Source organism: Lactiplantibacillus sp. DA1 (assembly GCF_032681335.1).
Classification (GTDB): domain Bacteria; phylum Bacillota; class Bacilli; order Lactobacillales; family Lactobacillaceae; genus Lactiplantibacillus.
Genome location: NZ_JAWHTQ010000006.1, coordinates 1 through 230,686, shown reverse-complemented (window position 1 = coordinate 230,686; position 230,686 = coordinate 1). Strand labels below are relative to the sequence as shown.

The following is a 230,686-nucleotide window of genomic DNA, read 5'->3' as shown; positions in this document are numbered from 1 at the left end:
ACCAATGGCGCTCTCATTCTTTAGTGGTAAACGCCTAGTGCCAATTATGGCTGCTTTCGTGATGTTGATTGTGACGGCGGTACTGTATCTTGTTTGGCCGTTTGTCTACGACGCCATCGTCCTCTTTGCAACGGGAATTTCAAAATTAGGCTTCGTGGGCGCTGGTCTATATGGCTTTTTCAATCGTTTATTGATTCCGACTGGTTTGCACCACGCCCTAAACTCTGTTTTCTGGTATAACGTTGCTGGAATCAATGATATTGGCAATTTCTGGGCTAGCCATGGCGTTAAAGGCATCACCGGAATGTATGAAGCTGGCTTTTTCCCAATTATGATGTTTGGGTTACCCGCGGGTGCGTATGCCATTTATCGTAATGCGCGACCGGAACGGAAAAAAGAAGTCGGTTCGTTGATGTTAGCCGGCGCTTTTGCCTCGTTTTTTACTGGCGTTACTGAACCACTTGAATTCTCATTCATGTTCGTGGCTTGGCCGCTCTATTTATTACACGCTGTTTTTATGGGACTATCATTAGGATTTGCAGCGCTAATGCACTGGACCGCTAGTTTTTCATTTAGTGGTGGGCTAGTGGATTATTTGTTGAGTTTTCGGATGCCACTAGCGAACCAACCGTATATGTTGCTGGTCCAAGGACTAGTGATGGCCGCTATCTATTACTTTGGTTTTGATTTTGCGATTAAACGCTTTAACTTGAAGACACCTGGTCGTGAAGCCGCGACGACTGATGCTGTTGATACGGCTTCACCAGTTAGTCCGGCTGTGGCGATTGCCGCAACGGATGATAAGTATATGCGCCAAGCCAAGCAGATATATGCGGCCATTGGTGGTCATGATAATATTAGTGTAATTAATAACTGTACGACACGGCTGCGATTACAACTTAAGGATACGGAAAAAGTCGATCAGCCGGCCGTAATGGCTGCTGGCGTGCCTGGCTTGAACGTATTGGATGTTCATAGCATTCACATTGTGATTGGCACGGAAGTCCAGTTCGTCGCGGAGGCTTTACAAAAATTATTTTCCGGTCAGGTGGCGACGACCCCAGCACCTGATGCTGAACCACAGACCCCCGGTGAACCGCAAACTGCTACTGTAACGGAGGCACCGGTGACAACGGTCTTACGGGCACCGGCAACGGGACAATTAATGCCGATTAGTGCGGTGGCGGATGAGACGTTTGCTGGTAAACTCTTAGGTGATGGTTACGCGGTTGAACCCGAAGATGGCGAAGTTGTTGCTCCGGTTAGTGGGACAGTGACAAGTGTCTTTCCGACCAAACACGCTATTGGTTTGAAGACGACGAGTGGTTTAGAAGTCTTATTACACATGGGAATCAATACCGTGGAAATGAATGGCACGCCGTTCATACTACACGTCGCAACTGGTGATAAAATTGCGGCTGGTAGCGCAGTAGCGACGGTTGACTTGGCTGCCATCAAGTCAGCTGGTAAAGCGACAACCATGATGGTCGTTATCACCAATATGGATCATGTTAATAAGCTAACCCTTAATTCAACTGGTCATGTGACCAGCGGTGATTTGATTGGCGTAGCTGAATAAGTCATATGCTGTCGACCTCGGGTTTACAGAAAAAGTTCCGCTTAAATCGAAATGATTTAGGCGGAACTTTTTTTGCGTTGCATCAGTCATCGTATCAATTGATGATAGCGAAAGACGCCCAGCGTAACTATTCGGTAGTTTGTAAGTAGTTGTGCTGGGTACCTTTAACTAGTCGTCTTCGTAGCCTTTTAATGATAGTTACTAATCTCAATCAAGTTGTTATCAGGATCGCGAACATACAATGACGTCAACTTTCCGTGGGCACCAGTTCTTTCGACCGGTCCGGCAATAATATCTACGAAATAACTCTTTAAGTGATGCTGAATATCATCAAGATTATCCTTTGCAATCAGGCAAAGGTCCGCACTACCAGGTGTTGGCTTAGTCGCAATAGGTTGATGCGACTGGTCAATAGTCTGAAAATTGATTTTTTGTTTGCCAACTAAGACCGCTTGGCGGTCACCATCGAAGGTCACAATGGGAAGGTCAAATACTTCATGGTAAAAACGTAATGATCGTGCAATGTCAGTAACGGTTAGGGTCAAATGATCGATATCGCGAATATTCACAAGCTCAAATCCCTTCAAAAATAAATTCATTATTAAACGTGTCGTACTCATCAGGTTTGGCATGAATCATGATTAAAACGTATCAGTTAGATTACTGTTCGTCAGTCGTTACGCGTCCTATTCCGACCTCCAGGGCTGGATGACAATTGTAGGGCACTTCAATGTCGATTTGAGCCTGAGCAAAACCCGCCTGGTCTCAAATACGAGTCTTATTCTAAGCCGAAAGCAACCCACTTCCGGCTTAGAATAATTTGGCTACTGAACATTGTCACCCAGCCCCTCCAGTCTCAAGAGTGTGAGGGGCCACAGGATTTAGTGGCACCGAACACGTTTCGGGAACCCGCTCGAATGGCCAGATGAACGGCCACTTAACTTGGTAAAATTTGTCACTGACTATTTTGACACCGGAACCTTAAACGAAACGTTAGGGTTACATTAACCACTTTGTCGAGACATCCGATTATTACTATGGCGCTTGAGGAATGGTGAGCTCCCACAATATTACTTTCAGACTGACAGTTAATTAACAAAATAACAGTTTATAAAAAGCAACGACGAATTCATCAAAAGTTGAGTCCATCTTCGTCTGCCATTCGAATACTTTCCCGACTGGAAGGCGTTTCGGCCAATGCTCAGCGGTGAAATTCCACTTAGCAAGCGTCCTTTGCTTGGTTAGTGGAAGACCAGTATTTAAGACATGGGTTGCGGCTTAAATCTGTGTCAACCGCGTTCCAGCAATTGGCAGAAATGCCTGGAAGTCGGTGTAGGACGCACCTACAAAAAAATTTACGCTAACTCGAACTTTTCCAGCGGGCCTGAGCTGGCTGCTTTTGAACTTAAGAACTGGTACGGTTTAATCATGATGCATGCCAATAATAATGAGTATAAGGCGGTGTTATTCAGTATACCACGATTGATAATGCGACGGACGTGACAGCAGTTGATAACTAACTCAAAAAATAATAACTGTAACCGTTCACACCAGACGCGACTTTTGACAACGCCTGCTTTTCATAGTAATGTAGGTGTTACTATAAGAAGGAGGGCTATTCGTGATAACAATTCGACCAGCCGATCAAGACGACGCGGGCCAGATAGCACCGCTAATTAATATGATTTTTGATGAAATGCAACTTGAGGAACTAGACGACATTCCTGAACCTGACTTAGAGCAGGCCATTACTGCCGCTTACCGGACACCTGATTATTTGTCTGGTAAGGCAACGACGGTAGTGGCCGAGGCCGATGGTCAAGTGGTCGGGGTAGCGTTTGGTTATCCTGACAAAAATGAGGACGCAGTGGACGACGTGTTAGCACGGGTTACTGCGAATAATGATGCGTTTGGTTCAGCATTTGAAGCTGAAGCTGAAAGTTATGAGCACGAATGGTACCTGGATTCGATTGCGGTCGACCCGAATTATCAGGGTCATGGGATTGGTGGGAAGTTACTCGCCGCCCTGCCAAGATACGCGCGACAAGCTGGTCAAAAGCGGATTGGTTTGAACGTTGATATGGCTAATTTAGGAGCGAAGAAGCTCTATGACCGTTATCATTACGAATCGGTAGGCATTAAGCCTATCGGTGATCGGATGTACTTCCATATGCAATATGAACTAGATAAAGACTTGGTGCTAGCTTAGTATCAGGGCTATCGCAACGGGCCTCGTGATATGACGGGGCCCGTTTTAATACGGGTCAAAATGAAAGTGTAGGTTGAAAACAACATGGCTTTACTAGAAGTAACGGATTTATCGCAAAGCTTTGCGGACCGTAAATTATATGACGATGCGAATTTTACGCTGGAACGAGCGGATCATATGGGTATCGTTGGTCAAAACGGGGCGGGGAAGAGTACCCTAATTAAGATTTTAACTGGCCAGATTTTACCATTGTCTGGTCAGATCAAGTGGCAGCGCAACGTTCGAACTGGCTATCTGGATCAATACGCCGATATTCCAGCCGGCATGACGCTATACGCTTTTTTGAAAACGGCATTTCAACGACTGTATGATTTGGATGCACAGATGCAACAACTTTATGCGGATTATGCTGAAAAGATGGATGACCAACTCTTAGAACGTGCTGGTCGAATTCAAGAAAACTTGGAAGCCAATAACTTTTATGATATTGAAACTGAAATGGAACGGGTGATTACTGGACTGGGACTGGACGAAATTGGGCGTGATCATGTGATCAGTGAAATGTCTGGTGGACAACGTTCCAAGATTATTTTAGCTAAGTTATTGCTGGAAAATCCAGATGTGATTATCCTAGATGAACCGACCAACTACTTGGACACGGCACATATTAGTTGGCTTGAAGATTATTTGAATGGTTTTGAAGGTGCTGTCATGGTGATTTCCCATGATTACGATTTCTTGCAGCAGGTGACAAACTGTATTTGTGACGTGGCCTTTGGAAAAATCATTAAGTATCGGGGCGATTTCAAGTCGGCCATGCGTCAAAAAGAAGCTCGCAAGGAAGCCCAACTAAAGGCGTTTGAAAAGCAGCAAGTTGTGATTGAAAAAGCCGAAAAGTTCATTCGCAAGAATAAGGCGGGTTCGAAGTCAACGATGGCCAAGTCACGAGAAAAGATGTTGTCGCATTTAGACCGGGTTGATCCGCCGAGTGAGAATGAACATGCCAAGTTTGCTTTTCCATACCTTGATACGGGGTCACAAAATGCGCTGAGTGTGACTAAGTTATCCGTGGGATACGGTAAGCCATTATTAGAACCGGTGACCTTTACGATGACTAATGGTGAAAAGTTAGCATTTAAGGGCTTTAATGGGGTCGGTAAGTCGACGCTAATTAAATCGATTCTAGGCGTGATTCCGGCGTTAAGTGGGAAATCGAATTTCTCACCATCTGCGAAAATTAATTACTTCAATCAAGATTTGGAATGGGATAATCCACAGTTAACACCGTTGCAGACGATTCAAAACGAATACCCAACGATGTTACCGAAGACAATTCGGACTAAACTAGCGAAGTGTGGCATCAATGCGGCCAATGCGATGAAGCCGATGCACTTACTTAGTGGGGGCGAGCAGACTAAGGTTAAACTGGCCTTACTTGAACTAGTGCCAAGCAATTTCTTGATTATGGACGAACCGACGAATCATTTGGATGATGAGACTAAAGAGGGACTTAAACGAGCGTTACAGGCCTTTCAGGGGAATTTGATTCTAGTTAGCCATGAAAGTAGTTTTGTGAATGGCTGGGTCGATAAAGAATTGAACGTCGAAAAGCTCAGTTTGAAAGAACGTCAAGAATAGCGTTATTAGTTATAGCCCGTGTCTAGGCCGCCAATCAACGGCGACCTAGACACGGGCTGTTTTTAACTATTTGGTTATTGTTGGTGCTGAAGTGTCTAATCAGTTGTTAGCAAGCCGAAGTGAATGATTTTTTGCAAGCCACGAGATTAAACGGCAGTGTACTTTGCTGAGCCATAATTGCACTAGCATTTGGCAAAGATTAATGAGGTTGAGAGAAATTCGTGCCAAAAAGATAAGAGTGATAGTTGCTTGGAACGTACTTTGGCTATGTTTCAGCAATTTTTCTGATTTCCAGAAGTTGGAGTAGGATGCGTACATGCTGATGAATGGCCCATTTTAATCATAATTCATATTAAATAATAACTAGAATAACGCATGTAATGATTAATTGCATCGAAAATAGCACCGTTTGTAAATCCAATACCTGTTGGATTACAAACGGTGCTATTTTAAGACATGCAATATTAATCTACTAATAACTGACTTTCAACGGTTGTCTGGTCGCGTCCGGCTTGTTTGGACTGATAAAGGTAATCATCGACCCGCATGAACCAATCAGTGAAGCGATGGTCAGGGGGTTGTAATTCAGATATACCGATTGAAACTGTGACATCCAACGTCGCTCCATTAAATTTAATGGAAGTGTTTTTTAGTTCGCGTTGCAAAGTACGCATGGTCTGGCCGACTTCTAAGGCCGGGGAACCTCGAAAAATAATGACAAACTCTTCACCACCATAACGGAAGAGTTGACCATGAGTACTGCGCTGACTGAGTTCCAGTTCAAAAAAGTTAGCCACGTGGCGTAATACAGTGTCACCTGCCAAGTGACCGTATTGATCGTTGAAGTGCTTAAAGTGATCAATGTCAAACATGGCCATCGTGATGGGCCCCATGTGCCGTTGCTGGTAGACGTTAAACACTTCATTGGCACTAGTATCAAAACTCGCGCGATTATGAACACCAGTTAACTCATCGTAGTTGACTTGTTGATCAAAAGTTAGGACTTCGTTAAAGAACTTCTGTACCCGATTGACCGCTAGGCGGATCAACCACATGTAAAGAACGAAGGCCATAATGATGATTAGTGTGTGTGCCAATTTGAAAGGATGGACTGACCAAATAATGCCCCACCAGGTTCCGCCGTAAAAAATTTGGAATAGGAGGTATTTCCATTGCGTTGAGTGTAATTCTTGATAGTTATGGGTGATATAGATGACTGTTCCAATCAAGATGATTGTCATTACTATAAAAATGGGCAAGTATTGCGTCGTATGGCCTATCCAGATTGCTTGACCATAAATAAATAGTGGCATTAAAAGATTAATAATTTCAACGGCCAAGTTACGCATGGTATTAAGACTAAAGAGCAAGATGGTCAGCTGGACTGTGGCGTAAGTCCAGCTGATAACACTACCTGAATTTAGGGTGATAAATATTTGTCGTAATAAGATCATGCTGATGAGAACACTTAAGGCCTCAGAACCGTGAGCTAAGACCGTCCAGTAGCGCGTATTACGACGGTGAACTTGTTGCTCTAGGAGATAAGTGAGAATTGTCATTAGGGTGATCAGGCCAATCGTAATAAGGATGACAATTAACATTTTGATATTAAAAAGGTCTTTTCCTAAACTCGATAGCGTAAGTAGTTGTAACACAGTGCGCCCCCATAATTATTGCGTTTAATTAGTTTGTCCTTTAATCATAACACGTTACACAGGTAACTGTTAATACCAGTTTACAAGAATTTTGAAGTTGTTTTGTCATCTTTACTGAAAAATAACTCAGTCTTTACATAAATATGATGATGAAGATTGATTAGATACGGCATACTTGTTAAGTAAGGTTAAATAACATACACAATCAAAAGGAGTTTGGCGTATGATTCACGGGACGTTCTATGGTGTGATACTAATTAGTTTTTTGATCGGTATCAGTGTGCAATGGTATTTTCGTGAATACTTACAGTTATTGATTTTAGGCCACAGTATCGAAGTTTTATTTATGGTGGTATTGGGTTGGTACCAGTTCGGTGTGTTAGTCTTATTGCCACTATTAATTTTGTGGGGATTTGGACTTGGTGTAATTTATGTAATGAATCAATTTGCTTAATGGAGGGCGGTCCAATGAGAAGATGGTTTGTTAGACTGACATTAGGAATGATTATCGGTGCAGTTTTATTTTTATTTAGTTTGGTGGCTGTACATTGGTTTGGTTCATTATTATGGGGAGGTGTGCTTTTAGGCGGCAGTCTATTAGTCGGCTGTAATATTGGTCTAGAGGCTTTGAAGCGGCATTATCAAGTGATCACTCCGCAAGCAATTTTTCGTTTATTAAATTGGTCTTAAATTTAACACTAGCCTTTGTTTAATGAAAGCAGTCACCTTGGTTGACTTATATATTGATTCTAAATAGGCATCCCGAGAATGGTTTTCGGGATGCCTATTTAAGCTTGGTTGAGTGCCTATTGATGATTGATTTTGGTCATATCATGATCATCTGGTAATTTCAGTCCACGATTGGGGACGCTAGTAGAGAAGACAATCTGAGTACTCGTCTTGCCAAAGGTTTGTAATTGGTTGACGAACTCATCTAAGGCTTGGGTTGATTCAAAAACCACCTTCAAAATTTGCGAGTATTCGCCCGTCACACAATCGCATTCCAAAATGTTTGGAATGCCAGCAACAAATGGGTAAAAACGTTCCTTTTGAGTGGGCTCTAGTTGCAATTGAATGTAAGCTTTAATATGGTAATTAAGTTTTTCAAAGTTGAGATTGGCCTGGTAGTCACGAATGATGCCACTTTTCTTCAGGCGGGTAATCCGTGCGGAGATTGCAGGTGAAGAAATGAAGCATTGATCGGCGAGCGCTTTTAGTGAGATGCGTGCGTCGGCCTGCAAGGCGTTCAAAATCTTCAAATCGGTCTTATCCATCGTCAAAACGCCTCCTAAGTAATTATTAGTATCATAGCATACTTTCACAGTGTTTTTTAATATTTGACGTAAAGTTTCTATTGAAAGGATAGCTTCTTAACGTGCCGGTGGTGGTGAGCTGGCCTAGTAAGCTCAAGATTATAGCAAGGTATACAGACGTCACTAAGGAGATATGGTAAACTAAAAAAATGAGGTGACTAGAATGCAAACAACACGGATCATTGCTGCTGTGGCGAATGTGTGGCGGCAACCTGAGAATATCGCAATCGATACGTTAGCGTTGGTTAATACTGGCCTACAACCGTGGTTAGCACAATTAACAGATGCAGATACTGTAACGTTGGAACGGAACAATCGTATCGTGACACAGGCGCTATTCAATGATGTCTTTTTAGTGGAGCGATTTGTTAATGGATGGGCGTACGGCTATGTTCTTGATCAGACGGATAATCGTCATCCGCAGGGGTATCCAGGATGGGTGTGGGCGTCACAACTGTCAACTGTCCCATTGCCAGTTGTGACTGGTCCCACTGTAACTGTTCGGCGGGGATTTACCCCGTTGCTTCGATTAGACGGGCGGACGTTATTAACACTCAGTCTTGGAACTGAATTACCTGTCATTAGTAGTAAGGATCATCGTTATTATACGGTACAGACAGCGCTAGGAACGGGCAAGATTGCCAAACGCGCAACTCAGTTTACATTTAAGACAGCCAATTTGACTCGTGGTGCTATCCTAGTACGTTTAGGAGAAGAATTCTTGGATTTACGGTACTTGTGGGGTGGTGCTAGTGCGTATGGATTTGATTGTTCGGGCTTTGTCTACAGCTTGCACCGAAGTTTAGGGATACGATTACCACGGGATGCTCAAGATCAGATTGGGCAAGGGGGCGTGATTGACTTGGCAGATGCGCAACCTGGTGACTTATGCTTCTTTGCCCATGACCATGGACATGGTTCAGTTCACCACGTTGCCTTATATGCGGGTGACGGCTGGCTATTGCACGCACCAACACCAGGTAAGCATGTGACCTACTTACAACTAGCAAGTACTTATTTACAAGATGAGCTGGTCGTGGTTAAGCGAAATTGGTAATATCAGCGTGATTAATTGAATGTAATAAACTTAGAATTAATGAGGCGAACAAAGTGAAGCAAATCAGATGGTGGTTGATGGCACTATTATTAGTCGTTGGTTTAGCCGGTTGTGGTACGCAGCCGACGACCAATAAGCAGCAAACGGACCGTCAGACAACTAGTACTAAAAAAGCGTCACCATACGTGGATCGTCAGCGCCCGACATTTTACGTTCATGGTTTCCAAGGTAGCGCGAAGTCAACAAATACGCTGATTGCACATGCTGAGCAAACGGCCCATGCCCATAAGGTGTTGGTGGCGATGGCCAGCACGAGCGGTCAAGTAACGTTAACCGGTCACTGGAACGGTCGGGTGCGCAATCCGATTATTCAAGTCGTGTTTAAGAATAATTTGGCGCAGTATGATCAGCAGAGTGCTTGGCTAGCGAAGGTCATTACGACCGTTCAGCAACAGCATGCGTTTAAAACATATAATATCGTGGCTCATTCGGCCGGTTGTGTTGCCAGTATCAATATGTTAATGACACAACAGCCGACTAATTTTCCGAAAATCAGTAAGTTGGTTACGATTGCGGGTCCGTTTGATGGGGTGGTTGGTGAGGATGATGTTGCCAATCAGAACTCATTCTTGGCTTCTGGACAACCAAAATATTTACACGCGGCTTATGAATTATTGGCAGCCAAGCGAACCAATTTTCCCAAAAACGTACAATTATTGAATATTGTGGGCACATTGAATGATGGGAGTCATTCGGATAGCTTGGTCACCAATGTTTCAGCGCGCTCTATCAAGTATTTGTTGCGTGGTCGTCGTGTTGACTATATAGAAAAGAATTTTTATGGGGCCCACGCTCAGCATAGTCAGTTACACGAGAATGCTAAGGTAGCACTGGCCATTGATCGGTATTTATGGCATCGATAGTGTTTAGGGACGTCTTGACTAATAGTAGATCGTCTAGTGGCGAACGATTAGGTCTGATCTGAATTCTAGACCACATATAACTAATCATGATGGTGGTCACTAAAGAAGCACATCAAGCATTTGTTCATACTTGATGTGCTTCTTTAGTCGTTGCTAATCCGTTATTATCTGTAAACAAGGTGGACGAATACAGAACTATAGAAGGAATAGAATATAAGCCGTTCGAATAAGGTGGTACAACGCATATAGGGTAATTAAATAGACAATCGAGATACCGCCATATACGGCATATTTATAATTGCGCATGAAAAAACCTCCCTTATTAAATTACCTTAAGTTTAAAGCCAACACCTTATTTACACAATGCAAACGCCTTCATTAACCGGATAAAGTTAAAAACACTAAAATCAGAGGCATTCTGTTAGCGCTAATGGGTGAAATATGATAAAGTTATATATCAGCTCGGGGGATTTCACGCTGTCGAACTGAATTAACTTTGGATTTTGAATAAATTAATTTTTTGTATCACGTACTTGCCCCAGTATTTAGTATTAGAATTATTTACAAATTTCCTGAGCATTAGGAAAGGATGTAATTCAATGCGCGTTACCATTAATCGCGGTCAAGAGGTCTATTCTGATATACCATTAATGACCGCCCGACATCGCTATATCAAAGCGGATGTCTGGGAAATAAAAAAAGCAATTATTGAAAAGTCAGCTATTAACGGTTGGACAGTTCAAGCGTTGCAAGCAATGAATTAAAAAATAATCAACGGCCACGGCAGATGCCAGTGGCCGTTTTTGTAGGAGGTCGATTTGGATGGAACAACCAATCAATCAACGGCCGCTGATTAGTATTACTAATGTTATTTGGAGTTTTGATGTTGTGACCAAACAGCTGTTAGTCTTACTTGTTCAGCGTGATCACGCACCATTTGAGGATACATGGGGGTTACCAACCACGTATTTACGAATGGATGAGAGTGCCGATGAAGCAGCGTTACGGCTAGTTCGTGAAAAATTAGGTGTTCAGCTTGAACAATTCCATACGGAACAATTGGGAACGTTCACTGCCGTTGATCGGGTTCCAGGTGAACGCTCATTAGCTTTGACGTATATGGTCTATCTACCGGTCAAGCCAGAACTCGTGCCCGGTTATGGTGCCCGGGACGTCAAGTGGTTTGCGGTTACTCCCCGGGTAGATCGTGATGATCTCGTGGCGGACGGTCTGGCGTTTGCCGGTGTTATTGATTCACAGACTGAGCGGGATTTCTATCAACATTCGGCAAAACAATCATTAACAGCTGACCATGGTCTAATCTTAAAAACAGCTTTGCAACGCTTACGTAATCGTCTTGATTATGCACCAACGATCTTATTAGTGTTGGGCGACCAGTTTACGCTTAAACAGGCTCGTGAATTGTATGCGATTTTGTTGCGGCAGCCAGTTGCAACTATTGATAATTCTAACTTTCGTAAAACGCATGTTCATTTATTTACGGAAGTCGGTACTGCTCGTCCTAGTTCTTCTGGACGGCCGGCTAAGGTTTATCGACTGAAGTAGGTCAGTTGACACAGCATACCTAGTATGCTACTTTTATAACACCATAAAGGTAAAAAATACCTAAATATGATATTACGATTTGGGAAATTTGGGGGAGTATTTAAATGGATGAAGATAAGACAACTGGGTCTAAGCTGTTATGGGTAATTGGAACGGCCTGGTTATTTGATGCACTCGATGTGGCCCTGTTATCATTTGTGATGCCTGTTATCAAAGTAAGTTGGCAGTTGACGGCTGGACAGTTGGGGGCGGTCAGTGCGGTAACCTCACTGGGCATGATGATTGGTGCGCTGGGATGCGGTTACTTAGCGGACAAGTGGGGACGTAAGCCGGTCCTAATTGGAACGTTATTATTATTTTCACTAGGTAACTTGTTGCTAACAGTAACGCCTAATGTTGAATGGTTCCTGATTGTCCGCTTAATTACCGGAATCGGTCTAGGTGGTGAGTTACCGGTGGCTGCAACCATTATCGCTGATCACTTTACGGGGACGCAACGCTCACGGATGCTAGTCCTCGTGGATAGTTTTTGGGCATTCGGCTGGATTGTCGCGGCGCTGCTATCTTTCTTAATCATGCCGCACATTGGTTGGCGCTTGACGGTCCTGATTACGGCCTTGATGGGTTTGTATGCGTTACTAATGCGGCGACATTTACCAGTGGAACAGGGACGCCAGCAGTCGGAGAAAATTGCCTTTGGACAGGCTTTACGTCGAGTGTGGTCGGTTGAATATCGTCGTTCAACGATTTGTCTCAGCATTTTGTGGTTTGTGATCATGTTTGCTTACTATGGCATGTTTCTTTGGTTACCAAGCGTTTTAGTTCTACGTGGATTTTCATTAGTTCATGGTTTTGGGTATACCGTCTTAATGAGTTTAGCTCAGCTTCCAGGTTATTATTTAGCAGCTTGGTTGATTGGCGTCGTTAAACGTAAAGTGGTTTTGACAACGTATTTGCTTGGAACAGTCGTTAGTGCTGCGGCGTTTGGAATGGCCAATAATCCGGTGATGATTATTATTAGTGGTGCGTGGTTGTCGTTCTTTACGCTAGGTGCGTGGGGAATTATGATTGCCTTCACGCCGGGGCAGTTTGCACCAGTAGTTCGGGGAATCGGAATGGGATTTGCACAGTCGATTGGACGGATTGGTGCGACGATTGGTCCATTCTTAGTGGGGGCATTGATGGCAATTGGTTTTGGCATTACTGCCATTTTTATGGTGTTCGTGGCTGTGTTACTACTTGGTATCGGTGTGCTGTTATTGGGATTACCTAACCAAGAACACGCCAATTGAAGAGTAAGTGACCGATATAAATTAAATCGTAAGTTAAATTTACTTATACTATCTGGAACGATAGTGTGATTGCTATGACTGAATTCGAATTGATTTGCCCTGATAATAATTTTTGTTAAATGTAAATGAGCTCAATGGTGACGCGGCTTTGGGGGTGTCATTCGTTGCGAAGTCGATGCTAAACTCCTATGATTACAGCGAGGAGTTGAGGAAGATGGCAAAGACAAAAACACGGACGTTTTACCCCAATGAACGGTTAAGTGCCCAACTTGTGTTGGCAAAGCGGGCCGCCGAAATTCGAAACGATATTGTATTAGCAAAACTCGTTGCGCGGGCTCGTCAGCGGCTTAATCACAGTGGCGATATTGTTGTTATTGCGCATCAAATTGCGGTTGATTTGGGTTATTATTTAGTCTGTCATCAATATGAGATGCCCCGGGCGGCTTACGATTTGCTTGCCATAGCCTATGAAGTAAGTGTTGACGTGCCAGAAGCTGCCACGATTATTGAGTTACCACAACGAAAGAATTAGACTAGGACTATTATTTGCACTAAAAATATATTAGAATATAATGATAAAAAGATGTGCATGATTGGAGGAAATTGAATGGGAAGGTCTGAACAATTAAAAAAACTCGTCTTTGCAGGGTTGTTTGCAGCCATTATTTTTATTGGTATCAGTGTATTGCGAATTCCGTTACCCGCAATTGTTGGACGGCCATTTATTCATTTTGGTAACATTCTTACAGTACTAGCAGTGATGTTACTTGGCTTTGGGTATGGAGCTACGGCTGGTGCTGTGGGACTTGGGTTATTTGATATTTTGAATGGCTATGCCGCGACCTCGTGGCTAACCATTATTGAAGCCATTATTTTAGCCGCGATGGTTAATCTGAGTTTTAAATCAATTGGCTATCGTGAAGACCGCATCGGTCGGCTTTACTGGGTTTCTTTGGTGGCGGGGCTCACAAAAATTGTTACTTCATGGTGTACAGGCGTGATTGAAGCTTTAATGGTGGGGACGACGCTCAAGGTTGCCATGATTGGGTCCTTTACAAGTTTACTGGCTGCGACCATCAACGCGGTGGCCTGTATCATTATTGTGCCATTACTTTACCGGATTTTAGTACGAATCGGTTTTGATCGGCAGCGAGTTGGGACGGTCTAGCTTAATATAGTGAATATGAGAAGGTTACTCGAAACGAATCCATTCGTTTCAAGTAACCTTTTTTATATCGCAATTTGAAATTTAAGTACAACATAGTGTGATCAACTAACTGGCAATTGAACACTGAATTGCTAGTTAGTTAGTGCAATGAGGAACGTCTGAAAAGCAATCAGTATCTTAGCGTTATTTTAATATAATAAAAACCCGCTACCTAATTGGCAGCGGATCAAGTTGAACATCGGGTAATACTGGTAATGGAGATGGCGAGAGTCGAACTCGCGTCCAAGCATATTGCCCCTCGGATATCTACGCTCATATTCATACTATTTAAATTTCACCATTGCAAACGCCGTATGTCAGGGCACCCAGCAATGACTAACCTGATTAATCTCTTCTCGCAACTCCAGGTGGAAGCTTTGAGCGTCAGTCCACTAAATTTAGGACCCAGATCCAGAACATGGACGATCCTGGGAGGATCTACGTTAAGCGCTTATTAGGCAGCTAAAGCGTAAGAATTGTTATTATTTTTTGCAGTTATAATTTAAACTGAGCGTTTTTACGTAGACGCAACCTACGAAGCGCAATCCGAACTCAAACTATACCTGTCGAATCCAGAACATCCCCAAATTCAACAATCCCAGTTTAGCATAGCTCGGCAGTTCTGCCAACTATTCTGTCTAATGAGGGTAAAACAATGAGTCATGCAAACTTAAGATGAAGAGTGTGCTCGGTGACGCCGTAAGAAGTTCAGCATTTTATGGGTATTCATCGAAAGTGCCATAACTGCCAAGATAATTAGTAAGCCGCCCACAAAATCAAAGTTGGTTAGTTGAACATTTAGAAAAGTAATCGAGAAGACCGTAGCGGCTAAGGGTTCAAAGGCGTCCATTAAACTGGCTGTTGTTGGCAAAATGTCGCTCAAACTACGGGCAAACATTAAGAAGGGGGCCACTGTTCCTAACAGAATAATGATGATTAGTAAACCTAATTGAGACCAAGTAATTGTCAGATGGACACGCCACATGGGTTGTAACAATGTCAGAAAGATACCCGCAATGAGTAGTCCCCATCCAGTGACAGTCAAAGCACCATACTTAGGCAAAATTGTCCGTGGAATCAAGGTATTAGTAGCAACGCCAATTGCGGATAAGCCACCCCAGAACAAGACAACTGGGGAAATTGCCAAACTATTCAAATGACCGTGAGTCACAATCAGTAATGTGCCGATAAAGGCCATGATCATCCCAATCAATTCGATCCGACTAGGGGCCACGTGCTTAAATAGGAAAAAGTAGATACTGATAATAAATGGGCCTAGAAATTGAATAATCGTGGCAATTGGTGCATTACCGGCACGGACAGCTTCAAAATAACATAGTTGAACCGGAATGAGCCCCAATAAGCCATAACTAACCGCTGTCCAGGCGGCGTGGCGATGCTGCCAAATCTGAAAAGGATGTTTGCCAGCCAGCAGTCCCCAGATGATCAAGATTAGGCCGGCGCTAATCATACGGACTTGTGTCAACCACATTGCCGTCAGGTGTTGATTATTGATGAAGAGGGTGCTCGCGGCAACACCAGAAATGCCCCACAGAATACAGGCGCTACTGGCGAGCAAGATGCCCCGTAAATGATGTTGTTGTGTCAAGTTGCGACTCCTCTCTAAAACGATAAGCATTTTTCATTATAGCAAAACTTGGTCTGTGAACCCACGTTTATGAGGAAGATTTTATTATTCTCATTGGTTACTACATTAACGAAGAAACGAGTGCGTTTCATGAGAGCTCATGCTATGATATGAACAATTACACGCAAGTAACTATGCGTCTAGCGGAGGGTATGAAGATGAAAGCAATTATTACCGTTGTTGGACAGGATCAGATTGGAATTGTCGCCAAAGTAGCAAACGAATTAGCACGCTTGAAGATGAACATTGTCGATATTTCCCAGACATTGATGGATCATAACTTTACCATGATGTTGTCAGCGGAGTGGGATGACCAACAGCTGAGTTTTGCAGCAGCTAAGAAGGCATTGGAAACGCTGGGTGAGGCATCCGCGTTAACTATTCGGATTCAGCGGCAAGCAGTTTTTGACGCGATTCAGAAATTATAGGAGGTTACCATGGAAAGTCGTTCAATTTTAGAGACCATTCAAATGGTGGCTGAAGAAAATCTTGATATTCGCACGATTACAATGGGGATTTCATTATTCGATTGTATTGACAGTGATGGTGAGCGGGCTCGCCAGAAGATCTATGACAAAATTACGAGTAGCGCCAAAGACCTAGTTAAAGTGGCTACTCAAATTCAAGAAGAGTACGGGATTCCAATCATTAATAAACGGATTGCAGTGACCCCCATCGCCTTGATTGCGGCCGCCAGCCAAGATCACGACTATGTCGCATACGCGGTGACTATGGAGCGAGCAGCACAAGCACTAGGTGTTGACCTGATTGGAGGTTTCTCAGCGTTGGTTCAGAAAGGGTATCAAAGTGGGGATCGCAAGCTCATTGCATCAATTCCTGCTGCGTTAGCTGCCACGAGCCGAGTTTGTAGTTCGGTTAATGTTGGGTCAACACGGGCCGGCATCAACTTGGATGCAGTCGGTGAAATGGGTCATATCATTAAGCAGATTGCGGCCGATGATCCAGTCAATTGCATGAGCTTAGTCGTCTTTGCCAATGCGGTCGATGATAATCCATTCATGGCCGGTGCTTTTCATGGTGTTGGTGAGGCAGATCGTGTCATTAACGTTGGAATTAGTGGTCCTGGTGTGGTGAAGCGGGCTTTGGAAGAAGTTCGGGGACAGTCGATCGACGTGGTTTCGGAACAAATCAAGAAGACAGCGTTTAAAGTGACGCGGATGGGCCAATTTGTAGGTACGATTGCGTCTGAACGATTGCACGTACCTTTTGGTATTGTGGACTTGTCACTAGCGCCAACACCTAACGAGGGTGATTCGGTCGCTGAGATTCTGGAAGAAATTGGGTTGGAAAGTGTTGGTGCGCCAGGAACTACCGCAGCATTGGCTTTATTGAACGATGCCGTGAAAAAGGGTGGTGTGATGGCCTGCGAACATGTCGGTGGGTTGTCTGGTGCGTTTATTCCAGTTTCTGAAGATGCCGAGATGATTCGCGCGGTCAGTGCTGGTCGCTTAAATATTGAAAAGTTGGAAGCGATGACGGCGGTCTGCTCAGTTGGTCTGGATATGATTGCGGTTCCCGGTGATACTAGTGCCGCTACTATCAGTGGCATGATTGCGGATGAAGCTGCAATTGGGATGATCAACAATAAAACGACGGCGGTGCGGGTCATTCCAGCAACTGGTAAAGGTGTTGGCGATGTGGTTGAATTTGGTGGCTTATTTGGCCGGGCACCAGTTATGCCGGTTAATACTAATCAACCAACAGCCTTCATTAAACGTGGTGGTCATATTCCAGCACCCATCCACTCGTTTAAAAACTAAAAAGGATTGTTTTAGTGGGCTTTCGTCAGCGTACCTTATACCTAACGGATTGGTCTGAATGGTTGGTTAGATGGGCTCATCAATAAGTAAACGGAACACAGATTTTCTAATCATGGTGAATGGTAGAAGATTTGTGTTTTTGTTTTAGAACGTTATTAAGTGAGTGGAGTTTGTTGGCATAGATACTAATAGAGAAACGATGCACTTAATTGTCGGATGACACAGTTATTTCACAAAGCGTGCACGATTTGGTATTAATTTGTTGTTATACTAAACCTGAATCCTAGCGCGAAGTAGGGTATGATAATAGTAGGTTAATAAATGATGATTAATCAATAAAGTTAGCAATCGTAATTAACTTGGAGGACGTTGTACTATGAAATTATTAATGATTGAAGATAATAAGTCGGTCTCTGAAATGATGGCCATGTTTTTTAAGAAGGAAAAGTGGGATGCCCACTTTGCTTATGATGGTAATGAAGCAGTCGAAATGTTTAACGAAGATGTCAATGGCTGGGATATGGTGACCCTTGATTTGAATCTACCTGGTAAAGATGGCATGCAAGTTAGTGCGGATATTCGCAAAGCTTCACCAACTGTACCAATTATCATGTTGACAGCACGTGACTCGGAAAGTGACCAAGTACTCGGGTTAGAAATGGGAGCTGATGATTATGTGACCAAGCCGTTTTCACCGATTACGTTGATTGCCCGGATCAAGGCGCTACACCGGCGCGCTGATCTATCGAAGACGACGCCAGCTGAGCAACCAGCCAACGTGGTTAGTTCTTTTGATGTTCAGACGGATCATTTTAAACTCAACACTAAGACACGAGAGGCTTATTTAGCAGGCAAGCAAATTCAGGATCTGACACCTAAGGAGTTTGACCTACTCAAGACTTTAGCACAGAAGCCACGCCAGGTCTTCTCACGCGAGCAGTTATTACAACTCGTTTGGGATTACGAATATTATGGTGACGAACGAACCGTTGATGCACATATTAAAAAGTTACGGCAAAAGATTGAAAAGGCCGGACCACAAATTATTCAGACGGTTTGGGGGGTTGGCTACAAGTTTGATGATAGTGGAGTTGACGTTCAATGAAGTTGATTTATCAACAAATGCTGGCGTTCTTTGCCGTTATCATTACGGTGATTGTGGTTCTCGGGTTCTCATTTATTCGGACGACTAGGACGATGCTTTATCAAAATTCTTGGCAGCAATTACAACAGTACGCCGCGAGTATTGAAAAAGAAGCAATTCGTTATAATACGAAGACCAATCAAGTCGTGGGATTTAACCAACAATTTCTAAATGATGGCACGGTTATTTTACGCGATCAGCACATTCATTTTTCAGTCTATGATGCTAATAAGACCTTGGTCTATCCTAGCGGCGTGGGGACAGCGATGGACAGTGCTCCTGGGGGTTCGGTCTATGACCCTAAGATTTCGGCCAAGGATTGGAAAAAGCTCAAGCAGAATAAGATTATTACACAAGCGCCCCATGTTACGTTTCGGTCGCGTAATCACAATCAACCAGTGAATACGCCATCGTTGCGGACGATTGACGTGCTAGTGCCACTTTTCTATAAGAATGGATCGACTAAGAAATTTGTTGGAGCAATTTCAATTGGTTCGTTTGAACAAACGTTACAAGCGAGCGAACAACAGATTGAAAAAAATTTGTTCATCGCATTGTTAGTTTCAGGAATTGCGGCGCTACTATTGAGTTATATCTTAGCGCGTTATTCGGTTCGCCGAATCAACCGGCTACGTTATGCCACTCATTCCGTTGCTAACGGTGATTTCGATATTCAAGTGGATAGTAATCACAAAGATGAGATTGATGATTTAGCGGATGACTTTAACGGCATGGTCAACTCGTTAAAAACCTCTAATGAAGAAATTAAGCGGCAGGAAAAACGGCGCCGGGAGTTCATGGCGGATGCGGCGCATGAGATGCGGACACCGTTGACCACGATTAATGGCATTTTGGAAGGATTGGCTTATGATGCGATTCCAGAAGAAGACAAGGGTCATTCGATTGAGTTGATGCAAAACGAGACGAAGCGGCTGATTCGACTAGTTAATGAGAATTTAGACTACGAAAAAATTCGAACCGGACAGATTGCTTTAAATAAGACCAATTTTGATGGTGCCGAAGTTTTGCACAACTTAGTTGAACAACTCACAAAGAAGGCGGCAGCCGCTGATGATCAATTTAAACTGACTGTTCCTGAGAAGTTACCAGTGTGGGCGGACTACGATCGATTTGTTCAAGTCCTGTTCAACATCATGCAAAATGCCATTCAATTTTCGCAAGCTAACGTGATTGAAGTAACGGCTAGCCGGACAGATCACGCAACAGTCGTGGCGATTCAAGACCATGGGATTGGCATGACACCAGATCAGGTCAAGAATATTTGGGAGCGGTACTATAAAGCCGATCCATCACGAAAAAACACAAAGTACGGTGAATCAGGTTTAGGACTTGCTATCTCACACCAATTGGTCCAACAACATGGTGGGGCGATCAAGGTGGATAGTGTAGAAAATGAAGGAACGTGTTTTACCGTCACTTTTCCAGATGAAGGTTTTGATAAGCCGATTATTGATGATTAATGTGGCGCTTTGAAAAGCGTGATTAAATAGGTGACCGGGTTTTGAGATTGCATTGATCTTAAAACCCGGTTTTGTTAATGCGAGGCAACGTTAAGGTAGAACCGAAAATCGTGCGATCTAAACTGGTGATTTAGCAAACTGATTCTGACTAGTGCATTTCCGTATTTGTTAGCGTTCAACCTCGCACTCTGGGGCTAAATATGTTACCCTTAACAAGGCTACAAACAGCGATTTATCAATAGTTTAGATAAGATTTGAAATGAATAGGAGAAACAACAACTATGCAAAGAGTACAAATTACGGGTAATTCTCAACGTAAAGTCAAGGATGGTTACCCCTTACTCGTACAAGACGATTTAAAAGATCCAAGTATGAAACTAACTGATGGCTCCTTCGTGGCGTTAATGGCGAGTTCACAATTTATGGGTTACGCGTTGATTGCTAAGCATCGCCGACAATTAGGTTGGGTGCTTAGCTTGGATGAAAGTGAGACACCAACGACCGATTATTTCCGTAAGCTATTCAAGCAGGCGTTGGTTCGGCGGGCAACAAGCATGGACCCGCAGTTGCCACAACGGGTCTTCAATGCGGATGGTGACGGTTTAGGTGGTTTAGCTATTGATCGTTATCAAGATTATTATGTGTTTACTTGGTATGCGGAAGGTGTTTATCAACAACGCGAAATGCTTTACGCGGCTTTTGAAGCGGCGACTGATCATCAATTTAAGGGGATCTACGCTAAGTTACGGTTCAACGTTGAAGAAGCTAACTTGAAGAGTCAATTGGTAACGGGGGAGGCGGCGCCAGAACCGTTGCTAGTGACAGAAGGCGCAGTGACGTATCCATTACATCTTGCCGATGATTTAACGACAGGGTTGTTATTAGACATGCGGCCCATTCGTGAATGGTTGGCAGGTGCTGAATTACAAGGTAAGACGGTTCTAAATCTGTTTAGTCAAGAAAATGGGGTAACGGCAGCCGCAGCGGTCGCAGGCGCAGCCAAGACAATTTCGATTGAAACGAGCAAAAAGGGCGCCAAAGAAACTGCTGATCAGCTGGCAATCAATAACATTGATCCAGATAAGCAAGAAATTCGAGCAATCGAAGTGAACAGCTATCTAGATTACGCCCAGAAGCACCGACTAAGTTATGACGTTGTGGTCGTAACGGCGCCGACCTTTGCTCGAGTCAAGAAGCAAAAGTTCCAAGTTGCCACCGATTTGACGGACTTATTAACGGCAACTTTGCCCGTTGTTCGGCGAGACGGTCAATTAGTAATTGCAACTACTGCCAATAACTTCTCTATGAAGAAGTTTAAGGCTGCGGTGACGGCGGCCTTTGTTGGTAGTGATCGGCACTTTACGCTTAGTGAGACGTTCCGGTTGCCAGCTGATTTTGTCACGCGCAAGGCATATTTAGCAAGTAATTATTTGAAGGTACTGGTTTTAACGCTTGACAAATAGTCGATAGCGCATAATTTGAGCATCAAATAAAAAAAATTTAATGGGTATTTCGGGGACCGTTTTCATTAATTGAAAACGGTCCCTATCACTAAGAAAACGAATTCATGAAAATATAAAAATAATTATATACGGCTCTGAATACCTGATTATGACTGGTAAAACGGTTACTTAACTGGTAAAATATTTCTTTGTCGTTAGGCAAGAGAGAAAACATAGAAATGAGGATTATTAGTAATGGGAATTCTAATTGCACTGATTCCTGCGATTGCGTGGGGCAGTATCGGCTTAATTAGTGGCCGAATGGGCGGTACCGCTCGGCAACAGACCCTTGGGATGACCATGGGAGCCTTGGTATTTGGCTTGGCATTATGGGCGGTCGAACAGCCAACTTTAACAAGCAAAATTTGGTTGATTGGGATCGTTTCCGGGTTGTTTTGGAGTATTGGTCAAGGTCAACAATTTACGTCAATGAAGGCGGTCGGCATTTCACGGACGACGCCAATTTCAACTGGGATGCAACTGGTTGCTAATGCATTGGCTGGTGTGCTGTTATTTAATGAATGGCACGGCAACATGTATTGGATTGGTTCTGTTTCCGTGATTGTTCTAATTGCGGGGGCCGTGTTGACTTCCTTAACTGATAAGACTGATCCGAACCGTAGTGCTTCTGAAAATTGGGGTGTTGGGATTCGCGCCTTGATCTTATCAACGATTGGCTATGCTGGTTATACGATTGTGGTCCATTATGGTAACGTCAATGCGCAGGCGGTCGTCATGCCCCAGGCAGTGGGGATGTTGCTCGGTGCCTTGATCTGGTCCTTTAAGGATAAGCCATGGGTTGTTAAAGCTACTTATCGTAATATCGTCACTGGTCTGGTCTGGGGTGTTGGGAACCTCTTCATGTTTATGGCAATGGCCCAAATTGGGCAAGCCGTCGCATACTCACTTTCACAAATGGGAATTGTTATTTCTACGTTTGGGAGTATCTACCTCTTAGGGGAGCACAAGACGAAGCGAGAAATGGTTTACGTGGTGATTGGCTCGATTCTAGTCATTGTTGGTGGGGTTGCGTTATCCTTAATGAAGGCTTAGTAAAACTTTACTAAAAAGTAATTATTTGATTTATAGATTCATAAAATCTGTTTAAGGTGCGGTAACGGTAAGTTATCAGCACCTTTTTTGTTAATAATTGTATTTGTTTTTTACACAAATTACGAAAATTTACGAAAAAAGGGGGGAAGCGCTTTTCATTATTAGGCGAGCTATTGTATAATATGACATGTAAATACGTATAGAAAGAGGTAATAGTAAATGGCACACATTTCATTTGACAGCTCTAATTTAACTAAGTTCGTTCATGATAATGAACTTGGCGAAATGCAAGCTATGGTCACAGCTGCTGATAAGGAGCTGCGTGAAGGAACCGGCGCCGGTAATGATTTCCGCGGCTGGTTAAATTTACCAACAGATTACGATAAGGAAGAATTTGCACGGATCAAAGCCGCTGCAAAGAAGATTCAAGGCGACTCTGACGTCCTCGTTGTGATCGGGATTGGTGGTTCATACCTCGGTGCACGGGCAGCCATTGAATTCTTACACGAAACTTTCTGGTCATCACTTTCACGTGAAGACCGTAAATTCCCACAAGTTGTCTTTGCTGGGAACTCAATCTCATCTTCATACGTCAACGACTTAATTCACTTGATCGGTGACCGCGACTTTTCTGTTAACATCATTTCGAAGTCTGGGACGACGACAGAACCTTCAATCGCATTCCGGGTCTTCAAGGAACGTTTAATCGCGAAGTATGGTGAAGAAGCTGCTAAGGGCCGGATCTATGCAACAACTGACCGCAAGCGCGGTGCGTTGAAGCAAGAAGCTGACGCTGAAGGCTACGAAACTTTTGTTATTCCTGATGATGTTGGTGGTCGTTTCACTGTTTTGACACCAGTTGGTTTATTACCAATTGCTGTATCAGGTGGGGACATCGATTCATTAATGAAGGGTGCTGCCGATGCCCAAAACGAATACAAAGATGCCGATTTAACTAAGAACGAAGCTTATCAATATGCTGCTTACCGGAACATCTTGTACCGGAAAGGCTATACTACTGAAATTCTGGAAAACTACGAACCAAATATGGCGATGTTCTCAGAATGGTGGAAGCAATTAATGGGTGAATCTGAAGGGAAAGACCAAAAAGGTATTTACCCATCATCAGCTAACTTTACGACTGACTTACATTCATTGGGTCAATATATCCAAGAAGGTCGTCGTAATTTGATGGAAACGGTTGTTAAAGTTGACAACGCTACTAGCGATGTTGACATTCCTAAGGAAACCGAAAACCTCGATGGTTTGAAGTATCTTGAAGGTAAGACGATGGCTCAAGTTAACACCAAAGCCTTCGAAGGGGTTATTATGGCCCACGTTGATGGCGGTGTGCCTAACATGGTCGTTAACATTCCTTCACAGGATGCCTATACGTTAGGTTACACAATGTTCTTCTTTGAAGCTGCCGTGGCCATTTCTGGTTACTTGAACGGGATCAACCCATTCAACCAACCTGGTGTTGAAGCTTACAAGAACAACATGTTCGCCTTACTTGGCAAGCCTGGTTACGAAGAATTAACTAAGAAGTTAACCTCACGCCTTAGTAAATAAGGGTTTGTGACACACTAATATTTCAAATTAATAAAGCTCCAAAACGTTGTTTTGCTTTAAATGGTTCCCATTGTGGTTCCTAAAAGCGTAAAAAATGCGTTTTGGAGCTTTTTTAATTGCTACTATTCAAATAATCTTCCAGCTTTGACATCGCATCTTCTTTTATCTTGGGGGTAACTTCTGCATACATACGAGTAGTGGTCAAATCAACATGGCCCATCAAGTCTCTGATGTTTTCCATATCGACGCCAGCTTCACGCAAGCGCACTGCGAATGAGTGGCGGCATCCATGAACATTGAGATGTTTTAGGCCGGCATTTTTAGCAATGCGCTTCATGGCACCTTCAGCCCCTCGTGAAGATATAGGTTCACCAACATTGCCAGCAGTTAAATAGAAACGTCTAAATACAAAATCGCTTGAGGGATCAGATTGCAGATTTGGGCTAATTGTAACTACTTTTTGCAATGCTGATTGCTTATTACGCAGTTCTAGTAATGCAGTATAAGCACGAGCAGTTAACGGTACATTACGAGAGCTGTGCTCTGTTTTGGGGTCGTCCAGGGTAATTGATAGGTAAGAGTCATCAAGTACTTCACCGGACTCTCTAAGCTGCCTTTTTTGGTCAGCTTCAGCCCGGTAGAGTCTATTTTGGTCTATTGTCAAAGTGCGTTTGTTGAAATCCACCCGAGACCATCTCAATGCCAAATCTTCGCCGAGTCGTAAACCGCAGTCGAACATTAGCAGGAAGAAGGGGTACCATGATGGTTGTTGTTCTTGTTTGGCTGTTTCCAGAAAAACATTAACTTCATCAAGAGTATAGTAACGAAGTTCACGTTTTTGAGGCTTGAATTTCCTGGAAAACTCAACTCCAATAGTTGGATTAGACTCAATAAACCCGAGCTGTGTTGCTTTTTTTAGAGCGTTAGAAAGTGTTCCGTTTATTGATTTTACGGTAGCCCAGCTTAGGCCTTGTTTTTTTCTCCCAATTCCTGTTTCACTGAAAAGACCATTGATAAAGCGCTGATGTTCTACAAGAGTGTACTCGGTTAATGGATAGCTACCAATTCTTGGCTTGATATAAGTCTCAATGTTTTCACGATGAACAATACGTGTACCTTCTTTTACATTTAACTTAAGATGAGTTATCCAATAGTCTAGAAATTCTCCCAAATTCCAAGCTTTTTGAGGTGTAACGTTTCGTTTGTTTGAAATTATTTCTGCTTCTACTAATTTTGCAGCGTCACTGGCTGATTTGTAAGAGGTGAACCCACGACGATGGATCTTCTTCCGCTGACCGGTACCTTTGTCAGTTCCAGCGTAAATATTGTATTGATATCGCGTTTTGCCATTTTTTAACTGATATTTTGAAATGGTTGCCATAATAAGCCTCCTTGATTCGAACTTATGTTCTCTGAAAAATAAAAATATATACCCCGTGATGGGGTATAAGCGGGTAACACATAAGTTACGTGTTGTACTTAATCTGACAATTCGAATCTTGAATAAAAGCTCTTGGTGGGGCTATAAATTTGTTAAGAAGCCATATAGTGGTTACTAGTAATTAGTGCGTTGAGTTGTTCAGAGTTAACACTTTTATAGGAAATTGTTTCAATGAATGATTCCAGTTCGTCATGTTGACTAATATCTAAACTGTGAATGCGGGTATCATTTTCTAAGTCAGATAGCATTTGGGATACTTTTTTATCGGCATTAATAGCATTTTTAGAATCATTTATTAAAAATATCGAGCTATCATAGTCGTATCTAGAGCTGAGTGTAACCATCTTTACATACCAGTCTTCTAGTGCACTTTCTTTAACTGGTGAAGAGTCAATAAGATTAAGAGTTGTATTTTCTCCATATGCAAAATCAATATTGAATTTTATTTCTAACGATTTCGAAGGGCGTATTTTTATATTTTTTTTAATTTGGTTTCCAAGCAAATCATGGGCGGTGAAAATATTAATCATTTGCTCTTTAGGAGTTAAGATATTAACAACATCATCTAATTTGAAATATTCATCACCTACATATTCGGACACTATTTGATTGAATAGGAGCTCTTCATTTGCAGTCACAATAGGCTTAGGTTTTGAAAAGCGAATTTGTTCTGGTAAATTGTGTTCAATAGTACTATCTAACAATTGAACCGAAAAATCTGAATCTAAATCACTCAGTATGAAGCTTAAATATTTCATGGTTGTTTGAAACAAATCTTTTTGATATTGGTTTAAAGCTAGTCCACGTATCTTAAAGCTGTTGAATGGGATAATTCTATATTTTGCAGACTTATCTCGTTCATTAAACAAGAGTGCACCGATATTAATTGACTCGTTTCTCATACTGTTTTGATTATACGAAATTATTGAGAATTGGTACTTTTGCCTTTGTGCCATTCTATCTGTCCTCCTTTGTAATTTGTAAATATGTTTTGAGCAATATTATACTCGATAAAAGGTTTAATCAAACTTTTTTGTCTATTTAAAAAATCTACATAAGCCTGTTTCTGCATATTACCACCGGAAATCCAATCGGGAGTAATGTTAGAAATTGTATTTACAAAAAAAGTATTGGTTAACGATTCAATTTCAGCAACCACATCACTAAAAGGATTATTTGAACTAAAATCTAGTTCGCGTTGTAATGCGTCAAAGACAACACCGTATTTGAACTTAGAAGCTTGATGCATTTGTTTGCTTCTATTCAAAAACCAAAACATCATAGTTGCTGAGTATGATGTAGTTATGCCTGGATTTACTTTTGGGTTATTAAAATTTAACAAGTCGATTTTTCTTTGACTTACAGGATCTGTGTTCCAGTACGGAGAGAAGAAACAAAATCCGTAGTCAATAGATACTAACCACTTACCATTGTTTTGATATTGAAAGAGGAGATTTCCACCATTTGTAAATCGATCAAGATTAAGGGTTAAAAAATCTAAACAGATAAGATTTGGAATTATTTCCTTATTTACAACATTGTTAAATAGAGCACGCCATCCACGTATAGCGTACGGCTGACTGTGATCAGTGGCTAATTTGAATACTTCAAGTAAGTCATTACCAATATTCGGTAATTTTTCAGTAGCGAAATACTTTCCCTTAGAAAATTTATATTTCCATTGTAAGTCAGGAAAATTAGAAAGTGTATCAACATCAATGGTTATTGTAGCGTAATTTGGAGTAGGAACGGCTAATTTTTTTGCAATTTCAGAAACTAATGCTTCTTGAAAGAATTCTGCATCTTGCTTAGATGGTTTAGTTTCTGTAGGATACATCACCATATCGTTCTTTAGTATATATTTTTTACCATCTGAAGCAGTTATGGTAATTGGCTTGCTACAACCTTGTTTTGGCAATTCTTCTTCATGAATCATGTCGATGTATAATGCATCATCGTTCAAAAAATCGCATCCTTTCATAATTATTCCTGAATTTTTGATCGATAATAATGGTCAAAGCGAGTGACGGGAATCGAACCCGCGACTACAGCTTGGAAGGCTGTCGTTTTACCACTAAACTACACTCGATCTTTGAAAAAGTATTGCTGATTTGAACTGTAAAATTCACTTGTGTTTTAAAGCATATATAGAAGCAATTACAAACATTATATGAATAGTATGAAAATGCAATGTTGCTGTTAATCCATAGATAGCACTTGCTATATTGCGAGTATTGAATAGCTAACGACATTTCATGTAGCTAAGATTGAATAGAATATTTTTTATGTTTGATGGTTATTACATCAATGATTGTAGTACCAAAGAAAACAAGAAATAGCCAATAATACAAAATTGATCAGATTGAGTATCCACACCCAGTGTAATTTTTGTTTACGCATAAAAATCCTCCTAAAGAATTCAGTCTTTTAAGACTTTCAGATCTGGAGCCGGTCAATGCGAGCGGCAGGAGTCGAACCTGCATCTGAAAGTATCTAGTCAGCAACTCAAAGGAGTACTGTTCTACCATTGAACTACACTCGCGAGAATGGACCTTGTTGGGTTCGAACCAACGACCGGACGGTTATGAGCCGTCTGCTCTAACCAACTGAGCTAAAGGTCCAATTAAGTTTTAAATGCGAGCGGCAGGAGTCGAACCTGCTTATGTGATTACTAATTGACAAGAAAAGAAGCACTATTCTACCGTTGAACTACGCTCGCGTTAAAGCCCAACTAAGGGCCAATTATTTACAGTTAATCTTTTTTGAGATTTGTGTATGATATAACCCAAGAACCCACAGATGAGCTAGCCTTCTTAACTTTTACCGTAACTGTTTCACCTTTATTCACCTTAGGATTTTCAGAACTTACGAAATCCAAGTGCTTGCCAGTTTCAAGGTTATAACCAAATGCGCTATTTGGAATAACTTTATTGACCTTGAATTGAACGGTTTTTCCCTCAATATCTTTATTAGCATTTAATGCTGATTCTGCTGTTGAAGCAGTATAATCAGGCTTTTTGTTTCCACAACCAGCCAGTGTGTAAATTATAGCTATAATGGCTACAAAACCAATATTCATCTTTTTCATAACAAATTCTCCAGTCTTTACATGGTTTATTACGGTTAGAATCAAGTCAATATTTTAATTTACAGAATATGTTTTTGTCCCAATAGTTTGGAAATTGGCGTTATTGAATTTGACCGTTACATCATTTTTGTTCTCTAACTTGAACATAACCGCCGCCTGCGTTGTTTTCCCTGGCAACAATTTATCATTTAGGCCATCTTCGTATTTTTGTATTGGATTATTACCGTTATCGTCATATTTGGGTGTGCCGGGCAAAAGTTGTTTGTTTGCTGTATCTGTTTTTTGATAAGCATTTACTACAGTATAGATATTTGAAGGATCCTGTTCCTTTTTAGAGTTGTTAGTAACGTCACAATAGAGAACTAAAATTTTAGTTCCGTCTTCGCTGCCATCACGGATTTCCGATTTCGTAAATTTATAAGTTTCAATTCCGGCTGAGAAAACATTATCTTTAAACGTCCATTTGTCATTTGACGGATCAGTCGATTTTGTTGATGAAACTTTTTCTGCCTTGGAGCTATTAGCGGAATTAGTTTTAGAACTATTATTATTTCCGCATGCGGTGAGCGACAATGCGGTTATTCCAGCTAGTAATAAAATACTGTATTTTTTCATTGATGTTTCCTCCAATATAATTTATTCCCCAAATCCAATTTCAATAACATTTTTAAAAATTACAATTAATAATTGTAGTAATAATAATTCCTACGTTGCTTTTGTTTGATGGTTTGACCGACATACAGTTGTGTACCAGAGTCTCCAAGACCATCTTTATATACGTGAGTGATGCCGGTGCTACTATCATCTAATCTGTAAAGCATACCGTAATCAGTTTTCCACCCATAAGCCATTCCCTGTGAAGTTTCTATAGACGAATATGCAGAGCCAACGTATTTTTGTAAAGTTTCGACGTCTTTTTGCCCAAAAACCTTAGCAAATGATTTGAGTTCACCTTCGTTTACTCTTTTCTTGCTAGATTCTTTAGCTTCAGCCTTATCTTTTTTTATAGCAGCTTTATGAATTTTATCAGGAGATCCATCAAACAATTTATCATTTTCAAAATCTAAGTCATCAGATCCATACATAAGCGTACTTGAGCTCTCGTCTGTGGGCTTCCCCATAATGGAAATTACTTGTGACTTTGTCATGCCAAGCTTAATTTTATTAAAACTGTATACTTTTTTCTTTGTTTTTTTAGCGCTAGCTTTATTTTCGCTTGAAGATTTTTTAGCTACAGTCTTCTTAGTGTCACTATTATTCTTGGAAGACTTCTTTTTGATGCTACTTGTTTTTTTTGAGGCAGCCTTCTTCGAATTACTTCTTTTGCTGCTTGATTTGTTCGAATGCTTTTTGTTAGAATTTTTATCGGCGCTTTCAATCTTTGACGTACTGATTTTTTTCGAGTGTGCTATCGTGTCCTTACTGCTTGCTGTGTTTTTAACTGGATTAGCTATCAATCCTACAACAACAAATAGAAAAGATGCAGCGAGAGCAATCAAGCCATATTTAAAAGATTGTTTTGAGTTGGCTCCTTTAATAAGTTTGAAAATTCCCCGACATATAAAATATATAAATATTAACAATGAGATGAAGAACATTATCTCGGCAAAAGTTTCCATAATTCCTCCAAATTAATTGATATTAATCTCCGTCGAATGGTACCCCGTATTGATAGGACAGTTCTCTGTATGAATAGGGAATATGGCCATTCTCCTCAATAAACAACATTCCCATCAATCCAACTGAAAATTCATCAGCTTCACGTTCAAACTTAGAATGTCCGTGTTTAACGGAAGTGTAGTACCCAATTAGCCCCTCATGGAATATAACGTGTCCTAGCTCATGACCGAGTATGAAATACTGTGTAGGCGTGTGTTTAATAGAATTATTGAGTAGTATGATAGGCTCTTGGTTGTCATAAGCATTTTTACCCAGAGGCATTGCCCCAAAATCACACCATTCCACTTGTATGTTAAGCTTTTCCGCAATTACAAACGGGTCCGCTGTGTGATAACGATTGACAATAGTTTTAACGATATCTTTTACTCTATCCATAGGTACAACTCCTAATCATGCTTGTGGCGTTTCCAGAATATTGTTGCCATTGCCACACGCACTTGTTGTTTTTCTTCTTCAGTAAGATCTTCACCCCCATAGGTCATCGAACCCTCATTTGCTTCAAGAAAATCCTTCAGGTCAATGGTATCTTTCTTGGTTGCCCATTTTGGCGTGCCATTTTTTCCAAGCAAGTAGTCAGTTGTCACGGAAAAACGATCTGCAATTTTAGAAAGTGTTTCAAGATCAGGCTGTCGTTTTCCTTGTTCATAGGAAGCCAGTGTTGTTTTGGCCATGCCTAATTGCATTGCTAATCTCTCTTGCGTTAGACCAGCTTCTCTTTTTCGTAATTCTTTAAGGCGTTCAGCAAACATTGATAGGCCTCCTTCATTAATTATAAGATTACTACGCATAATGCGTATTTTGTACAGAAATATAAAAAGTACTCGTTTAGAGTATTTTTTATATTGACTAAGTACGCGAATTGTATTATATTAATAAGCATCAAAGGTACGCGAAACGTATTACTTAGTTAGGAGGTGTTAACATGCGTCATTGGTTAAAAGAGTGGAGAGACATCAACGGACTAACGCAAAAAAAGGCTGCTGAATTTCTCGATATGCCAGAGACAACTTTAGCGTCTTACGAACAAGGGCATAGAACACCAAGTGTTGGTAGAGCTAAGAAAATGGCTGTAAGAATGAACAATATATCGAAAAAAAAACGTGTTAAATGGACTTATTTTTTTGAAGATAAAGTACACAATACGAGTAAATAAGGAGATACCAAAATGAAACAAAAACAAGTAACACAATTGTTAGTCGAGTTACACGAACTTAATAAAACGCTCAAAACTATCGTAAGTAGTCTTGAGCGCAAAGAAGTAAGCCATGATATTTTCCCAGGGATTGCTTTTAAAGCTGCCCCGGTATCAAAAGAAGAGTTTGTAAAACATTATGGTGAATACGTAAAGAGATGTAGCAACTAATATCCGTATTCAGAAAGGAACTGGCTACTGCGTTCTTCGTTAGTAGACCATGCATCAAAGCGAACAATTGAAACACGTTGTGATTTTTCTATCTTACTAAGTTCTTGTTTCAGTTCAGTGATTGTTAGTTCTGATTGAATTGCAATCTGAAAGGGAAATATTTGAACCCATTTATCTGGAGATAGGTTCTCTAAAGTTGTTCGAATGGCCACTGCAAATTCAGAGTTTAGATCTTTTTCTGGATTAAAAGTTACTAAATAGTTATTCATTAATATCACCTCCTTGCAATTATTATATCGCAGGAGGTAGCGAAAGAAGGCGAGCAAATGAAGTTTATACCAGAATATTCGAAGAACAATCCAATTTTTCCATCAACCATTAAAGTCGTTCAAGGTAATCTAACCGTTGATTTAGAAGTAGGCGTAATTAGTTATGGAACGAATGCGTTGAACAAAGAGAATTTCAATGAAGAAATGGCAACCGCCTATAGGGAATTTTTATTGGAACTTGGGATTACTGATTTGAATCCCGTATTGGACATCCCAAAATGATGTGAAACAAGGTTGTAAGTCCGGACGTTGCTTTTTAAATTCCACAGTCGCACTTTTAACAGTTGGTACATCATAGTGATTGTTTAGCCAAACAATATAGTAGTTAGTAGATTGATCTGATTCATCGAATCTTTTCAATACGTCATTGATAATTTCCTGTTCATTCATATTTATTCACCTCCTTGCGATCATTATATCGCAGGGGGGCAGCGAAAGGAGGTGAGAGCGTGATTAGTATAATCATGGCACTTATTGGGCTTTATTTGGTTATTATTCACGCAACCGTTGATCTCGAATGGTTGAAATGGTTTTTGCTAAGTCTGGGTATTTTAGCTGCTTTGCTAACTTTGACCCTTCTTGTAAAAGGATATCTTCCATTCTGATAAAAGCGTCATCGTATTCTGTATCTGCGTCCTCAAAATCAGTATTGTCATCTTCTAATTCAAGCAAGTTCATAAAAGCACGAAAGAACTTAGGAAAAATCTCAGCACTTTTTGATCCCAACAAATGTGTGTGACTTGAAATCAAATCTAAATACTTACTGCGAGCGCCTAAAGACAACTCACTAGGCAATATATCTTCCGGGGGTGTTATTAAAAGTAAATTGAAATATGGCACATAAAGCTTTTGGTACCGCTCGCGTAACACATCATATTTTCGTTGGTGTGCTTGTGTGTTTAAACCAAAGAAATAGGATATTGCAACGGCAAACAAAGGAATACTGGCAGATACTATCTTCACTAATGCAATTGAAGCAGATGCCATTAGATTCATTTTTCCACCTCGTTGTAAGGCGGAAAGTCGAAGAAGTCGTGGACGCTGATGCCGAGAGCAGAACAAAGTGAATGCAATAGATCTACTTTTGGAACACTCTGCCGGTAAATGAAAGAACTCACTGTTGATTGAGTAACTCCTGCTAACGTGGCCAAACGATTAACGGTTAAATTACGCTCGCGCATAAGATCATACAAGCGTTGAATTATTAATTCTGATTCAGTCATAAAAGATCCTCCAAACGTGTTTGCGTTAATCGTAAAACAAATTCATTTAAAAAAGTTACGCTGTTGCGTTGACAATTTACGCAATGGCGTTATAATAAAAACATAGTTACGCAAATGCGTTAACTCTAAGGAGATGAAAACATGATTGGCTCAGAAATTAAAAAAATTCGTTCCAAGCTTGGCTGGACACAAGCAAAGCTAGCTGATGCTGCGGGCGTATCACAGAGTACTGTAAATACTCTTGAGAACCGAACAAAGCATCCTGATGCTGTAACACTAAATTTACTTGCAAAAGCAATGGGTGTAACTGTGGATGACTTATTAGAACCAAAGGAGGTGGCCAAGTAATGGAAGTCACACAAGAACAATTGCACGAAATGATCCAATCAGAGGTAAACGCAGCTATTGCCGCCAAAAGACTAGCACCAGTCAAAGCAAGAAACACTGCTTGGATGGAGCTTAAAAACGATATTTCGAAATTTGTCAACGAGAAGTACGGTAAGAATCCAAAAGCTTATTCATTGTCAGACGCAGTTAAAACGATCATTAGGTTCCATTTAGGTGTGTCTAACGTATATCAAATTAACGAGAGCAACATTGATGAAGCGCGTCGAATATTCGAGTTACTAAAAGCAAATATTTAATTTTCAAAGAACGGAGGAAACAAAATGACACATCTATCACGAACTACATTAATCAATGCACTACTTCGTTATTTCCCGGAGACACCCCGGGTTTCGCTTGAAGCAATGAGTGATGAAAAGCTGAGGATTATGTTTCAACACATCAATAACGAAAATAGTTTCAAGATTCGGCAAATGGATTACATCTCTATTTAAATTATAGGGAGTTGCCTTTGCAAGAAATCATAAGATACTTGCAAAAATTCAGGAGGGGACAGAATGCGGAACCGATTCGCAGAAGAGCTAACGTTAACCTTCGAACGTATGGGCGGACATAAGCAGAGAGAAGTTGCTGATAAGGCACATTATTCTGAAAGCACTGTATCAAGAATTAGAGCGGGGCTTAAGAAGACTGACCCACAGACTAGGTGGACGTTAGCGAATGCAATTAATGATCTACGTTTGAAATATACTGCTGCGAGTTTGGACTACGGCACGATTTCGTTCCAACGCGATCGAAAACTTAAAGGTGACATGTTTTCTGCCTTGGTAAAGCAACGAACGGAGCAAAGTCAACGAGAGCAGTTGGAACCAGAATTTGAGGCTGCGATTACAACGGAGCCTAAATTTAGAACTCCGGAGCAAAATTTAATCATTCAACGTTATCCAAGAGAGTATGTCGAGGAGATTAGCGCTGAGATTACAGCATTAATAAAACAGGCTGAATATGCAGGCATAACGATGTCGCAACTGCAACATGTGATTGATGAGGTAAATGATAGTACCGGTGGATAGGAGTGATAAAAGATGCAAGTGGTTTCCATTAAAAAGAATCCTAAGTATCAGGCAGGCGGACAGCCTAAAAAATGGCTCAAAGGTGTTGAACTTGCCGCTGAATGGAATGTTTCGCCATCAACAATAAGCAACTTGGCGCGACGTGAAGACTGCCCATTGCCGTCTGATGTTGCATTAGGGGCTCGCCAATATAATTGGGCGGAAGTTAGCCGTTGGCGAGCAGAAGAGAATAAACGCAAGCAGGATAGGAGGAAATAGCAATGATTACATTACCAGATTGGGTAGCATCATCACTATTAACCTTAGTAGCCACTATATTGTGGTACAAACGTAAAAATATTCCACATTGGTTTGGTATTTAAGGAGATGAAGACGATGAAGTTCACGTTCAGGATCGGAAATGTGCTTTACAAGCAAATCACAATTGAAGAATTGAATAATGTTTTTGGCAAATTTAAGGAGATTGAACGAATTGGAAGTACGCAAAGTATCGCTAAAGCCTAAATTCGAGTACGAAAAAAGCTGCTCGAGTATTGGGAGTACCCGTGCAGCTAAGACGCTTAATAATTTTATTTTCGAGTTCTATTGTACTCCGAAATTGTCGTTAAGACAACGTTTAGCACGGAGGTGGGCAAAATGAACGGCTACGATAGCTGGTTAATTGACCAAGAAGAAGCTGTGGAAGGCTGGCGTGATGACGAGCCCACCGAGGAAGAGCTGATTGAAAGTGGCGTCATTGCTGATTATTAAATAAACAGGAGGTTTCAATTATGGACGCAATGTTAAAAGAAGAGCTCAAGACGGTTACAGAGCGTGAAAACGAAGGATTCAAAATTGACTCATTAGAGAAAGCTGACTGGGCATTAAAGAAGCTCAAGGCTATTAAAGCGCATGATGATGAAATTGGCCGGGTTGCGAAGAACAATATTGATCAGGCAATTGAATGGCGCGACCGGGAGCTTGATAAGAACCAAGCCAACCGCGAGTATTTCGAAGGACTATTGACTGACTATTTACGTGATCAACGGTTAGTTGACAAGAAGTTCAAAATCGATACCCCTAATGGCCGTGTATCAACTCGTAAGAACCCGGCTGGGTTGGCGTATGACGAAAAGATGGTTTTAAACTCACTTCGTAATCAAGGTATGAGCCAATACATCAAGGTCAAGGAGTCTATTGATAAAGTTGATTTGAAAAAAGCTGGTCGCATGGTTGGTGACAAGTTTGTCATGGAAGATGGCGAGATTATCGCTGGTATTACTGAAAAACCGGCAACTGAGAAGGTCACGTTTAAATACTAGGAGGAACCGATATGAGTGAAGCAATCGCAAAAGCAGAAAATCAAACGAACAGTCTATCCCTAATCATGGGTACTGATCAAAACAAGATGGCTAGCGAACTACAGGCTATCTCTAATTTCCAAACTATGGTTCAACATCAACTAAAAGATGGTCAAGATTTTGGGGTTGTCCCTGGCACACAAAAACCGACATTATTGAAGCCCGGAGCTGAGAAAATTCAAATGCTGATGGGTGTAACGAGTGAGTATAACGTCATTGATAAGGTTGAAAACTACAAGGATGGTTATTTCGACTATACCGTCAAGTGCGTGCTGTATAAGAGCGGTATGCAGTTAACTGAGGGATTAGGGTCGGCAAACACAAAAGAGAGTAAGTACGTTTCTCGTGATGGCTTTTCAATGAAAAACACGGTATTGAAAATGGCTAAAAAGCGAGCTCAGGTTGATGCCACACTGACCATCGCTAGTTTATCAAATGTCTTCACGCAAGATGTCGAAGATATGCAGAACTTTAACCAACGTGAGAATAATGAAACCATGACTTATGATGAAGCCTTTAATTTGAAACTTAATTTTGGCAAAAACAAAGGCAAGAGCATGGGAGATGTCTTGAATGAGAATCGTGGCTATATTGAATGGCTAGCTGAAAACGCGCAGAAACCTGAATTTAAGACTGCTGCTAAATTATTACTAGCTGGCAAGCAACAGCCCGCAACTGACGATGAAGTAAATGAAGATTTTGACCCTACCACCATCATTGCTAGTTCAAAACAGACGAGTGAGATTGCTAACCTTGCTGGTGAACTGGCCACCCAAACCAAGAATGGTACACCATTATCAGTGACTAATGAGGTTATTCAACAAATTGTCCCTGATTGGAAAGGGACTGACGACGATTGGAAGAACCTGACAATAGCACAAGCAGAGGATGCTAAGAGTCAGCTACAAGGATTGCTAGCAGCATTTGATAAGAAATAAACATTCGAATTGGCTTGAATGCAGCAGTGACTGAATCCACCAGGTGGGTGAAAGGCCCATTAATAAGGACAGGAGGTGCGAGATGGCCCGTCCAATTAAGAAAGGAATTGACTATTTCAACTTAGATGTAGATTTTTTGCGTGACATTAAGGTTCGTAAAATAATGCGTGCTTGTGGAAACCAATCGATTGCTGTACTAATCTGCCTGCTCTGTAATATTTATCAAGATGAAGGGTATTACATGACGTGGGATGCTGATATGCGGTTCTTGGTGGCTGATGATATTGGTGCCAAGGAAAGCGCAGTACAGGACGTGGTTTTAAAAGCAAGTGAGGTAGGGTTTTTCGACGCTGAGATGTTCAAGCAAGAAAAAATCTTAACGTCTAAGCGAATTCAAGAGAACTATAAATTAGCTTCTCGGCAGAAGAAAGATAGCTCAATTCTTAATAAATATCGTTTACCACGGGTTTCCAATACTGATAACGGGGTTTCCAACGTTGGAAACGAAGTAAACATCGCTGACAATCCCCATAGTATATCAGAACAAAGTAAATCAAATAATAACAAAACAAATAAAACCAAACCGCGTGATCTTCGTGACCGTATTCAACAAGAGTTTACTGAACAGGTTTGGTCCATCTACCCGAAAAAGCGTGATTTTCAAAAAGCTTATGACGCTTATTATGCAGCCAAGGTTGAGGGAGCTAGCTTAGAGACCATTGTTGCCAAGATTAACGAGTATAAGGCTTATTTAAAGCTACACGGCACAGGTGAGTATTACACAAAAAGCTTAGAAAACTGGCTGGGTGGTCGAGGATGGATGGACGAATACGATATGACACCACCAAAGCCAAAGGGTAAGGCATCAAACGGCCGTAAGGAAATTATTCCAAAATGGGCGCAAAATGGCGCTTCTCAGACGGATAAGCCAAACTCAAGCGATAACCAGCAGGACGATATGAGTGACGAGGATTTTCTAGCGCTCGTGAACAGTCAGGAGGAAGCTAAATGAATTGGGGTAATCAATTAGTCAAGTTAGCCGCTAATCATGCCTATGAATCATCGGCACTGCATTGGACTAAGCAGCGTATGAAGCGGCATTTAAAGGTCGGTGGTAGTGCACAAGATGAGGTGTGCGCTCATGAGTACAAGCTATTTGCACTCGAAGTTTTAATTATTGAATATCAGCGGGATGGCTTAAATTTTGATTTGACCCAATGTTGGGGTAAGCCAGCCGAGTATTTTATTGATCTAGAGCAAGCTAGACAAGGATTGCAAACGGAGGTAAGCACATGACTGAAACACAGGTGCTAGTAATTAACGCTGATCTACCCGATATCGATCACCCACTAGCAATCGGGCCAGAACCGGAAATGTTTAAGCTCACGCAACATAACTACAAATCTGGTGAATGGCCGTTTCCAGTTAGACTTGTGAAGCCTGGAGCTAAGCCATGGGATGATACGACCTACCTAGCTAGTATGCGACCAGATCCACAGACTGAGGAACGTGAGCAGCTCAGGGCCATTCGCCGCGCTTACCATGATGACTGTCACACAATTAGAAGCTTAGCCATAAAGACGGGGTTTACTAACCAGCAGGTAAGTCACCTTGTGCATAAATACAGCCTTCGCTTGCGCAACCAATACTGGCGGGCTGAGAAGTATAACGACCCGGACGACGTTATCACGGGTCAAACGATGTATTTGCTAGGAAACAAGCTTGGCGCCCCAGCTGATTCAATCAAACAGGCAAGCTACTCAAATGGCATTGTCTGTGGCTACTACATTAGCCGGGTGCCACGAATATGAGCAAAGTTGTGATTAAGGGCGAACTACCTAGCTTAAATGAGTACATCAAGGCTGAACGGGCCAATCGGTATGCGGCAGCTAACCTAAAGAAGCGGTACACGGCCTTATGTAGTGTAGATGCGCGGGCTAGTCGTAATTCTGGAGTCGAATTCAGTTGGCCTTGCAAGCTTAAATTTACGTGGTACACGAAGAACAACCGGAAAGATGCAGACAATATTGCATTTGCTAAAAAGTTTGTACTTGACGGCTTCATGAAAGCTGGGCTTTTAGGCAACGACAATCGAAAACACATTACAGGATTTCAGGACGAATTTGCCGTTGATAAACGAAATCCGCGAGTAGAGGTAGAGGAAGTTACGGAGGGCGTTAAACATGCGACAAATGAAGGAGATTGAACGGCAGTCAGAATCTATTAAAATGATTCAATTAGGTGCGGATGGAGCGGCCTTTATGTACAGATATGACAATCAATACTATTCGATTATTGCTAGTTATGGTGGCGATTGGGACCATGTTTCAGTTAGCTCAAAGAATCGTACGCCAAGTTGGGATGTTATGGCAAACATTAAAGATATCTTCTTTGAGCCAGAAGAGGTTGCAATGCAGCTACACCCAGCACAAAGCAATTACGTTAATTTTGATGAGCATTGCTTGCATATTTGGCGGCCACAGCACAGTAGTATTCCGCTGCCACCGGTTGATATGGTTTAGGAGGCTGGCAAATGAGTAAGTTATCAATGACGTTAGGCCATGAGGCAGTAGTTGCTTATAAGGTAGTGCTGATGTTTCAGGGTGAAATCATGAAAGATGATCCCAAGATTTATGTGCAATATAGTGCGGCGTTCAAAAAATGCGAGCAACTTAATCATTTGATCAAGTCAGACGATTACAAGTGGAAACTTATGTGCGCTAAAGGCTGGTATGACGTTGACCCGAATGACAAGGGGGGATTAGATATGGATGCTGAAATACCAACATGGGCCATACAAGCGGCCTGTGAGGCTATGGGATATGCCGATGAGTCGGAAGTAGCGTGGGAAGACTACCCGCTGGTTATGGCGATGGCAGAATCAATGGAGGGCGAATGATGATCCATCATTACATTACGAGATACGAAGAAAATAAAGAAATATGGGTTGAATCTTGGTTACAAATTAATTTATTTGGTAAATGTTATTGCTTTAGCAAGCGAAAAATAAAAATACTCTCGAAATAAATTCGAGAGCACCGCGTTCAATTCTTGGACCATTTATTACCGGATTTTTGAGTTGGAGGTAGCCGGTCACCTTTTTGAATGTGAACAGTCCGACCGTTACTCAAGTTTCCACCACGAGGTCCAACTTCATGATAGGTACCAGCAGGTTTGTTGTCAGTACCTGGTTTGATTGGTTGTGCCATACAAATCACCTCACAATATAAATTTACATTGATAATTCAATCAACTTCTAAAAGATAGCACCATTCACATAAAAACTCAACATATAGAGTTTTTAACTTTGAAAACACAATATACAGAAGAAGGTGGTTAATATTTGGAATCAAGTGGAAATTGTTCTTAAACAGCGTCAGCTTAATATTAATCAACTGGCAAAGCTGATGGGGCTAAAAAGTAATGCAGTCCTGTATGAGTTTAAGCATGGCAAGATTAAACGACCGAGTTTTGAATTAATGGAAAGAATAGCTGACGCATTAGACGTTAGTATGGATATTTTTCGACAAAATAATACGGAGGACGAAGATGCCTAAACACACTAAGAAGCGTTCAACGATTAAACGGAAGCACCGGCGCATGAAGCAACATGCCGAGGAGAACAAGAAGGATGTTGGAAAATGTCAAACTTCAAAGTGATACTAGATGCTTCCTGTGGATCAAGAATGTTTTGGTTCGATAAACATAACCCAAACGTAACATACATGGATAAGCGTAGTGAGACAGTGACGGCGCCTGATAGTAACTTGGGACGTAATCGGATGATTGAAGTGAAGCCAGATGTGATTGGTGACTTTCGCGACATGCCGTTCGACGACAACACGTTTTACATGGTAGTGTTTGACCCGCCGCATTTAAGGTATGCGGGTAAATCGTCATGGCTGGCCAAGAAGTACGGCACACTTGATGAGACTTGGCCGTTCGATTTGCGGCAAGGTTTTACCGAATGTATGCGAGTGTTGAAGCCTCACGGCACGTTAATATTCAAATGGAACGAAGAGCAAATTAAGCTGAGTGAGCTGCTAGATGCGATTGGTTACCAGCCGTTGTTTGGCGATAAGCGTGGTAAGACTCATTGGTTGGTTTTTATGAAGGAGGCTTGAACACGTGAAGCTTTTAGAGTTGCTTGCTGATTGGGTGGCGTGGACAGCAGTTTGCTTCGTAGTTGTTGGCGGCATCAAGCTATTTGTGATTGTCATAGGATGGCTATTCTAGGGAGATGGTGACGATGAGCGATGAGTTGAGATGGCATATCACAATTGTTCGAGAAATTGAAGGACTAGAAGTTCAAACGGAATTTGATACTCCATTTGAATTAAAGCATTTATTAAAAACTATGTCTGATTATATTGGTGATGACAAGCCCAAGATGGTCAGCATTAAAGTAATTGGAGATGGCGACGATGATTAAGTTTAGAGCGTGGGACAAGGAAAACGAAATCTATCTTTACAATGTGCAAGACGCTTATGACATGTTGAGCGGGTTCGTAAAATATGATGATGGCGAGAATGCTAGCTATGACGAGTGTTGCTTTGGCGATTTCTTAGATAATAAACGGTATGATGTTGAACAGTTTACCGGCTTGAAAGACGTGAATGGTAAGGATATCTATGAAGGCGATATTTTAGAAAATCGGAAGTATCGGTCAATTGTTAAATTTGCTAGCGGAAAATTTTTAGCTGACTTAATTGAAACTATCCAAACCTTTGACCTTATAGGTGAAACTCACGGTTCAAAGGTTATTGGCAACGTGCACGAGAACCCGGAGTTATTGGAGGAAAAGAAATGAATGTAGTTCAAGTTGATGAATTAAAGATTGCAGTCAAAGCACATAATATTAGCCTGTTTTCAAAACGATCAGAATTTAATATTACTCCAAAACTCATTCGTATTTTTGAAGATGCAGGGAAGCAAGCTTGGAAAACGCTGAATTATCATGATGTGACCGGATTCGGAAATGATTACTATGAATATTATGATAAGAAGCTTGATAATAATGGTTACCTTGGAATTAGAGATGATCGTTTAGTAATCGATCGACCTTATGAATCAGATGATAAGCTGTATCAATTCAATAAGGCCAGATTTGAAACTTTTATGTATGACTTGCATTTATGGGATGGACACAAACGACTGACACCGAATACGCCAAAGCAATCCAAATGAAAGCCACAGTTGCCAACCTGGAAATGAACGCGGCACTGACAACTGAGCAACAGGCGCAAATTGGTCAGGACTTCATTGCTGACATTATGGAGTTGAGTGATCGTGAGAGTAAACAAAAAGCCGCCTACTAGGGCGACCAGTCACAGGACCACTCGAATGACCGTTGCTAGTATAACATATAAAAGGCGCTGCCAATGCTGACCGCGCTACGATTGATACCTACAAAATTAATTATAGCACAGTCAAAACAAGGGGTGGCAGTGATGGAGAGCATTTTTAAGGACGTGGATGAAGAACGAACAATTGCTAATGCGGAACGGGTGCTAAAGGACTATTGGAAATGGAGACTACGGGCGCGCAGGGTTAATTTCAACCTGCAAAGCCCAGCAATGGACGGAATGCCTAAAAGTCTTAGCTATGGCAACCATATTGAAGACAAGCAAGTTAGTAAAGCTAACGATGATTTTATGGCTAATTTAGTTGTCAAGGTCATTGAAGCTGTCACAATTGATGAAGAAACGGAGAAATATTCAGAGCTATTAATGCTGCTCTATGTTAAACGGTATTCGAAAACTAAGTGCATGATTAGCCTGAATATCTCCGACAAAACATTTAATAAGTATTTGAAACAAGCTCAGTTAATGTTTGCTGAGGTATATCCTGATGGCGTGGAAGACCTGATCGTTAAAAAGTATGAGCCAGAGATTATTGCTCACTACGACGCAGACTGAATTTACTCCGACAAAATTCCGAGTAAATTCCGACAAGTTTCCGTGTTGATTCCGGTAAATGAGTCAAAAAGGGGAGTAAATTAGTATTATCGAATGTTAGGCAAGCCACCCCAGCTTGTTAGCCTAACTTCAAGTGGCCTTAGCTCAGTTGGTAGAGCGCCTGACTGTTAATCAGGTTGTCGGTGGTTCGAGTCCAGCAGGCTACGTTAGACGGGCACAGATGTACAGATTTTGTTGCCTCCTTGATTAAGTTGATATGATGGCCCGTCTATTAAGCAGATATGATCTAATTGGCAAGATGGCGGTCTCCAAAACCGTTTATGTTGGTTCAAATCCAGCTATCTGTGTAGCCGGCGGATTATAAGGGGTGATGTGCTCCTCTCTGCCGCCGGCATTAGTCTTCATGTTTAACGTCGGCCGTTAAATGTGAGTATCGCTGTGGGCTAATTGGCAAGCCACAATGGGATGTAGGTTCGAATCCTGTCAGTGATATATGTATTTGTCTTCAACTTATAGTAATATAGAATCATATTGTTTGGAGGCGAAATATTATTAGGGGATTGTTTAGGAGTGTAATAAATTATTTTCGAGTTAACGAAGAGTATAAAACTGGTTTTTTAAATATGGGAGCAGTTACTATTAATGCGGCTACTATTCTGTTATTTTTTATAACTAATTTTGTCGCTATATTGAACTCATGGCAATATACAGTACAAGAATTTTATGGGAGTTTTTCCTTAATTATGTATTGTACAGGAATTTTCATGTTGGCTTTAATGGGTCTTGAGTTCTTAGCAATTGGTTTTAAGAAAAAAAGATATTCTATTGCTATTATTGTATTTATGATAGTAAATATTATTTTTGTCTATAGCCTAGTCAGTACTTGGAAAGAATATTGGATAGCATTTATTTTTTTTGTTTACTCTATTTTTGTTGGGGCTTTTATGTGGCAAATGGAGAAGTATCTATTTGGTATAGCTAAAAAAATTTGGCATAAAATTCCACAATTTAGTGATACAGCGCAAGTTGCATTAATGGTTGGGATGATTACGGCATTAGTAACAGTGCTGTCAAAAATATTGGAATGATACAAGTAAAGGGCTTTTCAAACTGCTCTCGCTTTTTAGCGGGAGTTTTTGTATAGTTAGGTTAGTTTGGAGGAGAAAATGAAGTGGATTAGAAAACAATTGAATAATAAGAAAGTCAAACATATTAGTAATACCATTTATAATTACCTTAGTGATAGAAGACAAGTGGGTTTTGAACGAGTGCTGCTTAGATTCGTATCGCTAATTTTGTTTGTTGATGCAATTAATGGGATAAGCCGACTGAAGTATTTTCATTGGCTACATGATATACTCTATTATTTATGGTATAAAGAATTTTTGGTTTCGCATTTCTTTGTTGATCATTATGGAAAGTTTAATTGGATAGGAATTACTTCGATTCTTGCAATAGCAACATTAATTTTTAACACCTTGGATCGTCGGCGTCAATTTAAGGCTGATTTGATTTCCCAAAGTCGAATTACATGGATTGAAAATGTTAGAAAAGCAACGGCTAAATATTTAGGAACTTTGTATGCTTATCAAAAAACGAACAATGATATAAAAATGATAATGAGTAAAAGAAAAGTGAGAGCAGCAACTTCAAAAGAAGAGGATGATTTTGATAGGCTTTGGATTAAACAAAATGATTTGGTCATAAATTTGTTTGAAGCGACCGAGCAAGTGGCTCTTTATTTTAATAAAAACGACGAAGAAGATCGCAATGAAAAAATATTAAAATTGATTAGAGATTCAGCCGATAAGATCAAAGCGGATTTGATGCAATTTGGCGAAGCATATAATGCGACAAATACTCCGGAAAAGGAGAATGAGCGTTTGGAAGTTTGGAACAATCTGCTTTCTATTACTGAGGATGTCAAGGTATCGGAAATTGGGAATGAAATTTCAGATTATCTAAAGATAGAGTGGGAAAAAGCTAAAAATGGTAATTAAAAGTCAAACGTCATATTAAATTATGGCGTTTTTATTTTACATAAAATTAGGGAAATGGTGGTCATGGCAGTGATGATACACAGCAAATACGGGTATGAGCCACCTGAATGGGTGCAGGCCGATGCTCGGCTAGATAGATGGATTAAGAAGCGTCGTGCTAAACAGCATGGCGCTTTTAATTTGGAAAAACTACCAGTAGGACTCAGTAGACAGTTTTTCTATGCACAAGAAAAGAGCTGAGTAATTGAACTCAGCTCTTACTGTAAATAAAATACAAAGGAAGAAAGAAGTACCTGAAACAAATAATTTAATTACCTGCTTCACTATTTACTGTAGCACGATTGGTTTTATCTTGAAATAAATATGCCGACGTTTGCAAAAAAGACTATTTATTTGCGTATGGATTTAATTTGTCTCGGTATAAATGGCATAACAGGATGAGTTAAAATAAATTATGCAGATGGCGTCTTCATTGGGAAGAGATCAGTTATTAAAACTGTTTACGTTGGTTCAACTCCAACTATCTGCGTTACAGATGATGACTGTAATAACCTTCAAACTACTCTCGCTTTTTAGCGGGAGTTTTTTGATACATACATCATAGAAAAATAGGAGTACAATAATGAGTAAAATTAAAGTTTTAGAGGCTGGCATGAAATTAAAAAAAATAGATTTAAAAAATGTTGGAAATATATCAGATCTATCGCTAACTTTCAATGAACATATGAATGTGATCTGCGGGACTAATGGTATTGGAAAGACTACTATACTTAAAGCACTAAAGGCCCTTTTTGTTTTTAGTGAAAATGATTTAAAATTAAAATATGGGACAGAAAACGGTAGTATAAAAGCTACATCATTTAAGGATAGTACGAGGGAGTTATCCATTAAATCTGTATTTCCGGCTGATGATAATCGGAATTCAGAATTTGGGGGCGTTTTTAAAGAAAATGCTGTTAAAGTTATTGTTAACCCGGACAATCGAAGTTTAGATTATCATCAGTTGAATACAATTTCTAGATACCCTGTATACAATAGTTCTGACGTTAATAACAGAGATTTTCTAGAAAACAATGTTAATAATACTTTGAAAACTTGGTTTATAAATAGAATTATTGCAGAAAAAATGGATGATGGATTGAGCGAATCAGAGAAATATAACATTAGGAAGATGAAGGAATCTGTTTCTATAATTGATTCCAATATCAAATATAAAAGAGTGGATGTTAGAGATTTAGAAATTTTACTGAATGATCACGGAAGCGAGGTCTTTTTTGAATTCGAATCAACAGGCTTTAAGAATATCCTTTTTATTATTCTAGGGATTATAGAGGAAATAGAATTTCGCTTTAAAAATATGAAAATCGTAGATTTTGATGGTATTATTCTTATTGACGAGGTCGAATTACATTTACATCCTGCATGGCAAAATAAGATCATTGATATTCTAAGTGAGATGTTTCCAAATGCACAGTTCATTATGACGACGCATAGCCCTGCAGTACTCCAAAGCTTAGATAGTCAAGAAATTATACCCCTACATCTTAATGATGGAAATGTCGAAGTTAAGACCTTGGATTTAAGTAAGTATGGATTAAAAGGCTGGACGCTTGAAGAAATTTTATCAGACGTCATGGGTGTTGGTATGCTGAAAAACAAAGTTCTTCAAGATTCTTTAGATTCGTTTAGCAATGCGCTTGATGATGATAATGTCGAGTTAGCAAAAAAAGAATATGAACAGCTCAATGAAATGTTACATCCTGAGAGTGAACTTAGACAGATTCTGGAAATACAAAAGGCGGGATTATTTTGATACACATTAATAGATTACCCCGACCGAGTAAACTAACAGATGAGATGGTAAAAAGATTAACTCAACAATATAAAGACGATGGGACATCTGTTTGGAACAAGCCATATATAAAAGACACACTTTTAGAAATGACGCATCATAAATGCTGTTACTGTGAAGCTCCTTTAAATGAACGGGGTGGCTTTATGGAAGTGGAACATGTTCATCCAAAACATGAGTATCCCGATGAGGTCTTAGATTGGGAGAATTTGCTACCAATCTGCAAGAACTGTAATATTAATAAATCATCTTATGATACAAAAAAACATGGATTTGTAGATCCCTCTTTAGTGGACCCTAAAGACTATTTCCAAACAAAAAATTATCGTTATATACCTAAAAATGATGAGGCACGGGCTACTAGAAATCTTTTGCGATTAAATTCAGCGGATACTTTAGTTTCAAAGCGTATTACTATTGGTAATGCGATATTAGACAAGGTAGAAAATTTATTAGAAGATGTAATTGAGCATCAAGGAAAGCCTGATAAGTTGCTTATTGATGCTAATACACTGCGTGAAGTATTAAAGCTGGTACAACCGGATAAAAATTACAGTGCTATTATTTCTTCTATTCTTTTAAATGATCAAAGTTTTAATAGAATAAAAGTAATAATTAAAAATGCTAGTTACTGGGATACTAGTTTGGAAGACCTCGAGAAGTCAGCTAGACAAATAGCGTTTGATGAAGTTAAAAATTAAATCTAAAACAAGAAGGGCAATCTAATTTTGATTGTCCTTTTGCCAACCTTACATGTTAAAGAACTTGATCTTTTTATATGATTGTGTACATAAATTTAGGGGTGATGTTATGGCAGTAATGGTTCATAGCAAATACGGGTATGAACCGCCAGAGTGGGTGCAGGCCGATGCTCGGCTAGATAGATGGATTAAGAAGCGTCGTGCTAAACAGCATGGCGCTTTTAGTTTGGAGAAAAATAAGGAGGTGCAGCATGCGAGCGCAAAAGAAACCAGTAGTTATTGAGTATTGGCAAGTAACTGACCTAGACATAGATGATAAAGTCCCAGCTTGGATTTTTAGTGCAATGGCTGATCGTGTAATGAATGAGGCTAGGGATGGATGGAACATCAACACCTTGGAAGGCAAGATGCATGCCAACGTGGGTGATTACATCATCAAAGGAGTTCACGGTGAGCTTTACCCATGTAAACCAGATATTTTTAAGCAAACTTACGACTTACTAGATTAGTGAATTTCATATAAAAATAAAGGAGGGCGAGCAAATGGTACATCATTACATGACGAAATACGACGAAAATAAGCATTCTTACGTTGCATCGTGGATTCAAATTAATTTATTCAAGCGTTGTTATTGTTTCTCAAAACGCATTAAGCAATTGAGCTAGACTAATTAATTCCAATTAATGGAGGTGTGGTGGTATGTAATGGATTGGAATAGGGTAAAACAGGAGTACGAAACAAGTTCGACGACGCTAAAATCGTTAGCTGAAAAGTACCAAGTTAAGTCCACCACATTGCGGAGCCGGAAGAATCGAGAACACTGGCAACGTGCAACGAAAAAAGTTGCAACGCGACGCAATAATGTTGCAACACAAATATCAGATGAATTAGAGGCAAACAGCGAGCTTAATGAAAAGCAGAAGCTGTTCTGCCTTTTTTATTTGCAACGATTTAACGCAACGTGGGCATATCAACAGGCCTATAAGGTTAGTCATGAAGTTGCATTGCGTGCTGGACCCAGGTTGTTGGGAAATGTAGGAGTAAAGCGACAACTTACCGAGTTAAAAAATCAGCAACGTGCCGACCTGTATGTGACCGCTGACGACATCGCCCACGAGTATGCTAAGCAGGCGTTCGCAAGCCTTGGAGATGTACTAGATTACAAGGTGCATGAAGAGCTGGTAGTGGATACCGATGGCAATGTGTTCCTTGATACTGATGATAACCCAGTCAAAAAACACGTTGCTGATATCTACTTGAAACCGAGTGATCAGATTGATTGGTCACTGGTGCAGGATATTCATCGCGGTAAGGATGGCTTGGTGGTCAAGTTGTACGATAAGCAAAAGGCATTGGATAGCTTGTCTAAGTTGATTGGTGCTGACGATGATAATGTTAATGAGCAACGGATTCGCAAGCTTAAAGCTGATGCAGATATTGCAGAGGCTAAGGCTAAATTGTTACGAGGTGGTAAGGATAATCGACAAGTTAAGACTGATGAGTATTTGGAAGGATTGAAGGCGATACTTAAGGATGAATAAAAAGCAAAACATACTAAACCAAATATTAACTGGCAAACAGCAGACAGTGCTACGTCAAGGGCTTTTTAACTCTGAATGGAAATTAATGGTTAATTACGGGGCTGTTCGATCTGGTAAGACAATCGTTGATAACTACCTGTTCCTTTATGAATTGAAACAAACCGCAGAACTAGCAAGTCAGCAAGGCTATGATAATCCCCTTTATATTCTTGCTGGGGTATCTAGTAAAACAATCTGGAACAATGTGTTGAATCCATTAGTCAATGATTTTGGCATTGATTTTAAGTTTGACCGTTATGGTAACTTTAATTTATATGGTGTCACGGTTGTTCAGGCATATACCGGTTCAATTAGTGGCCTTGGGGCTATTCGTGGTATGACGGCATGGGGTGCGTATATTAACGAAGCCAGTCTTGCCAATGAAGAAGTGTTTAACGAAATCCGTGACCGTTGTTCTAAGGGTTCTAAGCGCATTATTTGTGATACTAACCCTGATATTCCAACACATTGGCTTAAACGAAATTATATTGATAATCCCGGCCATTCTAAGAGTATTATCAGCAATCATTTTGTACTAACTGATAATACTTTTTTAGATGATGATTATATCCAGACGAAAAAGGAAACAACGCCTAGCGGCATGTTTTACGATCGGTCAATATTAGGGCTGTGGGTTAGTGGTGAAGGTGCCGTGTATCGTGATTTTGACGAGCGTAAGATGGTTGTTTCAAATGATATGATCCCGAGCGGACTGAGCTACGTTGTTGGCGTCGATTGGGGATATGAACATAAGGGTTCCATTGTAGTGTTTGGTGTCAGTGAAGATGACACTTGGTATTTACTTGAGGAGCATACGCAGCAGTTCCGTGAAATTGACTATTGGTTGAATATAGCATCAAATATTCAGGAACGGTACGGGCAACGGATTCCATTTTACTGTGATAGTGCCCGGCCAGAACATGTTGCAGCATTTAGCGAACATGGAATCAATGCAATTAATGGGTATAAAAGTCGGTTGACCGGCGTAGAGAATGTGGCAAGTTTGATGAAAGCTAGCCACTTTTTTGTTGCCAAAGAGGCAATTGATAATCGTCAGTTTAGTACCGGTCAAGATGGTTATCATTATTTCTTAGATGAAGTTTATCAATATGTTTGGGATGAGAAGACTGGCGAGCCTGTGAAGCAGAATGATGATGTTATGGATGCTATGCGGTATGCAGTTGCTTCACAGATGAGAATGATGCGGATAAGCCAAACTAATAATCATTCTGTCCAAGCTAATACGCTTAGAAACTTTGGTATTTAAGGAGATGATGAATCATGGTAAACGATGCAAATGCACCCACAACCATGACACCATGGGCGTTTTATCCCAAGAATGCGGATGTAAAAATGCTGAATGGTCCACGGTTTGATCAAGATGCTAACCGGGTATTCAAGATGAGTGCAGATAAATTTGAGTCTATTAAGAATAACCCTAATGCGCTGGGAATTGTAGTCAGTCGCTTTATCAATCGGCATTTTACACATCAGTTAAAACGTATTTTAACCATGCAACGTTATTACATTGGTGTGAATGATATTAAGTTTTGGCAGTCCGGTAAAGCAACTAATCGTGCTGATAACCGGATTGCTAATGAGATGCCAAAATATATTACGAATATGCGGGTTGGGTATACCTTTGGGAATCCAATTCTTTTCCAATACAATGACGATTCAAGTCAGATGGACACCAATCGTGATGAAGTTAATACGGCTATTGATGAGTTTAATCAGCGGACTAATGAAGCTTATCACGAGAAAGTGATGAAGAAAAATCTGTCCGTAACTGGTCGTGCTTATGAATTAGAGTATGTCAAACGCAACACAACAGACTTATATGTCATGGCTTTAGATCCAAGCGAAACATTTGTTGTTTATGACACTGATCCAGAGCAGCACTCGCTGTTTGCTGTGCATTATTACTATGTTGAAGATGATGAGACTCCAGTATGGTATGTTGAAGTCTATACGGATGATCATACGATTCGATATGAACCTAACGGCTATCCTAATTCACAGTTAACTTTCGATGACAGCAATCCGGATAGCTACGAGGAACATTACTTTGGTGGTGTGCCCGTCACTGAGTACGTTAATAATGATGAAAGACTCGGCGACTGGGAAGGCGAAATGGATAACTTCGATGCCTATGATAAGGCAATCTCTGAGATGGCTAACAGTGAAGAAGATTTCAGCAATGCCATGTTAGTAATTACGGGTGAGTTTGACTTTGGTACTGATTCTAGTGGGAAGCCAAAGACTCATCCAGATGTTGATGGAGCCAACCGTTATATGTGGCTTAAGCCTGCACAGGCGCAGGGGATGAACAGCGATAATGTTATTCAACCTTCTGTTCAGTATCTGACTAAGAATTTACCTATCGATGCTTGGAATGCATACGTTAAGACTCTCAATGACAATATGCATAAGTTTACCAATTCACCCAATGTATCAGATGAGAACTTTGCCGGTAATGCTTCAGGGGTAGCAATGTCATATAAGTTATGGGGCAGTGATCAGGAACGCGCTACTCAACAAGAACTGTATGCTCATGGTCTAATGCGTCGATTGCGATTATTGGGAAACTACTGGTATACACTCGGAAAAATCAAAGATTCTAATTTGATTGAAAATGTAACGCCTGTGTTTACCCCTAACTTGCCTAAGAACGACACCGAAATCGTCGACAACGTGCAAAAACTTTCTCAAACAGGTGAGTTCAGCCAGCAAACTTTATGGGAGATGGCACAAGCTGTAACTGGAATTAAACCGGATGAGGAACAGTCCCGAATGAATGCTCAAACTGAATCTGAACCAACAATGACCATGCCAGGCGACTACCCTGATACATTTAATAAGCCATCTAATGAAACTGAACGTCAAGTAGAATCCCATACTGCTGAACCTGACGAGTCACAGCCAACAGGAGTTCGATCAGTTGGCGAGGAACAACAGGACACTTTAGTACAGGCAATTGTTAATCAGCGACAAGCACAGCAAGGTGGTGCTAGTTAATGGAACGAAAGGCTGTTCTGCAACTGGCACAACGTGTTTATGGTGAGAACGACAAACGTGTAAAAAAATTGAATGAATTATTTAAACACGCTAATAACGAAATTGTGGACGTTCTAAGCACCTTTATTGCTGATGAGGTTAATTGGTCAGCTCCAGCCCCCAAAGCCCAAATACAGGAGCTGATGGACGACATCGCCAAATTAGCCGTGTCTGCCGCTATTGATGAACGCCCGTTTGTTAATCAAACATTTAGAGATGAACGAGTTAAGACTTATGGTGATGTGGCTAAGCAGCGAGTTAACCTAATCGTTACCCAGCTGGCTATAGATCAAAAACAAGTTATCCAAAGTAATCTAAATCATATTGACCGGGCACCACTAGTAAATCCGCAACCGGATCGTGCTGTGTATTCAAGGCATAAGTCAGACATAGCGGTGCAAAAAATTGTGGGTGATAATCATCAGGGTTGGCAGGGAGCTTCTTGGCAGGATCGAATCTATAAAGAGAAGTCTGCGTTAATGCGTCAGTTAGACGATCAAGTAGACGATGTATTGAAGAATCACTATAAGCCGCAGGATTTCAGCAAAGAGATTGCAACTAAGCTTGGTGCGTCGGAAGGACGTGCAGAACGCATTCTTAGAACTGAATCAAGTGGCGAACTGTCAAGGCAATTAATTGATGATTTTGGTCAACGAAGCGTCAAACGTTATCAAATTGAAGCAGCTCTGTCAGTAACGACGTGCGAGGAATGTGAGGCGCTGGACGGAACAGAATATAATATTGATGAAGCTAGTGAAGGGGTGACACTGCCACCATTTCATCCTAATTGTCAGTGCACAATTATTGAAGTCGCTGATAATGATTACAGTGTTGATTTTAGTCAAATGCCAAAGAATTATGGATTGGATTAGGGCCACTTAAATTATGTAAGTGGTCTTTTAATTTGCCCTTTTTTCGGCAGCAAGCGTTAAAGAACAGCTGACAGTTATACCACTTAGAAAGTATTTTAGGAGGAATTTTTATGTTTAAACGATTATTACCAATGAATTTACAGTACTTCGCTGAACCAGTACCTGGCAGTGGTAATGAGGCAGATGCCGAGTCAGCTAATAATTCTCAAAATGGTAATGGTGATGGTGGAAATAAGGATAACAATGGTGAAAATGGGTCTCAAGGTACCGGCAAGCAGTTTGATCGTAAAGAGGTCCGGGGGTTAATTTCAAGCGCTATTGATGATTTTAAAAAGAAGTCTCTTCCAGATCTATTGGAGCAAGCACGCCAAGATGGTGAAAACCGTGCCAATATGACTGCAGAGCAACGTGAATCAGCAGATCAGAAAGCCCGTCAAGCTGAGTTAGACAAGCGTGAATCTGAATTGAATCGCCGTGAATCAATTAATGCAACACGCGATTTGCTGGCCAAGGAAAACTTACCAGAAGATTTTGCAGAAGTGCTGAACGATGTCGATACTGATAAGCGCGCACAACATGTCGAAAACTTTGGAAAAGCTTTTAATAAAGCCGTTCAAGCTGGTGTTGAGGAACGCTTGAAGGGTAAACAAACTCCAGGCCAAACTGTAAATAACGGCAATGATCGTGAAAATACTAAATTCGCGCAAGAGTTAGCTGCAATGGCACATCCAAAGAAGCCTGCAAGTGATTTCTTTGGTCATAAAAAATAAGGAGGTTTAATCAATGACGATTAAACGTGATTTTATTTCAGAAACCCAAGTGCTGGGGAATGTACAACAGAAGGTAGCGTTGCCTGGACTGATTAGTGCAACTGGTGTAACGCCTAACAGTTTTGGCCGGAAAGTTATTCCGGCTGGGACGGTAGTTGGTGGTGCTAGTTCGTTTTTAGACGATTCACAAGCTGTATTGTCAGTAGGACAAGACGCCAAAGCACAAGGTGTATTAGAGCACGATGTAGATGTTACAGCTGGTGATGCGACTGGTACAGTCATTATTTTTGGCTTTATTAATACTGCTCGTATTGCTAGTGGAGATGTTTCAGCCGATGCTAAAACAGCATTAGCTGGTAAAGTTACATTCTTCAATCGACCATAGGAGGACTGATAAATAATGAATATTTTTGATTTAGTAAATGCAACTAATATTGCCGCATATTGGGAAACGATTGCGCAGCAAGAAGCGCCATACTTTGGTGAAACTATTTTTCCAAATGTTCGTCAAGTAGGTATGACGATGGACTGGTTGAAAGGTGCAACCGGAGCACCAGTTGCTTTAGCACCATCAGCACTCGATACTAATGTTGTACCACGGGGACGTAAGGGACTGAGCAAGTTAACTCAAGATATGGCCTTTTTTAAAGAGTCTAAATATGTTGATGAAAAGTTACGTCAGCAGTTATTAATGCTAGGCAATAGTGCTGACCAAACACTACGTGATACGATTATTGCTCATATTTTCGATGATGACATCGAGTTGATTAAGGGAGCTGCATTGCGGCGTGAGATTATCCGGATGGAAGCTTTGACAACCGGTAAAGCTAAGGTAACTGGTAATGGTGTTGATATGACTATTGACTACGATATGCCAGCTGAAAATATTGGTGCCTCAAAGGTTGCTTGGGGGGATGCTAAAGGTAACCCATTTGAAGACTTTGACCGGATTACGACACAAATTGGTAATAAAACGGGAGCTACTATCTCACGTGTTGTTATGAACCGGGTAACTTGGAATACACTTGCAAGTAATGATGCTATTAAGTCTACTTTGCTGGCTAGTTCTGCAAGTAAGACTAATGTGGTATTACCAAAGTCCGTTATTATGACTTACCTGGAAGATGAATATGGCTTGAGTTTTGCTATTTATGATAAAGGGTACCTTGGTGCGGATGGTAAATTAGTTAAGTTTATTCCAGACGGTAAAGCAGTTTTTATGCCAGCTGTTGATCTTGGTAATACACATTTTGGGACGACCCCAGAAGAAGCAGACCTGTTATCTTCCAATGCGGCACAGGTCCGTATTGTTGATACTGGTGTCGCAGTTACAACGACTACGAAAACTGACCCAGTGAATGTTGAAACTAAAGTATCTATGATGTCTTTGCCTTCATTTGAACAGGCTGATTCGGTTTATGTATTAGATACGACCGCAGGGGCGACAACCACTACAAATATCTCAGGATCTGGTGCCGCAAGTAGTACAACGACGGGTTCAGGAAAGTAGTTCACGGAGGGCTTTTTATGAATGATGAAGAGCGAACTGAGCGAATTAAATCTTTACTGCATGGGATAAAACTGATGCGTGATTTAAAAGATGATGACAACGTTCTTGATGATAAGCTGGAACTTTATATTGGTGACGCATTGGATGCAATTGGCATCTATATTAACCAGGCTGAGGTACCACAACAATTAGATGGAGTCGTGCGCAAGATGGCTGCGTCTAAGTTTGTCCAAGAAGGTGCAGAGGGAACTACGGCTACATCAGAAGAAGGACTATCTTTTACTTTTTCAGATGACGACATGAAGCCGTTCGCTACGTTACTAAATAAGTATGTAGACAATCAGTCTGGTGCTAACCGGTTAGGATCGGTGGTGACCTGGGATTGAAAATTGAAAGGGTCTATCTGTTGGCTAACAAAACTTCAACGCCAGCGGGGTCATTAAATCGTAAAGCTGAGCCAACTTTGCTTGAAATAATTGCGGATGCACGAGTTAATCAGATGGGTGCTCAACGACAGATGACTGTTTTTGGCAAAGTATATGTGGACGCTAGAATTGTTCGAGTAATGGGTGAGCATGCCGCTAACAGTATTGGCCTATCTGGTATGAGTCTCAAAACGTTTGCGCCAAGTTATGCAATTACTAAAGTAGCCTATCACCAATATCGAACGGATTTTTATATCATTGTTGATAAAAAGCAAGTTGGAGGTGACTAGATGTCAACTGATAATGAGCATATCCCAACAGTTAGATATGGTATGACAGATAGTTGGTCGATTCCTATTAATCAATTAATGCATACTATGGCGACAGTTGGCAGTGTGCAAGGCGTTACGCGCTTACAACGACTGCAATACGCACTAGATACAAATGCTAAGAAAGTTATTCATAATGCGGGTGTTGATGTGCAGAAGAAAGCTCGAGAAATTGAGCGTGTTAATGTTGGTGGTAAAAAATCAGGATACAAGCCGACAGGAAATTTAATGCGAAGTATTGATGCACATGACAATTCAGAAGGAATGCAGACTGAAATTGCACCAGAAGCAATGACTAAGCAAGATTATGAATACGGTCAAGCTGTTGAGTTCGGTACGAAGGATGGTAGAATGCCTGCACAGCCATTTATGAAGCCTGCTGGTGATGAAATTGGTAGCAAGCTGAACGAGACCGCCAGGGAAGCTCTTAAACAAGCCATTAAGGAGGCGTAGCTGTGGAACCAATATATCCGGCCGTAGACCTATTATTAAGTGCCCAAGCGTCTTTAACTGGTCTTAATCTGCTGGTATTGCTACCGAGCGATGAAGAAGATAATTTGACGTTTCCGCAAGTTACTCTGCAACTTGATAATGTTACAGATACTAGTCAATTAAAGTTTATCAGCCAGGATCAGCTAACCTTGCATGCTGATTTGTACGTAGACCATGATTCATACGGTGATGCACTGAACTTACAACAAGCTATCACAGATCGGTTAAAATCATTAGTTGGTCAGAATTATCCCTTCATGGCGCTTCATTATTCTAGTCGGATTCTTACCGACAATTCACTACAAGATCGGACGTTATTTCATGTACCGATTCTTGTAGACTATCAAGTTAATTACTAATTACTTACTGACGCTTAGGCGTCTTTTTATTTAGAAAGGGGCAGAAATATGCCAACAGGAATTGGAGCAACAACAGAAGTTATCAGTCCAAAATTTGCCGATAAATTTATGTACTTTTGGAAGCGTGATAGCTGGCCAAAATCACGTAAACCAGAGGTAATGGGCCTACAAGGTGCTAGTTCTGGGACGAACACACGGACGGCTTCAAACGTCCAAACCAAAACGGTCACGTTGAAATCGTTGGGTGCTAAAACACAGCAACGAGTTGTTAATTTGGTTTATACCCAAAATGACAGCCTATATCGTGAATTAAATGATGCTTGGTCAAAAGGCGAAGTGATTCATTTATGGCGTGTTGACTTTAATACGTTACAGGGGACTAAGCCTAATCGCAGTGCAGAAGCTGAATATTCGCAATGCCTTGTACCGCAATTGCCAATCACTGAAGGTATTGGTGCTATTACGCAATCAAATGCAACGTTTGAAGTTCAAGGTGAAGCCGTTGATGATGAGGGCGGCAAACCAGCTCGGGTTACAGAAGCTGATTTAGTTGATGGTTCATTCGATGTGATGGATAAAGCCCTATATGCATTTAGTCATGGTCAAGATGTTGGCGACAACAGTGCGACGACTAATATTCCTGATGAATCACAGCCATCTGATAACACAGCAAGTAATGGTTCAGCCAATACAAGTAAGTAACTTTTTTAGAAAGAAAGGATTTTAAATTATGCAATCTTTAAACATTAACGGTAAGTCATTAACACCAGTTATCAATTTTCGCTTTCGGTCGGTGCTAGGTAAAAAGATGGGTGATGAACAAGACAAATCTGGTTTTTCAAACCTAATTACTGGATTGGTACAATCGGATCCAGATGCTTTGTTAGCATTCTATGAAGCAGCACTAGCAAGTGATCACCCAAGCGACAGTGATTTGTATGATGCTTTAGATGATCAAGTATTCAAAGATACTGATTCCGAAGAAGCTGCCTTTAAGGATGCGGTTAACGCACTAAATGACAGTGGTTTTTTCAAGATCAAGGCCAAAGCCTGGAAGAAGCGCAACGATCAATTGCGAACCGTCTTGCAAGCACAGCTCGACGCCTTGGCCGACCAAGACGATCAACGATCAGCAACGCAGAAGACCGGGATTCAAGTTGGCCTCGATCAGATCAACGAAGCAGAGAACGCTTTCGACAAAATGACAGCACCAGTAGCAAACAGTCAGACAGCCTCAGTCAATGGTTAGAAGGGGCTCGGCGTTATATTGGTATTACTGATATTAATGCTTTTTATGATTTAACGGTCTCAGAATATAATGCCATGCTCAAAGGAGCATTGCTGGCTAGAATTGATGATTTACATGCACAGAAGCAAGCTACTAGTTTTACCAGACCGGTTCTTATTGCAGACGGTGAGAAGAACCAACAGTACGACCAAGAAGTAACAGAGAATTTGAAGCGACAGGAATCGCAGATAAAACAACAGTTTGACCCGTATTTCATCAAACAGCAGCAGAATAAAAATGAACAGACGATGGAACTGTATCAATTAATGCACGGTAATGGAGGTGGCGACTAGTGGGCGCAGATTATGTAGTTGATGATAAAGTTCGTTGGTCGTTTGTCGATGATGTCACGGCTCCATTAACGCGTGTTAAGCAAATGTTAACGGATGCCCAGAGCTTAGTTAATGGATCAGTGAATCCAACGAAAGCACTGGAGGACGCATATAGAACATTAGGGACCAGTGGTGCTGATTCGGTTCAAAAGATAGTTACTGACGCTAAAGAACTACAGTCGTCAATGAATTCAATTCCCAAAGATACCAAAGTTGATGTAACAAGTAATGCACAAAAAGCCATTGATGATGCCAAGAAGGTAAAGGATGGCTTGGGTGACATTCCGAAGACAACCGATGCTGATGTCAAAGTCAATACGACTGATGCAGTAGCCAAAGCCAAAGAGCAAGTTTCGTTGCTGGGAAAGATTCCCAAAGACGTTAAGACTGAAATTTTAGCTCAGGCCAATGATGCTGGCATCAAGAACTTTGACGCTATTTTGGATAAAGTTCCGCGAAAGGTCAAAACCGATCTGACTGCTAACGTTAATGATGGTCAGGCCATTAATTTTGCGAAGCTATTAGCTAAGATTCCTGAGTCAAAGCGCATTTTATTGGAAACTGAAGATAAAGCTTCACCATTGATTAAGAACTACACAAGTACTGCTGAAGAAGCCAGCAAAAAGACAAGTTCTTTAAAGAGTGTATTAATGGGGACTTTTGCAGGGACGATTATTGCGAATGGAACAGCAGCATTAGCTAATGGACTACATGAGGCTACTAAAGCTGGGGCGGAATACAATATCGCTCAAGATACAATGCGCATTAATTGGAAAAACCTGACAACAGAGGTTCCTAAAGATGGTCAACAGCTGGTTGGTTTCATAAACGATTTATCTCAACATTCAATTTATTCAGCAGCGTCATTGGATAAGATGGCACAATCTTTTTATCATGTTCATTCAAATGCGCAGGAAACTAAGAAGTGGACTCAAGATTTTGTCAACTTAGGATCAACGCTGCATGTCAGTAACGACGCACTCGCTGAAGCTGGTGAACAATTTGCAAAGATTGATGCTGGTGGCAAAGCAAATGCCGAAGACATGGGGGTTATGATTAATCGTTTCCCTATGTTTGGTGAAGCTTTACAAAAAGTAACCGGTAAATCAATGAGTCAATTGTATGAATTATCTTCCCAAGGAAAATTAACTGCTAAGTCTTTTGAAAAAGCTTTGGATGAATTAGGTAAGAAGTATAAAGGCAGTCAGGCTGAGGCCTTAACCTCATTTCAAGGTATGTCGATGTACATGCAAAGCCGAACTAGCATGCTATTTGGTGATATTGAAAAGTCATCATTTAACATGTCTAAAAGTGCCTTGGCTGATTTGCGTAGCTTAACTTCCGATAAATCTATGGAACAATATGCCAATTTAATTTCGGGTGGTTTATCTAAAATAATGGAGGGCGCAACTAGCATACTTTCTTATATTGCTGCACATCGTAAGGATATATTAGCTGTTATTAGTGACATTAGCGAAATTATTGGAATTTTAGCTAAGTCTATCTGGTCTACTATCACTGGTGTATTTAAAGGTGTTGCAAATGCCTTTGGCTTAGTCAGCGATAACGCCAAGAAAACCAATGACCCACTGAAGCAGGTCGAATCTGCTTTAGATAGCATTTTGAAACACAAGAGCGCAATCCAAGACTTTGGCAAGATTCTGGTTGCTGCATTTGCTGTGAAGAAGCTAACGGAATTTGTTAAAGGGTTCAAAGAGTTGTCAACTACTCTTGGAAAGACAGCTATAGGTTCAGGGATTATGAAGTCCTTTACCGCATTTTCAACAAAACTAAATGAAACTAAAAAGGTTTTACCTGCATTTGGGGCAGCACTAAAAGCAGTGCCGTTCACCATCTGGATTACAGCTATTGCAGCAATTGTATTAGCTTTAGTTGGGTTGTATAAGCATAATAAGAAGTTCCGTGAGTTCGTAAACGGGCTTGTTGATACAATCAAAGTTTGGTATAAGGATGCTACTAAATGGCTTGGTAATGCTGTAACGTGGATCAAAAAGACGTTTGGCCCGTTCTTCAAATCAGCGGTTAAATCGATTCAGTCAGTCTGGAAAGAGATTGAACCAGTGGTTTCGGCTGGAATTAAGATGGTTCAGAAAGTTCTTAAGCTTGGCATGGCAGTAGTAAGTGCATTTTGGAAGGTTGCCTGGGGTTATCTGTCGCTTGAAGTTAAAAAAACTTGGACGATTATTAAGCCGATGATTGATATAGGTATGGCTGTGATTAAGGGCCTTATGTCAGTTGGAATGGATATTATCAAAGCCATCTGGAAAGCTGCTTGGAAGGTTATTGGTACGGTGGTCAAATCTGTTTGGAATGTGATTAAGCCACTAATTATTGGGGCAATGAATGTCATTTCTGACGTTATTCAGACTGTTCTTGATATTATTCATGGTAACTGGAGTAAAGTCTGGAGAGATATCAAAAATATCTTTTCAGACATTTGGAAGGCTATCTCGCAAGCGATTAAAGCCTACATGAATGGCATGCACGATATAATTTCATCAGTATTAGATGCAATCAGCACCGTTTGGTATGGTATGTGGCAGGGATTAGGAGACTTCTTCAAGAATATCTGGAAAGGTATCAAGCAGGCCGCCCAAGATGGTATTAACGGTGTTTTGAGCGTTATTAATGCTGGCGTTGATGCAATCGATTCAGTTTGGAAATTCTTCACTGGTCATAAAACCAGTGTTCACCATTTAGAGCCAGTTAAGTTTGCCCAAGGTGGCGTCGTGCATACTCGTCTATCGATGGTCAACGATGGTGCCGGTCAGAACTGGAAGGAACTGTTACAACTACCTTCTGGTGAACTCAAGATGACGCATCAACGTAATGCAGTGCTACCTTTGCCAGTTGGCACACGAGTATACAATGGCGATGAAACAGCTTCTATTATGACGTCTGCCGGGGTCGATCATTACGCAAACGGTGGGATTGTTGGAAATGCGATTAATTGGACTAAAGGTAAGCTATCTGACATTGGCTCATGGATTGGTGATAAAGCCGAAGCTGTCGAGAAGTTTCTTAAAGATCCAATCGGTAATATTTCTAAGTTGTTGCATAAGGCTACTGACGGCTTATTTAAAGGAGCAGCTAGTTTTGGCGACTTAGCTAGCGGCACCATTAGCAAGCTATCAAGCATAGCAGTGGATAAGTTCAAGGAAATGTTAAATAGCACCAAAAAAACACTGGAAGTATCTGACGGTAAAGCCGGTCATTACAACCCGGGTTTAATTGAAAAAGCCGCTAAGATGATGCACATTGATAGTCTTCCGGCAGGTTTCAGTGAGCTTTTGCAAGCAACTATCATGAGTGAATCTGGTGGTAAGTCTGTGATTCAAACCATTCACGATGGCAATAGCGGCGGTAATGAAGCTGGTGGGATTCTACAATTCACACCAGGGACATTTGCTGCTTTTGCGATGCCAGGACATACTAATCGGATGAACCCGCTCGATGAGCTATTAGCTTTCTTCAATAATTCTGATTGGCGAAACAGTATTGGACACACCGTTATTTGGGGTGTTCCAAAGGTTGATTGGCTGCATAGTGGTCCACAAGGTAGTCGTCGGTTAAGCTCATTTGCTACTGGTGGTCATCCTTTAACACCACAACTTGCGACGATTGCAGAAGATGGTGACGAGTTTGTTGTTAACCCGCGTAGAAGTAATGCAATGCAATTGTTGAATGATGCTTATGAACGCACAATACAAGAACAACCGCAATTACGTAATGCAACTGAACCTAATAGTGTGAGTGTTTTGCCACCAATGTACAGCACACAGAGCAATGAGCCTGAGCAGCTTAATAATTCATTGTTGGAACGGGTTATTGAACGGCTGGAAGAGATTCGTGATAAGGATAACGATACGTACTTAGACGGCGAAAAGATTTCAGCAAGTAATGAGCGAGTTGGGGCTAGTAAGTTTCGCTTAGCAGGTGTTCAAGGGCAAATATAAAAAGCACCCCAATTTTGGGACACCTTTTTTAGTTTGGTTTAATCATGTCTGCGTAGGCAAAAATGACATTTTGTGAATTAACCGTATCAAATTGACTAGTTAAACGATAGTTACAAAATCCTGCAGCTTCATTGGCTACACAGATGTTTTCTAAATTTTTTAGCAGTTTTGCTTGAACATGGGGTTCATTTTGACCAGATGCAAAGGTTTGTATAATTCCAGTTGAATGGTAGCCTTCTGGAACTGGGCCAACTGTTTCAACCAATTTACGCTTGTCGTCGCTATTGCTTTTACCAAATAGTGGCATTGTCATTACCTCACTTTATTTAATGCTTTCAGTATAATCCAACAAAATCAGAATAGAAAGGAGGAGCGTATCATGCAAATATTTTCCACACGAACTGATAGGCCCCATGCTTATCGCTTTGGCGAGACTGATAATAAATTGCCGTTCAATCCAATTGAATATGCTATCAGTGCTGATGGGATTAATTGGGTGTCTTGTTTTGATGTACCAAATTTGCAGGGTGTTTATATGTATGACGCAACTTTACCCGATGTCAATCCTACTGATACCTACCAAGCATTAGGACAACAAGATGGGCAAACGCTAATGAGTTCACGATATGATCAACGCGACATTGCTTGCCAGTTTTATTCGTTTGGCATCGATGAAGCTGACCAGTCGCTAGGCTATCAAGCACTGGAACGATTCTTGTATGCACGCGATGAATTCTGGATTACATTTAGTAATCATCCTGGAATTAAATTTCGTGTAAAGACTAAGACTTTTAAGCCGACGTACCCTAATGAAAAAGATTTCTACGCTACTGTCACATTTAATAATTCAGCAGGGCTGGGTCAATCTCTGGGAACTACTCAAGAAGTTGAAGACTTTGATTCTGAATTATGGGCACTTGGCCAAAATTTAAGATTAGATCAAGACCCACAATACAGTTTCAAAAATATGGATACATTCACGGTTGTAAATATCGGTGATATTATGATTGAACCGGATATAAAGCAACACCCATTAATTATTACGATTCATTGCAACGGCAAACCGACATTAACTAATACGACTACTGGGCAAATATTCAGTTGTAACCGTGTTTTAACTATGAATGATGAGTTGAAATTAAGTGGTGTTAATCCGTTTATAAACGGGCAACAATGTGGATCGGACACAAACCATGGGGTTATCTCGTTACAACTAGGTGATAATCAATTTACGTTAACTGGCTGCACAGATTCCAATATTAGCTTTGATACGCCGTTCTACTATGTTTAAGTATCCAATGTTATTAGTAAGAGATCGGTCAGGCAACCATGAAGAACGGCTTAACATTAATGATGCGCAAGATACGTTTCAGGATGCATGGGTTTTAAATCAATCAATGGAAATATCATTTACTGCACGTTTGTTGCCACAATACGAACAGGCTTTCAATTTGTTGCAAGTTCAAAATTATGTCATTTATGGTGGTCAACGGTATGTCATACAACAGGCTGTTCCAGCGATTGATAATGGAATACTGACTAATCAAGTTAAAGCAGTTCATGTTATGTATGAGGCACTTAAAAATATTCGTAAAGAAGATATTAATGCAGGTACGCTTACTTATACTTTTCAAAGTGCTTGTAATGTTTTTGTAGCGGATAATGATCAAGGAGTGCAAATTGACTTTACGGGGGATTTTCAAAAAGTTCAAATTGAAAACTTAGGTAATAGTTCCTTCCTTGATTTTTTAACGAGTTATTTGGATAAGTTTGGGGCAGCAATGATACCAGACAACTTGATGATTCACTTTTGTTCACGAGATACATTCCGCCATGATACGGGTAATATGTTTGTTTATGGCGGTAATACGGATGCTGTGCATCTATCTTTCGATTCCACTAGTTTGATCAACCAATGTTGGTGTTATGGAAAACCAGTTGATACAGATAATAGTGATAGCAGTAATGATGCCACAAAAGGAAAGTATTTGGTTAAGTTTATCTGGAACAATCAGAGTAGTATTCAAAAATATGGTTTGCAACGTGGGGCTGCCGTATCAGATGAACGTTTTACTGATCAGACCTCGATGCAATCATATATGGACAGTAATATGCAGACAGAGCCAACCATTCAACTAACAATGCAATATTTATCGCGTACAAATATTGCTAGAGGTGATGGTTGGTTTTTACGTGCTCCCAGTATGGGATTAGAACGTGAGGTAACAGTTACTGGGATTACACAGAATCCATATAACCCGGTAACATTGCCGACGATTACATTAGATAATACGGCTGCCGCGCTTAAGAGTATCTCATTGACTTTAAATAATCGGGTTAATAAGCATGACAAGACTTTAACTGATTTAAAAGCAGTAGCCAATGGATTAAGGAATGCTGAAAATCATTTTGTTGGTTTAAGAACCATTGATGGAGGTGTATCAAGTGTCAATTATCAACCAGACGCATAAACGCTATCTAAAAGATGACGATGGCAATGTATATTGGCCAATTACTTCGATAGATTCAGTTATCGGCTTGACTAAACTTTTGCCAGTGGTCGCAACGGATAAGCAAGATGGATTAATGTCTGCAGCAGATAAGCAAAAAATCGACAATTTAAAAAAGTATGAAGCTGCTACAGATACAATAGAAGGGTTATTAAGTGCTAGTGATAAGCGAAAGCTAGATAGTCTAAAAGCAGAACCGATTGATGCTATTAGAATCAAAGATAGTGCTACGGGTACTATTTTTAAGCTCAGTATTTTTAATGGTGCAGTTTCAGTGATAAAGGATGATGTAAATGGTCAATAAATTAGTTACTAAAAATATGCCAACAGGTAATCGTGATTTACGAAATACGTTAATCTCTAATTTTGAGATTATCAAGCAAGCTTTAAATGATTTTAACAGAGGTTGCGGTAATGCCAAAGCTAGTTTGAGAACGGTTACAAAAAGATTGGCCGAGATTGAAACACAGCTCAAGAAATTGAGTCAGCAGCCTGCACAGTTAACAAAGTTTAAAACGGAGATGGAACAGGAGATTCGGGCGATTATTTTACCACCGTCAGTGGAGCAAGTGCCTGATAATTCGATGATTGATGAGGAGCAAATTCAGAACTTCTTGACGGATTCTAACGGCATTAAACATGGGACTATGACGGCACGATTGATGGCTGAATTTGAAATTTTCAAGATAAAGTATTTAAGTTCTGGTGGTGCAACAACGGCACCACCGAAAACAAATGATCTGTTAAAACACCCTTTTGCAGTTACTGATGCCGGCATTGTCTCCATGGATTATATTGCTGTTTCGACGCTAATGCGCGCTAAAAAAATTGGAATTGTTGGAGATAGTGTGGCTTTAGGGCTGCACGCCAGTGAAAATTTTGGCAAGCTGTTACAGCAAGAAATTCATTGTGAGGTGCAGAACGTTGCCGTGAGTGGTGCTAAGATGTCTAATCACCACACGAAAGCAATCGTAAATCAAGCTAAGCAATTGTTTGGGTGTGACGTGGCCATCATACAAGGCACCGATGATGATTGGCTAGGAGATATCCCTATCGGAAAGGCCAGTGATCATAGTGATCAGACGTATTTAGGCGCATTACAACTGGCAATTAAGCATATTCGTTCTAGCAATCCCCATGTTAAATTATTAGCGATGACGGCCACTTTACAAACACCGGTGGCTGACGGTCATATTCGACGCACTGATAAAACAAAGAATAAGCTGGGGTTAACACTACATGATTACATGAATGCAGAGAAAGCTTTGTTAGATGAACTAAATATTCCATACGCTGACTTCATGATTGCAGACGGTGTTTTTGATCCAACTAATCCTGCGTTTCGCAAAGCCATGATGAGTGAAGGACTGCACCCTAGTAAAGCTGGCCATCAGTTAATTGTCCAAAAGCTAGCTCAAAGTTTTTACTGGTTTTATGGCTAGAGAAAGGAGTATTCATGGCAAATCAAGATTTAGTATATGACATCACCAAAGTGCCTAATTTGCAGCGCAGTCAAGAAGCTATTTATGGGCGGGTTGGCGATGGGGGTCTTAAGGCTATTACGGTTAAAGTGTTGTCGAACCAAACCGATTATAATTTGACGGGACTGACACCCAGATTTGAAGGGGTCAAGGCTGATGGTACCGTCATCATTGATAGTAGTGGTGGGACGATTCTTGAACCGCAGGAGGGCTTATTTAGATATGTGTTCCCACCACAAGCTTTTACGGCTAAAGGCGACTATGTCCAAGCCTTTTTTAAGCTTATGCGGGGTAATCAAACTGATTCAACGATTGATTTAGTTATTCATGTACAGGCCAATCTGGTCGAATTTGGGATTAACTCGACGACGTATCTTACAGAATATCAACAATTAATTGAGCAATTGCACACTAAGGAAGCTGATTTTGAAAAGCAATCAGCAGTAAAATTACAAGCGGCACTGAATCGAGTTACTGATTTATCAAATCGTCTAAACACCTTACAAGGACGACTGGATGCCAACGACTTTATTAGTAAAGTTGATTTGAAACAGGCTCTGCAAAACCATGCGCTGATTGACCAAACAACTTTGAAACCGGACTAAGGGGATGAAACGATGCAAAACATTGTTACACAAGAACAACGGTTGGTGTTTAATCTAGATAAGTTAGATAAGGATCCGGTTAATCAAGTGATTGGGCGACAAGGTGATGGTTTCCAAAAAACGATTGATGTGCAATTGCTAGTTGAAAATCAGCCCTATGATTTAACCAAAGTTAGTATGATCGGATTTAAGGCGATAAAACCAGACCAAACTATGATGGTGGATTATGACCATGCTCAAGTAACGGATGGCAAAAATGGAATCTTCACTTACACGTTTGGTTCTGGTTGCTTTGCAGCAGTCGGTGATTACCAAGAAGCCTATTTTACCGTTGTTGGCTATGATGGCACTATTGACAGTACCAATCTGTTTCGAATTAAGGTTATTCGAAATTTAGTTGATCAGACTATTCCTAGCATTGATTATGTTAGTCCAATTAAAAAAATCATCGACTTTGGTCATTTGAAAATTAGAACCGTACTAGAAAGACTGACAACTGTAGAAAAAGCTACTAAACAAGAGTTGGCTAGTCTCGTAGTCCAAACTAAACAGAAGACTAATCAATTACAATCGGATTTGCAAAACCAAGTCAATAAGACTTTAGCAGCTGTAAATGCTAGGACAACAACAGCCTTGACTGATCTAAAAGCTAACACTATAGCAACTGTCAATAAAGTGAATAAGACCATGACTGATACTAAGACTAAGTCAGAAGCTTTAATATCACAAAATGAAAAAACGCTAGCACATGCTGAGCAAGCTAATGCTGATGCATTGGCTAGTTTTAATCAACAAGCCCAAACGACACTGGCTACTTTTGATGGTAATTCTAAAAATCTTTTAGCAGGTTTGTCGCTTAATAATCGGAATTATTGGTTGAACACGTACCGGTCTATTGTGCTAAAAGGTAATGGGCAGGTTAATCAAACTACTGGTGATACAGTTTTACCAGTAACGGTGGGCTCGCTTAAGGCTTTGGGATTAAGTAAAAATGCAACACTTTATATTACCTATGATTATATGACCAGTGGCGCTAAACCAAGTGGTCATATTTCTTTAGGGTTTAATCAGGCCCCTGGTACCAAACTAACTACTAATGACTTAGCCATTAAGCCTAATGGTCATGTCGCCGTTGCTATTAAAGTTGCGGCTTATCCAGAAATATTAACGAGTAATATTACACATGGACGAATCCAACTAGACAACGTGCCGCAAGATGTGCAAGTCACAGTATCTCATCCTAAGTTAGCGGTGTCTAACCAAGACACGGGGTACTCAATAGCACCGGAAGATTTGATTGATAATATGTTACAAATTGAAAAAGTAAAGGAAGTGTGATCAGTGACCAACTACCTAGGTTACATTAAAGACCATAATGGCAATGTGATTTATCCGTATACTAAAGCCGCAGCTATCTTAGATTTATTCAATGTAGTGGTGGCTAAAACTGGTGATCAACTCGATATTCGTGGTCGTAAAGATTTTAATGACGGGCTTACAATCAATGGTAAACAGGTTTTGCTAACTGACGATGACTTTAAAATGGTTGCCAGCATTCCCGGTAATGATATTCACAATATTAATCGAAGTGGTTTGTATCATTATGGGGGACAAGAAAAAAATCTGCCATTAATGAACGGCCTTAATACTAACGGTTATCTAGTAGCGGTATTTGCCAACCCTGATCATGGGATCTTATTATTTATTGGCAACCTCACTTATACTGAAAAGTATCAGGGAAAGTGGTTGCCACCACATGCAACCATGCCGGTTAATTTATGGCAAGGCGCGGCCAAAGTGGGTGATACGATGCATTTAAGAGCACCTATCAATGAATTCGATGATTTACAGTTTGTGGTGGGGACGACTCTGGGGAAAACATGCCTAAGAGCTTCGTCAATAGCAAGTGGGACACGTTATGTGACACAAGTCGGTCAAACCGGTGATGGAAAAAACACTCGCTCAGTTGAACTGACCTTACATCCCAGCAGCGATGGCCATAGCTTGACGATTGCGCAAGTATTATTTAATGCGTCACCAGGCAACTCAGCACCAGTTAAAGATGCGGTCTTACAACGAATCGAAGGAATTAGGGGGTGAAACGATGCAGTTATTAGTAAATGATCAGCAAGAGATTACGAGCTATGCTATTTTTGGTGGTTTAGTGGGTGGAATCGATTATGCTGGTCCAATTCCCGATACTTTTATGGTTAATTTCCAGTCTGGGCGTTATTTATTCCAGCAGAATTTGATTGTCGTTAACCCGGACTATGTGGTCCCGAGAATGCCAATTGCGCCTACAAATCCAACGACGGAACAACAATTAATACTTCAACAAGCCACTGATATGATCAAATTAAAACAAATGGTCATGTTGCAGGCTAGCCAAATTAAAAACTTAAGTAAGGAGCGGATTAAATAATGATGTCGACTTATGAAGAATGTTTAGTTTTCAAGTCTTGGGGCGAAAATGATCCTAATTATTACAAGGTTTTTGTTGGCTTAGGCCTCACAACAGCTCAGTATAAAGAAATTACGGGTGTCGATTATGTAGCAACATCAAATCTAGTTCAACCAGAAGGAGATGGAACTAGTGAAGTTTAAAAACAAGCTAACGCTAACGGGAGCAGCCATGATGGCGGCTCTTTTTTTAGGGCTGAATGCCAATGCTGCTCCTCGCATGGATATGGTCGATGTGTCGAATAATAATGGTTATATGAGCACTGCAGAGTATGTTTCGATGCGTAATGAGTTTGGCGTCAAGGCCCTTACCGTCAAGATTAGTGAGGGCACCACATTCAAAGACGGTTACGCCACTAGCAACATCAAGAACGGTCAAGCAGCTGGTTTATACGTCAACGGCTATCACTTTGCCCATTATACGACTAAGGCCCAGGCCATTGCCGAAGCTGATTATGCTGGTCAAACAGCTAAAGCGGCCGGGTTACCGGTGGGCGCAGTACTGGCAACGGACGTGGAGGCCGAAGAGCAGGGCAACTTGTCCCAAGCGACCAATGATCACAATAACGCGGCCTTCATGCAAGAGATTCAGAAGTTTGGCTACCGGGCCGATATTTATACGTCTGGATCGTGGGCTAACAACAAGATGACCATCAAGAGCAAAACAGGTTGGGTTGCTGGCTATCCGTTTGTGCCAGCTGGCAAGCAATGGTATACGAATAACAATGCCTGGCAATGGTCGGGTGCGGCCCATTTTCGAATTAGTTACGGTGGCTTTGACGTCAGTCAACTTTATACTGATTACTACACGGCTGGTCAGCATTCTTCTGTGAAACCCAATGATCCAAGCGCCGTTAAGCAACAAGACCGGCAAAATAATCGCGCCACTGAAACTATTCCTAATCAGACTTATACGCAAAATGGGCTGTTCTGTCCGAATGCAACCCTGAATGTGCGAACTGGTGCTGGCACGGGGTATCCGAAAATTGCGACGTATTATCCGGGCGAAAGTGTCGTTTACAACCAAGTGATCGTTAAAGCTGATTATGTCTGGGCGCGCTACCTACGGTATAATGGTCAATTTGGCTACATCGCCTTAGGTGAAAATGGTGGTCAAAGTTATGGTAAACGGCTAGTTAATCAACATACCTATTACACGATCAAATATGGTGATAGTTTATGGACCATTGCGCGGCGTTACGGCACTACTGTCAGTCATTTAGCTAGTCTTAATGGTATGCGGACAACGTCCTTAATTTTGCCTGGTCAACGACTGGTGGTGAGCTAATGCCGCAGTTAGATGATACGACCAAATTACTCATGAGTATTCAAAAGGATGTGGCCGCCACCAAAACAAAAGTCGATAACATTGAAGCCAAGCTAAAACAGGTTGATTTAACTGATCAAAAAGCGGAGAAAGCTTTGGCCAAATCAGTTGAAACGGAGCATCGAATGGATCGGATTACTATGATTCAAAATTGGGTGATTGGGGTGTTATTCAGTGGTGTTCTAGTGACGTTATTAGTATATATAGTGGAGAAATTTCTATAGGGGGAAACTACAATGCAAAAGATTAGTTTTAGAAACGCAGAGGGTCGTTGGAATAGTAAGCTAATTGCTGGTTTGATTTCGTTATTGCTAGTGCTTGTTCAACAACTCTTAACGGCTTTTAATATTAAAGTAGTACCAGCTGAGTTGCATAGTACTGTGGCGATTATTAACACGATTTTGACAATTTTAGGGATGTTAGGTGTCATCACTGATGTACAATTGGTAACGACGCCAACTGATTTGGAGGATGAGAATCTCAAGGTCGCCGCTAAAGCAAATGAAGTTGCCAAGAGTTTTAGTTCAGATAAAATGCCAAAAAAGGTATCTCAAAGTAAACCTGACACAGCTACAACCACCAAAATTTTAAAGAAGTAGTATAATTAAATAATGAATTTGCTAATCCCCTACGTTTTGGCGTAGGGGATTTTTTTGTAAAAAAGATAGTCACCTGATTGTGGGAGGAGGTGACTATCCAGAAATTATGAAGCTTTAATGGAGGACTATATGTGAACCTAATTGTGAGGCTCATCTCTAGCATAGCCTAACCAGACACGTATTCAAGGTAAATGCTTAACACGGTTTAAAGACCCAATATCTGGCGTATGATGTATGGTAAAACTATTGTTTAACTTAATAATTTCAGGTTCTATTTATCAAATGTAGGGAGGTGCAACGAATGCAGAAAATTAGTTTACGCAATACTGATGGCAGCTGGAACGGCAAATTAATCGCTGCCTTAATATCTTTGATAATTGTGTTAAGCCAGCAAATCTTGGCCATGTTTGGCCTGAAATTCACCGGGGCCTGGTCAGCAATCGTGGCGGTAGCAATACTATCCTAACCATTCTAGGCTTGTTAGGGGTCGTGACAGACGTGCAGACGGTCACCCCGCCAACAAACCACAAGCAAGATAATTTACAATCAGGTGAGAAGTGATAAGATACGAATATTTCCTCCTTGATAGTTCCCATATAACTGTGAAACACCCCTGCACTAACATGTGTGGGGGTGCTTTAGTCTATCCTTATAGATTAGGTTGCGTTGCAAAGTTTTATGGGTCGCTACCTTGCGGAATTTTTATTTTTAAATAGTTCATCTACAGTAACCTCTAACACTTTAGCTAAACTGAATGCTAGAGACAAAGTAGGGTCATATTTATTGTTTTCTATGGCATTAATTGTTTGTCTTGATACCTTACATTTTTTTGCTAAATTGTCTTGAGATAATTTCATTTGAGTTCTTCTAGTTTTGATTAAGTTTTCCATACTAGCCACCAAGCTTTTTTTTATTATATCTTAAGGATATGAAAAAAACTATTGCTGTTACAGTGAGCAATGAGAATGGACTAGAATTATTATCATAGTTATCAAATGATAAATTAAGTGCTGTTGTCATTAGTTTTGACACACAGTCTAAAACAAGAACACCTACTAAAATAGAAAAAGTAGATGTGCTAGATTTCCAAACAATAAGTTGTCTTCTTTCATCTCCTTTTTTTAATAGAGACACTACAATACCTAAGTCTAAGATTAATAAAATAAAACCTAATATCCATAAAGCCAGATAACCTTTATTCATAAAATCTCCACTCCCTAATTGTAAAAAGTTTTTGTCATTTTTATTATACCAACATCTATATTTGTGTCAAATACTTTTTACATAAAGTGAGCTGAGACGTTCCTCTAAATAACTACCGTGAACTACTCAGCCATGAATGACCGAGCTTCTGGGAACACTGCTGACTTACACAGTCGTGGCTGGCACGATGTGCAGAGGTTACAGCTATAAACATGGATCGTCAGTTAAGCGCTTAGGATATTCTTGACGGCGTTAATGTCGCGATCATGGTGGGCACCACAACGTGGAAATGTCCATTCTTCCACACCTTGTGCGATATGTTCTTTACCACGCATGACGTATTGGCAATCATGACAAGTTTGGCCTGAAATTCACCGACGACTGGTCATCAATCGTAGCGGTGATTAATACTATCCTGACGATCTTAGGGTTGCTAGGAGTGATTACAGATGTTCAAACGGTCAGCGCACCAACTACTGCTGAAGATCGGCAAGTCGAAGCAACCGCTAATCAAGTGGCGGAAAACATGGACAAAAAGACTACACAAAAATAAAAATAGTGCTAAGATAACCCATGGGAAAGTATTCCCACCATTTCATAATATATAGCTTTAACTCCGCCCTCTACGTTTATGCGTGGGGGGCTTTTGTTGTGTAAAAAGATAGCCACCTCGAGGGAAGGTGACTATCCATTGTGGTAACTAAAGAGCGAGGTGTTCGAGAGATGTGTGAACCTATCGTTAGGTTCGCCTCTAGTATAATTTAATTAGCTACATATTCAAGTCAGTCAAATGCTTAATGTAGTTTAAAGCTGGTGCTTCTCACGCGTACTACACGGTCAAGTCAGGTGATATTTGGTGGTCGATTGCCCAGCAGAACGGCCTGAACGTATATACGTTGGCTACTCAAAATGGTAAATCCATTAGCTCAACAATTTACCCAGGCAATAAACTGATGATTAAGTGAAAAAATTCGATTAATAGTGCGGGGATTTTTAAGAATAAAGTTACTTAATTGTAAAGATGAGTAAAATTTAGAAGTTAGGCAAATGATATTTAATGATAAAAAAGTAGTCTGGTGTGTTTTTGAAATGTGATTTCAATTAAGTTATGTTAAATATGATATACTTTCTATAATGTAGTCTTTCAGGAGGAGCATGTTAATGAAGCATAGAAAACAGTCTGATTCAGTAGTTGGAAAACAATTAAGAGAAGAATATTCAAGTATAAACAATGCACAAAAAATACAGGAGGAAAAGGAATTAAATAAAACTACTGATTTTTTTCTGGATCTTTTAATTTATTTCATTAGCATGATTTGGATGTTCTTTGCTTTTATGGACACATCTAGTCTTACTATGCGTTACTTTGCGATTGTCAATTTTGGTGTTCAAACGATGTTTAAGTTGGCAATGCATTTAAGCTTTTATAGTGCTATGCATAAATATCATCCTGAAATGAGAATAAGGTGGTTAGCTTTCTGTATCCAAGCGCTATTCTTTGTCGGATTACTAGGACTTGTTTTTGTTTTTAAACTGGTATCAAATGTTCCGGGTGACTCAACCTTTTCTGACATTTTAAAAAGTCTTAGTGGTATAATGACGTTGTTAGATGGAGTGCTTATTTTTTTTGTTGGTGTTTTGGATAAAATATGCTGGACTTTTATATCTTATACGGATAAGGGGGACAAATAAATGTTAATTGATATTTTGGCTGTTTCCATTATGTTTATGTTTTCTCTTATTTTAGTTAGCTTGGCTGTATTTATTGTTGTTTTCGCTTTTTTAGGGGATATAGATACTACTTTATTTGTTATAAAAGACTCTATTAGTATGAGTATTTCTAAAAAAAAGCAAAAAGATAGTATTCAAAGCACTACTGAAGTTATAAATATGCTCTTTAGGAAAACAGCCGAAAAAATTTCTGGAATGTCAGAAAAAGAGTTAGCAAAAAAGATTAATTCCAATAAACAAGAAGCAAAGAAATTTAAAAAAATTATGACTGATACTCTAAAAAAAACAGATATAGAGTTTGTATCCGAAGATGATATCACATTTTTTATGAAACGAAATCGTAGTTTTGGTGTGGTACAACAGTTTATTTCAAATTTAAACCAATATTCGCAACCCAAATTTAACTATCTTAGAAAACTTGGTAAGCAACACAAAGAAGGCCTGATAAGTGATGAAGAGTATTTACAAAAGGGTCTAAGAGCTATGAATAAGACTGATAAGGAACTTAGGCTTGAAATAAATGAGGCTAAAAGAAAAAATAGTAATTTTTCAGCTAAGGGTCTTTCATTTCAGATTATACAAAAAATATTTTCTTCAGATGAATCTGTAAATATAAACACTTTATATAGTTCAAAACTGGTTTTATCTTCTTAAATAATAAAAAACGTTAAAAATGTAAAATAGGTATATAGTTGTCAGATATTAACCTTGATACGGCAGTTAAAATTGATTTTTAACTACAAAAGTTGTAATTTTAGACAAAACAAGAAAGATCCACACTGGCATTTTTGCCGGTGTGGTTTATTTTATGTGTTATTGGGTACATTAATATTAAAAATTTAAAAAATCATTACTTTGTGGTTCCCACCGTGGTTCTCATGAATGTAAAATAAATAAAAAACATAAAATTCTGAAAGCTGAAATATCAGTGTTAAACAAGCATTCTGCAATAAGTAAAAATTATGAATTCTGGTTATAAACAAGAACAACATGTTTGCTTTACTTGGCAAGCCTGGTTACGAAGAATTAACTAAGAAGTTAACTGCCCGTCTTAGTGACTAAGGTGCTAGCACTTTAGAAATTAAGATGGAAGCTCCCAAAACAAGCAACTATCAGCTGGCTGATAGGCTGCTTGCTTTGGGGGCTTTTTGCTTATCTTTCTTACGCTGTGTTCGTCGCTGTTAATCTGAAATTTATGAATCACAACGTTGTTGACGAAATGAATTGCTACGTCCGCAAGATGACCCTAATTTAACATGGTGGCGCTCGTAATTTTTGACCGCGCTGGTCGCACTAACTTTGAATGACACCACGCAATAAAAAATCTGCCGACCTATCTCGAGTTTAATCGTGAGTGGTTGGCATGTGATTTAATAGCAGACGGGTTATAATAGATTAGGTGTTAAAGGACAAATATAGTCATGCATGGTAGTTGCTTGCAACGATGTGTGATGTACGTGAGGAGTTTGAGATGCGTAAATTAAACATTATCGAAAGTATCATTATTGTTCTCGGGTTACTAGTCTTTTGGCTGGGGAGTGAAGTGACAGTAATTAGGCAACAATTGCCATGGTTGCAATTTGCAGGGCTGATTGTCGTATTTGTGACTGGTTTAGCGGATGCGATTTACCGCGTGGTCACGAAGCGATCCTTTTTTAAGTAGGAATCCTGCTGATTGAAGTTGGAGTCATTAGGTTTAATTTAATATGATGAAGCGTTCGTTACTGGCAGTCAGTGTGCCTAGTAATGGACGCTTTTTAGTTCATGCCTTGAATGTGTGGGGTGCTTGGATTTATCTCTGCTGACGGTTAAGTCTTGATTGCCGTCATAAAATAAGTTCGAAATAGAAAAAATTTTATTGTAAAAATCAGCAAAATGGGTGATGTTTTACAAATTGTAACTACCAAGTAGGCGGTTTATTAGGATTTAGGATGATTATAATTTTAATTATGAATGATGACTACAGGTATTCAATAACGCTTTACATCATTCACCAAAAATCGCAATGTTATTAATGAGGAAATGCATCGTGGGGAATGTAGTTAAAAAAATAGTGGAGGTACATATATGAGCTTTTTAGAATTACACGATATTCGTAAGGCCTACACCTTAAATCACCAAGAAAATGTCATCTTAAAGGGCATTAACTTAAACTTTGAACGGGGCGAGTTTATTTCGATTCTTGGGGAGTCTGGTGGCGGTAAGTCGACACTGATGAACATCATTGGTGGGTTAGACCATCATTATGATGGGGATGTCTTATTGGACGGTCAGTCCTTGCGCTCAATGAATGTGCGGCAAATGGACCGGTACCGGCGTGAAACCATTGGCTTTATTTTTCAAAACTTTAACTTGGTAAGTTACCTAACTGTCTTGGATAACGTCATGCTTTCACTAAAGATGACCAAAATATCTCATGGGCAACAGGTCCAGCAAGCACAAGATTTGCTCAAACGGGTGGGACTTGAGCAGCAGACCCACCAATATCCGAATGAACTGTCGGGTGGTCAAAAACAACGGGTGGCGATCGCCCGGGCGCTGGCGAGTGATCCCGATATTATCATTGCGGACGAACCAACGGGGGCCTTGGACAGTGAAAATACCCAAGAAGTGATGGATATTTTATATTCGATCGCTGCGGAAGGAAAACTCGTCATTACTGTGACCCATTCGCAGGAAGTTGCTGATTACGGGACACGCATTGTTCATTTAGATGATGGTCAAATTCATGATGAATTAGTGATCGGGGCGCCTTTCGACGTGGTCGATAAACAACTGACGCGTTACCGGACACTTGGTTTTCGGCAGATGTTCCGGATGTCTATGCAACATATGCGCCGAATGTGGCTTCGTTACCTGCTGATCATCTTTGGATCGTCGATTGGGATCAGTAGTATTGTGGTGATGCTGGGACTAGGATCAGGGATTCAAAATTACATGAATCACCAGATTACATCACAAGTCAATCCAACCGCTGTGCAAGTTTCAAAGAAGACGGGGAAGGTCAGCACGGCCGCGCGTAAAAAAGCAACCAGTGCAGCAGCTTACAAGGAGGCCGTTAATCAAGAACAAGTCACAGCGGCTAAGAACGCTGAAGTGACGACCGCTAATGCCAAGCAATTAGCAGCGATCAAGCATGTTAAGTCCGCTAAGTTGGGCTATTATACGAGTACTCAGGTAAGTTATCAAAAAACAACGGTGACGGCGAGTCTCCAGACAGATAACCCGACAATTTTGAGTAAAACCATCAAGAATGGGTCGCGCCCTGGCACTGACCAAGTCTTAATTGGTCGCAAGTTAGCCAAGAAGATGATGGGGAAAAAACATTATCAAAAAGCACTTCATAAAAAATTGACAGTCAAGTTGACAACGGTTAATCGTAAGAATCAGGCCGTAACGGTCAGTCAGACGCTGACTGTCAGTGGGATTACGGGTAGCGATGATACCAGCGTCGTGGTCTTGCCACAAACCGTCAAAAAGATGTTAACTGCTAAGAATGTGGCTTACCGACCAAATTTTGCCATTGTTCAAATAGATAAATTGGCGAATGTTAAGCAAGTCGAACACAAAATCAAGGTAATCAAGGGAACGAATAAGAAACAACAATATAACTATACCGGAATCGGTGATTTAATTGATTCATTGAATACTTATATTCGTTTAGCCACTAACGTATTGACCGGGGTGGCCGGCATTGCCTTATTAGTCTCGGCAATTATGATCATTGTTGTTCTATACGTTAGTGTTTCTGAGCGGACTCGGGAAATTGGGGTTTTACGTGCACTTGGCGCCCGGAAGCGCGATATTAGCCATTTGTTCTTTGCTGAAGCCTTAACTATCGGGGTATTAGCTGCCATTATGGGGTTACTGTTTGGTGAAGGTTGGCAATTCTTAGGCAATATGGCGATCTATAGTTTAATCAAGTATCCAATCGTTCGAATCTCCGGGGCAGCGATGTTGGGCGGCATCACAGTCAGTGTTGTCATCAGTTTATTGGCTGCTTTGGCACCGGCACATATGGCGGCGCGGCTAGATCCAGTCGAGAGTTTATCACATGAATAAAAGTGGGGGCGGAGCAAATGTATTTCTTTATTACGAGCAAAATTGATTCGACGCCATCGGCTATTGAGTTAGCCATGATTCAGCGTCAAAAATTATTCACGAAGCATCGGGTACCCGCGTTGATCGTGACCCGTAACTTTGTGCGGGACTTGCACCAAAATATGCAACTCATTGGGTATGATGATGAGTTCCAGGTCAATATGTATGATTATTTTCAGGGCACTACGAATTACGAAGGCGAACCGTTAACTGCGGCCAATTATCCACGGGTGACGGGTGAAACGCTGGAACGGGTCAGCGCTAATGAATTTGACGTCATTCAACGGGAACAACGGCAAAAAGCACTGATGTTAAATGCGCAGGGTAATATTGATTACGTCGATATTCTCAATCCACAGGGCGCGGTCAGCCGACGCGACTACTATGACACGCGTGGATTCTTAACGGTGGCGCAATATTTTGATGATAAGCAGAATATTGTGTTAGAGCAACACTGTAATTTGCAGCAACAACCAGTCTTAGAGACGTTTTTTCGGCCAAATGAGAAGCAACAACCAGTTGCCACTCATCAACGGCTGTTAAACTATCACGGGCATAATTACGAATTTGAGGACTGGGATCAGTTGACTGCCTTTTTCTTAGATGCGTTAAATGCTGAGTATGGTGGTCACGGAACTATGATCGTGGATCGTAGCGATGCCGGGATGAATCCGATTGTTAAAATGTCCACAGCAGCACGCAAGTATGAGTTCTTACACAGCAATTTCACGCTGGACCCACTTGACGTTGTGAACTCACCAATTGTACCATACACTCAAATCGGGTTAGACCATGCCAGTCAAATGGCCGGTTTGATCATGTCCACGCAAGAAGGGTGTGATGATATGACGAACCACATTCATAATGTGATTCCAACTTTGGCGATTCCAGTTGGTAGTGTAAGTGACGAACAATTAGCAGCTCGTCCGGTTGACTTTAAGGATCGGATTGAGGGCAAGGTGATTGCCGTTGCTCGCTTGTCGGCGGAGAAAAATTTGGAACAATTGATTAAGGCGGTCGCCTATGTTCATGAAAAACAGTCGAATGTGACCTTAGATATTTATGGTTATGGTGATTCATGGACTGGATTTAAAGAAGAAAATCGGTTGCGGGCCTTGGTCAGTTCGCAACGTTGGCAGTCATTTATCACGTTTAAGGGCTTTGAGCGCGATTTGACCCCGGTCTATAACCAAGCACAACTGATGGTCCTCACTAGTCAATATGAGGGCTTTAACTTAGGTGTTTTAGAAGGGCTAAGTCATGGCGTTCCGGTGGTTGCCTATGATATTAAGTATGGTCCGGCAACGATGATTACGAATGGTGAAAATGGGCGCTTGATCACGCCAAATGATTTAGTTGAACTTGGCAAGGTGATTTTAACGCTCTTACAACACCCTAAACAGTTGGCGAAAATGAGTGAACGGGCGTATGGCAATAGTAGCCGTTTTTCTGAGGCTATGATTTGGCAACGGTGGAATGATCATGTCATTCAGCCTGATATTCAAGCAATGAGGGGAGTTACAACCAATGGAAACGCATATCACGTCATCGGCTAAACAACCACATGCCAAGTATGGGACCCGTGATTTATTGAGATTGATCATGACCCATGCTCACCCGAAGAAGGGACTCTTTGTGATTGGAATCCTGTTGTCGTTTGTCGCAACGATTTGTAGTCTTGGCATTACGTTGATGTTGAAGGAATTTATCGACGCCTTTAACCATGGTACTTCGGGTCAACTGTTGCTTCGGTTAGGCGCTGTGATTGTCGTGCAGCTATTTGCAAGTGTTGCGTCGAGTTTTCTACTTAGTTATACGGGGGTCGACGCCGTTTCGACGTTGCGGAGCGCGTTATGGCAACATATCGTGGACTTGCCGATTCCGTATTTTGACCATAACCGGACGGGGGAACTGTCTAGTCGGGTAGTTAACGATACATCGACGATTTTTGAATTGATTTCAAGTCAGTTTTCGAACGCCATTAATGGGATTATCTCAATTGTGGGTTCCTTGACGTTAATGTTGTTATTAAACTTCCGCTTAACGATTATTATTTTAATTGTGGTCCCACTAATGGCCGTGATTATCGTCCCAATGGGGCAAGTGTTAGCGCGAATTTCCAAAGCGATTCAAAAAGAAACGGCCAACTTAAATAGTGCAGCGGTACAAATGATTGGTCAAAATCGGTTAGTGAAAGCGATGGTTGCTGAAAAGGCACTGAAACAACAGGGAAAAGATCAAGTTGATCGGATCAAAGGCTTCAGTGTCCGTCAAATCAAGCTGATCTCGGTGCTTAATCCAGTGCTAAACATCATGTTACTGGCCGCCATTTTCATTATCATTGTTTACGGTGGGATCCTGGTACAAACGAACGCGTTGACAATTGGAAGTTTAGTAGCTTTCTTAATGTATGCCGTTCAAATGATTTCACCACTGAGTAGCGTAACTGGCTTAGTGACTGCCTTGCAACAAACGGTCGGGGCAACTGAGCGAATCGACAACATTTTAGATAGTCCGGAAGAAGATAAGCGGTTGTCAGGCGAAACGCTGTCAACAATCAATACGGTCGACTTTGATCACGTTGATTTTGGTTATGAAAGTGACAAACCGGTGCTTAAGGACATTGATTTGACGATTCATCGCGGTGAGCGGATCGCCTTGATTGGTGAGAGTGGTAGCGGGAAAACGACCTTAGTTTCGCTCTTAGAGGCTTACTATACGCCAACTCGTGGTGAGCTGGACGTGAACGGCGAGACAATGGCCAGTTATACGATTCCCTCGATTCGTAATCAGATCGGCTACGTGAGTCAAGAAGTCGATCTAATGCCAGGAACAATTCGCGACAATCTGTTATTAGGGTCAACTCAGGCCGTGCCAGATGAACAGTTGAGTGTATTATTAACGCAAGTCGGTCTGGCCGATTGGTTGGCGGAGCTCTCGGCAGGTCTGGACACCGACGTTGGTGAGCGAGGCCTCAATGTCTCAGGCGGACAACGGCAACGTTTAGCCATTGTTCGCGCACTCGTTCGTCAACCTTCATTATTGATTTTAGATGAAGCAACGGCTAGTCTTGATAATCAGAACCAGGAACGGGTCACGCAGCTATTAGCGACCCTGCCAGCTGATTTGACGACCATTACCATTGTCCATCGCTTGAATCAAATTGAGGCGTACCCGCGGATTCTCTTTATGGAGGATGGCCGCATTACAGGAGATGGCGATCATGAATCCTTATTAGCAACGCATGAACGTTATCGTGACTTTTATCGGCTGCAGTATCAACACGGTTAAAAGAGGTTTTAGTGAAATACTGTTTGATTATTAAAATTAGTAAGTGGTTATTGCTGAGTGTTGGCAATAGCCACTTTTTTGATTCAAAAATATGTACTTTGCTGGATATTGTTGGTTAATCCGTGAAATAAAACCGCCGTGAAAAATAGAAAAAGTATTAATAATTTTAATAATAAGTTAAAAAAGCGATATTTATAATTATTTTTTAGGGAATAAATTTCCCGATGGTATGGTTCATAATTCGGAAAAAAAGAGAATATTTTACTGCAAACGACTATGCTGAAATGCTTATGCTATCAGCGGTTTAAACGCTTTCGTCTAGCACGGTTAACTGGTGATAAATATAAATAATATTGATAATGGGCTCAAATTTTGACCGTTAATAAAACGCGTAAGTTGTCCATAGTATGCACATTTACTGATTGAATATGATACTGCCCTGTATTTATTCAAATATTAGTAATTTTATTGACGATTGTGGGGCGAATTAGTTAATATTTAAATCGTAAACGAGGTTACTTGTTTCACGTTCGCATTAGTAATCAATATTAGTTATTTAACAGACTAAATTAAATTAATGATTATTGAGTCGCTAATTTGTGAACAATTTGTAAATTTTCTAAGGAGGATATTAACATGAGTTTCTTCAGTGATTTACATCTCTTACCAGGAACCCACACATCATCGCATACTAGTTATGTCAGCAACCAACCACTTGGTACTTTCTATCAGTTTGTGTTGAACGTGATCGCCGCAATTAAAGGTTAAGTGTTGCTAGAGACAGATGCTTGAGAATCTAATGATTAATTAGTTGAATTTTCTAAGCGCTTAATCAAATTTGTCGGAATTTAATTTGTTTTCCAAACTCTCAAGTCTTTTCATGTAGCTGGCCAGACTTGGGAATTTAACCATTAACTAACTTAAAAGGAGGAGTTATTCATGAGTTTCTTTACTGATTTGCACTTCTTACCAGGAACCCACACGTCGTCATACACATCAAGTGTTTCCAATGACATCTTTGGTGGCTTCCACAGCTTCATCTTAAACTTGATTCCAGCAATCAAGAGTTTGTTCAGCAAATAATCACAGCTAATTTTATAGGAGGATTTCAAAATGAGTTTCTTTAATGATTTTCACGTATTACCAGGTACCCATACTTCTTCATACACATCAAGCGTATCCAACGATATCTTCGGTGGTTTCCACAGCTTCGTATTAAACTTGATTGCCGCATTCAAGAAGTAATTTAGTCAAACAATTATAGGAGGATTTACATTATGAGTTTCTTTAACGATTTCCACATTTTACCAGGTACCCATACGTCATCATACACATCAAGTGTTTCCAACGACATTTTCGGTGGTTTCCACAGCTTTATCTTAAACTTGATTCCTGCAATCAAAAGCTTATTCAGCAAGTAATCACAACTAAATCTTTTAGGAGGATATACATTATGAGTTTCTTCAACGATTTTCACATTTTACCAGGTACGCACACGTCATCATACACATCAAGTGTTTCAAACGATATCTTCGGAGGTTTCCACAGCTTCGTATTAAACTTGATTGCCGCATTCAAGAAGTAATTTAGTCAAACAATTATAGGAGGATTTACATTATGAGTTTCTTTAACGATTTCCACATTTTACCAGGTACCCATACGTCATCATACACATCAAGTGTTTCGAATGATATTTTTGGTGGTTTCCACAGCTTCATTTTAAACTTGATTCCAGCAATCAAGGGCTTATTCAGCAAGTAATCTTAACTAATCTTTCAGGAGGATTTATATTATGAGTTTTTTCAATGATTTCCATATCTTACCAGGTACACACACGTCATCATACACATCAAGTGTTTCCAACGATATCTTTGGTGGCTTGCACAGTTTCATCTTGAACGTTATCAAAGCGATCAAGGGTTAATATATTTAGATAAATAAATTAATCAATTTATTAATTAATATCTTGATATTATTTAAATAATGAGGGAGGATATACATTATGAGTTTCTTTTCAGATTTGCACTTTTTACCAGGTACGCATACGTCATCACATACTAGTTATGTCAGCAACCAACCACTTGGTACTTTCTACCAATTCGTATTAAACGTTATCTCAGCCATCAAGGGCTAATAATTAACTAAACTAAAGGGGATTAATCTCATGAGTTTTTTCAATGATTTTCATATTTTACCAGGTACTCACACATCATCATATACATCAAGTGTTTCAAACGACATCTTTGGTGGGTTACACAGTTTTATCTTAAACGTGATTGCCGCATTTAAGGGCTAATTCGTTAAATATAACTGAATGCCAACAAAATCGTTATGGTGTTATTAAGCACAACACGATAAGCACGACTAAGATGATGGGCTGGCAAGTGATTTGTCACCCATCATTTTACATAAATGCAGAGAGTCGTGGGTGCTCGGGGAGGATTCCATATGTCAAAAGATAATCAAAAAATGACCGGTGATTCAGTTTATCGGGTAAAGATGTATAAAGATGGCAAGCGTTGGGTTTATGCCGGCGCAACCACGTTAGCTTTGGCTGCAGGTTTAGCATTTGCCAACGTTAATGCTTCTGCTGATACTGCTGCTAGCTCAGACGCAACTACGGAACAAGTTTCTAGTGCTGCCAGCTCTGCTGCAACTAGTTCAACGGCGACTTCATCAGCTGCTACGGATGCCAGTTCTGCATCTTCAACTAGTCAATCAACTTCAACAGCTTCTGCTGCAACACAGAGTGCTACTTCAACAACAAGTGCTTCAAGTTCTGTTGCTAGTCAAAATGATACAACGCAAACCGCTGTTGCAACTTCTGCTAAAGTTCAGTCACGAGCCGCTGGTGCTGATACAACTGCGACAGTTAAGCAGGCAACACCAACAGTTACTGCACCGACGTCTGGTGCAACGCCAAAGGTCACTAGTGAAGCAACTCTAACAACGTCTGAAGCTGCTAGTGGTTCGACTTCAGAAGCTACATCTACTGTAACCAGTGGTGCTGGTCAGGTTGTTAAGAATAATATTACTGCTACGGGTGCGGATAAGGTAAGCTCCGTTGTTAGTGGGACGAATTTTGCTACCAAGGCTGATACTATTTATGATGTGACAGTCACATTATCCAAAAACTCAAGTGTTGATTGGACAGATGCTAATGGCTCATTTGCATTGAAAGGGAACGTCGCTTCTGCAACTGGTACCTGGAAATTAGCGTCATATACAGTTGGTAACACGCTAACTAATGGGGTTATTACTGATGGTACAACCACAACGCTTACTGATAATGATGCAGCTGGTATGCCTAGCATCGTTTACGCCGATTCACTCGCAGATAACAGTTATTTACAACTAAATTATCTTTACACTGCTACCACCAGTAGTGCTGCCAATGGCGGTTTAACTTTTACTGATATTCCAAGTGCTGTTCATGATACTGCAGCGGGATCGAATCAAATCGGTTGGGATTATACAACAGACGTAACTACGGATACAACAGTTACAACTCCAGCTGAAGATGCTCAGGATGTTTCGGTGGCATATGTTGTAATCACTGGTGTTAATTCTGATGGTACTCCAAAGTATACTAAGATTGATGGCGGCGTAACTAAGAGTGGCAAAGTTGGAACAACCTTCACTATTAATCCAGCAACAATCGATGGTTATGCCCTCTATGGTGCAAGCAATAATGTTACTGGTGATGCAAGTGGTCTAACTGGTACAGTTGATACAGATGCTACTAATAATGAAGTTGTATTAGTATATGCTGAAAATACTGGTATTGTAGTTAACTATCAAACTGCTGATGGTTCAACTGTGGTTACGTCTAATCAGTATACTCAGGGTACTGATGGAACCTTTACCCGTGCTGGTGGTACTTACAAATTGACGGCTCCAAGTCTCGATGGTTATACCTACACGGGTTACAAGATTGGTGACGGTGATGTTCAATCAGGTAATGTTGCTGCTGGTACGCTTGTTGCTGGTGTTAATACAGTAACTTTTGTATATGCTCCAATTGTCGAACAATCTGATATCACTGTAAACTATGTTGACGAAGCTGGCAACGTAATCAAGGATCCAACTACTTCAACTGGTGATAACGGCACGACTTACACGATTGACCAACCAACCATTGATGGTTACACGTATAAGTCAGCTAGTGATTCTTTGACTGGAACGTATGATGGCAATAAGACCATTACCTTAACTTACACCAAGAATGCGGCCCCAGTTGAACAATCAACGATTACCGTAAACTACGTTGATGCTGATGGTAAGACGATCAAAGCAGCTACGATCCAAACTTTGGACAATGGCTCAACATATACTGTTGATACGCCAACGATCGATGGTTACACTTACAAGTCAGCTGATGCCGCTTTGACTGGTACGGTTGATGGTAATAAGACGATTACCTTAACATACACCAAGAATGCGGCCCCAGTTGAACAATCAACGATTACCGTAAACTACGTTGATGCTGATGGTAAGACGATCAAAGCAGCTACGATCCAAACTTTGGACAATGGCTCAACATATACTGTTGATACGCCAACGATCGATGGTTACACTTACAAGTCAGCTGATGCCGCTTTGACTGGTACGGTTGATGGTAATAAGACGATTACCTTAACATACACCAAGGATTCAACGACACCAGTTGAAAATAAAGCTAACTTGACGATCAATTATGTTGACGCAGATGGTAACACCATCAAAGCATCCAACGTAACTGAATATATCGTTGGTCAAGCTTACACGGTTGGTCAACCAGAAATTGCTGGTTACACTTATGACCATGCCACTGGTGATGCCATCGCCGGAACGATTGCTTACAACGGTAACACAGTTACCCTTGTTTACACGAAGAACGGTGGCACTACTCCAACTGAACAGACTAAGACGATCACAGTTAACTATGTTGACGCAGATGGTAATACGATCAAGAGTGCGACGACCACAACTTACAAAGTTGGGGACACTTACACGGTCGCAACACCTTCAATTGATGGCTACACTTACAAGTCAGCTGATGGTGCTTTGAGTGGTACGGTGGCTGATGACGCGACGATCACCTTAACTTATGCTAAGAATGATAATGGTGGTACAACCACAGCACCAACGACTGCACCTGGTACTGGTGACAACGGCAATAACGGTGGCGGAACAATCACGACTGCACCAACAACGGCACCTGGTACTGGTGATAACGTCAATGGTGGCGGTACTGGTACAACTACTACTGCGCCTGTTACGACACCAAGTGATGACACTGTCAACACTGGTTCATCAACGACGGCAACTTCAACTGCACCAGCAACCACGGTTTCTGATGATGAAGTAACGCCAACGACGACTGCAACTAGCAATGGTACGAGTGGCGTTGTTCCTGCATCAGCATCATTACAACCAGTTGTGACGACGAAGACGACTTCTGATGCGAAGACGTTACCTCAAACTGATGAAGACGAAAACGGGACTGCCTTGGCTGTCCTAGGTCTTTCAACCTTATTGATGGGTTCAGCGCTATACTTTGGCGTTTCTCGTCGGAAGCATGAAGCATAATAATTAGAATAGCTTGATTATTTGCTGAACGGATGGAAAGGTCAGGGATGACCTTTCTACTCTTTGAGCAAACAATCAAGTTTATGGAGGAGTTGCATTATGAAGATGTTCAATAAAAAGCGCAGAGATAAGAATGAGGATTATCGTAATCATTCTGAGCGTGCAACGGCGACTTCAACCGTTGCTGCTCAGAAGCCAAAACCAAAGGCAACCCAAAGTAGCACGACCCCCAATGTTCGGTCGGCTAGTGGTGTCCGGCCAACTAGTAGTAGCGTAACGGCTTCGACTAGTGCCCCAGTTAAGGGTCAAAACCGGGTTAATCAGCGGCGTGCTACCCAAACGGCGGCAAAGAACAGTGCGGCGATTGAACGTGAAATGGCTGATTTAAACAAACAATACCAAACTTTACGTGGGGAGCTTAAGGTTCAATTAGTTCAGGACCGTAAGCACGAAAAGCAACAGTACGAAACCTTAGTCGCCGAACAACTAAACTTAGAACAACAGTTAAAAGATGCTAAGATCACCTTATCTAAGCAGGATAAAGTTGTTAACACTAACGATGGCGAACGGCAAGGGATGGTTAAGACCATCAATGCTTCTCAAAAACGTTATGATGATGCTAAGAAAGCTCTTGCTAAGAGTGATCAGACCATCAAATCGTTAGAGAAGAAGATTACGCAGTCAGAACAATCATTAGCTGATTTGAAGCAAAATGAAGCTGACATGCGCAAAGCAATTCAGGGCGAACAAGACTTAAAGAAGTTATTCGTTTTGATGAAGCAGCAAGAAAAGCAAGCTCAGGACCTGTACCAAAAGAGTGACGCAATCAACAGTGAACTCGTGAAACTCCAGAAACGTGAACAGACTGAAACCCGTGAACGTTCGCGGAAAGAACACGCGATTACGAGTGCGGAAAAAGACCTACATACCGCTCAAGATGCGTTAGTGGCTTATGATCGTAAAAAGAAGAGTGCCCAAGATGAACAGGAACGTTCACTTAACTTGATCAACCAGAAGATTAATCGGCTACAACATGACTATGATCAAAACGCAACGATTGTTAAGGGCTTGCAACAAAAGGTCGAAGGAATCGATGCAAAGTTAAAATCGGATTACGGGACGACGCACTTAGTATCACCCGTTGAATTCGATCAGTCGGCAAAGTACTTCTTATTCAGCACGGACTTGATTCAGTCATTATCTAGTGAAGAAAAAGCTTCAATGGAAATGATTATGGGCTTACTAAAGAGTGAGGTTAAGGATAATGCCAACGTGATTACCGTTAACTATAATGATAGTTTGCCAGATATTTGGAATAATTATCAAGCGGCTGGACTCGTTGACAAGCGTACCGGATTATATAATATGTACTATACGATTCAGGCGAAGGTTCCAGGGGCGGTTGCAAAGACTAAGCCAGAATTACCTGATAATCCGGCATGGCAGTATAAACGTAATGCTGACCAGCAGATTGTGTCCATTGCCGATGATGGTGGCAACCCAATTATGACGTTGAAGTACCGTAAGAATGGTGCCATCTGGTATATGACTTATTTCAATGGTTCATTAGCAACTCGTCGTGACGTCTATGATGCTGCTGGGTTCTTATCAGTTACTCAGTATCTTGATCGGACGAATAACTCACAAGTGACACTAGAAAACTTCTATCGTCCAGACCACTCTTTAGCAATGGTCAAGCAATACGGTAGTAACCACGAATTGTCAATTCAATTAGTGAATAAGGAAGAAGCCATCACGAATGTCTTCCATTCTGAAACGCAATTGTTGAACTGGTGGTTGGCATCAGTCTTACAACAACAAAACAGTGTGTTAGTGATGGGTATCAATTCACCATTATTCGATCAGTGTTTGCAAGCAACGAACGATAGCTTCCATCTTTTACCAATCGTATCTGCTGAGGATTTGGATAACCAACATGTTCAGGATATCATTAGCGGTAAGAGTAAGTTGTCAAGCTTAGTTGTGACGGATCATGATGTTCAGACTGCGATTGAAAAACAAATGACGCGTGATCTTGAAATTACGATCATGCCAGCAGCAGAAGTCCGTGCCTAATCACGGGGTTGTTGATGATGCCTTGAACGTGACGCATGAATGGGGTTTTAATAATGATGAAGACTAATACCAAAAAAGCCAAGTACGATGATGCGGAACTGTTCGAGAAAGTTTTAGTGGGCATGTCCTGGCTCGAAAGCCATCTTCGTGAGATTATCCAAACGATGGTGACTGATGCGGATGTGTCGTTTGAACAGTTCTTAATTCTTTACTATCTTGACCATAGCACTGATCATCGAATTACGGTGAAAGAGCTAGCCGCTGACCGCCACGTTTCTTCTTCAGCGATTTCAAGGAAGCTCACTTACTTGATCAACAATGATTTAATTGTGCTAAACATTGATCCTTATGATCGCCGGTATCGTTATTTAACGTTAACTGCGAAAGGTGAAAAATTGGCGCGAGTTATTGAAAAAGTTAATGAAGAACGTCTCGGTAAGTTCTTAGATGAATTTGGCCGGATTCGAACTTCTGAATTAACTGATGAGCTTCGAATGGTCAGCAAAGTTTTAGTAGATACCAAGGAAATAAAAGGCTAATAAAAAGAGCAATTCAGCTGTCAAATAAGCTGAATTGCTCTTTTTGTCATCAAATATTGATTGCTAACGAGAATAAGATAAAACCACCAAGTAACATTGCAATAATTGCCACGACCACCCATAGCACTTGACGCATACTGTGGCGAACTTGGCGCTCAACGTGATTCTTTGCTTGGGAGCGCTCATGTTGGGCATTGAACAACGAAGCATTCGTGTCCTTGACCCAATCGGCACCACGTTGTCCATAGTAGGGGTTGGTGTTATGGTTGATCGAGTGGTGGACCCGACCATTTGATTTGGGTGACGGTTGATAACGCCGCATCATAATCCTCTTTTCAATGGGTGTTAGTTTTTTTGAGCCTTATAAGGAACGGCATAGTTTTTCGGGGCATCGCTAGCTTTTGCATACTTCCAGTGTCCAGACATTTTTTTCTCTAGTGGGGCACCATCCTTAATGCAAGTAAAGCGTGAGCCAACTTCATTCTCAATGATGAAGATCCGGTTAAACTCGTGCCGCGTCTGGACAATGTGACAATCATCGTGATCGATACCAAAAACATCTTTGTATACCAACAACATTATCTCCTTTGTATTGATTTCAAAATAGTGACGATTTAAAAGGCTTCACAGACAGTCTACATAATCTATTATAAACCCCGATTCAAGTCCGTAAACCGTTTTGTTGGAGAAAAAAGAAAATTTCATTTGTTTAGCCCTGATTAACACAAAAACACTAACGCAAGTCGAAGCCTACGTTAGTGTTTAATCATGAATTCTAATTGGGTATACTGGGCTCGAACCAGTAAATTACGGATTCAGAGTCCGCTGCCTTACCAATTTGGCGAATACCCAATAACAACTATTTAATAGTAACTTTTCCATCAAATGCTGTCAAGACTTTGGTGAAACTTTATGCATGTTTTTTGTATTTTTTCTTGAACTTAGTAGCAGTGGATGGCTAAACTAATTGATGGGAAGGTGAGAGCGTGTCTAAATCAGAATTAGATCGTTTATTTAATCATTTACGGCAACAGCTGATCGTCTGGGCTGTCACGTCAATCGGCTTAGCGGTTATGCGTAATTTTTTGTTACCGCAATTATTGACATTTGTTTTTTGGGGCAGTGTAGTTTATTGTTTGATTTTGTTCGTTGGGTTAGCTGTTGTTACGGTTTTTCGATGGCAAAAGTCATAATTGATTTGACAAGCCGCTTATCATTCGGTAAGATAATAAATGAATTTGTGCCCGCTGGTCAAATTGGTTAAGACGTCGCCCTCTCAAGGCGGAGTTACGGGTTCGATCCCCGTGCGGGTGATAAAGTGATAATTAATGAGAAGCAATCAAGCGTCAGAATGTTGATATTCCAACATTCTGACGCTTGATTTTTTGCTATTGATGCCAGATGACGGCGCTAATATTTGGTGTTGATGAATTTAAGTTAGCCGTATTATCTGTATGTCGACCCAATATGAGCCTGTCCATTTATCGAGTAGCCTAAAATCAATTGAAAAGACGAATACCTAGTATGGGCCAAACAATGTTAATGAATTCGTATCCTAAATTAAAGACAATTATCAGATTACAACAGTTGTACAGGGTCAATTAACCAGTAACTTGAATTACTATCGGTAAAGACTGTTAGTTGGTAGTCGTTAATAGTGTCTGAAAGGCCCTTAACGACATTCCAGGTACGACCCGTTGTCGAGTGAGGTTGTATGCGTTCTGTGTGCTAGTGGCGATGCCAGGTGCCGTTGACAGTGCATATTGATAACCAGCCTGCTTATCGGCTTTAATAGTCTGATCGTTTGCACGTCCAGCCGGGTAACAAATAACTTTAGTATTTTGCTGTAAATTATGATCGAGCCATTTTTTTGAACTCGATAATTCGGTTAATTGGACCTGGTAAGTTAAGTTATTTAAGTCTAAATGGCGAACGGTATGACTTTGAAAGTCAATATTGCCGGAAGCCTGCATCTGCTTGGCATCGGCTAAAGTTAAGTGATTCTTTTTATGGGTAAAGCCGGTGATGAAATTGATGGTGGCATGTTGGTGCGTCTGTTTTAAAATAGGCCAAGCCGCTGTCATGTTGTCCTTGTAGCTATCATCGAGTGTGACCCAGACGACTTTCTTTTGTGGAAGGCGCCGATGTTTTAAAGCGTAGACGGCTTCATTAGCAGTCAATGTCCGGTACCCATGGGTTTTTAAGTACGTCATCTCTGTCCGAAATTCTTTGGCAGGGACGCGTAACTGGTTCCCACTGGAAATGCTGTGATACATCAGGATCGGCAAGTGAACCACTCTAACGGAATGCCAATGTTGATAGGGATGTGCTTGTGATTGGTGCTTAAGTGTGCCGTGTGCGTTCTTGGCATCAGTCTTAGATGACTGACTACTGGCTTGTTTAGTTGTCGGTGAAGCCGCCTGACAGCCGGCTAAGAGGCCGAGTGTTGTGATTAGACTTAATAAATAGTTGATACCCCGCATGTACATGATAATCCCCCCATAATTGAAAACTATTACCTATTTTAATGGATTAGCTTCAAAAGTGCGATAATTATTGAGACATTGTTAAAATAATTTCATTTAATGATTAAGGAAGACCGAACTTGGTTAGTAATTTCTAAAACTGGTAAAAAAGGTTAGTTAAGGTAGTCAGAAGTACTGGTTTTCGATACGCTGAACAAAATAATTAATTTTGAGGATAATATGTATGAAAAAAAGGGGTTATTGGGGTGTTATTGGTTATCATAATGATTAGTGTGGGTACGTTGTTAATTACGCCGGCGATAACGAAGCATCAGGGGAGTGAGTTAGCGATGGCGATTGATAATCTGAACCTATTAGTTAAGGTGCAGATAGCCTATGGTCGAATTAATTCGGCTGTTAGTCATACTACCGGCAAGATGGGGGGAAAGTATATACATATCGGATGCTGACTAGCGATACATAAGAGAACCAACGCTGGTTAACATTTACGGCGGACCACCGTCTAAAGCGGCGACACTACTTAAAAATCGAAACTAAAGAGTAAAACGTGAATGCCTGAAAAGCCGTGTTAACGACTAGCGTTCCCTAAAGTATTTAAGAAGTACTAGTTAAGTATGGCACGATGTTATCACATTGATAACGTGGTGCTTTTTTAATGCCATCGTGACACTGACCTTAAGAAATTCTTAAACCCTTTTAGGTGCTAAACTGCGATGGGTGCGTTACAATAGTTTGCGTGAGACTTGTAAAGATGGTTGACAAGCAGACCGTTTTTAGTTAGATTAATATACTGCATTATTAATTTAATAATGAATGAAGGGGAGCGTGTAAATGCTTAAAATAGCAAAAGGTCGGATTTCGTATCCAGCGGTGATTGGTGCGGTCTTATTTATGATCGTGCAAGTGATTGCGACCTTAAATTTGCCTAGTTTGACATCTAATATTGTGAATAATGGAGTTGCCACTGGTGACATTAGTTATATTTGGAAAATTGGTTTTGAAATGATCGGTTTTTCATTGTTATCAGTTGTGGCCGCATTTGGGAACGTCTTTTTAGCGGCGCGATCATCACAACAGTTAGGGAAAAACTTACGGTCAGATATTTATAAGAAGGTTATTAATTTTTCGAATGATGAATTCGATAAAGTTGAGACGTCTTCATTAATTACTCGGACAACGAATGACGTGGTCCAAATTCAAAACGTCGCCATGATGGCGTTGCGGATGATGATCATGGCCCCCATCATGTTAGTCGGGGCCAGTTTTTTAGCGTACACTAAGAGTCACGAATTAACTTGGATCTTCGTGGTTTCCATTCCGGTATTGCTAATTTTTATTGGTTTGATTATGGGGTTTGCAATTCCGCTTTTCCGGGCGATGCAAACTAAGACTGATCGCATTAACCTGGTTTTCCGTGAGGGCTTAACTGGTGTGCGGGTGATTCGCGCATTCCGTCAAGATAAGTTTGAACAGGATCGCTTTGAAGATGCCAACCAAGATTACACGCATAACGCAATTAAGGTTAATACGATCGTCGCTTTAGCATACCCGGTAATGACCTTGATCATGAGTGGAACTAACGTGGCCATTGTTTGGTTTGGCGGTCAGTTGATCAGTAGTCAAACGATGCAAATTGGGAATATGATTGCTTTCATGACTTATGCAATGCAAGTGCTGATGAGCTTCATGATGCTGGCCATGGTATTTGCGTTCATCCCACGGGCAGCCGCTTCTGCTTCCCGGATTCAAGAAGTTCTGAACATTGAGCCTAAAATTATTGATCCTGAAAAAGCAACAACGTTACCAGCCGCAACTGAACACAGTCTTGAATTTGATCATGTGAACTATCGGTATCAAAGTGCGGAACAATTGGCACTGGAAGATATTGATTTTAAAGCCCATTCCGGCCAGACCGTTGCTATTATTGGTGGTACTGGTTCTGGGAAGACGACCTTAGTCAATCTGATCCCACGATTTTATGATATCGAAAGTGGTGCAGTTAAATTAGATGGTACGGACGTGCGGCAGTTGAAATTAGCTGAGTTGCATCAAGCGGTTTCATTTGTACCGCAGACGGCAACCTTGTTTACGGGGACTATTCGTGAAAATATGCAGTTTGGGAACGAGCATGCAACCGATGACGAAATTTGGCACGCTTTGGAGATCGCTCGCTCAACGGACTTCGTAAAAGAAGAAGGCGGCTTGGATGCGCACGTTGAACAGGGTGGGGGTAACTTCTCTGGTGGTCAACGGCAACGGTTAGCGATTGCCCGTGCCCTGGTCAAGCATGCTTCTGCTTACGTGTTCGATGATTCCTTCTCAGCATTAGATTTTAAAACTGATGCACAATTACGGGCTGAATTACGGCAAGATAAGCAAATTCAACAGAGTGTCGTTGTGATTGTGGCACAACGGATTGCAACGGTAGCGGATGCTGATCTGATTTTGGTACTTGATAATGGTAAATTGGTCGGTAAAGGTACCCATGCTGAATTAAAAGCTAATAATGAAGTTTATCAAGAAATTATGAAGTCACAATTACGAGAGGAGGATCAGCTGTAATGAGCGAAAAGAATACGAGTTCAACTAAGCCTGCCCGTCCCGCTGGTGGTCACGGCCCTGGTGGTCATGCTGGACTGGTTGAAAAGCCTAAGAGTTTTTGGAAAACGGCGATTCGATTAATGCGCTACATGTCAGACCGCTGGGTCGGTTTGGCGGTGGTCATGATTTTTGCCATTGCTTCCGTGATCTTCCAGATTCGGACACCTAAGATTTTAGGTAAAGCAACGACTGAACTTTATAAGGGGATTATGAAGGGGACCGCGCAACAAAAAGCTGGCATCAGCCAATCTGGTTACCCGATCAACTTTGAAAAAATTGGCCAAATCATTATGATTGTTTTGATCATGTACTTGGCCTCGGCACTGTTTAATTTTATTCAACAGTACATCATGACCCGAATTTCACAACGGACGGTTTATAAGCTACGGCGTTCGTTTAAAGGTAAGATGCAAAAGGTGCCGATTTCATATTATGATACCCATTCAAATGGTGACATTATGAGTCGGGCCGTCAATGATATGGATAACATTGCCAACACCTTGCAACAAAACTTGACCCAAGCGGTCACAAGTACCGTAACGTTTATCGGGACCCTATGGATGATGCTGACAATTAGTTGGAAGTTAACGTTGATTGCATTAGTGACGATTCCATTGAGTGTGGTCGTGGTTGGTGTGATTGCACCAAAATCGCAAAAATTCTTTGGAACGCAACAAAAGAGTCTGGGATTACTGAATAACCAAGTTGAAGAAAACTATGCTGGTCATGTGGTTATTAAAAGCTTCAATAAGGAACAGGACGCCATCGATGACTTTGAAGTTCAAAATAATAACTATTATCAATCTGCATGGAAGGCTCAATTTATTTCGGGGATTATTATGCCATTAATGATGTTCCTGAATAACATTGGTTACGTGTTCGTAGCGATTATTGGTGGGATTGATGTGGCGAATGGGAATGTTTCACTTGGGAATATTCAAGCCTTCTTACAATATACACAACAGTTCTCACAACCAATTTCACAAATGGCGAACTTGTTGAACACGATTCAATCAACCGTAGCTTCTGCTGAACGGGTCTTTGAAGTGCTCGATGAAGAAGAAATGAAGCAAACTAAATCAAACTTACCAGCCGAACCAGATAGTGATAACTTAATTAGCTTGCAACACGTGCAATTTGGTTATGCAGATAATGCTTTATTAATGAAGGATTATAATCTGGATGTTAAACGCGGTCAGCAGGTGGCCATTGTTGGGCCGACTGGTGCTGGTAAGACCACGATCATTAACTTATTGGAACGCTTTTATGATATTAAAGGTGGTTCCATCAAGTTAAATGGGACCGATACACGGGACTTACATCGTGAAGACTTGCGGTCACACTTTGCAATGGTGCTGCAGGATACTTGGCTCTTTACGGGCACGATTTTTGATAACTTGAAGTATGGACGTGAGGACGCTACGGATGAAGAAATTTATGCGGCGGCTAAGGCAGCCCACGTTGATAGTTTCGTTCGTAAGTTGCCAGATGGTTATCAAACGGTTTTGAACGAAGAAGCTTCGAATATTTCACAAGGTCAACGTCAACTGTTGACGATTGCGCGGGCGTTTGTTGCTAATCCGGAAATCTTAATTCTGGACGAAGCAACGAGTTCCGTCGATACGCGGACTGAAGTTCATATCCAACACGCCATGGAACGTCTGTTGAAGAATCGGACTAGCTTTGTAGTGGCGCACCGGTTGTCTACCATTCAAGGTGCTGATAACATTATTGTGATGAACCATGGATCAGTGGTTGAGACTGGGACGCATGAACAATTAATGGCTCAAAATGGGTTCTATGCGGATCTATATAATAGTCAATTCACTGGTAATATTAGTCTCAACTAAAGGAGGGGTGTCAATTGTTCCGGAAAACAGCAATGGTTGCCGTTACCGCGGGTGCGCTAGCATTATTGTTAGCGGGTTGCGGTAAGACAACTTTATCAATGACTAAAACCACATACAAACCGAACGGGTTAGTGGCGGCCGTTAAGGGAAAATCCAATGTCAAAACGATTCATTATCAGCTTGATGGTGGACAAACGAAAACGGCGGCGGTGCATAATCATACGTTTGTTATTCAAGTTCCGACCAAGACAACCCGCCAAACGGTGAAGATTAAGGCTGGTTCGGATACCACTACGGTTCACGTGCAAGGGGCCAAGAAGTTAGTTGGCTATCAAAAGATGGCAACGACTTATAATCAGGCGTTGATTGCTTCCAAATTAAGCAAGTCTGATCAGAAAGCCGCGAAAAAGTTGCAAGCTGAGGGTGCTGCGCTTAAAAAGCAACAGGCAACGATTCAGGCTAAAGTTAAGCAAGCACAGGCACAAATCAAGGCTGGTGGTACATCAGCTATGACGGGAGCGAAAACGTTACAGGCTCAGCAAACGGCGGCAGCCCAGCTAAAAACACAAGCTGCTAGTTTGCAAACGACTCAGAAAAAAGTTGCGGCAGCAATGGCGACGGCTAAAAAGCAGGTCAAATCCCAGTTGTTACCAACGAAGACACCCCGTAATGGGATTACCAATGTGTTAACAACTAAGGATTATAAAATTCGTTTGAATGTTCAAAAAGGTGATGTGTTAGGAGCGGCAATGATCGTTCCAACCAAGGCTTTTAAGAATAAGACACGTCAGAAGAATTTTGGGACCGCCTTCGCCTTAATGACCACCACAACGGGTGCCAATGCTAAGACGGTTATGAAGCAGTTCCAAAAAGAAACCAAGGATAATAATGGTAGTACGACGACGATCGATCCAATCACTTCAAAAGGTGTACGGTTTACGATTGGGGTCTCCGCTTCTGACTTGTACATCTTTATGACTAAGTAAAGTATTGGTTCTTAGGTTTAATAAAGCATAAAACACTCGCCACAGATTAGGTTGTTAATCTATGGCGGGTGTTTTTGGTGATGAGTAAACCATGTTAATGGGGTTATTCCAGTGGTCGGAAAGTCTGGTTATTGGTGTAGGCATGTTAATTATTCAAATGACAATTCTAAGAAGTATAAGTGCTTAGCCGGCAAGTGCGCCGATGAGACCCAGACTTCATGGTAATTAGGCACTTTTTTCTCCGTATAGTCAAAGAAAAAATCGAGTAAATTACCGTTTTTAGCCACAAAGTCGTCTTGGAAGCGATTGACTAATAACTTGTTGTCAGGAAAATAAATGTCGGGATTGGCGACTTTGATTCGGTCAGGAATACCCATGCGGACAACGTTAGTGTATTCTGGTTGGGTAAATTGAATTTCAGTTGGATGATGAGCGATATAGAACATAACGTTATAAATTGAATCTGAATTACTAGCCACAACGAACCAGTCCTTTGCTAAATTTACCCCCATTATACCAAAAAATAACTTGAACGTCGGAAATGTTTTAATGCCTCTTGACAAAGTTCTAATTAACTATTAATCTTTTAATTAAATTCAAATTAATTAATTTGAAAAATTACATATGAAGGAAGTCGAAGCATATGGCAGATGTACAATTAGACTGGAACAACTTGGGGTTTGAATACCGGAATCTTCCGTACCGTTACCGTGCGTATTGGAAAGATGGTGCTTGGTACAAAAAGGAATTAACGGGGGATGCAACTTTACATATTAGTGAAGGCTCAACAGCATTGCACTATGGTCAGCAAGATTTTGAAGGTTTGAAGGCTTATCGGACTAAGGATGGCAGTGTTCAGTTGTTTCGGCCGGACCGCAACGCCGCACGGATGCAGACTAGTTGTGAACGGTTGTTAATGCCACAAGTGCCAACGGATATGTTTGTGGATGCCGTTAAACAAGTTGTTAAGGCTAATCAAGATTACGTCCCACCATATGGTACGGGCGCGACCTTATATTTACGGCCATTAATGATTGGGGTTGGCGGTAATATTGGGGTCCATCCCGCTCAAGAATATATTTTTACGGTTTTTGCAATGCCAGTTGGTAGTTACTTTAAAGGTGGGATGACGCCGACGAACTTTACAACGTCTGAATATGATCGAGCAGCTCATAAAGGAACTGGGGCTTACAAAGTTGGTGGAAACTACGCTGCTAGTTTATTCCCAGGTCAAGAAGCACATGCCAATGGGTTTTCTGACTGTGTTTATCTTGATCCGGTTGAGCATCGCAAGATTGAAGAAGTTGGGTCAGCTAACTTCTTTGGTATTACCAAGGACGGCACTTTCGTCACACCAAAATCACCATCAATTTTGCCATCTGTTACGAAGTATTCATTACTCTACTTGGCAGAACATAAATTTGGCATGAAGACGGAGCAAGGCGATGTCTATATTGATGATCTAGATCGTTTTGCTGAAGCGGGTGCTTGCGGCACTGCTGCTGTTATTTCGCCAATTGGTGGCTTGGAACATCAAGGAAAGCTACACGTGTTCTACAGTGAAACGGAAGTTGGTCCAGTCACCAAAAAATTATATGACGAATTGACTGGCATTCAATTTGGCGATCGAGAAGCACCTGAAGGTTGGGTTCAGAAAGTTGAATTAGACTAAGTACGTTATTATTAGTGCGATTAAATGGCGACTTTAGTGGCACTCGTTATGCGAGTGGGCTAAAGTCGTTTTTGTATGCGTAGTTAGATTACGCGTGGTATTGTGAATGATAAGGACACGGTTTGATAGGTGGCTTTTCTCAACTGGGGCAGCAATAGGGGATATTTTACGGTTAGTTAAAGATTGCGGTCGGTGATGTCAGCGCCGCTAAAAAGACGCTAAAATAAAGGGGTTGGCAAAATGATAAAGTGGAGTAACCAACATTGGCAAGCGATTGAATGGGTCAGTACGGGGATACTGGTGAGTTGCACTTTGCTGTATAATCATCAGTTGGTGCCGAAACAATGGCTACTTATCATTGGTGGGCTTGCGTTGATTAGTTATTGGTTGGTAACTTTGCCACGGCTGTTTGGTGGCAAGCACTGAAGTTACAACCGCAATGGTAGTGTGTTGAAGGAAGCCAGTTGTACTAGACTTGATGACATACAGGCATCGACATGCAGGGCAACTTTTAGCCATCTTCGGTGTCAATGATAATTAGCGTAATATAGCGATTACAATGAATATCAATCGGTGCGGCTGACTAGTGTTGACCATCATCTGCATTATGATCCTAATAAGAGAGAATGAATAAATTAATGGGAACTTTTAAGAAAACTGAAGCACAAATTAACGAGATGGTCCAAAAGCGAGTGATTCCGGGGGCAAGCTATGCTCTGATCGATGGTTCTGAGATACATACTGGTCAGACGGGAGTGGCTCAGGTGAAACCGACGATTAAGCCATTATGGGCGGATGCCATGTATGATTTGGCTTCGGTCACTAAGGTCGTGGGGACAACTACGGTCGCGTTACAGTTGATCCAGAATGGGTTACTTGAAATTGACCGGCCCGTGCATGATTATTTGCCCTCCTTGCAATCGACTACGATTACGAGTCGTAATTTAATGACACATACGAGTGGACTAAGTGGGTATATCCCCAATCGAAATGCACTATCAGCAGAAGCCTTACTAGCAGCGTTGCAACAGCTGCCAATCAGTAATCGTAATCGCAATCATCGCGTCGTGTATACTGACTTAGGCCTGATCATCATGGGGCAGGTGATTGAACGGATCGTGGGTGAGGCCATTCAACCGCTGATTACCGAGCGCGTTTTACGACCATTAGGACTATGGCATACGAGTTTTCAACCACGCCGCGAGCAAGTCGTACCGACGACGTATTCAGTCCAAACTGGGTTATTGCAGGGGATTGTCCATGATCCCAAGGCGCAAGTCTTAGGCGAGCATTGCGGCTCAGCCGGTTTATTTGCGAGTGTCGCTGATTTGGTTCGTTTTTCTCAACTGATGCTCGGGCAACTTGATATTCCCACTGTGCTGACACAGGCCACGATTGCGAACTTGTACCAAGATTGGACGCCCAACCGACATCTACGCCGAAGTTTTGGGTGGAATCTATGGCACCGTTCGGTTGAGACGGCTCCCGTCATTTTTCATACTGGTTATACAGGGACGTTGCTGATGCTTGATCGTCAGCGACAACAAGGATTCGTCTTTCTATCCAATCGGGTTCATCCAGTTGTCAATAACCAGACTTTCTTACCAGCTCGCCGACAATTAATTGCAGCGTGGTTGGCGGATACGGTTACAAATTAGTTGGTTCGGTTTCACAACCGCTTTCATTTATGCTAAAATTTAGATATTAAATTCAGCAATGGAGTGAGTAAACCTTATGAGTGAACCGTACTTTTTAAAACCCGTATTTCATGAAAAAATTTGGGGTGGGACTAAGTTACATGATGATTTTGACTATGATATTCCCAGTGACCATACTGGCGAATGTTGGGCTATTTCAGCTCATCCCCATGGCCCAGCGACTGTTGAAAATGGCCCGTATGCCGGCTTGACGTTGGACCAGGTGTGGGCAGAACACCGGGATGTTTTTGGCAATGCCAAGGGTGATGTGTTCCCATTATTAACGAAGATTTTGGATGCCAGTGAAGACTTATCGGTCCAGGTTCATCCTGACGACGCTTATGCGGCTGAACATGAGCATGAACTCGGTAAGACTGAATGTTGGTACGTCATTGCGGCTGAACCTGGCGCCACCATGATTTATGGGCACCATGCGCAGACCCGTGAACAACTTGCTGAATGGATCAATAATGGAGAATGGGATAAGTTATTGCGGCGTGTGCCCGTCAAACCCGGCGACTTTCTCTATGTTCCATCGGGGACGATCCATGCTGTCGGTAAAGGTATTATGGTCTTAGAGACGCAACAAAGTTCTGATACGACTTACCGGCTGTACGATTGGGATCGGGTCGATAAGACGACTGGTCAAAAGCGGGAGCTCCACTTACAACAATCAATTGATACTACTAATGTGCCTCATCATGATCCTGATCTCGACATCACGACGACGCAGGTTGGGGATGCTACGGTGACGAAGTACGTACAATCGCCATTCTTCGGCGTTTGGCAATGGCGGTTAACGGATGGTCAAGCGACCTTTAATCGGGGAACGGCACCGTATACGTTAGTCTCAGTACTAGCCGGTCAAGGAAGCATTACCGTTGATGGTCAAGATTATCCACTGAGCAAAGGCATTCACTTTATCTTGCCGTTTGATGTTAAACAATGGACGTTGAAGGGTGATTTACAAATTATCGCCTCAGAACCAGGGGCCAAGGCTTAATTAGTTAACCCCCTGATATGATAAAAAAGATTGATACTGGCTCAAGCTAGTATCAGTCTTTTTTTAGCACTTTTACTGATTAAGTCAGTTTGCTATTAAACACTATCTAAAAGTATATAAATATTTATTATAGCTTAAAGGGTTTCACTAATGACAAGGCTTACAAGTATGCTATCAAAGCTAATTTAAAGCATCTTGCTGATTGCGTAAAAAGACACCACTGACCAAGTCATCGGTCCAGTGGTGTCTTTTGTTGCCAGCTATTAAGATTTAACGACCACGTTTTTAGTGAGGTCTTCATTGAGCCGGTCGAGCACATCGAAATGACCATCAGGATACTTGCGTTGTAGGGCTAACTTCAAGATTCGTTTAGCGAGCGCTTCATTGCGGGCGAGAATTGGACCATGGAAGTAAGAGCCAAAGGTGTTTTTATAAATTACGCCTTCAGATTGATCTTTACCATTGTTGCCATTGCCTTGAAGGACTTTACCAAGCGGACGTTCGCCTTTACCAAGAAAGGTCATACCATTATGGTTTTCAAAGCCATAGTAGGTCTGATGCGTTTCAGCATTTTCAATGGTGATATTACCGATAAAGCGATTGTTATCTTGACTCAAAGTGTAATGATCTAATGCGCCGATACCAGCGATTTTCTCGCCGTGAGCGCCAATATAATAGTGACCCAGCATTTGGAAGCCGCCACAGATTGCTAATAATGGGCCGCCCGCTTCAATATAAGCAGTCAGCGCATCTTTTTTCGTCTGTAAGTCTTTGGAGACAATGGTTTGCTCATAATCTTGACCACCCCCGAAGAGGGCAAAGTCATATTTGTCGGCGTCAAACGGATCATCTAAGCTGATTAAGTCAACCGTAATATCGGCGTCGACTGCTCGTGCGTAATAACGCATGGCTAAAATGTTACCAATATCTCCATACGTATTCATTAAATCGCCGTAGAGGTGTGCGGCGTGCAAAGTGTAAGCCATGGTTAAGCCATCCCCCCATCAATAATGCCTTGGCTGGCAAGTTGTTTTCGTAATTGAAGCATTGCCGTGTAAGTTGCAACGACATAGACTTGCTTAGTTGGTAGTTTTTGAATTGCTGCCGTCATGTTAGTTAAGTCAGGAATAACCGTTAATTGATCTTCAGGTACGCCAGCAACTTTAAGCCGAAACGTAATATCGCGATAACGTTCACCGCCACTAATATAGGCGGGAATATTTAATGACGGTAATTTTTCAAAGTCGCCGTCCCAAATCCAACTAGTATCGATCCCATCTGCGTAGTTAGCGTTAAGAAGAGCGGCAAATGAGAAGGGACGATCATCCGTACTGATTGTCTGTAAAACCTGGTTAAGACCTACTGGATTCTTCACAAGGATCAACGTCACATCTTTTTCGCCAACGTGAAATGTTTCTTGGCGACCGAAGACTTGCTCGTCGTTGTCGCTGAGCGCGTGGGCGATCTTAGCTGGTGTGACATCCATAAAGCGACCAACTGCATATGCTGCCAACGCATTATAAATGTTATATTGACCACCAATATTTAGGTGCATGGCTTGCCCGTTGATTTCGAAATTAGAACTGGTGGGTGTCATTTCAGTCAGCGCATTCAGCTTGTATGTCAACTGGGGCCGTTCAAAGCCACAGTGAGGACAGTAATATTTCCCCATATTACTATAAGTCCGGCTATGATAACGTAAAATATGCTGACAGCGGGGGCACAATAAGCCATCGGTGTTGGCTGGTGCTTGTTGGTCATGATCGGCCTGGTAGTCAAACCCGTAATAAAGGATTGGATTTGGCAATTGTTGAGCATTGAACAACGGTAAGTCACCGTTGGCAATAATCGTGGCTTCCGGTGCCAAGGCAACGCCGTCTAAGATTTTTTGATAAGTCGTGTAGATTTCGCCATAGCGGTCCATCTGATCACGGAAAATATTTGTGAAAACAAAGGCTTTTGGTGTAATGTACTTGGTGACCATAATGACGTTAGCTTCATCGACTTCCAAGACTGCGAGTGGCTTTTGATGGGCTTTAGGTGCTCGTAAAAAGGTCGTGACAATTCCTTGTTTCATATTGGATCCACTTGGATTCGTCAAAATGTCAGGGTACTGTTCACGTAAAACCTTGACCGTTAAAGCGGTCGTTAACGTTTTGCCGTTGGTCCCAGTGATGACGATGACGTCGTAGTTCTTAGCGAGATGCTTTAAAATTGTTGGATCAAGCTTCAGCGCCAACTTGCCGGGGAGGGAGCTCCCACCGCCACGGAAAGTGTGTAAAAACCAGTACGCGGATTTACCTGTCCAAGTGGCTAATGTACTATTAATTGACATAAGTTATCGGTACCCCTAATTCTTGATTTACCCAGATATCATCAATAAAAGTGACAACTGGGTATTAAAATCATAATCACCGGACAAAATGTCCTACTCTCAAGTATTTTATACTGAACGTCCTTAAAAGAAAAGTGATACTCCCGCCATTTAAGTGCATATTATCAATTCGTTAATTAGTTTTAATGACAGAATGCTGAAATTCATGGTCAAATCCGCTATAATTGATTAGAAATGTGTAAAAAAGGGGAATTAGTCGCTTGGCACAGTTATTTTTTCGATATGGTGCGATGAACAGTGGTAAGACCATTGAAATTTTGAAAGTTGCCCATAATTATGAGGAACAAGATAAGTCGGTCATCATCCTAACGAGTGGCTTAGATAATCGTGATGGCGTGGGCTACGTTGCTAGCCGAATCGGCCTGAAACGGGAAGCAACACCAGTCTTCGATGATACGAATGTTTTTGATGTCGTTAGTCAGACTAATCCGGACGCGGCCTGCGTCTTAATTGACGAAGCCCAGTTTTTGAAGAAACATCATGTCTTAGAGTTGGCCAATGTTGTGGATAAATTGAAGATTCCAGTCATGACGTTTGGCTTGAAGAATGATTTTCGCAACGAATTGTTTGAAGGTAGCAAGTACTTGCTATTATATGCTGATAAGATTGAAGAAATGAAGACGATCTGCTGGTTTTGTCGTAAAAAAGCAATTATGAATTTACGGTTCCACGATGGTCAGCCAGTCTATGAAGGCGAACAAGTTCAAATCGGGGGTAATGAGGCGTACTACCCAGTTTGTCGTCATCATTATTTTTACCCGCCGAAATTAACAAAGTGAGGATTAACTGAGAATGGATAAGTTTTTTGATAAGTTACAAGCCGTTGCCGATCGGTATGAAGAACTCGGTGAATTGTTAAGTGATCCGGAAGTCATTTCGGATTCACAACGATTCATGAAGTTATCTAAAGAAATGGGTAATATTCGTGAGACCGTTGAAAAATATAATCACTATAAGGAAGTTACGAGTCAGATTGAAGAAAATGATGAGTTGCTTCGTGAAAAGCTTGACGATGAAATGAACGCGATGGTCAAAGATGATTTAAAGAATCTCAACGCGGAAAAAGATCAGTTGGAACATGAAATCACTTTACTAATGTTGCCTAAGGATCCTAACGATGATAAGAATATCATCATGGAAATTCACGGTGCAGCTGGTGGTGATGAAGCCAGCTTGTTTGCAGCTGACCTCTTCAACATGTACTCGAAGTACGCAGAGCGGCAAGGTTGGCAGGTAGAAGTCGCTGACCGTAATGAAACTGAAGTCGGTGGCTTTAAAGAAATCGTGTTAATTATTTCTGGTGATAAGGTTTATTCAAAGTTGAAGTATGAGAGTGGTGCTCACCGGGTACAACGGGTGCCAGTGACTGAATCAGCTGGCCGGGTGCACACTTCAACCGCAACGGTCGGGGTAATGCCAGAAGCGCAGGATGTTGATATTGATATTGACCAAAAGGATATTCGAACGGATGTCTTCCGGTCATCTGGTGCTGGTGGTCAGCATATCAACAAGACGTCTTCAGCGGTGCGGATGACCCACTTGCCAACTGGAATCGTGGTTTCAATGCAGGATCAGCGATCCCAACAACAAAACCGGGCTAAAGCAATGGAAATCTTGCGGGCACGAGTTTACGATTATTACCAATCACGGGAACAAAACGAATATGATGCTGAACGTAAATCGGCCGTTGGGACGGGTGATCGTTCCGAACGTATTCGGACTTACAATTTTCCACAAAACCGGGTCACGGATCACCGGATTGGGTTAACACTTAATAAACTTGACCGGGTCATGAACGGTGAACTGGACGAAGTTATTGATGCCCTCGTGCTAGCTGATCAAGCCGAAAAGATGGAGCGTTTAACTAATGATTAAGCCTGATCAGCCTACTTACTTTGAAGCCCAGCAGTGGGCTTCTTTTTGTCTAAAGACGGCCCAATTGCCCACGGACAGTGCTCGTTTTTTGTTGTTAGGCTTGAGTCGTCTGGATCAGACCCAGTTATTAATTCATTACCGTGATTCTTTACCAACGAATATCTGGCAGGCCTATCAGCAGGGAATTGACCGGGTGGTAGCTGGTGAGCCAGTTCAGTATGTACTAGGCCACGCGCCGTTTTATGGCCTGGAATTGCAAGTTGATCCGGCGGTGCTAATTCCTAGAGTCGAAACCGAAGAATTGGTAGACTGGATTTTAACCGATATTCCTGAGACGGCACCGGTGCGCCTCTTAGACGTTGGTACGGGGTCGGGGGCAATTGCCTTGGCGTTAAAACATGAACGCCCTGCGTGGGAGATTACGGCTAGCGATATTTCAACAGCGGCACTACGGGTGGCCCAAATAAACGCGGACCGCTTACAGCTAGATGTTTCGCTGGTTCACAGTGATTTACTTGACGATGCGTCTCAGCGGCCATTCGATATTATTGTGAGCAATCCGCCATACATTGCGACGAGTGAAAAAGATGTCATGGATACGAGTGTTTTAGACCATGAACCACAGACGGCGCTATTTGCTGCCCATAATGGGCTGGCGCTTTATGAACGGTTGGCCGTGACGGTTGGCGATTATTTGACACCGACTGGACGATTATACTTGGAGTTTGGTTATCATCAAGGTGCGGCTTTAAAGCGATTGTTTAAGCAGACCGTGCCGGCTGCAACGGTGGCACTGCGACAAGATATGGCTGGTCATGATCGGATGCTACGGGTCGTGATGGTACCGACTCAGCAATAATTGGATTTTGTGTTAATCATGCAGTTTGAGTGGTGCTGGGGTCTTACGTTGGTTGATTGTGACCTTAGGCGCGGGTCGTTTTGACCACGATTTATGGTGGTGACTGGCCTGCGATGCGAATAACAAAGAAGATTATTTGATGAATAAGTAATAATGGACTAATGATAATGTGTTAATAATAAAGTGAATAATAATGTATTAATAATAAAGTAGAGGTTTTAACAAATTATGAAAACGAAAGTATATACGCCGGATGAGATTCCGGGCGCTGCCGCATTATTAACGGCAGGGCAGTTAGTGGCATTCCCAACGGAAACGGTCTATGGGTTGGGGGCCGATGCAACGAATGTGAATGCTGTCAAGCAAGTATACTTGGCTAAGGGCCGCCCAAGTGACAATCCTTTAATCGTTCATGTTGCCGATGTGGAGACTGTCGAACGGTTTGCTCAACCGTTGTCAGAAGCAGCCAAGAAACTAATTAAGACGTTTTGGCCGGGACCGCTGACGATGATCTTTAAATTGAAGCCAGATGCTTTGGCGCCAGAGGTTACTGGTGGGCTAACGACCGCTGCTTTTCGTAATCCTGATAATGATGCGACCCTAGCTTTGATTCGTGCGGCCGAAACGCCGATCGTGGGACCGTCTGCTAATACCTCTGGTAAGCCGAGTCCAACAACGGCACAACACGTATTGCACGACCTGGACGGTAAAATTGCTGGTATTCTGGATGATGGTCCGACGAAGGTTGGGGTTGAATCCACGGTATTGGATCTTTCGACCGACCAACCGGCAATTCTGCGGCCCGGTGCCGTAACACCGGAAGCAATTGAGCAAGTGATTGGCATGCCGGTTCAAACTGAATTACACCATGTGGGCGCTACGGAAGTGCCTAAGGCTCCCGGAATGAAATACAAACACTATGCGCCTAACGCCCAAGTTTATATCGTTGATCGTTCAGAAGATTGGCCACAAGCATTAGCGTGGGCCGCTCAACAGGAGATCCCAATGGGTGTTATGGCAACTGATGGTATATTAACTAACAATCTGATTCCAGCTAATTGCGAACAATTCTCGCTTGGAGATGATATTCAGTCGGCTAGTCGGAAATTATTCGCTGGCTTGCGGCACTTTGATACTGAAACGGAAATTAAGGATATTTTGTGTCAAGCCTTCGAAAATAAAGGCTTAGGGCTTGCCTATATGAACCGATTAAATAAATCTGCCGGACAAACGCATTTTAGTGTATAATGATTGCAAGTCGGGAAAACCCGAAAGTTGTCACTTGTGAAATGGAGGAGATTTATTCATGAATTACCAAGAACAAGATCCAGAAGTATGGGCTGCGATTAGTAAGGAACAGGCACGGCAACAACATAATATTGAGTTGATTGCTTCTGAAAATATCGTTTCGAAGGGTGTCCGGGCGGCACAGGGGAGTGTGCTGACAAATAAATACTCTGAAGGTTATCCGGGCCACCGGTTTTATGGTGGTAACGAATATGTGGATCAAGTGGAAACCCTAGCGATTGAACGGGCTAAGAAATTATTTGGTGCAGAATACGCCAACGTACAGCCACATTCTGGCTCGCAGGCCAATGCAGCCGCCTATATGGCACTGATTCAACCTGGTGATCGCGTGATGGGAATGTCACTAGACGCGGGGGGCCATTTAACACACGGATCCAGTGTGAACTTTTCCGGCAAACTTTATGATTTTCAAGGTTATGGGCTTGATCCCGAGACCGAAGTGCTTAACTATGATGCGATTCTTGCTCAAGCTCAAGAATTTCAACCAAAGTTAATTGTCGCTGGTGCTTCTGCTTATAGTCGTCTGATTGATTTTAAGAAGTTTCGTGAGATTGCCGATCAAGTTGGTGCGTTGCTGATGGTTGACATGGCTCATATTGCCGGCTTGGTGGCAGCTGGTTTGCATCCTAACCCGGTGCCGTATGCGGATGTGGTCACAACTACCACTCACAAAACGTTACGCGGTCCCCGCGGTGGCATGATTTTAGCAAAAGAAAAGTATGGTAAGAAAATCAATTCAGCCGTTTTTCCTGGCAATCAAGGTGGTCCATTGGATCATGTGATTGCGGGTAAAGCCGTTGCTTTTGGTGAAGACCTACAGCCTGAATTTAAAGTTTATGCCCAGCAGATTATTGATAATGCTAGAGCCATGGCCAAAGTCTTTAACGATTCTGATCTGGTTCGAGTCATTTCCGGCGGGACTGATAATCATTTAATGACAATTGATGTCACTAAGTCTGGTTTGAACGGACGTCAAGTACAGGATCTGTTAGATACGGTTTATATTACGGTGAATAAAGAAGCAATTCCTAATGAGACGCTCGGTGCCTTTAAGACTTCCGGTATTCGATTAGGAACGCCGGCCATTACAACTCGTGGTTTTGATGAAGCTGATGCAGCTAAGGTGGCTGAATTGATTTTGCAAGCGTTACAAGCACCGACAGATCAAGCAAAATTAGATGATGTCAAACAGCAAGCAATGGCCTTAACGGCTAAGCACCCAATCGATGTTGATTAAGTAATTTATATCAGGTCTGGTTTTTTCTCTCTAAATTAGCTACAATAGAAAGAAATCACTAAGGAGTGTGCGTAGCAACATGGGTAAGTTTGAGGTTTTGGATCATCCGCTCATTCAACATAAATTGACAATCATTCGGGAAAAGAACTGTGGTACTAAGGTCTTCCGGGAAATGGTTAATGAAATTTCAACGTTGATGGCGTACGAAGTATCACGTGATATGCCGTTGGAAGACATTGAGATTGAAACACCGATTGCTAAGTCGACGCAGAAGACGTTGGCTGGTAAGAAAGTTGCCATTGTCCCGATCTTACGGGCGGGCTTAGGGATGGTTGACGGTTTCTTGAACATGATTCCGGCAGCTAAAGTTGGGCACGTTGGGATGTATCGGGATGAAAAGACCTTAAAACCGGTCGAATATTTCGTGAAGTTGCCAACTGATATTTCGCAACGGCAATTGTTTGTCGTTGATCCAATGTTAGCCACTGGTGGTTCAGCCATCATGGCGATGGATATGTTGAAGAAACGCGGCGCAAGTAATATTAAGTTTATGTGTTTAGTGGCGGCTCCTGAGGGTGTTAAAGCACTCCGAGAAGCGCATCCGGACATTGATATTTATACGGCAGCACTTGATGATCATTTAAATGAAGATGGCTACATCGTTCCTGGTTTGGGCGATGCGGGCGACCGGTTATTTGGTACGAAGTAAGTTGTATTGACAAAAGGTAGCACCGCCAGGCAATGTCTGGGGTGCTGCCTTTTTAATTGCGATAATTTTTAACGGTTCTTTCTATATTATAGGTAGTTATTGACGTTAACTGTCTGTGATTGGGTGCGTCCAGCTACTATTTGTGGTTAATGATGAGGGATTTCGCCAGTTAGCGGTGACTGCAATACAAGCAATTATTATCATTTTTGAAGAGAATGAGTAACAAATGTTGTGTTGTTTTTGTATTGAAGCAGGTGATTTATGAATCAGGGATGTTCAAAGATTAAGTTGACAATTAATCTTGAGACGAGTAGACTAATTGCAATTAAACAGTTCCTTTAATTTAGCTCAGAGAGGCTGAAAAGGATGAACGGACGGACGCTTTTTAAGGGAGTCGTGCGTAATTTCGGACAGCCTAGCCGCTTTGAGTGGTGGGCTGTCTTTTGTTTTGCAATCATTAGTAAAAAGGGGTGCGTTATGGCAAAAAAAGCGGCGTTTCATAATGATGAAGTCGTATTAGATATTCATGACCGACCGAAATTGGGTAGTTGGTTAGGACTGTCAGTGCAACATCTGTTCTCAATGTTCGGTTCAACTGTATTGGTCCCAATCTTAGTTGGCTTGAATCCCGGAATTGCACTGTTTAGTTCTGGTGTTGGCACGTTAATGTACATTCTAATTACACGTGGGAAGATTCCGGCGTACATGGGTTCAAGCTTTTCGTTCATCGTGGTGATGCAGTCTTTAATGAAGACGGCGGGGTATCCGGCAATTGCACAGGGGACCGTAGCGGTCGGTTGTGTTTATTTGCTGGTCAGCTTACTAGTCACGCTGATCGGATCTGATTGGATTGATAAAGCATTACCACCCATTGTTGTAGGGCCCATTGTTATGGTGATTGGGTTGTCGCTTGCTGGTACGGCGGCCAAAGATGCGACCATTAATGGGAGTAGTTATGATATTAAATACTTTGGTGTGGCCATGGCAACCATGTTATTGACGGTGATCTTCAACATGTATTTACGTGGCTTTATGAGCCTGATACCGATCTTGTTGGGAATCGTCTGTGGCTATATCATTGCTGTGTTAGCAGGAATTGTTGACTTTACAGGAGTCGAAAAGGCTCAGTGGTTTGCAATGCCCGCCTTTCAATTGCCGTTTATTAGCTACCATCCTGGAATTTACTGGGGTGCCATCTTAAGTATGGCACCGATTGCTTTTGTGACAATGTCGGAGCATATGGGGCACATTATGGTCCTAAATAAGCTGACAAAGCGGAATTTCTTCAAAGATCCTGGCTTGAGCCACACGTTAGCTGGTGATGGGACGGCGTCAATTATTGCTGGATTTGTTGGTGGCCCCCCTGTAACGTCTTACGGTGAAAACATTGGCGTGCTGGCTATCACGCGGGTCCATAGTATTTATGTTCTCGGTGGCGCGGCCTTCTTTGCGATTGTTTTCAGCTTTGTTGGTAAACTATCGGCGTTGATTGAAAGTATTCCGTCTCCAGTTATTGGTGGGGTTAGTTTTCTATTATTCGGGGTGATTGCTTCTAGTGGGATGCGCATCTTGATTGATAATAAAGTTGATTTTAACCAAAAGCGCAATTTAATGATTGCATCAGCCATTCTAGTCATTGGAATTGGGAATGCTTACTTACAAATGGGAAGTTTTCAATTTAGTGGTCTAGCAGTTGCGACGGTATTAGGAATTGCGATGAACCTTGTACTGCCAAAGACGGCGGTTAATGAGAAGTAGCCGATAATACGTCGGTACCAAGATGAAAATAAAGTCGAGATGATGAAAATCCAATGATTTGAAAGCTTAATGAAAGCTTGGTATCGTTGGATTTTTATTGATTGATGAAAAATTGAAATTATTTTGAATTTTTTCGACGGTGGTGGTATTATTACCTTTGTATTTTGATTAGGGGTGACCCCAATCTACCATTTCAGGTTACGATAAAATTGACGTTGACTAGCTCAAAGGTTAAGGTTATCGTAGCACCGAAATTAAAGGAAAGAGGTGATATTCAGTGGGTGATCCAGTTCCTACAGTCAAATTCCTTGGACTGACGTTTAATATCGCGAATGACATTTCAGTAATCGTGACTTGTCTGATTGTGTTCTTGTTTGTTTTTTTACTTTCGCGACATCTAACTATGAAGCCCAAGGGTGGACAAAATGTGCTGGAGTGGCTCATCGAGTTCACGAATGGCATTGTCAAAGGTTCGATTAAGGGGAATGAAGCGGCTAACTTCGGTTTGTACGCATTTACGTTATTCCTCTTCGTCTTCATTGCTAACCAACTTGGATTGTTCATTCATGTTCAGGTCGGGCAGTACACGTATCTGAAGAGTCCAACCGCCGATCCGATTGTGACTTTGACGTTATCGTTTATGACCGTGGCACTTGCGCATGCCGCTGGTGTTCGTAAGAAAGGTATGGGCGGTTATTTGAAAGAATATACGCAGCCTTTCGCGGTATTCTCGGTTATTAACATCTTTGAACAATTTACCGATTTCCTAACTTTAGGGCTTCGGCTGTTCGGGAACATCTTTGCTGGTGAAATGTTACTAACGAAGGTTGCTGATTTGGCAAAGAGCAACGGTTGGTTGAGCTATGTTTACTCATTTCCAATTGAACTCTTATGGCAAGGTTTCTCAGTGTTTATCGGGAGCATTCAAGCGTTCGTGTTCGTAACCTTGACTTCAGTTTATATTTCTCAGAAGGTTAACGACGAGGAATAATTTCTAGTTTTTTAATTTTAAGGAGGATACACAGATTATGGGAGCAATTGCTGCAGGTATTGCTATGTTTGGTGCCGCTTTAGGTGCTGGTATTGGTAACGGTTTGGTTATTTCTAAGATGCTTGAAGGGATGGCCCGTCAACCAGAATTATCTGGTCAATTACGGACTAACATGTTCATCGGTGTTGGGTTGATTGAATCAATGCCTATCATTTCCTTCGTTGTTGCTTTGATGGTTATGAACAAGTAATCATTGGTCAACGAGTTCATTTTAATGAAAATGAAAGAAGGAGGTGTCATTAGATGCTCTCGCATTTAATTATCGGTGCATCCGGTCTCTACCTTGGTGATATGTTGTTTATTGGGATTAGTTTCATCGTCTTGATGGCGTTGATCTCAGCGGTTGCTTGGAAGCCCATCACGAAAATGATGGCTGATCGGGCAGACAAAATTGCAAATGATATTGATTCAGCTCAAAAATCGCGGCAAGAAGCTAGCGATTTAGCGGATCAACGTCGTGACGCATTGTCACACTCACACGCTGAAGCCAGTGAAATCGTGGCGGATGCTAAGAAGAGTGGCGAGAAGCAACGGTCAACCATCGTTGCCGATGCGCAAAACGAAGCAACGCAGTATAAACAAAACGCACGTAAGGATATTGAACAGGAGCGTCAAGATGCCTTGAAGAACGTCCAATCAGACGTCGCTGACATTTCGGTTGCCATTGCTACGAAGATTATTAAGAAGCAATTGGATCCGGAAGGCCAACAGGCATTAATTAATTCGTATATTGAAGGGTTGGGAAAGCATGAGTCTTGATAATCTTACAATTGCAAGTCGTTATTCAAAGGCACTCTTTGAACTTGCAGTTGAAAAAGATCAGACCGAAGCATTCCTGGCCGAATTAAAGCAATTACGGCAAGTCTTTGTCGACAACCCGCAATTGGCAGAGGTCCTCTCAGGATCATTGCTTCCGGTTGATCAAAAACAGACAACGTTGTCAACTTTGACTGACCACGCTTCAGAATACATTAAAAACTTTATTCAAATGTTGTATGATTACGGCCGCATGTCGAACTTAGTCGACATTGTTGACGCGTTTGAGGCACGTTTCGATGAGAGTCGCAAAATAGTGCATGCCGAAGTAACGTCTGCGGTCAAGTTGTCAGATGAGCAAGCTGATGCTATCGCAAAGGCATTCGCCAAACGCGTTGGTGCCAATCAGGTTGTTTTATCACGTAAAGTCGATGAAGCAATTATTGGCGGTGTAATTGTGAAGTCAAATAATCAAACGTTTGATGGTAGCGTTGCGTTACAACTAACGAATTTAAGACGAGCACTCATCAACAATTAGTTTACGAAGAGGTGAAACTTTTATGAGCATTAAATCTGAAGAAATCAGTGCTCTAATCAAACAACAATTAGAAAGTTATCAAACTGAGCTCTCAGTTGCTGAAACCGGTACTGTCACCTATGTTGGTGATGGGATCGCCCGTGCTCACGGACTCGACAATGCCTTACAAGGTGAATTGCTCGAATTCAGTAACGGAGTTTACGGGATGGTACAAAACCTCGAAAGCAACGATGTTGGTATCGTTGTTTTAGGGGATTTTGATGGTATTCGTGAAGGCGATACTGTTAAGCGGACTGGCCGCATCATGGAAGTTCCAGTTGGGGACGCCATGATTGGCCGGGTTGTTAACCCATTAGGTCAACCAGTTGACGGTTTAGGTGAGATTAAGACCACGAATACGCGGCCAATCGAACATAAAGCGCCAGGCATTATGCAACGGCAATCAGTTAGTGAACCACTTCAAACTGGGATTAAGGCTATTGATGCCTTAGTACCAATTGGTCGGGGTCAACGTGAATTGATTATCGGTGACCGTAAGACTGGTAAAACGTCCGTAGCGATTGATGCCATTTTGAACCAAAAGGACCAAGACATGATTTGTGTCTACGTCGCAATTGGTCAAAAGGATTCAACGGTACGGGCCCAAGTTGAAACGTTGAAGAAGCTAGGTGCAATGGACTACACGATCGTTGTAACTGCCGGACCTGCTGAACCAGCGCCATTACTGTACTTAGCTCCTTATGCTGGGGCAGCGATGGGTGAAGAATTTATGATGAACGGCAAGCACGTTTTGATTGTCTATGATGATCTTTCAAAGCAAGCGACGGCTTACCGTGAACTCTCCTTGATCCTCCGTCGTCCTCCAGGTCGTGAAGCTTATCCTGGGGATGTCTTCTACTTGCACTCACGGTTACTCGAACGGGCTGCCAAGTTGAGCGATGAATTGGGTGGCGGTTCAATGACGGCCTTACCAATTATCGAAACGCAAGCTGGGGATATTTCAGCTTACATTCCAACTAACGTTATTTCAATCACCGATGGTCAAATCTTCTTGGATAGCGATTCATTCTATTCAGGTGTGCGGCCAGCGATTGATGCCGGGGCTTCGGTTTCTCGGGTTGGTGGGGATGCCCAAATTAAAGCGATGAAGTCTGTTGCCGGGACATTACGTCTGGACTTGGCTTCTTATCGTGAATTGGAATCATTCTCACAATTCGGTTCTGACTTGGATGCGGCAACGCAAGCGAAGCTAAACCGTGGGCAACGAATCGTTGAAGTCTTAAAACAACCAGTTCATTCACCATTGAAGGTTGAAGAACAAGTTATGATTTTATATGCTTTGACCAACGGCTATTTAGATAAAGTGGCAGTTAGTGATATTGCCCGTTATCAAAATGAATTGTTTGAATTTATTCGCGCTAGTCACCAAGATTTGTTTGATACGATTTTGGCAACCAAGAAGTTACCAGAAGCTGACCAAATGAACAGTGCCTTAGATGCGTTTGCAGAACAATTCCAGCCAACCGCTGCCGCTGCAAAGTAGTTATGGCTGAAAAGGATGGTGAGTAGTGCATGGCAGAATCATTAATGGATGTCAAGCGCCGAATTGACTCAACAAAGAAGACCCATCAAATTACGTCGGCAATGCAAATGGTTTCAACTTCTAAGTTAAACCAGATTCAAAAGCATACGAGTACGTATCAGGTGTACGCTTCTAAAGTTGAAAGCATCGTTTCACATCTTGCCAAAGCTCATCTGATGTCAGCAAGTGCCGGTGTTGCTAATAGTAATTCCAATACAATTTCAGTTAGTGAATTGCTTGCACAACGCCCCGTTAAAAAGACTGGTTTATTGGTGATCACTTCGGACCGTGGTCTCGTTGGCAGTTACAACAGTAATGTGTTGAAACAAACTAACGATTTCATGCGGACACATAAGATTGATGCCGATAACGCAGTCGTTTTGGCGGTTGGTGGCACTGGTGCGGATTTCTATAAAAAGAACGGCTTAAACGTGGCGTATGAATACCGCGGTGTCTCAGACGTGCCGACTTTTAAGGAAGTTCGTGAAATCGTTAAGACAGTCACATCAATGTACCACAACGAAGTCTTTGATGAACTTTACGTATTCTATAACCACTTTATCAATCGACTTTCCTCAGGCTTTCGATCAGTTAAAATGCTGCCAATTTCTGAAGAGACCTTTGAACAAAGTGAGTCGGATAATCGTAAAGCCAAGGATAGTCGGGTGGATGTCGGTCCCGAGTATGAAATGGAACCGTCAGAAGAAGCAATATTGTCGGCTGTGCTGCCACAATATGCTGAAAGCCTAGTTTATGGTGCAATCTTGGATGCTAAGACTGCCGAACATGCTTCATCGTCAACCGCGATGAAGGCTGCATCAGATAACGCTGGCGATTTAATCGATAAGCTGAATCTGAAATATAATCGCGCACGTCAAGCTGCTATTACCACTGAAATTACTGAAATCACTGGTGGTTTGGTTGCGCAAGAATAACGAAGTGGGAGGAATTAACGACTAATGAGTACAGGTAAAGTTGTACAAGTTATTGGACCCGTTGTTGACGTTGAATTCTCTCTAAACGATAAGTTACCGGATATTAATAACGCCTTGATCATTCAAAAGGACAACGATGACACTTTAACGGTGGAAGTATCGTTGGAATTAGGTGATGGGGTTGTCCGTACTGTCGCAATGGACGGTACGGATGGCTTACGCCGGGGAATGCCGGTTGAAGACACTGGTTCTTCAATTACGGTTCCCGTTGGTAAAGAGACGTTAGGTCGGGTCTTCAACGTTTTAGGAGAGACCATCGATGGTGGTCCAGAATTCGGGCCAGATGCAGAACGTAACCCGATTCATCGGGATGCGCCTAAATATGATGAATTAACAACCAGTACTGAAGTATTGGAAACTGGGATTAAAGTTATCGACCTCTTAGCACCATATGTTCGTGGTGGTAAGATTGGGTTGTTCGGTGGTGCCGGTGTTGGTAAAACTGTTTTAATTCAGGAATTAATTCATAACATTGCCCAAGAACATAACGGAATTTCTGTGTTTACCGGTGTTGGTGAACGGACGCGTGAAGGGAATGACCTTTACTTTGAAATGAAGGCTTCCGGCGTTTTAAAGAATACCGCCATGGTTTATGGTCAAATGAACGAACCACCGGGTGCCCGGATGCGGGTGGCCTTGACTGGTTTGACGATTGCGGAATACTTCCGTGATGTTCAAGGTCAAGACGTGTTGTTATTCATCGACAACATCTTCCGGTTTACGCAAGCTGGTTCTGAAGTTTCTGCCTTACTTGGGCGGATTCCTTCAGCCGTTGGTTACCAACCAACCTTAGCTACTGAAATGGGTCAATTACAAGAACGGATCACTTCAACTAAGAAGGGCTCAGTTACGTCGATTCAAGCCGTTTATGTGCCTGCCGATGATTATACCGACCCAGCACCTGCAACGACGTTCGCCCATTTGGATGCCACGACCAACTTGGAACGTTCTTTAACGGAACAAGGGATTTATCCAGCCGTTGACCCATTAGCATCTTCATCAATCGCTCTGGACCCATCAATCGTGGGTGAAGAACATTATGAAGTTGCCACGGAAGTTCAACGGGTCTTGCAACGTTACCGTGAATTGCAAGATATTATCTCGATTTTAGGGATGGATGAATTATCTGACGAAGAAAAGACGACCGTTGCACGTGCACGGCGGATTCAATTCTTCTTATCACAAAACTTCTTCGTGGCCGAAAACTTTACTGGCCAACCTGGTTCATACGTGCCAATCAATGATACCATCAAGGGCTTTAAAGAGATCCTTGAGGGTAAATATGATGACCTACCAGAAGACGCATTCCGTCAAGTTGGTAAGATCGACGACGTGGTCGAAAAAGCGAAATCGATGGTAACTGATTAGGAGGGGTTTACATGGCTGACAATGCAAAATCATTAACCGTTAGCATCGTAACTCCAGACGGTCAGGTCTATGAAAATAAGACGCCAATGTTAATCGTGCGAACGATTGATGGCGAACTCGGGATTTTACCGAACCATATTCCTGTGATTGCGTCACTTGCAATCGATGAGGTTCGGATCAAGCAACTTGAGAGTGATCAGGAAGATGACGAAATTGCCGTTAACGGTGGCTTTGTTGAGTTCAGCAATAATACAGCAACGATTGTTGCGGATAGTGCTGAACGTCAGAATGACATCGATGTTGCCCGGGCTGAAAATGCACGGAAACGCGCTGAAACACGGATTCAAGACGCTCAACAGAAGCATGATGATGCGGAGTTGGCGCGGGCCCAAGTCGCTTTGCGGCGTGCCATGAACCGTTTGAACGTTGCTCGGCATTAACAACTTAAAATTCTGAAAAGCATCTGCAATTATTTGCGGGTGCTTTTTTGTTTTGTCGATTCAATATTGCACACTATTAAACCTTTAACACATATCATGGAATCATGGTATCGGCAGAAAACATTGTTAAAATGTGCCGATTAGTCGAAGTCGAGTATAGTCAATTCAGACCTGCTGGAAAAAGTGGAATTGTCTATAAACGTACCCGGTGCCACTGAAGCCTGTAAACCTGTGCTTGCAACGCCAATCGACTACTGCCATCCGTTGACTAGGTCTCAACCCGTGGCCTGCACAAGCTTGAGACTGGAGGGGCTGGGTGACAAAAATCAAGGGCGAAGTTCTTCTTGTCCGGTTGGTTTTCCCGGGCTAGAAGAAGACTCATATTTGAAATTGCGCAGTGATTTTCTGCGTGAGTTCCAATCGACGTCCGCCCTGTTCCAGCAATTGGCACCTAGCCCCGCAAGCCGGATCGGACGCGCATGCTGATAAACAACAACTCGACTAATCACTGCATTTTAACAATAGTCGTTACTGAATTGCTTGCGAACAAGATTTTACTAATTAACTGAGCGTATTAGGGGCAACTCGATAACTTGAATGGTAGAATGCAACTTATAGTGAGATTACAATAAAGGAAACGATTACAAATGAGTGCTGTTGTCAGTCAAATTATCCACGCGTTGTCAATTCATTACGTGCACAATTCGCTAATTAGTTAACTAATCATAAGTATTTAATATTTGTGTTGAAATTGTAACGAAAATGTAAAATGTAATATTTATCCGCTAGTGTTCTATGTTATGATGATTAGGAACCGATTTGAGCTTGGACGCTGTTATTGGACAGTTGTCACAGTGTGTTCAGGTTGTATTAACGGTGGAGCTAGTGTTTGGATTGCACATCGCGTGACGCAAGCTAAGTATCGCGATGAACATCGAAATCTGAGTAGGTGCGCGTGCACTTGGCTCGGTGAAGTTCTTGATAAGCGTACTTTTTACGCAATCTGAAATCTCACGTAACTTGTTTGTTGATTATCGTTTAGTGATGGAGGGTTTATCCATGGAGGAAATTGTAGTTCATGGCGGTCAACGTTTGACAGGAAATGTTCATATTGAGGGCGCTAAAAACGCAGTGTTACCGATTCTAGCCGCAAGCTTATTGGCTAGTTCGGGACAAACGCATTTATCAAATGTACCAGTGTTGTCAGACGTATTCACAATGAATAACGTCTTAAAGTTTTTGAATACTAAAATTGATTTTGATGAAATTAATAAAACAATTGATATTGACGCTAGCCGTCAGTTATCATCCGAAGCACCGTTTCAATATGTGTCTAAAATGCGGGCTTCGATTGTCGTCATGGGACCATTGTTAGCCCGGTTAGGCCATGCTAAGGTCGCTATGCCTGGTGGCTGTGCGATCGGCTCACGACCAATCGATTTACATTTGAAAGGCTTAAGTGCCCTGGGAGCTGAAATTGAACGCCACGACGGCTATGTTGAGGCTACGGCGTCCCGATTACATGGTGCTGCAATTTACTTAGATTTTCCAAGTGTCGGTGCTACTCAAAATATTATGATGGCTGCGGCACTTGCTGATGGCGTCACAACGATGGAAAACGTCGCTCGTGAACCTGAAATTGTGGACCTCGCCAATTACTTGAATCAGATGGGGGCTAAGGTGACTGGTGCCGGTACCGAAACCATCCGGATCAAAGGGGTTAAGGCGATGCACGGTTGTGACCACGGTATTGTCCAAGATCGGATTGAAGCCGGGACCTTTATGGTTGCCGCTGCGGTGACACAGGGAAACGTCTTAGTTGAAGATGCCATCGCTGAACATAATAAGCCACTGATTTCAAAAATGCGTGAGATGGGTGTGACGGTTACCGAAGAGCCAGCTGGTATTCGAGTTATTGGTCCAGAACGTTTAAAACCAACTTCCGTCAAGACTTTGCCACATCCTGGCTTTCCAACAGACATGCAACCGCAAATGACCATTTTACAGTTATGTGCGCAGGGAACCAGCTTGCTAACCGAAACCGTTTTCGAAAATCGCTTTATGCATCTCGATGAGCTACGGCGGATGAACGCTGACTTTAAGGTCGAGGGTCGCTCAGTTATTATGTATGGGCCAACCGACTTCAATGGCGCTCAAGTCACGGCAACTGATCTACGGGCTGCCGCTGCACTGGTAATTGCTGGGTTAGTTAGTCGCGGGTATACTGAAATCACTAACTTAAAGTATCTCGACCGGGGCTATTTTAATTTTCATGGCAAGTTAGCCAAGTTAGGTGCTGAGATTAAACGGGTCGATATTCCCGATGGCACCGTTTATGCGCTGAATCCTGATTTTGCGCATGAAGCAGTGGAATAAATGTAAATAATTGCTTACAAAACCTTCAAAGTGCGATAAACTCGTGTTTGAAGGCTTTTTTGTGGCGCAGCGGGGTAACCCGACGCCAATCATTCAGGAGGACAACTTATGTTTATTAATATTATCGACAAACACATTTCATTGAAACCAACTGAAGTGGCTGACGCGGAGCCGCTTTTCGACTTAGTTGATCATAACCGCGACTATTTAAAGCCATGGATGCCATGGGTCGATGCGACCGCCACTGTTGCTGACGAACGGCATTTTATTGAATCCATGTTGACCAAGCAGGCGCACGGGCAGGTCTTTATTACGACCATCATTGTGGATGGGGAAGTTGCCGGTATGTTGGACTTGCATAATATTAGTGCCATTAATCATAATGGCGAGATTGGGTATTGGCTAGGTCAGACATTTACTGGGCACGGAGTTATGACTAAGGCCCTTGAACGGTTAGAAGAAATTGCTTTTACAGAACTTGATCTGCATAAAGTGATCTTAGGGGCAGATATTGCTAACAATGCAAGTCGGGCCGTTGCTGAACGCCGTAAATATCATCTAGATGCGACTTTACCAGAAAACATCTTGCTGAATGGTCGGTATCGTGATGAGGTAATTTATTCATTGACGGTCGATGAGTGGTCTAAGCGACGTGATGATTAGTCGCTATTAATTGATTGGTATTAGCAAGTGAATTGGGTGGTCAGTGTCACCGTCAGTTCTCATCAACTGTAGAGTATGGTATAATGATTAGTCGTATAATTGTATGTTTGAGAGGAGCAAAAACATGGCTTTAGATATTGGTATTGACTTAGGTACTGCCAATGTTTTAATTTACGTATCGGGCAAGGGCATTGTCCTTAATGAACCATCCGTGGTCGCTATCGATACAAACACGAATCAAGTATTGGCAGTCGGGTCCGAAGCCTACCAAATGGTTGGGAAGACGCCTAGTAATATCCGGGCAATTCGACCATTAAAAGACGGGGTGATTTCGGATTTTGATGTCACCGAAGAAATGTTGTCCTATTTTATTAAAAAATTAAATGTTCGTGGCATTATGTCACGGCCAAGTATTATGATCTGTACCCCAACGAACACTACTGAAATTGAACGTAAAGCCATTTTGCAAGCTGCTGAAAAATCTGGCGGTAGTAAAGTTTTCTTGGAAGTTGAACCAAAAGTGGCGGCCATTGGTGCCGGCATGGACATCTTCCAGCCACGTGGTAATATGGTGATTGATATTGGTGGCGGGACCAGTGATATTGCAGTCCTATCGTTAGGTGATATTGTGGCTAGCAGTTCGTTACGAATGGCTGGAGACCGAATGAACCAAGACATCGTGAATTACGTCAAGGATCAACACCACTTGTTGATTGGTGAACGCAGTGCGGAACAAGTCAAGATTCAAATCGCCCAAGTCTTCAAACAGGATGGCGATGATGATAAGGTTACTCAGGTTCGTGGTCGCGATACGGTGACTGGAATGCCACGGTCAATCGACATTGATTCTAATCAAGTTGAAGAAGCTATTCATGAAACGTTGATGCAGATTGTTAGCACTGCTCATCATGTGATGGAAACTTTACCGCCTGAAATTGCAGCCGATATTATTGATCGGGGGATCACGTTAACTGGTGGGGGTGCACTCTTGAGTGGACTCGATCAGTTGATCAGCGAAAACCTGAAGGTTCCGGTAATGGTTGCTGAACACCCATTGAACAACGTTGCGCAGGGTGCTGGAATCTTACTTGAACATATGCAAAAGACTGCTAAGAACAAGAAATAATCACGATGCGACGGTTATTAATGAAAGGCATCCGCTTTTATCAGCGGGCCTTTTCTGCGTTTAGTCCAGCCCATTGTCGGTATTATCCAACCTGTTCTAATTATACGTTGGAAGCAATCGAGCGGTTTGGCGTAGTTAAGGGTAGTCTAATGGGGATGGCACGGGTCTTGCGGTGTCATCCTTTGGTTAAGGGGGGCTTTGATCCCGTGCCAGCCCATTTTTCATTGCGTCGTAATCCGCAATACAAGGAGGAAGACCACCGTGGCAAGAAAAGATAAGGCAATTTCGGTTACTTTAAACGAAACCAAGGTCAACGGTCAACCAGTTACCGAAGTTTTGATTGGTAAGCAGATGATTGGGCAAGTGACACAAGTTGGTGAACGATTTGAAGCTGGAATGATTAGCGATAACCAACCATTTGCACATACCAAATCTTTTGATGAAAGCTTGCAAGAGATTTTGTCGGCTTACCATCTACACAAAGGCTAATTTTTAGTAAACCTTCAACCTGGTTCCGAGAATTCGGCACCAGGTTGTTGTATAATGAAAACTATCTTATAGAGTATAAAATGATATTGTGAATAGGGTTAGTCTAACGGGTTTCGTGGATTAATCTAAACAGGTTAGGAGCGTTATTTGTGGCAGAAGAATCTAGACTCCGCAGTCAAGACGAGGATTCAAGAATTGACTGGGGTATCATATTTTCAGTAATGATGCTAGGACTGATCGGGCTGGCGTCGATTTATGTCGCCGCAGTGCACGATTCTAGTTCAGTAAACGTCACGAAACAGGTGATTTCTCAAGTCATGTGGTTTGTGATTGGGACCGCGATTGCCGTCATCGTGATGCAATTCGATTCCGAACAATTGTGGCGGGTGGCACCGATTGTGTATTGGTTTGGGATCTTCCTGCTTGCGGCCGTTTTGGTCTTGTACAGTAGATCATTGTTTGCGAGCACTGGGGCTAAAAGTTGGTTCGCAGTTGGTTCGCTAACGTTACAACCATCGGAAGTCATGAAGCCCGCCTTTATCTTGATGCTGGGACGGGTGGTAACGATGCATAATACAGAACATCCCACCCACACCATGGCGAGTGACTGGCAGCTAATTGGTAAGTTGATTGCGTATATGATTCCAGTAGCGATTCTCCTGAAGTTACAAAATGACTTTGGGACGATGTTGGTGTTCTTCGCAATTTTAGGAGGCGTGATCCTAGTTTCCGGAATTTCGTGGCGGTTACTGGCACCGACATTTGCAATCGTTGCTGCGATTGCTGGTACTGCGTTATATTTAGTGATTTCTCAGAGTGGCCGGCATATCTTGGAGACACTGGGTTTCAAGCAGTATCAATTCGCACGGATTGATACTTGGCTAAATCCGTCGACGGATACGTCGAACAATGCTTATCAAGTTTGGCAAAGTATGAAGGCGATTGGTTCAGGTCAGATTACCGGGCGGGGGTTTAACGTCTCACACGTGACCGTCCCCGTACGCGAATCTGATATGATTTTCTCAGTCATTGGTGAGAACTTTGGCTTTATTGGTTGCGCCGTGGTCATCTTGTTATATTTCTTATTGATTTATCAGATGATTCGGGTGACGTTTGATACGAAGAACGAATTCTACGCTTACATTTCAACCGGGGTCATTATGATGATTCTCTTCCACGTATTTGAAAATATTGGGATGAGTATCGGACTGTTACCAATGACGGGGATCCCGTTACCGTTCATTAGTCAAGGGGGATCGGCGTTGATTGCTAACATGGCTGGGATCGGATTAATGATGTCAATGCGGTATCATTACAAGTCCTACATGTTCAGTCGTAACGACCGTTTTGAATAATAAAATCAATGTAAAGGGATGGTGTTTAATATGAGTGAAGATGCAACTTATTTTTGGACAAAAGATGTTGATGGGCATACTCGGCTAGGTCTAACTAAGGCGGCTCATGAAGCCCTTGGTGAAGTTAAATATGCCGAATTACCAGCTATTGGCGATAAAGTTAGTCAAAACAGCGCTTTTCTAAGTGTTGAAGCCACTAAGGCCGTCTCAGAATTTAATTGTCCAATTAATGGAACCGTGGTTGCAGTTAACCCAGCTTTAACGGATAATTTTGACGCGTTAAATAGTGTGGAAGACGGCGTTGCTTGGTTAATTGACGTGGACTAATTGTCAGGCCTTGACAATTAGAAACAGGCTCGGTATACTCGGTACATTAACAATTGATTAAAAAAATATCATTTTGAAAAGATGAGTACGTGGTAACGATCACCCAGAGAGTCCCTAACTGGTGTAAGGGGATTGGTCGTGAAACTGAAGATGGTCTTGAAGTAATGAAGCTTAGTGAGTATTAACAAGCTAAGTTTGGGTCGCACCCATTATCATGCGGAGTTCATAGTAACTCTTGAGACAACTGGTGCGAGCTGGTTGTGAAGATGGGTGGTACCACGAGGCTAAGCTTCTCGTCCTGTTGATGATTATTTTCATAATTGTCTAGGACGAGGAGCTTTTTTGATGTGTAAGGAGGAATTGACTTGATTGAATTTAAAGATGTGACGAAGACCTTTGATGCTAAACAGGGAGCGGTGCATGCCGTCCAAGATGTTAATTTAAAGATTGAAGATGGTCACATTTATGGCATCGTTGGTTATTCGGGTGCTGGTAAAAGTACCTTGGTACGGATGCTGAATGGCCTAGAGACTCCCACGAGTGGGTCAGTGGTAATCGATGATGTCAATATCACGACGTTGAGCGGGGCGAAGTTGCGGGCTCAACGGCAAAAGATTGGCATGATATTTCAACATTTCAATCTATTATGGTCGCGGACTGTTTTGGAAAATATTATGTTTCCACTTGAGATTGCGGGTCAGTCCAAAGCGGATGCTCGTAAAAAGGCGGAACACTTGGCTGATTTAGTCGGGTTAGCGGGACGAGAAACGGCTTATCCGTCCGAATTATCTGGGGGGCAGAAGCAACGCGTCGGGATTGCTCGGGCACTTGCGAATGATCCGCAAATCCTACTTTCGGATGAAGCAACGAGTGCTTTAGATCCCCAAACGACCGATGAAGTGTTGGACTTGCTATTATCAATCAATCAGAAGTTACATTTAACGATTGTACTGATTACGCATGAGATGCACGTGATTCGTAAGATTGCTGATCACGTTGCAGTGATGGAAGCTGGTCAGATTGTGGAGCAAGGGCCGGTACTAGAAGTCTTCAAGCGCCCACAACAAGCAGTGACGAAGCGGTTTGTTAATGAAGAAGTCACGCCGTCTCTGAATGACACGACGGTGGTCGTTGATCAGCTGTTAGCGAAGTATCCTAAAGGAACCATCGTCCAATTGACGTTCCATGGTGATCAGGCCCAGTTGCCAATTGTTTCAGAGATGTTAAAGAAATACCCGTTAGATTTAAATATTATTGAGGGTGGGATTCACCAAACTCAAGAAGGCGCAATCGGTTCACTGTACTTGCAATTAACAGGTGACCAGAAACAGATTAAGGGTGCTCTAGCGTACCTACAAACGATGCGGGTAGAAACGGAGGTCTTAAATCGTGAATGATCAGGGATTAGATTCATATTTTAAATTTGCAAACGTTGATTGGGGTAGCATGATGTCAGCAACTTGGGAAACCATTTGGCTGACGATCGTTTCAATGGTTGTTGTTGCCATCTTGGGAATCGCCTTAGGTTTGTTACTTTATGAGACAGCCGGTAGTCGGAATCCATTGGCTAAGGCGTTGAATTGGATCGTCGCGTTATTCGTGAACGTTTTCCGGTCGATTCCTTTCATTATTTTGATCGTGCTATTATTGCCAGTAACATCCAAATTAGTTGGGACAATTATTGGGCCACGTGCAGCTTTACCATCACTTATCATTTCAGCGGCACCATTTTACGCCCGGATGGTGGAGTTAGCGTTTCATGAATTAGATCATGGGGTGATTGAAGCGGCTGAATCAATGGGGGCGACGCGGTGGCAAATTATTCGCAAGGTCTTATTACCGGAAAGTATGCCAGCTTTGGTTTCCGGAATCACGGTGACGACGATTTCACTGATTGGTTATACCGCAATGGCCGGCGCCATTGGGGCTGGTGGCCTGGGTAACTTGGCTTACCAAGATGGCTTCCAGTCGAATAACAACGCGATTACGCTAGTTGCGACGGTCATTATTGTCATCATCGTGTTCATTTTCCAATTTATCGGGGATATTGCAGTTCGCCATATCGATAAGCGAGCTAATTAAAGTTAATTTAGGAGGAATTAGGATTATGCAAAAAAAGCGAATTTTAGGGTTATTAGCAGTTGCTGCGACAGCGATTTTATTAGTTGGGTGTGGAAAATCATCATCATCTACTAAGACAACGACTATCACAGTAGGGGCATCAGCAGTACCACATGCCCAAATTTTGAAACATGTTCAGCCAGAATTGAAAAAGGAAGGCGTTAATTTAAAAATCAAAGTTTTCCAAGATTACGTCTTGCCTAACAAAGCGCTAGCTTCTAAGGAATTGGATGCCAACTATTTCCAACACATTCCATTTTTGGATAATTGGAACAAAGAAAATAATGGTAGTCTAGTATCTGCCGGTAAAGTTCACTTGGAACCAATCGGTGTCTATTCCAAGAAGGTTAAGAGTTTGAAAGACTTGAAAGATGGTGCGACAGTGTTAGTTAGCAGCAACGTTGCTGACTATGGTCGGGTTTTGACATTGTTCAAGGACGCTGGTTTGATTACCCTGAAGAAAGGAACTGATTTGACTTCAGCAACCTTCAATGATATTAAAACTAACAAACGGCATCTGAAGTTCAAGCATTCATATGAAGCTAAGTTAATGCCAACATTTTACAAGAATAATGAAGGTGACGCGGTTGTAATCAATGCAAACTACGCTGTGCAAGCTGGTTTGAATCCTAAGAAGGATGCTATCGCGCTTGAAAAATCAGATTCGCCATACGCTAACATTGTGGCTGTTCGTAAGGGTGACAAGAACAAACCGGCTATTAAGAAGTTAATGAAGGCACTACGTTCTAAGAGTACTCAACAATGGATCGAAAAGAAATATAAGGGTGCGATTTTGCCAGTTTCAACTGACTAGACGGCCATTTTTAATTAGAATATCGTTCGACTAAGCTAGTTTTTGGGGATCAGCTCCTTGAAGCTAGTTTTTTGTTTTTTTAGGATTGCCGGCACTCGGTATTGAAGAAGCGATATTAGCTACTTCGTCACGAAAGATAACAATTAATTAAAATTTCATGAGATAGCGTCCTGCTTGACTTTGCAGCGGTTGCAATGTACGCTTACCAAGTTAAATAAACTACAGATTGGGGTTTACAGCATGCGTAAATATGGTGTGATCGGGTTAGGCCAAGTCGGAGCGACAGTGGCCTATACGTTGGTTCAACAAGGAACCGTTGATGAATTAGTACTAATTGACAAGAATGAGGCCTTGGCGAAGGCCCAAAAACTCGATTTAGACGATGCCTCACCGCGTCTAAGCTCAACCACTAAGATTATTATAAATGATTATTCAGCCTTAGCAGATGCCGAAGTTTTGATCGTTGCTTCTGGTAATATTAGTGCGATTGACATGAACAGTTCTAAAGGTCGCTTTGGTGAGTATGATTTGAATCAGGCCATTGTTCGTGATATTGCGCCCAAAATTGTGGCGTCTGGCTTTAAAGGTATTTTGATTGATATTATGAACCCGTGTGATGTGATGACGGATTATTTACAACGAATGACCGGTTTTCCACGTCAACGGGTCTTTGGTACGGGAACCTTTTTAGACACGGCCCGGATGCAAAAGTATGTGGGACAAGCAGCTGGGACGAATGGCAAAAATGTTTCGGGCTATGTTTACGGTGAACACGGTAACTCACAATTTGTTGCTTGGTCAACGGTCAGTGTTAACGGGCAGCCAATCAAGAATTTCCCTGGCCTGAATCTTGATCAACTTGAAGAAGACGCTCGGCAGGGGGCGTTTGCGGTCATGGCTGGTAAACACTATACCAACTTTGCGATTGCTACTTGTGGGGTGCGATTAGCAGAAGCGGTCAGTGCAGACGCTCAATTAGCTTGCCCAGTTTCGGCATTTGATCCGCAGTTTGGGACTTACGTCGGCATGCCAGCGGTAATTGGTAAGCATGGCATTGAGTCATTAATTCAACTAGATTTAACGACCGATGAACAGGCGTCGTTAGCTGCATCCGCGACATTTATCAAATCACAAGTAGATGTTTTGCCACAACCATAGATATTGATTTAGCATGATTGAAGTACTTGATGCTTATTTTAATTGTCATTCGTGAAAATGAATTAACAGCACGTGAATTATCTTATCGGTGTTTAGACGTGGCCTAATTAGGACGTTATGATGTTAACCAGGGCAAGGGCTCAAGGTGGCGACATAACGACTATAGTTAGGTCACGTTTTATGATTGAATGGGTTCCTTTAGGCAGACCGGCACTGACATGCTAAAATAGAAGGTAAACTGGAGATTATGAGGTCATTATGCAAGCAGAGAAATTGATGCAGGTTAAAAATGCAGTATTGAAATTGAGACAGCAACTCCGTGCGGGACAGATCTATCAATCATTACCGGTCCGGATGGATGTGCTGATCAAACAGTTGCCGAGTACTGTGGCAACGACGGTGACGCTTCCGAGTGATGAAGAAGTTCTGCCATTGATTGCAACGTTGCATGAACAGTTGAGGAAAGGTACGCTGACGGCAATTAGTGATGAGCAGGTCAAACGTTTAATGGCGCACATTGGTTCGCGCAATCCACAGGTGCGTGATCAAGGCGTCTACTATTTGTTAAATGAAGCCTTACAACAGCAGGTGCTTACGCCGGCACAATTAGGTGATATATTTGATCAGTTGATTCAAGATCAGCTATTATTTGCCCATATTGACGAGCCGCAAAATGATGCCATCTATCAGCGTTCCTTTGCGGTGTTGTTGCTATCAGTATTACTGTACGCGGATCATGCGGGTCTTAAATTTATGACACCCGCCCGGCTTGACTTAATTGTTACCCAAATGACGATTTATATTTTGTTAGAAACGGATACTCGTGGGTTTGTGGGAACGACCGGTTGGGCCCACGCTTATACACACATTGGGAATATCTTGGACGAATTGGCAGATGAGTCAAAATTAGCTCGTGCGGATAAATTATTGTTATTGGCGGCGCTGTTGAGTCGGTATCAGCAGTTAACGACACCTTTGATTTTTGGGGAGCCGGAGCGGTTATCAACTTATTTGACGCTGATTACGAATAAGGACGAACTGTACTGTGACTATTTGTTGGCGGCATTAAAGGAATGGCATCGGCAGTTAATGATGCATACGCGCCCATCAAGTGAGGCTGAATGGACACAGATTTTTAATCGTAACCGGTTGCTAGAGGCGTTAGCCCTGCACGATGATTTACCAACTGCAGTGGTTGATTATTTGGATGATGAATTGGAATTTCTAGGCTAGTCTTGAAAGGAAGTCTTTTGAATGCAAGCAAAAGCAATTGGTCTAACACAAGGATTACCGGTAAGTGATCCGCAAAGTTTACAAGATATCACGATTGAAGTCGATCAACCACGTGGGCGTGATATTTTAGTAGAAGTTCTCGCAACGTCGGTTAATCCAATTGATACTAAACAGCGGCAGGTTCAACCGCAAGTTGAGCGTCCTAGGATACTAGGTTTTGATGCGGTAGCGAAAGTCTTGGCTGTGGGTGAAGCGGTAACGACGATTATGACTGATGATCTTGTTTACTATGCCGGCGCCGTTGACCGGCCAGGTAGTGACGCGCAGTACCAATTGGTGGATGAGCGGTTAGTCGCTTGTGCGCCCAAAAAGTGGACCGCGGCACAATCAGCCGGATTACCACTGACAACGTTAACGGCTTGGGAAGCATTGTTTGAAAAGTTACCGTTGATAGCGGCTGCCAATGCTAATCTTGGACATAGTGTCCTAATTATCAATGGTGCCGGTGGTGTGGGGTCGATGGCTATTCAGTTGGCTAAGTGGGCGGGACTCCAGGTTATTACGACAACTGGTAAGCCCGCTACCACTGAATGGGTCAAACAGCTAGGTGCCGATGTTGTTTTGGATTACCATCAAGATTTGGCCGCGCAATTGACAGCGGCGGGGTTGACGACCGTTGACCATGTGATTTTATTGCATTCAACGGATCGATATTTACCGTTAGTCACGCCACTGGTACGGCCACTCGGAACGATCGTGGCGGTGGTCACGAATCAGCAACCATTGCCAATGGCATTATTAAAGCCCAAGAGCTTGAACTTTGCTTGGGAGTTTATGTTTACGAAAGCTAACTATCGGTTACCATCGATGGCAACACAGGGGATTATTCTAGCCCGAGTAGCTCAATTGGCGGATGCTGGGGTCATCGTACCAACGACCAAGCGGATATTAGCAGGGATTAATGCAGCTAATTTACGAAGCGCACATGAAATTGTGGAAACGGGCCAAATGTTGGGCAAAGTTGTTTTAACGGCACCATTTAATGCGTAAAAACCAATGATTTTATTGCAAAAATGTTTTCAATTGTGCTCAGATATTGTAGAATTAACTAAGCCGTAGTATGAAATAAACCTTGATAGGATGAACAAAATTATGGAGACACAAAAAAAGATCCACGTTGGTATGTTATTTGGCGGGAATTCTTCAGAGCACGATGTTTCGAAGCGTTCAGCGCATAACATCTATGATGCCATGGACAAGAATAAGTATGATGTTGACTTGTTTTTAATCACAAAGGACGGAGTGGTCTTGAGTGATGCTGCAACGCGGCGGGTATTTGATGGCGAGCCAGAAGATCAAGTGGTCGCTGAAGAAATGCCCAAGTTGGACATGCGTGATCCATTAGCACCCATCAAGAACCTGACACTAGCTAAAGATATTGATATTTTTTACCCAGTGGTGCATGGTAATTTGGGGGAAGATGGTACCTTACAAGGGCTGTTCAAGTTATTGAAGAAGCCCTATGTCGGTAGTGGCGTGTTAGCATCAGCGGCCAGCTTTGACAAAGATATCACGAAGCAGATTCTAACCCATCACCATATTCAAAATACAAAGTACGTGGTGGTTACGCCTGAAAACCGGGATCAGATGACATATGCATATTTGCAAGCCCATGTCGGTGATCATTTATTCATTAAGCCAGCGAACCAAGGATCATCAATTGGTATTCATAAAGCTGAGAATGAGCAGGAATATTTGGACGGCTTAGCTGATGCTTTCAAGTATGACTATAAGATTTTGGTTGAAGAATCAATCGATAATCCGCGAGAAGTAGAATGTTCAATATTAGGTAATGAGAACCCTAAAGCTTCTAAGCTTGGCGCAATCGATGTTCCAAAGACGGATACGTTCTACGATTATAATAATAAATTCGTGGATGCTAGTGGTGTGACTTTTGAGCTACCAGTCGAATTACCGGCTGATTTAACCAAGCGGATTCAGCAGATGTCACTAGACGCGTTTAAGGCCCTTGGTTTGAAGGGGATGGCGCGGGTCGATTTCTTAGTTTCTGAAGATGGCGAACCATATTTGGGCGAAATTAACACGTTGCCTGGTTTTACTAATATTAGTTTGTATCCAAAGTTATGGGAAGTTTCAGGTATTAGCTACACGGCTTTGATTGATCAATTAATCCAACTTGGATTTGATGAATTCAAACGCCAATCTGGCATTCACTATGATTTTGTCGCATTAGACGCAGAATAAAACTGTAACTAATTTGTGGTGGTTGGGATGAAGCAATTCATCACGACCACCATTTTTTGTAAGGAGGGGTCAGGTTGTTAAGACGCGGATGGCAACTAATTACTCGTGGTGCACAGCAATTAGCTGGGCCACTAGCCATCTGGTGGTTAACTGGCATGTTACTAGCAGTGCTTGTTAAGGTACTGGGCATTCAAGTTGGTGGCGGGGTGAGTTTGATTGGATTAATTACGTTGAGTGCTTGGCTACCAGCATTAGTAGGTCGTAGTAATCACGAGCCATTGCAAGTTGGTCAATTTATTTGTCGCTGGTCAATGTTGCTAGTAATGGTGGGATGGTGGTTGCCACTCGGTTGGTTAGGTTATCTAGCAACCTTACAAGCAAGTTTACAGTTACCGGCAGCTATTCAGAATGTAATCTTCAATACGCGTTATGACTGGTTACCCATAGTGGTGCCGCTATGGTTACTTGGGTGGTTATTGAGCTGGAAGTGGTTACCGGCACTCCAACAACAATTGTTAAACCCTGCCAATTGGAAAAACTATTGGCAGACTGGTTGGAAAACATCGTGGTGGACCGTTATTAAAAGAACGCGCTATGGCTGGATGGTACTAATTGGCTGGGGAATTTTAGCCGGCCTTAGTGTGGGAATCGTTTGGATCTGTGGGAACTACAGCCAGATTGTGAGTCGACTGGTGGCAATAATCAGTATGACAGGATTACAACTAATTGGCTGGTTGTTGCTCATGGGTGAATGGGCACAATGGCGGCCACAACGGGTTACCCCAGTAAGGCCCCAATGGCAGACGGCGCTAATAACGTTGATTAGCTTGGTGGTCTTAAGCAGTTATTCGGGTTGGTGGTTAGGCGCGCCGACAACTGCGATACCAGCAGTTATTGCGCACCGAGGTGTCAATGGTCATGATGGTGTTCAAAACACGACAGCAGCACTTAAACGAACGGTTAAACAGACCCGACCTAACATGGTTGAGATGGATATTCAGCCGACTGCGGATCGGCACTGGGTCGTGATGCATGATTCCACGTTGACAGCCCTGGCTGGTCAAGCGGGGCCAGTCCATGATTATCCAGTCGATGAATTGAGTGGGTTACCCTTGCATGAGCATGGTCAAAAGGGGCGTTTAAGCACGTTTAATCAGTACTTTACGGTGGCACGTAACTTGCAACAACCCTTGTTAGTCGAGATCAAATCGGTCGGAGCAGCCAATCAACTGATGGGGGCATTTGCGGGCCGCTATGGTCAGCCATTGGTACGTCAAAAAGGGGCCGTCCACTCGTTAGACTACCGGATCATTGAACAATTGCATCAACGAAATGTTCAACTGCCAGTAGGATTAATTGCGCCATTTTATCTGACCGATTTTTCGGATTCAGTAGCCAGTTTTTATTCACTGCAAGCCCTAACGGCCACTCGTGAACAGGTTAGCGCGGCTCATCGTCAGCATCTCGCCGTATATTTTTGGACAGTTGATCGGCCGCTCGCAATGCAACGGCTGGCAGCTATGGGGGCGGATGGACTCATCACGAATCGACCTGGTCAATTAAAACAATTGAAAACGATGTCTAAACATTACTATTTTTATCAATTGATAAATTGGCTACTGAGTTGGTTATAATCTACTGAAAGAAGTATGAGAACTGAGCTTAATTATTAAGCTGTCACAGCGTTATGGTTCGGGGTGTCATGACAAGTAATATGAGCTGCAAATAACGTTTACTTATTCCCTTTTGAATCGCTTTCAGTAGTTCTCACTTTTAATAAACAAGCCCTTAATTAGGCCGGTTAACGAACTGGGATACTGGATAATTAATAAATGACCTCAGTGTTAAAGCATGGTATAAACTTAATATTAAATAAGAATTACGCGTATTTCTTGCTAAAATTCCGTTATGTGAATATAATTATATGCGTGATTGGTATTGTCCAATTGGGTAGTGCTCAATTATTCGAACGTATTAACGAAGATTGATTAGGTGTCACGATAACCTTGCTCACTAAGTGGGGTGGAGCAAGGACAGTTACAAATAACTGAGTTTGGTTTAAGGCAATTGAATAAAAGAGGGGTTAAGCATGAGAATATTAGGAGAAAAGGTGCGGCAGTTCAGAAAACGGAAGGGCATGTCGCAAAAAGAATTGGCAGATGGTATTTGTACTCAGGCAACGATTAGTTTGATTGAGAAGAAAAGCAAAATTCCAAGTATGAAGATTATGATGAAGATTTGTAATCGATTAGGCATTCGTTTGTCAGAAGTCATTATTGAAAATGATGACCAATTATATCGGACCTTTAAAAAAATTGATTTATTGATTCGACATATGCAACTGCAAGAAGCGCAAGACGTCTTCCAGCATATCCGACCAAAACAACTACGGAGTAATACTGATAAGAAACAGTATTACTACTATGAAGGCTATTTGCAACTGGTTCTCAATGATAATGCCGACGAAGCTATTTTCAACTTTGGGATGTTGCTAAATCAGTTTGTTAAATCTAGTCATGATATGTTTGCCATCTTAGCAACGTTGGGGACTGGATTAGCTTATGAACGTAAACAGGCTTATGACAAGGCTGAGATCTTCGTCAAGCAAGCAGTTGCCACGTTACACACAATGGATGCGCAAGCAATGCCGATGGGTGACGATGATTATTTACAAAATGAAATTCTGATTTATGCCTCGGCTGCGCAACTTTATGCAAAAATCAACTTTCCAGAAGAAGCTTTGGAGTTAATTGACTTGGCACTTAAAAAAGCCCAGGAAAGTCAGTCACTTTATTTATTAGATCGGTTGTATGCGCAGAAAGCAGCCAATGAAGTCGTTTTAAATAATATTCAGTCAGCGCATGACCACTACTATGTAGCATATGCGTTGAGTTTAGTAACGCACAACAATAGTTTGACCGAAAAAATCACGAAAGAAATGGCCGAGTACCACATTGCACCGTTGCAAGTGGCTAACGAAGCTTAAATCGTGTAGTGGGGCAGTTAGCGGTGAGTGGCCGCGCTTAATTTGGGTATTCGCAACCCGATTGAGCACGGCACACTGCTGACTGCCCCATTTTTATTACCGGGAGGAATGTTAAGATGAGTTGTCAAAATTGTGGCTATCAAAATGCACCGAACGCCAAATTTTGCCTGGAATGTGGTCAACGCTTAGACGTGTTGACCAGGAGTGATTCAGCCCAACCAAGTCGCGTGCAACGTCGACAATCACAATCACGACTAACCATATTCTCAACCCGATTTAATCAGCAGTGGTTGCTTAGCGGACTGGTTGCGCTTTTACTGCTGATTGGTGGTAGTTATATCATTGGTCAGCTATTCTGGTCGTCCTTGGCGCTAACCACTGCTAAGTCGACTGCCAGTGGGACAACAGCTACAGCGCAACCTGTGGCGACTGGGAAGCCACTGGCGACGTTTCCAACTAAGACGGTCTCCGAGCTTGTTGAGCAAACAATGCAAGACGTGGCCGGGCGAACTTCGATAGCAGTCATGCCGTTGACGGGCAGTCAGACTGTAATCGTTAATAATGGCGCACAGCGCGCTGGGAGTTTAATTACATTATTTATTTTAGTGACAGCCTATGATCAAGTTCATCAAAATAATTGGCAAATGCAGGATCGGTACACATTACGTGCTGAAGATAAGGTCGGTGGTACGGGAACGTTACATACGTTACCTGCTGGTAGTCAGCTAACGTACGCTGAGATCGCTAAGCGGATGATTACGGACAGCGATAATACCGCTGCTAATATTATGTTGGATCGAGTGGGCGGTGTGTCTGCAATCAACAGTGAAGTTGCTCAATTGGACTTGAAGGATACCAAAATGGCACGTCGATTAATGGACACTGCGGCACTAAAAGCGGGTCGTGATAACTATACTTCAGTTCGGGATGTCGCAACGATACTGCAACGGCTGGCTAACTATCGGTTGATTTCTAAAAGGGTTGATCAAGCCATGTTAACGATTTTAAAGGCTAATACTGATCACAGCAAGTTAGTCAAAAATTTGCCAACGCGGGCAACGATTTACAATAAGACTGGAGATTATCAAGCGTATGGTGTTCAAAATGATGCGGCCATTGTCAAAAATCGGCAAGGCACCTTTATCATGACTGTGATGGCTGCTGATGGGGAACGTGAAGCACAAACGACGGCTTTGAATGATCTTGGTCAGAAACTCTACCGTGTCATTTTGGAATAATGAGCCAGTACTGACTAGGCTGGTTAAATAAGCAATACTAGAGAACAATATAAAAAGTCGAGCCAATGAAGTTTCATAACTTCATTGGCTCGACTTTGGTAGTCAGTGCATTAAAATATTACTTTTTCTTTGGTTTAGGTGCTGGCTTATTCTCTAAGTCAGTCCGGACAACGAGCACGTCGCAAACAGCCATTCGAGTGACATACTCGGTGACTGAACCAATCAACAGACGTTCGACTGCGTTGAGGCCGGTAGCCCCAATCATAATTAAATCAGTTCCCATGTCCTTAGGAACATCACGAGCGATAATCGTCTTTGGTGCCCCATATTCGATGGAGTAATCAACGTTATCTAAGCCGTCCGCTTTAGCTTCGGCAACGTATTTATCTAGCGTCTTTTGAGCAGTATCCGTCACTTGTTCGACCATCGTCGTATCAAAACTAGAAATGTTTTGGAAAGCACGGGTATCAACCACGTGGACCATGTGAACTGAGGCGTTAGGGCCGTTCCGTTTCGCGACGGCAACCGCCTTTTTAAATGCTAATTCTGCTTCATAAGAACCATCAACAGGAACTAAAATGTGTTGGTATTGTTGTAACATCATTCTCACCCCTCATTACTTTATAACTATATTGTAAAGGTTTTCGCAATAAATAAAAAGCGTTTTCTATGAGATTTGCATAAAACTCACTAAAATTAGTGCAATTGCCATCATGATGAGCGAGCCACTTGTTAACACGATGGCAATTAGCATTGTTGCTTGGATAAAGATGGTCACGAGACAAGCAATGGTGACTAGTAACATTAAACCGCCGCCATAACGAGCCACATGCTTGATGGTGGGCGCTTTGTTGGGATCAAAAAAGAGAAACGGTCGCGATTGGTGGGTCAGTAGGTAGTAGCTGAGCCATCCCGCAATGAGTGTGTAAACGACAAGCAGTAGTGTAATCAAAATAAACCTCCAAAAGGTGATGTTGGTATTATTTTAGTCGATTCTGGAAGAGAAGACAAATTCAATGCCAGCAATAATATTAACAACTAGTACGGAGACTTTAAATGCGCTAAATTCAACGTAAGCTTGCCTAGTTAGTATAGCTTAAGATGTACGCCTGTTGATAGATCGTGAACCAACCGTTGAGCATCTTCAAATAATGGCTCATTAACGGATCTAAAAAACTGTGGCTGTTAGTTGGCGGTGATTTCACGCAACAAAAAAGGCCAGGAACAAGTCCTGACCAACGGAAGTAAACTTCCGGAAAAACTAGTGGTGCCGTTAATCGCCCTTCAGTATTGACCCGCTTTAAGGCAGGTGGGACGTTCTGACTAATTCGCTAACTACCAAAGGATAAGGCATGTTATGGAATTAGCTAACGGACATCCCAAAGTAGTATTAATTGTTCGGCAACACTTTGTTTAGAGCAATGCGCACACCTTAGTAATTTCGACTCTTAGTCTAGCATATAAAAATAAAAGTTGCAATTATAAGCACAACCGAGGTGTTGTTAACGGTTTCGCGCATTGGCCTTTAATAATTTTTCGTATTGTTGCGCAAGCGCTGTTTCGTAGCGACCATTTGTTTTGGGTTCATAATACTTAGCCGATTTGATGGCATCTGGTAAATATTGTTGCGCAACCCAGTCGCCCGGATGGTCGTGTGGAAAATCGTAGCCGACACCGTGCCCGAGTTTGGCAGCACCCTGATAGTGGGCGTCTTTTAAATCGGCTGGAATGTCACCGAAATGCCCGTTACGAACCGTTGTGAGGGCGGCATCAACGGCACTGATGCCTGAATCTGATTTTGGTGACAAGGCTAATTCAATCACAGCATCAGCTAACGGAATTCGTGCTTCTGGAAAGCCAAGTTGATCGGCGGCCTGAACAGCGGCAACCGTGTGGGCACAAGCTGCTGGGTTTGCTAAGCCAATATCTTCATAAGCAATTACCATCAGTCGACGCATAATACTCTTTAAATCGCCAGCTTCGACTAATCGTGCCAAATAGTGCAGAGCGGCGTTGGCATCGGAACCACGAATGGACTTTTGAAATGCCGAAATCACATCATAATGGGCATCGCCATCTTTGTCGGCAGACAGGGCCTTTTTCTGCAAGCATTCTTCAATCGTTTGTTGTGAAATGGTGATGGTGCCATCGTCGGCGGGGGTTGATGACAGTACAGCCAACTCTAAACCATTGAGGGCACTTCGTAAATCGCCATTAGTTGCCGTGCAAAGATGGTGCAAGGCGGCGGGCGCTAAGTCAACTCGGTAACGACCAAGACCGTTTGTTTCATCAGCAAGGGCCCGTTCAACGGCGTGCTGAATATCCTCAGCTGTTAGTGGAAAGACTTGAAAGATTTGCGTTCTACTCCTGATGGCTGGGTTAATACTAATATATGGATTTTCGGTGGTGGCACCAATTAAAATGATGCGGCCACTTTCTAGGTGGGGTAATAGAAAATCCTGTTTGGTTTTATCCAACCGGTGGATTTCATCCAGTAACAGAATAACCGTCCCACTCATTTTGGCTTCTTCAGCGACGATTTGAAGCTGCTTTTTGCTATCAGTGGCGGCATTCAACATGCGAAAAGCGTATTTGGTCGAACCAGCGATGGCACTGGCAATGCTGGTCTTGCCAGTACCCGGTGGCCCATATAAAATCATTGATGATAGACGTTTGGCCTTGACCATTCGTGCGATGATCTTGCCCGGACCAACCAGTTGCTGTTGGCCAACAACGTCTTCCAATGTTTTTGGCCGCATCCGATAAGCTAAAGGTTGTTGCATCGTTTGAAATCCCTCCTTGCAAAACTAGTCCCAACTATTATAGCATTTACAATGAAGGACACCGAATAATCAGTTTAGCAGTCAAAATAATTACAAAGGATTGATCATTATGGAATTAGATGCCGTTGGTAAGGCAATTGTACAGTATCAGTTAGTCCCACTCGTTCATCAGGCTAATTTAGGACTCGAGGTGACCATGCACCGGGTGGACAGTCATGGCTGCTTAGCCGCAACACGTCATCCTCACGCGTTTGGCTCAGCACAACAAAATCAGCAACTGCGCCCTGGCTTTTCAGCGAGTGCTTTAAAATTTAGTACGCCGGTTCGTCGTGATATTCCAGCATTAATGGCTTATCTGAATGGGTTGAATACAGCGGCGCGCCGAACGCTCGGTGAGGGAGAGCAATTATGGCCATTATCGAGTACGCCAGTATTGCCGACTGATTTGGCAACAATCCCATTAGCTGATGTTGATCAGGTCGGCTATCAACGTCGCCGGGATTTAGCACGTAAGTATGATATACAGAAGTTAATGACTACTGGAAGTCATGTGAACCTCAGCTTGAATGAAACTTTATTTACTCGGTTATACACCGAAACGTTTCATCAGCAGTATCACAGTTATGTCGATTTTCGCAATGCAGTCTATCTAAAAGTTGCTCAAGGCTTGGTTCGAATGAATTGGCTGATTCAGTATTTATTTGGTGCTTCGCCATGTCTAGCCGTTACTGATACAACTAGTCGTCATCAGCGTAGTAGTGTTCAACATCCCAATGGTCGTTATAGTCAAGTAACAGGCGATTATACATCGATTGATCGTTATGTGGCTAAGTTGACCGCGGCAGTGCACGAGAAACAGTTAATATCAGTCGCCGATTTCGATGGGCCAGTTCGCTTCCGGAGCAACGGTCAGTTAGCCACGATGACCCGACAAGGCGTTTATTATCTTGAATACCGGGGATTAGACCTCGACCCGACTAGTCCAGTTGGGGTGGACGCTAACGCGGTGGCATTTCTTCGCTTGCTAGCGAGTTACTTTGTGATGATGCCGGCACTTCCGATCAAGATGGTGCCACAGGTCAACGTACAGGCTGACCAGTTGACCAGACAAGTATTGGCTGAAAATCCGACAACTGCCAGTGCTCAAGCCATACCAGCGGCCCAAGTCTTAGAGGCACTCGCGGATTTTGTTAAGGCTTATGACTTACCGAATGAAGATGTGGTCTTACTTAAACAGCTGAAGAAGCGAGTCACAGACCCCAAGACGACGTTGAGCGCACAAATTGCCATGCAGGCTGATCCGTTGGCGTGGGCACTCCAACAAGCCGCACGTTATCAAGCCGATATCAATGAACGGCCCTTTGAACTTGCCGGCTTTACCACGTTAGATTTATCGAGTCAGCAATTAGTCCAGCAAGCACTGACGCGTGGTGTGCGGGTGGACGTGGTTGACGCGCCCGCTAATATTTTACGATTAACCAATTTAGGGCATTCGCAGTTAGTGGTCAACGGTAGCGGGACAGATTTAAATCCGCAGGCGCTAACGACCGTATTGACACATAAGGCCGCCGCCAAACAAGTCTTGGCTGAGCATGGTGTTCAGGTACCAGCTTCGCAAACGTATCATACGGCTAATCAGTTGATTGCTGATTATGATCGGTACGTTCAAGCGGGTGGAATTGTATTAAAGGCGGCAAATGAGTCACATAAGGTGGTCGTTTTTCGGATTATGCCAGAACGAGAACTATTTGAGCAGGTCGTCCGGCAACTATTCGAGCAAACGTCCGCGGTAATGGCCGAAGAAGTGGTGGTTGCATCAAGTTACCGTTTCTTGGTTATTGATGGTCGTGTACAAGCGATTGTTGAACGAATTCCCGCTAATATTGTTGGCGATGGGCGCTCAACGGTCAAAACTTTATTAGATCGTAAGAATGGTCGCGCATTGCGGGGAACTGCCTTTAAGTGGCCGCAATCAACATTACAATTGGGGACGATCGAGCGTTATCGATTAGATTCATATCATCTGACATTAGATTCAGTTGTCAGCCGGGGAACGCAAATTTTATTACGAGAAGATGCAACCTTTGGTAATGGTGCTGATGTGCTGGATGCGACCGATGACATGCATCAGTCCTATGTACAAGCAGTTGAAAAATTGGTGGCGGATTTACATCTATCGATAGCCGGGGTCGACGTGATGATTCCTAATCTTTACGCAGAACTAGTGCCGGAACATCCTGAAATGGCAGTGTATCTAGGTATTCATGCGGCACCGTACTTATATCCGCACTTGTTCCCAATGTTTGGAAAAGCACGACCAGTGGCGGGGCAGTTGTTGGATGCGTTGTTTGGAAATGAAGATTGAGAATTAAAAAGCTGGTCTCTTGACCGGCTTTTTTGATTCTCAATCTTCATACGAACTGGTTAGAATATACCTATTTCGAACTTTATCTAAATACTTCTTGTGAGAATTTTCAAGACCTGTTATAATCTATTTAGAAACATATCGAAATAGCTTTTGGGAGGCACGATCTATGGCATTGAATACGACTTTCAAAGCAATTGCTGATCCTGTCAGACGTCAGATCCTAGAAGAACTACGTCAAGATCGGCAATCAGCTGGCGAGATTGCGGCACATTTTAAGCTAAGCCACGCAACGGTTTCTTATCACCTTAAGCTTTTGAAGGAGGCGGGCTTAGTCACCGTCACTAAGGAGAAAAACTATTTGTATTATGAGTTAAACGCTAGCGTATTCGAGGAAATGTTGACGTGGCTGTATCGTTTCAGTCCAAAGCAGGGGGATGAATAAGGATGATGAAAAGAAATCTGCAGTTGTGGCTGAGTTACATTGTCATTTTATTACCAATGGGCTATGGTATCGTGAACTATACGGCGTTACCCGCTAAAATGGCGATTCATTTTAATTTAGATAATCAACCCAATGGAATGGCCGCCAAATCACTGGTGGTCTTTGGATTTCCGGTAATGATGATGGTGTTTCAGCTCATCTGCGTGGGAGTCACGCGTCTTAATGCGAACCATAAGGGGCCAGCACCGCGCTTTGAACGGATGATTATTTGGATCGTACCCGTGCTTTCAGGCGTGATCTATACAACGACAATCAGTTATGGGTTAGGCCACCAGTTAGATATCTGGCGCATTGTCATTAGTTTAATTGCGTTTATCTTTATGGCCATTGGCAACTACTTGCCGACGATCAGTGCAAACCAGTATGCCCAGCTACATCGAGGTGGTCAAGCAATTCGGCCAATGATTTGGCGGCGTGTTCGTTATTGGTTAGGCTATACGCTAGTTGGTGGTGGGATATTGTTACTACTGAGTATCGCCACAACGCCATGGATATCGGTCAGTCTTATGGGCATTATTGTTGTAGCTTTGTTCATAACCAGTCTTTATGGAACTTTGGTGCATAGTTAAACGCGGTCAAATGCAAAAAATTCTGGGACGAAACTGAGCACGATTTTTCTATCAATTTAAGGAACGGTACTTTTATAGCATGTACGTTAGCGATATTTCGGAGGGGCAAGTTGGGAGATCAGTTTGTTTCTCAGGAACGAAGAATAACGAGAAACAAACGACCATTAATTCTTCAATGATATTTTATCATTAAAGAATTAATGGTCGTTTGTTTGTATCTTTTGGGTGCGTGTTAGCACATGCAGGTTTGTTCCGTTCTCTTCAGTGTCATAAAAAACATTTAAAGTAACTTTTTGAATTTATCTAGCAAACCGGGCGCTTTATCGGCCTTCGGTGTTGCTGGTGATGTCTGGGATGGATAACGTTGTGCAATGTCAATAACGTCTTGGTTAATGGCAGTTGCAGCGGTAAATACCAGTGCATAATTGTCATCGGCAGTTCGGTAGATATCGTCTGTTTTAATGGTGAATTTAATATTGGCTTGACTAGCGGCCTTAATGTACGGCCCAATCAGTTCCTGTTCCAAATTACCATTAATATACAGCTGGTCATCGGGATGCGCTGCAAATGCTTGGCTGAGCGCGTCAACATAACTAGCCTGTTTGACTTGGGCAACAGTTATGGCGATTTCGACGCGTTCACGAAACGTGCCAAGATACTTTCGCTGCTCATCGGGATGCAACTTTGGCGTCCCGTGCATGGCCGTTTCGATGCGGTCAACTGGTTGCTTATCTGTTTCAGCCATTGTCTAACATCCTTTCCTTGATAGTAATTATCATTGTAGCATGTTCCTCCAATAATAGCGAAGGGAAGGGGGGTAGCGCTGCGCTAGTGAATGCGGTATGGTTAATCTAAATTAGTTTTGGGGATGATAAAACTTGTTTACAAATCAAGATTTTGAAATTTTTAATGACCAAACGTTGGCGGGACGCATGCGTTTGATTAAAACGGTGATTGATCCTAAGTTCGAGCAGCTCGCACCAACGATTATTACGAGTTTACAAACTCCTGGGGAGCCGCCGTTTTACGCGCATGTTGCCAAACACTTGCGCCGATTTAAAAACCCACCGGTAGATACTTGGGTCGCGTTTAGTCAAAACAAACGGAGCTACAAAGCCTGGCCGCATTTTGAATTAGGGCTATGGCCTGACCGCTTGTTTATCTATTTTGATATTTTAGATGAATGTAAACCTGCCGTGCAGGCGCGCATGCGACTCACAGACCTGGCGCCATTGCTGACAGCTTTGCCGGCGGGCTATGTTATCAGTAATAATCATGGCGTACCGTCCACACAACCCGCGACACCGACGCATATTATGCAGGCCATTAAGAAGTTTGACCAGTACAAGCACAGCGAATTGGTCGTGGGGCGCGCAGTCTTAGCTGGCGATCCATTATTTGAAGATGCTGATATGTTGAACAGATTGATCATAACAACGTTCAAACAATTGTTGCCAATTTACCAGCCGGTCATGGCCGCCGTGAGTGCCGAGCGTGAGGCTTAAACTTAACTGAGACACAAAAAAAACCGCCGCAAATGCGACGGTTTTTAAACACCGGAAATTAAAGTTTGTTGTAGTATTCAACGATTAATGATTCGTCGATATCTGCTTCAAGTTCTTCACGTTCTGGTAAACGAGTCAATGAACCTTCCAGCTTATCGGCATCGAATTGAACGAAGTTAGGACGTGCAACAACGGCTTCAACAGCGCCAGTGATAACAGCCAACTTCTTGGACTTTTCACGAACTGAGACAACTTGGCCAACACTAACTTCGTATGAAGGAATGTCAACGCGCTTGCCATCAACAGTGATGTGACCATGGTTTACTAATTGACGCGCTTGACGACGAGTCGTAGCTAAGCCTAAACGGTAAACCATGTTATCCAAACGACGTTCGAGTAAGATCATGAAGTTAACACCATGCTTACCTTCGCGAATCTTACCAGCTTTAAGGAATAAGTTAGCGAATTGACGTTCAGTTAAACCGTACATCATCCGTAACTTTTGCTTTTCGCGTAATTGTGTACCGTATTCAGATAACTTACCACGACGACCTTGGCCATGATCACCAGGAGCGTAAGGGCGGCGAGCTAATTCTTTACCAGTACCTGAAAGGGACATTCCCAAACGACGGGAAATTTTCCAACTTGGACCTGTATAACGAGACATAAAATGTTTCCTCCAATAATTTTAGTTGGAGTAAAATAATCCGATGTAAGTTCGATATTCGTTCAGATTGGACTGCAGGTTTCACCATTGCAGCCGCAGGTTACTAACTGACCAAAATATTGGCACCAATCTGTTGACGAGCTTACCCACTCACTGCTGCATTATTTTACACAAAGAGTAGCATACCACGTTTAATGCTGATTAGTCAATATGAGACGTTAAGATAGCCACAAACTCAGTTAATTCGGCCTCGTTATCGGCATTGAATCGGTCTAACGATGGAGAATCCACGTCGAGAACGCCGATTTGGTGCCCATTTTTGGTGATTGGGACTACGATTTCAGAATTACTAGCACTGTCACAGGCAATGTGACCAGGAAATTGATGGACATCAGCCACCCGTTGATTTGTCTGCGTTTCAAAAGCAGTTCCGACGACACCAGCCCCGACCTTAATGTGCATGCAAGCGACTTTGCCTTGGAAGGGACCTAAGTCGAGCTCGCCAGTTTGTTCGTTGTATAAGTAAAAGCCGGCCCAGTTGAGGTCAGTATACGTACTGTTAAGGAGGGCGCTAGCGTTAGCTAAGTTCGCGACCAAGTTGGTTTCTTGAAAAAGTAGGGCGTCTAGTTGTTGGTTCATAAGTGATGTTTCCGTGGTAGCCATGTAAAGATCCTCCTTGAATGTTAACAAATTGTTACTGTCCGTTAGTTACGTCTATGTTATAATTTAAGATAGATTTTAATTGGATTTTCAGAAAAAAGCAAGGTTACGGTTCTCAGCAGGGTGAGGCGCAACGCAATTAAAACGGAATAAAATAATGTAAGGGGTATTCGTATGCAAGTAGCAATCGGCATTGTTGTGGTTGCGATTGTCATCTACGCGGCGGTTAAAGGCTTTCAATTGTACATTGATAAGCAGGTTCGGCAATTGACGGCCCGGCAACAAGCGTTAAGTAAACAATCGCAAACCACGGATTTCGAAAAAATTGAACAACTCGGACTAACAGGTGGTTCGTTAGCGAAGTTGGAAGCGTTGCAGAGCGCTGGTCAAGAAGTGACTAATGACCAGTTACCCGCCGTTAGTGAGCAGTTGGCGGCCATTACCACGCAAGCTCGGGGCGTTCGCTTCTTAGATGCGCAACAAAATTTGAAAAAAGTAGCGGCCACCTTGGATACGATCGAACAGCGGCAAGCAGAAATTCGTCAAGGGTTGCAGGCATTAGATGATGCGGATGCAGCCCATCGGCAAGCAGTGGCCAGTCTAGAAAAGAAATATCAGAATTTGCGGAAAACGTTACTGTCACAAAACTTTTCGTTTGGTCCGAGTATCGATAGACTAGAGGATCAGTTAGCGAATTTGGAAAGTGATTTTGATCACTTCTCTGAATTAGCCAAGGCCGGTGATCACGATGCGGCTGAAAAGGTCCTTGATCAGTTGCATCATGATACCGGAGCCCTTGAAATGGACATAGATCGGATTCCACCAATTTATAAGGACTTGGTGAGTGGCTTTCCTGATCAATTAGCTGAACTTGCTAGTGGTTATCAACAATTAACGGCCCAGCATTTTCACTTTGAGATTGATTCAATTGAGCCGGAAATCAAAGCATTAAAGCAAGCCATTGAGGATAACACAGCGCTACTTGGAGAATTGAAAGTAACGGATGCCGAAAATGGCAATCATGCGATTGAAAAGCGAATTGATCATTTGTATGATGTGATGCAAGCAGAAATTGATGCTAAGGCCATTGTCGATGAGCGACAGGCGGAGATTAGTAAGTTTTTGACGCACGCCATGAATCAGAATCACCGCTTGCAAATTGAACTGGATCGGTTAGCTCAAAGCTATACGTTAAATAATGGCGAAGTCGAGCGGACGCGTGAATTAAATGAGCAATTAAAGACGATTGAATCTGTTTATCAGGCGGACACAACGGCCATTACTAGCAAGCAAGCCATTTTTAGTGAGATTGCGGCCCATTTTGCGGAACAAGATGAGCAATTGAAGGGAATTGAAGAAGAACAGGTTGCGATTAATAAAGGGGTTGCGAGCTTAACTGCTGAGGAATCCAAAGCACATGAAACGTTGCAACGGTTCGACTTCGAAATTCATGCGATCAAGCGGCAAGTTGAAAACTTAAACTTGCCTGGTTTGCCGAAAGACTACTTGGACTATTTCAAAGTTGTGGCTAAGGAGATTGAACGGCTCGATCATGATATTAATAAACTCGTGATTAACATGGACGATATTACGAAGCAGTTGATTGTGATTCAGGCGGACATGGCGACGTTGAAAGAAAAGACCAACGACTTAACGGATGCTGCCGTCATGGCGGAACAGCTTTTACAATACGCCAATCGTTATAAAACGAACCATGAAGAGGTGCAAGCTGCGAGTGTGGAAGCTCAACGGTTATTCACAGAAACGCATGACTATGCCCGGAGTTTAGAAGTAATTGCGACGGCGGTCGATAAAGTTGATCCAGGGTCTTATAAACGGATTGAAGACAGCTACTATGCTAATAAGCAAGCTGATAAAGGTGCTGACGAAGCTTAGTAAAGTGCTCGTTTGATTCTAATTGGTTGAAAAAACAGCTGGTGATTGTTAGATAACAACTACCAGCTGTTTTTGATTGCCACTAACAAGCTTAGGTGCCGTTTGCTAGTTAATTTGGATAGGAAAGTCAAAACTAATTAATTGGTGACTACCAGCCAGTTAATCTTAGTTTTGGAACAAAACCTCTTGTTTCACTAGTAATATTTGGTATAATTGCAAAGAATTCTTATCGAAAGTAAGTGCAAAGCACACTTTCTTGGAAAGAGAAGGCGTAGTAATGATTTATTTTGACAATAGTGCGACGACCCAAGTTGCTCCCACCGTACTTGAGACGTATACAACGGTTTCCCAGAAAATCTGGGGTAATCCGTCTAGTTTGCATAATTTTGGTGAAACAGCCTTTCATTTGTTGGAGCAATCACGGCAACAAATTGCTGATTTATTAGGTGTGCAGGCCCACGAAATATTCTTCACATCTGGTGGGACGGAAGGCGACAACTGGGTCTTGAAAGGAACCGCGATTGAAAAGCGGGCGTTTGGTAAGCACCTAATCACCACGGCTGTGGAACATCCGGCCATTCACAATTCGATGGAACAATTAAAAGAGCTCGGTTATGAAGTGACTTACTTACCAGTTGACCAGGAAGGCCGCATCAATGTGGCGGACTTGAAAGCGGCGATTCGACCTGATACGATTTTAGTGTCAACGATGGCGGTTAATAATGAAATTGGCACGATTCAACCCCTGCTTGAAGTGGCTGAACTACTGAAACAATACCCGAAGATCCATTTTCATATTGATGCGGTTCAAGGCATTGGCAAGGGTATTCAAAACATGATCATGAATGACCGGGTTGATTTCGTGACTTTTTCCGGCCACAAGTTTCATGCAACGCGTGGTGTTGGCTTTATTTATGCGCGCAATGGTCGGAAGTTAGCACCATTAATGAATGGTGGCGGTCAGGAAAATAATTGGCGTTCTGGAACTGAAAACTTACCGGCAATTGCCGGTATGGCGAAGGCCCTGCGACTGTTACTCACGGATGAAGCGGATAAGGTGGCTCGTGAACGGGCCATCAAGCAGCGAATCTACGAGCACATTAAGTCATTGCCGAAAGTGACGATTTTTAGTCAACCAACAGCTGGTTTTGCACCTCACATTTTATGTTTCACAATCAATGGTGTGCGGGGTGAAACCATCGTTCACGCATTTGAAGACCAAGGTATTTATATTTCAACGACGAGTGCTTGTTCATCGAAGAAACACTTAGCTTCTAGTACGCTAATGGCGATGCATGTGCAAGAAAACATTGCGACGAGTGCTGTGCGGGTGAGTCTTGATGAGCATAATACGTTAGCAGAAGCTGATCAGTTTATTAAAGTCTTTGATCAGCTTTACCAAAAATTCTCTAAAATTAATGCAGACGCATAACGGAAAGGAACTTGTTCATGCAGTACACTGAAATTATGGTACGTTATGGTGAACTATCGACCAAGGGTAAAAACCGGCGGAACTTTATTGATAGTTTGGGCCGTAACGTACGCAAAGCGTTGCACGACTTTCCAGAACTAAAGGTTCATGCGAACCGTGACCGGATGCACATCATGTTAAATGGTGAGGATGCCGATAAGGTCATGGGACGTTTGAAGTTAGTTTTTGGAATTCAAAACTTTTCACCAAGTATTCGCGTCGATGCCGAGATGGATGCCGTTTATGAAACGGCGATTGCGATGGTCAAAGCCCAGTTTGAACCGGGCATGACTTTCAAAATTTACACACGGCGCTCCGATCATCAGTTTGAATACGATACAAATCAAATCAATGACATGCTTGGTGGTCAAATCTTGGACCACGTTGACGGGATTCAAGTTAAGATGAAAAATCCGGACATTGTGTTGCGGGTCGAGGTTCGATTAAACGGTATTTTCTTATCATCAGAAACGATTCAGGGCGCCGGTGGATTACCCGTCGGCACAGCCGGCAAGGGAATGCTGATGCTTTCTGGTGGGATTGATTCACCAGTTGCCGGCTACCTTGGCATGAAGCGTGGTGTGGACATGGAAATGGTCCATTTCTTCAGTCCGCCATACACGAGTGAACAGGCGTTAGCAAAGGCCAAGCAGTTAGCGTCAACGCTAGCAAGTTACTCTGGTAGCGTGAAGTTTATTCAGATTCCATTCACTGAGATTCAAGAAGAAATCAAAGAAAAAGTGCCCGAGGGTTATCTGATGACCGTTCAACGGCGACTGATGATGCGTTTGATGGACGCCATAACGCGTCAACGGCATGGTAAGGCGATTTTTAATGGTGAATCATTAGGGCAAGTGGCTTCACAAACGATGGACAGCATGATTGCCATCAATGATGTGACTACCTTGCCGGTTTTGCGCCCAGTGATTTCCATGGACAAGACGGAAATCATTAAGATTGCCGAAGATATCGATACCTATGACTTGTCGATCATGCCATTTGAAGATTGTTGTACGATTTTTGCGCCGCCAGCACCCAAGACGCATCCGAAGCTAGACCGTTCACGGTCCTACGAAGAACGGATTGATGTCGAAGGCTTGATGGAACGGGCTTTAGCCGGCGTTAAAATGACTGAGATCAAACCAGGCGAAAATTATTTAAATGCCCAAGAAGATGTTTTTGCTGAACTACTATAGGTCAAAGATCAATTAAATCAGTAATACCCAAAACGAGTATGCCGGGATAATGGCTGCTCGTTTTTTGGACGACTCAAAGCTGACTTGTTATTAAAGCAAGTGCTTGCTATTGACAACATCAGATTGTCGTGTAAAATCAAGCTGAATTGTGGATCATGACCAGCCAATCGACTGTGTGTCTTTGGTGACGATAAATTCAGTTTGAATCGAATACTGGCATTCAGTTGACGGTAAATTAAGCTTTCAGTACTAAGAATGTGGTCAAGCGATTGAATGTTTAAAATAAAGCCCGGTACTAAACCCGGCAATGACACTGAGGCCTGTCTTGATTGCGCCAGCATACTCAGCCAACTTAATGACCTGTTTTAAGCATGATTAATCCTAAATAATTAGTGTGGTGCTCAAAATGATAATTTGTGAGACGATTATTTGCGCGATAACTGAAATTGCGTTAAATTTGAGCTATACTAGTACTACCACAAATATTAGAAAACCATTAGTTATCGAAGGGGTGTTTTACGTGCAAGTATTATTTCATGATCAAGCGTTAGACTTAGTCGGTGAACCGTTACAAGATGGTGACCAGTTACCGAAGTTCAAAGTGTTCACTACCCATGATGAAAAGATTAAGACTAAGGACTTGCTAGGTAAGCCTGTCTTGTTAAGTGTGATGCCAGATATTGATACGCGAGTTTGTTCTATTCAAACAAAGAAGTTCAATCAACAGGCTGATAAGTACCCCCACGTTCAATTTTTAGCCATTTCCAATAACGCGGTTGCTGACCAAGCTGGTTGGTGCGCTAAGGAAGGCGTTAAAAACTTAACGGTGGCTTCCGATGAAGAACTATCCTTTGGTTACGCCACCAATCTATACTTGCCCAACAATGGGACGTTGACCCGGGCGATTTATGTCGCTGATGCGGCCGGTAAAATCGTTTATCATGAAATCGTGCCAGATGTTAGTCACGAGCCAAATTATGTGGCAGCCCTCGATGCTTTAAAACAATTCGAATAAGGATTGACGGCACTCAGGAAATTCATTACAATAGTGACAACCAGCAATGAGCAAGAGAGTAGCGATAAGCAACGTCAACAGAGAGAGCGTGATGAGTGGGACACGCTTGGCGGTTTTAGCGTGAAGGTAGCTTGCGAGCTGCTATTCTGAACTGTTTTAGTAGGAATAGCCGGACGGGATACACCGTTCGTTAACAACGATGTTTAAGTTGTAAAGCAATCACTTGTGATGGCTTTAAAATTAGGTGGTACCGCGAAGTCTATTCGTCCTAGTCTAATAGGATGAGTGGACTTTTTTAGTGCCAAGAGAAAGGATGTGCCCCAATGTCAGAAGAACCAACGACTGATATGCCAACCAAGTATGATCCGACCGCCGTGGAAGCGGGTCGTTATCAGACTTGGTTAGACCAAGATTTATTTAAGCCTTCGGGCGACAAGCAAGCTAAACCCTATTCAATCGTGATTCCACCGCCAAATGTTACGGGAAAGTTGCATTTAGGCCACGCTTGGGATACCACGTTACAAGATATTATTATTCGTCAAAAACGGATGCAAGGTTTTGATACCTTATGGTTACCAGGAATGGACCATGCTGGGATTGCCACACAGGCGAAAGTTGAAGCCAAATTGCGTGAACAAGGGATCAGTCGTTATGATCTTGGTCGCGAGAAGTTTATTCAACAAGTTTGGGATTGGAAAGACGAATACGCGTCAATTATCAAGCAACAGTGGGCCAAGATGGGACTGTCATTAGACTATTCTCGTGAACGGTTCACCATGGATGATGGTCTTTCCGATGCGGTTAAGAAAGTCTTCGTTGATCTTTACAACAAGGGCTTGATTTATCGTGGTGAATATATCATCAACTGGGATCCTCAAGCACGGACGGCCTTGTCTGATATTGAAGTGATTCATAAGGATGATAAGGGTGCGTTCTACCACGTTAAGTACCCATTTGCTGATAAGGATTACACCTTCAACGGTAAGCATTACATTGAAATTGCCACGACCCGTCCTGAAACCATGATGGGCGATACGGCCGTTGCGGTTAATCCGAGTGATGACCGTTATAAGGAATTGGTTGGCAAAAAAGTCATCTTGCCATTAGCTGAACGTGAAATTCCAATTATCGCCGATGCGTACGTTGATCCTGAGTTTGGAACTGGAATGGTGAAAATCACGCCTGCTCATGACCCGAATGACTTTAAGGTCGGCAACCGGCATGATTTGAAACGGATTAACACCATGAATGATGATGCTTCAATGAATGCCAATGCGGGTAAGTACGAAGGGATGGACCGTTTTGAAGCCCGTAAAGCGATGGTCAAGGATCTGGAAGATCAAGATTTGATGATTAAAATCGACCCAATTGTGCATAGCGTTGGGCATTCTGAACGGACTGGCGTTCAGGTTGAAGCGCGGCTCTCAACTCAGTGGTTTGTTAAGATGAAGCCACTAGCTGAGCAAGCGTTGAAGAATCAAAAGACTGATAATAAAGTAGAATTTGTGCCTGATCGGTTTGAAGACACATTCAATCAATGGATGGAGAACGTCCACGATTGGGTTATCTCACGCCAACTCTGGTGGGGACATCGGATTCCAGCTTGGTATAACAAGACGACCGGCGAAACGTATGTCGGTGTTGATGGACCAAAAGATCCAGAAAACTGGGAACAGGATCCAGACGTGTTGGACACTTGGTTCTCAAGTGCACTTTGGCCATTTTCAACGATGGGCTGGCCAAACACTGATGCGGAAGACTTTAAGCGCTACTTCCCAACGGATACGCTGGTTACCGGCTACGACATTATCTTCTTCTGGGTATCACGGATGATGTTCCAGAGTTTGGAATTTACTGGCAAACGGCCATTCAAACACGTGCTTTTACACGGCTTAATTCGTGATGAACAGGGTCGCAAAATGAGCAAATCACTCGGTAACGGGATCGATCCAATGGATGTGATTGAAAAGTACGGGGCCGATGCATTACGGTGGTTCTTATCTAACGGATCGACGGCCGGCCAAGATGTGCGGTTCAGCTATACGAAGATGGATGCTGCCTGGAACTTCATTAACAAGATTTGGAACGCCAGCCGTTACGTTATCATGAACCTGGGCACCATGGACAAACCGGAATTACCTGCTGCAAGTGACTGGACGTTAGCAGATAAGTGGATCTTGAGTCGTTTGAACGCGACGGTCAAACAAGTGACGACTACCTTTGATAAGTTTGACTTTGGTGAAGCTGGTCGGGCCTTGTACAACTTTATCTGGAATGACTTCTGTGACTGGTATATCGAAATGAGTAAGGAAGTCTTGACCGGTGATGACGCTCAAGCCAAGGCCAATACCCAAAACGTGTTAGCCTATGTCTTGGATCAAATCTTACGGTTATTGCACCCAATCATGCCATTTGTGACCGAAAAGATTTGGTTATCAATGCCACACGTTGGTGAATCCTTAGTAGTCGCTGCTTATCCTGTTGACCATCCTGAATTTGATGACGAAACGGCGGAAAGTGATATGGCCTCACTTATTGAATTGATTACGGCCGTTCGGAGCATTCGAGCAGAAGCTAATGCGAAGATGTCATCAGCCGTGGATCTATTAATTAAGACGGACAACACCCGGTTACAAGCCGTTTTCAAAGCTAATGAAGATTATATTCAACGGTTTGCCCACCCGAAGACACTCTCAATTGGCGCTGACGTGGCTGCACCGAAGTTGGCGATGACGCAAGTGATCAGTGATGCGGAAGTTTACATTCCGTTAGCTGAACTGGTTGATCTCGACGAAGAAGTCAAAAAACTTGAAAAAGAACAAGCTAAATTTGAGAGCGAAGTCGCACGGGCGACAAAGAAGTTAGGCAACGAGCGCTTTGTTGCCAATGCACCTGAAGACGTCGTTAATAGTGAAAAAGAAAAGTTAGCGGATAATCAAACCAAGCTAGCAGCCTTGAAACAACGCTTAGTTGATATTAGGGCACAAGCTTAATTCATAATAAAAGTTAACTGAAATGTGTGTTACTGGTAAAATGGTAATCGTCCCCGTTTTCGGGATGGTTACCATTTTATTGTTAATTTTTAAATATAAAGGCTTATTAGTCAGATAGATGATGAGCGACTAGTTAAATGATGATTAAAGCTGATTTATAGGAAGGAAGACCAACATGATTGAGACTTATTCGGCAGCGCTGGCATTTATTCACGGCCGAACGCAATTTAAAAAGGCCCCGACGCTCAGTCGTATGCGCCAATTCTTACACGAGTTAGGTGATCCACAGTTAAAAGTAACCGGAATTCACGTGGCTGGGACTAATGGGAAGGGCTCGACGGTTGCTAATCTGCGAGAATTGTTCATGGCGGATGGGTTAACGGTGGGAACCTTTACGTCACCATTTATTGTGCGCTTCAATGAACGGATTAGTGTCGATGGAATCCCGATTAGCGATGCAGAACTAGTCAGCTTAGTGCAACGGATTCAACCAGTCGTTGCTAAGCTTGACGCAACATTGCCAAGTGGGGGACCGACAGAATTTGAAATTATAACGGCGATGATGTTCCTGTACTTTGCGTCACAGCCCATTGATATTGCCATTATTGAAGTCGGTTTGGGTGGCCTATATGATTCTACCAATGTCTGGACACCCGTGGTGAGTGTGGTTACGACGATTGGGTATGATCACATGCAGATTTTAGGTCATACGTTGACGGCCATTGCAACTCAGAAAGCGGGGATTATAAAAACGCAGGTGCCAGTAGTCGTCGGTAAGCTACCCGCTGAAGCGCAGGCAGTGATGGTCACAACGGCGAAGAAGCAACAAGCGTCGTTGCAGACGTTGGGAGTGGACTTTAAAACCAAATTATTACCGCCTCAAGGTTGGCAAGAACGGTTTAACTTTGACGGTTTAGACGAACATTTTAAGGACCTGACCACACCACTGCTTGGAGATTATCAAGTTGATAATGCGGCAGTGGCCATCGCGGCTTATTTGACTTATCATCAACGGGTCCAGGTCCCCGTGGTAGTCCGTGACGTCAAAACAGCCTTAGCTAAGACGCGATGGCCCGGTCGCTTTGAGCGATTGAATCAGGAGCCACTGATTATGATCGATGGCGCCCATAATGAGCCGGCGGTAACGGAACTCGCAACCACCCTGAGTGAGCGTTTTGGGCAACAAACTGTTTATGTCATCTTTGCGGTTCTAGCGGATAAGCAACATCGGCAAATGATACAGACGTTAGGAGCACTACCTAATGTCCGCTTACAGTTGACTCAATTTGAAGGCCCTAATGCCAAGCGCCGAGCCACTGACCCCGCAATGTTGGCCGAGGAAATGCCAGATGGACGGACGGCTGAAATTTTTGATCATTGGCAGACGGCACTGATGCAAACGTTGCAAGAAATGTCGAGTGAGGATGCGTTGCTACTGACAGGTTCGTTGTATTTTATTAGTGATGTGCGGGCCTACTTTAAAGATAATGATGATCAGACTGCTGACTAAGCTGTATCGCGACTAGTGATTGAACAGAAGCAAGTCTGATATAGTAAGGAAAGGTTCTCATGGACCGATAGTGACGTTAATAAAATGTCATAAAAATAGCGGGGAAAAATGGTTACTGCAACAGTTTGCGAAACTACTAGTTAGAAGGGGTGGTTTCAATGACGGTTATTAGTGAAGAACAATTACCAACAATCCAAGTTCGTGAATTAGTGCGGGCCTACTTTACAACATTCTTACCAAGGGATGCGGTCAGTGCTGCAACGCAAGCCTTTGAGCGTGAGTATCCACTCGAAGACGCTGTGGAGTGGTTACACGAATCATCAGAAAATCCGTTGTGGCATGGTCTGATCATTGCACTTCGCTGTGGTCAGCTATTACCGCGACCGAGTCGTTTGATTTTAGGTCAAGTTTATGGAAGCGAGCAGTTGGGAGCTGTGTTAGCCCGAGATTTTGCTAACTTAGAACAGGAGCAGTTACAATTATTATGTCTAGATACTAAAAATCAAATTATCAAGCGGCAAGTTATCTTTCAAGGGACTCTTAATAGTTGTCCAGCGCAGCCACGGGAAATTATTAAGGTTGCGCTGACAACGTTGACAGCCCGCATCGTGATTGCACACAACCATCCGAGTGGGGATGTGACGCCGTCGAAAAAAGACGTTGAATTTACAAAGCGGCTACAACTAGCTTGTGAAGTCGTCGGGCTACCACTTCTGGACAGCTTCATTATCGGTGTAACCGATTACTTCAGCTTTGCCGAACAGGGGTTGTTAAATTGTAATACGGATTCGTAATAGAATGTGGTAAAATAACGGGGTTAGGACCGATAATTTATTCGGCCTGATCGCGTTTTTTGTTAAATTTTATCTAAGTTAAATAGTGGGACTGTATTTTTCATTAATTTACGGTATGCTAGGATTCAGGCAATGCTTTTTTAATGCAGTGCGACTATGCTATAATACTTACTATTATGACTAAATAAAAAATTAAATTTGTTAATGATGAAGGGATGAATGTAGTGTTCGGATTTGGGACAAAAAATATCGGGATCGATCTCGGTACTGCCAACACAATTGTGTACGTTGACGGCAAGGGCATCGTATTACGGGAACCGTCCGTAGTTGCGAAGAACACGAAGACTGGCGAAATTGTATCAGTCGGTTCTGAAGCACGGGATATGATTGGGAGAACACCAGCAAGTATTGTGGCAATTCGACCAATGAAAGATGGGGTCATTGCGGACTACGATACGACCGTTGCGATGATGAAATACTTTATTCAAAAGACACTTGGCCGCTCAAATGGTAAGCCATACGTGATGGTCTGTGTACCAAGTGGTGTGACGGAAGTTGAAAAGCGGGCCGTTATTGATGCAACACGGGTTGCCGGTGCGCGGGATGCATATGTCATTGAAGAACCATTTGCTGCTGCAATTGGCGCTGGGTTACCAGTCATGGATCCAACGGGTAGCATGGTGGTTGATATTGGTGGTGGAACGACGGATGTTGCCACGATTTCATTAGGTGGCATCGTATCAAGCCGTTCAATTCGAATGGCCGGTGATAAAATTGACGACTCAATTATTTATCATGTTCGGCAGAAGTTTAACCTTTTAATCGGTGAACGCACGGCTGAACAACTCAAAATTGACTGTGGCTCTGCTTCCTTAGAAGCTGCTGAGGACTTAGAAGGCTCAACGATTCGTGGGCGTGACCTCTTATCTGGTTTACCAAAAACGGTTGAGATTTCATCTGTAGATGTTTCGGAAGCCATTCAAGAAGTCGTCTCCGAGATTATTTCAGCTATTAAAGAAACCCTCGAAGAAACTTCCCCAGAAATTGCCTCTGACGTAATTGACCACGGGATTGTTTTGACCGGTGGTGGTGCCTTATTGAAGAATCTTTCTGAAGTGATTGCGGATGAAACCAAAGTACCAGTTTTCATCGCGAACGAACCCCTCGACTGTGTTGCCGTTGGGACGGGTGAATCACTCAAGAGCATCGACGTTATGAAAAAGCGATAACAGGTGAGCGGGAAGACGTCTTCCCGCTTATTTATTGTTAAATCATTGAATTTTCGACCGGGGGTTCATTATGCAAAAGTTTTTTTCTAACCGAAAACTAGTGATTGCGATCGTCGTGTTCATTATTAGTTTCGGCTTGATGAGTGTCTCAGTAGCCATTCGTGATAAAAAATCGACACCACCGTTAATCCAACAATTTGGTAACGATGTGGCCGGTGCGGTTGACCGGGTGATTGCTTGGCCAGTCAATGGCTTACAAAGTGCGACCAACTCAGTTTCTGATTTGCTGAACACCTATCAAGAGAATCAGAAATTGAAGAAGCAAGTTGACCAATTAGCGCAAGCCAAAGTTAGTGCGCAGACAACACGTGCGGAAAACAAGCAATTACGTCAGCAATTGAAATTAAATAATTCGTTATCCGATTACACGACGGTGACTGCCAATGTCTTGACACGGACGCCTTCTTCTTGGATGAATCAACTCGTGATTTCAAAAGGTGCGACGGCCGGTGTGAAGAAGAATATGCCAGTAATGTCGCAAAAGGGCTTGATTGGCCGGGTCGTGGAAGTTAACCAAACGAATTCTAAAGTTGAATTGATTTCAAATACCAGTTCTTCTTCGAACAAGTTTGCCATTCAAATCACCAATAGCGCTGGTAAAACGGTTAACGGAATTATTTCAGGCTATGATAAGAGTAGTAATCTCTTAGAGATGGGTTCCGTGACGTCCAATGTTAAAATTAAAAAAGGCGATAAGGTTGTGACTAGTGGGTTAGGTGGTAATACACCAAAGGGCCTGTATGTCGGAACGGTTGCCAGTGTTAAGCAAGACGATTATGGACTGGCATCTGAAGTCGAGATCACACCCGCAGCGGACCTCAGCGATTTGACAGTTGTGACGGTTGCTGAGCAATAGGAGGTGCAACGGTGCGTTACTCAAGATTAAAGATTATTTTTCCAATTGGGTTATTTGTTGCACTCTTTTTAGATGGATCAATTTCAAACGTTTTTGCTAGTAAACTATTTAGTTATCCATATGCCAGTGTCATACATTTAGTCTTATTGTGGATCGTATTTGCTGTCTTTTTGGATGATCGTGATAATCTATCGGTTGGAATTTGGTCGGCATTCGTGGGCTTGGTATTTGACTGGTATTATACTGGAATTTTGGGTGTTTACATGATTGGTTTACCGCTAGTGGTTTATTTATGTCGGCAAATCAAACCATGGTTGGATTTGAATTTTTTGACGTTACTAATGATTTATATTATTAATTTGACCATTTTAGAAGCATTTACGTACATTTGGTATACCATGAGTCACGTGATTTCAAGTGGCTTAGCGGACTTTGCCGTGTACACGCTAGGACCGACGATTGCGGTCAACCTAGCAATCTTTGTCATATTATATTATCCAATGCGTCGGTTATATCTGAGTGTTAATTAGTCGGCAGAAAGGAATTCTAACATGCAGCAGAGTGTGGTTTTAAAGGCCAGTAATGATGGCTACGAATTGATCTTACGGCAAGAAGCGAGTTTCGATGATATTATGGTCGACTTGAAAGTCTTGTTGGATCGGTTACAGGCCGATAATACGACTGATGAACAGATTTCATTTGATCTAGATACGGCTAGTCGGTTATTGACGGCGGAACAAAATCAAAAAGTAACGCAGTTGATTCAGCAATACCCGTTATTTAGTATTCATAAATTAACGGCTAATGTTATTTTAACGGCGGATGCCTTAGCGATGATTGAACGCGATACGGTGCACCTAGTCAATCAGATCATTCGTAATGGACAGGTCGTTGAGATTACAGGAGACGTGTTGTTCTTCGGTAAGATTCATGAGGGTGGGGTACTCCGGGCAACCGGTAGTATCTTTGTGATGGGCGAGGTTAACGGTGCCCTTGAAGCCGGTTATCCAGATCATAATGATGCGGTAATCGTCAGTCCCTTAGCGACCGTACCGCGAGTCCGAGTCGGTGAATTGTTAGAATTAGTTGATCTTGAAAAAATTGTTGAGGGGACGAATGTGGTCTACATTAATGATATTCAGGCGTTAGACTACCAGCCGCTCCAGCAATTAAAACGGGTACGACCGAAGCTATTTACTCGAAATGGAGGACGTGTTTGATGGGAAAAGCAATTGTCATCACCTCTGGTAAGGGTGGGGTCGGTAAAACGACCACAACGGCCAATTTAGGGACGGCCCTTGCTTTGATGGGCAAGAAAGTTTGCTTAGTAGATTTAGATATTGGATTACGAAATTTGGATGTTATTTTAGGCCTCGACAACCGGATCCTCTATGATATTGTGGATGTAGTTGCCGGTCGAGCTCAGTTACGACAAGCTTTAGTGAAAGATAAGCGGTTTGATGACTTATTGTTCCTATTGCCAGCTGCTCAAAATGCGGATAAAGATTCGCTTAATCCAGACCAAGTACGGACTATTGTGGACGAGTTGAAACCAGATTTTGACTATGTCTTGCTAGATTGTCCAGCGGGGATCGAACAAGGCTTCATGAATGCGATTGCGGGGGCCGATGCGGCCATTATCGTTTCGACACCCGAAATCTCAGCTATTCGAGATGCGGATCGGGTCGTCGGCTTGTTGGAACAGTATCCGTTAGCGGAAGCGCCCAAATTAGTAATTAACCGAATTCGGACGCGCATGATGCAAGACGGTGAGACGATGGATATTGATGAAATTACGCATCACTTGTCGATTGACTTGCTAGGGATCGTTTTTGATGATGATGCTGTTATTCGGACCTCGAATAACGGGGAACCGATTGTCTTGGATCCTAAAAATCCGGCGTCACAAGGTTACCGAAATATTGCGCGACGCATTGAAGGCGAAACGGTGCCACTCATGAATTTAGATACCCCTAAACCAGGGGTGTGGTCGCGGATTGCTGGAATTTTTCACCGTAATAAATAAAAAAAGCCTTGACGATTGATTAGTTTTCGATTAATATGAATGCAACATTAAAAAACAGGGAACAGAAGAGTAGTTGTGAAGACCTTGTCTAGCGAGTTATCGGTGATGGAAAGATAACCAAGGGTTGCAACGAACCACATCTGTGAGTTGAATGGCTGAAGTTAGTAAGCTGTTCCGGTTGGCCTCGTTAGCGGCGGAGTTTAGTGATAAACTCGTTGAGATTAGTTGTGTGAGCAACTAGTGAATATGAGGTGGAACCGCGATTAAATCGTCCTCTTAGGTAATTTGGCCTAAGGACGATTTTTTTATTATCACAAAACTCCCTGAGGTAGTAACTGTGAAGTTATTACGAAGTGAGGTGGCACCACGGATAACCGTCCTCTTGAGTATTCGACTCAAGGGGACTTTTTTGTTGGGGCGGATCATGACAGATTAGTGGACGCAGCATCATGTGAACTGTAAATTTGGGAGGGAAAGCACATGCACTATATTTTAGAAATTTTGCCATCATTACTATCAGGTGCCATTATGACACTGAAAATCTTTATTTGGACCTTGATTGGGTCACTACCGTTGGGGCTAGTTGTTGGTCTCGGATTAATGTCTAATTTCAAACCACTGCAATGGTTACTGCACTTCTACGTTTGGTTAATGCGGGGGACGCCGTTACTGCTACAATTGATTTTCGTTTTTTACGGCTTACCGTTGATTGGAATCGTCTTTCCTCGTTATTACGCGGCGCTGTTCGCATTTATCTTAAACTACGCGGCTTACTTTGCGGAAATCTTCCGGGGAGGCTTACAGTCAATTGATAACGGTCAGTATGAAAGTGCCCGGGTTTTGCGGTTGAGTTATTGGCAAACTATTCGTAAGATCGTAATTCCCCAAGTGATTAAAATTGTTTTACCGTCAGTGGGTAATGAAGTGATTAACTTAGTCAAAGATTCTTCGTTAGTTTATGTCATTGGCTTAGGGGACTTATTACGAGCTGGTAACGTAGCGACAGCGCGAGACGTCACCTTAGTACCCTTAGTGCTAGTTGGGGTCATTTACTTAGCACTGACAGCCGTGACAACGTTTGTCCTTGGACGAGTTGAAAAACACTACAGTTACTGGAAATAGGGAGGCCATCACATGTTAGAACTCAAAAATATTACAAAAAGTTTTGGAACGCGAACGATTATTAAGAATTTGAATTTAACCGTAAAAGATGGTGAGATTCTGAGTATTGTGGGTCCTTCTGGTGCAGGTAAGACGACGTTATTGCGTTGTATTACGGGACTTGAAAAGGTCAATGCCGGTGAATTTTTAGTCGATGGTCAACCATTTGACCCATATACGAATCGGAGCAACGATAGTGTTATCGGCGTCGTTTTTCAAAATTTTGAACTGTTTCCAAATTTAACGGTGATGCAAAATATTACCTTGGCACCAACAACGGTATTAAAGCAATCTACTGCGGCGGCTGAAGAACAAGCTCAGATGTTATTAGATCGGTTGAACTTAGGTGATCACGCTGACCAGTATCCTTATCAGCTATCTGGGGGGCAAAAACAGCGAGTCGCCATTGCCCGAGCGTTAGCAATGAAGCCGAATGTTTTATGTTATGATGAGCCAACCTCGGCACTTGATCCGAACTTACGGCAAGAAGTTGAAAAGTTGATCTTAGGTTTAAAAGCTGATGGTATGACTCAAATCGTGGTCACTCATGATTTGACCTTTGCTGAAAATATTGCGGATGAAATGTTCCACGTTGAACCAACCAATAAGCAGTAGGGGGCGTCAGGATGAAGAAAAGATTATTCGTACTAAGTCTGCTTGTCGTGATGCTCTTAGGGATGACAACGACGTTAAGTGGCTGTGGTCAAAGTGTGACCAGGCGAGCTGACACACAAGATACGTGGGCTAAGATCAAAAAACGGGGCTACGTGGTGGTTGGCTTGGACGATAGCTTTGTACCGATGGGGTTCCGAGAGAAATCTGGTAAGCTGGTCGGTTATGATATCGACCTTGCTCGGGCAGTCTTTAAACAATACGGTATCAAGGTCAGTTTCCAAACAATTGATTGGTCCATGAATGCAACTGAGCTACGTAATGGCACGATTGATTTGATTTGGAATGGTTATACGAAAAATCCGCAGCGGGAAAAAGTTGTGGCTTTCAGTAATACTTATTTAAAGAATAAGCAGGTACTGGTTTCTTTAAAGAAAAATCACATTAGTTCTTTTAATGATATGACGGGTAAGACGTTGGGTGTTCAGTCAGGTTCTTCAGGTTATGAGTCACTGGAAAATAATCCCAAGTTGTTGAAGGATAAGATTGCCAAAAAGACACCGGTTCAATATGATACTTTCACGAATGCGTTTCTCGATCTGAATGCGGGCCGAATTAAGGGACTTTTGATCGATAGTGTTTATGCGAACTATTACATTAAACATGAAGCTAACTCGGCAGATTACCAAGAAACCCAGGGAACTTTTAAGTCGGAAGATTTTGCAGTCGGAATGCGTAAGGGTGATAAAACGATGCAGCGTAAAATCAATGCGGGCTTAAAAAAATTGAAGGCTAACGGAACGTTAGATAAAATTAATAAGAAATGGTTTGGAAATCAGAAGGTTGAGAATTAATAACCATGGGTGATAACAGTTGTTAAGTGCAACCGGTATGAGTCAAAAAGCTAACATTGAGTTCTTAACAGCAATGTGAATGGGCTTTCTAAGAATGTAGCAGGTTCTTGGAAAGCCCATTTGGACGTTTGTTCAGATGGTTGCTCGACCACTCGATATCGCTAGTAGTGGCCAAATTCAGTAGCCATTCGTGTGGCAATCACAACCTGTTTGGTGTTAATGTCCCCGTGCTTGCTACGACAACGGACTAATATCAAGGCCTAGATTTGCCACCTAGTCCTGGAAGTCGAAGTAGACGAATCATTGCTGAGGAATAACAATCTAACTCACAGGCCGCCCTTAAAAATGACTAATGGTTAAAATATGATGACAAAAAATATCCGACTAGCAATTGCCAGTCGGATATTTTATTTATGATGAATTAATTAAAAAATTCTTTGTATAACGCAATTACGGCCTGATCAGCATCGTTATCGTGGACCCCGAACATAATGGAAATTTCGGAAGCACCTTGGTTGACCATAATCAATTTAATGTTATCGTTGGCTAATGCAGTTGCGGCACGTGACATAATGCCGACACGGTTACGCATGTTTTCCCCAACCAACATCAAGATTGAATAGTCGTGGGTAAAGTAGATTTCATCAGGATTAATTGCCGCTGAAATTTCGGCAACTAGTGTTTTTTCTAATTCAGGTGTTAACTGGTGTTCATCAAAAATAATGGTTAAATCATCAATCCCAGATGGCATGTGTTCATAACTGATATGATGGTTTTCTAAAATTGTCAGAATTTTACGGCCCAGGCCAACTTCTTTATTTAATAAATACTTACGTAAGTATAGTGAACAAAAGCTAGAGGAACTGGCGATCCCTGTGACGGGGTAGTGGGAATTGGGTTCACGAGTTGATTTAATCAAAGTTCCTGGTGCCTCAGGATGATTTGTATTTTTGACATTGACAGTAATGTTACCTTCGATAGCAGGAATCAAGGCTTCATCGTGAAAAACGGAAAAGCCGGCATAGGATAGCTCACGCATTTCGGTAAACGTCATTTCATTAATGGCTGCTGGCTTAGCGACCAAGTTAGGATTGACTGCGTATATCGCATCGACATCGGTAAAATTCTCGTAACGTTCGGCGTGAACTCCCCGGGCAACGATCGCACCGGTAATATCGGAGCCACCACGTGAAAAAGTACAAATTTGGCCGTTGCGATTGTAAGCGAAGAAACCAGGAATCACTAAAATCTGTTCACTGTCGGCCCACTTAGCGAGTTGGTCATAGCTACTCTTGATAATCTGAGCATCGTCGGGAACATCAGTGACTACCATGCCAGCTTCTTTAGGATCAAGATAGCGCGCGTTGAGGCCGCTTCGCTGAAAGACGGCGGCGACCAGTTGCGCGTTGAGCCGTTCACCATGCGCCTTGAAAGTGGCCATTAAATAGGTATTATCAGCGTATGTTTGCTTCGGTAAATTACGAATGGTTTCAAAAATTGGGGTCAATTGGGTTTCGGGCACGTTAAAGCCGTGGCCGATTTCGGCATAACGGTCAATGATGGACGCAACGACTGCCTGTGTATCCTGATGATGAATCGTTTGACGCGCATATTGAATAAGCAAATCGGTGACCTTGGTGTCGCCATCGAACCGTTTACCTGGTGCTGACACAATTACATATTTACGTTGTTGATCAGCTTCGACGATTGAGAGGACTTTTTGCAGTTGTTGACTACTAGCGAGTGAACTGCCACCAAATTTAATTACTTTCACATTAACCGCTCCTTAATTTAATCAATAATGAAAAGAATAGCAGACAAAACGCGACTTGGCAATGATATTTGCCACTCACGAGAATTTAATTTAATTGCGAGAATAGATCATTTACTGACCAGAATGCTTAAATTAAAAAAACAATAGGACGGAAAGTTGCGTCAATCCGGCCTTTCGCTTATTATTTATTACATATGCAAGGAGGAAACATGTTGCAAACTCAGTTAGCAAAAGGGGTCCAATTGACGACGGTTAAGAGTCATCAATTTAAAACCAACCAAATTATTATTAATTTCCGCGCACCGCTTGCGCGTGAGACAATTACCCAGCGGGCGTTACTATCGAACTTATTAGAAACGAGCGCTGCCGATTATCCGGATCAACGGGCGTTAGCCAATGCATTGGCTGCCATGTATGGCGCTGCGTTTGGTGCGGGTGTTAGTCGTAAAGGACCAACACATAATTTACAATTAGCCATTACCGTTGCTAATGAACGCTATTTGGCGACTGATCAGCCGTTGACGAATCAAGCCATTCAATTTTTGCAACGGGTCATTTTACGACCACTGGCTGCTGGTGGCCAATTTGACCAAGCAACGTTTGATCGCCAAAAGACGAACTTGGAAGCGGCTATTAAGTCGGTTGCGGATGACAAACAGTATTATGCTGCCCAACAGCTCAATGCAGCACTGTTTGCTGATGAACCAGCTCAACAAGTTCCAAGTTACGGCACAGTTAATGATTTGACAGCAATTAATGCTTACAGCTTATATAATTACTATCAAATGATGATTCAAGATGATCAAATTGATATTATTGTAACGGGTGATATTGATGAGGCAGCTATTTTGACGCAGTGGCAACAGGCTGGCTTTGAAGACCGCCCGACTGGACGCCCCAGGCCATTTTATCAACATCATAATACAAAGCAATACGTTGAAGTAAGCGAACAACAAGCGCTTAGTCAGGCTAAACTAAATTTAGGTTATGACTTACCAGTCTTTTATCGTGGTAATCATTATTACGCGGCCTTGGTCTTTAACGAATTATTTGGTGGGTCCCCACTATCTAAGCTATTCATGAATGTACGTGAGAAAGCAAGTCTCGCGTACTATGCTAGCAGTTCGTTAGATACCTTCCGTGGTGTTCTCAAGGTGCAAGCTGGGATTGATGGTAAAAATCATGATCAAGTACTGGCAATTATTGCGGCCCAACTGACGGCGATTCAGACTGGCGATTTTACAGATGATTTAGTAGCGCAACTTAAACTGGGCTTGATTAATGATTTTGAATCGAGCTTAGATAGTCAGCGGACATTCGCAGTTCAGGCATTAATCGATGATTTAACGCAACAGCACGTCACGGATACTGAATGGTTAACGCAGATTCAAAATGTTACGCGTGAGCAGATTATTGCAGTCGCAAAGATGGTGACCCTGAATAATGGGTTCTTCTTGAGTGGGGTAACCGCATGAAAGTAAAAAAATATGATCAATTTAATGAAAGCTGTTATCAAGCCAAGTTAGACAACGGGTTGACCGTCACGTTATTACCTAAGGCTGGCTATCATAAGACGTACGCCACCTTTACAACGAATTATGGCTCGATCGACAATACCTTTGTACCGGCGGGTAGCACTGAAATGCAACGCTTCCCAGATGGTATTGCCCATTTTTTGGAACATAAGATGTTTGAAAAGGAAGATCATGATGCCTTTCAAACTTTTGGTCAGTACGGTGCGAGCGCAAACGCTTTTACGAGTTTTACGAAGACGAGTTATTTATTTTCGGCAACCCGTCACTTGCAAGCCAACCTCATGACCTTACTGGATTTTGTTCAGGATCCATACTTTACACCAGCAACGGTTGATAAGGAAAAAGGCATTATTGGGCAAGAAATTGAGATGTATGATGATGATCCAAGTTGGCGGTTGTATTTTGGCATGATTGGCAATTTATATCCGAACCATCCACTGCAGTACGATATTGCGGGGACTACGGATTCAATTGCTAAGATTACAGCTGATGACTTGTACGCGGCGTATCGGACATTTTATCATCCAGAGAACATGACGTTGTTTGTGGTTGGTCATTTTGATCCGGATGAAGTGTTAGGGTGGATCAAGGCCAACCAAGCGGCAAAAAATTTTGCGGCCTTTCAACCGATTGCACGTAAAATTCCTGAAACCGTTACGGATGGGCATGATATTATTCCTTACCGAACGATTGATATGCCGGTCAATCGGGCCAAATCAATCGTTGGTGTCAAGGGATTAGTGCCGATCGAAGCGGGCGCAGCGGCCTTAAAGTATCGCGCAGCGGTCAATGTTTTACTAGAGTTACTATTTGGTGATACTTCGGCCGATTATTTACGCTTATATGATCAAGGAATCATTGATGATACGTTTGGGTATGATTTCGAATTACAGTCCGGCTTTAATTTTGTGACCTTTAGTGGTGAGACGGATGATCCCGCAAAATTTGATGCGGCCATCATTGACGTGTTGGAAAATTGGCGGACAGCCGTAATTGATCAAGAAGCAACGTTGGCATTAGTGAAGAAGGAAATGATTGGCCGCATTGTCTTCATGGCGAACTCCTTAGAAGCTATCGCGAACCGGTATGATCAACGATTATTTGGGACGGCCACTATTTTTGATGAGCCAGCCGTAATTGATCACTTAACGCTGGCTGATTTGCAGACGGTCGCTGAACAATTACTGACTTCTCAAGCTATTAGTGAGTATCAAATTCGACCACAGGCAAAGAGTTAAGGAAATCTGAAATTTAATGGTCACGGGGCTGCTAAATTTAGTTGCTGTGATATACTATTAACCGTAAGATTTTGAAAATAGACTTAGGGTGGAGAAAAAGTCAATGAGTGAAAATAACGAAGAAACAACAACGATTGGGGCGCGCTTAAAGGCTGCTCGGACAGCGAAGGGCCTGACCATTGATGATTTGCAACAAATCACCAAGATTCAGAAGCGTTACTTGATTGCAATCGAAGATGAACAGTTTGATAAGTTGCCAGGTGATTTTTATGTGCGGGCGTTTGTTAAACAATATGCAGATACTGTTGATTTGGATGGTAACGCCTTGTTAGAGGAATACCGTGACCAATTACCAAGTGTTCACGCTGAAAACATCGTTGAAAATGTTGATGAAGTTCAACCTACCCGGGTTGCGAGTCGTGAACAGCCCACTTCACCAGCTAGTCGGGTGCGCAACTATTTACCAACAATCATTGTCACAGCTATCGTGGTTTTGATCTTGTTATTTATTTGGTTTATGGCGGTCCGGACCCACGCTGGTTCGAGTTCTAGTACGAGTGCCGACAACTCTTCGGTACAAGTTTCGAGCTCTAAAAAGAAATCAAGTTCATCAAAAGCTAGCTCGTCAGCTAAAACTAGTTCTAAAGCTGCTTCTACCAAGGAACAAAGCATTAAAGCTGACGGTAGTAGAGATACAGCCTTTACTTTGACGAATGGGGCGGATAAGAATAAAGTTGTGATCAAGTCTACTAAGGCTGCTTGGACCTCCGTCACCACTAATGGAACACAAACTTGGGAAGGAACGTTGAAGGCGGATGGGTCACATACGCTAACATTACCAAGCAATGCTAAGACGGTTAAATTCCAATTTGGGAACGCAACTGCCACGACCGTAACGATCAATGGTAAGACGTTCAACTTTAATCCGAAAAACAGTACGTCACAAGTTCGGACGATTACTTTAACCATCAAATAACGTTGCGAAGGAGGCTGGTACTTTGAATTTACCTAATAAACTAACGGTGTTTCGGATTATTCTGATTCCAGTTTTTATTCTTATTATGGTGCTACCCCTTAATTGGGGGCAAGTTGTGTGGGCTGGGACAACGATTCCAGTTACCCAAGTGGTGGCAACAGTTATTTTTGCGATTGCTTCATTAACTGATTTAGCAGATGGTAAAATCGCGCGGGGCCAACATTTAGTGACTAACTTTGGGAAGTTTGCGGATCCACTGGCGGATAAGATGTTAGTGATGACCGCCTTTATCATACTAGTGCGGATGAATGCGGCCCCTGATTGGGTCGTGGCGATTATTATGTGTCGGGAATTAGCTGTGACGGGATTACGACTATTAATCGTTGAAAACAATGGTCAAGTGATGGCAGCTGCGATGCCTGGGAAGATTAAAACAACCACACAAATGATTGCAATTATCTTCTTGTTATTGAACAATGTGTTGTTTGCGGCTATTCACGTTCCGTTTGCCTTAATTATGTTATATATCTGCTTATTCTTTGTGATATATTCTGGCGTTGATTATTTTGTTCAGAATCGTGACGTTTTTGCAGATGGGTTTAAATAAAGTTAATAGTAAGCGCCACCCTGAGCATTGCGCTTAGGGTGGCGCTTTTACTCACGATTAGGATTGGATTACTGAGGTAAAACGTGCAATCTTTTTAATGGGGTCACCCGTTGTTTTCGTATATACTAATTGTAGGACGTTGTTAACTGCGCCCATACTGGATGTCATCGATATGATTACGGGGAGGCTTTTGGCATGCAAGCAGAAATAATCGCGGTTGGTACCGAGATTTTACTGGGACAGATTACAAATACGAATAGTACTTATATCGCACAAGGATTGGCTGAATTAGGAATTGATAGTTATTATCAGACGGTGGTCGGTGACAATCCGCAACGGTTATCGGCCGTGATTGAAATTGCGGCCCAACGGAATGATCTCGTCATTTTGACGGGGGGACTAGGACCAACGAAAGATGATTTAACCAAACAGACCCTCGCACAATATTTAAACGTGGCGTTGGTTGAGTCGCCATCAGCGATGCAAAAGATTACGGCTTGGTTTGCAACTAATGGTAAGACAATGACTGCTAACAACCGGTTGCAAGCACTATATCCTGATGGTGCGGTGCCGTTGACTAATCACAATGGGATGGCGGTTGGGGCTTTTTATCAGTCTGTGGATAGTGCTGATTTCTTGTTGCTGCCGGGACCACCCCGCGAATTGACGATGATGTTTGATACTGAAGCTAAGCCGAAATTGGCCGCGGCATACGGGCGACAGGCCCAAATTTATTCGCGAGTGATGCGGTTTTATGGCATCAGTGAGTCTGAACTGGTTACTAAGTTGCAGCCATTGATTGATGCCCAGGGTAAAGTGACGATTGCGCCGTATGCCAAAACTAACGAGGTGACGCTACGCTTGAGTGCCCAAGCAGCTACTAAGACGGCGGCCAAGACGATGATTGATACGGTGGACCAGCAAATTAAAGCTTGTGTGGGGACCTTCTTTTACGGTTATGGTGATGATAATTCGTTAGTGACAACGGTTATTAAGCAAATGATTGCGGCTAAGTTGAGTCTTACGGCTGCGGAAAGTTTAACGGCCGGACTATTTCAGAGCACGATCGGTAGTGTATCCGGTGTCTCAGCAATCTTTCCGGGTGGCTTTGTCACGTATGCCAATGAAGCTAAGCATCAGTTAGTCAATGTGCCGCAAGCAATTATTGATACCGATGGGGTAGTTTCTAAAACGACTGCTCAAGCCATGGCAGTGGGAGCCAAAAAACAATTAAATACTGCAGTGGGCGTGAGCTTTACTGGTGTTGCGGGGCCGGGGACACTTGAAGGTCAAGTTGCTGGGACCGTCTGGATCGGCTTAGCCTATCGTGATCACCCCGTTGTGGCTCACCAGTATCATTTTGCTGGTAACCGTCAACAGATCCGTGAGCGCAGTGTGATGGCTGGTTTAGACTTATTGCGGCATGCTTTAAACGCGGATACGGACTTAAAAAAATAATACGAACTTTTGTTCGCTTTTTGCTTGCAATTCTGACTTTGAACAGCTATGATATTAAGAGTTAGAAACGAGCACCGAAGGAGGAAATAATTTGGCTGATGCACGGAAAGCAGCACTAGATACTGCCCTAAAAAAGATCGAAAAGAACTTTGGTAAAGGGGCGATTATGCGGATGGGTGATGCTGCCCAGACGACGATTTCAACGATTTCAAGTGGATCGTTGGCCTTAGATGATGCGTTGGGTGTTGGCGGCTACCCACGTGGCCGGATCGTAGAAATCTATGGTCCTGAAAGTTCAGGTAAAACGACCGTTGCGTTACACGCGGTGGCTGAAGTTCAAAAGCAAGGTGGCACGGCAGCTTATATTGATGCTGAAAATGCCTTAGACCCTATTTATGCGGAACATTTGGGCGTTAATATCGATGATTTATTGCTCTCACAACCAGATACTGGTGAACAGGGGCTCGAAATCGCAGATGCCTTAGTTTCTAGTGGTGCCGTTGATATTTTGGTCGTTGACTCAGTTGCGGCTTTAGTTCCACGGGCCGAAATTGAAGGTGAAATGGGTGACGCGCACGTTGGGTTACAAGCTCGACTCATGTCACAGGCATTACGAAAACTATCCGGAACGTTGAACAAGACTAAGACGATTGCATTATTTATTAATCAAATTCGTGAAAAAGTCGGGGTGATGTTTGGTAATCCCGAGACGACTCCGGGTGGTCGGGCGTTGAAATTCTACGCGACAATTCGGTTGGAAGTTCGTCGGGCTGAACAAATTAAAGAGGGAACCAATATTATTGGTAACCGTGTTCGAATCAAAGTTGTTAAAAACAAGGTGGCGCCACCATTTAAGCGAGCTGAAGTAGATATTATGTATGGTCATGGGATTTCACAAACTGGTGAAATTGTCGACATGGCTGCTGAAAAGGATATTGTGAAGAAGAGTGGTTCTTGGTATTCATACGGCGACGATCGGATTGGTCAAGGTCGTGAAAATGCGAAGAAATACTTGGACGAACATCCTGATATCATGACGGAAATTCGGCAAAAAGTTCGGGACGCGTATGGCATGGACCAAACTGGTGATGAAGAAGCGACCGAAACTAATGATCAAGCCAAGGATAAAGCCACGGCTAAGAGTGCTAGCAAGGGCCAAGGTAAGGCACCCAAAGCGGGACCTACTGAGACAGCACTAGAACTCGATGACCAGCCAACCGAAAAATAAATAGTTGGTTATGAAACGTCCAAAATAATCATTTTGGACGTTTTATGTACATATTTGGCTTGTTTCGAGTCAAAATCAGCACGGGAAGACCGGTTGCCATAAGACTTTAAGTTGACACTATTCGTTTCTAACATTAGAATAACAAGTGTGTAAATAATCAAAATATAACATCTGAAAATTTGTAGTTGATTTTATGTTAACTGGATTTTGGTGATGCGGAGGTGGAAACATGAATGTTTTCGGTATAATCCTCGCAGTCATCGCAATTGTTGTCGGTTATGGGATTGGTTACTATGTACGCAAGAACGTCCATGAAAAAGAATTGGACGTTGCCAAGAACACAGCCGAAGGTATTATTTCTGAGGCCAAACGGGCAGCGGAGACTCACAAGAAAGAAAAAGTCCTTGAAGCTAAGGAAGAGAGTCACCGTTACCGGGCTGAAGTTGAAACAGAGTTAAAGCAACGTCGGAATGAAGTGCAAAAGCAAGAAGACCGGTTGCTTCAACGTGAAGAAACTTTAGATCACAAAGAGAATACTTTTGAAAAGCGCGAGGATGCTTTAGGCAAAAAAGAAGATAAAATTGCCAACGAGCAAAAACGTGTTGAACAACAGCAACAAAGTGCAGCTTCACTAATCACGCAACGTCAAGCTGAGTTAGAACGGGTCGCGGCCTTGTCACAAGAACAAGCTCGCGAACAGATTTTGACCCAAACGCGCGAACAATTAACGCATGAACGGGCCGTATTAATTAAAGAAAATACGGACGAAGTGAAAGCGCAGTCTGAAAAAGAAGCCAAAAACTTAATTGTCCAAGCGATTCAGCAAAGTGCCGCCGATATGGTCTCAGAGACCACGGTATCGGTCGTTGCTTTGCCGAATGACGACATGAAAGGTCGGATTATTGGCCGGGAAGGTCGTAACATTCGAACGTTGGAAACTTTGACGGGGATTGATTTAATTATCGATGACACGCCAGAAGCCGTCGTTTTAAGTGGTTACGATCCGATTCGTCGTGAAATCGCAAAGATCGCGCTTGAAAAACTGATTCAAGACGGGCGGATTCATCCGGCTCGGATTGAAGAAATGGTTGAAAAAGCACGTAAGGAAATGGACGAAAAAATCCGTGAAACCGGTGAACAAGCTGTCTTTGACTTAGGTTTGCATGGGATGCATCCTGATTTAATCAAGCTAGTTGGTCGGTTAAATTATCGGACCAGTTATGGTCAAAATGTTTTGAATCACTCAATTGAAGTTGCGAAGTTGGCGGGCGTGTTGGCCGCTGAACTTGGTGAAGATGTTACACTCGCGAAACGCGCAGGATTATTACACGATATTGGTAAGGCCGTCGATCATGAGGTCGAAGGATCCCACGTTGAAATTGGCGTGGAATTAACAACGAAGTACAAAGAGAGTCCCGTCGTGATTAACACGATTGCGTCCCATCATGGTGATGTGGAAGCTAAGTCGATCATTGCGGTATTGGTTGCGACGTCTGATTCGATTTCAGCCGCCCGGCCAGGTGCTCGGAGCGAGTCGCTGGAGAATTATATTCACCGGCTCGAAAAGCTAGAAGCGATCGCTAATAATGAGGATGGGGTCAAGAAGAGTTATGCCATCCAAGCCGGTCGTGAAATTCGGGTCATCGTTAAGCCAAATGAAATTTCTGATTTACAAGCCACTGTTTTGGCGCACGATGTTAAAAAGCAGATTGAAAATGAACTTGAATATCCCGGTCATATTAAGGTTACGGTTATTCGGGAAGTTCGAGCAGTTGATTACGCTAAATAACCGGGAAGTGAGTTTAGGTCTTGACCTAAGCTCATTTTTTAATTGTCAGTAAAATTCAATCACGTTTTTCGGGCTAAATAATGCTAAAATAATTGGTATAACGTTAAACAAGGGAGCAATCTATGCGAATTCTATTTGTTGGGGATGTCATGGGCAACGTCGGTCAGACGGCGGTTACCACGTACTTACCTAAGTTAAAACGGCGCTACAAGCCGCAAGTTACCATTGTCAATGGGGAAAATGCCACCCGTGGCCGTGGTATCAATCAGGAAGTTTATAAGGATATCTTGACGGCAGGTGCTGATGTTATTACGATGGGCAATCATACTTGGGATAATAATGAAATCTTTGATTTTATTAACGGGGCCAAGAAGCTGATTCGACCATTGAATTTTCCGCCGGCAACCACCCCGGGCGTTGGGTACACGATTGTGAAGGTCAATACGGTCAAGTTAGCCGTAATTAATTTACAAGGTAATGTGTTTATGGGCCAAAACTTGGCTGACCCTTTTACCACAGTGCAACCATTAGTGACCCAGTTGCGGAAAGAAACCCCGAATATTTTCATTGACTTTCATGCCGAAACAACGAGTGAAAAAGAGGCAATGGCATGGTACTTGGATGGTCAAGTGAGTGCCGTGGTTGGGACGCACACCCATGTGCAGACAAGTGATGAACGGGTCTTACCCGATGGAACGGCCTTTTTAAGTGACGTTGGCTTCACGGGACCGTATAATGGCATTTTAGGGATGACCCGGGAGAACGTTATTCAGCGATTCCTAGAACAAATGCCGACCCGTTTTAACGTGCAAGAGGATAGTCCGGCGGTGTTATCTGGTTGTGTGATTGACATTGATGGTCAGAGTGGCCGGGCGAAAAAGATTGCCCGGATTTTAATTAATCCGGATCACCCATATTTTGACGATTGAGATTTAAGGATAGAAAGTAGGATTAAGTGTGCCACAAAAAACGAAAGATACACCGATGATGCGTCAATATTTTGCAGTCAAAAATCAATATCCCGATGCGTTTTTATTTTATCGACTCGGTGATTTTTATGAAATGTTTTTTGATGACGCGATTAAAGGTGCCCAGTTATTAGAGTTGACGTTAACGACGCGGAACCATTCGGCAGAAAATCCAATTCCAATGTGTGGGGTACCGCATCGCGCTGTGCAAAATTATATTGATATTTTAGTTGATAAGGGTTACAAAGTCGCTATTTGTGAACAGATGGAAGACCCCAAATTAGCTAAGGGCATGGTCAAGCGGGAAGTGATCCAATTAGTCACGCCCGGCACGACGCTAGAACGTGGTGCCGAACAGGCGAAGACCAATAACTACTTGACTGCATTGACTCAGAGCAATCAACAATATGGCTTTGCGTACGCCGACCTATCGACAGGGGAATTAAAAACGAGTGTTTTAAAGACCAATGATGCGCTGGTCAACGAGTTAACTAGTTTGCAAACCAAGGAAATTGTGGTCGATGCTTCAGTTGGCGACGACTTGCGTGGACAGATCAAATCACTGGGGATTCTCGTTTCGGAACAAAATAACGTGACTCCCCAGGCAGAGCTGAGTTATTTGACCCAGGATTTGACTGTTGAGTTGGAAAAACAAGTCGTAGAACGGTTATTAATGTATATTACGGTGACCCAAAAGCGGAGTCTAGCACACCTGCAAAAAGCAATTGCTTATGAACCATCGTACTTTTTGAAACTCGATCACAATTCCAAATATAACTTGGAACTAATGAAGTCGATTCGAACTGGAAAAAAGCAGGGAACGCTTCTGTGGCTATTAGATGAGACCAAAACGGCGATGGGCGGACGACTAATGAAACAGTGGATCGACCGGCCGTTGATCGTGAAGAACGATATTGAAACGCGTCAAAGTAAGGTTGCCACTTTATTGGACCACTATTTTGAACGTAGTAACTTACAAGAAGAATTAACTAAGGTCTATGATTTAGAACGATTAGCTGGCCGGGTTGCCTTTGGTAGCGTAAATGGTCGCGATTTAGTTCAATTAAAGACGTCATTGCGTCAGATTCCTAAGATTCGATATATCTTATCGGAATTGGACACGCAAGTATTTAACGAGGAAGTCAATCAGTTGGATCCAGTTGAAGACGTTGCGGATCTGATTGACGCGGCAATCGTTGAAGATGCACCCTTGTCGGTAACGGACGGTGGGGTCATCAAGGATGGTTATAATGAACAGCTCGATCAATACCGGGATGCGATGAACAACGGGAAAAAATGGATCGCAGAACTAGAGGCCCAAGAGCGTGCGACAACCGGTATTAAAAATCTAAAGATTGGTTTTAACCGGGTCTTTGGCTACTATATCGAGGTTACAAAAGCCAACCTAGCCCAATTGCCAAAGGATCGTTATGAACGGAAACAAACGTTGACGAATGCCGAACGTTTTAGCACCCCTGAGTTGAAATCGCATGAAAGCTTGATTTTAGAAGCTGAGAGCCATTCTACGGACCTTGAGTACCAACTCTTCACGAAGGTTCGTGAAACAGTTAAGGGGGCCATTCAGCGCTTACAGACGTTAGCTAAGGCGGTTGCAGCGATTGATGTTTTGCAAAGTTTCGCAGTTGTTAGCGAAGATTACCATTTTGTACAACCAACATTGACTAAGTCACATGACTTAAAAATTGTTGATGGGCGCCATCCCGTTGTTGAAAAGGTTATGGGTAATCAGAGTTACGTGCCAAACAACGTGACGATGGCACCTGATGAGACGGTGCTACTAATTACTGGACCGAATATGTCAGGTAAGAGTACGTATATGCGGCAGTTAGCGTTGACAGTCATCATGGCCCAAATTGGTTGTTTTGTACCGGCTAAGTCGGCGCAACTCCCTATTTTTGACCAAATTTTCACACGGATTGGTGCAACTGACGATCTAATCTCAGGCCAAAGTACATTTATGGTGGAAATGCAAGAAGCTAATAATGCCTTGCAACACGCGACGGCCAACAGTTTGGTGTTATTTGATGAAATTGGACGGGGGACGGCAACTTATGATGGGATGGCGTTAGCACAGGCGATTATTGAATTTGTGCATAACCACATTCATGCTAAGACGTTGTTTTCGACTCACTATCATGAGTTGACGGCCTTGGATCAAGAATTGACGGGGTTGCGCAATGTGCATGTTGGCGCAACTGAAAAAGACGGTGAACTGGTCTTCTTGCACAAGGTCGAACCCGGGGCAGCAGATAAGTCTTACGGGGTGCACGTTGCTAAGCTGGCTGGGATGCCAACCAGTTTATTGGCACGGGCTAATAAAATTCTCACGAGTTTGGAAAATCAAACGAGCACGGTTTCAACCACGGCGGCTTCGATTTCAGCTAGTGATGCGGTTGCCAGTGTTGACGCGAACGCAACGGATACGGTGACTAATGAAGCGGTCAATAATGCAGTTGCCGTTGAGTCGGCGACTCCGGTTGCAGAATCACCAGCAACTGCATTAGGTGATGAACAGCTCTCGTTATTTGCTGAGCCAGCGATGACTGATGCTAAAGGTGAAAAGGTCTTACAACAATTGAAGACGTTGAACTTGATGGCGATGACACCGATGGATGTTATGAATCAGCTATATAAATGGCAGCAGAAATTGGGTAAGTAGCGTGGTGCTTGCAAAGCAATAATGATTTTAAGGGCATGTTTGCCATGGATTATTGTTGACATGTGACAAATATTTAAGTTGAAAATAGTCAGTTTAAACTGACTGTATTTCGTATGAATTGCGAGATGGACTAAAAGTTACATTAATAATTTTAGACGAAAGGACCGATGGTAATGGGAAAAATTCATGAATTGGCTTCTGTGTTGGCGGATCAGATTGCTGCGGGTGAAGTTGTGGAACGGCCCGCCTCGGTCGTTAAGGAGCTCGTTGAGAATGCCGTTGATGCGCATGCGACGCAGGTCGATATTTTAGTTCAAGAGTCTGGTATTCAGTCGATTCGGGTTATCGATGATGGTGATGGCATTGATGAGGCTGATGTTTTAACCGCTTTTAAACGGCACGCGACGAGTAAGATCACGTCACGTGAAGATTTATTTCGCGTCCATTCCTTAGGATTTCGGGGTGAGGCGTTACCTAGTATTGCTTCAGTGGCAGATGTGGTGATGAATACGAGTACTGGTACTACTGGAACGAGCATTCATTATCGGGGTGGTAAGCTGTTGCAACAATCGCCAGCACCATTGCGACAAGGAACTGACATAACAGTTACCGATTTGTTTTTTAATACACCCGCAAGGCTTAAGTATTTAAAATCACCACAAACTGAATTGGCTAATATTTTAGATGTAGTCAATCGCATCGCACTAAGCTATCCAGCAGTCGCATTTCGGTTGGTTCATAATGCGAAAGAACTGCTAAAGACGGCTGGTCGCGGCGATTTACAACAAGTGATTGCCGGTATTTACGGCGTACAAAATGCCCGTAAAATGGTTGCCATTCAAGGGGCTACTACTGATTTTAAGCTGACTGGATTTGTGGCCTTACCGGAATTGACACGGGCAAGTCGTCAGTATATCTCCGTCTTGATTAATGGTCGTGCCATCAAGAATCAGCAGTTGACGAAAGCCGTCATCAAGGGCTATGGGTCCAAATTAATGGTTGGTCGGTATCCGATTGCAGTGATTGCCTTAACGATGGATCCGCTACTAGTGGATGTAAATGTTCATCCCACGAAACAAGAAGTGCGACTGAGTAAGGAAGCAGAATTATCTAAGTTGATCAGTACCACGATTACGGACCGGTTAGTGGATGTGAACTTGATTCCATCGGCATTGACCAATCTTGGTAGTCACCGGCGCGAACATTTAAATACGGATCAATTAGCGATGGATTTGAACGCCGTTTCGTCACAGTATCAGGTGGCAGATAAGACCACCCCGGCGTCGACTGAGCAATTTGCAGCGTCGCTGGCAGCAGCAACCCTTCATTCAGCGGCTGCCACAACAATGGTGAGTGCCCCGGCGGCAACTCCGCATACCGAAGTGACCAGCGAAACGGTTGTACCTGAATCGATAGCCAGTAGTGCCACGGCGCCGATTATGATTCGTCATCGTGACGAACTGGGGACGGCGCCAGTTAAAACATTTGATCAGCGTTACCAGTCTGAAGCGGCAGCGTTACCGTTTGGTAAGGAAGCTGAATCGGTCGTGACTAGTAACTCGGCAGCTGTACCGACTAGCGAAGCAGCTGATACGGAACGCTTTCCCCAGTTACGTTACTTAGGTCAAATGCACGGGACTTATTTATTGGCTGAGGCGGATGATGGCATGTATATTTTAGATCAGCATGCGGCCCAGGAACGAATCAACTACGAGTACTACCGGCAAGCAATTGGTGAGGTTAGTGCGGATCAGCAGAACTTGTTAGTACCAATTATTTTGGATTATCCGACGAGTGATGTTTTAAAGATAAAGGAAAAGTTACCGCTATTAGCGGCGCTTGGGATTCATTTAGAATCGTTCGGTGGTAATAGTTTTATTGTGCATGCGCACCCGACTTGGTTTAAGGCTGGGCAAGAAGAAGATACGATTCGTGAGATGATTGATTGGCTCTTACAGGATGATAAGTTGACGGTTGCCCAGTTCCGGGAGAAATCGGCCATTATGATGTCTTGTAAACGAGCGATCAAGGCGAACCATCATTTGGATGATCAGCAGGCACGCGCATTGTTAGCCAAGTTGCCCGCTTGTGAGAATCCGTTCAATTGTCCCCATGGACGACCCGTGACGGTTCATTTTACGAATTCAGACATGGAGCGAATGTTCAAACGAATTCAGGATAGTCACGAAGCTCGCGATTAACGTGATGGTTCTCAAAAATGAAAACTAACTAAGTTCCCCCACAGGTCTAATAGCGTGGGGGCTTTTTTTGCGGTTGGTGGCATTAATAGGCTTAAGTTGAAATCAAAAATAATGACCGGCGTAGTTTTAACTTGTGCAGTTCAGATTGAATTGACTAGCAGAGTTAGCTATGATTAACTGCAATGGGTGGCTAGGTGTATACAGATTATCAGTGCCACGCAACACGATTGGAGTGATCAGTGTGGATATGACCAAACTTTATTATCGGCAAGTCTACTCAGCTTATTGTTTTTTAGCGGATTTACCAGAGGCCACGCCAACATTTATAGCTGGCCGCAAAACATTGTGGCAATTGAATGCGCGTCCGAGTGCTAAAAGTGCCAAGATGATAACGTTAAATTTGTATGAACAGGTCAATGCTTTTGAAATGCAACCGGACTGTCATGATCAAGCGGAAATTGCAACGATCAACTTGCAACGCGATAATGCGATGAATGGGTTACAACTATTAGTGAGATTGTTTGGGAGTTACCCAGCAACCACGACCATCGAAACTTTGGATAATTGGGATTGGCGTTAATTTTTTGACGCATGATTAATGAAAAACAAGGAGCGGTTTTTGATAGTTGATGTTAATGGGGATTTAGTTTGCTGGGATGGTATTCAATGAGGCTCACGAATTTATTAAGATTAGTGTTGAGCGGCACGAGGTTGAAATGTTCATGGTAAAATAAGACCATTGTTTTATATAGCAAAATATGGGGATTACGTGGTCAGCGTAATTACAAGATAGGGGCACCTGATTTTGAAGACAGTACGGAAGATACCACTAGTCGTCTGGTACACGGGGATGTTTGTGGTTATCGCGACGATTACTTATAGCGGGCTTTTCTTGGCCGGTCGAACATTAATTTGGGAAGTGGATGGCATTGCACAACACTTCCCGATTTTATTGGAGTTTCAACGGATCTTACAGCAACATCCGCAGCAATTATTTAGTTGGTCATGGAATCTCGGTTTGGGGGCCGACCAACTGACGACTTTTTCTTACTATGTTGTCGGTGACCCGTTTAATTACTTAGTAGCGTTTGTTTCTCAGGACCACTTAGAATGGGCTTACCAAGCGCTGATTTTATTACGATTATACTTTGTCGGACTGGCTTTTTTGGGCTTTAGTCATCAGTTCAAGTTTAAACGTATGAGTCAACTGATTGGTACTTTAACGTACACGTTTACAGCTTATACGTTTTACGTGGGGATGCACCATCCGTTCTTTTTATTACCAATGATTTGGTTCCCGCTACTTTGTTGGGCGATTGAACGGGTCTTACGGGGGCGGCATTGGTTGCCGCTCAGTTTAATTACTGCCATCGTTATTTTGAGTAATTTTTATTTTGCTTACTTGCTGGCGTTAGGTGGGTTGATCTACGCCTTAGTTCGTTTTTGGTCGCGGCACCGTGAGCAGTTAGTGATGCGGTCGTTTGGCCAACTCTTCTGGCGACTATTAGTGGCTGTCGGGCTAGGGGTCGCGATGGCTGGTATATTGTTAGTACCCACGTTATTAGCAATGTTAACGGCAACGCGCGCAAGCTTTAACTTTGCGAATGGTCTGACGAGTTATCCAATTAATTATTACGTCAATTTACCCAATCGCCTGTTAACGAATGGTGGCAGTGTTCAATACTGGGTCACCTTGGGGTTAAGCAGCATTAGCTTTATAGCAGTTATTTACACGTTGCGTCATTTTAAACGCTATTGGGTGCTCAATTGGGTCCTTCTAGCGATGATGCTGGGTATTTTATTACCCCAATTTGCAGCCGTGTTTAACGTCTTTTCAACCCCATCTAACCGCTGGCTGTTAATGGCCACGTTAGTTTTTGCCTATGCCACAATGGCCTTTATGGACCAAGTGACCGCTTTGACTGCGACCGATCTCAAGTGGTTAGCAGGGATTAGTGGAAGCCTACTTATTGTTATTTGGTTGATTAACGGCTTTTATCTTAATATTCGTAAACACGATATTGCGACTTACTTGATTCTGCTCGCTCTAATTGGGGTGCTCATGGCCCAGCGGTCATTAAAATTGACCAATTGTCAGTTTTACGTGTTATTACTAGGGGTTGTCACACTGAATCTAGCAAACAACGGGCTTGGTTGGTTGAGTGTCAATACGAATTCTAATAGTACCGAACAGTTGCGTCAGGGTGCAGCGATGAAGTGGGTCAAAAATTATTTTGATGGTGCCCAGAAAAGTTTATCAGCAACGGGGCAATTTTATCGGACAGCGTTGGCTCCCAACTATTATACGATGCGTTCGGCTGAAAGTGATGTACCGATGGTGTTGGGAACCCGTACCGTCGGGTCATACTTTTCGGTTCAAAATGGCTATGTGGGGGCTTTTAGTCAAGCTTTGAGAAATTCCGAGTACGCGATGAACTCGCCACTAGGGTCACTGGATGGTCGCACGACGATGTATAACTTATTAGGCGTTAAATATTTGTTTGCACGTGAAGATCAGTTGAAGAAGCAAGCCTTACCATCTGGATATGAAGTTGTTAAGATGAAAACTGGTCAACCAAAGATTTTTGCAGATAAATTCATTTATGGTATGAGTAATCATACTGGAACGATTTTATTGAAATCTGAGCATGCTTTGCCGTTAGTTTACACACAACGGCAGCAGATCAGTCAACGTCAATTTGCGCGTTTGAATGCCGTTGACCGTGAACAGGCTTTGTTACAAGGTGTCGTCACCACGCAGCCCGTTAGCGGGGTTAAGTCCGTTAAGCCAGCGGTCACCGGCCAAACTGTCGACTACTCAGTCCAAGCGGACACGACGAATGTTTTGGATACCTTGGACAAGGTGATCATTTATCGTAATCAACACGCGACCGGCGCGTCAAACAACGCATTGACTAAATTACCGGCAGATACGATCACATTAACACCGGAACAACGGGAAAGTTTAACGCCCACCACTGGTCTCACCAAACCGTCTAATCGCGTGCTTGACTTGATTGCAGCTAACCAAAAATTAGTCAAAAAAAATCAGGAAAAAAACGCGAACGGGTTAACGAGCATGATCAGTGATGTCCAGGGCCATCAGATGCCATACCAATTGACCATCAAACATCCCAAACGGTATCGAAACACGGAACTCTATCTCGTGCTAGATGGCATCAGTTATCGACGTTCTTCAATCAAACATGCTTTGACGACGAGTCAAAATACAAATGTGTTTACGGCGCGTCCATATACCAAAGTCGATTATCTAGATGATGTTCGGGATGGTTTGAAGGGTAATCTAAGTGCCAGTGGCTATTCCTTAACTGCTCAAACCATGGATAATTTGACGAGTTTTAGTCAACTGGGCACAACGAATATGTCGGATTATGAGCCACGCACATCAGCAGTGATCAACTTAGGGTATAGTAAGCACGCACGCAAGTTGATTACACTGAACTTCACGAGTATTCGTAGTTTACATTTCAAGTCCGCTAAATTGATTGCTGTACCGTTAGGAAAGACTTATCGCCAACGGACGCGTCAACTACAGAAGAGCGGGCTGAAACAGCAGCGGGTGACTAATAATCAGATTACGGGAACCACGATGACTAAGACGGCAACTGTGCTGACAACGTCAATTCCATACTCGTCCGGCTGGCAACTGCAAGTCGATGGTCATACCGTCAAGACGCAAGTGGTCAACAAGGGCTTTGTGGGAGCTAAGTTGACAGCTGGTCGGCACCGAATCCGACTCACTTATCGGACGCCTGGATTAAAAATTGGTTTGTGGCTGAGTGTAATTAGTGCTGGTATTAGTTTGGTGGTTGCATGTTGGTGGTGGTTACGCCATCGTAGGCGGTAAACTTGATTAAGGATGTTATACGTCGTTAATCATGGGTCATGATTCGTGCTAAAGAATAATTAGTGCAATGTGCAAGATTGTTGTCTTAAAATGGGCTTCTCAAGAATCGAATGTGATTCTTGAGAAGCCCATTTTAATTTATCAGCAATAACGTAAAGAAGCGTGTCGAAACCGGTTGATTTTATAATTGGCGCACCTTTAATTATGAGGCGTTGCCATGGCAATCAACTGATCAGGAATAGCTGGCGCAGTTGCGAATTTTTGCCATTCAGTTGTTGACACTAGCATTACTAGTGGCGTACTAATCGTCGTCAACCACGTTTTTTGCGGTGTGACTGGTGCCATGGCAGCGGTGATGTCGGTGTTGACTTCAGGTTCGGTAATCTGCCAGAGACGATGCGTCACGTGAGCGGTGTCCGTCACTTCAACTATCGGTGCGAAATGGCCCACCCAGTCGTCAATTAGCATCTCAATAACGGGCTGTTGCGGATAAAGCACTGTATTGATGGTACCAGGGACCATGGTTGTTACGATTTGGTCAACTGGCCAGCTGGCAATTAAACGCCACTGGTGAACGCCGTTTAGCGTTAGTTCATACCAGTAATAACTGAAATCGGGCTGGATCATTGTGTCGTGATGGTCCCAATCGGTAGTAGCAGTTTGAATTTTAGCTTGACCAGTTGCGGTTGGTAACACCGCTTTAAACGGTTTAAGTTGCATAGCGCGACCCTCCTAAGACTTTGAGCATAGCACGCCATTTACGCCTCAGCAAGCATTTATTGTCATTAGCGCTATCAAATCAACTGAGGGGAACTAGGCCAATATTAAAATTTGATTTTTATCGATGCACCAGTGTTAAGCCGCTATAAAAATGTGGTACAATTTAGCAAGCAAACATACGTTTTATTTAAAGGAGTTTTTCCGGTGTACGAATATTTTCTCGGTCAAGTGACCGATGTAACCCCCGGTTTTGTGGTGATTGAGGTCAATGGCATTGGCTACAAAGTGCTAACGGCTAATCCGTACCGCTATCAGGTGGGACAAACTGCAGTTAAGATGTATATCCACCAAGCCGTTAGTGACAATGGGATGAGCCTATTTGGTTTTTTTGATGCTGACGAGAAGGCATTGTTTGAAAAGCTGCTCGGTGTTTCGGGGATTGGTCCGAAATCGGCACTGGCAATTTTGGCGAACAACGACCATGCTGGCTTGATTCAAGCCATTAATCAAGAAAATGCCACTTACCTGACGAGTTTTCCAGGGGTGGGCAAGAAGACGGCCCAACAAATTGTTTTAGATTTGAAAGGTAAATTAAATGATCTGAACGTTGATGTTACGGGCCAAACGGCGTTAGATGTGAATGCACCAGCTGTTGACGGAGCGTTAGCGGATGCATTGGCCGCTTTAGAGGCCCTTGGGTATTCGAAGGCTGATGTGAAGAAAGTGACCAAGAAGCTGGAAACGTTTAGTCAAGTGCAAGCTGCTGATACTAATACGCTATTAAGCGAAGGCTTACGATTATTGATGAAGAAGTAGATGGGAGGAGTAGCGAATGGATGATGACAAGTTATTATCTGGGGATAAAGCTGATGACGAAGAGGCTTCATTAGAAAAATCGCTACGTCCGCAAACGTTAGCCCAATACATTGGCCAAGCACGGGTCAAACATGAATTAGGCGTGTATATTGAAGCGGCCCGCAAGCGTGAAGAATCTTTAGATCACGTGTTGCTGTATGGTCCGCCGGGATTAGGAAAGACAACGTTAGCGATGGTGATTGCTAATGAGATGCAGGTCAATATCCGGACGACTAGCGGTCCAGCAATTGAAAAGCCTGGTGATTTAGTGGCGCTCTTGAATGAACTGGAACCAGGTGATATCTTATTTATTGATGAGATTCACCGGTTGCCAAAAATCGTTGAAGAAATGCTATATTCAGCCATGGAAGACTTTTTTGTTGATATTGTGGTTGGACAAGGGCCGACAGCTCATCCCGTGCATTTCCCATTGCCGCCGTTTACCTTAATCGGAGCAACGACACGGGCTGGGATGTTATCGGCGCCATTGCGAGATCGGTTTGGGATTGTCGAACACATGGCGTATTATGAAGTTGCGGATTTGGAAGATATCGTTAAGCGGACTGCAGATATTTTTCAAACAAGCATCAAACCGTCGGGGGCCCACGAAATTGCACGGCGCTCACGTGGAACGCCACGAATTGCGAACCGATTATTCAAGCGGATTCGTGATTTTGCGGAAGTCGCCGACCAGGACGCCATCGACGAGGCAATCGTGGCACGCTCGTTGACCTATTTACGTGTTGATGATGCGGGCCTAGACGAGACTGACAATAAGCTTTTGCGGACGATGTTGGAATATTACGATGGTGGTCCGGTTGGGCTAGCAACCATTGCGGCTAATATTGGTGAAGAGACGGATACAATTGCGGAAGTCGTTGAACCGTACTTACTTCAAATCGGATTCTTAAAGCGGACGCAACGTGGTCGAGTCGTTACAATTAAAGGTTATCAACACTTAGGGTTTCCATACCCCCAAAATAAATAAAGATAAGAGGTCACAATATGAGTTTAACACTTGAAGATTTTGATTATGATTTACCACACGAATTGATTGCTCAAACACCGATTAAAGAGCGGGACAGTTCACGGTTATTGGAATTAGATCGCCAAACGGGTGAAATGCAAGATAAACATTTTTACGATATTATTGATCAACTTAATCCAGGCGACGCGGTCGTGATGAATAATTCACGCGTGATGCCAGCCCGCTTGTATGGTGTTAAGCCTGAAACTGGTGGCCATGCGGAAGTTTTATTACTTCATAACACAGAAGGTGACGAGTGGGAGACGTTAATGAAGCCGGCTAAGCGTGCCAAGGTCGGTACGGTGATCTCGTTTGGTGATGGTCAGTTGACGGCGACTGTGACCGCTGAAAAAGAAGACGGGATTCGAATGATCGAGTTCCACTATGATGGTATCTTTATGGAGATCTTGGAGCGTCTCGGTGAAACACCATTGCCACCCTATATCAAGGAAAAGCTCGACGATCCTGATCGTTATCAGACGGTCTATGCCAAAGAAAATGGCTCAGCCGCTGCACCAACGGCGGGTCTTCATTGGACAAAGGAACTTTTACAAAAGGTTCAAGACAAGGGTATTAAGTTAGTTTACTTAACCCTACATGTCGGATTAGGGACTTTCCGACCAGTTGAAGAAGATAATATTGAAGATCATAAGATGCACAGTGAGTTTTACCGACTAGATGAAGAGGCTGCCAAGACGTTAAATGAAGTCCGGCAAACTGGTGGGCGTATCATTGCGACTGGGACGACGTCAATTCGGACGCTAGAAACGATTGGTAGTAAATTTGATGGTGAGATCAAACCTGATTCTGGTTGGACGGATATCTTTATCAAACCTGGTTATCAATGGAAAGTTGTGGATGCGTTCATTACGAACTTCCACTTACCAAAGTCGACCTTAGTCATGTTAGTTGCAGCCTTTACGGGGCGGGACTTGATTTTGAAAGCTTACCAACACGCTATTGATGAAAAATACCGCTTCTTCAGTTTTGGGGATGCTATGTTTATTCATTAATTAGGCTGAACTTGAAATAGGAACTTGTTGGGGCTAATCGAAAATCAGTGGTTAGATTGATCTAAACAGTACTGGTTGCTTGCAGGTCAATGAGTCATAGCTGATTTTGAGCCCCATCTTAGCATTTTTAATATCGATTAATAGTCGCTTCAAGAAAGTCTAATGGATTCTTGAGGCGACTATTTGATGTTAGGGCTATTTTGCGATGTTTGGCAACACCTTACAAGTTACTCGTGGCGTTGTGACTGGTTCACGACTGGATTTCGTGCTATCATTGTTTGTGTTTAGCAACATTTTGATACGGAGGAACGGATATGGAACCGGCAATTAAATACCGATTAATTAAGAAAGAAAAGCATACTGGGGCTCGACTTGGCGAACTAATTACGCCACACGGAACTTTCCCAACACCTATGTTTATGCCCGTAGGAACACAGGCCAGTGTTAAGTCACTGGCCCCTGAAGAATTGGATGCGATGGGTGCGGGTGTTATCTTATCAAATACGTACCATCTTTGGTTACGGCCCGGCGAACAGATTGTTAAGGAAGCTGGTGGCTTACACCAGTTTATGAATTGGAAAAAGGGTATCTTGACAGATTCAGGCGGTTTTCAAGTTTTCTCATTAGCTAAAAACCGCGACATTACTGAGGAAGGGGTTCATTTTAAGAACCATCTGAACGGTTCAAAGATGTTTTTGTCACCCGAAAAGGCCATTCAAATCGAAAATGATCTTGGCCCGGATATTATGATGAGCTTAGACGAATGTCCACCGTTCTTTGAAAGTTACGACTATGTTAGTAAGTCGGTTGCCAGAACGAGTCGTTGGGCTGAACGGGGCTTAAAAGTTCACCAACATCCTGATTACCAAGGCTTGTTTGGTATCGTTCAGGGGGCTGGTTTTAAAGATTTGCGTGAACAAAGTGCAAAAGATTTAGTTAGCTTGGACTTTCCCGGTTACTCGATTGGTGGTTTGTCAGTTGGAGAATCTAAGGCTGAAATGAATCATGTCTTGGACTTTACAACGCCGTTATTACCAGAGAATAAGCCCCGCTATCTGATGGGGGTTGGTTCAGCGGATGCGTTGATCGATGGTGCGATTCGCGGTGTTGATATGTTTGACTGTGTTTTACCCACGCGAATTGCCCGTAATGGGACTTGTATGACCTCACACGGCCGACTGGTGGTCAAGAATGCGGCCTATGCACATGACTTCACGCCTCTAGATGATAATTGCGATTGTTATACTTGTCGTAACTTTACGCGCGCCTATATTCGCCATTTAATTAAGGCGGATGAAACGTTTGGGTTGCGATTAACGAGTTATCATAACTTGTACTTCTTATTACACTTGATGAAGCAAGTACGGCAGGCAATTATGGATGATAATTTGCTGGAATTCCGGCAGAATTTCTTTGAAATGTACGGTTTTAACGAGAAAAACCCGAAAAACTTTTAGTGATACTGGTATTTCAGACTGTAATTTGTTAAAGTTAAAGATAGTCAAACTTTCACTTAAGATTAGGAGCGATATTAAATGGGTCAAATGGCGTCAATTCTGTTCATCGTGGTCATGTTTGCTTTCTTATACTTCTTCATGATCCGTCCGCAACGGAAACAACAACAACAGCATCAACAAATGTTAAGCAAAATCAAACGTGGTGACAAGGTCACAACGATTGGTCGGCTACACGGCGTTGTCGATGAAGTTAATGAAACTGAAAAGACGGTTACCTTAGATTGTGACGGTATTTTCTTAGTTTTCGATTTAAACGCAGTGGCAAAGATTTCACCAGCCGAAGATACAGCAGCTAAGACGGTTGCACCAGAATCAGGTGCGGCGGCTGAATCAGCAGCAACGTCTGAAGTTGAATCAGCAAGTTCAGCAACAGACAATGAGTCTGATTCTGAAGCTAAATAATAATCAAAGATAAGCGGTTGATCAGTGCTGGTCACCGCTTATCTTTTTTTAGGCTTTTTTTGGACCAAACACGCGCTTTTGAACGTACGTTCGTGTATAATGAACCTACTAAGAATAGGAGGGATAGCTAATGGCTCAGTCAATTATTGAAGCGCCCATTCGGGTGAATACGAAGCGTAAAATCATTCACGTAGATATGGACGCCTTCTATGCGTCAATCGAAGAACGAGAACATCCGGCGTATAAGACCCAGCCATTGGTGATTGCTCATGATCCGCGACAGACCGGTGGCCGGGGGGTGGTTACAACGGCCAACTATGTCGCACGACAATTTGGCGTCCATTCAGCGATGCCGGCTGCTAAAGCTTTAGAGCTGTGCCCCAAGGCAGTGTTCAAGACACCTAATTTCCCGTTGTATCGTGAGATATCCGATCAGATTCATCGTATTTTTCATGAATATACGGATATGATTGAACCGATTGCTTTTGATGAGGCTTATTTAGACGTGACCGTTAATAAAAAGCATATTCACAGTGCCGTTGAATTGGCTCATAAATTACAACAAGAGATATGGCATCAGACGCATTTGACTTGTTCAACTGGGATTTCTTATAACAAATTTATTGCCAAGTTGGCGTCTGATTATCGGAAGCCAGCTGGCGTGACCATTGTCCTGCCACAGGATGCGGAATCATTTCTGTTACGTGAACCAATCGAAAAGTTTCGTGGCGTCGGTAAAAAGACGGTTCCAAAGATGCACGATTTAGGCATCATGACCGGTCAAGACTTATACGCACAGTCCGAATTAGACTTAATCAAGCAATTTGGCAAGCTTGGATACATTTTGTACCGGCGGGTTCGGGGGAGCGACGATCGGCCAGTGGAATATTTACGAGAACGAAAATCAATTGGTAAGGAGCGGACATTCGGGCCGTTTTTACAATCGACAGCGGAAGTGAACACGCATCTGAAGGCCATTGCTAAGTTAGTCGCCACTAGTATGCAGGCACATCAACGTCATGGAAAAACGCTAGTCTTAAAGTTACGCTATGGTGATTTTGTAACGATTACTAAGCGAAGAACCTTTAGTGAATTCATTCCGAACGACGCGACTTTGTTTGATCAATATGCCGAAGAAATTTTTGACGAGGTCGTTGATACTCACTTTGATACTGGTATCCGGCTGCTTGGCATTACGTTGACAGGCCTGGCACCACTAGCTTTTGAGAACTTAACGCTGCCGCTTTATCCGAATGATAATTAATTTATTTGGCGCGGCGGGGATTCTTCGGTATACTGGAGTACTGTGACAGTTTAATCGCCACCAGTAAATTATGAGAGTAAGAAGGTTCATTTATGACCGTCCAAACAGCAATTTTTGACTTAATTAAACAAGCAAAAACAATTATTATTCATCGTCATCAACGACCTGATCCGGATGCCATCGGCAGTCAGTTGGGATTAGCAGCTATCATCAAAGCTAGTTTTCCAGACAAACGAGTATTGACGCCCGGTAAACAGTACCATGGTTTTGATTGGTTAGGGCAAATGGATGAAGTTACTGAAGCAGACTATCAAGATGCTTTAGTATTAATTCTCGATACCGCTAACCAGCCAAGAATTGATGGGGAGTTTTGGCAACAAGGTAAGACGATTGTTAAGATCGATCATCATCCGAATGATGATGCTTTTGGGGAACCACAATGGGTGGATGTTGATGCCTCCAGTACGAGTGAAATGATTTATAACTGGTTCGCGCCATTTGAATCAGAATTGACACTGACGGCTGAAGCTGCCCGCCTATTGTACGCAGGAATTGTTGGTGACACGGGCCGTTTCTTATATTCCGCTACCAAGCCAAGTACCATGCGGGCCGCAGCCGCGCTAATGGAAGCTGGCGCCAATGCCGAAGCCGTTAACCGGATTGAAGACACGATCACGTTACCAGTTGCCCGACTCTCGGCCTACGTTTATGAACATTTGACCCAACTCGATTCTGGTGCCGCCTATGTTATTCTGACGAATGACATCATGGATTCATTTGCAATTGGCGATGCTAGTACCGCTGGAGTTGTGCCACTACCAGGAAGAATCGATACCGTCAAGTGTTGGGCGATTTTTGTCCAACAAAAGGAAGGTGATTTTCGAATTCGGCTACGTTCGAAAGGGCCATCGATCAATGGCGTGGCCAAACACCATGACGGGGGTGGTCACGCTTTAGCAAGTGGTGCCAAGGCGAAGGACCAACAAGAAATTGAAACGGTGGTGCGAGAACTCGACCAAGTCGCTAGCCATTATGAGAAAGAGGTTTAACTATGACCGCAAGTTTTGAAGATTTTAAATTGCAGCCGTTTTTGATGCAGGCGCTAACTGACATCAATTTCCGCAAACCGACTGCAGTGCAGGAAAAATTGATTCCGGTAATTGCTGCTGGCCGGAGTGTGATTGGGCAGTCGGCGACGGGGAGTGGGAAGACGCATACCTTCTTATTGCCCATGATCAATCAACTGAATGCCGATGAGCACTATGTGCAAGCGGTTATTACAACGCCGAGCCGTGAATTAGCCTATCAGATTCAGACGGCGGCTAAACAATTAATTCAACATAGCCCGAAAGCGATTCATATTGGGTTATACATTGGTGGTACTGATAAGCAGGAACAAATTGAAAAGCTTAATCGCCACCAGCCACAACTAATTATTGGGACGCCTGGCCGTATTCTTGATTTAATGCGTTCACAAGCACTCGATGTTCATCGGGCGACCCAACTAGTAGTTGATGAAGCTGATATGACGCTCGACTTAGGCTTCTTGAACGTGGTTGATCAGATTGCTGGGCGGATGCCAGCTGATTTGCAGATGTTGGTGTTCTCAGCAACGATGCCACAAAAATTAACGCCTTTCTTACGTAAGTATATGAATAATCCAGTTATGGAAGAAATTCCGGTCGCATCGGTGATTAGTCCCACTATTGACAATTGGTTGATTTCAACCAAAAGTCATGACAAGAATAGTATCATTTATCGGTTGTTGACGATTGGGGAGCCCTACCTAGTGTTAATCTTTGCTAACACCAAGGAACGCGTTCAAGAATTAACGCATTATTTGCGGCAACAGGGTTTAACCGTTGCTATGATTCATGGCGATATCCAACCACGTGAACGAAAACGGGTGATGCGTGATGTGCAACAGTTGAAGTATCAGTTCGTTGTTGCAACGGATCTAGCCGCACGAGGCATTGATATTGAGGGCGTCTCACACGTTATCAACGATGATATTCCAAATGACTTGGAATTCTTTATTCATCGGGTTGGCCGGACAGGTCGTAATGGAATGGCTGGTACGGCCATTACATTATATAGTCCGGGCGAAGAAGCTAAGGTCAGTGCGGTCGAAGCGATGGGCATTAAGTTTAAGCCTAAGGCCATTCAGGATGGCGAAATTGTGGACTCATATGACCGTAATCGTCGTGCTAAACGTGGCCCTAAGCAAGAGAAGCTCGATCCAACCCTGATTGGTTATGTCAAGAAATCTAAGAAGAAGATCAAGCCGGGGTATAAACGCCGTATTCGTAAAAAGATCAGTGATAAGGCGCGGATGGATCGGCGCATTGAACAACGTGCCGCTGCACGGAATGCCCGCAAGGATCGTAAGTCTTAAGGTGTAATAATTGACGCGGATTGGTCAAAAACTACCGGACGGTGTATTGACAATCAGCAGTAAGTTTTCTATACTTTGCAAAGTAAGGACATATTTAAATCACATGTCGGTCAAGAGACACTTTGGTTGCTGGGAAAAGTGCGGTGTGGTTTAGATGCTACCTAAAAGTATGACTAGCAAACTAGTCCGTGTCTCAGCGTTAATGAGCTTAAGAGGTAAACGAACACATCGTTGCAAGCAAAGTGGTACCGCGTTAACAGCGTCTTTGCTAGCAACGGTGTTTTTTTGCCTTAAATTAAGCATGATAGAAAGGGTGCCAGAATTAAATGAAAAAATTAAGTAGTAGTGAAATTCGGCAAATGTACTTAGACTTTTTCCATGAAAAGGGTCATACGATTGTCCCAAGTGCGTCACTTGTTCCCGTAGATGACCCAACGTTATTGTGGATCAACTCCGGCGTTGCCACAATGAAGAAATATTTTGATGGTTCCGTTGTACCTGATAATCCCCGGATGACTAGCTCACAAAAGAGTATCCGGACTAACGATATTGAAAATGTTGGCCGGACAGCGCGTCATCACACGTTATTTGAAATGCTGGGTAACTTTTCCGTTGGTGACTATTTCAAAAAAGAAGCTATCAGTTGGGCGTGGGAACTCTTAACCTCACCGAAGTGGTTTGGTTGGAATCCAGATAAGTTATACATGACGGTCTATCCCAAGGATACGGATGCTGCTAAGTTTTGGGAAGCAACGGGTGTTAAACCTGACCATATCATTAAAGTTGAAGATAATTTCTGGGATATCGGCCAAGGCCCATCCGGTCCTGATTCAGAAATTTTCTATGATCGTGGTGAAGCCTTTAATAATTTAGCTGATGATGATCCAGAAAATTATCCTGGTGGTGAAAATGAACGCTACTTGGAAGTTTGGAACATTGTCTTCTCACAATTTAATCACACGCCAGAAGACACTTATGAGCCACTTCCTCGTAAAAACATTGATACGGGGATGGGGCTGGAACGGGTCGTTTCAGTCTTTCAAAATGCCAAAACGAATTTTGAAACTGACTTGTTCCTACCGATTATTCATAAAACGGAAGAATTGAGTGATGGTAAGCATTATGGCGATAATGCGCAGGACGACGTGTCCTTTAAGGTGATTGCTGATCACGCCCGGGCAATTACGTTTGCCATTAGCGATGGTGCTTTACCTTCCAATGAGGGGCGGGGGTATGTTATTCGCCGGTTGATTCGCCGGGCCATCTTGCATGGCCAAAAGTTAGGCTTAAAAGAAGCTTTCTTAGACCAATTGGTGCCAATTGTAGGCAAAATTATGGCCTCACACTATCCAGATGTTCTTAAGAATAGCACGTATATCGAAAAAATCGTGGCATCTGAAGAAAGTCGTTTTAATGAAACGTTAAATGACGGTCTGAACTTATTAAACAACTTGATTGCAGAAACTAAGCAAGCTGGTCAAAAGACTTTGGCCGGCAAGGATGCGTTTAAGTTATACGATACTTATGGCTTTCCATTTGAATTGACTAAGGAATACGCTGGCGATGAAAACTTGGATGTTGATGAAGCTGGTTTTGAAGTTGAAATGAAAGCCCAACGCGATCGTGCGCGGAATGCCCGTAGCGGTGCAAAGTCAATGGGTGTGCAACGGAGTTTGTTGATTGACATCAAGACGCCGAGTGAATATGTCGGTTATGATGAGTTGACTAATGTTCAAGGCACTTTGAATGATATTATTGTGGATGAAACCTTAGTGGATCACATTGACAACGGCCAGGCTGAAATGATTTTCAGCAAGACTCCATTTTACGCTGAAATGGGAGGCCAAGTTGCTGATCGTGGCGTGATCTTGAATGATGCCGGACAAGTGGTTGCCAAAGTGACGGATGTCCAAAATGCGCCTAATAAGCAACACTTGCATACGGTCGAAGTGTTGAAGCCAATGCACAAAGATGCAACTTACACGTTGAACGTCGATTTAGCTTTCCATAATAAGGTTGAAAAGAACCATACGGCAACCCACTTATTAGATCAAGCTTTACGTGACGTCTTAGGTGAACATACGAAACAAGCTGGCTCATTAGTTGAACCTGACTATTTACGGTTTGATTTCACCCACTTTGGTCAAGTGACTGACGAAGAGTTAGCGAAAGTTGAACAGATCGTCAATGATAAGATTTGGGCAGCACTACCAGTTAGTGCGATTCAAACTGATCAGGAAACTGGTCATAAGATGGGTGCGATTGCCGTCTTTACGGAAAAGTATGGCAAAATTGTTCGGGTCGTTTCAATTGGCGACTACTCGATTGAATTTGATGGTGGGACCCACGTTAAGAACAGTAGTGAATTAGGACTATTTAAGATTGTTTCTGAAACTGGGATTGGTGCTGGTACACGTCGGATTGAGGCCGTTACTTCGAAGGAGGCCTTTGAACTGCTTGCCGGTGAGGAACAAACTTTGAAGCAAATTGCCGCTCAAGTCAAAGCACCGAAGTTGGCTGATACGCCAACGAAGGTCAGTCAATTGCAAGCTGATTTGAAGGCAGAACAACAGCAACGGGCTAGCCTTGAAAGTCGGTTAGCTAAACAACAAGCTGGGGCAGTTTTTGATCAGGTCGATGATGTTAATGGCACGACCTTGATTGCACAACAAGTTGAAGTTTCAGGGATGGATCAGCTTCGTCAGCTCGCTGATACTTGGAAGACGAAACAATATTCGGATGTCCTGGTACTCGGGACGGTCATTGGCGAAAAAGTCAATTTATTGGTGGCTGTTAGTGATGATAAGGTCAAGGCCGGGATTAAAGCTGGCGACTTAATTAAAGCCATTGCCCCACAAGTTGGCGGCGGTGGTGGTGGCCGACCAACGCTAGCACAAGCTGGTGGCAAGAAGCCAGCTGGATTACCAGCTGCTTTGAAGGCTGCTCATGAATGGTTAGCTGAACAATAGGAATCAATTGAACGGTCATGAAAATGTTAATTGCTTTGTGTGGATCAAGTGAGACCAAGTAGCAAGCCAAATAAATCAGTGCTGTTAGGACGAATAGTTCTAATGGCACTGTTTTTTACTTATTCAATTAATTTGACGTGAATTTTGGCGATTGCGGCCAACTTTGGAGGAGTCGTGTGAGTGGCTGTCCGTATTTTGTCAGTTATTATTTAGTTATGACTGACGAGGACATGAGTGTGCACTACCCGTGGCAAAATGAGTTGATGAAAAATCAATGTAAATCAATGCCACTTTGCAGAAAATTCCCGGCTTAACCCCGGTTATTATTACGAATGTGTTACATCAAAGTGGATTGATTGTACTTCATATGGGCATTTAGTAAAATAGATAAGAAGCGGAAACTAGCGGGAGGTGCTTGATATGAGTTCATTAGACAAAACAATGTACTTTGACTTCGATAATGACAGCGTTAAAGATGTCCATGACACGTTAACGACGGTTTATGAAGCGTTACAAGAAAAGGGCTATAACCCGATTAACCAAATCGTAGGTTACTTACTATCCGGTGATCCGGCGTATATCCCGCGCTTGAAAGATGCTCGGAACTTAATTCGGAAGCATCAGCGCGATGAGATTATCGAAGAGCTTGTCAAGTCTTATTTGAAGGCAGATAAGGATGTCGATGCATGAAGTTAATGGGGTTAGATGTTGGTTCTAGAACTGTCGGTGTTGCCATTAGTGATGCTTTTGGTTGGACGGCCCAAGGTGTTGAAATTATTCGAATCAATGAGGATGCTGAAGAATTCGGGATTGACCGGGTGGCTGAACTCGTTGACGAATTGGATGCTGGGGGCTTTGTCCTAGGATTGCCGAAGAATATGAATAACACTTTGGGACCGCGGGCTGAAGCGGCCCAACATTACGGCGAGTTACTGACAGCTCGGTTTCATTTGCCGGTCGACTTTGAAGATGAACGGTTGACGACCGTTGAAGCTGAACGGATGCTGGTCGAAGAAGCCAACACCTCACGAAAGAAACGCAAAAAGGTGATTGATAAGTTAGCGGCAAGTCTAATCTTGCAAAATTACTTGGATCGCCATGGCAAACTCACACAAGAATAGCGAGGAACTAACATGAGTCAAAACCAAGATCGTAAAGATAATGATGTGATCACATTAGTTGATGACGAAGGTAATGAGACACTATTTAATATTTTATTCACGTTTGATTCAGAAGATTTCGGTCATTCATACATTTTATTGTATCCAGCAGATGCTGCGGCCGATGATGAGGTTGATATCCAGGCCTACATTTTCAATCCAGAAGATGGCGACAACGGCGAATTGCAATTGATTGAATCTGACGATGAATGGGATATGGTTGAGCAAGTATTGAATACTTTCTTAGCTGATGATGGTGGCATGCAATAGTCGCAAGTCAATTTGAGCTCGTGGACCCATGTCCGCGGGCTTTTTTAAAGGCTCGCATGCGGTTCTAACGGTCGCAAAATTATGGTAACCATGCTAGAATATTAACTGTTACTGAAAGGAAGTTGGATGTTGATGACTGCTAACAAACGCCGTTTTAAAGCGGAAATTGATGGTCATACCTACACGATCATCGGTACGGCATCTGATCGGCACATGCAAACGGTGACGCGGATGATGAATGAACAAGTGACACAATTAAAAAAATTAGCCCCCGATTTGTCGGACACGGAGATTGCGACGTTGCTTGCATTCAATGCGATTTCAGATCAGGTGGACAAACAAGCTGAATTATTGAAAATGCAAACGGATGATGCCGACAAGTAATTGCATTGTCCGTTTTTTTGCGGCTTTTCGTAATTCATTGGAACTTCGGAGGGATATCAGTGAATTCCAAAGTATTGAATACGTTAGAGTACCAACAAGTAAAACAACAATTAGCACCATACCTCGTTTCGGCAACTGGTCAACAGGCACTCAATGATTTACAACCGCTGACTGCCGTTGCAGATATCCAACGGGCCCTGGATGAGACGAATGATGGTGCCGAAGTTTATCGGTTAAAGGGCGGCATTCCTGTCGCGCGCCTAGCAGATATTAAACCGCATATGAAGCGGCTAGCGATTGGTGCAACTTTAAATGGGAGTGAACTCGGTCAAGTTGGGCGGGTTTTAAGAACGACGCGGGCAATAACACGCTTTTTTGCCGAATTATTAGAAGACGCTCCTGAAAATGATATTCGGCATCTATTTGACGAGGTTGCGGAATTAGTCACTTTACCAGCAGTGACTAAGCGGCTCGCCACTGCTATCGAAGGTGATGGTCATATTACGGATGAGGCCTCACCAGAACTTAGTCGTATTCGGAGCAATATTCGGCGTACCGAGACGGAAATCCGTAACCAAATGGCACATTATACGCGTGGTCATGATGCGAAGTATTTAAGTGATCCAATCATTACGATTAGAAATGATCGGTATGTTATCCCGGTTAAGGCTGAAAACCGTGGTCGGTTTGGGGGGATTGTCCATGATCAATCGGCTAGTGGTCAGACACTGTTTATTGAACCTCAAGCGGTCATGGCGTTAAATGACCGGTTACGTCAAAATCAAGTTGCAGAAAAACAAGAAGAACAGCGTATCTTGGAAGATCTGTCTAACTTGATTGCGCCATACCAAGATGAAATTATCAATAATGCGGCCATTCTTGGCCACTTTGATTTTATTAACGCCAAGGCCCGGTATGCGCATGATATGAAGGCAACCGAACCAGCCGTCTCAGTCAAAAACGAAGTCTATCTACGGCAAGCACGCCACCCCCTGATTGATCCTCGCAAAGTCGTCGCTAATGACATTAGTTTAGGAACTGATTATCAAGCGATGGTTATTACGGGGCCTAATACTGGTGGGAAGACGATCACGCTGAAGACGCTGGGATTACTGCAACTAATGGCCCAGTCGGGATTGTTTATTCCAGTTGAGGCCGGGAGTCGCGTTGGCGTTTATAATGAGATCTTTGCGGATATTGGTGATGAACAGTCAATTGAGCAGAATTTAAGTACGTTTTCATCTCATATGGAAAATATTGAAAGTTTCTTAGCTCAGATCGATTCTCATAGCCTAGTGCTGGTTGACGAATTGGGCGCTGGAACTGATCCACAGGAAGGGGCGGCGCTGGCGATTGCTATTTTGGATGCCATCGGCGCCAAGGGAACCCAAGTCGTGGCAACCACCCATTATCCAGAACTTAAAGCTTATGGATTTAACCGTCCTGATACGATCAATGCTAGTATGGAGTTTGATGAGCAAACGCTTAAACCGACGTACCGGTTGTTGGTCGGAATTCCTGGTCGGAGCAATGCGTTAGATATTGCGCAACGGTTGGGAATTCCCCAAACAATTGTTGATCAAGCCCGCTCATTGACGGATACGGATAGTCAAGACCTTAACGCAATGATTGCGGATTTAGTGAAGAAGCGTAAGCAGGTCGAGGATGAACAATTGCATTTGAAGACACAAATGGCGGATTCCGAGAAACTGCACCGGCAGTTGAAGAGTGAGTTCAATGCTTATCAGCAACGCAAGGATCAGTTGATCGAAGATGCTAAGGTGCAGGCTAATACAATTGTTGAGCAGAGTAAGACCAAGGCGGATGCCATCATTAGTGAGTTGCGTAAGAAACAATTGGCTAGTGGGACAGCGACAGTTAAAGAAAACGAATTAATCGATGCGAAGGGTGCATTGAATGCTTTAGAACAACAGCCTAAGCTTAAAAATAATCGGGTCTTGCGCCGGGCTAAAGCGCAGCATGATTTCCATGAAGGCGATGATGTGTTGGTGAAGTCGTATGGCCAACGCGGTGTATTGATGCGTCAGATGAGTAAACATGAGTGGGAAGTCCAACTTGGTATTTTGAAGATGAAAATTAGTGACGGTGATTTGGAGCGAGTCAAACCGGAAGAACCGAAGCGAGCGCGGGCGACTGTTCAAAGTGCCAACGCTAGTCATGTCTCCCCGAACTTAGATTTACGGGGGGTTCGTTATGAAGATGCGATGACCCAAGTCGATCGGTATATTGATGCGGCGTTATTAGCTGGATATCCATCCGTGACGATTGTTCATGGAAAGGGGACGGGCGCGTTACGTGACGGTATTACTAATTATCTGAAATCCAACCGGCAAGTTAAGTCGTTCCACTTTGCCGCCCCTAATCATGGGGGTAACGGTGCGACCGAAGTGCAATTTAAGTAGCCCGTGACCCACATAGGCTGAGTGGATCAGTGATGATTGGTAATGTTCATAACCCAGATATTTTTGATCGTGGACAAATTGTTTGTGTTCTACATGGTTACTGGTATACTTACTATTAGTAACAGATAAAGTCTAAAGGAGGCCGATTACAATGGTCGCAGCAACTACTGATAAAACTTTTACAACGGATACGGCTTCAGGCGTAACGTTAACTGACTTCTGGGCAACATGGTGTGGTCCTTGTCGGATGCAATCACCAGTGGTGGAACAATTAGCTGATGAAATGGGTGACCAGGTGACATTCAATAAGATGGATGTTGACGCAAATCCTGAAACGGCCAGCAACTTTGGTATCATGAGTATTCCAACCTTGTTAGTTAAGAAGGATGGCGAAGTCGTTGATACCTTAGTTGGCTACCATTCTAAGGATCAAATTAAACAAACTTTAGCTCAATATTTATAAAATAAGGTCGCTGTTATTTTAGTGGCGATCTGGGGGCCGTTATTCTTGATTGAAGAATAGCGGCCTTTTGTAGTTCAACCATTAAGAAATGTGACTGTCAGTGGTGATGTTCGTCTGAATGTTTGGTTGGTAAGCAGATGTCCCCAGCGCAAAAAAAGGGCGACCACGTGGCCGTCCTTTTTATTGCGCTTCTTCAGGTTGGGCATCATCAATTTCAACCTGTGGTCGCACGATTTCGATTGGTGTTGCGGGATCGTGATTGATGATGGGTTGGTTATGATCAATGGTAACTGAAATTCTTAAGCGCATTCGATTTTGAAACGTAATTTTAGCTTCACTGACACAGTTAGTACGAAGGGCTGATTGTTCAGCTAAAAAGCCAGTCTCTAGCATAAAATCTGGTGATTCAATTGTGGCGCTACGGCGAGCAACCGGTTCACCTGTCAGTTCATAGGTGATCAAATCATCGGCCGTGTTAACAATGATGAGATGCCCCCAGCCGGTCTGCTCAAAAAAGGTAACAAGATCATCATCACTAGCGACAGGAAACTGGCGTGCCAAGTCTTTACCAGCCCAGTAAAGGATGCCACTACTGTCATCACCCAATAATTTTGGTAGTAAGGCATCTCGCAAGATTTCCACACTAAGGACGGAAGCTTTGATTGAGTTACCCGCAAATTGAGAATAAAAGTCGTTCGTCATGATAATTCCTTTCCATGCAAAAAATCGTGGTACCCTGACCACTGTATAATCAATATTATACCCCGTTTCCACCAATGTGTCGGCTTTTTTCATTTTATCAACGGAAACTTTACAATTTCGTCGCAATTGGTCTGGCTTGAAATCAATTTCAAAAAAGACCATAATAAAGTTTCAGAATTCAGTGAACGGAGATTTTTAAAATGGCAAATGAACATGCAATTGGATTCATGGATTCGGGGGTCGGTGGGCTGACCGTGGTCAAACAGGCGTTGAAGCAGCTCCCTCGTGAAACGGTTTATTTTATTGGTGATCAGGCACGTTTGCCGTACGGTCCGCGACCAGCAGAACAAGTCCGGACCTTTGCTTGGCAAATGGCTGATTTTCTGATGGCAAAACAAATCAAAATGCTAGTGATTGCTTGTAACACGGCGACAGCCGCGGCGTTGCCAGCTTTACGACAACGGTTGTCAATTCCGGTGATTGGAGTAATTGCCCCTGGTTCACGGGCGGCATTAAAGGCTTCACAACACAATCGGATCGGCGTGATTGCAACTGAGGGAACGATTCGTAGTAACGCTTATCGGGATGCGATTTTAACGAAGGATCCGACTGCCACGGTGATTTCGCAGGCATGTCCGAAGTTTGTGCCGTTGGTTGAGTCCAACGAATACCACTCGACAGTTGCCAAACGTGTCGTTGCGGCATCTTTGAAACAGTTAAAAAAACAAGATGTGGACACGCTTGTTTTGGGCTGTACGCATTACCCATTATTACGGCCACTCATTCAAAATGTCATGGGTCCAGGAGTAACGCTGATTGATTCTGGTGCGGAAACGGTGAACGATGTTTCGGCCGTACTTGATTATTTAGATATTGCTAACGACAGCTCTACCAAGCGTTATCCAGATGAATATTATACAACTGGGGCGGCCGAACAATTTGAAGCCATTGCTCGCGACTGGTTAGGCCAACCGAATTTCCACGCGCAACATATTGATTTAGGGAGTGAAACGAATGACTAAACCACAAACATTAATTATTGCCACAAATAATGCGAATAAGGCCCGCGAATTTAGTGCGATGCTGGCGCCATATGATATCACCATCAAAACGTTGGCGGACTTCCCAGATATTCCAGATATTAAAGAAAATGGGATTACATTTGAAGAAAACGCCACTAAAAAAGCAACGGTCGTGGTTGAAGCAACTGGGCTACCGGCAATTGCTGATGATTCCGGTTTGATGGTCACAGCGTTGCATGGTGATCCTGGGGTATTCTCAGCGCGATATGCTGGTGATCATGACGATGCTGCCAACAATGCTAAATTACTAGCAAATCTGGGCGGTGTTCCTGAGGCTAAGCGCACTGCGACTTTTCATACAACGCTGGTCGCCCTTAAGCCGAGTGGTGAAAAACTGGTGGTTAACGGTGAATTGGCTGGACGGATTTTAATTGCACCGCGTGGTGACAATGGTTTTGGTTACGATCCGTTGTTCTGGTCGAGTAAGTTTCAAAAATCATTGGCGGAATTAACGCCAGCACAAAAGAATCAAATCAGTCACCGGGGGGCGGCCTTACGCCAGCTGATGACTAAATTCGATGAATGGTGGGCAAAGGCATGAAATGTTTAGTTGTAAGTGACAGTCATGGTGATCGAGATGTGTTGGTACGATTACTTGATGAATACCGTGGTCAGGTTGATGCTTTCTTTCACTGTGGTGATTCTGAATTACCACATGATGACCCGTTGTTTGAAGAAATGTTTGTGGTTCAAGGAAATATGGATTTTGATACGGCGTTAGCTGATGAGGTTAATCCAACGATTGATGGCGTTTCAGTCTATATGACCCATGGGCACTTAGTTGGTGTAAATATGGGTTTGGCACATCTATTGGCAAATGCCACGGCGCAGCATGCCGTATTAGCGTTCTTTGGGCATACCCATCAACTGGGGGTCGAACGGCATGGCGGTGTGTTAGTGCTTAATCCCGGTAGTATCACCTATCCACGTGGAGAGTTTGCACGGATTGGCGGTACCTATGCACTTGTCACCACCACCTCAGCAGGAATCGATGTTCAATATTATGATCGGCAGATGCAGGCAGTGCCAGAACTAAAATTTCATTTTGCTGATTAAAAAGCGGTAAAAAAGCTGATTTTAGAGCTTAACTTAGTGACTTTACGGTTAAAATAAGAGAATGAGCTTAGTTAAGGAGGCGCTTGTATGTTAATTCAACCAGTTGCGGACTTATTGTCACGCAACGCGGACCATTATTTGATCCCGGCTGACGTGGTCGCGAACGTTCAAACTAATAATAACTTGTATCACGCATTTTTAGTTTTAACAAAGGTCAAATATTCAAAAATTCCGGTACTCGATCATGGTGGCCACTTTGAAGGGCTAGTGTCGTTACCGCTGATTACGGAACAAATGTTGGGCTTTGACCAATTGAATACTGAGATTTTATTACAAAAACGTGTTTGTGATGTGATGGAGACGCGGGTGAAGACGGTTCAAAATGTCGATGATGTTGAAGAGACATTACACCTAATGATCGATAATCCGTTTGTCCCAGTCGTTGATGAGCAGCAAATTTTTCAAGGAATTGTCACCCGACGTGAATTCATGAAGAGTTTTAATTTTCTGACCCATGAAATCGGCAAACAGTATGATATGATTGAGAAGGATTTTTCCACTAGCGAAAAAGCTAAATAAATTTTTGGAGGGTCTCCGATGGCAAAATTAGATGCACAATCAATTATTAACTATATTGGCAGTGCGAAGAAGAAAACACCCGTAAAAGTGTATGTGAAGGGTGCCTTAGACCAATTAAACGTTCCAGCAAGTATCAAAACGTTCTTTAGTGGTAATGCTGGCGTCTTATTTGGTGACTGGGCGGATGTTGAACCGTTCTTAAAGGCTAACGCTGCAAATATCGAAGATTACGAATTAGAAAATGACGCGCGCAATTCAGCCGTACCAATGGCAGATTTAAAGCAATACAATGCGCGGATCGAACCCGGTGCGATTATTCGTGACCAAGTATTAATTGGCGACAATGCGGTCATTATGATGGGGGCCGTGATCAACATTGGTGCCGAAATCGGTGAAGGCTCGATGATTGACATGGGTGCCATTCTTGGTGGTCGCGCAATTGTTGGTAAGAACTGTCATATTGGCGCTGGTACTGTGTTAGCTGGCGTGGTAGAGCCACCTTCGGCTAAACCAGTTCAAATCGATGACGACGTGCTGATCGGTGCCAATGCGGCCGTACTTGAAGGCGTGCATGTTGGTAAGGGTGCCGTTGTGGCTGCGGGTGCGATCGTCATTGAAGACGTCGCTCCTAACACCGTAGTCGGTGGGGTTCCTGCTCGTAAGTTGAAAGATATTGATGATAAGACGAAGAGCAAGACTGAATTAATGGCAGAATTACGGAATCTTTAATGGTGGAGGGATAAACAATGGTCTTACGGGAAACCGATCTAATTCCAATTTATCAACACTTACACCAAATTCCGGAAATCGGCTTACAAGAACATGAAACACAGGCTTATTTATTGTCGATTATTGGCAAGATGCCTCAAGATTGGCTGACAATCAAAACCATTCCAACTTTGGATACGGCGATTTTAGTGAAAGTCAGTGGTTTAAAGCATGATTATCGAATCGGTTATCGAACTGACATCGATGCGTTACCAGTTACTGAAAATACGGGTTTACCATTTGCATCGACCCATCCAGGGGTGATGCATGCGTGCGGACATGATATTCATATGTCAGTAGCGCTGGGAATTCTCAGTTATTTTGCGGAAAATCGACCGGCCACTGACATGGTCTTCATGTTCCAGCCGGCCGAAGAAAATGCGTCGGGTGGTCAGCGCTTATATGAGAGCGGAGCTTTAACTGGTGATTGGATGCCGGATGAAATCTTTGCATTTCATGACAATCCGAACCTACCAACGGGGGCAATCGGTTGTCGGATGGGCACGTTGTTTGCCGGCACTTGTGAGATCCATGCGCACTTGAGTGGAAAGAGTGGCCATGCTGCATATCCACATCAAGCCAATGATATGGTCGTCGCTGGGGCAGCGTTAGTCTCCCAGCTGCAGACGATCGTAGCGCGCAACGTGGACCCGATTCAAAGTGGTGTGGTGACATTAGGTCACTTTACGGCGGGGACGATTGGCAATGTGATTGCCGGTGAGGCGCAGATCGATGGGACGATTCGGGCATTAACGCAGGAGATGAACCTGCATATTCAACGGCGTGTTCGGACGATTACTGAAGGCGTAGCACTCTCTTATGACTGCAATATTGATTTAAAGCTCAATCAGGGTGGTTATTATCCAGTGGAAAATAATGACGTGATTACTGCTGATTTTATCCAGTACATGCAGGATGATGACGATGTCAATTTCATTGAAACAAAACCAGCAATGACCGGTGAAGATTTCGGTTATTTGATTCATCAGATTCCAGGGACAATGTTCTGGTTGGGGGTCGACAGCCCGTATTCATTACACTCGGAAAACATGGTGCCACACACGGCTGCCATTATGAGTGGCGTCAATGCAATGACTGGTTTCTTGACTCACCGAAACGCTTTGCACAAATAATTCTAAACAACGCACCAGACTAACAAGTTTAGTCTGGTGCGTTGTTTTTAGCTAGTTATTTCGTAAATGAAGCCCGCACGTCAGCACTCATCTTTGAGCGACCGAGGTGCGGGCTAGTTTTGATGTTGTTTATTTATGCGTTGGTGCGATATTCAGTCGTGGTGAGGGCAGTTGAATTCCTGCGGCTCGGGCTGCATCCAAATAGGCTGCTAAAAAATCGCGCTGAATTGCAAATTGCATTCCGTTTTTAACGTAAAACTGGACCCGGAAGACCAATGTCCCATCGGCCTGTGTAGTCACCCCTTGGATGTCGGGTTCGCCGATGATATCAGGATACTGAGGCACAAGGTCAGAATTCGTTTCTCGGACCACGTTCGTTAAATCTTGAACGGGTGTCGTGGTCAGAATATAGAGGTCAATCAAGACGCGCATGTCGTTGCGGGATTGGTTACTAATAATCAAAATCTTGCGATTAGGAATGAAGTTCAAGGTCCCATCAGGGCTAGTGACCTGAGTAGTCCGGAGCCCAATTGCTGAGACAGTGCCTTCAATTGTTTCGATTTTGACGTAATCACCTACATCAATCTGGTCTTCAAGTAAGATAAAGAATCCAGTAACGATATCGCTGACAAAGCCTTGGGCACCTAGACCTAATGCCACACTGAAAATCCCGGCACTAGCAATCAATGTGCCTACGGGAACCCCTAGAACTGAAAGAACGGCATAGATGCCGAAAAACATGATGACGTAGTGATAGATATTCAATGATAAGGTAAAAATCGTTGAAATACGGTTGTTCGCCGTGTCACTAGTATTCGCATTTGTTAAAAACAAATGATGAATCAGGCGTTTTCCTAGCCGGTCAATCACCCAAAATAGTAAAATAAACAGGACGATTTCAAGTATTTTGCCACCAATATTAATAATAATTTGTTGCCAGTCAATCTTCTTAGCTAGCTTCATCCACACCGAAACTTGTTTAGTTGGTGTTTCGACCACTGCTAAGTTAATTGGATTAAACATATCTTCACCCTCGTTATTGTTGTCTGTTCACTAGTTTATCAGATTTGACGCGGTCAACCAAGTCGTGAATAAGCGGCTCCGATTCTATCGGGAGTAGACGAAGGTTGTAAGCACTTTTTTAATTGCGGTATACTAAAGACAATGCTATGCTAGTTCTAATATAGTGGCTGTCGAAGGAGGAATTTTAGGATGATTACACACATTGCGGGCATTATTGCCGCCATTGCATTCTTATTACTAGTTTGTTTTATTGGGATTTTCTTAATGCGGATTACTAAAACGATGGGGGAAGTCAACCGAAGTTTAAATAACATTACGGATGATGTCGATGCCTTATCACATGAGACTGAAAAGATTATGGCCAATGCCAACGAGCTATTGAAAGATGTTAATGGTAAAGTGGCCACCATTGATCCAGCATTTCAAGCCATGGGCGATTTGGGACAAAGCGTTTCTGATCTTAACTCCGCCACCCGTGAATTGACTGCCAAAATTGGCAAGACTAATGAAAAGCGGAGTAAGTTCTCAAGCGCAAGTAAAGTTGGTAAGGCCGCCTTTGATGTTTACCGCAATCGACGGTCAAAAAATAATAGTGAGGAGTCTTAATTATGTCGAAAAAGGGATTCTTATTAGGTGTTGTTTTGGGCGGAGCTGCAATTGCAACTGCCGTTATGAAAATGGATGATGACAAAAAGGCGATGTTAAAGGCGAAGGCACAACAGGGCATTGCAGATTTTAAAGATCGAGCGATTGATTACGCCTTTTATGCAGCAGATGCATCTGAAGATTTCAAAACTGAAGCGGGTCAGCAATATGAAGACGCTAAGCGTAAAGTTGCCGATTTTGCGGATCAATATCAAGCGGCCAAGCAAGAGACTGGCGCAAGCTTTGGATCAAGCCTTGATCAGGCCACGGACAGCCTACGATCGGAGTTAACTAAAGTCGAAGACGACGAAGCCAATGATCCTGACATTGTCATCGACGGGGGCGCGGCTTATCAAGATGCTGCCCAAGCGACAACGTCAGCCGCAACGGATGCGACTGAAACTGCCGAAAAAGCAACGGATGCACCAGCGTCAGTTGATGCAACGGCTGATGATGCGCAACCAACTGATGATACGACACCAACCAAATAGGTATCGTAATCTTAAATGGGACACGGAGCAACGGCTCGGTGTCCCATCTGTTTTGAGGAGGAATTAAGTTGTATTCAATCGGCGCGGTCGCTAAGAAGACCGGTATTTCAAGCTATACATTACGTTACTATGATAAAGCTGGCTTAACCCCGTTTGTTAAACGTGATAAGCAGGGGCGGCGAGTCTTTAACGATGATGATTTAGATTCGTTGGCATTGATTCGGTGTCTTAAACAGACTGGGATGCCCTTGGAAGATATTCGTCAATTCATCAGTTGGTGTGCTGCTGGCGACGAGACGATCAACCAGCGATTAGCGATGTTTGAAGCGCAGCGGCAAGCAGTTGAAGCTCAAATTCATCAATCGTTATTAAATCTGCAAAAAGTTAATCACAAAATAGACGTTTACCGGCATGCTAGTCAAGCTGGTAGTGAGGCCGCTGTGAATTGCGATGTGTTGCCATTGAAACAGACTGACGCACTATTACAAGAGGTTGCAGACTACGAAGAACAGCATCCGTTACCTGAATAGTTGATATAATAGTGGTAACATAACCTACCTAGTTAGTTGTAAATTAAACACAAGTTAAAAACCGGCCGTTACGGAAAGTTCCGTAGCGACCGGTTTTTATCAAATTTATGACAAATCTAAAACTTTTAGTTCCTTTGGCGTGTGGGTGAATGGCTTAAAGCCTTCTTTAGTGACAACTCCACAGTCCTCGATTCGAACACCAGCAACACCTGGAATGTAAATGCCGGGCTCAACGGAGAAGCACATGCCTTCAACTAGGGGCATATGATTGCCAGCCATAATTGAAGGAAACTCATGGTCAGTTTGCCCAATACCATGACCTAACCGGTGAATGAAGTATTCACCATAGCCAGCCTTAGTAATGATATCGCGAGCAATCTTGTCGACATCTTCGGCCGCCATGCCCGGTTTGATAGCCGCCTGAGCAGTTAAGTTAGCTTCCAGACAGACATCAAAGATTTCTTTTTGCTTAGCGGTTGGTTGACCGTAAGCAATCGTTCGGGAGGCATCAGAAGCATAGCCTTTGTACATGACACCAAGATCGAATAAGACTAATTCATTCGGTTTAACTTGAGTTTCATTAGTCGCACCATGGGGATTAGCGGCGTGTTCACCAGCTTGGACTAAGGTATCAAAACTCATTTCCATGATGCCCTTTTTCATGAGGGCGTATTGTAATTCAGCGGCGATCTGTTGTTCAGTCCGGCCAGCCGTGACGGCAGCAAAGCCTTGTTCAAAGGCAAAGTCGGCCCACTTACCGGCAATGTTTAACTTGTCAAGTTCATCAGCCGTTTTGACGAGGCGTAATTGTTGGATGTAAGGAGATAAGTCCTTATCAAAGCGAGCGGCTGGAAATTGGCGTTTGAGTGCATTAAAGCGATCTAACGTCAAGTTGCCCGTTTCAAGTGCCCAAACTTTAGGATCAGTTAACTGTGCGTTAATGTGATCGGCAATTAAGGCGTATGGTTCTTCATGGTCTAAGTAGCCAAAAACTTTATAGGGCCAGCCCATATCCTTGATGGCTTCAACTTCAAGGGCGGGGGCGAAGAGGAATGGTTCCGCATCTGCGAAAACAAACAAAGCCAATGTCCGCTCGTAGGGATTGCTCTCAAATCCAGTTAAATATGAAATTGTGTGAAAATTACTAATGTAGGTGACGTCAACGTGGTTATCCTGGGTCCATTGACGAACTTGTTGCAGTTTCGTATAATCTGCCAATTCAAACACTCCTTAGATAAGATAAATTATTGATAATAATACTAGTATAGCGCTGTTGATGATAAAAAGCTGAGAATAATGAGCCTAAAATAACAATCTTCGTGTGGTAAATCTTGCATTTTGAAAACAAGTACGGTATTATTTTCATGAAAGCGATTTCAATAACAATCTTAAGTTGCATTGGAAGCGTAATTTTGCTATATTGGTTGATGTTGCATGAAAACGAATGAAAACATATGATACCAAGCAAGAAAGGGCTATTTTTATATGGAAAAACAAACAGTAACAATTTATGATGTGGCACGTGAAGCGGCGGTTTCAATGGCCACAGTTTCACGGGTCGTCAATGGCAATCCGAATGTCAAACCTGCAACGCGGAAAAAGGTGTTGGCCGTTATTGAACGGTTAGACTACCGGCCAAATGCGGTCGCACGAGGGTTAGCAAGTAAGCGCTCAACCACGGTGGGTGTTATTATTCCTGATGTGACAAATATTTACTTTGCTTCGTTGGCACGTGGGATTGATGATATTGCGATGATGTACAAGTATAATATTATCTTGACCAATTCTGATGATGCTGGTGAACAAGAAGTCAATGTGTTGAATACCTTGATGGCTAAGCAAGTTGATGGAGTTATTTTCATGGGTAACCATATCGATGACAAGTTGCGGGCCGAATTCAAACGTGCCAAAGCGCCAGTCGTATTAGCCGGAACGGTTGATCCGCATAATGAAACCCCAAGTGTTAATATTGATTATGTGGCGGCCGTCGAAGAGACCGTCACTAGTCTAATTGATTGTGGCCATAAGAAGATTGCGTTGGCCTTAGGTTCATTATCACAGTCGATCAATGCTGAGTACCGACTAACAGGTTACAAACGGGCCTTAACTAAAGCTAAGATTCCATTTGATGATGCCCTGGTGTATGAAGCTGGCTATTCATATGATGCTGGTCGGAAGTTGCAACCAGTTATTGCTGATAGTGGTGCGACAGCGGTTTTTGTTGGTGACGATGAGATGGCTGCTGGTATTATTAATGCTAGCATGGAATCTGGAATCAATGTTCCCGATGACTTAGAAGTGATTACAAGTAATGATACGATTATTACCCAAATTACGCGGCCAGCAATCACGTCGATTACTCAACCGTTGTATGATATCGGTGCTGTTGCCATGCGGATGTTAACGAAATTGATGAATGATAAGGAACTTGATGAGAAAACTGTGACCTTACCATATGGCATTGTGCGGCGTGGTTCAACTAAATCGGCGGACTAATTGGTCTGCGTGTCAACGAGTGATGTTGGCATAACTAAGAACGATAGCGTTATACTAGGTTTGGAATAAATATTCCAAACCTTTTTTGCTTGGAATGACTGAAAGGATGAGTTAGACGGATGACACAATTAGTAATGCGGCAGCGTCCCGGAAAAATTCAGTTAGGCTTAAAAGCGGCCCAGGACCCCGCCCAATTAATGAATCGATTACAATATCGGCCGCAGGTGTTTGAGTTTTTTACCAGTGCAGCAGATTTTGAACCGGCAGCGTTTCAAGCACTCAAAGCGGCGGTCCAATTTGTAAAGACTAATGTCACCGAACAAATTGTGATTCATCACCCGATGAGTTATCAAGGCGTCCATCTTGATCAGTTACTCGACCCACACCGTGAAGCGGGGGCGTATCAGTTTCTACAAACGAGTACGGCTCAGTTACTCGAACTAGCAACTGAATTAGATGTTAAAATTTTGGTGCATGGTGGTTATGGTAGTGATAGTGTTCCTTTAATTAAGGAATATGAGTCATTGGATGCGGCTCGTGCCGTTGTTTTTGAACGTTTAGATGAGTTGGTTCGGCAGGCGAACGGTCACGTGATGATTGAAAATGGGATAACTGCTAGTTTTATGTATGGTGACCCGCAACTAGACGAGCGAATCATTCAACATCATTATCCACTAGTTTGTGATTTGAGTCATGTTTTTATTGCATTACATGGTGATATGGCATTGACCATACTGACTTTGAAGCGCTTGAAACCGCTCATTCAGCATTATCATCTGGTGGATTCAATGGGCCAGCGTCATGATAGTTTACCCTTAGGCCAGGGGTTGATTGATTGGCCACGAGTACTGCCAGTTCTTAATCCACACGCTACGATGATCTACGAGGTGCCGGACGAAACGGATGCGACTTGTGCTAATATGTTGAGCAGTTATCATTATCTACGTGCGCTTGAGGTGCGGTCGCTAGAAGGAGGTCGGTTAAATGACTAACTTAGTAGTACATGTCGATGAACCTGCTAAGGTTGCAATGGCGATTAGTAATGTTCAAAACTTTGTGGCGGTACGACCGACAAGTACGGTAGTGGTTGTGGTTAATGGGCCAGCGATTACAACGTTAACAACGTCTGTCTGGGATGGGTTACGACTGACGTTACCGCAGGTTGAAATTGATGCTTGTCATAATGCCATGATTAGTCACCAGATAAGTAAAGCGCAACTCCCAGCTACTGTAACTATCGTACCTGCTGGCGTGGTGCGAATTGTGGATTTACAAGCTGAGGGTTACGCTTACTTACGGCCATAGGGAGTAGGGAGATTGGTTCGTCAACAGTTGCAGGAAACTAGTTCATGGTTACCTGCTAATTTGTTCAGTAATCTGAAGTCAAAGAGTAGAACTTGGCTATCATTGGGTCTAGTGCTTGAAATCGCTCGCTTTTTTTGCTATTATACTTTACGTATGTTTATCTACTAAATTGAAAATAAATATGAAAGAAGGAGTCACACATGTCAGGACATTCAAAATGGCATAACATTCAAGGACGTAAGAACGCCCAAGATGCTAAACGTGGGAAAGTCTTCCAAAAGATTTCCCGTGAACTTTATATGGCTGTAAAAGCCGGGGGTCCTGATCCAGATTCTAACGCGCAATTGCGGTTAGTTATGGATAAGGCCAAAGCTGCCAACATGCCTAAAGATAATATTAAACGGGCGGTTGATAAAGGTAGTGGCTCCGGTGCGGAGAACTACGAAGAAGTTACTTACGAAGGCTACGGCCCTGGTGGTATCGCCGTTCTGGTTCACGCATTAACTGATAATAAAAACCGGACTGCTGCAGCTGTTCGTTCAGCGTTCACGCATCATGGTGGCGCATTGGCGGCGACTGGTGCCGTTAGTTACATGTTTGATCGTAAGGGTTACATCGTGATCAGTCGCGAAGACTTAGATACCGACGAAGATACGATGTTGATGGACGTTTTAGATGCTGGTGGCGACGATTTACAATCAAGCGACGAAGCGTTTGAAATTTACACTGATCCTAAACAATTAGCGGCCGTTCGGGATGCACTTGAAGCTAATGGTTATAAGTTGGAAACGGCTGAATTGACCATGATTCCTGAAAACTTAACGGATGTACCGGCTGATAAGGTTGAAAAGTTACAACACATGATTGATGAATTGGAAGATAACGACGACGTATCAGAAGTATACGAAGCTGCTAACTATCCAGATTAATGATGAAATGACGTGGTTCTTTGATGATAAATCAAGGAACCACGTTTTTTAGTGTTTAAAATATTAGTAAAACAAGTGCGCGTCTTCAGCCAGTTTGCTAAAATTAGAACAGTTGAATACTGAAAGGACGAATAATCATGAATAAAGTAACCGTACTAGGTAGTTTGAATGTTGACTCGATTTTACGCTTCAAGCGCTTTCCCAAGCCCGGCGAGACTTTGCCATTAACTGGAAAGAGCGTTGCTGGTGGTGGTAAAGGGGCTAACCAAGCCATTGCGGCAGCCCGGGCTGGGGCTCAGACCACTTTTATCGGTAAGGTTGGCACTGATCAGGAAGGTGCGTTTATGGTGCAACAGCTGACGAATAGTGGTGTTGATGATCAATATGTTCAACATAGTAATATAGCCAGCACTGGCTCAGCGTTCATTTTGTTAGATAGTAGCAGTGAAAACCGCATTCTAATTGACGGTGGGACAAATCAGCAAGTTACGGCTGAAGATGTGGAACGAGCGCGACCGGCAATTGATGCTAGTACTTTTCTGATTGCGCAGTTTGAAACACCGATTACGGCGACGATTCGGGGCTTTGAATTGGCGCGTGCCGCTAACAAAAAAACGATTTTAAATCCGGCCCCTGCTACAACAACGGTACCAACAGAACTACTAGCAACGACGGACTTAATTGTCCCCAACGAAACTGAGACTGAGACGTTGACTGGCGTGCACATTACTGATGAACAATCGATGATTCAGGGGGCACAGAAGTTGCAAGCGCTCGGTGTTGCTAACATTATTATTACTGTTGGGAGCAAGGGGGCATTTTGGATGCGTGGCACCGAACATGGTTTTGTACCCGCTTATAAGGTTGAAGCTGTTGATACGACTGCGGCTGGTGATACCTTTATTGGTGCGCTAAGTTCAGTTCTGAAGCCAGATTTTAGTAATTTGGCTGCTGCGGTTCGGTTTGCGAACCGAGCTTCTTCCTTAGCTGTTCAAAAATTAGGTGCGCAACCATCGATTCCAACTAAGAATGAGATTGAACGAGCTGATCGGGTCTAAATAGCGTTAAGATGTGACTGCCAGTTGATATTAAAATGAGCGGTTGCTGATAGGATAAACACACGCAGGATGATAACTTGGTTTAGGCCGAGCCGTGAAGTGATTATCAAGCTGGAAATTTATAACGGGTTGATTTTGAAATAAACCATCTTGGAAATGACATGGCGTGAAGTGCCCCATCATTGTTGGATTTATCTATCCAACAATGATGGGGCACTTCAACTTTTTTCAAGGTGGTTTTTAGGGTGGCTAAATAAAAAAATATATTTTCGTGGAAATTAGTTAATGTTGCGAAATTAGTTATTGAAAGGAGCGTGACAGTAACTAATGGCGATTGAAGCAAAGTTGAACGACATTATTCAGGCGGCCGTGAGTCAGCGTGCCAGTGATATATATTGGTTACCTGCGGCGGAAGGTTATCAGATATTGATACAAACTACGGGAAGTTTGCGGGCCCTAGCACAGATGACGACGGAGGGTGCCCAACAATTGATGAATCACATTAAATACCGGAGTAATATGGCAATCAGTGATCATCGTCGGCCACAGTTGGGTGCGATGACGTTAATACTGGAAAAGCAAACTTTGAATTTGCGAATTTCAGCTGTGGGTGACTTTTTAGATCGTGAGTCCTTAGTCGTACGACTACTGTATGAAGGTGAATCCCAAGCGTTGCAATATTTAATTCCACATCAACGCCAGCAATTGAGCCAGCTAATGCATCGAACTGGTTTAATTTTATTTGCAGGGCCCATGGGAGCTGGTAAGACGTCAACCATGTATGATCTTGTGCGACAACTCCGGGGGCAGCGGCTGGTAATGACGATTGAAGATCCAGTCGAAATTTATGAACCACAATTTTTACAATTACAAGTGAATCAACCCGCACAAATGGCCTATGCGGATTTATTGAAAGTTGGGTTACGCCACCATCCCGATGTGTTTATTATCGGTGAGATTCGTGATGCGGAAACGGCTAAAATTGCAGTACAGGCAGCGTTAAGTGGACATTTGGTATTAAGTACCATCCATGCGCGTGGTGTTTATGGTATTATGCCACGGTTAGCACAACTAGGCGTGGCCCCAGCTGTTCTAGAACAGGCTTTAACAGCAATGTCCTATCAACGCTTGGTGCCGGTGACAGATGGTAGTGTTGCCACGATTTTTGATACGGTTGTGATGCCCCATAAAATTCCGCAAACAACCCAGATGATGACTGAAAGGTGGGCACAATTAATTGATGAACAATTGGCAGCGGGCCGTCTTGATCATGCAACGGCCAATCAACTTAAGGAAGCGTAAACGACTTCCGATTGCGATACAGGCCACGTTATTTGAAACGTTAGCTGATTTATTAGGCAATGGTTTTTCATTCCAACAAGCTTTTCAATTTGCTGTGGATGTGGAAGGGCCAGCCTTTCAGTCGTTACAGCCCGTATTGGTGCGTTTAGCAGCCGGGGACGAGCTTTCAACGGCGTTGCGACCATACATTGCAGTTGATTTGTACTATCAATTCTTAATTGCAGAAACACATGGTGAATTGCGGCATACCTTGACTCAGGCGGGACAGTTAATGCGAGCCCGGGCTGAACAGGGCCGGCAAGTCCGACGGCTATTACAGTATCCATGTCTACTATTAGTACTGTTATTGGGAACCCTGGGGCTAGTCAAATCAGCGATTTTACCGAGTTTAGATGCAGGCAATAGTGTGAGAGACACAGTCCCACCGTGGCAATGGATCAGTGGGGTGAGTATTGTCATTTTAAGCATCAGTTTATTAGGATTGGGACTGAAGATTAAGCACTTACCGATTCGTCGCCGGTACCATTGGTTAGCACGACTACCATTAGTTGGGCCGCTGATTAAAAATTATTGTGGCTATTATTTAAGCCTCAATGCTGGCATGTTACTAACTGGTGGCTTGGGAATTCGGGGCATCTGTGAAGTCAGTCAGCAGTTTCAACCGAAGGCACTGATTTATCAGCAAGGTCAAGTCGTGGAACGGGCTTTGCTGAGCGGCACTTCATTAATGACCATTATTCAAAATGACCGACTATTACCGGATGAACTGGCTTTGTTGGTAGGTAAAGAGAGCCCAACCGATCAGCTGAGTCAAGAGTTGCTGTACTTTGCAACTTTGCAGTATGAGCGATTGATTCGACAATTGAATCGGTTGATCAGTTGGATTCAGCCCGTCATGTTCGGTATTATTGCCTTGGTCGTGGTGGGTACGTATATGAGTCTGTTATTACCGATGTATCAATCAATGGGGGAGATTTTAAAATGACATTATTAATGCAACGATTATTGAAAAAAACGACAGCGTCACGGCGCGGCTTTACACTGATTGAAATGGTGATTGTACTGGCCATCATCAGTCTTTTAATGTTGATTGTGGTTCCGAATTTAAATGATCAACGTAACCGGGCAACCGCTCGGCAAAAAGAGGCCCTTACAGAGGTCGTTCAAAATCAAGCGGAAATGTATGCCAATGACACGGGCGAAGCAGTCACGGGTGGCCCTGAAATGTTGGACAAACTGTTGGATAAGGGCTATATCAATGCGGGGCAACATAAACAGGCCACGAATCAGGGGATTAGTCCAGTCCGTCCCCAAGCAAAGTTAATTGGGGGTTAAACGGTCTGCTTTCACGCTAATTGAAACAGTAACGGTGTTAGCCATTGTGGCTAGTCTAGCGGTCATCGCTGTGCACCGCTTTCCAACCCGCCAACGGCAGCAGAATGCTGAACAGGCCTTTTGGCGGGAATTACAAACGATGTGGCAGCAACAAACGTTAACGGCTAGTGTGACGGGGCAACCACAAGTCGTTAGCTTTCGGGGGACGGAAGTCGTGACTTGGGCCGGTAAACGGGGGCGGCCGGTACCGGCTCAACAGTGGCATTTGCCGTTACCTGTAACGCTGAAAACGGAACGTGGCCGAGATATTCAAATTCAGAGAAATGGGCATCCAGAATTGGCCGTGGTGATTTTTAAATCACAGTTGCAACCTAAACGGCAGATTAAATTGAATGCATTGATGGGGTGGGGGGCGTACAAAGTCACATATGTTAAAGACGCGAATGGGTTTTATGATGATTGAGACAATTGTTGCCCTTGGTTTGTTGATGGGTGGATTGATTAGTTTTGAAAGTTTGGAATTAATGATGCAAGCTCGTGAACGACAAACCTTGCAGGCTATTCAGACGGCTAGGAGGCAGTACGAAGAACGGCAACAACAGCTGTTGTTGCCGGTAATACCGGAGTTAGCTAATGATTAGGCGGCACGGTTTTACTTTAATTGAAGCTGTGATGGCCCTGAGTATTGTGGCCGTTGTCATGACGACCCTTTTTCAAGGACAACGTAATTTAGGGCGACGTTCACAAGTTGATTTACCGACAGTTGAATGGTATTTAATGTTACACGAACTTGAAAACCCGGCGCACCATTTTGTGGTCAATCAGATTTCCGACGAAGGTGGTTTGGAACCCGGAAAAGCGGTCCATTTGACGAATACTGTTACGGGCAAACACTACTTGTTGACGTATTATCATATCTTGCATCGAATCGGATTACATCACTATGGTGGGGGTGAGATCGTGTTGATGAAAGGCGTCCAACAATTTCATATTGATGATGATTTAACCATGACGATGACAACTGACAAAGGTATTCACTTTCAATCCCGACTACTCTTACCCGATCGGAGGACATCAGTAGATGAAGAAGCGCCACGGCACCATCCTCTTATCGGTGATTAGCCTATTACTGATTGGTGGGGCATTTGAAACGCAACGGTATGTTAATTTTCGATCCCGCCAGACGTTGTATCGGTTGATCTTACAATCATACGAACATCCTTATCAAGATAAGTTGGTACCTTGATGGCTGAGTGAACCTCGTGACTTGAACTTGACTCGTAAAATCAGTAATATGGTTAAGGATTACAGATTTTGCGGGAGGGTGAGTATTCTGGCACAAGCAGAAACTGAGGCGCTTTTTCAGGTCTTAGATCAATCAGTTCAAGTTTTAATGCAACAACTATCCGTTTCTTATGTGGATGCCTTGATCGAGACTGGTGATAATTTACTAAGTCAGTCTGTGCATGTTGAGGATGGTAAACCGAATCAGGAACAGGCGGCGGCGCTAGAAAAGCGCTATCAAACCATTGATTTAAAACAATTGGATGCTGAAACGATTCGCCGGGCACTTCAACTGGCACTACTAAAAGCGATTCATAATGATCGCGTTGATCCTAACCATCAAATGACGCCGGATTCGATAGGTCTGTTAATGGCTTACTTAATTGCTAAGTTAGTGGGACCGACGACTGATTTGTCAATCTTGGATATTACGGTCGGAACTGGTAACTTACTAACCACGGTCATGAATCAATTGCAGACCGATCGGCCGCATCCAATTCAGGGTTATGGGGTTGATAATGATGATAACCAGTTGGCGATTGCTGCGATGAGTATGGACTTACAGCGTTCAGCAGTCGACCTCTTTCATCAAGACGCCATCGATCCGCTTGTCATGCCGAAAACAACGATTGCAATTGGTGATTTGCCGGTGGGATATTACCCACTTGATGAACGTGTCCAAGGTTTTCAAACTAAGGCGACTAATGGGCATTCTTACGTTCACCATCTAATGATGGAACAAGCGATGGCGCATTTGTTGCCGGGGGGGTGGGGCGTTTTCTTAGTTCCAACGACGATTTTTCAATCACAAGAATCGCAAGGACTATTAAAATGGATGAGTACGGCAGCTTATCTGCAGGGCCTATTGAATCTACCGACGAATCTATTTCTTGATGAAAAGTCACGAAAATCAATCGTTATTTTACAGAAACATGGACAACAGGCCCAACAAGCGGGTAAAGTATTACTAGGCGACTTGCCATCATTTGAGGATCAACGAGCTTTTCAGGCGTTTGCTGCTCAAATTGATGCGTGGGTTGACCAGAATATTATTCGCTAGGAGTGTGTCGTTTGGGGAAGACCATCGCCATTAACGCCGGTAGTTCGACGTTAAAATTTAAATTGTTTGAAATGCCGCAGGAGCGAGTAATCGCCCAAGGAGCGGTTGAACGGATTGGTTTTAAGACATCACCAGTCAATATTCGTTACGGTGTCGATCATCAATATCAGGAGACGGAAGTGGTCGCGGATCACTTAACGGCTGTTAACATCATTTTGGATGAGTTAATTAAATTGCGAATCATTGACTCATATGATGAGATTACTGGGGTGGGGCACCGGGTCGTTGCTGGTGGTGAATTATTTCATGAATCAGTTTTGATTACTGAACCAGTGGTTGAGCAGATAACGGCACTTGCGGAATATGCCCCGTTGCATAATCCAGCTAATGTGGTTGGTATTCGAGCTTTTAAACGGGTGTTACCGCATGTGCCAGCCGTTGCCGTGTTTGATACGTCGTTTCATGCGACCATGCCAGCTGTTAATTACTTGTATTCATTACCCTATGATTACTATCAACAGTATGGCGCTCGTAAGTTTGGTGCTCATGGAACCAGTCATCGTTATGTCGCGATGCGGGCGGCCAAGTTGTTGGACCGACCACTGACTGCATTGAAGTTGATTACATTACATCTGGGTGCAGGGAGTTCGATTACGGCGATTGATCATGGACAGTCAATGGATACGTCTATGGGATTCACACCATTGGCCGGTATTACGATGGCGACTCGCTCTGGTGATGTCGATCCATCACTCATCGTTTACCTTATGAAGAAGCTCAATATTAATGATCCTGACGAAATGCTCACAATTTTGAATACGCAATCAGGATTGCTGGGCTTGGCTGGTTCTGCCGATATGCAAGAACTTGAAGCGCGCTGTGACGTTGAGCCAATGGCCCAGTTAGCAATCGATATTTTTGTTAATCGGATCGTCAAGTACGTTGGGGCTTATTTGGCTGAGTTACAAGGTGCGGATGCACTAGTGATGACGGCCGGCATTGGCGAGCGAGATGCGAAGATGCGGCAACGCATTGCTGATCGATTAGGTTATTTTGGGATTGCCATCGATCCGGCTAAGAATCAGGTCAGCGGTGTCGAACGGGATCTAAGCACTTCGGCTGCGACTATCCGAACGCTATTAATTCCGACTGATGAAGAACTCATGATTGCTAGGGATGTTGAACGGGTGATTCACGAGTAGATATTAGTTTAAAGTAATTGATCAGTTCTTTCAAAAGCGCACCCGGCTGAAAATCCGGGTGCGTTTTTGCTTGCTAAGGTGAAAGTTGTTCATGCTAATATGCGTTGCCTTCACTTTATTCATGTAGTATCGGTGACGGCTTGATTGCTCAACTAACAAAGTTGAATGGCATGAAAGTGGGCCGGCAAACGCTTACGTTTGTGCTGAACGACGAAGATACTTGGATATGGGTATAGACCGATTTGCTAATTTTCGGAAGCGCCCCCTTTTGAATGCCGGGAATTTGCCCGCTATAATAACTTCAAGGGGAGTGCAAAGATAATGATGAAAGAAAATTCACAGCCCGAGACGGAACAACTTTCGCGGGGCTTAAAAAGTCGCCATGTTCAATTAATTGCCATCGGCGGCACGATTGGTACTGGGCTGTTCTTAGGTGCCGGTCAATCCATCCACTTGGCTGGTCCGGCGATATTGATCGCGTATTTAGTGACGGGCTTAGTTTGTTTTTTATTAATGCGAGCGTTAGGTGAACTACTGTTATCTGATCTTCATACGCATTCTTATATTGATTTTATTAAGCAATATTTGGGTGATAAGACGGGGTTCGTGGCTGGTTGGACGTATTGGGTCTGCTGGATCACGATTGCAATGGCTGAAATTACAGCTGCTGGTGAATACATGCAGTTTTGGTGGCCTAAGTTACCACAGTGGCTTCCAGGATTAGTTATCTTGATCTTACTGCTGGGCTTAAATTCAATTAACGTTTCAGCCTTTGGGGAAACTGAGTTTTGGTTTGCAATTATTAAGATTGCGGCCATCATCGCGTTAATTGTGGTCGGTGTCGGAATGGTGATTTTTAGTGTTAAGACGCCTGTTGGCCACGCTAGTTTAACGAATTTAGTTAACTATGGTGGCTTTATGCCTAATGGAATCAAAGGGCTAGTGCTATCATTTCAAATGGTCCTATTCAGCTTTATTGGGATTGAGATGGTCGGTATGACGGCATCAGAAACGGCTGATCCGAAAACGGTCATTCCCAAAGCTATTAATGACATTCCTGTCCGGATTATTTTATTTTATGTGGGTTCATTATTTTTCTTAATGTGCATGTATCCGTGGCGGTATTTTTCCGCAGCTCACAGTCCGTTCGTACAAGTATTTACGAATTTAGGAATTCGTTCAGCAGCAGCAATAATTAACTTTGTGGTTCTAACAGCGGCTGCTTCTAGTTGTAATAGTGCGCTGTTTAGCACCGGTCGGATGTTGTTTTCACTGACTTATGATGGTCAGAGTAAGTTTGCCAAACGTATGGGGACACTCTCAACACGACAGGTGCCCCGAAATGCACTGTGGTTTTCAACGCTAGTTATTGGGCTGTCAGTGATTTTAAATTTGTTGATGCCTGGTAAAGTCTTTTCGTTAATTGCGAGTGTCTCGACCACGTGCTTTATTTTTATTTGGGGCGCCATTGTGGTGGCTCATATTAAGTATCGACGTCAAGCGGGGCGTCAGGTTAAAGTGAAATTCCGGATGCCACTCTTTCCGCTATCTGATTACTTCATACTTGTATTCTTAGGCTTCATTGCCGTGGTATTGTGCTTGAAATTTGAAACGTTGATTGCATTGATCGTGTCAGTAGCCTGGGTGGCTGGCCTTTATGTGGTCAAAATTGTGAGTGATCGAATCCGTCAACGGAATCGTGGTTAGTCATTAAGCTCGCATGGTTACTGACGGTATGATTGTTGAATGTAACGATTTATTTTAGAAATGTGTCTAACTGTCATTGGTTGCAGTTAGACACATTTTTTGATTACTAATTATTGACCGCAATCGCGTTAGAGTCCAGTTGCTTTAGTCGTCTAGGTGATGAATTGTGGGTCGCTTAAAACTGTTCTAGTGCCTTTTAGAACGGGGCGCGGTACAATGATAATTGACTAGCTTTAAAAGCGGCCTTTGACCAGTTTAAATATACGAATAAGAGGTTTGAACGATGCAATACTTTACGTCTGATACACATTTTTATCATGCTGATTTACTCGGTGATAATGATTTTGCGCCCCGATCATTTCCTGATGTTGAGACGATGAATCAAGCTATCGTCGAACATTGGAATGCACGAGTCACAGACCAGGATACGGTTTATCATCTCGGTGATGTGGCGTTATATTTTACGCGACCGGCGAAGCTATCTTATGAGCGGGTTTGCACACTATTAGCTCAATTAAATGGCAAAATTGTTTTTATTAAGGGAAACCATGATTCCCGGGCTTTCTTTAAGTATTTAGCTGCGCATGATCCGCAGTTAAATGGGCAACCAAAGTTTGAATTTCATGACGTTGGGGTGTTGATTAAGTATGATCACCGACAGTATTACATGACGCACTATCCAATGATGATGGGGATTGTCAAACAAATTATTAATTTGCACGGGCATATTCACCATTATGCAGTCAACGTTAAGGAAAATATTAATGTAGGTGTTGATACACCAGAAGTCGATTATTTGGACCATCAAGTGCCATTTGGGACGCCGTTTTCATTGACCGAAATTGAGCAAATGGTTAAGGGGAAAGCTGTTGATTTCGCTAAGCGGCAGTAAGGGAGTGCTTGACCGAGTTTAGGGAATGCTTTAGGATTAACAAAGACAACGATTGAGGGGCGATTGACCGTGGATGAGCAAGTCACGATTTTGCATACCAATGATTTACATTCGCATTTTGAAAATTGGCCACGTATTCAGCGATATTTGTTGGCTGAGCGTGCACAACGCCGACGAGCCGGGAGTCATGTGATTACGGTTGATTTAGGTGATGCGGTCGATCGCGCCCATCCGCTATCGGAAGCTACTCAAGGACAAGCCAATGTGGCGTTGTTAAACGGAATTGGTTATGATGCGGTCACGATTGGTAATAACGAGGGTCTCGGGTTAACACACACCGCTTTAAATCAACTATATCAACGGGCTAATTTTGATGTGATTCTCGATAATTTGACGGATATGACGACACATCAGCTGCCAAGATGGGCATTGCCTGCCAAAATCATAACGACGGTGCGGGGCACGCGGATCTTACTACTGGCATTTACAGCACCGTTCACGTTGACTTATCCGTTAAACGGATGGACACCAGCAGCGGTAAAGACGCGGTTGCCGGAATTGTTGCGCCAATACGCGGGCCAATATGATGTTTTGGTCTTCATGTCTCATTTGGGGATTAACGTCGATCGTTGGTTGGCTAAACGGTTCCCAATGATTGATGTAATCATTGGCAGCCATACGCACCACTTATTAGTGAATGGTGAACTGAAGAATGATGTCCTAATCGCAGCTGCTGGTAAATATGGTGAATATATCGGACGAATCGAATTAACCATTGACGAGCGGCACCGTGTCAAAACAGTCAGGGCCCATACTGTCGCCACGGCTAGTTTGCCCGCTGTAGCGGATGATGAGGCGTTGGTTGCAGGTTGGAAGCAACAGGGAGAAGCGTTACTGACCCAGCAAGTTGTGGCGAGCGTTCCCACACAACTACGCCCACATTGGCATCATGCGAGCGAGTTAACGGCCTTGGGACTGGCAGCCATTACAGATTACGCCGGGACCAATCTTGGAATGCTCAATGGTGGCTTGTTTATGCGGGATCTACCGGCAGGCCTGGTGAATCAAAATGATTTACACACCATGTTACCGCACGCCATGCACGTTATTCGGGTGACTTTGAGTGGTATGGAACTTTGGCGGTTAGTCTATGAGATGGAACTAGTGCGACCGTTTTTGAACAAATTCCCCATCAAAGGAATGGGCTTTCGTGGTCAGGTTTTTGGTTATATCCAATATCAAGGACTGGCATGGCAAGCTGATCAGCACGAATTACTTGTGCATGGGCAACCGGTTGATCGCCAAAAAACTTACCAAATAGCGTTATTAGACCATGACCTATTTATTCCCTTCTTTCCAACCCTCAACATTAGTGGTCAAACTGAAATTTTATTTGAAGCAATGCTAAGAACGGTTGTTGGCAACTATTTAACAAGTCAATGGCCGGTTAATTAATAGAAAGGTGGTGTCAATGTGAATCGCGAACATATTGATGAACTAGCTGAACAACAAGCGGAACGGCGACGTAATTTATATCATGGACTACGGACTGATAAGAACCACTTTGAAGTTAGCAAGCACCCGTTTGAAATCGTTTATGATTATCGCCAGGGCTTTGACCTCGATAAATTCGTTGAACGTTACAGCTCAATCTTGAACAAGTATGATTATATCGTTGGTGATTGGGGCTTTGAACAGTTACGGCTAAAAGGTTTTTTTCGGGATGATGTTAAGGATGTGCAACGGTCACAGACGATTGGTGCGGTTCAGGACTATCTATATGAATATTGTAATTTTGGCTGTGCCTATTTTATAGTGAAAAATGAGCGGGTCATTAAGCCGAAACGGACAAGTCGGCCACGTAAGGATGATCGGCGTGGCAAGAAAGCCACTAGTAACCGGCAGTCGCGTGCACGGAGCAATCGCAATAGCAGTCGTAGCAAACAACGACGTAAGGCGCATAATTTTACGACAAAGCAAAAAGCAGCACCGTTTACTGAAAAGCGTCAGCAGCCTGCAAAGGTAACAGCTGGTAATGGTAACCAGGCCCGGACGACGAAGCAGAACAGTGGTAAGCGCCACTTTACTATTCGACAAAAGTAGTGAACAGAGAGAGGTATTTTGATTGAGTAAGTACAAAGGTTATTTAATTGATTTGGACGGAACGGTTTATCGTGGTCGGGAACGAATCCCAGCGGCTAAACGATTTATTGAACGGTTGCAAGCAAGTCAGACGGATTTTCTATTGGTCACCAATAATACAACTAAATCGCCAGAAGACGTAGCGGCTAATTTGGCAGATAATCATGATATTCATGTCAGTCCAGCCAACGTGTACACGGCGGCATTAGCAACGGCTGATTATGTCGATGATTTGGCAGGTGACGGCGAGAAGACGATGTATGTCATTGGTGAACTTGGTTTAAAGGGCGCCATGCTTGAGAAGGGCTTTAAATTTGACGAACAGACGCCCCGATTTGTGATTGTTGGTTTGGACTATGATGCGACCTATCATAAGTTTGAACTGGCAACATTGGCAATCAAACGGGGTGCCAAGTTTATTGGAACTAACGCGGATACTAACTTGCCTAACGAACGGGGCTTAGTTCCTGGGGCCGGTTCGGTGATTGCGATGGTTGAGCGGGCAACGCAGCAACGGGCAACCTATGTCGGTAAGCCAGAAACGATTATTATGCAGAAAGCGGTCGACCGAATTGGCCTCGACAAGCACGATTGTGTGATGGTTGGCGATAATTATATGACGGATATCTCGGCAGCAATTAATTTTGGAATTGATTCCTTGTTAGTATATACCGGGGTTTCTACACCTGAATTAGTCACTAAACAGACTGTCAAGCCAACCAATGAGGTCAATACCTTGGATGAATGGGATTTAGACGATGGTGTGGCTAAATAGAGTCAAGAATGTAGCCCAGTGGATCAGTTTATACTTGTGGCTAGTCAGTGGCACGATCATTGTGACGATCAATGCGACGTGGCTGTATTTTGCAAACGCGTTCTGGCAAAAACTGGGATCGGTCGTCAATTTGACGTTGGGTCAATTAATGACGAATTACTATCAGTTGTTAGCTTATCTTAATTTTCCGTGGGTCCCTAAATTAGTGATGACGGATTTTACGGATTCAACTAGTGCGTTGGTGCACTTCGCGGATGTCAAAAACTTATTTATGCTTGATTATGTGGTTTTCATTGTCACAAGTGTGGTCGTTTACTTCTTTTGGCAACGACTGCGACGTGATCGTCAGTTATGGCGCCTAGTGTTGCCGATGCAGACAGCGCTATGGGTTCCGCCACTAGTTGCTGTCGTGATGGCAATTAATTTTGATCAGTTCTTTATTATGTTTCATAAAATTTTGTTCCGTAATTCAGATTGGTTATTTGATCCATTATTGGACCGAATCATTTTAGTATTACCGGATACATTCTTTGGGCAGTGTTTTGTCTTAGCATTTGTGTTGATTGAATGGGCGTTTGTCTATCTGCTCAGTATTGGACAACAGGCGTTACGTGAAAACGACTAGTGAAACTGATTAATGGTTACTGGTGAATTGGCAGAATTTTTGCCGTTTAGGTAACGTAAATAAAAAGGTCCACCAGCAAGTTTTAAATCTGCTGGTGGACCTTTTGAGGTTTTAAGTTAAGCGAATTAGTCTTCTTTTTCTGCAGGGTGGCTGAAACGGGCTCGTAATGCCGAGAAGACTGCTGGAATCAAAGAAACTAGAATGATGCCAATCACGACCATTGAGAAGTGACTTTTGACGAACGGAATATTACCGAAGTAGTAGCCACCGCCACAACAGAGGATAACCCAGAGGACGCAGCCAATGACGTTGTAACGAATAAATTGTTGATATTTCATTCGTGAACTGGCCGCGACGAACGGAACAAAGGTCCGAATGATTGGCATGAAGCGGGCAATTGTAACGGTGATGCCACCATGTTTTTCGAAGAACTTTTCGGACTTTGCTAGTTGTTTCTGATTGATCAATTTACCGAACCATGATGTTTCGGTCAGGCGCTCCCCTAAAGAATGACCAATATAGAAGTTGAGCGAGTCTCCCGCTAAGGCTGCTACTAGGAAGATGATGACAAATGTCCAAATATGTAAGCCATAGGATGGATTAGCTGCAAGTGCGCAAGCTGCAAATAAGAGTGAGTCACCGGGTAAAAATGGTAAGATGACCGCACCAGTCTCAATAAAGATAATGGCAAAGAGAATAAGGTACGTCCAAATTCCAAAACTATTAACGATGGTGACTAAGTGTTGATCAATGTGCAACACGAAATCAATTAAAAAGCTCATGGTTACCTCCAAGTAATATGAAATTAATCTTATCTAGGTTAACAGAAAATTAATGGAAATACTATGCCTAGTTGGTAATCACAAGAAAACCTTACAAATGGCTGGCTTTTAATTGCGTTCTCTTGTATCATCAAGATAATCTTTTATAGAAAACGGGTGATTTTGTGGCATTTCCACAATTAGATTTAAGTCAGGTCGATGGACCAAAAGCAACAATCAAAACTAACTTTGGCGACATTAAGGTTCAGTTATTTCCAAAGCAAGCACCTAAGAGTGTTGAAAATTTCGTTGGTTTAGCCAAGAAGGGTTACTATGATGGGATTATTTTTCACCGAGTAATTCCTGATTTTATGATTCAAGGTGGCGACCCGACTGGTACTGGCATGGGCGGTGAAAGTCTATGGGGCCAACCTTTTGAAGATGAGTTCTCACCAGAAGTCTTCAACTTAAGAGGGGCCCTGTCGATGGCGAATGCTGGTCCTAATACGAACGGCAGTCAATTCTTTATCGTTCAAAAGCCACAATTAGATGCTGGGATGGGTGATCAGATGAAACAAGCTGGTTATCCAGAAGAGGTTGTGACGGCATATGGTAATGGTGGCACACCATGGCTGGACTTTCGGCATACTGTTTTTGGTGCTGTTAGTGATGGAATGGACATCGTTGATAAAATTGCGGCAACTAAAACAGGGATGCAAGACAAGCCAGTTAAAGATGTCGTGATCGAAACAATTGCGATTGAAGATTAGTAGTAATGAAAGGATCTGCGGATGCAGGTCTTTTTTATTTAGTAAACGATTTTGCAATCTATGGTATTCAGGTTATAATACTATGGATTGCAATTGTTATAAGAACAAATGATAAAGAAAGGATGGAATTGTCATGAGTGATTATCGGATTGGCATGCGGGTTCATGGACGAGTGACTGGAATTCAGCCATACGGTGCATTTGTAACGTTAGATGGTGAGCATCAGGGCTTGATTCATATCTCAGAGTGTCATGAAGGGTATGTTAAGAGCATTACTGAATATCTTAAGGTTGGTCAGGCCGTTGATGTTATTATTTTGGATATTGATGAATATACTGGCAAAATCAGTCTATCGTTGCGCTGCATTGAACATCAACCGCACCCAACGGTCAATGATTTAGAAATTTATAAGACTTTTCGACACAAACATTTTTGGACAAATCGGCATGTTCATGCGGGATTTGAGCCAATTGCGACCCATCTAGCGGGTTGGACTGCAGATTCACTAAACCGACTGAAGGCGGGTGAGTATTAGTGCAAAAACAAGTTGCGGGCACAATCATATACAATGATCAACAAGGAACTCATTTCTTAGTTGGTCAATCTGATTCAAGGTATTATTTTTATCGATTGCCAGTTCAAGCTGGCAATTCACCATTGGCTTCAGTGTTGTGGGCTTTGCGGCATACAATTGGTATTGATGTTGATCAATTACGTTTGTATGATTCTTTATGGCAAAGCTGGATAATGAAAAAGTCGCAGTTTTTGTGTTTGACCATTTAGCTCTCGATGAGCAAACTCGTGTGAAGTTTGAGCAGCACGGGTTAAGGTTTGTTTTAGCAAGTGAGCTGCATGAGCTATTTATGAGTGTTAGTGTGAGCGAAACGACACCTTTTACGAATTTATCAAAATAAATTCAAATAAAGGGTTGACCTGCATACTAATACTTGATAATATATATCTTGTCGCCGCGAGCAAAGCTGCTAAACAGCTAGTCAGTGGCACTTACATTGTTTCGTTTCAAAATGTTGCTTATGAATAAATATTCAAAAACAACAAAAAGTTATTGACATGAATAATCGCTGATGATAAGATGGTTCTTGTCGCGTTAACAAATCGATTGATTGAGACGCCGGCAGTTATATATATGATAATAACGTTTTAAAATCATTTGAATAGTTATTCAGCTTATTAAATAAAGTTGTTGACAAGAAAATGATGAAATGATATTATGTAATAGTTGTGTTGAGGAAGTCAACACAATGGAATTAGATCTTTGAAAACTGAACAAAGTTTCGACGAATCAAATGTGTAGGGTCTCTTGATTTTGAATCAAGAGCAAAAACATTTGCGAAGTCAATTCGCTAGCAAATAAATTTTAGTACAACTTTAAATGAGCTTTTTAGAA

250 protein-coding genes, 7 tRNA genes, 2 other RNA genes, 6 pseudogenes and 2 other annotated features (1 of these 267 cut by a window edge) are annotated in these 230,686 nt (G+C 42.8%); of the genes and pseudogenes, 220 read left to right on the top strand and 45 right to left on the bottom strand.

The window, feature by feature from the left end; genetic code table 11:
* Window positions 1–1,579 carry the 3' portion of an N-acetylglucosamine-specific PTS transporter subunit IIBC gene (gene nagE / locus RXV91_RS11225; protein ID WP_316439917.1) on the top strand. 410 nt of this gene lie to the left of the window's left edge, so the window shows 1,579 of its 1,989 coding nt (coding positions 411–1,989); its start codon lies off the left edge, out of view; the stop codon is at window positions 1,577–1,579.
* A 188-nt stretch (window positions 1,580–1,767) separates the two neighbouring features.
* Here nagE and RXV91_RS11220 read toward each other — a convergent pair whose 3' ends face one another.
* A complete protein-coding gene (locus RXV91_RS11220) occupies window positions 1,768–2,148 on the bottom strand; it encodes a VOC family protein (RefSeq protein WP_316439956.1) in 381 nt (126 codons plus the stop codon).
* Window positions 2,149–3,200: 1,052 nt separating this feature from the next.
* Between RXV91_RS11220 and RXV91_RS11215 the strand changes: the two genes are divergently transcribed.
* Both RXV91_RS11215 and RXV91_RS11210 read left to right on the top strand, forming a co-directional pair.
* Entirely contained in the window at window positions 3,201–3,788 is a 588-nt protein-coding gene (locus RXV91_RS11215) for a GNAT family N-acetyltransferase (RefSeq protein WP_003642738.1), read from the top strand.
* An 84-nt stretch (window positions 3,789–3,872) separates the two neighbouring features.
* A complete protein-coding gene (locus RXV91_RS11210) occupies window positions 3,873–5,426 on the top strand; it encodes an ABC-F family ATP-binding cassette domain-containing protein (protein ID WP_316439916.1) in 1,554 nt (517 codons plus the stop codon).
* A gap of 464 nt (window positions 5,427–5,890) precedes the next feature.
* On the opposite strand, the gene RXV91_RS11205 is transcribed toward RXV91_RS11210, so the two are convergent.
* On the bottom strand, window positions 5,891–7,081 hold the full coding sequence (locus RXV91_RS11205) for a GGDEF domain-containing protein (RefSeq protein WP_316439915.1): 1,191 nt from the start codon (window positions 7,079–7,081) through the stop codon (window positions 5,891–5,893).
* A 223-nt stretch (window positions 7,082–7,304) separates the two neighbouring features.
* Here RXV91_RS11205 and RXV91_RS11200 point away from each other — a divergent pair, with 223 nt between their 5' ends.
* Both RXV91_RS11200 and RXV91_RS11195 read left to right on the top strand, forming a co-directional pair.
* Window positions 7,305–7,535, top strand: a complete 231-nt coding sequence (locus RXV91_RS11200; protein ID WP_316439914.1) for a hypothetical protein — start codon at window positions 7,305–7,307, stop codon at window positions 7,533–7,535.
* A 14-nt stretch (window positions 7,536–7,549) separates the two neighbouring features.
* Window positions 7,550–7,771 carry a hypothetical protein gene (locus RXV91_RS11195; RefSeq protein ID WP_316439913.1) on the top strand — a complete coding sequence of 74 codons (222 nt, stop codon included), beginning with the start codon at window positions 7,550–7,552 and terminating at the stop codon, window positions 7,769–7,771.
* A 116-nt stretch (window positions 7,772–7,887) separates the two neighbouring features.
* Here RXV91_RS11195 and RXV91_RS11190 read toward each other — a convergent pair whose 3' ends face one another.
* Window positions 7,888–8,355, bottom strand: coding sequence for an Lrp/AsnC family transcriptional regulator (locus RXV91_RS11190; protein WP_316439912.1), 468 nt, complete (start codon window positions 8,353–8,355; stop codon window positions 7,888–7,890).
* Window positions 8,356–8,557: 202 nt separating this feature from the next.
* On the opposite strand from RXV91_RS11190, the gene RXV91_RS11185 reads away from it, so the two are divergent.
* The 7 genes from RXV91_RS11185 (at window position 8,558) to RXV91_RS11155 (ending at window position 14,400) form a co-directional block, all read left to right on the top strand.
* The gene (locus RXV91_RS11185; RefSeq protein WP_316439911.1) at window positions 8,558–9,451 is read left to right on the top strand and encodes a C40 family peptidase; all 894 of its coding nucleotides are present in this window, start codon (window positions 8,558–8,560) and stop codon (window positions 9,449–9,451) included.
* Between the two features lie 53 nt (window positions 9,452–9,504).
* Window positions 9,505–10,374: an alpha/beta hydrolase gene (locus RXV91_RS11180; protein ID WP_316439910.1), complete on the top strand. Its 870-nt coding sequence runs from the start codon at window positions 9,505–9,507 to the stop codon at window positions 10,372–10,374.
* A gap of 599 nt (window positions 10,375–10,973) precedes the next feature.
* Window positions 10,974–11,138 carry a hypothetical protein gene (locus tag RXV91_RS11175; protein WP_316439909.1) on the top strand — a complete coding sequence of 55 codons (165 nt, stop codon included), beginning with the start codon at window positions 10,974–10,976 and terminating at the stop codon, window positions 11,136–11,138.
* A 58-nt stretch (window positions 11,139–11,196) separates the two neighbouring features.
* The gene (locus RXV91_RS11170; RefSeq protein ID WP_316439908.1) at window positions 11,197–11,940 is read left to right on the top strand and encodes an NrtR DNA-binding winged helix domain-containing protein; all 744 of its coding nucleotides are present in this window, start codon (window positions 11,197–11,199) and stop codon (window positions 11,938–11,940) included.
* Window positions 11,941–12,044: 104 nt separating this feature from the next.
* Window positions 12,045–13,232, top strand: coding sequence for an MFS transporter (locus RXV91_RS11165; RefSeq protein ID WP_316439907.1), 1,188 nt, complete (start codon window positions 12,045–12,047; stop codon window positions 13,230–13,232).
* Between the two features lie 214 nt (window positions 13,233–13,446).
* On the top strand, window positions 13,447–13,764 hold the full coding sequence (locus RXV91_RS11160) for a hypothetical protein (protein ID WP_316439906.1): 318 nt from the start codon (window positions 13,447–13,449) through the stop codon (window positions 13,762–13,764).
* A gap of 75 nt (window positions 13,765–13,839) precedes the next feature.
* On the top strand, window positions 13,840–14,400 hold the full coding sequence (locus tag RXV91_RS11155; RefSeq protein ID WP_316439905.1) for an ECF transporter S component: 561 nt from the start codon (window positions 13,840–13,842) through the stop codon (window positions 14,398–14,400).
* Window positions 14,401–14,652: 252 nt separating this feature from the next.
* Here RXV91_RS11155 and ssrA read toward each other — a convergent pair.
* Both ssrA and RXV91_RS11145 read right to left on the bottom strand, forming a co-directional pair.
* Window positions 14,653–15,024: a transfer-messenger RNA gene (gene ssrA, locus RXV91_RS11150) on the bottom strand.
* 85 nt (window positions 15,025–15,109) lie between these two features.
* Window positions 15,110–16,048, bottom strand: a complete 939-nt coding sequence (locus RXV91_RS11145; protein WP_316439904.1) for a DMT family transporter — start codon at window positions 16,046–16,048, stop codon at window positions 15,110–15,112.
* Window positions 16,049–16,245: 197 nt separating this feature from the next.
* On the opposite strand from RXV91_RS11145, the gene RXV91_RS11140 reads away from it, so the two are divergent.
* The 7 genes from RXV91_RS11140 (at window position 16,246) to RXV91_RS11110 (ending at window position 24,620) form a co-directional block, all read left to right on the top strand.
* The gene (locus RXV91_RS11140; protein ID WP_021732672.1) at window positions 16,246–16,515 is read left to right on the top strand and encodes an ACT domain-containing protein; all 270 of its coding nucleotides are present in this window, start codon (window positions 16,246–16,248) and stop codon (window positions 16,513–16,515) included.
* A 9-nt stretch (window positions 16,516–16,524) separates the two neighbouring features.
* Entirely contained in the window at window positions 16,525–17,868 is a 1,344-nt protein-coding gene (locus tag RXV91_RS11135; RefSeq protein ID WP_316439903.1) for a PFL family protein, read from the top strand.
* A gap of 376 nt (window positions 17,869–18,244) precedes the next feature.
* Entirely contained in the window at window positions 18,245–18,973 is a 729-nt protein-coding gene (locus tag RXV91_RS11130) for a response regulator transcription factor (protein WP_316439902.1), read from the top strand.
* Window positions 18,970–20,493: a HAMP domain-containing sensor histidine kinase gene (locus RXV91_RS11125; RefSeq protein ID WP_316439901.1), complete on the top strand. Its 1,524-nt coding sequence runs from the start codon at window positions 18,970–18,972 to the stop codon at window positions 20,491–20,493. Before RXV91_RS11130 ends, RXV91_RS11125 begins: the two co-directional genes overlap by 4 nt.
* A 281-nt stretch (window positions 20,494–20,774) precedes the next feature.
* Window positions 20,775–21,956 (top strand): class I SAM-dependent methyltransferase, encoded by a 1,182-nt coding sequence (locus RXV91_RS11120; RefSeq protein WP_316439900.1) that lies wholly within the window; start codon window positions 20,775–20,777, stop codon window positions 21,954–21,956.
* Window positions 21,957–22,190: 234 nt separating this feature from the next.
* Window positions 22,191–23,048, top strand: coding sequence for a GRP family sugar transporter (locus tag RXV91_RS11115; RefSeq protein ID WP_316439899.1), 858 nt, complete (start codon window positions 22,191–22,193; stop codon window positions 23,046–23,048).
* 219 nt (window positions 23,049–23,267) lie between these two features.
* A complete protein-coding gene (locus RXV91_RS11110; protein ID WP_316439898.1) occupies window positions 23,268–24,620 on the top strand; it encodes a glucose-6-phosphate isomerase in 1,353 nt (450 codons plus the stop codon).
* 112 nt (window positions 24,621–24,732) lie between these two features.
* On the opposite strand, the gene RXV91_RS11105 is transcribed toward RXV91_RS11110, so the two are convergent.
* The 12 genes and pseudogenes from RXV91_RS11105 to RXV91_RS11050 all read right to left on the bottom strand — a co-directional run bounded on the left by RXV91_RS11105 (window position 24,733) and on the right by RXV91_RS11050 (window position 31,578).
* Entirely contained in the window at window positions 24,733–26,001 is a 1,269-nt protein-coding gene (locus tag RXV91_RS11105; protein WP_316439897.1) for a tyrosine-type recombinase/integrase, read from the bottom strand.
* Window positions 26,002–26,153: 152 nt separating this feature from the next.
* The gene (locus RXV91_RS11100) at window positions 26,154–27,017 is read right to left on the bottom strand and encodes a DUF3037 domain-containing protein (protein ID WP_097567666.1); all 864 of its coding nucleotides are present in this window, start codon (window positions 27,015–27,017) and stop codon (window positions 26,154–26,156) included.
* The gene (locus RXV91_RS11095) at window positions 26,984–28,024 is read right to left on the bottom strand and encodes a HipA family kinase (RefSeq protein WP_316439896.1); all 1,041 of its coding nucleotides are present in this window, start codon (window positions 28,022–28,024) and stop codon (window positions 26,984–26,986) included. The genes RXV91_RS11100 and RXV91_RS11095 overlap by 34 nt, the downstream gene beginning before the upstream one ends.
* Window positions 28,025–28,079: 55 nt before the next feature.
* Window positions 28,080–28,149 (bottom strand) — tRNA-Gly (locus tag RXV91_RS11090).
* A gap of 368 nt (window positions 28,150–28,517) precedes the next feature.
* A pseudogene (locus tag RXV91_RS11085) lies at window positions 28,518–28,603 on the bottom strand.
* Window positions 28,604–28,608: 5 nt separating this feature from the next.
* A tRNA-Ile gene (locus tag RXV91_RS11080) sits at window positions 28,609–28,682 on the bottom strand.
* A 14-nt stretch (window positions 28,683–28,696) separates the two neighbouring features.
* A tRNA-OTHER gene (locus RXV91_RS11075) sits at window positions 28,697–28,780 on the bottom strand.
* Between the two features lie 33 nt (window positions 28,781–28,813).
* Window positions 28,814–29,149 carry a hypothetical protein gene (locus RXV91_RS11070; protein WP_316439895.1) on the bottom strand — a complete coding sequence of 112 codons (336 nt, stop codon included), beginning with the start codon at window positions 29,147–29,149 and terminating at the stop codon, window positions 28,814–28,816.
* Between the two features lie 54 nt (window positions 29,150–29,203).
* On the bottom strand, window positions 29,204–29,764 hold the full coding sequence (locus RXV91_RS11065; protein WP_316439894.1) for a DUF5067 domain-containing protein: 561 nt from the start codon (window positions 29,762–29,764) through the stop codon (window positions 29,204–29,206).
* Between the two features lie 65 nt (window positions 29,765–29,829).
* Window positions 29,830–30,768 (bottom strand): hypothetical protein, encoded by a 939-nt coding sequence (locus RXV91_RS11060; protein ID WP_316439893.1) that lies wholly within the window; start codon window positions 30,766–30,768, stop codon window positions 29,830–29,832.
* Between the two features lie 22 nt (window positions 30,769–30,790).
* Window positions 30,791–31,204 carry an ImmA/IrrE family metallo-endopeptidase gene (locus RXV91_RS11055; protein ID WP_003644968.1) on the bottom strand — a complete coding sequence of 138 codons (414 nt, stop codon included), beginning with the start codon at window positions 31,202–31,204 and terminating at the stop codon, window positions 30,791–30,793.
* Window positions 31,205–31,215: 11 nt separating this feature from the next.
* On the bottom strand, window positions 31,216–31,578 hold the full coding sequence (locus RXV91_RS11050) for a helix-turn-helix domain-containing protein (protein WP_011101082.1): 363 nt from the start codon (window positions 31,576–31,578) through the stop codon (window positions 31,216–31,218).
* A gap of 173 nt (window positions 31,579–31,751) precedes the next feature.
* Between RXV91_RS11050 and RXV91_RS11045 the strand changes: the two genes are divergently transcribed.
* Together RXV91_RS11045 and RXV91_RS11040 are read left to right on the top strand one after the other, a co-directional pair.
* Entirely contained in the window at window positions 31,752–31,982 is a 231-nt protein-coding gene (locus RXV91_RS11045) for a helix-turn-helix transcriptional regulator (RefSeq protein WP_316439892.1), read from the top strand.
* Between the two features lie 12 nt (window positions 31,983–31,994).
* Complete coding sequence (locus RXV91_RS11040; RefSeq protein WP_316439891.1) at window positions 31,995–32,192, top strand: hypothetical protein; 198 nt, start codon at window positions 31,995–31,997, stop codon at window positions 32,190–32,192.
* On the opposite strand, the gene RXV91_RS11035 is transcribed toward RXV91_RS11040, so the two are convergent.
* Window positions 32,189–32,461, bottom strand: coding sequence for a hypothetical protein (locus RXV91_RS11035; protein ID WP_316439890.1), 273 nt, complete (start codon window positions 32,459–32,461; stop codon window positions 32,189–32,191). The genes RXV91_RS11040 and RXV91_RS11035 overlap by 4 nt on opposite strands.
* A gap of 57 nt (window positions 32,462–32,518) precedes the next feature.
* Here RXV91_RS11035 and RXV91_RS11030 point away from each other — a divergent pair, with 57 nt between their 5' ends.
* Window positions 32,519–32,743: a hypothetical protein gene (locus tag RXV91_RS11030; protein ID WP_316439889.1), complete on the top strand. Its 225-nt coding sequence runs from the start codon at window positions 32,519–32,521 to the stop codon at window positions 32,741–32,743.
* Between the two features lie 270 nt (window positions 32,744–33,013).
* Here RXV91_RS11030 and RXV91_RS11025 read toward each other — a convergent pair whose 3' ends face one another.
* Window positions 33,014–33,517 carry a hypothetical protein gene (locus RXV91_RS11025; RefSeq protein WP_316439888.1) on the bottom strand — a complete coding sequence of 168 codons (504 nt, stop codon included), beginning with the start codon at window positions 33,515–33,517 and terminating at the stop codon, window positions 33,014–33,016.
* On the bottom strand, window positions 33,514–33,744 hold the full coding sequence (locus RXV91_RS11020; protein ID WP_003642789.1) for a helix-turn-helix domain-containing protein: 231 nt from the start codon (window positions 33,742–33,744) through the stop codon (window positions 33,514–33,516). Before RXV91_RS11020 ends, RXV91_RS11025 begins: the two co-directional genes overlap by 4 nt.
* 141 nt (window positions 33,745–33,885) lie before the next feature.
* Between RXV91_RS11020 and RXV91_RS11015 the strand changes: the two genes are divergently transcribed.
* The 14 genes from RXV91_RS11015 to RXV91_RS10950 all read left to right on the top strand — a co-directional run bounded on the left by RXV91_RS11015 (window position 33,886) and on the right by RXV91_RS10950 (window position 40,339).
* Window positions 33,886–34,092: a helix-turn-helix transcriptional regulator gene (locus RXV91_RS11015; RefSeq protein WP_003642790.1), complete on the top strand. Its 207-nt coding sequence runs from the start codon at window positions 33,886–33,888 to the stop codon at window positions 34,090–34,092.
* On the top strand, window positions 34,092–34,388 hold the full coding sequence (locus RXV91_RS11010; RefSeq protein WP_316439887.1) for a hypothetical protein: 297 nt from the start codon (window positions 34,092–34,094) through the stop codon (window positions 34,386–34,388). The genes RXV91_RS11015 and RXV91_RS11010 overlap by 1 nt, the downstream gene beginning before the upstream one ends.
* A gap of 24 nt (window positions 34,389–34,412) precedes the next feature.
* Window positions 34,413–34,583, top strand: a complete 171-nt coding sequence (locus tag RXV91_RS11005) for a hypothetical protein (protein WP_316439886.1) — start codon at window positions 34,413–34,415, stop codon at window positions 34,581–34,583.
* A 63-nt stretch (window positions 34,584–34,646) separates the two neighbouring features.
* The gene (locus tag RXV91_RS11000; RefSeq protein WP_024623923.1) at window positions 34,647–35,162 is read left to right on the top strand and encodes a hypothetical protein; all 516 of its coding nucleotides are present in this window, start codon (window positions 34,647–34,649) and stop codon (window positions 35,160–35,162) included.
* 12 nt (window positions 35,163–35,174) lie between these two features.
* Window positions 35,175–35,420, top strand: a complete 246-nt coding sequence (locus RXV91_RS10995) for a hypothetical protein (protein WP_316439885.1) — start codon at window positions 35,175–35,177, stop codon at window positions 35,418–35,420.
* A 117-nt stretch (window positions 35,421–35,537) separates the two neighbouring features.
* Window positions 35,538–35,666: a hypothetical protein gene (locus RXV91_RS10990; RefSeq protein WP_316439884.1), complete on the top strand. Its 129-nt coding sequence runs from the start codon at window positions 35,538–35,540 to the stop codon at window positions 35,664–35,666.
* A gap of 266 nt (window positions 35,667–35,932) precedes the next feature.
* Complete coding sequence (locus RXV91_RS10985) at window positions 35,933–36,463, top strand: host-nuclease inhibitor Gam family protein (RefSeq protein WP_076642932.1); 531 nt, start codon at window positions 35,933–35,935, stop codon at window positions 36,461–36,463.
* Between the two features lie 11 nt (window positions 36,464–36,474).
* A complete protein-coding gene (locus RXV91_RS10980; RefSeq protein WP_024002535.1) occupies window positions 36,475–37,440 on the top strand; it encodes a hypothetical protein in 966 nt (321 codons plus the stop codon).
* 82 nt (window positions 37,441–37,522) lie between these two features.
* Entirely contained in the window at window positions 37,523–38,452 is a 930-nt protein-coding gene (locus RXV91_RS10975) for a DUF4373 domain-containing protein (protein WP_316439883.1), read from the top strand.
* The gene (locus RXV91_RS10970; RefSeq protein WP_316439882.1) at window positions 38,449–38,736 is read left to right on the top strand and encodes a hypothetical protein; all 288 of its coding nucleotides are present in this window, start codon (window positions 38,449–38,451) and stop codon (window positions 38,734–38,736) included. Before RXV91_RS10975 ends, RXV91_RS10970 begins: the two co-directional genes overlap by 4 nt.
* On the top strand, window positions 38,733–39,251 hold the full coding sequence (locus RXV91_RS10965) for a hypothetical protein (RefSeq protein WP_316439881.1): 519 nt from the start codon (window positions 38,733–38,735) through the stop codon (window positions 39,249–39,251). The genes RXV91_RS10970 and RXV91_RS10965 overlap by 4 nt, the downstream gene beginning before the upstream one ends.
* Window positions 39,248–39,646, top strand: a complete 399-nt coding sequence (locus tag RXV91_RS10960) for a hypothetical protein (protein ID WP_316439880.1) — start codon at window positions 39,248–39,250, stop codon at window positions 39,644–39,646. The genes RXV91_RS10965 and RXV91_RS10960 overlap by 4 nt, the downstream gene beginning before the upstream one ends.
* Window positions 39,624–39,962 carry a hypothetical protein gene (locus RXV91_RS10955; protein ID WP_316439878.1) on the top strand — a complete coding sequence of 113 codons (339 nt, stop codon included), beginning with the start codon at window positions 39,624–39,626 and terminating at the stop codon, window positions 39,960–39,962. The genes RXV91_RS10960 and RXV91_RS10955 overlap by 23 nt, the downstream gene beginning before the upstream one ends.
* Before the next feature lie 11 nt (window positions 39,963–39,973).
* Window positions 39,974–40,339, top strand: coding sequence for a hypothetical protein (locus tag RXV91_RS10950; protein WP_316439877.1), 366 nt, complete (start codon window positions 39,974–39,976; stop codon window positions 40,337–40,339).
* Between the two features lie 145 nt (window positions 40,340–40,484).
* Here the strand turns inward: RXV91_RS10950 and RXV91_RS10945 are convergent, their stop codons facing one another.
* On the bottom strand, window positions 40,485–40,649 hold the full coding sequence (locus tag RXV91_RS10945) for a YjzC family protein (protein WP_105316095.1): 165 nt from the start codon (window positions 40,647–40,649) through the stop codon (window positions 40,485–40,487).
* Between the two features lie 144 nt (window positions 40,650–40,793).
* Here RXV91_RS10945 and RXV91_RS10940 point away from each other — a divergent pair, with 144 nt between their 5' ends.
* The 29 genes from RXV91_RS10940 (at window position 40,794) to RXV91_RS10800 (ending at window position 62,904) form a co-directional block, all read left to right on the top strand.
* Complete coding sequence (locus tag RXV91_RS10940; RefSeq protein ID WP_270262865.1) at window positions 40,794–40,997, top strand: helix-turn-helix transcriptional regulator; 204 nt, start codon at window positions 40,794–40,796, stop codon at window positions 40,995–40,997.
* 84 nt (window positions 40,998–41,081) lie between these two features.
* Window positions 41,082–41,564, top strand: a complete 483-nt coding sequence (locus RXV91_RS10935; RefSeq protein ID WP_316439876.1) for a methyltransferase domain-containing protein — start codon at window positions 41,082–41,084, stop codon at window positions 41,562–41,564.
* A gap of 125 nt (window positions 41,565–41,689) precedes the next feature.
* Window positions 41,690–41,872, top strand: coding sequence for a hypothetical protein (locus RXV91_RS10930; protein ID WP_011101103.1), 183 nt, complete (start codon window positions 41,690–41,692; stop codon window positions 41,870–41,872).
* Window positions 41,865–42,251 (top strand): YopX family protein, encoded by a 387-nt coding sequence (locus tag RXV91_RS10925; RefSeq protein WP_316439875.1) that lies wholly within the window; start codon window positions 41,865–41,867, stop codon window positions 42,249–42,251. Before RXV91_RS10930 ends, RXV91_RS10925 begins: the two co-directional genes overlap by 8 nt.
* Window positions 42,248–42,628, top strand: coding sequence for a hypothetical protein (locus tag RXV91_RS10920; protein WP_168785967.1), 381 nt, complete (start codon window positions 42,248–42,250; stop codon window positions 42,626–42,628). Before RXV91_RS10925 ends, RXV91_RS10920 begins: the two co-directional genes overlap by 4 nt.
* A complete protein-coding gene (locus RXV91_RS10915; RefSeq protein WP_316439874.1) occupies window positions 42,625–42,759 on the top strand; it encodes a hypothetical protein in 135 nt (44 codons plus the stop codon). The genes RXV91_RS10920 and RXV91_RS10915 overlap by 4 nt, the downstream gene beginning before the upstream one ends.
* Window positions 42,760–42,822: 63 nt before the next feature.
* Window positions 42,823–43,359: an ArpU family phage packaging/lysis transcriptional regulator gene (locus RXV91_RS10910; protein ID WP_316439873.1), complete on the top strand. Its 537-nt coding sequence runs from the start codon at window positions 42,823–42,825 to the stop codon at window positions 43,357–43,359.
* A gap of 133 nt (window positions 43,360–43,492) precedes the next feature.
* Window positions 43,493–43,565: transfer RNA gene (locus tag RXV91_RS10905), tRNA-Asn, on the top strand.
* A gap of 69 nt (window positions 43,566–43,634) precedes the next feature.
* Window positions 43,635–43,706 (top strand) — tRNA-Trp (locus RXV91_RS10900).
* Between the two features lie 276 nt (window positions 43,707–43,982).
* Window positions 43,983–44,447, top strand: coding sequence for a hypothetical protein (locus tag RXV91_RS10895; RefSeq protein ID WP_274501028.1), 465 nt, complete (start codon window positions 43,983–43,985; stop codon window positions 44,445–44,447).
* A 78-nt stretch (window positions 44,448–44,525) separates the two neighbouring features.
* A complete protein-coding gene (locus RXV91_RS10890; protein ID WP_316439871.1) occupies window positions 44,526–45,359 on the top strand; it encodes a hypothetical protein in 834 nt (277 codons plus the stop codon).
* Window positions 45,360–45,981: 622 nt separating this feature from the next.
* Window positions 45,982–47,172, top strand: a complete 1,191-nt coding sequence (locus tag RXV91_RS10885; RefSeq protein WP_316439870.1) for an AAA family ATPase — start codon at window positions 45,982–45,984, stop codon at window positions 47,170–47,172.
* A 44-nt stretch (window positions 47,173–47,216) separates the two neighbouring features.
* Entirely contained in the window at window positions 47,217–47,912 is a 696-nt protein-coding gene (locus tag RXV91_RS10880) for an HNH endonuclease (RefSeq protein ID WP_181815219.1), read from the top strand.
* A 251-nt stretch (window positions 47,913–48,163) separates the two neighbouring features.
* Complete coding sequence (locus tag RXV91_RS10875; RefSeq protein ID WP_316439869.1) at window positions 48,164–48,421, top strand: hypothetical protein; 258 nt, start codon at window positions 48,164–48,166, stop codon at window positions 48,419–48,421.
* A 196-nt stretch (window positions 48,422–48,617) separates the two neighbouring features.
* A complete protein-coding gene (locus RXV91_RS10870; RefSeq protein WP_316439868.1) occupies window positions 48,618–49,454 on the top strand; it encodes a terminase small subunit in 837 nt (278 codons plus the stop codon).
* Window positions 49,447–50,760: a PBSX family phage terminase large subunit gene (locus tag RXV91_RS10865; RefSeq protein ID WP_316439867.1), complete on the top strand. Its 1,314-nt coding sequence runs from the start codon at window positions 49,447–49,449 to the stop codon at window positions 50,758–50,760. The genes RXV91_RS10870 and RXV91_RS10865 overlap by 8 nt, the downstream gene beginning before the upstream one ends.
* A 14-nt stretch (window positions 50,761–50,774) precedes the next feature.
* Window positions 50,775–52,511 carry a phage portal protein gene (locus RXV91_RS10860; protein ID WP_316439866.1) on the top strand — a complete coding sequence of 579 codons (1,737 nt, stop codon included), beginning with the start codon at window positions 50,775–50,777 and terminating at the stop codon, window positions 52,509–52,511.
* Window positions 52,511–53,422 (top strand): minor capsid protein, encoded by a 912-nt coding sequence (locus tag RXV91_RS10855; protein ID WP_068874346.1) that lies wholly within the window; start codon window positions 52,511–52,513, stop codon window positions 53,420–53,422. The genes RXV91_RS10860 and RXV91_RS10855 overlap by 1 nt, the downstream gene beginning before the upstream one ends.
* A gap of 110 nt (window positions 53,423–53,532) precedes the next feature.
* Window positions 53,533–54,192 (top strand): DUF4355 domain-containing protein, encoded by a 660-nt coding sequence (locus tag RXV91_RS10850; RefSeq protein WP_316439865.1) that lies wholly within the window; start codon window positions 53,533–53,535, stop codon window positions 54,190–54,192.
* 13 nt (window positions 54,193–54,205) lie between these two features.
* Window positions 54,206–54,577 carry a hypothetical protein gene (locus RXV91_RS10845; RefSeq protein WP_316439864.1) on the top strand — a complete coding sequence of 124 codons (372 nt, stop codon included), beginning with the start codon at window positions 54,206–54,208 and terminating at the stop codon, window positions 54,575–54,577.
* Between the two features lie 15 nt (window positions 54,578–54,592).
* On the top strand, window positions 54,593–55,702 hold the full coding sequence (locus RXV91_RS10840) for a major capsid protein (RefSeq protein WP_316439863.1): 1,110 nt from the start codon (window positions 54,593–54,595) through the stop codon (window positions 55,700–55,702).
* 17 nt (window positions 55,703–55,719) lie between these two features.
* Complete coding sequence (locus RXV91_RS10835) at window positions 55,720–56,088, top strand: phage head-tail connector protein (RefSeq protein WP_027821922.1); 369 nt, start codon at window positions 55,720–55,722, stop codon at window positions 56,086–56,088.
* The gene (locus RXV91_RS10830) at window positions 56,085–56,417 is read left to right on the top strand and encodes a hypothetical protein (RefSeq protein WP_316439862.1); all 333 of its coding nucleotides are present in this window, start codon (window positions 56,085–56,087) and stop codon (window positions 56,415–56,417) included. Before RXV91_RS10835 ends, RXV91_RS10830 begins: the two co-directional genes overlap by 4 nt.
* Complete coding sequence (locus RXV91_RS10825) at window positions 56,418–56,909, top strand: HK97-gp10 family putative phage morphogenesis protein (protein WP_316439861.1); 492 nt, start codon at window positions 56,418–56,420, stop codon at window positions 56,907–56,909. It abuts the gene before it with no gap.
* 2 nt (window positions 56,910–56,911) lie between these two features.
* The gene (locus tag RXV91_RS10820; protein ID WP_316439860.1) at window positions 56,912–57,307 is read left to right on the top strand and encodes a hypothetical protein; all 396 of its coding nucleotides are present in this window, start codon (window positions 56,912–56,914) and stop codon (window positions 57,305–57,307) included.
* A gap of 48 nt (window positions 57,308–57,355) precedes the next feature.
* On the top strand, window positions 57,356–58,009 hold the full coding sequence (locus RXV91_RS10815) for a hypothetical protein (RefSeq protein ID WP_316439859.1): 654 nt from the start codon (window positions 57,356–57,358) through the stop codon (window positions 58,007–58,009).
* Window positions 58,010–58,037: 28 nt separating this feature from the next.
* Entirely contained in the window at window positions 58,038–58,556 is a 519-nt protein-coding gene (locus tag RXV91_RS10810) for a tail assembly chaperone (RefSeq protein ID WP_316439858.1), read from the top strand.
* A gap of 74 nt (window positions 58,557–58,630) precedes the next feature.
* On the top strand, window positions 58,631–58,888 hold the full coding sequence (locus tag RXV91_RS10805; RefSeq protein ID WP_316439857.1) for a hypothetical protein: 258 nt from the start codon (window positions 58,631–58,633) through the stop codon (window positions 58,886–58,888).
* Window positions 58,888–62,904, top strand: coding sequence for a tape measure protein (locus RXV91_RS10800; protein WP_316439856.1), 4,017 nt, complete (start codon window positions 58,888–58,890; stop codon window positions 62,902–62,904). Before RXV91_RS10805 ends, RXV91_RS10800 begins: the two co-directional genes overlap by 1 nt.
* A gap of 28 nt (window positions 62,905–62,932) precedes the next feature.
* Here the strand turns inward: RXV91_RS10800 and RXV91_RS10795 are convergent, their stop codons facing one another.
* Window positions 62,933–63,211, bottom strand: a complete 279-nt coding sequence (locus RXV91_RS10795; protein WP_316439855.1) for a hypothetical protein — start codon at window positions 63,209–63,211, stop codon at window positions 62,933–62,935.
* Between the two features lie 72 nt (window positions 63,212–63,283).
* Between RXV91_RS10795 and RXV91_RS10790 the strand changes: the two genes are divergently transcribed.
* The 13 genes and pseudogenes from RXV91_RS10790 to RXV91_RS10730 form a co-directional block, all read left to right on the top strand.
* A complete protein-coding gene (locus tag RXV91_RS10790) occupies window positions 63,284–64,195 on the top strand; it encodes a phage tail domain-containing protein (protein ID WP_316439854.1) in 912 nt (303 codons plus the stop codon).
* Window positions 64,188–65,375 (top strand): prophage endopeptidase tail family protein, encoded by a 1,188-nt coding sequence (locus RXV91_RS10785; RefSeq protein WP_316439853.1) that lies wholly within the window; start codon window positions 64,188–64,190, stop codon window positions 65,373–65,375. The genes RXV91_RS10790 and RXV91_RS10785 overlap by 8 nt, the downstream gene beginning before the upstream one ends.
* Window positions 65,350–65,718: a hypothetical protein gene (locus tag RXV91_RS10780; RefSeq protein WP_316439852.1), complete on the top strand. Its 369-nt coding sequence runs from the start codon at window positions 65,350–65,352 to the stop codon at window positions 65,716–65,718. Before RXV91_RS10785 ends, RXV91_RS10780 begins: the two co-directional genes overlap by 26 nt.
* Complete coding sequence (locus RXV91_RS10775) at window positions 65,708–66,856, top strand: SGNH/GDSL hydrolase family protein (protein ID WP_316439851.1); 1,149 nt, start codon at window positions 65,708–65,710, stop codon at window positions 66,854–66,856. Before RXV91_RS10780 ends, RXV91_RS10775 begins: the two co-directional genes overlap by 11 nt.
* Before the next feature lie 14 nt (window positions 66,857–66,870).
* Entirely contained in the window at window positions 66,871–67,500 is a 630-nt protein-coding gene (locus RXV91_RS10770; protein WP_181467755.1) for a phage baseplate upper protein, read from the top strand.
* A 12-nt stretch (window positions 67,501–67,512) separates the two neighbouring features.
* Window positions 67,513–68,838 carry a BppU family phage baseplate upper protein gene (locus RXV91_RS10765; protein WP_316439850.1) on the top strand — a complete coding sequence of 442 codons (1,326 nt, stop codon included), beginning with the start codon at window positions 67,513–67,515 and terminating at the stop codon, window positions 68,836–68,838.
* A gap of 3 nt (window positions 68,839–68,841) precedes the next feature.
* On the top strand, window positions 68,842–69,600 hold the full coding sequence (locus tag RXV91_RS10760; protein WP_316439849.1) for a hypothetical protein: 759 nt from the start codon (window positions 68,842–68,844) through the stop codon (window positions 69,598–69,600).
* A 4-nt stretch (window positions 69,601–69,604) separates the two neighbouring features.
* Window positions 69,605–69,922 (top strand): DUF2977 domain-containing protein, encoded by a 318-nt coding sequence (locus tag RXV91_RS10755; protein WP_316439848.1) that lies wholly within the window; start codon window positions 69,605–69,607, stop codon window positions 69,920–69,922.
* A complete protein-coding gene (locus RXV91_RS10750) occupies window positions 69,922–70,104 on the top strand; it encodes an XkdX family protein (protein ID WP_262352442.1) in 183 nt (60 codons plus the stop codon). The genes RXV91_RS10755 and RXV91_RS10750 overlap by 1 nt, the downstream gene beginning before the upstream one ends.
* Complete coding sequence (locus tag RXV91_RS10745) at window positions 70,094–71,248, top strand: GH25 family lysozyme (protein WP_316439847.1); 1,155 nt, start codon at window positions 70,094–70,096, stop codon at window positions 71,246–71,248. Before RXV91_RS10750 ends, RXV91_RS10745 begins: the two co-directional genes overlap by 11 nt.
* The gene (locus RXV91_RS10740; protein ID WP_058011763.1) at window positions 71,248–71,511 is read left to right on the top strand and encodes a hemolysin XhlA family protein; all 264 of its coding nucleotides are present in this window, start codon (window positions 71,248–71,250) and stop codon (window positions 71,509–71,511) included. Before RXV91_RS10745 ends, RXV91_RS10740 begins: the two co-directional genes overlap by 1 nt.
* 12 nt (window positions 71,512–71,523) lie before the next feature.
* Window positions 71,524–71,886, top strand: a complete 363-nt coding sequence (locus tag RXV91_RS10735; protein ID WP_316439846.1) for a phage holin — start codon at window positions 71,524–71,526, stop codon at window positions 71,884–71,886.
* Window positions 71,887–72,187: 301 nt separating this feature from the next.
* A pseudogene (locus tag RXV91_RS10730) lies at window positions 72,188–72,432 on the top strand (phage holin); the annotation flags it as partial.
* 140 nt (window positions 72,433–72,572) lie between these two features.
* Here the strand turns inward: RXV91_RS10730 and RXV91_RS10725 are convergent.
* The 3 genes from RXV91_RS10725 to RXV91_RS10715 all read right to left on the bottom strand — a co-directional run bounded on the left by RXV91_RS10725 (window position 72,573) and on the right by RXV91_RS10715 (window position 73,424).
* Window positions 72,573–72,776, bottom strand: a complete 204-nt coding sequence (locus tag RXV91_RS10725; protein ID WP_316439845.1) for a helix-turn-helix transcriptional regulator — start codon at window positions 72,774–72,776, stop codon at window positions 72,573–72,575.
* A gap of 1 nt (window position 72,777) precedes the next feature.
* Window positions 72,778–73,089 carry a hypothetical protein gene (locus RXV91_RS10720; protein ID WP_316439844.1) on the bottom strand — a complete coding sequence of 104 codons (312 nt, stop codon included), beginning with the start codon at window positions 73,087–73,089 and terminating at the stop codon, window positions 72,778–72,780.
* Window positions 73,090–73,313: 224 nt separating this feature from the next.
* Window positions 73,314–73,424, bottom strand: a complete 111-nt coding sequence (locus tag RXV91_RS10715) for a zinc ribbon domain-containing protein (protein ID WP_316439843.1) — start codon at window positions 73,422–73,424, stop codon at window positions 73,314–73,316.
* Window positions 73,425–73,447: 23 nt separating this feature from the next.
* Between RXV91_RS10715 and RXV91_RS10710 the strand changes: the two are divergent.
* The 22 genes and pseudogenes from RXV91_RS10710 to RXV91_RS10615 all read left to right on the top strand — a co-directional run.
* Window positions 73,448–73,642: pseudogene (locus RXV91_RS10710) on the top strand (holin); the annotation flags it as partial.
* A gap of 265 nt (window positions 73,643–73,907) precedes the next feature.
* A pseudogene (locus RXV91_RS10705) lies at window positions 73,908–74,054 on the top strand (LysM peptidoglycan-binding domain-containing protein); the annotation flags it as partial.
* Between the two features lie 196 nt (window positions 74,055–74,250).
* Entirely contained in the window at window positions 74,251–74,781 is a 531-nt protein-coding gene (locus tag RXV91_RS10700) for a hypothetical protein (protein ID WP_316439842.1), read from the top strand.
* On the top strand, window positions 74,782–75,474 hold the full coding sequence (locus RXV91_RS10695) for a hypothetical protein (protein ID WP_316439841.1): 693 nt from the start codon (window positions 74,782–74,784) through the stop codon (window positions 75,472–75,474).
* Between the two features lie 327 nt (window positions 75,475–75,801).
* A pseudogene (locus RXV91_RS15315) lies at window positions 75,802–75,882 on the top strand (glucose-6-phosphate isomerase); the annotation flags it as partial.
* Between the two features lie 409 nt (window positions 75,883–76,291).
* On the top strand, window positions 76,292–76,483 hold the full coding sequence (locus tag RXV91_RS10690) for a hypothetical protein (RefSeq protein ID WP_003646619.1): 192 nt from the start codon (window positions 76,292–76,294) through the stop codon (window positions 76,481–76,483).
* A gap of 404 nt (window positions 76,484–76,887) precedes the next feature.
* Window positions 76,888–78,882 carry an ATP-binding cassette domain-containing protein gene (locus tag RXV91_RS10685; RefSeq protein WP_316439840.1) on the top strand — a complete coding sequence of 665 codons (1,995 nt, stop codon included), beginning with the start codon at window positions 76,888–76,890 and terminating at the stop codon, window positions 78,880–78,882.
* Window positions 78,883–78,899: 17 nt separating this feature from the next.
* Window positions 78,900–80,477: a glycosyltransferase gene (locus tag RXV91_RS10680; RefSeq protein WP_316439839.1), complete on the top strand. Its 1,578-nt coding sequence runs from the start codon at window positions 78,900–78,902 to the stop codon at window positions 80,475–80,477.
* Window positions 80,449–82,212, top strand: coding sequence for an ABC transporter ATP-binding protein (locus RXV91_RS10675; protein WP_316439838.1), 1,764 nt, complete (start codon window positions 80,449–80,451; stop codon window positions 82,210–82,212). Before RXV91_RS10680 ends, RXV91_RS10675 begins: the two co-directional genes overlap by 29 nt.
* A 636-nt stretch (window positions 82,213–82,848) precedes the next feature.
* Window positions 82,849–82,980: a hypothetical protein gene (locus RXV91_RS10670; protein ID WP_003642764.1), complete on the top strand. Its 132-nt coding sequence runs from the start codon at window positions 82,849–82,851 to the stop codon at window positions 82,978–82,980.
* Window positions 82,981–83,151: 171 nt separating this feature from the next.
* Complete coding sequence (locus RXV91_RS10665) at window positions 83,152–83,295, top strand: hypothetical protein (RefSeq protein ID WP_003639252.1); 144 nt, start codon at window positions 83,152–83,154, stop codon at window positions 83,293–83,295.
* Window positions 83,296–83,325: 30 nt separating this feature from the next.
* Complete coding sequence (locus RXV91_RS10660) at window positions 83,326–83,457, top strand: hypothetical protein (protein ID WP_011101806.1); 132 nt, start codon at window positions 83,326–83,328, stop codon at window positions 83,455–83,457.
* 32 nt (window positions 83,458–83,489) lie between these two features.
* The gene (locus tag RXV91_RS10655; protein ID WP_316439837.1) at window positions 83,490–83,633 is read left to right on the top strand and encodes a hypothetical protein; all 144 of its coding nucleotides are present in this window, start codon (window positions 83,490–83,492) and stop codon (window positions 83,631–83,633) included.
* Window positions 83,634–83,665: 32 nt separating this feature from the next.
* Window positions 83,666–83,797, top strand: coding sequence for a hypothetical protein (locus RXV91_RS10650; RefSeq protein WP_080466494.1), 132 nt, complete (start codon window positions 83,666–83,668; stop codon window positions 83,795–83,797).
* Window positions 83,798–83,829: 32 nt separating this feature from the next.
* Window positions 83,830–83,973, top strand: coding sequence for a hypothetical protein (locus RXV91_RS10645; protein ID WP_080474986.1), 144 nt, complete (start codon window positions 83,830–83,832; stop codon window positions 83,971–83,973).
* Window positions 83,974–84,004: 31 nt separating this feature from the next.
* Entirely contained in the window at window positions 84,005–84,136 is a 132-nt protein-coding gene (locus tag RXV91_RS10640; RefSeq protein WP_021732658.1) for a hypothetical protein, read from the top strand.
* A 78-nt stretch (window positions 84,137–84,214) separates the two neighbouring features.
* Entirely contained in the window at window positions 84,215–84,346 is a 132-nt protein-coding gene (locus RXV91_RS10635; RefSeq protein WP_021732657.1) for a hypothetical protein, read from the top strand.
* Between the two features lie 30 nt (window positions 84,347–84,376).
* On the top strand, window positions 84,377–84,508 hold the full coding sequence (locus tag RXV91_RS10630) for a hypothetical protein (RefSeq protein ID WP_003642768.1): 132 nt from the start codon (window positions 84,377–84,379) through the stop codon (window positions 84,506–84,508).
* Window positions 84,509–84,624: 116 nt separating this feature from the next.
* Window positions 84,625–84,756: pseudogene (locus tag RXV91_RS15310) on the top strand (KxYKxGKxW signal peptide domain-containing protein); the annotation flags it as partial.
* Between the two features lie 759 nt (window positions 84,757–85,515).
* Window positions 85,516–87,783, top strand: a complete 2,268-nt coding sequence (locus RXV91_RS10625; protein WP_396426770.1) for a beta strand repeat-containing protein — start codon at window positions 85,516–85,518, stop codon at window positions 87,781–87,783.
* A 99-nt stretch (window positions 87,784–87,882) separates the two neighbouring features.
* Window positions 87,883–89,859 (top strand): hypothetical protein, encoded by a 1,977-nt coding sequence (locus RXV91_RS10620; RefSeq protein ID WP_316439835.1) that lies wholly within the window; start codon window positions 87,883–87,885, stop codon window positions 89,857–89,859.
* Between the two features lie 53 nt (window positions 89,860–89,912).
* Window positions 89,913–90,398, top strand: a complete 486-nt coding sequence (locus tag RXV91_RS10615) for a MarR family winged helix-turn-helix transcriptional regulator (RefSeq protein WP_003642771.1) — start codon at window positions 89,913–89,915, stop codon at window positions 90,396–90,398.
* Between the two features lie 49 nt (window positions 90,399–90,447).
* Here the strand turns inward: RXV91_RS10615 and RXV91_RS10610 are convergent, their stop codons facing one another.
* The 3 genes from RXV91_RS10610 to RXV91_RS10600 all read right to left on the bottom strand — a co-directional run bounded on the left by RXV91_RS10610 (window position 90,448) and on the right by RXV91_RS10600 (window position 91,250).
* Window positions 90,448–90,723 (bottom strand): hypothetical protein, encoded by a 276-nt coding sequence (locus RXV91_RS10610; RefSeq protein WP_316439834.1) that lies wholly within the window; start codon window positions 90,721–90,723, stop codon window positions 90,448–90,450.
* Between the two features lie 20 nt (window positions 90,724–90,743).
* The gene (locus RXV91_RS10605; protein WP_021732653.1) at window positions 90,744–90,977 is read right to left on the bottom strand and encodes a hypothetical protein; all 234 of its coding nucleotides are present in this window, start codon (window positions 90,975–90,977) and stop codon (window positions 90,744–90,746) included.
* Between the two features lie 200 nt (window positions 90,978–91,177).
* Window positions 91,178–91,250: transfer RNA gene (locus RXV91_RS10600), tRNA-Gln, on the bottom strand.
* 134 nt (window positions 91,251–91,384) lie between these two features.
* On the opposite strand from RXV91_RS10600, the gene RXV91_RS10595 reads away from it, so the two are divergent.
* On the top strand, window positions 91,385–91,591 hold the full coding sequence (locus RXV91_RS10595; protein ID WP_021732652.1) for a hypothetical protein: 207 nt from the start codon (window positions 91,385–91,387) through the stop codon (window positions 91,589–91,591).
* Window positions 91,592–91,639: 48 nt separating this feature from the next.
* Window positions 91,640–91,712, top strand: a tRNA-Glu gene (locus RXV91_RS10590).
* A gap of 323 nt (window positions 91,713–92,035) precedes the next feature.
* Here RXV91_RS10590 and RXV91_RS10585 read toward each other — a convergent pair.
* Complete coding sequence (locus RXV91_RS10585) at window positions 92,036–92,887, bottom strand: polysaccharide deacetylase family protein (RefSeq protein ID WP_316439833.1); 852 nt, start codon at window positions 92,885–92,887, stop codon at window positions 92,036–92,038.
* A 260-nt stretch (window positions 92,888–93,147) separates the two neighbouring features.
* Here RXV91_RS10585 and RXV91_RS10580 point away from each other — a divergent pair, with 260 nt between their 5' ends.
* The 4 genes from RXV91_RS10580 to RXV91_RS10565 all read left to right on the top strand — a co-directional run bounded on the left by RXV91_RS10580 (window position 93,148) and on the right by RXV91_RS10565 (window position 98,321).
* Entirely contained in the window at window positions 93,148–93,333 is a 186-nt protein-coding gene (locus RXV91_RS10580; protein ID WP_316439832.1) for a hypothetical protein, read from the top strand.
* A gap of 382 nt (window positions 93,334–93,715) precedes the next feature.
* The gene (locus RXV91_RS10575) at window positions 93,716–95,446 is read left to right on the top strand and encodes an ABC transporter ATP-binding protein (RefSeq protein ID WP_316439831.1); all 1,731 of its coding nucleotides are present in this window, start codon (window positions 93,716–93,718) and stop codon (window positions 95,444–95,446) included.
* The gene (locus RXV91_RS10570) at window positions 95,446–97,335 is read left to right on the top strand and encodes an ABC transporter ATP-binding protein (protein WP_316439830.1); all 1,890 of its coding nucleotides are present in this window, start codon (window positions 95,446–95,448) and stop codon (window positions 97,333–97,335) included. The genes RXV91_RS10575 and RXV91_RS10570 overlap by 1 nt, the downstream gene beginning before the upstream one ends.
* A 14-nt stretch (window positions 97,336–97,349) precedes the next feature.
* Window positions 97,350–98,321 (top strand): hypothetical protein, encoded by a 972-nt coding sequence (locus tag RXV91_RS10565; RefSeq protein WP_316439829.1) that lies wholly within the window; start codon window positions 97,350–97,352, stop codon window positions 98,319–98,321.
* Window positions 98,322–98,470: 149 nt separating this feature from the next.
* On the opposite strand, the gene RXV91_RS10560 is transcribed toward RXV91_RS10565, so the two are convergent.
* Window positions 98,471–98,833 carry a hypothetical protein gene (locus RXV91_RS10560; protein WP_316439828.1) on the bottom strand — a complete coding sequence of 121 codons (363 nt, stop codon included), beginning with the start codon at window positions 98,831–98,833 and terminating at the stop codon, window positions 98,471–98,473.
* A 131-nt stretch (window positions 98,834–98,964) separates the two neighbouring features.
* Between RXV91_RS10560 and RXV91_RS10555 the strand changes: the two genes are divergently transcribed.
* From RXV91_RS10555 to manA, 4 genes are all read left to right on the top strand, one after another.
* Window positions 98,965–99,993: a branched-chain amino acid aminotransferase gene (locus RXV91_RS10555; protein WP_003641425.1), complete on the top strand. Its 1,029-nt coding sequence runs from the start codon at window positions 98,965–98,967 to the stop codon at window positions 99,991–99,993.
* A 240-nt stretch (window positions 99,994–100,233) separates the two neighbouring features.
* Window positions 100,234–100,419 carry a hypothetical protein gene (locus RXV91_RS10550; RefSeq protein WP_316439827.1) on the top strand — a complete coding sequence of 62 codons (186 nt, stop codon included), beginning with the start codon at window positions 100,234–100,236 and terminating at the stop codon, window positions 100,417–100,419.
* A 212-nt stretch (window positions 100,420–100,631) separates the two neighbouring features.
* Window positions 100,632–101,651 (top strand): serine hydrolase domain-containing protein, encoded by a 1,020-nt coding sequence (locus RXV91_RS10545; protein ID WP_316439955.1) that lies wholly within the window; start codon window positions 100,632–100,634, stop codon window positions 101,649–101,651.
* Between the two features lie 76 nt (window positions 101,652–101,727).
* Window positions 101,728–102,693 carry a mannose-6-phosphate isomerase, class I gene (gene manA / locus RXV91_RS10540; protein ID WP_316439826.1) on the top strand — a complete coding sequence of 322 codons (966 nt, stop codon included), beginning with the start codon at window positions 101,728–101,730 and terminating at the stop codon, window positions 102,691–102,693.
* A gap of 263 nt (window positions 102,694–102,956) precedes the next feature.
* Here manA and RXV91_RS10535 read toward each other — a convergent pair whose 3' ends face one another.
* On the bottom strand, window positions 102,957–103,679 hold the full coding sequence (locus RXV91_RS10535) for a glutamine amidotransferase (RefSeq protein ID WP_316439825.1): 723 nt from the start codon (window positions 103,677–103,679) through the stop codon (window positions 102,957–102,959).
* 2 nt (window positions 103,680–103,681) lie between these two features.
* The gene (locus RXV91_RS10530; RefSeq protein ID WP_316439824.1) at window positions 103,682–105,028 is read right to left on the bottom strand and encodes a Mur ligase family protein; all 1,347 of its coding nucleotides are present in this window, start codon (window positions 105,026–105,028) and stop codon (window positions 103,682–103,684) included.
* Window positions 105,029–105,288: 260 nt separating this feature from the next.
* On the opposite strand from RXV91_RS10530, the gene RXV91_RS10525 reads away from it, so the two are divergent.
* From RXV91_RS10525 to RXV91_RS10370, 32 genes are all read left to right on the top strand, one after another.
* On the top strand, window positions 105,289–105,867 hold the full coding sequence (locus RXV91_RS10525) for a thymidine kinase (RefSeq protein WP_033609657.1): 579 nt from the start codon (window positions 105,289–105,291) through the stop codon (window positions 105,865–105,867).
* 13 nt (window positions 105,868–105,880) lie between these two features.
* Window positions 105,881–106,963, top strand: a complete 1,083-nt coding sequence (gene prfA, locus RXV91_RS10520) for a peptide chain release factor 1 (RefSeq protein ID WP_021732605.1) — start codon at window positions 105,881–105,883, stop codon at window positions 106,961–106,963.
* Window positions 106,956–107,822: a peptide chain release factor N(5)-glutamine methyltransferase gene (gene prmC / locus RXV91_RS10515; RefSeq protein ID WP_316439823.1), complete on the top strand. Its 867-nt coding sequence runs from the start codon at window positions 106,956–106,958 to the stop codon at window positions 107,820–107,822. Before prfA ends, prmC begins: the two co-directional genes overlap by 8 nt.
* 228 nt (window positions 107,823–108,050) lie before the next feature.
* Window positions 108,051–109,070: an L-threonylcarbamoyladenylate synthase gene (locus RXV91_RS10510; protein ID WP_316439822.1), complete on the top strand. Its 1,020-nt coding sequence runs from the start codon at window positions 108,051–108,053 to the stop codon at window positions 109,068–109,070.
* A 58-nt stretch (window positions 109,071–109,128) separates the two neighbouring features.
* Window positions 109,129–110,367, top strand: coding sequence for a serine hydroxymethyltransferase (gene glyA / locus RXV91_RS10505; protein WP_316439821.1), 1,239 nt, complete (start codon window positions 109,129–109,131; stop codon window positions 110,365–110,367).
* A 79-nt stretch (window positions 110,368–110,446) separates the two neighbouring features.
* Entirely contained in the window at window positions 110,447–111,076 is a 630-nt protein-coding gene (gene upp / locus RXV91_RS10500) for a uracil phosphoribosyltransferase (protein WP_316439820.1), read from the top strand.
* A 477-nt stretch (window positions 111,077–111,553) separates the two neighbouring features.
* Complete coding sequence (locus RXV91_RS10495; RefSeq protein ID WP_316439819.1) at window positions 111,554–112,834, top strand: solute carrier family 23 protein; 1,281 nt, start codon at window positions 111,554–111,556, stop codon at window positions 112,832–112,834.
* Between the two features lie 277 nt (window positions 112,835–113,111).
* Complete coding sequence (gene atpB, locus RXV91_RS10490; protein WP_021732599.1) at window positions 113,112–113,825, top strand: F0F1 ATP synthase subunit A; 714 nt, start codon at window positions 113,112–113,114, stop codon at window positions 113,823–113,825.
* Between the two features lie 37 nt (window positions 113,826–113,862).
* Window positions 113,863–114,075, top strand: a complete 213-nt coding sequence (gene atpE / locus RXV91_RS10485; protein ID WP_003639224.1) for a F0F1 ATP synthase subunit C — start codon at window positions 113,863–113,865, stop codon at window positions 114,073–114,075.
* A 53-nt stretch (window positions 114,076–114,128) separates the two neighbouring features.
* Window positions 114,129–114,644, top strand: coding sequence for a F0F1 ATP synthase subunit B (gene atpF, locus RXV91_RS10480; protein WP_021732598.1), 516 nt, complete (start codon window positions 114,129–114,131; stop codon window positions 114,642–114,644).
* Window positions 114,634–115,179, top strand: coding sequence for an ATP synthase F1 subunit delta (gene atpH, locus RXV91_RS10475; RefSeq protein ID WP_021732597.1), 546 nt, complete (start codon window positions 114,634–114,636; stop codon window positions 115,177–115,179). The genes atpF and atpH overlap by 11 nt, the downstream gene beginning before the upstream one ends.
* Window positions 115,180–115,201: 22 nt before the next feature.
* Entirely contained in the window at window positions 115,202–116,722 is a 1,521-nt protein-coding gene (atpA, locus tag RXV91_RS10470) for a F0F1 ATP synthase subunit alpha (protein WP_316439818.1), read from the top strand.
* Window positions 116,723–116,751: 29 nt separating this feature from the next.
* The gene (locus RXV91_RS10465) at window positions 116,752–117,696 is read left to right on the top strand and encodes a F0F1 ATP synthase subunit gamma (protein ID WP_033611953.1); all 945 of its coding nucleotides are present in this window, start codon (window positions 116,752–116,754) and stop codon (window positions 117,694–117,696) included.
* 24 nt (window positions 117,697–117,720) lie between these two features.
* A complete protein-coding gene (gene atpD, locus RXV91_RS10460; RefSeq protein WP_021732594.1) occupies window positions 117,721–119,124 on the top strand; it encodes a F0F1 ATP synthase subunit beta in 1,404 nt (467 codons plus the stop codon).
* Between the two features lie 11 nt (window positions 119,125–119,135).
* Window positions 119,136–119,564, top strand: coding sequence for a F0F1 ATP synthase subunit epsilon (locus RXV91_RS10455; protein WP_021732593.1), 429 nt, complete (start codon window positions 119,136–119,138; stop codon window positions 119,562–119,564).
* A 1,059-nt stretch (window positions 119,565–120,623) separates the two neighbouring features.
* A complete protein-coding gene (murA, locus tag RXV91_RS10450) occupies window positions 120,624–121,940 on the top strand; it encodes a UDP-N-acetylglucosamine 1-carboxyvinyltransferase (RefSeq protein ID WP_316439817.1) in 1,317 nt (438 codons plus the stop codon).
* 108 nt (window positions 121,941–122,048) lie between these two features.
* Entirely contained in the window at window positions 122,049–122,603 is a 555-nt protein-coding gene (locus RXV91_RS10445) for a GNAT family protein (protein WP_316439816.1), read from the top strand.
* Window positions 122,604–122,727: 124 nt separating this feature from the next.
* Window positions 122,728–123,729 (top strand): rod shape-determining protein, encoded by a 1,002-nt coding sequence (locus RXV91_RS10440; RefSeq protein ID WP_021732590.1) that lies wholly within the window; start codon window positions 122,728–122,730, stop codon window positions 123,727–123,729.
* A 5-nt stretch (window positions 123,730–123,734) separates the two neighbouring features.
* Window positions 123,735–124,007, top strand: a complete 273-nt coding sequence (gene yidD, locus RXV91_RS10435; RefSeq protein ID WP_316439815.1) for a membrane protein insertion efficiency factor YidD — start codon at window positions 123,735–123,737, stop codon at window positions 124,005–124,007.
* Complete coding sequence (locus RXV91_RS10430) at window positions 123,991–124,218, top strand: DUF2969 domain-containing protein (protein WP_316439814.1); 228 nt, start codon at window positions 123,991–123,993, stop codon at window positions 124,216–124,218. The genes yidD and RXV91_RS10430 overlap by 17 nt, the downstream gene beginning before the upstream one ends.
* A gap of 149 nt (window positions 124,219–124,367) precedes the next feature.
* Window positions 124,368–125,573 carry an FtsW/RodA/SpoVE family cell cycle protein gene (locus tag RXV91_RS10425; protein ID WP_316439813.1) on the top strand — a complete coding sequence of 402 codons (1,206 nt, stop codon included), beginning with the start codon at window positions 124,368–124,370 and terminating at the stop codon, window positions 125,571–125,573.
* Between the two features lie 30 nt (window positions 125,574–125,603).
* Window positions 125,604–125,900: a glycine cleavage system protein H gene (locus RXV91_RS10420; protein WP_033611949.1), complete on the top strand. Its 297-nt coding sequence runs from the start codon at window positions 125,604–125,606 to the stop codon at window positions 125,898–125,900.
* Window positions 125,901–126,265: 365 nt separating this feature from the next.
* The gene (locus RXV91_RS10415) at window positions 126,266–127,297 is read left to right on the top strand and encodes a methionine ABC transporter ATP-binding protein (protein ID WP_316439812.1); all 1,032 of its coding nucleotides are present in this window, start codon (window positions 126,266–126,268) and stop codon (window positions 127,295–127,297) included.
* A complete protein-coding gene (locus tag RXV91_RS10410) occupies window positions 127,290–127,982 on the top strand; it encodes a methionine ABC transporter permease (RefSeq protein ID WP_316439811.1) in 693 nt (230 codons plus the stop codon). The genes RXV91_RS10415 and RXV91_RS10410 overlap by 8 nt, the downstream gene beginning before the upstream one ends.
* A gap of 25 nt (window positions 127,983–128,007) precedes the next feature.
* Complete coding sequence (locus RXV91_RS10405; RefSeq protein ID WP_316439810.1) at window positions 128,008–128,835, top strand: MetQ/NlpA family ABC transporter substrate-binding protein; 828 nt, start codon at window positions 128,008–128,010, stop codon at window positions 128,833–128,835.
* Window positions 128,836–129,075: 240 nt separating this feature from the next.
* Entirely contained in the window at window positions 129,076–129,993 is a 918-nt protein-coding gene (locus tag RXV91_RS10400; RefSeq protein ID WP_316439809.1) for an L-lactate dehydrogenase, read from the top strand.
* A gap of 258 nt (window positions 129,994–130,251) precedes the next feature.
* Window positions 130,252–131,226: a DUF2785 domain-containing protein gene (locus RXV91_RS10395; protein WP_316439808.1), complete on the top strand. Its 975-nt coding sequence runs from the start codon at window positions 130,252–130,254 to the stop codon at window positions 131,224–131,226.
* 21 nt (window positions 131,227–131,247) lie between these two features.
* Window positions 131,248–132,276 carry a zinc-binding alcohol dehydrogenase family protein gene (locus RXV91_RS10390; RefSeq protein ID WP_316439807.1) on the top strand — a complete coding sequence of 343 codons (1,029 nt, stop codon included), beginning with the start codon at window positions 131,248–131,250 and terminating at the stop codon, window positions 132,274–132,276.
* A gap of 102 nt (window positions 132,277–132,378) precedes the next feature.
* Complete coding sequence (locus RXV91_RS10385) at window positions 132,379–133,491, top strand: D-alanine--D-alanine ligase family protein (protein ID WP_316439806.1); 1,113 nt, start codon at window positions 132,379–132,381, stop codon at window positions 133,489–133,491.
* A gap of 74 nt (window positions 133,492–133,565) precedes the next feature.
* Entirely contained in the window at window positions 133,566–135,125 is a 1,560-nt protein-coding gene (locus tag RXV91_RS10380) for a glycerophosphodiester phosphodiesterase (protein ID WP_316439805.1), read from the top strand.
* 455 nt (window positions 135,126–135,580) lie between these two features.
* Entirely contained in the window at window positions 135,581–136,477 is an 897-nt protein-coding gene (locus tag RXV91_RS10375; protein ID WP_316439804.1) for a helix-turn-helix transcriptional regulator, read from the top strand.
* 116 nt (window positions 136,478–136,593) lie between these two features.
* On the top strand, window positions 136,594–137,715 hold the full coding sequence (locus RXV91_RS10370; RefSeq protein ID WP_316439803.1) for a serine hydrolase: 1,122 nt from the start codon (window positions 136,594–136,596) through the stop codon (window positions 137,713–137,715).
* A gap of 118 nt (window positions 137,716–137,833) precedes the next feature.
* On the opposite strand, the gene RXV91_RS10365 is transcribed toward RXV91_RS10370, so the two are convergent.
* The 4 genes from RXV91_RS10365 to RXV91_RS10350 form a co-directional block, all read right to left on the bottom strand.
* Complete coding sequence (locus RXV91_RS10365; protein WP_021732576.1) at window positions 137,834–138,316, bottom strand: universal stress protein; 483 nt, start codon at window positions 138,314–138,316, stop codon at window positions 137,834–137,836.
* Window positions 138,317–138,382: 66 nt separating this feature from the next.
* Window positions 138,383–138,667: a hypothetical protein gene (locus RXV91_RS10360; protein ID WP_316439802.1), complete on the bottom strand. Its 285-nt coding sequence runs from the start codon at window positions 138,665–138,667 to the stop codon at window positions 138,383–138,385.
* A gap of 302 nt (window positions 138,668–138,969) precedes the next feature.
* Window positions 138,970–139,157, bottom strand: a non-coding RNA gene (ssrS, locus tag RXV91_RS10355) — 6S RNA.
* A 60-nt stretch (window positions 139,158–139,217) separates the two neighbouring features.
* On the bottom strand, window positions 139,218–140,498 hold the full coding sequence (locus RXV91_RS10350; protein ID WP_021732573.1) for a replication-associated recombination protein A: 1,281 nt from the start codon (window positions 140,496–140,498) through the stop codon (window positions 139,218–139,220).
* Between the two features lie 109 nt (window positions 140,499–140,607).
* Here RXV91_RS10350 and gshAB point away from each other — a divergent pair, with 109 nt between their 5' ends.
* From gshAB to RXV91_RS10335, 3 genes are all read left to right on the top strand, one after another.
* Window positions 140,608–142,863 carry a bifunctional glutamate--cysteine ligase GshA/glutathione synthetase GshB gene (gshAB, locus tag RXV91_RS10345; RefSeq protein ID WP_316439801.1) on the top strand — a complete coding sequence of 752 codons (2,256 nt, stop codon included), beginning with the start codon at window positions 140,608–140,610 and terminating at the stop codon, window positions 142,861–142,863.
* Between the two features lie 169 nt (window positions 142,864–143,032).
* Window positions 143,033–143,308: an autorepressor SdpR family transcription factor gene (locus RXV91_RS10340; protein WP_021732571.1), complete on the top strand. Its 276-nt coding sequence runs from the start codon at window positions 143,033–143,035 to the stop codon at window positions 143,306–143,308.
* A gap of 2 nt (window positions 143,309–143,310) precedes the next feature.
* Entirely contained in the window at window positions 143,311–143,937 is a 627-nt protein-coding gene (locus RXV91_RS10335) for a DUF1648 domain-containing protein (RefSeq protein WP_316439800.1), read from the top strand.
* A 280-nt stretch (window positions 143,938–144,217) separates the two neighbouring features.
* On the opposite strand, the gene RXV91_RS10330 is transcribed toward RXV91_RS10335, so the two are convergent.
* Complete coding sequence (locus RXV91_RS10330; protein ID WP_316439799.1) at window positions 144,218–144,682, bottom strand: YueI family protein; 465 nt, start codon at window positions 144,680–144,682, stop codon at window positions 144,218–144,220.
* A gap of 133 nt (window positions 144,683–144,815) precedes the next feature.
* Here RXV91_RS10330 and RXV91_RS10325 point away from each other — a divergent pair, with 133 nt between their 5' ends.
* Window positions 144,816–145,442 (top strand): DUF1054 domain-containing protein, encoded by a 627-nt coding sequence (locus RXV91_RS10325; protein WP_316439798.1) that lies wholly within the window; start codon window positions 144,816–144,818, stop codon window positions 145,440–145,442.
* Window positions 145,443–145,500: 58 nt separating this feature from the next.
* Here the strand turns inward: RXV91_RS10325 and rpsD are convergent, their stop codons facing one another.
* Together rpsD and RXV91_RS10315 are read right to left on the bottom strand one after the other, a co-directional pair.
* Complete coding sequence (gene rpsD, locus RXV91_RS10320; protein ID WP_021732567.1) at window positions 145,501–146,109, bottom strand: 30S ribosomal protein S4; 609 nt, start codon at window positions 146,107–146,109, stop codon at window positions 145,501–145,503.
* A gap of 201 nt (window positions 146,110–146,310) precedes the next feature.
* Entirely contained in the window at window positions 146,311–146,772 is a 462-nt protein-coding gene (locus RXV91_RS10315; RefSeq protein WP_316439797.1) for a GAF domain-containing protein, read from the bottom strand.
* Between the two features lie 171 nt (window positions 146,773–146,943).
* On the opposite strand from RXV91_RS10315, the gene ezrA reads away from it, so the two are divergent.
* The 15 genes from ezrA to RXV91_RS10240 all read left to right on the top strand — a co-directional run bounded on the left by ezrA (window position 146,944) and on the right by RXV91_RS10240 (window position 164,442).
* A complete protein-coding gene (gene ezrA / locus RXV91_RS10310) occupies window positions 146,944–148,665 on the top strand; it encodes a septation ring formation regulator EzrA (protein ID WP_316439795.1) in 1,722 nt (573 codons plus the stop codon).
* A gap of 277 nt (window positions 148,666–148,942) precedes the next feature.
* Window positions 148,943–150,097 carry a cysteine desulfurase family protein gene (locus tag RXV91_RS10305; RefSeq protein WP_316439794.1) on the top strand — a complete coding sequence of 385 codons (1,155 nt, stop codon included), beginning with the start codon at window positions 148,943–148,945 and terminating at the stop codon, window positions 150,095–150,097.
* A 17-nt stretch (window positions 150,098–150,114) separates the two neighbouring features.
* On the top strand, window positions 150,115–151,332 hold the full coding sequence (thiI, locus tag RXV91_RS10300) for a tRNA uracil 4-sulfurtransferase ThiI (RefSeq protein ID WP_316439793.1): 1,218 nt from the start codon (window positions 150,115–150,117) through the stop codon (window positions 151,330–151,332).
* 520 nt (window positions 151,333–151,852) lie between these two features.
* Window positions 151,853–152,347: a thiol peroxidase gene (gene tpx, locus RXV91_RS10295; protein ID WP_003644643.1), complete on the top strand. Its 495-nt coding sequence runs from the start codon at window positions 151,853–151,855 to the stop codon at window positions 152,345–152,347.
* 37 nt (window positions 152,348–152,384) lie between these two features.
* Window positions 152,385–152,621 (top strand) — a binding site (T-box leader).
* Window positions 152,622–152,670: 49 nt separating this feature from the next.
* The gene (locus RXV91_RS10290; protein WP_316439792.1) at window positions 152,671–155,340 is read left to right on the top strand and encodes a valine--tRNA ligase; all 2,670 of its coding nucleotides are present in this window, start codon (window positions 152,671–152,673) and stop codon (window positions 155,338–155,340) included.
* Window positions 155,341–155,515: 175 nt separating this feature from the next.
* The gene (locus RXV91_RS10285; RefSeq protein ID WP_316439791.1) at window positions 155,516–156,850 is read left to right on the top strand and encodes a folylpolyglutamate synthase/dihydrofolate synthase family protein; all 1,335 of its coding nucleotides are present in this window, start codon (window positions 155,516–155,518) and stop codon (window positions 156,848–156,850) included.
* Window positions 156,851–157,008: 158 nt separating this feature from the next.
* A complete protein-coding gene (locus RXV91_RS10280; RefSeq protein ID WP_021732559.1) occupies window positions 157,009–157,644 on the top strand; it encodes a JAB domain-containing protein in 636 nt (211 codons plus the stop codon).
* 224 nt (window positions 157,645–157,868) lie between these two features.
* Window positions 157,869–158,873 carry a rod shape-determining protein gene (locus RXV91_RS10275; RefSeq protein ID WP_003644642.1) on the top strand — a complete coding sequence of 335 codons (1,005 nt, stop codon included), beginning with the start codon at window positions 157,869–157,871 and terminating at the stop codon, window positions 158,871–158,873.
* Window positions 158,874–158,943: 70 nt separating this feature from the next.
* Window positions 158,944–159,789 (top strand): rod shape-determining protein MreC, encoded by an 846-nt coding sequence (gene mreC, locus RXV91_RS10270; RefSeq protein ID WP_021732558.1) that lies wholly within the window; start codon window positions 158,944–158,946, stop codon window positions 159,787–159,789.
* A gap of 11 nt (window positions 159,790–159,800) precedes the next feature.
* A complete protein-coding gene (mreD, locus tag RXV91_RS10265) occupies window positions 159,801–160,319 on the top strand; it encodes a rod shape-determining protein MreD (protein ID WP_021732557.1) in 519 nt (172 codons plus the stop codon).
* Between the two features lie 21 nt (window positions 160,320–160,340).
* A complete protein-coding gene (locus tag RXV91_RS10260) occupies window positions 160,341–161,009 on the top strand; it encodes a septum site-determining protein MinC (protein WP_316439790.1) in 669 nt (222 codons plus the stop codon).
* Window positions 161,009–161,815: a septum site-determining protein MinD gene (gene minD / locus RXV91_RS10255; RefSeq protein WP_021732555.1), complete on the top strand. Its 807-nt coding sequence runs from the start codon at window positions 161,009–161,011 to the stop codon at window positions 161,813–161,815. Before RXV91_RS10260 ends, minD begins: the two co-directional genes overlap by 1 nt.
* Window positions 161,816–161,863: 48 nt before the next feature.
* Window positions 161,864–162,094: a binding site (T-box leader), on the top strand.
* A 201-nt stretch (window positions 162,095–162,295) separates the two neighbouring features.
* Window positions 162,296–162,937: an amino acid ABC transporter permease gene (locus RXV91_RS10250; protein ID WP_021732554.1), complete on the top strand. Its 642-nt coding sequence runs from the start codon at window positions 162,296–162,298 to the stop codon at window positions 162,935–162,937.
* A 12-nt stretch (window positions 162,938–162,949) separates the two neighbouring features.
* Window positions 162,950–163,591 carry an amino acid ABC transporter ATP-binding protein gene (locus RXV91_RS10245; RefSeq protein WP_316439789.1) on the top strand — a complete coding sequence of 214 codons (642 nt, stop codon included), beginning with the start codon at window positions 162,950–162,952 and terminating at the stop codon, window positions 163,589–163,591.
* A gap of 11 nt (window positions 163,592–163,602) precedes the next feature.
* Window positions 163,603–164,442: an amino acid ABC transporter substrate-binding protein gene (locus RXV91_RS10240; protein WP_316439788.1), complete on the top strand. Its 840-nt coding sequence runs from the start codon at window positions 163,603–163,605 to the stop codon at window positions 164,440–164,442.
* 421 nt (window positions 164,443–164,863) lie between these two features.
* On the opposite strand, the gene RXV91_RS10235 is transcribed toward RXV91_RS10240, so the two are convergent.
* Window positions 164,864–166,216, bottom strand: coding sequence for an aspartate kinase (locus tag RXV91_RS10235; protein ID WP_316439787.1), 1,353 nt, complete (start codon window positions 166,214–166,216; stop codon window positions 164,864–164,866).
* A gap of 209 nt (window positions 166,217–166,425) precedes the next feature.
* On the opposite strand from RXV91_RS10235, the gene yfmF reads away from it, so the two are divergent.
* The 12 genes from yfmF (at window position 166,426) to RXV91_RS10175 (ending at window position 184,764) form a co-directional block, all read left to right on the top strand.
* Window positions 166,426–167,691, top strand: coding sequence for an EF-P 5-aminopentanol modification-associated protein YfmF (yfmF, locus tag RXV91_RS10230; protein WP_021732550.1), 1,266 nt, complete (start codon window positions 166,426–166,428; stop codon window positions 167,689–167,691).
* The gene (gene yfmH, locus RXV91_RS10225) at window positions 167,688–168,989 is read left to right on the top strand and encodes an EF-P 5-aminopentanol modification-associated protein YfmH (RefSeq protein WP_316439786.1); all 1,302 of its coding nucleotides are present in this window, start codon (window positions 167,688–167,690) and stop codon (window positions 168,987–168,989) included. Before yfmF ends, yfmH begins: the two co-directional genes overlap by 4 nt.
* A gap of 103 nt (window positions 168,990–169,092) precedes the next feature.
* The gene (locus RXV91_RS10220; RefSeq protein ID WP_316439785.1) at window positions 169,093–169,965 is read left to right on the top strand and encodes a RodZ domain-containing protein; all 873 of its coding nucleotides are present in this window, start codon (window positions 169,093–169,095) and stop codon (window positions 169,963–169,965) included.
* 22 nt (window positions 169,966–169,987) lie between these two features.
* The gene (gene pgsA / locus RXV91_RS10215; protein ID WP_021732547.1) at window positions 169,988–170,572 is read left to right on the top strand and encodes a CDP-diacylglycerol--glycerol-3-phosphate 3-phosphatidyltransferase; all 585 of its coding nucleotides are present in this window, start codon (window positions 169,988–169,990) and stop codon (window positions 170,570–170,572) included.
* A 195-nt stretch (window positions 170,573–170,767) separates the two neighbouring features.
* Entirely contained in the window at window positions 170,768–172,030 is a 1,263-nt protein-coding gene (locus RXV91_RS10210; protein WP_316439784.1) for a competence/damage-inducible protein A, read from the top strand.
* Between the two features lie 91 nt (window positions 172,031–172,121).
* Window positions 172,122–173,258, top strand: a complete 1,137-nt coding sequence (recA, locus tag RXV91_RS10205) for a recombinase RecA (protein ID WP_316439783.1) — start codon at window positions 172,122–172,124, stop codon at window positions 173,256–173,258.
* Between the two features lie 229 nt (window positions 173,259–173,487).
* Window positions 173,488–175,047, top strand: coding sequence for a ribonuclease Y (gene rny / locus RXV91_RS10200; protein WP_021732544.1), 1,560 nt, complete (start codon window positions 173,488–173,490; stop codon window positions 175,045–175,047).
* 122 nt (window positions 175,048–175,169) lie between these two features.
* On the top strand, window positions 175,170–175,976 hold the full coding sequence (locus RXV91_RS10195) for a TIGR00282 family metallophosphoesterase (RefSeq protein ID WP_316439782.1): 807 nt from the start codon (window positions 175,170–175,172) through the stop codon (window positions 175,974–175,976).
* Between the two features lie 28 nt (window positions 175,977–176,004).
* Window positions 176,005–178,695 (top strand): DNA mismatch repair protein MutS, encoded by a 2,691-nt coding sequence (gene mutS, locus RXV91_RS10190; RefSeq protein ID WP_316439781.1) that lies wholly within the window; start codon window positions 176,005–176,007, stop codon window positions 178,693–178,695.
* Between the two features lie 173 nt (window positions 178,696–178,868).
* Window positions 178,869–180,896, top strand: coding sequence for a DNA mismatch repair endonuclease MutL (mutL, locus tag RXV91_RS10185; protein WP_316439780.1), 2,028 nt, complete (start codon window positions 178,869–178,871; stop codon window positions 180,894–180,896).
* Between the two features lie 247 nt (window positions 180,897–181,143).
* Entirely contained in the window at window positions 181,144–181,476 is a 333-nt protein-coding gene (locus RXV91_RS10180) for a hypothetical protein (protein WP_225366501.1), read from the top strand.
* Window positions 181,477–181,701: 225 nt separating this feature from the next.
* Window positions 181,702–184,764, top strand: a complete 3,063-nt coding sequence (locus RXV91_RS10175; RefSeq protein WP_316439779.1) for a YfhO family protein — start codon at window positions 181,702–181,704, stop codon at window positions 184,762–184,764.
* Window positions 184,765–184,962: 198 nt separating this feature from the next.
* Here the strand turns inward: RXV91_RS10175 and RXV91_RS10170 are convergent, their stop codons facing one another.
* Window positions 184,963–185,484 (bottom strand): DUF1015 family protein, encoded by a 522-nt coding sequence (locus RXV91_RS10170; RefSeq protein WP_316439778.1) that lies wholly within the window; start codon window positions 185,482–185,484, stop codon window positions 184,963–184,965.
* 204 nt (window positions 185,485–185,688) lie between these two features.
* Between RXV91_RS10170 and ruvA the strand changes: the two genes are divergently transcribed.
* The 15 genes from ruvA to trxA all read left to right on the top strand — a co-directional run bounded on the left by ruvA (window position 185,689) and on the right by trxA (window position 201,626).
* Window positions 185,689–186,300, top strand: coding sequence for a Holliday junction branch migration protein RuvA (gene ruvA / locus RXV91_RS10165; protein ID WP_316439777.1), 612 nt, complete (start codon window positions 185,689–185,691; stop codon window positions 186,298–186,300).
* 16 nt (window positions 186,301–186,316) lie between these two features.
* Window positions 186,317–187,327, top strand: coding sequence for a Holliday junction branch migration DNA helicase RuvB (ruvB, locus tag RXV91_RS10160; RefSeq protein WP_316439776.1), 1,011 nt, complete (start codon window positions 186,317–186,319; stop codon window positions 187,325–187,327).
* Window positions 187,328–187,344: 17 nt separating this feature from the next.
* Entirely contained in the window at window positions 187,345–188,379 is a 1,035-nt protein-coding gene (queA, locus tag RXV91_RS10155) for a tRNA preQ1(34) S-adenosylmethionine ribosyltransferase-isomerase QueA (RefSeq protein ID WP_316439775.1), read from the top strand.
* Between the two features lie 314 nt (window positions 188,380–188,693).
* Complete coding sequence (tgt, locus tag RXV91_RS10150) at window positions 188,694–189,836, top strand: tRNA guanosine(34) transglycosylase Tgt (protein WP_021732534.1); 1,143 nt, start codon at window positions 188,694–188,696, stop codon at window positions 189,834–189,836.
* A 78-nt stretch (window positions 189,837–189,914) separates the two neighbouring features.
* Window positions 189,915–190,298 (top strand): preprotein translocase subunit YajC, encoded by a 384-nt coding sequence (gene yajC / locus RXV91_RS10145; protein ID WP_316439774.1) that lies wholly within the window; start codon window positions 189,915–189,917, stop codon window positions 190,296–190,298.
* 130 nt (window positions 190,299–190,428) lie between these two features.
* Window positions 190,429–191,562 carry a DNA polymerase IV gene (gene dinB, locus RXV91_RS10140; RefSeq protein WP_316439773.1) on the top strand — a complete coding sequence of 378 codons (1,134 nt, stop codon included), beginning with the start codon at window positions 190,429–190,431 and terminating at the stop codon, window positions 191,560–191,562.
* A 92-nt stretch (window positions 191,563–191,654) separates the two neighbouring features.
* Window positions 191,655–192,611, top strand: coding sequence for a bifunctional oligoribonuclease/PAP phosphatase NrnA (locus tag RXV91_RS10135; RefSeq protein WP_316439772.1), 957 nt, complete (start codon window positions 191,655–191,657; stop codon window positions 192,609–192,611).
* 2 nt (window positions 192,612–192,613) lie between these two features.
* Window positions 192,614–193,957: a DEAD/DEAH box helicase gene (locus RXV91_RS10130; protein ID WP_316439771.1), complete on the top strand. Its 1,344-nt coding sequence runs from the start codon at window positions 192,614–192,616 to the stop codon at window positions 193,955–193,957.
* Between the two features lie 326 nt (window positions 193,958–194,283).
* Window positions 194,284–196,926 carry an alanine--tRNA ligase gene (gene alaS / locus RXV91_RS10125; RefSeq protein WP_316439770.1) on the top strand — a complete coding sequence of 881 codons (2,643 nt, stop codon included), beginning with the start codon at window positions 194,284–194,286 and terminating at the stop codon, window positions 196,924–196,926.
* A 420-nt stretch (window positions 196,927–197,346) separates the two neighbouring features.
* Window positions 197,347–197,616 (top strand): IreB family regulatory phosphoprotein, encoded by a 270-nt coding sequence (locus RXV91_RS10120; protein WP_003641523.1) that lies wholly within the window; start codon window positions 197,347–197,349, stop codon window positions 197,614–197,616.
* Window positions 197,613–198,047, top strand: coding sequence for a Holliday junction resolvase RuvX (ruvX, locus tag RXV91_RS10115; RefSeq protein ID WP_021732528.1), 435 nt, complete (start codon window positions 197,613–197,615; stop codon window positions 198,045–198,047). The genes RXV91_RS10120 and ruvX overlap by 4 nt, the downstream gene beginning before the upstream one ends.
* A gap of 12 nt (window positions 198,048–198,059) precedes the next feature.
* Window positions 198,060–198,356 carry a DUF1292 domain-containing protein gene (locus tag RXV91_RS10110; protein WP_003641525.1) on the top strand — a complete coding sequence of 99 codons (297 nt, stop codon included), beginning with the start codon at window positions 198,060–198,062 and terminating at the stop codon, window positions 198,354–198,356.
* Window positions 198,357–198,488: 132 nt separating this feature from the next.
* Entirely contained in the window at window positions 198,489–198,740 is a 252-nt protein-coding gene (zapA, locus tag RXV91_RS10105; RefSeq protein WP_033609648.1) for a cell division protein ZapA, read from the top strand.
* A gap of 59 nt (window positions 198,741–198,799) precedes the next feature.
* Window positions 198,800–201,163 (top strand): endonuclease MutS2, encoded by a 2,364-nt coding sequence (locus RXV91_RS10100; RefSeq protein WP_316439769.1) that lies wholly within the window; start codon window positions 198,800–198,802, stop codon window positions 201,161–201,163.
* A 151-nt stretch (window positions 201,164–201,314) separates the two neighbouring features.
* Entirely contained in the window at window positions 201,315–201,626 is a 312-nt protein-coding gene (trxA, locus tag RXV91_RS10095; RefSeq protein WP_316439768.1) for a thioredoxin, read from the top strand.
* Between the two features lie 180 nt (window positions 201,627–201,806).
* Here trxA and RXV91_RS10090 read toward each other — a convergent pair whose 3' ends face one another.
* Window positions 201,807–202,421: a YslB family protein gene (locus RXV91_RS10090; RefSeq protein ID WP_316439767.1), complete on the bottom strand. Its 615-nt coding sequence runs from the start codon at window positions 202,419–202,421 to the stop codon at window positions 201,807–201,809.
* 107 nt (window positions 202,422–202,528) lie between these two features.
* Here RXV91_RS10090 and racE point away from each other — a divergent pair, with 107 nt between their 5' ends.
* The 6 genes from racE to RXV91_RS10060 all read left to right on the top strand — a co-directional run bounded on the left by racE (window position 202,529) and on the right by RXV91_RS10060 (window position 206,946).
* A complete protein-coding gene (gene racE, locus RXV91_RS10085) occupies window positions 202,529–203,350 on the top strand; it encodes a glutamate racemase (protein ID WP_316439766.1) in 822 nt (273 codons plus the stop codon).
* Window positions 203,343–203,951 (top strand): XTP/dITP diphosphatase, encoded by a 609-nt coding sequence (locus RXV91_RS10080; protein WP_316439765.1) that lies wholly within the window; start codon window positions 203,343–203,345, stop codon window positions 203,949–203,951. Before racE ends, RXV91_RS10080 begins: the two co-directional genes overlap by 8 nt.
* Window positions 203,948–204,466: a metallophosphoesterase gene (locus RXV91_RS10075; RefSeq protein WP_316439764.1), complete on the top strand. Its 519-nt coding sequence runs from the start codon at window positions 203,948–203,950 to the stop codon at window positions 204,464–204,466. The genes RXV91_RS10080 and RXV91_RS10075 overlap by 4 nt, the downstream gene beginning before the upstream one ends.
* A gap of 87 nt (window positions 204,467–204,553) precedes the next feature.
* Window positions 204,554–205,045 (top strand): cyclic-di-AMP-binding protein CbpB, encoded by a 492-nt coding sequence (cbpB, locus tag RXV91_RS10070; protein ID WP_316439763.1) that lies wholly within the window; start codon window positions 204,554–204,556, stop codon window positions 205,043–205,045.
* Window positions 205,046–205,063: 18 nt separating this feature from the next.
* The gene (dapD, locus tag RXV91_RS10065) at window positions 205,064–205,774 is read left to right on the top strand and encodes a 2,3,4,5-tetrahydropyridine-2,6-dicarboxylate N-acetyltransferase (RefSeq protein ID WP_251897362.1); all 711 of its coding nucleotides are present in this window, start codon (window positions 205,064–205,066) and stop codon (window positions 205,772–205,774) included.
* A gap of 17 nt (window positions 205,775–205,791) precedes the next feature.
* Window positions 205,792–206,946, top strand: a complete 1,155-nt coding sequence (locus tag RXV91_RS10060; RefSeq protein ID WP_316439762.1) for an N-acetyldiaminopimelate deacetylase — start codon at window positions 205,792–205,794, stop codon at window positions 206,944–206,946.
* A gap of 129 nt (window positions 206,947–207,075) precedes the next feature.
* On the opposite strand, the gene RXV91_RS10055 is transcribed toward RXV91_RS10060, so the two are convergent.
* Complete coding sequence (locus tag RXV91_RS10055) at window positions 207,076–207,969, bottom strand: mechanosensitive ion channel family protein (RefSeq protein ID WP_316439761.1); 894 nt, start codon at window positions 207,967–207,969, stop codon at window positions 207,076–207,078.
* A gap of 189 nt (window positions 207,970–208,158) precedes the next feature.
* Between RXV91_RS10055 and RXV91_RS10050 the strand changes: the two genes are divergently transcribed.
* The 3 genes from RXV91_RS10050 (at window position 208,159) to RXV91_RS10040 (ending at window position 209,635) form a co-directional block, all read left to right on the top strand.
* Window positions 208,159–208,575 carry a DUF948 domain-containing protein gene (locus RXV91_RS10050; protein WP_021732515.1) on the top strand — a complete coding sequence of 139 codons (417 nt, stop codon included), beginning with the start codon at window positions 208,159–208,161 and terminating at the stop codon, window positions 208,573–208,575.
* 2 nt (window positions 208,576–208,577) lie between these two features.
* Entirely contained in the window at window positions 208,578–209,105 is a 528-nt protein-coding gene (locus RXV91_RS10045) for a YtxH domain-containing protein (RefSeq protein ID WP_316439760.1), read from the top strand.
* Window positions 209,106–209,173: 68 nt separating this feature from the next.
* Window positions 209,174–209,635 carry a MerR family transcriptional regulator gene (locus RXV91_RS10040; RefSeq protein WP_316439759.1) on the top strand — a complete coding sequence of 154 codons (462 nt, stop codon included), beginning with the start codon at window positions 209,174–209,176 and terminating at the stop codon, window positions 209,633–209,635.
* A gap of 105 nt (window positions 209,636–209,740) precedes the next feature.
* On the opposite strand, the gene RXV91_RS10035 is transcribed toward RXV91_RS10040, so the two are convergent.
* Window positions 209,741–210,853, bottom strand: coding sequence for a Xaa-Pro peptidase family protein (locus RXV91_RS10035; protein ID WP_021732512.1), 1,113 nt, complete (start codon window positions 210,851–210,853; stop codon window positions 209,741–209,743).
* Window positions 210,854–211,120: 267 nt separating this feature from the next.
* Between RXV91_RS10035 and ccpA the strand changes: the two genes are divergently transcribed.
* From ccpA to RXV91_RS09935, 20 genes are all read left to right on the top strand, one after another.
* On the top strand, window positions 211,121–212,131 hold the full coding sequence (gene ccpA, locus RXV91_RS10030) for a catabolite control protein A (RefSeq protein ID WP_316439758.1): 1,011 nt from the start codon (window positions 211,121–211,123) through the stop codon (window positions 212,129–212,131).
* A 119-nt stretch (window positions 212,132–212,250) separates the two neighbouring features.
* Window positions 212,251–213,123 (top strand): TIM barrel protein, encoded by an 873-nt coding sequence (locus tag RXV91_RS10025; protein WP_316439757.1) that lies wholly within the window; start codon window positions 212,251–212,253, stop codon window positions 213,121–213,123.
* Window positions 213,116–213,436 (top strand): DsrE family protein, encoded by a 321-nt coding sequence (locus RXV91_RS10020; protein WP_316439756.1) that lies wholly within the window; start codon window positions 213,116–213,118, stop codon window positions 213,434–213,436. Before RXV91_RS10025 ends, RXV91_RS10020 begins: the two co-directional genes overlap by 8 nt.
* Window positions 213,437–213,636: 200 nt before the next feature.
* Window positions 213,637–214,365, top strand: coding sequence for a YebC/PmpR family DNA-binding transcriptional regulator (locus RXV91_RS10015; RefSeq protein ID WP_003641545.1), 729 nt, complete (start codon window positions 213,637–213,639; stop codon window positions 214,363–214,365).
* 137 nt (window positions 214,366–214,502) lie between these two features.
* The gene (gene rbsK / locus RXV91_RS10010; RefSeq protein ID WP_316439755.1) at window positions 214,503–215,423 is read left to right on the top strand and encodes a ribokinase; all 921 of its coding nucleotides are present in this window, start codon (window positions 214,503–214,505) and stop codon (window positions 215,421–215,423) included.
* Between the two features lie 327 nt (window positions 215,424–215,750).
* Window positions 215,751–216,725 (top strand): competence type IV pilus ATPase ComGA, encoded by a 975-nt coding sequence (comGA, locus tag RXV91_RS10005; RefSeq protein WP_316439754.1) that lies wholly within the window; start codon window positions 215,751–215,753, stop codon window positions 216,723–216,725.
* Window positions 216,664–217,710, top strand: a complete 1,047-nt coding sequence (locus RXV91_RS10000) for a type II secretion system F family protein (RefSeq protein ID WP_316439954.1) — start codon at window positions 216,664–216,666, stop codon at window positions 217,708–217,710. The genes comGA and RXV91_RS10000 overlap by 62 nt, the downstream gene beginning before the upstream one ends.
* Window positions 217,707–218,060, top strand: coding sequence for a competence type IV pilus major pilin ComGC (gene comGC, locus RXV91_RS09995; protein ID WP_316439753.1), 354 nt, complete (start codon window positions 217,707–217,709; stop codon window positions 218,058–218,060). Before RXV91_RS10000 ends, comGC begins: the two co-directional genes overlap by 4 nt.
* The gene (locus RXV91_RS09990; protein WP_316439752.1) at window positions 218,050–218,523 is read left to right on the top strand and encodes a type II secretion system protein; all 474 of its coding nucleotides are present in this window, start codon (window positions 218,050–218,052) and stop codon (window positions 218,521–218,523) included. Before comGC ends, RXV91_RS09990 begins: the two co-directional genes overlap by 11 nt.
* Complete coding sequence (locus RXV91_RS09985) at window positions 218,489–218,701, top strand: histidine kinase (RefSeq protein WP_316439751.1); 213 nt, start codon at window positions 218,489–218,491, stop codon at window positions 218,699–218,701. The genes RXV91_RS09990 and RXV91_RS09985 overlap by 35 nt, the downstream gene beginning before the upstream one ends.
* On the top strand, window positions 218,694–219,182 hold the full coding sequence (locus RXV91_RS09980) for a prepilin-type N-terminal cleavage/methylation domain-containing protein (protein ID WP_316439750.1): 489 nt from the start codon (window positions 218,694–218,696) through the stop codon (window positions 219,180–219,182). Before RXV91_RS09985 ends, RXV91_RS09980 begins: the two co-directional genes overlap by 8 nt.
* Complete coding sequence (locus RXV91_RS09975) at window positions 219,142–219,306, top strand: hypothetical protein (protein WP_021732500.1); 165 nt, start codon at window positions 219,142–219,144, stop codon at window positions 219,304–219,306. The genes RXV91_RS09980 and RXV91_RS09975 overlap by 41 nt, the downstream gene beginning before the upstream one ends.
* A 48-nt stretch (window positions 219,307–219,354) precedes the next feature.
* Window positions 219,355–220,404: a class I SAM-dependent methyltransferase gene (locus RXV91_RS09970; RefSeq protein WP_316439749.1), complete on the top strand. Its 1,050-nt coding sequence runs from the start codon at window positions 219,355–219,357 to the stop codon at window positions 220,402–220,404.
* 11 nt (window positions 220,405–220,415) lie between these two features.
* Window positions 220,416–221,606, top strand: coding sequence for an acetate kinase (locus RXV91_RS09965; protein ID WP_316439748.1), 1,191 nt, complete (start codon window positions 220,416–220,418; stop codon window positions 221,604–221,606).
* 321 nt (window positions 221,607–221,927) lie between these two features.
* On the top strand, window positions 221,928–223,313 hold the full coding sequence (locus RXV91_RS09960; RefSeq protein WP_316439747.1) for an amino acid permease: 1,386 nt from the start codon (window positions 221,928–221,930) through the stop codon (window positions 223,311–223,313).
* Window positions 223,314–223,596: 283 nt separating this feature from the next.
* On the top strand, window positions 223,597–224,205 hold the full coding sequence (locus RXV91_RS09955) for a metallophosphoesterase (RefSeq protein ID WP_316439746.1): 609 nt from the start codon (window positions 223,597–223,599) through the stop codon (window positions 224,203–224,205).
* A 69-nt stretch (window positions 224,206–224,274) separates the two neighbouring features.
* Window positions 224,275–225,660 carry a bifunctional UDP-sugar hydrolase/5'-nucleotidase gene (locus RXV91_RS09950; protein WP_316439745.1) on the top strand — a complete coding sequence of 462 codons (1,386 nt, stop codon included), beginning with the start codon at window positions 224,275–224,277 and terminating at the stop codon, window positions 225,658–225,660.
* An 18-nt stretch (window positions 225,661–225,678) separates the two neighbouring features.
* On the top strand, window positions 225,679–226,308 hold the full coding sequence (locus tag RXV91_RS09945) for a YutD family protein (RefSeq protein WP_021732494.1): 630 nt from the start codon (window positions 225,679–225,681) through the stop codon (window positions 226,306–226,308).
* A gap of 22 nt (window positions 226,309–226,330) precedes the next feature.
* A complete protein-coding gene (locus tag RXV91_RS09940) occupies window positions 226,331–227,122 on the top strand; it encodes a TIGR01457 family HAD-type hydrolase (protein WP_316439744.1) in 792 nt (263 codons plus the stop codon).
* Window positions 227,106–227,747 carry a TIGR01906 family membrane protein gene (locus RXV91_RS09935; RefSeq protein ID WP_316439743.1) on the top strand — a complete coding sequence of 214 codons (642 nt, stop codon included), beginning with the start codon at window positions 227,106–227,108 and terminating at the stop codon, window positions 227,745–227,747. The genes RXV91_RS09940 and RXV91_RS09935 overlap by 17 nt, the downstream gene beginning before the upstream one ends.
* Before the next feature lie 125 nt (window positions 227,748–227,872).
* Here RXV91_RS09935 and RXV91_RS09930 read toward each other — a convergent pair whose 3' ends face one another.
* Entirely contained in the window at window positions 227,873–228,529 is a 657-nt protein-coding gene (locus RXV91_RS09930; RefSeq protein WP_260352023.1) for a VTT domain-containing protein, read from the bottom strand.
* Between the two features lie 164 nt (window positions 228,530–228,693).
* Here RXV91_RS09930 and RXV91_RS09925 point away from each other — a divergent pair, with 164 nt between their 5' ends.
* The 3 genes from RXV91_RS09925 to RXV91_RS09915 all read left to right on the top strand — a co-directional run bounded on the left by RXV91_RS09925 (window position 228,694) and on the right by RXV91_RS09915 (window position 230,192).
* Entirely contained in the window at window positions 228,694–229,278 is a 585-nt protein-coding gene (locus RXV91_RS09925; RefSeq protein WP_021732490.1) for a peptidylprolyl isomerase, read from the top strand.
* 127 nt (window positions 229,279–229,405) lie between these two features.
* The gene (locus RXV91_RS09920) at window positions 229,406–229,813 is read left to right on the top strand and encodes a CvfD/Ygs/GSP13 family RNA-binding post-transcriptional regulator (protein WP_316439953.1); all 408 of its coding nucleotides are present in this window, start codon (window positions 229,406–229,408) and stop codon (window positions 229,811–229,813) included.
* 196 nt (window positions 229,814–230,009) lie between these two features.
* On the top strand, window positions 230,010–230,192 hold the full coding sequence (locus RXV91_RS09915; protein ID WP_251897346.1) for a hypothetical protein: 183 nt from the start codon (window positions 230,010–230,012) through the stop codon (window positions 230,190–230,192).
* Window positions 230,193–230,686 lie beyond the last annotated feature (494 nt).

Bases quoted from the DNA above. Each gene is read 5' to 3' on its own strand.
- RXV91_RS11210 (WP_316439916.1), top strand. From the start codon at position 3,873: ATGGCTTTACTAGAAGTAACGGATTTATCGCAAAGCTTTGCGGACCGT.
- RXV91_RS11200 (WP_316439914.1), top strand. From the start codon at position 7,305: ATGATTCACGGGACGTTCTATGGTGTGATACTAATTAGTTTTTTGATC.
- RXV91_RS11195 (WP_316439913.1), top strand. From the start codon at position 7,550: ATGAGAAGATGGTTTGTTAGACTGACATTAGGAATGATTATCGGTGCA.
- RXV91_RS11190 (WP_316439912.1), bottom strand. From the start codon at position 8,355: ATGGATAAGACCGATTTGAAGATTTTGAACGCCTTGCAGGCCGACGCA.
- RXV91_RS11185 (WP_316439911.1), top strand. From the start codon at position 8,558: ATGCAAACAACACGGATCATTGCTGCTGTGGCGAATGTGTGGCGGCAA.
- RXV91_RS11175 (WP_316439909.1), top strand. From the start codon at position 10,974: ATGCGCGTTACCATTAATCGCGGTCAAGAGGTCTATTCTGATATACCA.
- RXV91_RS11170 (WP_316439908.1), top strand. From the start codon at position 11,197: ATGGAACAACCAATCAATCAACGGCCGCTGATTAGTATTACTAATGTT.
- RXV91_RS11165 (WP_316439907.1), top strand. From the start codon at position 12,045: ATGGATGAAGATAAGACAACTGGGTCTAAGCTGTTATGGGTAATTGGA.
- RXV91_RS11160 (WP_316439906.1), top strand. From the start codon at position 13,447: ATGGCAAAGACAAAAACACGGACGTTTTACCCCAATGAACGGTTAAGT.
- RXV91_RS11155 (WP_316439905.1), top strand. From the start codon at position 13,840: ATGGGAAGGTCTGAACAATTAAAAAAACTCGTCTTTGCAGGGTTGTTT.
- RXV91_RS11140 (WP_021732672.1), top strand. From the start codon at position 16,246: ATGAAAGCAATTATTACCGTTGTTGGACAGGATCAGATTGGAATTGTC.
- RXV91_RS11135 (WP_316439903.1), top strand. From the start codon at position 16,525: ATGGAAAGTCGTTCAATTTTAGAGACCATTCAAATGGTGGCTGAAGAA.
- RXV91_RS11130 (WP_316439902.1), top strand. From the start codon at position 18,245: ATGAAATTATTAATGATTGAAGATAATAAGTCGGTCTCTGAAATGATG.
- RXV91_RS11125 (WP_316439901.1), top strand. From the start codon at position 18,970: ATGAAGTTGATTTATCAACAAATGCTGGCGTTCTTTGCCGTTATCATT.
- RXV91_RS11120 (WP_316439900.1), top strand. From the start codon at position 20,775: ATGCAAAGAGTACAAATTACGGGTAATTCTCAACGTAAAGTCAAGGAT.
- RXV91_RS11115 (WP_316439899.1), top strand. From the start codon at position 22,191: ATGGGAATTCTAATTGCACTGATTCCTGCGATTGCGTGGGGCAGTATC.
- RXV91_RS11110 (WP_316439898.1), top strand. From the start codon at position 23,268: ATGGCACACATTTCATTTGACAGCTCTAATTTAACTAAGTTCGTTCAT.
- RXV91_RS11105 (WP_316439897.1), bottom strand. From the start codon at position 26,001: ATGGCAACCATTTCAAAATATCAGTTAAAAAATGGCAAAACGCGATAT.
- RXV91_RS11100 (WP_097567666.1), bottom strand. From the start codon at position 27,017: ATGGCACAAAGGCAAAAGTACCAATTCTCAATAATTTCGTATAATCAA.
- RXV91_RS11070 (WP_316439895.1), bottom strand. From the start codon at position 29,149: ATGAAAAAGATGAATATTGGTTTTGTAGCCATTATAGCTATAATTTAC.
- RXV91_RS11065 (WP_316439894.1), bottom strand. From the start codon at position 29,764: ATGAAAAAATACAGTATTTTATTACTAGCTGGAATAACCGCATTGTCG.
- RXV91_RS11060 (WP_316439893.1), bottom strand. From the start codon at position 30,768: ATGGAAACTTTTGCCGAGATAATGTTCTTCATCTCATTGTTAATATTT.
- RXV91_RS11055 (WP_003644968.1), bottom strand. From the start codon at position 31,204: ATGGATAGAGTAAAAGATATCGTTAAAACTATTGTCAATCGTTATCAC.
- RXV91_RS11050 (WP_011101082.1), bottom strand. From the start codon at position 31,578: ATGTTTGCTGAACGCCTTAAAGAATTACGAAAAAGAGAAGCTGGTCTA.
- RXV91_RS11045 (WP_316439892.1), top strand. From the start codon at position 31,752: ATGCGTCATTGGTTAAAAGAGTGGAGAGACATCAACGGACTAACGCAA.
- RXV91_RS11040 (WP_316439891.1), top strand. From the start codon at position 31,995: ATGAAACAAAAACAAGTAACACAATTGTTAGTCGAGTTACACGAACTT.
- RXV91_RS11035 (WP_316439890.1), bottom strand. From the start codon at position 32,461: ATGAATAACTATTTAGTAACTTTTAATCCAGAAAAAGATCTAAACTCT.
- RXV91_RS11030 (WP_316439889.1), top strand. From the start codon at position 32,519: ATGAAGTTTATACCAGAATATTCGAAGAACAATCCAATTTTTCCATCA.
- RXV91_RS11025 (WP_316439888.1), bottom strand. From the start codon at position 33,517: ATGAATCTAATGGCATCTGCTTCAATTGCATTAGTGAAGATAGTATCT.
- RXV91_RS11020 (WP_003642789.1), bottom strand. From the start codon at position 33,744: ATGACTGAATCAGAATTAATAATTCAACGCTTGTATGATCTTATGCGC.
- RXV91_RS11015 (WP_003642790.1), top strand. From the start codon at position 33,886: ATGATTGGCTCAGAAATTAAAAAAATTCGTTCCAAGCTTGGCTGGACA.
- RXV91_RS11010 (WP_316439887.1), top strand. From the start codon at position 34,092: ATGGAAGTCACACAAGAACAATTGCACGAAATGATCCAATCAGAGGTA.
- RXV91_RS11005 (WP_316439886.1), top strand. From the start codon at position 34,413: ATGACACATCTATCACGAACTACATTAATCAATGCACTACTTCGTTAT.
- RXV91_RS11000 (WP_024623923.1), top strand. From the start codon at position 34,647: ATGCGGAACCGATTCGCAGAAGAGCTAACGTTAACCTTCGAACGTATG.
- RXV91_RS10995 (WP_316439885.1), top strand. From the start codon at position 35,175: ATGCAAGTGGTTTCCATTAAAAAGAATCCTAAGTATCAGGCAGGCGGA.
- RXV91_RS10990 (WP_316439884.1), top strand. From the start codon at position 35,538: ATGAAGTTCACGTTCAGGATCGGAAATGTGCTTTACAAGCAAATCACA.
- RXV91_RS10985 (WP_076642932.1), top strand. From the start codon at position 35,933: ATGGACGCAATGTTAAAAGAAGAGCTCAAGACGGTTACAGAGCGTGAA.
- RXV91_RS10980 (WP_024002535.1), top strand. From the start codon at position 36,475: ATGAGTGAAGCAATCGCAAAAGCAGAAAATCAAACGAACAGTCTATCC.
- RXV91_RS10975 (WP_316439883.1), top strand. From the start codon at position 37,523: ATGGCCCGTCCAATTAAGAAAGGAATTGACTATTTCAACTTAGATGTA.
- RXV91_RS10970 (WP_316439882.1), top strand. From the start codon at position 38,449: ATGAATTGGGGTAATCAATTAGTCAAGTTAGCCGCTAATCATGCCTAT.
- RXV91_RS10965 (WP_316439881.1), top strand. From the start codon at position 38,733: ATGACTGAAACACAGGTGCTAGTAATTAACGCTGATCTACCCGATATC.
- RXV91_RS10960 (WP_316439880.1), top strand. From the start codon at position 39,248: ATGAGCAAAGTTGTGATTAAGGGCGAACTACCTAGCTTAAATGAGTAC.
- RXV91_RS10955 (WP_316439878.1), top strand. From the start codon at position 39,624: ATGCGACAAATGAAGGAGATTGAACGGCAGTCAGAATCTATTAAAATG.
- RXV91_RS10950 (WP_316439877.1), top strand. From the start codon at position 39,974: ATGAGTAAGTTATCAATGACGTTAGGCCATGAGGCAGTAGTTGCTTAT.
- RXV91_RS10945 (WP_105316095.1), bottom strand. From the start codon at position 40,649: ATGGCACAACCAATCAAACCAGGTACTGACAACAAACCTGCTGGTACC.
- RXV91_RS10935 (WP_316439876.1), top strand. From the start codon at position 41,082: ATGTCAAACTTCAAAGTGATACTAGATGCTTCCTGTGGATCAAGAATG.
- RXV91_RS10930 (WP_011101103.1), top strand. From the start codon at position 41,690: ATGAGCGATGAGTTGAGATGGCATATCACAATTGTTCGAGAAATTGAA.
- RXV91_RS10925 (WP_316439875.1), top strand. From the start codon at position 41,865: ATGATTAAGTTTAGAGCGTGGGACAAGGAAAACGAAATCTATCTTTAC.
- RXV91_RS10920 (WP_168785967.1), top strand. From the start codon at position 42,248: ATGAATGTAGTTCAAGTTGATGAATTAAAGATTGCAGTCAAAGCACAT.
- RXV91_RS10915 (WP_316439874.1), top strand. From the start codon at position 42,625: ATGAAAGCCACAGTTGCCAACCTGGAAATGAACGCGGCACTGACAACT.
- RXV91_RS10910 (WP_316439873.1), top strand. From the start codon at position 42,823: ATGCTGACCGCGCTACGATTGATACCTACAAAATTAATTATAGCACAG.
- RXV91_RS10895 (WP_274501028.1), top strand. From the start codon at position 43,983: ATGGGAGCAGTTACTATTAATGCGGCTACTATTCTGTTATTTTTTATA.
- RXV91_RS10890 (WP_316439871.1), top strand. From the start codon at position 44,526: ATGAAGTGGATTAGAAAACAATTGAATAATAAGAAAGTCAAACATATT.
- RXV91_RS10885 (WP_316439870.1), top strand. From the start codon at position 45,982: ATGAGTAAAATTAAAGTTTTAGAGGCTGGCATGAAATTAAAAAAAATA.
- RXV91_RS10880 (WP_181815219.1), top strand. From the start codon at position 47,217: ATGGTAAAAAGATTAACTCAACAATATAAAGACGATGGGACATCTGTT.
- RXV91_RS10875 (WP_316439869.1), top strand. From the start codon at position 48,164: ATGCGAGCGCAAAAGAAACCAGTAGTTATTGAGTATTGGCAAGTAACT.
- RXV91_RS10870 (WP_316439868.1), top strand. From the start codon at position 48,618: ATGGATTGGAATAGGGTAAAACAGGAGTACGAAACAAGTTCGACGACG.
- RXV91_RS10865 (WP_316439867.1), top strand. From the start codon at position 49,447: ATGAATAAAAAGCAAAACATACTAAACCAAATATTAACTGGCAAACAG.
- RXV91_RS10860 (WP_316439866.1), top strand. From the start codon at position 50,775: ATGGTAAACGATGCAAATGCACCCACAACCATGACACCATGGGCGTTT.
- RXV91_RS10855 (WP_068874346.1), top strand. From the start codon at position 52,511: ATGGAACGAAAGGCTGTTCTGCAACTGGCACAACGTGTTTATGGTGAG.
- RXV91_RS10850 (WP_316439865.1), top strand. From the start codon at position 53,533: ATGTTTAAACGATTATTACCAATGAATTTACAGTACTTCGCTGAACCA.
- RXV91_RS10845 (WP_316439864.1), top strand. From the start codon at position 54,206: ATGACGATTAAACGTGATTTTATTTCAGAAACCCAAGTGCTGGGGAAT.
- RXV91_RS10840 (WP_316439863.1), top strand. From the start codon at position 54,593: ATGAATATTTTTGATTTAGTAAATGCAACTAATATTGCCGCATATTGG.
- RXV91_RS10835 (WP_027821922.1), top strand. From the start codon at position 55,720: ATGAATGATGAAGAGCGAACTGAGCGAATTAAATCTTTACTGCATGGG.
- RXV91_RS10825 (WP_316439861.1), top strand. From the start codon at position 56,418: ATGTCAACTGATAATGAGCATATCCCAACAGTTAGATATGGTATGACA.
- RXV91_RS10815 (WP_316439859.1), top strand. From the start codon at position 57,356: ATGCCAACAGGAATTGGAGCAACAACAGAAGTTATCAGTCCAAAATTT.
- RXV91_RS10810 (WP_316439858.1), top strand. From the start codon at position 58,038: ATGCAATCTTTAAACATTAACGGTAAGTCATTAACACCAGTTATCAAT.
- RXV91_RS10805 (WP_316439857.1), top strand. From the start codon at position 58,631: ATGCTCAAAGGAGCATTGCTGGCTAGAATTGATGATTTACATGCACAG.
- RXV91_RS10795 (WP_316439855.1), bottom strand. From the start codon at position 63,211: ATGCCACTATTTGGTAAAAGCAATAGCGACGACAAGCGTAAATTGGTT.
- RXV91_RS10790 (WP_316439854.1), top strand. From the start codon at position 63,284: ATGCAAATATTTTCCACACGAACTGATAGGCCCCATGCTTATCGCTTT.
- RXV91_RS10785 (WP_316439853.1), top strand. From the start codon at position 64,188: ATGTTTAAGTATCCAATGTTATTAGTAAGAGATCGGTCAGGCAACCAT.
- RXV91_RS10775 (WP_316439851.1), top strand. From the start codon at position 65,708: ATGGTCAATAAATTAGTTACTAAAAATATGCCAACAGGTAATCGTGAT.
- RXV91_RS10770 (WP_181467755.1), top strand. From the start codon at position 66,871: ATGGCAAATCAAGATTTAGTATATGACATCACCAAAGTGCCTAATTTG.
- RXV91_RS10765 (WP_316439850.1), top strand. From the start codon at position 67,513: ATGCAAAACATTGTTACACAAGAACAACGGTTGGTGTTTAATCTAGAT.
- RXV91_RS10755 (WP_316439848.1), top strand. From the start codon at position 69,605: ATGCAGTTATTAGTAAATGATCAGCAAGAGATTACGAGCTATGCTATT.
- RXV91_RS10750 (WP_262352442.1), top strand. From the start codon at position 69,922: ATGATGTCGACTTATGAAGAATGTTTAGTTTTCAAGTCTTGGGGCGAA.
- RXV91_RS10740 (WP_058011763.1), top strand. From the start codon at position 71,248: ATGCCGCAGTTAGATGATACGACCAAATTACTCATGAGTATTCAAAAG.
- RXV91_RS10735 (WP_316439846.1), top strand. From the start codon at position 71,524: ATGCAAAAGATTAGTTTTAGAAACGCAGAGGGTCGTTGGAATAGTAAG.
- RXV91_RS10725 (WP_316439845.1), bottom strand. From the start codon at position 72,776: ATGGAAAACTTAATCAAAACTAGAAGAACTCAAATGAAATTATCTCAA.
- RXV91_RS10720 (WP_316439844.1), bottom strand. From the start codon at position 73,089: ATGAATAAAGGTTATCTGGCTTTATGGATATTAGGTTTTATTTTATTA.
- RXV91_RS10715 (WP_316439843.1), bottom strand. From the start codon at position 73,424: ATGCGTGGTAAAGAACATATCGCACAAGGTGTGGAAGAATGGACATTT.
- RXV91_RS10700 (WP_316439842.1), top strand. From the start codon at position 74,251: ATGAAGCATAGAAAACAGTCTGATTCAGTAGTTGGAAAACAATTAAGA.
- RXV91_RS10695 (WP_316439841.1), top strand. From the start codon at position 74,782: ATGTTAATTGATATTTTGGCTGTTTCCATTATGTTTATGTTTTCTCTT.
- RXV91_RS10690 (WP_003646619.1), top strand. From the start codon at position 76,292: ATGCGTAAATTAAACATTATCGAAAGTATCATTATTGTTCTCGGGTTA.
- RXV91_RS10685 (WP_316439840.1), top strand. From the start codon at position 76,888: ATGAGCTTTTTAGAATTACACGATATTCGTAAGGCCTACACCTTAAAT.
- RXV91_RS10680 (WP_316439839.1), top strand. From the start codon at position 78,900: ATGTATTTCTTTATTACGAGCAAAATTGATTCGACGCCATCGGCTATT.
- RXV91_RS10675 (WP_316439838.1), top strand. From the start codon at position 80,449: ATGGAAACGCATATCACGTCATCGGCTAAACAACCACATGCCAAGTAT.
- RXV91_RS10670 (WP_003642764.1), top strand. From the start codon at position 82,849: ATGAGTTTCTTCAGTGATTTACATCTCTTACCAGGAACCCACACATCA.
- RXV91_RS10665 (WP_003639252.1), top strand. From the start codon at position 83,152: ATGAGTTTCTTTACTGATTTGCACTTCTTACCAGGAACCCACACGTCG.
- RXV91_RS10660 (WP_011101806.1), top strand. From the start codon at position 83,326: ATGAGTTTCTTTAATGATTTTCACGTATTACCAGGTACCCATACTTCT.
- RXV91_RS10655 (WP_316439837.1), top strand. From the start codon at position 83,490: ATGAGTTTCTTTAACGATTTCCACATTTTACCAGGTACCCATACGTCA.
- RXV91_RS10650 (WP_080466494.1), top strand. From the start codon at position 83,666: ATGAGTTTCTTCAACGATTTTCACATTTTACCAGGTACGCACACGTCA.
- RXV91_RS10645 (WP_080474986.1), top strand. From the start codon at position 83,830: ATGAGTTTCTTTAACGATTTCCACATTTTACCAGGTACCCATACGTCA.
- RXV91_RS10640 (WP_021732658.1), top strand. From the start codon at position 84,005: ATGAGTTTTTTCAATGATTTCCATATCTTACCAGGTACACACACGTCA.
- RXV91_RS10635 (WP_021732657.1), top strand. From the start codon at position 84,215: ATGAGTTTCTTTTCAGATTTGCACTTTTTACCAGGTACGCATACGTCA.
- RXV91_RS10630 (WP_003642768.1), top strand. From the start codon at position 84,377: ATGAGTTTTTTCAATGATTTTCATATTTTACCAGGTACTCACACATCA.
- RXV91_RS10625 (WP_396426770.1), top strand. From the start codon at position 85,516: ATGCCTAGCATCGTTTACGCCGATTCACTCGCAGATAACAGTTATTTA.
- RXV91_RS10620 (WP_316439835.1), top strand. From the start codon at position 87,883: ATGAAGATGTTCAATAAAAAGCGCAGAGATAAGAATGAGGATTATCGT.
- RXV91_RS10615 (WP_003642771.1), top strand. From the start codon at position 89,913: ATGATGAAGACTAATACCAAAAAAGCCAAGTACGATGATGCGGAACTG.
- RXV91_RS10610 (WP_316439834.1), bottom strand. From the start codon at position 90,723: ATGATGCGGCGTTATCAACCGTCACCCAAATCAAATGGTCGGGTCCAC.
- RXV91_RS10605 (WP_021732653.1), bottom strand. From the start codon at position 90,977: ATGTTGTTGGTATACAAAGATGTTTTTGGTATCGATCACGATGATTGT.
- RXV91_RS10585 (WP_316439833.1), bottom strand. From the start codon at position 92,887: ATGTACATGCGGGGTATCAACTATTTATTAAGTCTAATCACAACACTC.
- RXV91_RS10580 (WP_316439832.1), top strand. From the start codon at position 93,148: ATGATTAGTGTGGGTACGTTGTTAATTACGCCGGCGATAACGAAGCAT.
- RXV91_RS10575 (WP_316439831.1), top strand. From the start codon at position 93,716: ATGCTTAAAATAGCAAAAGGTCGGATTTCGTATCCAGCGGTGATTGGT.
- RXV91_RS10570 (WP_316439830.1), top strand. From the start codon at position 95,446: ATGAGCGAAAAGAATACGAGTTCAACTAAGCCTGCCCGTCCCGCTGGT.
- RXV91_RS10560 (WP_316439828.1), bottom strand. From the start codon at position 98,833: ATGGGGGTAAATTTAGCAAAGGACTGGTTCGTTGTGGCTAGTAATTCA.
- RXV91_RS10555 (WP_003641425.1), top strand. From the start codon at position 98,965: ATGGCAGATGTACAATTAGACTGGAACAACTTGGGGTTTGAATACCGG.
- RXV91_RS10550 (WP_316439827.1), top strand. From the start codon at position 100,234: ATGATAAAGTGGAGTAACCAACATTGGCAAGCGATTGAATGGGTCAGT.
- RXV91_RS10545 (WP_316439955.1), top strand. From the start codon at position 100,632: ATGGGAACTTTTAAGAAAACTGAAGCACAAATTAACGAGATGGTCCAA.
- manA (WP_316439826.1), top strand. From the start codon at position 101,728: ATGAGTGAACCGTACTTTTTAAAACCCGTATTTCATGAAAAAATTTGG.
- RXV91_RS10535 (WP_316439825.1), bottom strand. From the start codon at position 103,679: ATGGCTTACACTTTGCACGCCGCACACCTCTACGGCGATTTAATGAAT.
- RXV91_RS10530 (WP_316439824.1), bottom strand. From the start codon at position 105,028: ATGTCAATTAATAGTACATTAGCCACTTGGACAGGTAAATCCGCGTAC.
- prfA (WP_021732605.1), top strand. From the start codon at position 105,881: ATGGATAAGTTTTTTGATAAGTTACAAGCCGTTGCCGATCGGTATGAA.
- prmC (WP_316439823.1), top strand. From the start codon at position 106,956: ATGATTAAGCCTGATCAGCCTACTTACTTTGAAGCCCAGCAGTGGGCT.
- RXV91_RS10510 (WP_316439822.1), top strand. From the start codon at position 108,051: ATGAAAACGAAAGTATATACGCCGGATGAGATTCCGGGCGCTGCCGCA.
- glyA (WP_316439821.1), top strand. From the start codon at position 109,129: ATGAATTACCAAGAACAAGATCCAGAAGTATGGGCTGCGATTAGTAAG.
- upp (WP_316439820.1), top strand. From the start codon at position 110,447: ATGGGTAAGTTTGAGGTTTTGGATCATCCGCTCATTCAACATAAATTG.
- RXV91_RS10495 (WP_316439819.1), top strand. From the start codon at position 111,554: ATGGCAAAAAAAGCGGCGTTTCATAATGATGAAGTCGTATTAGATATT.
- atpE (WP_003639224.1), top strand. From the start codon at position 113,863: ATGGGAGCAATTGCTGCAGGTATTGCTATGTTTGGTGCCGCTTTAGGT.
- atpF (WP_021732598.1), top strand. From the start codon at position 114,129: ATGCTCTCGCATTTAATTATCGGTGCATCCGGTCTCTACCTTGGTGAT.
- atpH (WP_021732597.1), top strand. From the start codon at position 114,634: ATGAGTCTTGATAATCTTACAATTGCAAGTCGTTATTCAAAGGCACTC.
- atpA (WP_316439818.1), top strand. From the start codon at position 115,202: ATGAGCATTAAATCTGAAGAAATCAGTGCTCTAATCAAACAACAATTA.
- RXV91_RS10465 (WP_033611953.1), top strand. From the start codon at position 116,752: ATGGCAGAATCATTAATGGATGTCAAGCGCCGAATTGACTCAACAAAG.
- atpD (WP_021732594.1), top strand. From the start codon at position 117,721: ATGAGTACAGGTAAAGTTGTACAAGTTATTGGACCCGTTGTTGACGTT.
- RXV91_RS10455 (WP_021732593.1), top strand. From the start codon at position 119,136: ATGGCTGACAATGCAAAATCATTAACCGTTAGCATCGTAACTCCAGAC.
- murA (WP_316439817.1), top strand. From the start codon at position 120,624: ATGGAGGAAATTGTAGTTCATGGCGGTCAACGTTTGACAGGAAATGTT.
- RXV91_RS10445 (WP_316439816.1), top strand. From the start codon at position 122,049: ATGTTTATTAATATTATCGACAAACACATTTCATTGAAACCAACTGAA.
- RXV91_RS10440 (WP_021732590.1), top strand. From the start codon at position 122,728: ATGGCTTTAGATATTGGTATTGACTTAGGTACTGCCAATGTTTTAATT.
- yidD (WP_316439815.1), top strand. From the start codon at position 123,735: ATGCGACGGTTATTAATGAAAGGCATCCGCTTTTATCAGCGGGCCTTT.
- RXV91_RS10420 (WP_033611949.1), top strand. From the start codon at position 125,604: ATGAGTGAAGATGCAACTTATTTTTGGACAAAAGATGTTGATGGGCAT.
- RXV91_RS10405 (WP_316439810.1), top strand. From the start codon at position 128,008: ATGCAAAAAAAGCGAATTTTAGGGTTATTAGCAGTTGCTGCGACAGCG.
- RXV91_RS10400 (WP_316439809.1), top strand. From the start codon at position 129,076: ATGCGTAAATATGGTGTGATCGGGTTAGGCCAAGTCGGAGCGACAGTG.
- RXV91_RS10395 (WP_316439808.1), top strand. From the start codon at position 130,252: ATGCAAGCAGAGAAATTGATGCAGGTTAAAAATGCAGTATTGAAATTG.
- RXV91_RS10390 (WP_316439807.1), top strand. From the start codon at position 131,248: ATGCAAGCAAAAGCAATTGGTCTAACACAAGGATTACCGGTAAGTGAT.
- RXV91_RS10385 (WP_316439806.1), top strand. From the start codon at position 132,379: ATGGAGACACAAAAAAAGATCCACGTTGGTATGTTATTTGGCGGGAAT.
- RXV91_RS10375 (WP_316439804.1), top strand. From the start codon at position 135,581: ATGAGAATATTAGGAGAAAAGGTGCGGCAGTTCAGAAAACGGAAGGGC.
- RXV91_RS10370 (WP_316439803.1), top strand. From the start codon at position 136,594: ATGAGTTGTCAAAATTGTGGCTATCAAAATGCACCGAACGCCAAATTT.
- RXV91_RS10365 (WP_021732576.1), bottom strand. From the start codon at position 138,316: ATGTTACAACAATACCAACACATTTTAGTTCCTGTTGATGGTTCTTAT.
- RXV91_RS10350 (WP_021732573.1), bottom strand. From the start codon at position 140,498: ATGCAACAACCTTTAGCTTATCGGATGCGGCCAAAAACATTGGAAGAC.
- gshAB (WP_316439801.1), top strand. From the start codon at position 140,608: ATGGAATTAGATGCCGTTGGTAAGGCAATTGTACAGTATCAGTTAGTC.
- RXV91_RS10340 (WP_021732571.1), top strand. From the start codon at position 143,033: ATGGCATTGAATACGACTTTCAAAGCAATTGCTGATCCTGTCAGACGT.
- RXV91_RS10335 (WP_316439800.1), top strand. From the start codon at position 143,311: ATGATGAAAAGAAATCTGCAGTTGTGGCTGAGTTACATTGTCATTTTA.
- RXV91_RS10330 (WP_316439799.1), bottom strand. From the start codon at position 144,682: ATGGCTGAAACAGATAAGCAACCAGTTGACCGCATCGAAACGGCCATG.
- rpsD (WP_021732567.1), bottom strand. From the start codon at position 146,109: ATGTCTCGTTATACAGGTCCAAGTTGGAAAATTTCCCGTCGTTTGGGA.
- RXV91_RS10315 (WP_316439797.1), bottom strand. From the start codon at position 146,772: ATGGCTACCACGGAAACATCACTTATGAACCAACAACTAGACGCCCTA.
- ezrA (WP_316439795.1), top strand. From the start codon at position 146,944: ATGCAAGTAGCAATCGGCATTGTTGTGGTTGCGATTGTCATCTACGCG.
- RXV91_RS10305 (WP_316439794.1), top strand. From the start codon at position 148,943: ATGATTTATTTTGACAATAGTGCGACGACCCAAGTTGCTCCCACCGTA.
- thiI (WP_316439793.1), top strand. From the start codon at position 150,115: ATGCAGTACACTGAAATTATGGTACGTTATGGTGAACTATCGACCAAG.
- RXV91_RS10290 (WP_316439792.1), top strand. From the start codon at position 152,671: ATGTCAGAAGAACCAACGACTGATATGCCAACCAAGTATGATCCGACC.
- RXV91_RS10285 (WP_316439791.1), top strand. From the start codon at position 155,516: ATGATTGAGACTTATTCGGCAGCGCTGGCATTTATTCACGGCCGAACG.
- RXV91_RS10280 (WP_021732559.1), top strand. From the start codon at position 157,009: ATGACGGTTATTAGTGAAGAACAATTACCAACAATCCAAGTTCGTGAA.
- mreC (WP_021732558.1), top strand. From the start codon at position 158,944: ATGCAAAAGTTTTTTTCTAACCGAAAACTAGTGATTGCGATCGTCGTG.
- RXV91_RS10260 (WP_316439790.1), top strand. From the start codon at position 160,341: ATGCAGCAGAGTGTGGTTTTAAAGGCCAGTAATGATGGCTACGAATTG.
- minD (WP_021732555.1), top strand. From the start codon at position 161,009: ATGGGAAAAGCAATTGTCATCACCTCTGGTAAGGGTGGGGTCGGTAAA.
- RXV91_RS10250 (WP_021732554.1), top strand. From the start codon at position 162,296: ATGCACTATATTTTAGAAATTTTGCCATCATTACTATCAGGTGCCATT.
- RXV91_RS10245 (WP_316439789.1), top strand. From the start codon at position 162,950: ATGTTAGAACTCAAAAATATTACAAAAAGTTTTGGAACGCGAACGATT.
- RXV91_RS10240 (WP_316439788.1), top strand. From the start codon at position 163,603: ATGAAGAAAAGATTATTCGTACTAAGTCTGCTTGTCGTGATGCTCTTA.
- yfmF (WP_021732550.1), top strand. From the start codon at position 166,426: ATGTTGCAAACTCAGTTAGCAAAAGGGGTCCAATTGACGACGGTTAAG.
- yfmH (WP_316439786.1), top strand. From the start codon at position 167,688: ATGAAAGTAAAAAAATATGATCAATTTAATGAAAGCTGTTATCAAGCC.
- RXV91_RS10220 (WP_316439785.1), top strand. From the start codon at position 169,093: ATGAGTGAAAATAACGAAGAAACAACAACGATTGGGGCGCGCTTAAAG.
- RXV91_RS10210 (WP_316439784.1), top strand. From the start codon at position 170,768: ATGCAAGCAGAAATAATCGCGGTTGGTACCGAGATTTTACTGGGACAG.
- rny (WP_021732544.1), top strand. From the start codon at position 173,488: ATGAATGTTTTCGGTATAATCCTCGCAGTCATCGCAATTGTTGTCGGT.
- RXV91_RS10195 (WP_316439782.1), top strand. From the start codon at position 175,170: ATGCGAATTCTATTTGTTGGGGATGTCATGGGCAACGTCGGTCAGACG.
- mutL (WP_316439780.1), top strand. From the start codon at position 178,869: ATGGGAAAAATTCATGAATTGGCTTCTGTGTTGGCGGATCAGATTGCT.
- RXV91_RS10180 (WP_225366501.1), top strand. From the start codon at position 181,144: ATGACCAAACTTTATTATCGGCAAGTCTACTCAGCTTATTGTTTTTTA.
- RXV91_RS10170 (WP_316439778.1), bottom strand. From the start codon at position 185,484: ATGCAACTTAAACCGTTTAAAGCGGTGTTACCAACCGCAACTGGTCAA.
- ruvB (WP_316439776.1), top strand. From the start codon at position 186,317: ATGGATGATGACAAGTTATTATCTGGGGATAAAGCTGATGACGAAGAG.
- queA (WP_316439775.1), top strand. From the start codon at position 187,345: ATGAGTTTAACACTTGAAGATTTTGATTATGATTTACCACACGAATTG.
- tgt (WP_021732534.1), top strand. From the start codon at position 188,694: ATGGAACCGGCAATTAAATACCGATTAATTAAGAAAGAAAAGCATACT.
- yajC (WP_316439774.1), top strand. From the start codon at position 189,915: ATGGGTCAAATGGCGTCAATTCTGTTCATCGTGGTCATGTTTGCTTTC.
- dinB (WP_316439773.1), top strand. From the start codon at position 190,429: ATGGCTCAGTCAATTATTGAAGCGCCCATTCGGGTGAATACGAAGCGT.
- RXV91_RS10135 (WP_316439772.1), top strand. From the start codon at position 191,655: ATGACCGTCCAAACAGCAATTTTTGACTTAATTAAACAAGCAAAAACA.
- RXV91_RS10130 (WP_316439771.1), top strand. From the start codon at position 192,614: ATGACCGCAAGTTTTGAAGATTTTAAATTGCAGCCGTTTTTGATGCAG.
- alaS (WP_316439770.1), top strand. From the start codon at position 194,284: ATGAAAAAATTAAGTAGTAGTGAAATTCGGCAAATGTACTTAGACTTT.
- RXV91_RS10120 (WP_003641523.1), top strand. From the start codon at position 197,347: ATGAGTTCATTAGACAAAACAATGTACTTTGACTTCGATAATGACAGC.
- ruvX (WP_021732528.1), top strand. From the start codon at position 197,613: ATGAAGTTAATGGGGTTAGATGTTGGTTCTAGAACTGTCGGTGTTGCC.
- RXV91_RS10110 (WP_003641525.1), top strand. From the start codon at position 198,060: ATGAGTCAAAACCAAGATCGTAAAGATAATGATGTGATCACATTAGTT.
- zapA (WP_033609648.1), top strand. From the start codon at position 198,489: ATGACTGCTAACAAACGCCGTTTTAAAGCGGAAATTGATGGTCATACC.
- trxA (WP_316439768.1), top strand. From the start codon at position 201,315: ATGGTCGCAGCAACTACTGATAAAACTTTTACAACGGATACGGCTTCA.
- RXV91_RS10090 (WP_316439767.1), bottom strand. From the start codon at position 202,421: ATGAAAAAAGCCGACACATTGGTGGAAACGGGGTATAATATTGATTAT.
- racE (WP_316439766.1), top strand. From the start codon at position 202,529: ATGGCAAATGAACATGCAATTGGATTCATGGATTCGGGGGTCGGTGGG.
- RXV91_RS10080 (WP_316439765.1), top strand. From the start codon at position 203,343: ATGACTAAACCACAAACATTAATTATTGCCACAAATAATGCGAATAAG.
- RXV91_RS10075 (WP_316439764.1), top strand. From the start codon at position 203,948: ATGAAATGTTTAGTTGTAAGTGACAGTCATGGTGATCGAGATGTGTTG.
- cbpB (WP_316439763.1), top strand. From the start codon at position 204,554: ATGTTAATTCAACCAGTTGCGGACTTATTGTCACGCAACGCGGACCAT.
- dapD (WP_251897362.1), top strand. From the start codon at position 205,064: ATGGCAAAATTAGATGCACAATCAATTATTAACTATATTGGCAGTGCG.
- RXV91_RS10060 (WP_316439762.1), top strand. From the start codon at position 205,792: ATGGTCTTACGGGAAACCGATCTAATTCCAATTTATCAACACTTACAC.
- RXV91_RS10055 (WP_316439761.1), bottom strand. From the start codon at position 207,969: ATGTTTAATCCAATTAACTTAGCAGTGGTCGAAACACCAACTAAACAA.
- RXV91_RS10050 (WP_021732515.1), top strand. From the start codon at position 208,159: ATGATTACACACATTGCGGGCATTATTGCCGCCATTGCATTCTTATTA.
- RXV91_RS10045 (WP_316439760.1), top strand. From the start codon at position 208,578: ATGTCGAAAAAGGGATTCTTATTAGGTGTTGTTTTGGGCGGAGCTGCA.
- ccpA (WP_316439758.1), top strand. From the start codon at position 211,121: ATGGAAAAACAAACAGTAACAATTTATGATGTGGCACGTGAAGCGGCG.
- RXV91_RS10025 (WP_316439757.1), top strand. From the start codon at position 212,251: ATGACACAATTAGTAATGCGGCAGCGTCCCGGAAAAATTCAGTTAGGC.
- RXV91_RS10020 (WP_316439756.1), top strand. From the start codon at position 213,116: ATGACTAACTTAGTAGTACATGTCGATGAACCTGCTAAGGTTGCAATG.
- RXV91_RS10015 (WP_003641545.1), top strand. From the start codon at position 213,637: ATGTCAGGACATTCAAAATGGCATAACATTCAAGGACGTAAGAACGCC.
- rbsK (WP_316439755.1), top strand. From the start codon at position 214,503: ATGAATAAAGTAACCGTACTAGGTAGTTTGAATGTTGACTCGATTTTA.
- comGA (WP_316439754.1), top strand. From the start codon at position 215,751: ATGGCGATTGAAGCAAAGTTGAACGACATTATTCAGGCGGCCGTGAGT.
- RXV91_RS10000 (WP_316439954.1), top strand. From the start codon at position 216,664: ATGAACAATTGGCAGCGGGCCGTCTTGATCATGCAACGGCCAATCAAC.
- comGC (WP_316439753.1), top strand. From the start codon at position 217,707: ATGACATTATTAATGCAACGATTATTGAAAAAAACGACAGCGTCACGG.
- RXV91_RS09985 (WP_316439751.1), top strand. From the start codon at position 218,489: ATGTTAAAGACGCGAATGGGTTTTATGATGATTGAGACAATTGTTGCC.
- RXV91_RS09980 (WP_316439750.1), top strand. From the start codon at position 218,694: ATGATTAGGCGGCACGGTTTTACTTTAATTGAAGCTGTGATGGCCCTG.
- RXV91_RS09975 (WP_021732500.1), top strand. From the start codon at position 219,142: ATGAAGAAGCGCCACGGCACCATCCTCTTATCGGTGATTAGCCTATTA.
- RXV91_RS09970 (WP_316439749.1), top strand. From the start codon at position 219,355: ATGGTTAAGGATTACAGATTTTGCGGGAGGGTGAGTATTCTGGCACAA.
- RXV91_RS09960 (WP_316439747.1), top strand. From the start codon at position 221,928: ATGATGAAAGAAAATTCACAGCCCGAGACGGAACAACTTTCGCGGGGC.
- RXV91_RS09955 (WP_316439746.1), top strand. From the start codon at position 223,597: ATGCAATACTTTACGTCTGATACACATTTTTATCATGCTGATTTACTC.
- RXV91_RS09935 (WP_316439743.1), top strand. From the start codon at position 227,106: ATGGTGTGGCTAAATAGAGTCAAGAATGTAGCCCAGTGGATCAGTTTA.
- RXV91_RS09930 (WP_260352023.1), bottom strand. From the start codon at position 228,529: ATGAGCTTTTTAATTGATTTCGTGTTGCACATTGATCAACACTTAGTC.
- RXV91_RS09915 (WP_251897346.1), top strand. From the start codon at position 230,010: ATGGCAAAGCTGGATAATGAAAAAGTCGCAGTTTTTGTGTTTGACCAT.